This window comes from Saccharothrix tamanrassetensis, from assembly GCF_014203665.1.
In the GTDB taxonomy this organism is placed as follows: domain Bacteria; phylum Actinomycetota; class Actinomycetes; order Mycobacteriales; family Pseudonocardiaceae; genus Actinosynnema; species Actinosynnema tamanrassetense.
Map to the genome: position 1 here is coordinate 745,442 of NZ_JACHJN010000001.1, position 230,686 is coordinate 976,127.

Below are 230,686 nucleotides of genomic sequence, written 5' to 3' on the forward strand. Positions count from 1 at the left end.
GCACCAGCCGATCCCCCGGGTGCCGCGTGACCAGGCGCTGCCGCTGTCCCCGGCGCAGCGCCGGTTGTTCTCGTTGGACGGCACCGCGGAGCAGAACACGGCGGTGGGGCTGCGGCTGACCGGTTCGCTGGACGTGGCGAGGCTGGAGAAGGCCCTCGACGCCCTGGCGCAGCGGCACGACGCGTTGCGCACCACGTTCGACATCGTCGACGGTGCGCCGGTCCAGGTCGTCGCGCCACACGGCACGATCCCGCTGGTCGTGGGTGACGAACGGGAGCTCGCGGTGCCGTTCGACCTGCGGCAGGGGCCGTTGACGCGTGCGGTGCTGAAGCAACTGGGACCGGATGAGCACGTCCTGGTGTTGGTGCAGCACCACATCGTGACCGACGGCTGGTCGGTCGGCGTGCTGCTGGACGAGTTGGCGGACCTCTACGCCGGGGTCGAGCCGGCCTCGCCTTCCGCCCAGTACCCGGACTTCGCGGTGTGGGACGCGGGGCGTCCGCCGGGTGATGTGGCGTACTGGAAGGACCGGCTGGCCGGGATGGAGGCGTTGGACCTGCCCACCGACCGGCCACGGCCCCCGTTGCGCACGACGTCCGGCGCGGTGCTGCGCCGTCCGCTGGGCGCGGACCTGGTGGAACGGCTGACCGGCGTCGGGCGCGCACACGACGCCACGCTGTTCATGACGCTCACCGCCGCCGTGCAGGTGCTGCTGTCGGCACGCAGCAGGCAGCGGGACATCGCGCTCGGCACTGTCACCTCGGGCCGGGACCACGCGGACCTGGAGCGGGCGGTCGGGTTCTTCGTCCGCACGCTGGTGCTGCGCTCGTGGGTCGACCCGGAGCTGCCGTTCACCGGGTTCCTGGACCACGTCCGGGGCACCGTGCTGGAGGCGTTCGCGCACGACGACGTGCCGTTCGACCGGGTGGTGGCGGAGCTGGGCCCCGACCCGGACCCGAGCCGCACGCCGCTGGTGCAGGCCGTCGTGGCGTTGCACCAGCCCTTGCTGCGCCGCGACGACTTCGGCGGCCTGGCGGTGGCCGAGCACGACCTGCCGCGCCCGAACGCCCGGTTCGACCTGGTGGTGGAGTTCTGGCCGCAGGACGACTCGCTGACGCTGACCGTGGAGTACAACACCGACCTGTTCGACGCGTCGACCGTCGAACTGCTGGCCGACGACCTGGAATCGTTGCTGCACGGCGTGGTCGACGACCCGGACCGGCCGTTGCGCCGGCTGGTGGAGCTGGACTTCCCGCCGGACGACACGGTCCGGATCAAGGGCATGCGGGTCGACCTGGCCGCCGTGGAAGAGGCGTTGCGCCGGCACCACGAGGTCACCGACGCGGCGGTGGTGGCCACCGACCGACGGCTGGTCGCCTACGTGACGCCATCGGTGCTGCCGGCTGCCCTGGAGGGGTTCCTGAGCCAGGTGCTGCCCGCGCACAGCGTGCCGACGACGTTCGTCGGGCTCGACCGGCTCGACCGGGACAACCTGCCGGCGCCGCCGGAGGAGCCCCGCGTCTACGTCGCACCGCGCACCCCCGTGGAGGCCGTGCTGGCGGACGTGTTCGCCGAAGTGCTCGGCGCGGCACGGGTCGGCGTGCGGGACAACTTCTTCGCGCTGGGCGGCGACTCCATCCTCGGCATCCAGGTGGTCACCCGCGCCCGCCAGGCCGGCCTCGTGCTGACGTCGCGGGACATCTTCGCGCACCAGACGATCGCCGCCCTGGCACCGCACGTCACCCGTGACCTGCCGCCGGCCACCGATCAGGGAGTGGTCACCGGGGCCGCGCCGCTCACCCCCATCCAACGCTGGTTCCTCGGCACCGGGTCGACCCTGTTCGAGCAGTCGTTGGTGGTGGAGTTCGACGCCGACATCGACGCGGAGGCGTTGCGGACCGCGGTGGACGCGCTGATCGCGCACCACGACGCGTTGCGGATGCGGTTCGAGGCCGACCGCCAGGTCGACGAACCCGTCGGGTACCGCGATCCGTTGCTGCGGGCCGAGGTCGTCGACGAACGGTCCGTCCGGCTGGTCGCGCACCACCTCGTGGTCGACGGCGTGTCGTGGCGGATCCTGGCGGAAGACCTGATGACCGCCTACCGGCAGGCGCTGGAGGGCGCCGAGGTCCACATCGGACAGAAGACGACGTCGTTCCGGGACTGGGCGCGGCGGCTGCACGACCACACCACCTCGGGCGGGTTCGACGCCGAACTGCCTTACTGGAGCGCGGTTTCGGGTGACGGCATCCCCACCGACAAGGAAGGGCCGAACACCTTCGCCACGGGGCGCGAGGTCAGCGTGCGGCTCACCGAAGCGGAGACGTCGGCACTGCTGCGCGACGTGCCGGACGTGTACCGGACGCAGGTCAACGACGTCCTGCTGACCGCGCTGGGTCGAGTGCTGGCCGACTGGACGGGCCGGGACCGGGTCCTGCTGGACCTGGAGGGCCACGGCCGCGAAGAGCTGTTCGACGACGTCGACCTGTCCCGCACGGTCGGCTGGTTCACCACGGTCTTCCCGGTGGCACTGAACGTTCCGCGCTCGTGGGGCGAAGCGCTGAAGTCCGTGAAGGAGCAGTTGCGCGCGGTGCCCGGCCGGGGCATCGGCTACGGCGCGCTGCGCCACCTCGCCGGCGGCCCGGTGTGCGACCCGGCGGTGAGCTTCAACTACCTGGGCCGGTTCACGGGCGATCAGCGGGATCTGGACCTGGCGGCCGACCCGGACATGCCGCGACCGCACCTGATCGACGTCGTGGGCCGGGTGCAGGACGATCGGCTGGAGTTCTCCTGGCACTACAGCGACGCCAACCACGACGAGGCCACGATCGCGCGGCTCGCCGAGCAGTTCGCGGCGGCGCTGCGCGCGATCGTGGCGCACTGCGCGGAACCCGGCGCGGGTGGCCGCACGCCGTCGGACTTCCCGTTGGCCCGGCTCACCCAGGAGCAGGTGGACCGGATCACCGGTGAGGACGCCTACCCGCTGACGCCGATGCAGGCCGGCATGGTGTTCCACGGCCTGGGCGAGCAGGGCGTGTACTTCCAGCAGACCACGTTCGTCGTGGACGGCGTGCCGGACTCCGAGGCGTTCGCCCGGTCCTGGCAGCGGGTGGTCGACCGGACGCCGGTGCTGCGCAGCTCCGTGCTCTGGGAGGACGTCCGCGAGCCGTTGCAGGTGGTGCACGAGCACGCCGAGGTGCCGTTCACGTTCCTGGACTGGAGCGGGCTCGACGCGCCGACGCGGGCCGAGCGGCTGGACCGGCTGCTCGCGGCCGACCGGTCGGTCGGCTTCGACCTGGGCGTTGCACCGTTGATGCGGATCGCGATCATCAGGCTGGCGCCCGAGACCGTGCGGGTGCTGTGGACCTTCCACCACGTGCTCCTGGACGGGTGGAGCGTGTTCCAGGTGCTGTCCGACGTGCTGGGCGAGCCGGTCGAGCGGCAGCCGTTCCGGGACTACGTGGCGTGGCTGGCCGCGCAGGACGACGAGGCCGCCGAACGGCACTGGCGGCAGGTGCTCGGCACGTTCGACTCCCCCACGCCGCTGCCCGCCGACCGCCCCGCGATCGGCACCGCCACGTCGTCCGCCCGGCACTCGGTCGAGCTGACCGAGGCCGAGTCCGAGCGGCTGTACGGGTTCGCCCGCGAGCACCGCGTGACGCCCAGCGCCATCGTGCAGGGCGCGTGGGCGCTGCTGCTGGCCAGGTCGTCGGGTCGGCGCGACGTGTGCTTCGGCGCGACGGTGTCCGGCCGGCCGGCCGACCTGCCGGGCGTGGACGCCATCACCGGCATCTTCATCAACACCCTGCCGGTCAGGGTTCAAATCGACGGCACCCGGCCGGTGGCGGACTGGCTCCGGGAACTCCAAGCGGCGCAAGCGGAGTCCCGCCGTTTCGAGCACGTTCCGTTGACCCGTTTGCAGGCGTGGAGCGGCGTGCCCGGCGGGACGAACCTGTTCGACAGCGCGGTGATCTTCGAGAACTACCCGGTCGACCTCGCCGACGGGATGGGGCTGCGGGAACTGGAGGCCGTCGAGACGACCAGCTTCCCGTTGAGCGCCACCGTCTACCCCGCCGAGAAGCTGGGCGTGCTGCTCGGCTACGAGCCCGCGATGTTCGACGCGCAGACCGTGGACCGGCTCGGCGAGCGGTTGAAAGCCCTGCTGGTGGGCCTGATCTCGGATCCCGGCCGGCCGTTGGCACGGGTGCCGTGGCTGTCCGACGAGGAACGCCGCCAGGTGCTGGTGGACTGGAACGGCACCGGGGACAGCGCGCCCTCCGCGACCATCCCGCAGCTGTTCGCCGCCCAGGCGGCCCGGACGCCCGACAACATCGCGGTGACGCTGGCCGGCGACCGGTTGACCTACCGTGAGCTGGACGAACGCGCCAACCGGTTGGCGCACCACCTGATCGGGCTGGGCGCCGGCCCGGAACACCTGGTCGCGCTGCAACTCCCCCGGTCGATCGACCTCGTCGTGGCGGTGCTCGGCGTGCTCAAGTCGGGCGCGGCGTACCTGCCGATCGACCCCACCTACCCGACCGACCGGATCGCGGGCACGATCGCCGACGCGCAGCCGGTGGCGGTGCTGGACGGGCTGCCGGACCTGTCCGGATACCCGGCCACCGACCCTGACGTGCGGCTGACGCCGGACAACGCCGCGTACGTGATCTACACGTCCGGCTCGACGGGTAAGCCCAAGGGCGTGGTGATCCCGCACGGCAACGTGGTGCGGCTGTTCTCGGCCACCGACCACTGGTTCGACTTCGGACCCGACGACGTCTGGACGCTGTTCCACAGCTACGCCTTCGACTTCTCCGTCTGGGAACTGTGGGGACCGTTGCTGCACGGCGGACGGCTTGTCGTGGTGCCGTACGAGGTCTCGCGGTCGCCGCAGGACTTCGCGCGGCTGGTCCGTGAGGAAGGCGTGACGGTGCTCAACCAGACGCCGTCGGCGTTCTACCAGTTGCTGCCCGAACAGCCCGACCCGCGCTACGTCATCTTCGGCGGCGAAGCCCTGGACATGCACAAAGTCCAGAACTGGCACGGCACCGGACAACTCACCAACATGTACGGCATCACCGAAACCACCGTCCACGTCACCTACACACCAGCCGACGGCACCATCGGAGAACCCATCCCCGACCTCCGGGTCTACGTGCTGGACGAGGACCTGGAACCGGTGCCGCCCGGCGTGACCGGCGAGATGTACGTGGCCGGACCGGGGCTCGCCCGCGGGTATCTGAACCGGCCGGGGCTCACCGCGTCGCGGTTCGTCGCAAACCCTTACGGCACACCGGGTTCTCGCATGTACCGCACGGGTGACCTGGCCAAATGGCTCGACGGCAGGCTGCACTACCTCGGCCGGGCGGACCACCAGGTGAAGATCCGGGGGTTCCGGATCGAACTCGGTGAGATCGAAGCCGTACTCGGTGCGCATCCTGCGGTCGCCCAGGTCGTTGTGCTGGAGCAGGAACAGCGTTTGGTGGCTTACTACGTGCCGAACGGGACCGTGCAAGTTTCGGAACTGCGCGGTCATGCTTCGGGTGCGTTGCCGGAGCACATGGTTCCGACGGCGTTCGTGGCACTGGATCGACTGCCGCTGAACGCCAACGGCAAGTTGGACCGCATCGCGCTCCCCGCGCCCGAGCGCGATGCGGTCACCTCCACCGAGTACGTCGCCCCCCGCACCGAGACCGAAGAGGCGATCGCGGCCATCTGGGCGGACGAACTGGACGTCGACCGGGTCGGCGTGGAGGACAGCTTCTTCGCGCTGGGCGGCGACTCCATCCGCAGCCTGCGCATCACGTCCCGGACCAAGGCGGCGTTCGACGTCGACCTGTCGCCGCGCGACGTGCTGACCGCCCGCACCGTGTCCTGCCTGGCCGACCTGGTGGAGAACCTGGTCCTGGCCGACCTCGAAGCCCTTGCCGACCGGGAAGCGTGAGCCATGACGACGTCCAAGGAAAGCCGCATCGACGCGCTGCCCGCCCACCTGCGGGAGCGCCTGCGCAACCGACTGGCCGGGAAGTCCGCGCCGGCCGCGACCATCCCGACCGCCCCGCGCACCGGTCCGCTGCCGCTGTCGCCCGGCCAGCAGCGGCTGTGGTTCCTCGACCAGTTCCAGCCCGGTGACACCGAGTACAACAGCGCGTTGGCCCTGCGGCTGCGCGGCGACCTCGACGTGGCGCGGCTGACCGGTGTGCTGCGCGACCTCGTGCACCGGCACGAATCGCTGCGGACCACGTTCAGCCAGGTGGACGGGCAGCCCGTGCAGGTCGTGCACGAGGACCTGCACCTCGACGTGCCGCTGATCGACACGATCGACCTGGACGGGACGTTGCGGGCCGAGGTGGAGCGGCCGTTCGACCTCGAACACGGACCGCTGTTCCGCGCGCTGCTCGTGCGGGTCGCGTCCGACGACCACGTGCTGCTGCTGACGTCCCACCACATCGTGGTCGACGGCTGGTCGCTCGGTGTGCTGGTGGAAGAACTGGGTGCGCTGTACCAGGGGCAGACGCTGCCGCCGCCCGCGTTGCAGTACGCCGACTTCGCGGTGTGGCAGCGGGAACAGCCGGTGAAGGTCGACTACTGGCGGGACCGGCTGACCGGCGTCGAACCGCTGGAGCTGCCGACCGACCGGCCGCGGCCCGCCGAGCGGACGTCCACCGGCGCGACCCACGAGTTCACCGTGCCCGCCACTCTGTCCGCACGGCTCGCCGAGCTGGCCCGCACCCACGAGACCACGCTGTTCACCACGCTGCTGGCGGCCGGCCAGGTGCTGCTGGCCCGGTACACCGGTCAGGACGACATCGCGGTCGGCACCGTGACGAGCGGTCGTGGCCGCCCGGAGTTGCAGCGGCTGGTCGGGTTCTTCATCGGCACCGTGGTGATCCGGTCCACTGTGGACACCTCCTGCTCGTTCGAGGAGTTCCTGAACCAGACCAAGAACGTCACCCTGGACGCGTTCGCGCACGACGACGTGCCGTTCGACCGGGTGGTGGAGGCCGTCGGGGCGCATCGCGACCCGAGCCGCACGCCGCTGTTCGACGTGATGGTGTCGATGCAGAACGTCGGCCGCGCGCTGCCCGCCCTACCCGGCCTGGAGATCGCGGAGCACCCCCTCACCCGGCGCAAGGCGATCTTCGACCTCAGCATCGACTTCACCGAGACCGGCGACGGCATCCACGGGCTGGTCGAGTACAACACGGACCTCTTCGACCAGGCCACGGTCGAGCGGATGAGCCGCCACCTGCTCATCCTGCTGGCCCGGATCGTCGCGGAACCCCGCCGCCCGCTGGCCGCCGTGTCACTGCTGATCGGTGACGAGCCCGACGCGCACGGCGAGGTGCTGGACGTCCCGGACACCACGTTCCCGGAGCTGTTCGCGGCGCAGGCCGCCCTGACGCCCGATGCCGGCGCCGTGGTGTGCGACGACGAGCGGTTGACGTTCGCCGAACTGGAAGCCCGCTCGAACCGGCTGGCGCAGCGCCTCGTCGCGGACGGTGTCCAGCCCGAGCAGGTCGTCGCGCTGTCACTGCCCCGCAGCGTGGACGCGGTGGTGGCGATCCTCGGCGTGCTGAAGGCCGGCGCGGTGTACCTCCCGGTCGACCCGGCGCTGCCGGAACAGCGCCGCGCGCACCTCCTGGAGGATTCCGGTGCGGTGCGGGTGATCGACGGGCCGGTGGACACGGCCGGCATGCTCGACTCGCCGCCCGCGGTCAGGCTCAGATCCGACAACGCGGCCTACGTGATCTACACCTCCGGCTCGACCGGCAAGCCCAAGGGCGTCGTGGTCGAGCACCGTCACCTGGTGAACCTCCTGCACAACCACCGCGAGGAATTCGCCGCGCAGCGCCTGCGCGTCGCGCTGTCGGCGGTGTTCTCGTTCGACACGTCGTGGGAGGGCTTGGCGCTCATGGCGAACGGCCACGAGCTGCACGTGCTCACCGACGACGTCCGCCTCGAACCGGGTGCGCTGCTCCAGTACGTGCAAGACCACCGGATCGACATGCTCGACCTCACACCGTCCTACGTGCAGCAGCTCCTGCCCAACGGCCTGCTCGACGGCGATCACAAGCCGAAGTTCCTCCTGCTCGGCGGAGAAGCCCTCGGCGCGTCGTTGTGGCGTGAGCTGACCGAGGCCCCGATCCAGGCTTACAACTACTACGGCCCCACCGAGACCACGGTCGACGCCACCGCCACCCCGGTCGTCGGTGATCGGCCGGTCATCGGGCGTCCGCTGCGCAACGTGGCCGTCTACGTGCTGGACGCCAACCTCCAGCCCCAGCCCGTGGGTGTGCCCGGCGAGCTGTACATCGGCGGGGCGCAGGTCACCCGTGGCTACCTGAACCGGCCCGGCCTGACCGCCCAGCGGTTCCTGCCCGACCCGTTCGCCACACAGTCTTCGGCGGGCGCGCGGATGTACCGCACCGGCGACCGCGTCCGCTGGGTCGGCGAACAGCTGGAATACCTCGGCCGAGACGACGACCAGGTCAAGATCCGGGGATTCCGGGTCGAGCCGGGCGAGGTGGAAGCGGCGCTGTTGAGCCATCCGGACGTCACCGAGGCGGCCGTCGTCGCCCGGACCGACAACGGGCACACCCGGCTCGTCGGTTACACCGTGTCCGGTGGACCGGTCGACCTGCGCGACCACCTCAAGCGGCTGCTGCCGGACTACCAGATCCCGGCCGCGTTCGTGGAGCTGGACCACATCCCGCTGACCCCCAACGGGAAGCTGGACCGGGCGGCGCTGCCCGCCCCGCAGACCACGTCGCAGGACTTCGTCGCACCGGCCACCCCCGCCGAGGCGGAGCTGGCCCGGATCTGGGCCGAGGTGCTCGGCGCGGACCGGGTCGGGGCGCACGACAACTTCTTCACGCTGGGCGGCGACTCCATCCTGTCCATCCAGCTGGTGTCGCGGGCGCGGCAGGCCGGGTTCCAGCTCACCTCGCGGGACGTGTTCCGGCACCAGACCGTCGCCGAGCTCGCGCTGGTCGCGGCTGCGGTCGCGGAACCCCAGCCGGAGCGGCTGTTCACCGGTCCCGCGCCGCTCACGCCGATCCAGCGCTGGTTCTTCGCCGAGCACGGGCCGCTGGCGCACTTCACCATGACGCTGCTGGTGGAGCTGGAGGCGTCGGTGGACGAGGAGGCGTTGCGGACCGCCGTCCACACTGTGGTCGAGCACCACGACGCGCTGCGGCTGCGGTTCCGCCAAGAGGACGGGCGGTGGGTGCAGGAAGTCGCCGATGTGCATGAGGACGCGTTCCGCGTCGAGGCCGATGCGGCCGTGGAGGAGCATGCGCGCGCCGCGCAGCAGAGCCTCGACATCTCCGAAGGGCCGTTGCTGCGGACCGTGCTGTTCCGCGGCGCGCACCCGAAGCTGCTGCTGACCGTGCACCACCTCGCTGTCGACGGTGTGTCGTGGCGGATCTTGTTGGAAGACCTCGAAAAGGCCTATCGGGGTGTCACGCTGGAGCCGGTCGGCACGTCGTTCACGCAGTGGGCGCACCTGCTGGACGAGCACGTGCGGTCCGGTGCGTTGGACGACGCGCTGCACTACTGGCGGTCGCTGCCCGAGCCGGTGGCGCTGCCGGTGGACCGTGACGGCCCGAACACCGCGGATTCCGCGCGGGTCGTGTCCGTGCGGCTGGACCGCGAGACGACCGACGCCGTGCTGCACCACGTACCCCCGGTGTACCGGACGCAGGTCAACGACGTGCTGCTGAGCGCTCTGGGGCGCGTGCTGGCCGAGTGGACCGGGCGTGACTCGGTGAGCGTCGCGTTGGAGGGCCACGGCCGCGAGGAGCTGTTCGACGCCGACCTGTCCCGCACGGTCGGCTGGTTCACCACGCAGTTCCCGGTGGTGCTGGAGACTTCCGACGACTGGGGCCGCACGCTCAAGACCGTCAAGGAAGCCCTGCGCGCCGTGCCGCACCGGGGTTTGAGCTTCGAGGCGCTGGGCGTCGGCACTCCGCTGCCCGCGATCGCGTTCAACTACCACGGCCGGTTCGAGGTGGCCGACGGCGGGTTCTACCGCGCTCGTCGGGATTCCGTCGGTGACGACCTCGCGCCCGACCAGACCCGCACCCAGCTGCTCGAAGTGACCGGCCTGGTCGAGCACGGCGAGTTGGAGCTGAGCTGGCAGTACTCCGAGAACGTCCACGACGGCGCGACCGTGCGGCGGTTGGCCGAACGGATGCTCGACGCGTTGCGGGAGATCGTGGCGCACTGCGCGTCCCCGGACGCCGGCGGGCACACCCCGTCGGACTTCCCACTGGCGCGGCTCACCCAGGAGCAAGTCGACCGGATCGCCGGTCCCGACGTGGAGGACATCTACCGGCTGACGCCGTTGCAGGCCGGCATGGTGTTCCACAGCCTGGTGGAACCCGGTGCGTACGTGGACCGGATGCGGCTGGTGCTGGACGGCGTCACCGATCCCGCCGCGTTGGCCGAGGCGTGGCAACGGGTGGTGGACCGCACCCCGGTGCTGCGCAGCAGCGTGGTGTGGGACGGGGTGGCCGAGCCGGTGCAGGTCGTGCACCGCAACGTCACGCTGCCGTCCGACGGCGAGATCGACCTCGGGGTGGCGCCGCTGCTCCGCGTCCGCGTCACGCCGCTGTCGGCGGAGCGGGTGGAACTGGTCTGGTCGTCGCACCACGTGATCCTGGACGGCTGGAGCACCGGCCAGGTGTTCGGCGAAGTCCTGGAGCACTACCGCGCCATCACCACCGGGCAACCCGCGCGGCTGCCCGCCCGTCGACCCTTCCGCGACTACCTGCGCTGGCTGGCCGACCAGGACGACACCGAGGCCTACTGGCGCGCGACGCTGTCCGATGTGGACGGACCGACGCCGCTGCCGTACGACCGGTCGCCGGCCGAGGCGCACCGGGCCGAGGCGACGGAGTCGGTGCGGATCAGCGCCGACCTCGGCGACGCCCCGCAGCGTGCGGGGCTGACCGTCAACACGGTGGTGCAAGGCGCCTGGGCGCTGTTGCTCTCCAGGGTTTCCGGCGAGCGCGACGTGGTGTTCGGCAGCACGGTGTCCGGACGCCCGGCCGAGCTGCCCGGTGTCGAGTCGATGGTCGGCATGCTGATCAACACGGTGCCGACCAGGGTGACCGTGGACACCGCGGCCCAGGTCGGTGCATGGCTGCGTGCGCTGCAAGCCGCGCAGGGTGAAGCACGCCGGTACGACCACACTTCGCTGGCCGACATCCAGTCGTGGTCGGGCACCCGGCTGTTCGACAGCGTGGTCGTGTTCGAGAACTACCCGTTCGAGCGGACCGGCGACGGACCGCAGGTGGTCGAGATCGACGCGGTGGACAACACCACCCTGCCGCTCGCGCTGACCGCGTCCGTCACCGACCGGCTGAACCTGGACCTCGCCTACGACCCGGACCTCTTCGACACCGCCACCGCCGAGCGCCTCGCCGGCTGGCTGGGCGACCTGGTGACCGCGCTCGTGCGGGACACCGACGCCCGGATCGCCGACCTGCCCTGGCTCTCGCCGGAGGACGAGCGGCGCGTGCTGGTCGAGTGGAACCGGACCGCGCTCGACACACCGCGCACGCCGTACCCCGAGGTGTTCGCCGAGCAGGCTCGCAAGTCGCCCGACGCCACCGCGCTGGTGTTCCACGACAGGAGGCTCACGTTCGCCGAACTCGACGTCCGGGCGAACCGCCTCGCGCACCACCTGATCGAGAGAGGGGCCGGCCCGGAGCGGACGGTCGCGGTGCGGATGCCGCGTTCGGGCGACCTGGTGGTGGCCGTGCTGGCGGTGCTCAAGGCCGGCGCGGTGTACCTCCCCGTCGACCCCGAACTGCCGGCCGACCGCATCGACTTCCTGCTCGACGACGCGAACCCGGCCCTCGTGCTGGACCGGCTGCCCGACACGTCCGGCCTGCCCGACACCGCTCCCCCGGTGACGCTGCGCCCGGACCAGGCTGCCTACGTGATCTACACGTCCGGCTCGACCGGCAGGCCGAAGGGTGTCGTGGTCGAGCACGGCCAGCTCGCGAACCTGTTCTACGCCAACCGGCACGACCTGATGGCAACCCCCACCAAGTTCGCCGTCACGGCCACGTTCTCGTTCGACACGTCGTGGGAAGGCCTGCTGTTCCTGGCCGCGGGCAACGAACTGCACGTCATCGACGACGAACTGCGCCTCGACCCGGCCGCGCTGGTGGAGTACGTGCGAACGCACGGCATCGGCACGCTCGACCTCACGCCGTCCTACGCCCACCGGCTGATCGCCGCCGGTCTGCTGGAGTCCGGTCTCCGCCGGCTGCTGCTGGGCGGCGAGGCGGTGGACGCCGCGCTGTGGCAGCAGGTCGCGAATTCGCCCGTCACCGGGTTCAACTACTACGGCCCCACCGAGACCGCGGTCGACGCCGTGGCCACCGAGGTCACCGGCGACCGGCCGATGATCGGGCGCCCGCTGCACAACGTCGTCGCCTACGTGCTGGACGGCGACCTGCGGCCGGTGCCGCCGGGTGTGGTGGGTGAGCTGTTCGTGGGCGGCGTGCAGGTCGCTCGCGGCTACCTGGGGCGTCCCGGCCTGACCGCGCAGCGGTTCCTGCCCGACCCGTTCCGCGCGGCGTCCGGTTCCACGGCCGGCGCACGGATGTACCGGACCGGTGACCGCGTGCGGTGGCTGGACGGGAGGCTGGAGTACCTGGGCCGGGCCGACGACCAGGTTAAGATCCGCGGCTTCCGGATCGAGCCGGGCGAGGTGGAGGCCGCACTGCGGTCCGTGCCCGGTGTGCGGGACGCGGTCGTGATCGTCCGGAACGGCCGTCTCGTCGGCTACGTCACCGGCACGCCCGAGGACGACGCCCGTGCCGTGCTGGGTTCGACCCTGCCGGACTACCTCGTGCCGTCCGCCGTGGTGGAGCTGGCCGCCTTCCCGTTGTCCCCCAGCGGCAAGGTCGACCGGCGGGCCCTTCCCGAGCCCGAGTTCACCGGCGAGTACACCGAGCCGCGCACCGAGGCCGAGCGGACCGTCGCCGCGATCTGGGCCGACGTGCTCGGGCTGCCGCGGGTCGGTGCGGACGACAACTTCTTCGCGCTCGGTGGCGACTCCATCCTCAGCATCAACGTCACGTCACGGCTTCGAGCGGCCTTCGGGGCGCAGCTGTCGCCCCGTGCCGTGTTCCAGAACCCCACGGTGTCCGGACTCGCGACCGCGATCTCCGGCGTGTCAGTGGTGGACGCCATCCCGGTGATCCCGCGCGGTGGCGTCCACCCCCAGTCCCCGGCGCAACGGCGACTGTGGTTCCTCGACCAGTTCGAGCCCGGCGGCACCGAGTACGTCACGCCGACCGCGCTGCGGCTGCGTGGACCGCTCGACCTCGACGCGTTGCGGCGTGCGGTGAACGGACTGGTCGTCCGGCACGAGTCGTTGCGCACCACCTTCGGCGACGACGTCCAGATCATCGGTGAGCCGTTCGAGGTGCCGCTTCCGGTCGAGGAGGGCTCCTGGGAGGCGGTGTTGCGGCAGGAAGCCGAGACACCGTTCGACCTGCGGCAAGGCCCGTTGGTGCGGGCGCGGTTGGTACGGGTGGCCGATGACGACCACGTGTTCGTGCTGACGCTGCACCACATCATTACCGACGGCTGGTCGACCGGCGTGCTGGCGCGTGACCTCGGCGCGTTGTACTCGGGCGAAAACCTGCCGCCGCTGGCCGTCCAGTACGTCGATTTCACCGCGTGGCAGCAAGAACCACCGATCGACTACTGGGCAGAGAAGCTGGCCGATGTGCCGCCGCTGGAGTTGCCGACCGACCGGCCACGTCCGGCGGTGCGCAGCGGAGCGGGTGCGATGCACTCGTTCACCGTGCCGGCGGAGGTCGCCTCCGCGCTGAAGGACTTGGCGCAACGGCGCGGGGACACCCTGTTCACGGCGCTGGTCGCGGCGTGCCAGGCGCTGCTGGCCCGGTACACCGGCCAGGACGACATCGCGGTCGGCACGGCGGTGTCCGGACGTGGTCGCGCCGAGCTGGACGACGTGGTCGGGTTGTTCGTCAACACGATCGTGCTGCGATCCACCGTGGACACCGCTCGCGGTTTCGACGAGTTCCTGACCGACGTGCGGACCACCGTGCTGGACGGGTTCGCGAACCAGGACGTGCCGTTCGAGCGGGTCGTGGAGGCCGTGCGCCCGGACCGCGACCCGAGCCGCAACGCCCTGTTCGACGTGATGGTGCTGCTGCAGAACACCGCGTCCGAAGTACCGCCCCTGCCGGGTCTGCGGGTGGAGGAGCTGCCGCTGCCGCTGTCCACGGCGACCTGCGACGTGACGTTCGAGTTCGGCGAGTCGGACGGCGAGCTGCTGGGCGCGGTCGAGTACAGCACCGACCTGTTCGACGCCGCCACGATCGACCGGATGACCCGGCACCTGATCGCGTTGCTGGCCGGCATCACGACATCGCCCGACCGGCCGCTCGCCGAGATCCCGCTGCTGCTGGGCGACGAGCCCGACGCGCGCGGCAGGGCTCTGGACGTCCCGGTCACGACGTTCCCGGCCCTGTTCGAGGCCCAGGCCGCGCGGACGCCCGACACGACCGCGCTGGTGTGCGGCGACACGCGCCTGACGTTCGCAGAGGTGGACGCGCGAGCGAATCGGTTGGCCCACCACCTGATCGCACAGGGCGCGTCGCCGGAGCGGACGGTCGCGGTGATGTTGCCGCGTTCCGCCGACGTCGTCGTGGCGATCCTCGCCGTGCACAAGGCGGGCGCGGTGTACCTGCCGATCGACCGGGACCTGCCGCGCGAGCGGATCGACTTCCTGCTGCGGGACGCCGATCCGGCGCTGGTCCTGGACGTCTGGCCGGACCTCACCGCCTGCCCGCCGTCGAAGCGCGACGTGTCGGTGCGCCCCGATCACGGGGCGTACGTGATCTACACGTCCGGCTCCACCGGTACGCCCAAGGGTGTCGTGGTCGAGCACCGCCAGCTGGTGAACCTCCTGCACAACCACCGCAACGACTTCGCGTCCGAGCCGCTGCGGGTCGCGCTGTCGGCCGTGTTCTCGTTCGACACGTCATGGGAAGGCCCGATGCTCATGGCCGACGGCCACGAGCTGCACGTGCTGACCGACGACGTCCGGTTGGAACCCGCGGCACTGGTGGACTACGTCCGCGAACACCGGATCGACTTCCTCGACCTCACCCCGTCCTACGTGCAGCAGCTGCTGCCCGCCGGACTGCTCGACGGCGACCACAAGCCGAAGGTCCTGATGCTCGGCGGCGAGGCGCTGCCGGAGTCGCTGTGGCGCCGACTGGCCCACGGGCCGACGCGCGTGTACAACTTCTACGGCCCCACCGAGACCACGGTCGACGCCGTCTCCACGCTGGTGACGGGCGACCGGCCGCTCATCGGGCGTCCGCTGCACAACCTGGTCGCGTACGTGCTGGACGAGAACCTCCAGCCGGTGCCGACGGGTGTGCCCGGCGAGCTGTTCATCGCCGGCGCGCAGGTCGCGCGCGGCTACCTGAACCGGCCCGGCCTGACCGCCCAGCGGTTCCTGCCCGACCCGTTCGCCACACAGTCCTCAGCGGGCGCCCGGATGTACCGCACCGGCGACCGCGTCCGCTGGGTCGGCGACCAACTGGAATACCTCGGCCGAGACGACGACCAGGTCAAGATCCGCGGTTTCCGGATCGAGTTGGGTGAGGTGGAAGCGGCACTCCTGCACCACCCTGACGTGACGCAGGCCGTTGTGGTGGCGCGGGAGCACAACGGGCACCAGCGGCTCGTCGCCTACACCGTGGGCACGGCGACGGACCTGGCCGGGTGGCTGAAAGACCGGCTGCCCGACTACCTGGTGCCGTCGGCGTTCGTGCCGCTGGACGGCATCCCGATGACCCCGAGCGGCAAGGTGGACCGCCGGGCACTGCCCGCGCCGACGTTCACCGACGCCGGGTACGTGCCGCCCGCACCGGGCATCGCCACCGACCTGGCCGCGATCTGGGCCGACGTGCTGGGTGTCGAGCGGGTCGGCGCGAAGGACAACTTCTTCGCCCTCGGCGGCGACTCGATCCTGAGCATGCAGGTCGTGTCGCGGGCCCGCCAGGCCGGGATGCGGTTGACGTCCAAGGACATCTTCCTGCGGCAGACCGTCGCCGACCTCGCCCTCGCGGTCACCGCCGACACCGGGACCACGCACCGGGTGGTGACCGGTCCGGCTCCGCTCACCCCGATCCAGCGCTGGTTCTTCACCGAGCACGGTCCGTTGGCGCACTTCACCATGTCGGTCTTCACCGACTTCGAGGACGTGGACGTGCCCGCGTTGCGCGAGGCGCTCCGTAAGGTCGTCGAGCACCACGACGCCCTGCGGACCCGGTTCACCCAGGTGGACGGCCAGTGGCGGCAGGAGGTGGCGGACAGCGAGGTCGACGTGCTGCGCCTGGCCGCCACACTGGACTACGCCGCTGAGGCGGACCTGGCCCGGACGAGCCTGGACCTGCGGCACGGACCGCTGCTCCAGGCCGTGCTGTTCCCCGACGGCAAGCTGTTCCTCACCGCCCACCACCTCGTGGTGGACGCGGTGTCGTGGCGGATCGTCCTGGCCGACCTCCAGACCGCCTACGAGGGCCGCGACCTGGAACCCAAGAGCACCGGGTTCACCGACTGGGCGCACCGGCTGGACGCGCACGTCCGGTCCGGCGCGTTCGACGACGCCCTGCCGCACTGGGCCGGGATGCCGGTGGACGAGCCGGTTCCCACCACGGCGGGCAGCGCGCGGAGCGTGTCGGTGACGCTGGACCGGGCCGACACGGACGCCCTGCTGCACAAGGTGCCCGAGGCGTACCGGACGCAGGTCAACGACGTGCTGCTGACCGCGTTGACGGCGGCGTTCGCGGGCCGTGCCCTGGTGACGCTCGAAGGCCACGGCCGTGAGGAGCTGTTCGACGTCGACCTGTCCCGCACGGTCGGCTGGTTCACCGCGCAGTTCCCGGTGGAGCTGGAGATCCCGTCCGACGACTGGGGTGCCGCGCTCAAGGCGGTGAAGGAGCAGCTGCGGTCGGTGCCGGACAAGGGCCTGAGCTACGAGGCCCTGCGGTACGCCGATCGCGGGTTGACCGGCGCGCTGCCCCGCGTGTGCTTCAACTACCTGGGGCAGTTCGAGTCCGGCACGTTCGGCGAGGGCGAGCACGGGCGCGAGGTGCCCGACGACCTGAACCGGCCGCACCTGCTGGACATCACCGCCGCCGTGGCCGACGGTGAGCTGACGCTGGACTGGGAGTACTCGACGCAGGCGCACGACGAGGCGGCCGTGCGGGCGTTGGCGGACCGGATGGTGGACGCGCTCCGCGAGATCGTGGCGCACTGCGCGTCCCCGGAGTCCTGGGGGCGGACGCCGTCCGACTTCCCGTTGGCGCGCCTCACCCAAGCGCAGGTCGATCTCGTCGTGGGCCGCGACGTGGAGGACATCTACCCGCTCACGCCCTTGCAGACCGGCATGTTGTTCCACAGCCTGGTGGACGACAGCACGGCCTACTTCAACCAGCTCCGTGTCCGGCTGTCCAATGTGGACGACCCGGAACGCCTGGCAAAGGCCTGGCAACGGGTGGTCGACCGGACTCCGATCCTGCGCACGAGTGTCGTGTGGGAAGGCGTGGACGAGCCGTTGCAGGTGGTGCACCGCGATGTCGTCGTGCCGGTCGAGTACGCGCCAGTGACCGACGAGCTGGTCGAACGGGACGCCCGGGCGGGCTTGGACCTCACGCGGGCGCCGTTGATGCGGCTGGTGATCGGGAAGGTGTCCGAGCGCGAGGTCGACCTGCTGTGGACCTCGCACCACCTGCTGCTGGACGGCTGGAGCACCGCCCAGGTGTTCGGCGAGGTGCTGGCCGAGTACGCGGGCGTCGACCCGGTGGCCCGGCGGCCCTTCCGCGACTACCTGGAGTGGCTGGCCGCGCAGGACCCGGCGGTGGCCGAGGAGCACTGGCGCGGCGTGCTCGCCGGGTTCACCACGCCCACTCCCCTGCCGTACGACCGGCCGCCGACCGACGCGCACCGCGCCGAGTCGTCCGCGCAGGTGGTGCTGGAGCTGCCGGCGGCGCGGCTGGACGAGGTGGCACGGGCGAACGGGCTGACCGTCAACACGCTGGTGCAGGGCGCTTGGGCGCTGCTGCTGGCCCGGGTCTCGGGTGAGCGGGAGGTCGTGTTCGGCACCACCGTGTCCGGGCGCCCGGCCGAGCTGCCCGGCGTCGAGGACATGGTCGGCATGTTCATCAATACCGTGCCGACCAGGGTGGCCGTCGACTCGCAGGACGAGGTCGTGCCGTGGCTGCGGCGGTTGCAGGAGGCCCAGACCGAGTCGCGGCGGTTCGACTTCGTGTCGTTGGCCCAGGTCCAGTCGTGGGCCGGCGGACGGCTGTTCGACAGCCTGCTGGCGTTCGAGAACTACCCGGTCGAAGCCACCTCCGACGACGCACCGCAGGTCGGTGAGGTCGACGGCCTGGACACGACCACGTTCCCGCTGACCGTGCGGGCGCACGTGGACGAGGCGCTGCACGTCGAGCTGACCTACGACCCCCGCTTGTTCGACGCGGCCACCATCGGGCGGCTCGGCGAGTGGTTGACCCGGCTGCTCACCGCAGTGGGCGAGAACCCGCAGCGGTCCGTCGGCGAACTGCCGTGGCTGTCCGAGGACGAGCTCGGCCAGGTGCTGGTCGAGTGGAACGGCACCGCCGCCGACCTGCCCACCGGCACCATCCCGCACCTGTTCGCCGAGCAGGTGACGCGGACGCCCGACGCCGTCGCGGTCACGTTCCAAGGCGTCGGTATGACCTACCGCCGGCTGGACGAGCAGGCGAACCGGTTGGCGCACCACCTGATCGCCGCCGGGGCCGGACCGGAACGGTTCGTGGGCCTGGTGCTGCCGCGATCGCTGGATCTGGTCGTCGCGGTGCTGGGCGTGCTGAAGGCCGGTGCGGCCTACGTGCCGATCGACCCGGCGTACCCGGCCGACCGGATCGCGGGCATGATCGTCGACGCCGAGCCGGTGGTGGTGCTGGACGGGCTGCCTGAACTCGACGGCTATCCCGCGGTCGCCCCGGAAGTGGCATTGCGGCCGGAGCACCCGGCCTACGTGATCTACACGTCCGGTTCGACGGGTAAGCCCAAGGGCGTGGTGATCCCGCACGGCAACGTGGTGCGCCTGTTCTCGGCCACCGACCACTGGTTCGACTTCGGACCCGACGACGTCTGGACGCTGTTCCACAGCTACGCCTTCGACTTCTCCGTCTGGGAACTGTGGGGACCGCTACTGCACGGCGGACGGCTTGTCGTAGTGCCGTATGACATCTCCCGTTCACCGCGCGACTTCGCCCGGCTGCTGCGGGACGAAGGTGTCACCGTGCTCAACCAGACGCCGTCGGCGTTCTACCAGTTGCTGCCCGAACAGCCCGACCCGCGCTACGTCATCTTCGGCGGCGAAGCCCTGGACATGCACAAAGTCCAGAACTGGCACGGCACCGGACAACTCATCAACATGTACGGCATCACCGAAACCACCGTCCACGTCACCTACACACCAGCCGACGGCACCATCGGACAACCCATCCCCGACCTCCGGGTCTACGTGCTCGACGACGACCTCCGGCCGGTGCCACCCGGCGTCACCGGGGAGATGTACGTGGCCGGGCCAGGCCTGGCACGCGGCTACCTGAACCGACCGGGACTCACCGCGTCGCGGTTCGTGGCGAACCCGTTCGGTGCGGCCGGTTCCCGGATGTACCGGACGGGCGACCTGGCCCGCTGGGTCGACGGGAAGCTGGAGTACTTCGGCCGGGCGGACCACCAGGTGAAGATCCGGGGGTTCCGGATCGAACTCGGTGAGATCGAGGCGGTGCTGGCGTCGTACCCGTCGGTGCGGCAGGTCGCCGTGGTGGTGCGGGACGAACGGCTGGTCGCGTACGTGGTGGCCGCCGACGACGTGGCGGTGTCGGCGTTGCGTGACCACGCGGCGCTGGAGCTGCCCGATTACATGGTGCCGACCGCCTACGTGACGCTGGACCGCCTGCCGCTCAACGCGAACGGCAAGTTGGACCGGGCCGCGCTGCCCGCGCCGGAGCGGGACGCGTCGGTGGGTGACGGGTTCGTCGCCCCCCGCACGGAGGCCGAGCGGTTGGTGGCCGGCGTCTGGGAGGACGTGCTGGGTCTGCCGCGCGTCGGCGCGGAGGACAACTTCTTCGCGCTGGGCGGCGACTCCATCCTGAGCATCCGGGTGGCGTCCCGGTTGCGGGAGACGTTCGACCTGTCGCCTCGCGCGTTGTTCGACCACCCCACGGTGGCCGGCCTCGCAGCGGCGTTGACCGGCGGCACGCCGGCACCGATCCCGCGCGTGGCAGGCGACTTCGCGTTGTCGTTCGCGCAGCAACGGCTGTGGTTCCTCGACCAGTTCTCCCCCGGTGGCACGGAGTACGTGACGCCGTTCGCCGTGCGGTTGCGCGGTGACCTGGACGTGGAGCGGTTGCGGCAGGCGCTGTCGGCGCTGGTTGCACGGCACGAGTCGTTGCGCACCACGTTCCCGGCCGTGGACGGGCTGCCGGTGCAGGTCGTCCACCCGCCCTACGAGGTGTCGCTGCCGGTGGTGGACGAGATGCCCGCCATCGAGCCGTTCGACCTCGGTGCCGGGCCGTTGTTCCGGCCCGCCCTGGTGCGGACCGGACCCGACGAGCACGTGCTGGCGCTGACGATGCACCACATCATCACCGACGGCTGGTCCGGTGGCGTGCTGGTGGCGGACCTGGCCGAGCTGTACGCCGGTGGCGAGCTGCCCGAGCTGCCCGTCCGGTACGTGGACTTCGCGGCGTGGCAGCGGGAGCAGCCGCTGGACGTCCAGCTCGACTACTGGCGCACGCAGCTCTCCGGTGTGCCCGCGCTGGAACTGCCCACCGACCGGCCCCGTCCGCCGGTGCACACGACTCCGGGCGCGCAGTTCGAGTTCTCGGTGCCCGCCCACGTCACGGAGGCCTTGCGCGGCATCGCGCGGCGCAACGACGGCACCCTGTTCATGGCGTTGGTCGCGGCGTGCCAGGTGCTGTTCCACCGCTGGTCCGGGCAGGAGGACTTCGCCATCGGCACGGTCGCGTCCGGTCGGGAGCGGCCCGAGTTCGAGCGGATGGTCGGGTTCTTCGTCAACACCCTGACCCTGCGGGCCCGGATCGACCCGCTGCTGTCGTTCCCCGAGTTCCTCAAGCAGGTGCAGGGCACCGTGCTGGACGCGTTCGCGCACCAGGACGTGCCGTTCGAGCGGGTGGTCGACGCCGTGCAGCCGGATCGGGACACCAGCCGCACGCCGCTGTTCCAGGCCGTCGTGGCGTTGCAGAACGCGCCGCAGGCGTCCGGGTTCGCCGGGCTGGAGGCGTCGGACGTGGCGCAGCCCGTCACGTCCACCGGGTTCGACGTGACGGTGGAGTTCACCGAGGAGGGCGACGGCGGGCTGGCCGGGTCGATCGAGTACAACACCGACCTGTTCGACGCGGAGACCGTGGAACGGCTGGCCGCGCACCTGACCGTTCTGCTGAGCGGCATCGTGGCCGAGCCGGAAGGTCCTCTGTGGACTCTTCCGGTGCTGCCGTCCGGCGAGCGGGAGACGGTGGAGCAGTTCGGCCGTGGGCCTGCCGAGGCGTCGTTCACCTCGTTCGCCCGGCTGTTCGAAGCGCAGGTCGGACGCACTCCCGACGCGCCGGCGCTGGTCGGCGAGGCGGACCTGACCTACGCGCAGCTGAACGCGGCCGCGAACCGGTTGGCGCACCACCTGATCGCGCAGGGGGCCGGGCCGGAGAAGATCGTGGCGGTGCGGCTGCCGCGGTCGGCCGAGCTGGTGACCGCCGAGCTGGCGGTGCTGAAGGCCGGTGCCGCGTTCCTCCCGGTCGACCCGGCCTACCCGGCGGAGCGGATCGAGCTCATGCTCGCCGACGCGAAGCCGTTGCTGGTGCTGGACGGCGCGGTGGACGTGACCGGACGGCCCGACACCGACCCCGACGTGGCGGTCCGGCCGGAGCACCCGGCCTACGTGATCTACACGTCCGGTTCGACCGGGCGTCCCAAGGGCGTCGTGGTGTCCCACGCGGGCATCTCGACGTTCTCCGCGGCGGAGGTCGCGCACTTGGACGTGCGGCCCGGCGACCGGGTGCTGGAGTTCTCCTCCCCCAGCTTCGACGCCTCCGTGCTGGAGCTGTGCATGGCGCTGCCGGCCGGAGCCGCGCTGGTCGTGCCGCCGGAGGGCCCGCTGCTCGGCGACCAGCTCGCGGAGGTGTTGGCCGGTCGGCACGTCACGCACGCGCTGATCCCGCCGGTCGCGCTGGCGACGCTGCCGGACGTGGCGCTGCCGGAGTTCCGGACGCTGGTGGTCGGCGGCGACGCCTGCTCGGCCGACCTGGTGGCCCGCTGGGCGCCCGGCCGCCGGATGATCAACGCCTACGGCCCGACCGAGTCGACCGTGGTGTCCACCTGGAGTTCGCCGCTGGAACCCGGCGGCACACCGCCGATCGGGCGGCCGATTCCGGGTACGCACGCCTACGTGCTGGACGCGGCGTTGCAGCCGGTGCCGATCGGCGTTCCCGGCGAGCTGTACGTGTCGGGCGTCGGGCTGGCCCGCGGCTACCTGGACCGGCCCGGGTTGACGGCGTCCCGGTTCGTGGCGAACCCGTTCGGCGACAGGGGTTCGCGGATGTACCGCACGGGCGACGTGGTGCGGTGGCGGCGTTCCGGTGAGCTGGAGTTCGTCGGCCGGGCCGACGAGCAGGTGAAGATCCGCGGCTTCCGGATCGAGCTGGGCGAGGTGGAGGCCGCGCTGCTGCGGCACGCGGACGTGCGTGAGGCCGTGGTGGTCGCGCGGACCGACGGGGCCGGGCACAAGCGCCTGGTCGCCTACGTCGTCGGTGCGGTGGACAAGCTGCGGGAGTTCCTCGGCGAGTCGTTGCCCGACTACCTGGTGCCGTCGGTGTTCGTTCCGGTGGACGCCATGCCGGTGAGCCCCAACGGGAAGGTCGACCGGGCGCGGTTGCCGGAGCCGGACTTCTCGGCGCTGTCGGCGGTCGAGCACGTGCCGCCGTCCGGGCCGGTGGAGGAGGCACTGGCCCGCGTGTGGGCGGACGTGCTGGGCGTGCCGCGGGTCGGCACGGCGGACAACTTCTTCAGCCTGGGCGGGGACTCCATCCTGAGCATGCAGGTGGTGGCACGGGCGCGGCAGGCCGGGCTCCGGTTCACCACCAAGGACCTGTTCCTGCACCAGACGATCGGGCTGCTCGCGCCCGTGGTGACGGTGGAGGACGTGGCGGGCGAGCAGGCCGCCGTGGTCGGCGACGTGCCGTTGACGCCGATCCAGCACTGGTTCCTGCACTCCGGACGGCGGAACCCGCACCACTTCAACCAGTCGCACCTGGTCGAGCTGGACCCGGCGGTGGACGTGACGGCGCTGCGGCGTGCGTTGCGGGCGCTGCTGGAGCAGCACGACGCGCTGCGGATGCGGTTCAGCCGTGTCGACGGGGTGTGGCGGCAGGAGAACGCCGCGGTGTCGGACGTCGACGTGCTCACCGAGGTGTCCGATGTGGACGACATGGAGTCGTTCGCGGACGAGGTGCACGCGAGCTTCGACCTGGGCACGGGACCGCTGCTGCGGGCGGTGTTGTTCCGCGAAGGGGACCGATCGCTGCTGCTGCTGGTGGCGCACCACCTGGTCGTGGACGGGGTGTCGTGGCGGATCCTGCTGGACGACCTGGAGACCGCGTACGGCGGCGGGGACCTGGGTGCCAAGACGACGTCGTTCCAGGAGTGGGCACGGCGGTTGGAGGCCCACGTCGCCGAAGGCGGGTTCGACGACGAGGTGGAGTACTGGAGCGCTCCGTTGCCGGTGCAGGAGAAGGCCGCCACGCCCAGCGAGGTGGTGACGTTCGAACTGTCGGAGGACGACACCGAGGCGTTGCTGCGCGGTGCGCCGGTCGCCTACCGGACCCGGATCAACGACGCGCTGCTCGCGGCGCTGGCGTGGTCGCTGTCCCGGTGGACCGGGTCGACGACGGTCGCCGTCGACCTGGAAGGGCACGGCCGCGAGGACCTGTTCGACGGGGTCGACCTGTCCCGGACCGTCGGGTGGTTCACCACGGTGTACCCGGTGCGGCTGGAAGTGCCGGAGGGCGACTGGCGATCGCGGGTCAAGGCCGTGCGGCGGCAGTTGCGGGCCGTGCCGGGCAACGGCATCGGGTACGGGGCGCTGCGGCAGCACGGCCGGGTGCCGGCCGACGGCGTGCCGGTGGTGGCGTTCAACTACCTGGGCCAGTTCGATTCGGGATCGGCGGAGTCGGAAGGGCTGTACCGGGCCGTGCTGCCGTCCGTCGGGCAGGAGCACGACCCCGCCGACCACGGCGAGCACCTGATCGACGTCGTCGGCGAGGCCGGCGGCGGGCGCCTCGGGTTCTCCTGGTACTACCACCCCGACGTGCACTCCGAGGACGCGGTCCGGCAGGTGGTCGCGGACTTCGCGCTCGCGCTGCGGGCCATCGCCGAGGACTGCCGGGGGGCGTTGTGACCGTCCCGTTGACGCGCAACCGGAACTACACGCTGCTGTGGGGCGGGCAGGCGGTCGCCGAGGTGGGCTTCGCCGCCTCGCTGATCGCGCTGCCGCTGCTGGTGCTGGCGATGACCGGGTCGCCGGCGGCGGCCGGCCTGGTGCTCTCGGTGGACGCCACCGCGCAGTTCCTGGCCGGGCTGCCGGCCGGGGCGCTGGTGGACCGGTGGGACCGCCGGAAGATCATGCTGGCGTGCGAGGCGGCGCAGGCCCTCGCGTTGGGGTCGCTGGTGCTCGCCCTGATCAGCGACACCGCGACGCTGGCGCACATCGTCGTCGTGGCGGCGGTGCTGGGCGTCTGCCGGGCGCTGTTCGAACCGGCCGAGGACGCCAGCCTGCCCCGGCTGGTGCCGGACTCCCAGCTGGCCACGGCGATCGCGATGAACTCGGCGCGTTCCTCGCTGGGCCAGATGGCGGGCACCGCGCTCGGCGGTGTGCTGTTCGCGGTGGGCCGGTTCGTGCCGTTCCTGCTCGACCTGGTGACGCACTGCCTGGCGTTCGTGGCCCTGCTGTTTGTGCGGATGCCACCCAGGGAACCCGTGGCCGTCTCGGAACGGCACTTCCTGCGGGAGATCGGCGACGGGCTGCGGTGGGTGTGGCAGAGGAAGGAGATCAGGGTCACGGCGCTGTGCGCGGTGGTGCTGAACCTGTTCTTCGCCGCGTTCTACATGGTGGTCCTGGTGCTGGCGGACGCACGCGGGGTGTCGTCCGGCGCGATCGGCGTGATGGCCGCGATGCTCGGCGTGGGCGGTGTGGTGGGTGCGCTGATCGCCCCCTGGCTGCACCGCGTGCTCGGGCCGTACGTGTCGATCGCGTCGGTGTTCTGGGCGTTGACGGTGTTGACGCCCGTGGCTTACTTCGTGTCCGACGGATATGTGATGGGTGGGTTGTTCGCGCTCATGACGCTGCTGGCGCCCACCGCGAACACGACGATTGCCACTCACCAGATGCTGTTGACGCCCGACGCGATGCGCGGGCGGCTCAGCGGGGTGGTGTCGGTGGTGCTGGGGGTCGCGGGGGCCCTCGGGCCCGCGCTGGGCGGGTTGCTGACCCAGTTCCTGTCCGCCGACCGGGCCGTTCTGGTCTGCGCGGTCGGCATCGCTCTGGTAACCGCGTTCGTGACGGTCAGTCCGACGTTGCGGCGCTATTCGGCTGAACAGGAAGGTGTTCCGAATGAGGTCTGACATCGCCTACCAGGTGCTGGTCAACGACGAGGGCCAGTACTCGCTGTGGCCCGCGCACCAGGCCGTGCCGGCGGGTTGGGTGGCTGACGGGAAGACCGGGACCATGGACGAGTGCTCGGCTTACGTGGACTCGGTGTGGACGGACATGCGGCCGAAGTCGCTGCGGGATGCCATGAGCGGCTGACCTCGGGTTCTGGGGTCCGGCGCTCGGGGCGCTCCGTTCAAGACTTCCTGAGGTGTGCCTGTCTGGCGAGGTCAGGGCAGGTCAAGCGGAAAGCGTGCTTGACCTGCCCTGACAAGCGCGGTAGCCCTGCGGGCAGGCCATACGGGGAGAACACGCGCAGTGGCGCGAGGACCAGGTGCTAGAGAGGTAGCGGTTCGGTGATCTCCAGGCCTGCGTCGACAGCGGCCACGAGGAGTTCTGCCTGCTGCGGCGAGTAAGTCCTCGCCCACGTCCGGAGGGTTCCGAGGAACGCGGTCAGATCGCGCTGCGCCTGTCTCAGCATTCCGGGGAGTGCCTGGCGTGGAACGTCCAGGTGCGGCCCGTCGTGGCCCTCGCCGGGCCACACCCGCACCACGTCGCCGACGTACTCCACCCAAGGCCCCGGCCCGAGTTCGACGTCCGCGCGGTACAGCGTGGCGAGCCAGGTGCGCCACGCGAACAGGTTGCTGCGCGGGCCCGGCTCCGCCTGTGCGCCCTCGCCGTCGTGCAGCAGCAGGCCACCGGGCGCGTAGAGGGTGTCGAAGCCGATCAGCTCCCGCACCGCCTCGTCCGCGGTGGCGGCGTCGGTTCCGCCGCTGTGGAAGTACATCGCGCACAACGCGCTGCCCACGTCGTCCTGGCCGGTGCTGTCATCGAGTCGCAGCCAGTTCCCCTCCGGGGCGGACACCGGCCAGAGGTCGAATCCCTCGCCCGGTGGCGTGAAGCTGCATATCACTGGCGAGAAGTACGGCACTGTTCCGAGGCTAGCGCCGAAATCGCCCCGGCGGGGTGCTCCGCCGGGGCGATCATCGGACGGCGAGCAGCCGTAGGGCAGGCCCTACCGGCTTTCGGCGGCTTCCCCGGCCCGCCACACCTGGTATTCACGCATGCCGTACAGCAAAGGCAGATGCCCGGATTCCTGTGCCACCTGGAATGTCTCCCCGAACACCACGGTGTGGTCCCCCACCGGCTCGGTCCGGCTCACCCGGCAGTCCGCCACCGCGTGCGCGTCCTCCACCAGGTGTGGCCCACCGGCACCGGGCGGTTGCCGCCACGGGATGAGGTCGAAGCGGTCCGGAGCGCCCGAGGCGAACAGCTCGGCCACGGGCCTGGCGTTGCCGTGCAGGAAGTTCACCGCGAACTTGCCGTGCCCGAGCACCGCGTCCAGGGTCGGGCTGCCGTTGCGCAGGCACACCAGCAGCGTCGGCGGCGAGAGCGTCACGCTGCACACCGACGACACCGTCATGCCCCTGGGCTCACCGTCCGGCGCGGTCGTGGTGATGATGGCGACGCCGGTCGGGAAGTGGGACATCAGGGTGCGGAAATCGGCTACCGGGATGACGGGGAGCGACTGGGTCATGGCGTACCGCCTGGCAAGTCGGGAACGAGCTGTCGTGGCACGGCGGCGTTCCGGCGCGCGCGGCGTTCGATCAGGGACAGCAGGGGGCCGGTCATCGCGGTCGTCACCAGGGCCATCACCACCAGGGCCAGGAAGAGCTGCACGGACAGCAGTCCGGCGCTGTACCCGGCCTGGAGCACCACGATCTCGGTCAGCCCCCTGGTGTTCAGCAGGACGCCGACGGTGAGCGCGGTGCGGCGGTCCTGGCCGCCGAGCCGTGCGCCCAGGTAGCCGCCGCCGATCTTGCCCGCGACGGCGAGCACCAGCGCGATCAGGATGGCGGCCCACGGCACGGCCGCACGCGGCGCGTTCGCCACGCCCATGCCCGCCACCACGAAGAACACCGGCACCAGGAGCCTGCCGGTCCGCATGATCGGCCGCACGACGCCCGCCCACGGTCCGCCGGGCACCGCCAGGCCCACCACGAACGCGCCGAACACGGCGGTCAGGCCCCAGTGCTCGAACTGGAACGCGGCCAGCAGCGCGAGCACCGCGACGCCGACCCCGGTGGCTTTGGGGAACCGCTCCGCGATCGCGGTAGGGGCTTTGCCGCGCAACAGGATCCGCCCGACCACGGTCACCGCGACGCCCACCGCGAGCAGGATCAGCGAGACCAGCACACCGCCGGAGATGCCGACCGCGACGACCAGCAGCAGCCACGCGGCGGAGTCGGTGACGACGGCGGCGGCCATGGCCAGCTTGCCCGTGGGGCTGTCCACCATCCGCCGGTCTTCCAGGATCCGCGCCAGCACCGGCACGGCCGTCACGCTCAACGCCACGGCGACCATCAGCACCAGAGCGGGCGCGGGTGCGCTCCCACGCACGTCCGGACCGGCGGCCAGCAGCACCCAGGCCGCCATCGCCAGGCCGGCCAGCAGGGCCGGCACGAACGACCCGGCGGTCACCCAGCCCACGGCCCGCGCGCCCAGCCCGGACCGGCCGTGCCGCAGTTCGTGCGCCACCCCGACCAGGAACAGCACCAGCCCGATCTGGCCGAGCACCTTCAACGGGCCCACCACTCCCGCCGGCAGGACACCGGCCAGTCCGGTCGTGCCGCCGACGGCCAGCACCGCCGGCACGACCAGGATGCCCGCCAGGATCTCGCCGACCACCTCCGGCTGACGTGCCGCGCGAGCCGCCCGACGGCCGAGGTGCGCGGCGAGCAGCACGGCCGCGAGCACCGCGGCGACGTGCCCCGCGTGCAGCAGGAGGTCGCTCATGTCCGTGACCCCCACCGTCCGGCGGTGCGGCGGTACCTGCTCATGGACAGCGCGCGGCTGCCCGCGAAGTTCTGCGTGCGGTGGGACACGGCCGGTTTCCTTCCTGCTCGGTGTGGTTCCCTACTGGTCGGTCGGGTGTCCGACGAGGTTGAAGAACACGTCGTCCAGGGTCGGGCGGCGCAGGGAGAAGTCCGCGACGTCGACCCCGGCGTCCCGCAGTGCCACGGCGGCGGCCGCGATGCCGTCCATGCCGTCCCGCAGCTGGAGCTTCACCAGGCCCTTCTCCGCGTCGACGGTGGGCGTGTCGACCGCCAGGGGCCCGAGGACGGAGAGGGCGTCGGGCGTCCGGTCCGGCAGCGCGACCGCGACCTCCAGCCACTCCTGGCCGACCTTGCGCTTGAGCTCGTCGGGAGTGCCGTCGGCGATGACGCGGCCCGCCGCGATGACCACGATCTGGTCGGCCAGGTAGTCGGCCTCCTCCAGGTACTGGGTGGTCAGCAGCACGGTCACGCCGTCGTCCACCAGGCCGCGCACGGTGTTCCACAGCGCCTGCCTGCTCGCCGGGTCCAGGCCGGTGGTGGGCTCGTCCAGGAACAGCACCTGCGGGTGGCCGACCAGGCAGCTGGCCAGGTCCAGCCGGCGGCGCATCCCGCCGGAGTAGGTGCCCACCGGGCGGTCGCCCGCCGCGACGAGGTCGAAGCGCTCCAACAGCTCCTTGGCACGCCCGCGCGCGCCGTCCCGGCCGAGGTGCAGCAGCTTGCCCAGCAGCACCAGGTTCTCCCGGCCGGTGAGCAGCTCGTCCACGGCGGCGTTCTGACCGGCCAGGCCGATCCGGCGGCGCACCTCCCGCGGTTGCTTCACCACGTCGAACCCGGCGACCTTCGCGGTGCCGCCGTCGGGTTCGAGCAGGGTCGCCATGACGCGGACGGCGGTGGTCTTGCCCGCGCCGTTGGGGCCGAGCACGCCGAGCACCGACCCGGTGCGCACGGACAGGTCGACGCCTCGCAGCGCGTGGGTCTTGTCGTAGGTCTTGCGGAGGCCGGAGACTTCGATCGCGAGGTCCATCAGCTCGCCTTGCTCTCGTTGCGGTCGTGTGCCTCGCGGAGGCTGCGCGGACGCATGTCGGTCCAGTTGTCCTCCACGTAGGACAGTGCCGCGTCCCGCGTGGTCTCCTCCAGTGCCACGGTCCACCCGGCCGGCACGCGGGCGAACGCGGGCCACAGGCAGTGCTGGCCTTCTTCGTTCACCAGCACCAGAAACCGACCGTCCTGGTCGTCAAAGGGGTTCGTCACTTCGGCTCTCCGTACCCTCGCGGTGGGAATGGACCCCAGTGGCCCAATGCTTCAGACCCGCGCTGACAGCGCGCTGACGGATCGGTGATGGTCAGGCCTTCTCCGGCACCAGTTCCACCGGCAGGCTGCTGTACCCGTACACGAAGTTCGAGTACAGCCGGGTGCCCGGCCCCGGCACGCGGATCTCGGACACCAGGTCGCGCAGGCCTTCCAGCACCGAGCCGACGTGGGCGCGGCCCAGGAACGCGCCCAGGCAGAAGTGCGGGCCGAAGCCGAACGCGATGTGCCGGTTGGGGGTGCGCGCCAGGTCGAACCGCGTCGGGTCGGGGAACACCTCCTCGTCGAAGTTCGCCGAGCTGTTCCACAGCGTCACCACGTCGTCCGCGCGGATCGTCCGCCCGCCCAGCTCGACGTCCTCCACCGCGCGGCGGCCGAAGTGCATCGCCGGGGTGGTCCACCGCAGCACCTCTTCGGTGGCGGTGTCGATGCCGACCTCACCCGACTTGAGTTTGCGCCACTGCTCGGGGTTCTGGGCGAGCGCGAGGATCGCGCCGATGGACGACATCCGGCTGGACTCGTCGGCACCGAGGATGAGGCTGTAGGAGTTGAACACCACCTCGTCCTCGGCCAGCGGCGCGCCGTCGACCAGGCCGTTGGCCAGTGTCGACAGCACGTCGTCACCGGGGTTGCGGCGGCGCTGGTCGGCCAGGTCGGAGAAGTAGAGCAGGATCTCGTTGCGCGCCAGCCACTCGTCCATCTGCGAGTCCTCGGAGCTGACCCGGCTGAGCGTGCGGTTGTTCCAGTCCACCAGCCGGGCGCGGTCGGCGACCGGCACGTCCATCAGGTCGCCGATGGTGTTGATCGGGATGTGGTCGGCGACGTCGGTGGCGAAGTCGCACTCGCCGCGCGCGATCACGTCCTCCAGCAGACCCCTGGTGCGCTTGCGGACCTGCTCGGCCACGGCCTCCAACAGCCGGGGCGAGAAGGACTTCAGCATCAGGTTGCGCACCGCGCGGTGCCGGGCGCCGTCGGTGACGGCGAGCATCTTGCCGGACGCGGAGTCGTTGCCCTGCAGGAGCGTGGTGAGCACGTTGCCGCGCTCGGAGGTGAGCCTCTTGTTGTCCTTGTAGGCGGTGACGCAGTCGGCGTAGCGGGAGACGACCCAGAAGCCGGGGTTGTCCCCGCGCGGCTCGTTCCAGTGCACGGGGCTCTCCGCGCGCAGGGTGCGCCACAGCTCGGTCAGGTCGACGTCCAGGAACGTCTGCGGGTCGGCGAGGTCGAGGGTCGCCAGGTCGGCGGCGGTCATCTTCGGGCGTCCCTTTCAGGCGTTGCGGTAGCGGCGGACGCTGAGGTACGAGGTGACGACGAACAGCGTGCCGAGCGACACCAGGATCACGGTGCTCGGGTTCTCCGCAGGGAAACCGCCGCTGTCCGCGACGGGGTTGCCCCACAGTTCCCGGCAGGCGGCGATCACCGAGCTGACCGGGTTCCACTGGGCGATGGGCTGGATCCAGCCGGGCAGCTTCTCCACCGACAGGAACCCCGTCGACATGAACGAGAAGACGACCGCGACCAGCCCGCCGACGGATTCGATGGTCTCCAGGTTGCGGGACGCCATGCCCAGCAGCACCCCGACCCAGAGCACGGTGAAGATGAACACCGCCACCAGGGCGAACCCGGCCAGCGTCGGCAGGAAGCCGGTGTGCGAGCGCCAGCCGAACAGCAGGCCGAACGCCGTCACGACGGCCAGCCCGATCAGGCTGATGGCGAGGTCCGCGATGGTGTGCCCGATGAGGACCGCGGAACGCGAGATGGGCAACGACCGGAACCGGTCCACCAAGCCGCCCTGCACGTCCAGCGCCACCGCGATGGCGGTCGGACCGATGCTGGCCAACCCCACCTGCATCACCACGCCGGCGAAGATGAACTCGATGTAGTTGGTGCTGCCGGGGATCTCGATGGCGTTGGAGAACAGGTAGCCCAGCGCGATCATGGTGATCAGCGGGTTGAGCGTGATGCCCACCAGCCGGCCGGGGTTGCGGCGCAGCCGGCGCAACCGCCGGCCCGCGATGGCGAGCACCTCGGTGACCGGCGCGAGCGGTGTCTGCGCGGTCGGGACGTCGAGCGTGGTCACGGTCGTGCCTCCCGGATCTGGTTGCCCTGCACCCGGCGGAGCTCTTCCGCGACCGCCGCGCCGATCAGCGCCTGCGGCTCGGGGTGCATCATGTACTCGTGCCCACAGGGCACCCGGTGCGTGCGGACCTCGCCGCCGACGTGCGCGGTCCACGAGTCCGCCAGTTCGGCGACCTCGGCCTCGGACCGGTCCCGCACCGCGGCGAACAGCACCAGGTCGCCGTGGAAGGTGCGCGGGGTGAAGCGCTCCATGATCCGGCCGTGGTTGCGCACCACGGACAGCATCGCCAGCAGCCGCTGCTCCCCCAGGTCCGCCAACGGGTGCCGGTCGCGGCGCAGCACCTCCACCACGTCACCGGGCTGGAGGTCGCGGCCGGCGAACTCCTCGCGGTCGTGGCCGATGACCTCCATCACGCGCAGCAGGAGCTCGTCGTCCGAGAGGTCCTCGTCCTCCGTGCCGGGGCGGTGCGGGTAGCCGTCCAGGTTCGCGACCAGCGCCACCTCGTCGCCGTTGTCCTGGAGCCGCACCGCGAGTTCCTGCGCCAGCACACCGCCGAACGACCAGCCGAGCAGGTGGTACGGCCCCTCGGCCTGGACCTGCTTGAGGTAGCCCAGGTACTCCCGCGCCACCGCCTCGATGCTGTCCGGCAACGGGGCGAGGTGGCCGACGCTCGGCGACTGGATGCCGTAGATCGGCACGTCCGGGTCGATCGACCGGGCCAGCCCGACGTACGGCAGGCTGGACCCCAGGCCGCTGTGCAGCACGAACAACGGCGGCTTGGTGCCGTCCGGGCGGATCGGCAGCACCACGGCGAACGGGTCGAGCGGGTCGTCCCCGGCCTCCAGCGCGCGCACCTCGTCGAACACCCTGGCCACCGCCGACGCCCCGGCGGCGGGCACGTCCTGCTCCTGCGCGACGCTCGCCAGCCCTTCGGTGGTCTTGTGCACGAAGACGTCCGCGATGGTGAACCGCAGCCCGGCCTTGCGCGCCCGGCTGACCACACCAGTCGCGAGCAGCGAATGGCCGCCCAGCTCGAAGAAGTCGTCGTCCACCCGCACCTCCGGCAGGCCGAGCACGTCCGCGAACACCTGGCACAGCACCTTCTCGGCGGCCGTGGCCGGTGCACGGGACGGTGTGCGGTCGGCCGAGTCCGGCGCCGGGAGCGCGGCCCGGTCGACCTTTCCGTTGGTGTTCAGCGGGAACCGCTCCAACGCGACCAGCGCCGACGGGATCATGTGGTCCGGCAGCGCCTCGCCGAGCCTGCGCCGCACCACCACCGGCTCCGGCACGTCGGAGCCGACCACGTACCCGACGAGCCGGCCGTTGTCCGCGACCACCACCGCGTCCGAGATCCCCGGCACGGCCCGCAGCGCGGCCTCCACCTCGCCCAGCTCGATCCGGAACCCGCGCACCTTGACCTGGTGGTCGCGGCGGCCCAGGAACTCGATCTCGCCGTCGTCGTCCCACCGCACCACGTCGCCCGTGCGGTACATCCGGTCGCCGGCCTCGCCGAACGGGTCGGCCAGGAACCGGTCCGCGGTCGACGCCGTCCGGTTGAGGTACCCGCGCGCCAGGCCCTCGCCGCCGATGTACAGCTCACCGGGAACGCCGGGCGGCACGGGACGCAGTGCGTGGTCGAGCACGTAGACCTTGGTGTTGCTGATGGGCTTGCCGATGGTCGGCTTGCCGCCGTCCACTTCGGACACGGTGGACCAGATCGTGGTCTCGGTCGGCCCGTACATGTTGCGCACGTCGGGTGTGAGTTCGTGCAGAGCCGCCGCCAACGCCTCGCTCAACGCCTCGCCACCGGTCATCACGACCCGCAGTCGGCGCAACGCGTCCGGGTCGGCGTCCACCAGTGCCTGCCACAAGCTCGGCGTGGCCTGCATGACGCTGGTCCGGGTTTCGACGAGCATCGCTCCCAGCGCCAGCGGATCGCGCACCACTTCCCGGTCGGCCACGATCAGCGTCGCCCCCGACACCAGCGGCACGAAGACCTCCAGGTTGGAGATGTCGAAGCCGAACGTGGTGACGGCGAGCAGCCGGTCGTCCCGGCTCATCGCCAGCCGCAGCCGCATGTCCGCGATCAGGTTGCGCAGGGCGCGGTGCGGGATCACCACGCCCTTGGGCCTGCCGGTGGAGCCCGACGTGTAGATCACGTAAGCCGGGTGTTCAGGCCTCAGCGGCGCGTTGCGGTCCTTGTCGGTCACCTCGGCCGCACCGCCCCGGCCGCGCAGCACCCTGTCGACCTCCGGCGCGTCCAGCAGCAGTACTTCCCCGGTCGGCGGCAGCTTGGCGGCCACTTCCGCCGTCGTGACGGTCAACGTCGGCTCGGCGTCCGCGAGGGTGAGCGCGATCCGGTCGGCCGGGTGCGCGGGGTCGATCGGCAGGAACGCGGCACCGGACTTGAGCACCGCCAACGCCGACACGACGAGGTCCGTGGAACGCGGCACCGCGATGGCCACGATCCGCTCCGGTCCCGCACCGCGCCGGATCAGCTCACGCGCCAGCCGGTTCGAGCGCGCGCCCAACTGCCGGTAGGTGTACTGGCCGTCCGGACCGACCAGCGCCGTCACGCCGGGGATCTGCTTGGTGCGGTTGGCGACCATGTCCGGCACCAGCGCGCGGTCCAGCTCCCGGGTGGTGTCGTTCCACTCCACCAGGATGCGGTGGCGCTCGTCGGGGCTGAGCACGTCCACGTCGCTGAGCGGCGCGTCCGGGTCGGCCACCACGGCGGTCAGCACCCGGATCAAGCGTTGCGCCATTCTGTCCACAGTGGACTTGCGGAACAGGTCCGTGCGGTAGGCCAGGACGCCGTCCATGCCCGCCGGGTTGCCGTCGAGCTGTCGTTCCACCAGGTCGAAGGTCAGGTCGAACTTCGACCGGCCGGCCTTCATCGGCTCGACGGCGGCGTTGACGCCGGGCAGCGCCTCGGCTGCGTCGTCGTCGTTCTGGAACGCCAGCATCACCTGGAACAGCGGGTGGCGGGACAGCGACCGGGGCGGGTTGAGGGCTTCGACCAGGTACTCGAACGGCAGGTCCTGGTGGACGTAGGCGGCCAGGTCGGTCTCCCGCACCCGGCGGACCAGCTCGCGGAACGTCGGGTCGCCGCTGGTGTCGGTGCGCAGCACCAGCGTGTTGACGAAGAAGCCCACCATGTCGTGCAGGGCCTCGTCGGTGCGACCGGCGATCGGGCTGCCCAGCGGGATGTCGGTGCCCGCGCCCAGCTTGGTCAGCAACGCCGAGACCGCTGCCTGCACCAGCATGAACACGCTCGCGCCGGTTTCCCGGGCCAACGCCAGCAGTCCGGCGTGCAGCTCGGGCGGAACGGAGAACTGGTGCACGTCCCCGTCGTGGTCGCTCACCGCGGACCGCGCGAAGTCCGTCGGCAGGTCGAGTTCCTCCGGCAGGTCGGCCAGCGCCCGCGTCCAGTAGGCCAGCTGGGCGGACAGCACGCTGTCCTCGTCCGTCTCGCTGCCCAGCCACTCCCGTTGCCACACCGCGTAGTCCGCGTACTGCACGGGCAGCGGCTCCCAGCTCGGCGCCTTGCCGGTGCGGCGGGCCGCGTACGCGGTGGCCAGGTCACGGGCGAGCGGCGCGGTCGACCAGCCGTCGAACGCGATGTGGTGGAACACCAGCAACAGCACGTGTTCCTGCTCGTCCACGACGTAGAGCCGGGCGCGCAGCGCCGGTTCCGCGCCCAGGTCGAAGCCCCGGTCGACCTCCTCGGCCAACGTGCGCGCGATGTCATCCGTGTGGCCGACTCGCAGCACCGATCCGTACACGGGCAGCACCCGCTGGTACGGCACGCCGTCCACGTCCGGGAAGACGGTCCGCAGGATCTCGTTGCGCGCCACCACGTCGTCCACGGCCTCGCCGAGAGCGGTGACGTCGAGTTCGCCCTTGAGCCGCACGGCCAGCGGGATGTTGTACGTGCCGGTCGCGCTCTCTTCGAGCTTGTTGAGGAACCACAGCCGGCGCTGCGCGAACGACAGCGGCAGGCCCTCGTCGCCGGCGCGTTCCACCGGCCGCAGCGCGGGTCGTGCCGAGGCCGCCCCGGCGACCAGCTTCGCCAGGCCGGCGACCGTGCGGGCCTCGAACAGCGCCCGCACCGGCAACTCCACGTCCAGCACCGTGCGGATCCGGCTGACGACCCGGGTAGCGAGCAGGGAGTGCCCGCCGAGGTCGAAGAAGTCGTCCTCCACGCCGACCTCGGCGGTGCCCAGCACTTCGCCGAACACCCCGCACAGGATCTCTTCGACCGGCGTGCGCGGGCCACGGCCCCTGGTCGCGGCAAGATCCGGTTCGGGCAGGGCCTTGCGGTCGACCTTCCCGTTGGGGGTCAGCGGGAGCGCGTCCAGCACCACCATCGCGGCCGGCACCATGTAGTCCGGCAGCGACTCGCCCAACGCGTCCCGGACCGCCGACACGCTCAGGTCCGCGCCGGGTGCGGCGACGACGTAGCCGACCAGCCGCTTGTGGCCGCCCTGGTCGCCACTGACCGACACCGCCGCGTCGCCGACCTCGGGCACGGCGCGCAGCGCGGCCTCAACCTCGCCGAGCTCGATGCGGTGGCCGCGGATCTTCACCTGGTGGTCGCGGCGTTCCAGGAACTCCAACTGACCGTCGGGTCGCAGCACCACCCGGTCGCCCGTGCGGTACATGCGGGTGCCGACGTCGCCGTACGGGTCGGCGATGAACGTCACCGACGTCCTGGCCCGGTCGTTGAGGTAACCCCGGCCGACGCCGATACCGCCGACGTACAGCTCACCGGGCACACCGGCGGGCACCGGGCGCAGGTCGTCGCCGAGCACGTACAGCCGGGTGTTGCGCACGGGGCGCCCGATCGGCACTCGCGCGTCGCCGAGCTCGTCACCGAGCCGGATCGTCGCGTGCGTCACGTCGTCCGAGCACTCGGTCGGGCCGTAGGCGTTGACCAGCGGGATGTCCGGGTAGCGGGCGAACCAGCGGTGGCACAGGTCCGGCGGCAGCGCCTCGCCGGTGACCACGAGCCAACGCAGACCGCGCAGGTCCGGCGTCTCCTCGGTGATGTCCCACGCGTCCAGTGCGGCGCGCAGCAGCGAGGGAACGACCTCAAGGATCGTCACGCCCTCGTTCCGGATGGTGGCGAACAGCGCGTTCGGGTCGACGGCGGTGTCCCGCCCGGTGACCCGGACCCGGCCACCGACCATCAGCGCGGTCAGCATCTGCCACACCGAGATGTCGAACGTGACCGGCGCGTTGTGCACAATCATGTCCAGTTCGGACACTGCGAGGTCGTCCACCTTGCACCACAGGTGGTTCACCATGCCCCGGCGGTGCACCATCGCGCCCTTGGGCTTGCCGGTCGAGCCCGACGTGAAGATGACGTAGGCCAGGTCGTCCGGTTCACCCTGCGCGGGCGGCAGTTCGGCGTCGACCGTGTCGTCCAGTACGACGATCTCGATGCCGTTGGCCACTTCCTGCGCCAGCTCCAGGTGCGCCTCGTCCACCGCGATGGCCCGTGCGCCGCTGTCCGCCAGCAGTGCGGCGATCCGGGCGACGGGGGCCTGCACGTCCAGCGGCACATAGCCGCCGCCCGCGCCGAGAACACCCAGGACCGCCGTGACGAAACCGATCCCGGGTGCGGCCAGCACGGCGGTGAGCCCGTCGCCGGGTACCCGGCGGGAGAACGCGCCCGCCCGGCCGACCAGCTCCGCGTACGTGACGCTGGAGTGGTCGTCCACCACGGCGACCGCGTCCGGCTGCGCCAAGGCCAATGAGCGCACCCGCTCGACCACGCCCTCGTACGCCTGGGGCTTGACCGGACCGGTGCCGGCACGCAGCACCGCCGCGTGCTCGTCGGCGTCCAGTACGTCGATCCGGCTCAGCCGCGCGGCCGGATCGGTCACGACGCTGCGCAGGAAGTCGACCAGTCGCCGGGAGAGTCGCCGCGCGGAAGCCTCGGTGAACAGCTCGGTGCTGTACTCCAGCACGCCGTGCATCCCGGACGGCACGCCCTCCGCGTACCGCTCCTCCAGCAGCACGGTGAAGTCGAACTTCGCCCGCTGCGAGCGCACCGGCTCCACCCGCCCGGACAGGCCCGGCAGCGTCAACGGGATGTCGTCGCTGGTCTGCATCGTCAGCATGACCTGGAACAGCGGTTGCTTGTTGAGCGACCGCTCCGGGTTGAGCCGGTCCACCAGGTGCTCGAACGGCACGTCCTGGTGCTGGTAGGCGGCCAGGTTGGTGTCCCGCACGCGGTGCAGCAGCTCCTGGAACGTCGGGTCGCCGCCGGTGTCGGTGCGCAGCACGAGGGTGTTGACGAAGAAGCCGATCAGGTCGGCCAGTTCGTCGTCGGTGCGGCCGGCGGTGGGCGTGCCGAGCGGGATGTCGGTGCCGGCGCCCAGCTTCGTCAGCAACGCCGACAGCGCGGCCTGGAACACCATGAACACGCTCGCCCCGGTGTCCCGGGCCAGCGCCACGACCGCGTGGTACAGCTCGGCGTCGATCTCGAACCGCAGTTCGTCGCCGTCGTAGTTGCCCACCGCCGGACGGGCGAAGTCGGTCGGCAGGTCCAGTTCCTCCGGCACGCCCGCCAGCGCCTGCGTCCAGTACCCGAGCTGGCGGGACAGCAGGCTGTCCGGGTCGTGCTCGTCGCCGAGCAGTTCCCGTTGCCACAGCGCGTAGTCCGCGTACTGCACGGCCAGCGCGGCCCATTCCGGCCTGCGGCCGGCGACGCGCGCCCGGTACGCCGTGGCCAGGTCCTCGACCAGTGGCGCGATCGACCCGCCGTCGAACGCGATGTGGTGGAACACCAGCAACAGCACGTGCTCGGACGGCGCCACGCCGTAGAGGTGGGCCCGCATCACGGGCTCCGCGGCCAGGTCGAAGCCGTGGTCGGCCTCGGCGGTCAGCACGGTCTGGAGGTCCGACTCCGGCAACCGGGTCAGCGGCAGTTCCGGGTAGTCCGCCGGCACGTCCACCACCTGCTGGTACGGCTCGCCCTCCGCGTCGGGGAACACCGAGCGCAGGATCTCGTGCCGTGCCACCAGGTCGCGCAAGGCGCCGCGCAGCGCGGGCACGTCCAGGTCGCCGTTCAGCCGGACGGCCAGCGGCACGTTGTAGGTACCGGTCGTGCCGTCCTCGAACTTGTCCAGGAACCAGAGTCGGGTCTGCGCGTAGGACAGCGGGATGCGCTCGCCCCGCGCGGCGGGGCGCAGCGGCGGTCGGGCGTCGGACGCGCCGACCACCTGTTCGGCCACGCCGGCGACCGTGCGGGCTTCGAACAGCGCCCGGATCGGCAGTTCGACGCCCAGCGCGGCCCGTGCCCGGCTGATCACCTTGGTGGCCAGCAGGGAGTGCCCGCCGAGGGCGAAGAAGTCGTCGTCGATGCCGACCTGCGGCAGTTGCAGCACGTCCGCGAAGACCCCGGCCAGGATCTCCTCCACCGGGTTGCGCGGGCCGCGGCCCCGGGTCTGGCCCGTGTAGTCGGGGGCGGGCAGCGCCTTGCGGTCCAGCTTCCCCTGCGGCGTCAGCGGCAACTCGTCCAGCACCACCAGCGCGGACGGCACCATGTACTCCGGCAGTGCCTCCACCAGCTGTTCCCGCAGACCGGCCGGTACCGCGCTGCCGTCCTGGCCGGTGACGAGGTAGGCGACGAGCTTGCGATCGCCCTCCTCGTCCTCGCGCACGACCGCCACCGCCAGGACCACGTCGGGGTGCGCCAGCAGCACGGACTCGACCTCGCCGAGCTCGATGCGGAAGCCGCGCAGCTGCACCTGGTCGTCGGCGCGGCCGAGGTAGTCCAGCTGCCCGCCGGGCAGCCACTTCACCAGGTCGCCGGTCCGGTACATGCGGTCGCCCGGTCCGCCGAACGGGTCGGCGATGAACCGCTCGGCGGTCAGGCCCGGCCGGTTCAGGTAGCCGCGGGCCAGTCCGCCGCTCACGTACAGCTCGCCCGTGACGCCCGCCGGAACGGGTTGCAGCAGCGAGTCGAGCACGTAGACCCGGTGCGCGGCGGTCGGGGTGCCGATCGGCGGCTTGGGGCCGGGCGTCAGCGGACCGCCGACGGTGGCCGCCAGCACGGACTCCGTGGGGCCGTAGCCGTTGAACATCCGGTGCGTGGCCGACCAGCGCGCGACGACCTCCGGCGGGCACGCCTCACCCGCGACCACCATGGTCAGGTCGTCGGGCAGCTTGGTCCCCTCGGGCATCCCGCCCGCCACGACCGGCGGCAGCGCGGCCAGGTTCACCCCGTTGTCGTTGATCAGGTCGATCAGCGCCTGGCCGGGTCCTCGGGCGTCGTCCCCGGCGACGACGACCGTGCCGCCGCCGCACAGGGCGAGGCCCATCTCCCAGACGGTGGCGTCGAAGCTGTAGGACGCGAACTGGAGCACCCGCGTGTCCGGCGTGACCTGGAACTTGTCGATCAGGCTGAGCACCATCGCGACGAACCCCGCGTGGTCGACCACGACGCCCTTGGGCTTGCCGGTCGAGCCGGACGTGTAGATCACGTACGACGGGTGATGGGGGCGCAGCGGCGCGATGCGGTGCGCGTCGGTCAGGTCGCCGTCCGGGTAGGCGGAGAAGTCGACCGCGTCGATCGGGACCACTTCGACGCCGACGTTCAGCGTCCCGGCGACGTCCACTGTGGACAGCAGCACGGACGGCCGGGCATCGGCGACCATGTAGTCGACCCGGTCGGCCGGGTACTTGGCGTCGATCGGCAGGTAGGACGCGCCCGCCTTGAGCACGCCGAGCACCGCGACCAGCATTTCCAGCGAGCGCGGCATCGCCAGCGCGACGACGCTCTCCGGCCCGGCCCCGCGCGCGACCAGCATTCGTGCCAGCCGGTTGGCGCGGGCGTTCAGCTCGGCGTACGTCAGCGGCGTGCCCTGGAAGACCGCCGCGACCGAGTCCGGTGCTTCGGCGGCACGGGCCTCGAACAGGTCCGTGACCACGACCTCCGGGATGTCGGCGATCCGACCGCCCCAGCCGTCCAGGATCTGTGAGCGCTCGTCGGCGGACAGCAGGTCGACGTGCGCGACCGGCGTGTCCGAGTCGGTGGCGAGGATGTGCAGCAGCCGCGTGAACCGGTCCACGACGGACTCGATCGCCGGCGCGTCGAAGATGTCGGAGCGGTACTGGGCGAGCAGCCGGAGCCGGTCACCGGGGTAGACCGACAGCGCGAACGGGTACTCGGCGACCAGCCTGCCCTCGGCGGCGACCAGGCGGACGCCGGGGACGATCCCGGACAGGCCGTCGGTGTCCATCGGGTAGTTGTGGAAGCTGACCACGGTGTCGAACAGCTCACCGACCCCGGCCACCTGCTGCACCTCGGCCAGGCCGAGGTGGTGGTGCGGGGCCAGGTCGAACTGCTCGTCCTGGATGCGGGTCAGCAGGTCGGCGATCGGCGTGGCCGGGTCGAGCCGCACCCGGACCGGCAGGGTGTTGAGGAACAGGCCGACCATCGACTCCATGCCGGGCAGGTCTACCGGGCGGCCGGAGTGCACCGCGCCGAACACCACGTCGTCGCGTCCGGTCAGCCTGCCCAACAGGATCGCCCAAGCGCCCTGCATGACCGTGTTCAGCGTGAGGCCGCGGGCGCGCGCCCAGCGGGACAGCTTCCCGGTGAACTCGGCGGGCAGGTCCACGGTGATCGAGGCGGGCGAGTCGGTGACGCGAGGGCGTTCGTCCGGACCGATCCGAGTGGCCTCGCCGATGCCGTGCAACGCCGTCCGCCAAGCCTGCCGCGCGGCCTCGTCGTCCTGCCGCGCCAACCACTCCAAGTAGTCGCGGGACGGCGCGACCGGCGGCAGTGCGCTCAGGTCGGCGCCGTTGGCGGTGAGGGTGAACAGCTCCTTGGCGAAGATCGGCATGGACCAGCCGTCGACCAGGATGTGGTGCACGGCCCAGATCAGCCGGAACCGGTCGATGCCGGTGCGTACCACGGTGAACCGCAGCAGCGGCGGGTCGGCCATGTCGAACCGGCGCACCCAGTCCTCGTCGGTGAGCCGGCGCAGCTCGTGCTCGGCGTCGACCGGGTCCATGCCGGTGAGGTCGATCTCCTCCCACGGCAGGGCGGCGGACGCGGGCACCACCTGCACCGCGTCGCCGGACGGTCGTGAGTGGAACGACGCGCGCAGGTTGGGGTGCCTGCGCAGCAACGCTTCCGCAGCCGCCCGGAACGCGTCCACGTCGAGCGCGCCTTCGACGTCGACCACGACCTGGAGGGTGTAGACGTCCGCGCCGTCGCGGTCGAACTCGGCCTGGAACAGCAGGCCCTTCTGCAACGGCGACAGCGGCAGGACGTCCTGCACCGCACCGGTCTCGCGTTCGATGTCGGCGATCTCGCGCTCGGTCAACGCCACCAGGTCGAAGTCCGACGGGCTGTGCCCGCCCGCGCCGGGCAGACACGCGTGCTCGACGAACGCCTCCAGCGCCCGGAACCAGGTCCGCGCGATGTCGGCCACGTCGCCGTCGGACAGCAGGCCGTCGGCCCACAGCCAGTCCGCGACCAGGTGCGGTCCGGCCGCGGTGTCCTCGGTGACCGGCGTGACCGCGATCGCGTGCCGCAGAGGCATGTCCGGGCTCACGCCGGTGCCCACGACGGACGTGCCCGCGTCGAGCGACCACTCCCCCGCCGTCTCGCCGGCGCCGAACCGGCCCAGGTAGTTGAAACCGACCTGGGGCGTGCCGAAGCGGGCGAGCGTGCCCACGGTCTGCGGGTTGAGGTAGCGCAGCAGGCCGAAGCCGATGCCGTGGTCGGGCAGCGCGCGGAGCTGTTCCTTGACCCGCTTGATGGCCGTGCCCGCGCTCGCGCCGCCCGCCCACAGGTCGGCGCGGTCCAGTTCGCCGACGTCCAGCCGGAGCGGGAACACGCTGGTGAACCAGCCGACCGTGCGGGACAGGTCGACGTCGTCGACGACCTGTTCGCGGCCGTGGCCCTCCACTTCCACCAGGACGGCGGAGTCGTCCACGCCGAGGCGCCTGCGCCGCCAGTCCGCGACGGCGATCGCGAGGCCCGCGAGCAGCACGTCGTTGATCTCGGCGTGGAACACGGCCGGGACCTTGGTCAGCAACGCGCTGGTCTGCTCGGTCGGCAGCACGAGCCGCAGCGACCGGGCGGTGCCGTAGGTGTCGCGGTGCGGGTCCAGCGGGCGGTCGCCCAACCGCACATCGGTCGGGTGGACCTGCGCGGCCCACAGCGGCAGTTCGGTCACGCGCGAGGCCGAGCGGGCGTGTTCGGCCAACACCTTGGCCCAGCGCCGGTAGGACGTCCCGATGGGCTGGAGCGCCCTGCCCGCCACGGCTTCGGCGAGGTCGGGCACGATGATCCGCCACGACACGCCGTCCACCACGAGGTGGTGCACGACCAGCACGAGCCTGGCGGTGGTGCCCGAGTCGATCAGGACCGCCTGCAGGACACGGCCTTCTTCCGGCGCCAGACCGGCACGGGCGCGGGCGACCTCTTCGGCGACGACCTCGTCCACGTCGTCCAGTTCCGACAAGGGGACGCGGCGGACCAGCTTGGTGGCCCGGATCTCGCCCACCGGCAGGGTCTCCATCGTCCACAGGCCGGGCAGCGGCACGGACAGCCTGGCGCGCAACGCGTCGTGGTGGTCGACGACGGTCTGGATCGCTCCCGCGAGCTTGATCAGGTCGAGCCCGGTCGGCACGTGCAGGACCACGTACTGGCTGTACTGGCGGGTGGTCTGCGACAGGTCGTTCAGGTCCTCGCGCAGCTGGTGGGCGATCGGCGTCAGCTCGACCTCGCCCACACCGTCGTCGGCGACGACCGCGGTTCCGGTGGCGTTCGCCGCGATGGCCGCGATGGCGGCGGGCGTGCGGTGCTTCATCACCTCGCGTGAGGTGAACACCACGCCGGCACGCCGGGCGCGGCTGACCACCTGGATGGAGCTGATGCTGTCGCCGCCCAGCGTGAAGAAGTCGTCGTCCACGCCGACATCGCGCAGTCCCAGCACCTCGGCCATGACCTCGCACAGCACCCGTTCACGGGGCGAGCGCGGCGCACGGGCCCGCGTACCGGTCACGTCCGGAGCGGGCAGCGCCTTGCGGTCCACCTTGCCGTGCGCGGTGAGCGGCATGGCGTCCAGCTCCACGAACGCCGACGGGACCAGGTAGTCGGGCAGCAGCTCGCCCAGCCGGACACGCAGGTCGCCGAGCGGCCGGTTGGCCACCACGTACCCGATCAGCCGCTTGCCGCCGGCCTCGCCGACGACCTGCACGGCCGCGTCCGAGACCTCCGGCAGGCCGCGCAGGGTCGCCTCGATCTCGCCCAGCTCGATCCGATGGCCGCGCACCTTCACCTGGTGGTCACGGCGTTCCAGGAACTCCAGCTGCCCGTCCTCGCGGCGCACCACGCGGTCGCCCGTGCGGTACATCCGGCCGCCGCTGAACGGGTCCGCGACGAACGTGGCCGAGGTGCGCTTCGGGTCGCCCAGGTAACCCCGGCCCACTCCCGCACCGCCCACGTACAGCTCGCCGGGCACGCCGGTCGGTACCGGGCCGAGGTCGTCGCCCAGCACGTAGAGGTCGGTGTTGCGGACGGCCCGGCCGATCGGCACACGCGGACCGGCGGCGTCGTCCACCGTCACGAACGCGTGCGTCACGTCGTCCGAGCACTCCGTGGGGCCGTAGGCGTTGACCAGCGGCACGGTCGGGAAGCGGGCAAACCAGCGCAGGCACAGGTCCGGCGGCAACGCCTCACCGGTGACGACCAGTTCGCGCAGCGACGGCAGCTTCGGCCGCGCCTCCACGACATCCCACGCGTCCAGTGCGGCGCGCAGCAGCGACGGTACGACCTCCAGCACGGTGATGCGTTCGTCGGCCACGAGGCCGAACAGCAGATCGGGGTCGGCCGCCGTCTCACGGCCGACGACCCGCACCCGGCCGCCCGCGACCAGGGGCGCGAGCATCTGCCACACCGAGATGTCGAACGTCAGCGGCGCGTTCTGCACCACGCTGTCCGCGTCGGTCAGGCCCAGGTCCTCCACCTTGGCCAACAGGTGGTTGACCATGCCGCGGCGGTGCACCATCGCGCCCTTGGGCTTGCCGGTGGAGCCCGACGTGAAGATCACGTACGCCAGGTCGTCCGGATCGCCCAGTACCGGCGCCGGCTCGGTGTCCTCGGCATTGTCCAGCACGATGATGTCGACGCCGAGTCCGGCTGCCGACGCGCGGTGCGCGGCGTCGACGACGACGAGTCCGATGCCGTTGTCACGAACCAGTTCCGCCGTGCGTGCGATCGGAGCGCGGGTGTCCAGCGGCACGTACGCCGCCCCCGCGCCCAGAGCGCCGAGCACAGCGGAGACGAACCCGGCACCCGGTGCGGCGAGCACGCCCACCAGGGTCGCGGGCAGTCTGCGGGACAGGGCGCTGGCCCGGGCGACCAGCGTCGAGTAGGTGACGTCGAAGTCGTCCTCCACCACCGCGACGGCATCCGGGCGTTCCGCCGCGATCGCCCGGACCTGCTCGACCACGTCGGTGAACGGGTCGGTGCGGGACGGGCCGATGGTGGCGGTCAGCCACTCGGCGCGCTCGGTGTCGGCCAGGACTTCCAGCTGTGCCAGTGGTTCGTCGTCCGAGGCGTGCGCGAAGCGGTCCAGGAACGCGGTGAACCGGGCCAGGTGCGCTTCGGCTTCACCGGCCGTGTACAGCTCGGGGTTGCCGTTGAGGTGGACCTCCAGCCCGCCGTCCGGCGCGTCCACCACGGTGATCATCAGGTCTTCGATGAGACCGGTCGACAGGTTGTTGACCTCCACCTCGCACGCCCCCAGCGCGAAGGTGGTCTGCTGCGGCAGGATGTTGACGAACGGGCCGAACGGCCGCCGGTCGTCAGCGGCCAGGCCCATGGCGCGGCGGATGCGGCTGACCCGGTGGCGCTGGTGCTTGAGCACCCGCATGAGTTCGCGGGACGTCCGGCGGAGCAGGTCCGGCCTGGTGTCGTCGGGCCGCACGCGGACCCGCAGCGGCAGGTAGTTGGCGACCATGCCGGGGACGGCGCGCATCGTCGCGCCCATCCGCGCGGTCGCCGGCAGGGTCAGCAGCACGTCGCCCACGCCGGTGAGGCGCTGGGTGTAGGCCGCCACAGCGGACAGCACGACGGCGGGCCAGGTCGACGTGGACCGGGTCGCCAGGTCGCGCAGCGCCCGCGCGGTCCCGGCGGACAGCACGGAGGTGCGCCGCAGGAAGCCGCGCACCTCGGGATCGGTGACCGTGCGGGTGGACAGGCTCACCAGGTCCGGGGTGGCGTCGAACCGCCGCGACCAGAAGTCCTTGTCCTTCACCGCGGCCGGGGACTCCTCATAGGCGCGTTCACCGGCCAGCAACGCGCTCAGCGGCGGGATCGGTGTGCCGTCGACCCCGCCGTACAGTTCGGCCAGCCGCCGCCAGAAGACCACCTGGCTGTAGCCGTCGCACAGCAGGTGGTGGATGCGCATGTAGAAGAAGTGCCGGTCGTCGGCGACCTTGACGACCGCGAACCGGAACAGCGGGAACTCGTCCAGCTCGAACGGCGTCGCCAGGTCGGCGCTCATCCAGTCGGCGGCCTCGTCGGCGGTGAGCTCCAGCCGGGTCAGCGGGAGCGTCACCAGCGGCGTCACCACCTGCGCCGGGGCACCGTCCACCTCCAGGTAGCGGGTGCGCGTGCACTCGGCCTCGTCGACCAGCCCGCGCGCGGCGGCGACCAGCGCCGGGACGTCCAGCGGGCCGCGGATGTCCAGGTAGCCCGCCGAGTTGTAAGCGACGCCCCGCCCGTTGAGCTTCTCGTCGAACCAGATCTCGGCCTGTCCGGCGGAAAGGGGCAACGCGTCGGTCATGGCATTCTCCTCGCAAGCGTCGCGGCCTCCTGCTCGCCGAGCAGGTCCGCGCCGTAGATGTCCGCGATCCACTGGTCGTGGTAGACGGTGTCCAGGTAGCGCTCGCCCAGGTCCGGCGCGATCGCGACCGCCGTCACGTCGCGGTCGTGCCGGGCGAGCCAGGCGGTCGCGCCGGACAGCACCGTGCCGGTCGAACCGCCGAACAGGAACCCGTGCCGCAGCAGCGCCCGGCAGGCCCGGACGGTGTCCGCCTCGGCGACGTGCAGCACCTCGTCCACGTAGGACTCGTCCAGCAGCGGTGGACGGACGCTGGTGCCCAGGCCGGGCAGCATCCGGGGCTGAGCGGGCGTGCCGAAGGTGACCGAGCCGACGCTGTCGACCGCCACCACCCGCACCGACGGCTTGTTCTCCCGGAAGTAGCGGGCGCAGCCCATCAGCGTGCCGGTGCTGCCCGCGCCGATGAAGACCACGTCGACCTCGGGGAAGCTCTTGAGGATCTCCGGGCCGGTGGTCTGGTAGTGCGCCGTCCAGTTGCCCGGGTTGGCGTACTGGTTGAGCCACAGGTGGTCGGCGTGCTCGGCCACCAGGTCCTTGACGAACCGGATGCGCGCGCCGAGGAACCCGTCCTCCGGGTGCGGCTCGGTGATCACGTGCACCTGCGCACCCAGCGCGGTCATCAGCTGGCGGGTGGACAGGTTGCAGCGGGTGTCGGTCACGCACAGGAACCGGAGGCCCCGGCTGGCCGCCACCAGGGCCAGCGCCACGCCGAGGTTGCCCGACGAGCTCTCCACCAGCGTGGTGCCCTCGCGCAGCGCGCCGCTGCGGACCGCCGCCGACACCATCTCGTTGGCGGCCTTGAGCTTGATCGAGCCGGCGAAGTTGAAGCCTTCGCACTTCAGGTACAGCGGGTGGCCCGAGAGCCGCCGGAGGTCCACGTAGAGGTCGTCCACGTTGAACTCCTGGGGCGTGGATATCACTGGCATGCGCCGACTCCTAGGCGAGGTCCACGGTCAGGCGGCTCATCGCTTGCCGTAGCGGTGAAGGTCGTAGAAGAAGTCCTCCACGACGGCGAGGTCGCCCGCCCGCGACACCTCGTCGTAGACGTGCTTGCCGACCGCCAGGTCGAGGACGCCCAGCCCGAACGGCGAGAACACCAGCGGCTTGTCGGCACTGGGCCGCACGGCGCCGGTCATCACGTCGTACAAGGTGCCGGACAGGAAGTCGCGGTTGCCGGTGAGCTGCTCGGCCAGGTGCGGCGAGGTGTTCGCCTTGAGGCAGTGCTCCACGTCGTCCACCACGTTGGTGGCGCTCAGGATCACCTCGGGCGACAGGTCCCGCAGGGACACGTGCAGCACCAGCGGGTTGTGGTCGAACAAAGCCGGGTCCGTCACGTGGGGCGTGCCCGCGATGGTCGCGAAGACCACCAGGTCGCTCTCCCGGATCAGGCTGTCCGCGTCACCGTGGATTTTGGCCGCGCCACCGGCGGTCCCGTCCACGTAGGACTTGAAGCCCTCTGCCGACGCGGTGCTGAGGTCGTGGATGCCCACCTCGTCGAACGTCCAGCCGGTGGCGTGCAGGTAGGTGTGGATGTAGCGGGCGATCAGCCCGGTGCCGACGAAGCCGACCCTGGTCGGGCGACCGCGGTCGCGGGAGAGCCAGTCGGCGGCCAGGGCGGCGGAGGCGGCGGTGCGCACGGCGCTGACGATGGAGCTCTCCAGGCAGGCGATCGGGTAGCCGGTGCGCCGGTCGTTGAGGATCAGCACGGCCGAGGCGCGGGGCAGGCCCTCCGCGACGTTGGCCGGGAAGCTGGAGATCCACTTCACGCCGTGCACGCCGATGTCGCCGCCGACCGACGCGGGCAGCGCGATGATCCGCGACGCCGGGTCCTCCGGGAAGCGCAGGAAATAGGACGGAGGATTGACCGTGTCGCCTTCCCCGTGCACCCGGTAGGCCGCCTCGATCAGTTCGAGGACATGCTTCTCCCGCCCCTGCAGAACCTGGTCCACCTGGGCGCCGGAAATCACTGCGAAGGCAGGAGTCACCGCCATGTCCCTTCACTCGACAGCCGCCGTCCCGGATCGACCGCGGTCTCCGGAGAAGATGCTGGCGAACTCGGCTGACAAGCCGCTGACACCGGGCTGACGAGTTGCGCGGAGACTTTCCACAGCGATTCTGAGCTGCGGTTATACCGCTCCCGGCGGACAGCCGGGGAGGCGGTAGAGAAAATATATAGAAACTCCCGCCGGCGGCTTCGGCGGAACATTGACAGTCCGGACAAAGCGTGTCTAGGGTTCCGTTCCAGCCGATTCGAGCGAATTTATCCGGGCGCCCGCCCCCGACCTACCGCTTTCGAACACAGGCGACACCGGCGAACGTCGTTCCGCGGCCTTTGTCGTGATCATGACGGGAGGACATTTCTCGATGGAAGATCGTAGGATCAGGAAAGTCGTCGTGCTCGGTGGCGGCACCGCCGGCTGGATGGCCGCGTCGTACCTCGGCAAGGCCCTGGGCCCGGCCGTGACCATCACCGTGCTGGAGGCGCCCGCGATCCCCAAGATCGGCGTGGGCGAGGCGACCGTGCCCAACCTGCACAAGACGTTCTTCGACTTCCTCGGCATCGCCGAGGAGGAGTGGATGCGGGAGTGCAACGCCAGCTTCAAGATGGGCATCAAGTTCACCAACTGGCGCACCCCCGGCCGGGGTGAGGCCACCGCGCGCCCGTACGGCGACTCGGTGGACCACTACTACCACCTGTTCGGCCTGCTGCCCAACCACGAGAACCAGCCGCTGTCGCACTACTGGACGCACAAGAAGCTGAGCGGGCAGACCGACGAGCCGTTCGACTACGCGTGCTACCGCGAGCCCCCGATCATGGACCAGAAGCTCTCCCCCAGGTTCATGGACGGGACGAAGTGGACCAACTACGCGTGGCACTTCGACGCGAACCTGGTCGCCGACTTCCTCCGGCGCTTCGCGACCACCAAGCAGGGCGCGGTGCACGTCGAGGACAAGATGACCGAGGCGGTCATCGACCAGCGGGGCCACGTCTCGGCGCTGAAGACCGAGAACGGCCGCACCATCGAGGGTGACCTGTTCATCGACTGCTCCGGCTTCCGCGGCCTGCTCATCAACCAGGCCATGAAGGAGCCGTTCCTGGACATGAGCGACCACCTGCTCAACGACAGCGCGGTCGCCACCCAGATCCCGCACGACGACGAGGCCGAGGGCGTCGAGCCGTACACCGGTTCGATCGCCATGTCCTCCGGGTGGGCGTGGAAGATCCCCATGCTGGGGCGCTTCGGCACCGGCTACGTGTTCTCCTCCCGGTTCCAGTCGCGGGACGAGGCGACGCTGGAGTTCTGCAACATGTGGGGCGTGGACCCGGAGACCCAGCCGCTGAACCAGATCAAGTTCCGGGTCGGCCGCAACCGGCGGGCGTGGGTGAAGAACGTCGTGTCGATCGGCCTGGCGTCCTGCTTCCTGGAGCCGCTGGAGTCGACCGGCATCTACTTCGTCTACGCGGCGCTGTACCAGCTGGCGAAGCACTTCCCGGACAAGAACTTCGACTCGATCCTCCAGGAGCGCTTCAACGCGGAGATCGAGACGATGTTCGACGACTCGCGGGACTTCGTGCAGGGCCACTTCAGCTTCGCCCCGCGCAACGACACGGCGTTCTGGCAGGCGTGCAAGGAGCTGAAGCTGGCGGACGACTTCCAGGAGAAGGTCCGGATGTACAAGGCCGGGCTCGCGGTGAACATGCCGATCACCGACGAGTCGACGTACTACGCGAACTTCGACGCGGAGTTCCGCAACTTCTGGAACAACTCGAACTACTACTGCATCTTCGCCGGCCTGGACTACCTGCCCGACCACGCCCTGCCGTCGCTGGCCGCGCGGCCCGAGGTGCTGGACTCGGCGGAGGTGGTGTTCGCGGAGATCAAGCGGAAGCAGAAGGAGCTCATGGCGTCGCTGCCGTCGACCTACGACTACCTGAAGCAGCTGCACGGGAAGTAGCCGTCGGCACGTGCAAGGCCCGCCGGGAACCCCTCGCCCGGCGGGCCTTCCGCGTGTCGCGGGCCGAACGTCCCGGCGACCGTGACGGCGGACCGTGCTCGCGGGGATCGCCGCTTGCGGCACGGTCATCGCCGATGGCCTCTTGCGGCACGGTCGTCGACGATGGCTTCGCGATCGACGGATCTGCCGGATCTTCATGAACGGACACGGCTCCGCGGCACGGGTTCCGGGAACGAGGAATCGCCGGTCGGTGTGCACGGAGACCACACCGACCGGCGATGGCGGAGGACTAGCCGGGTACGCCCACCCGGAACGGGTCGTCGCGGTCCAGCTTGCCGGTGAACAGGCCCTGGAACAGGTTCAGCTTCTGCATGTTCGACGTGCCCTCGATGAACTCCAGGCCGCGGGCGTCGCGGACCAGCTTGTCCAGCATCGGGTGGTCGAACCGGGCGCCGACGCCGAAGAACCCGCACGCCTCGCGCGCCGCGTCCATCGCCAGCTGGGACGCCCTGGTCTTCGCCGCCGAAGCGAGGTAGCCGTCGCTGGTCCGCGCGTCGACCGCCCGCGCGGCCAGGTGCACCAGCGAACGCGCGCCCTCGATGCGACGCCCGAGCAGGTCCAGCCGGTCCTGTTCGTCGCGTCGGAGGGAAGTGCGGTTCTCGGTGACGTACTCGTAGGCGGCACGTGCGATACCGAGCGCGATGGCCGCCACGCCCGGCCGCAGCAGGTTGAACGTCTGCACGAACGCCCACATGCCCCGCCGTGACGGCGACAGGTGGCGGCCGACGAAGCGTTCGGCGGGCACGTGCACGCCGTCGAGGGTGATCGCGCTGATCCGCGCGCCCTTCAGACCGATGGTCTCCAACGCCTCCGCCTTGAAGCCCTCGGCCGGGGTCTCCACCAGTACCGCGTTGATGCCCAACGGCCCCGAGCCGACTCGGGCGAACACCACGCCCAGCTGCGCCCGGCAGGCGTTGCCCACGTAGCGCTTCTCCCCCGACAGCACCGCGCCGCCGGGGACCGGGGTCAGCGTGGTCGTCAGCGCGCCGGCGTCCGAACCCCGGTCGGGCTCGGTCAACGCGAAGAACGTCCACAGTGGAGCGTCCAGCATCCGGCCGTAGAACCACTCCTTCTGCGCCTCGTCGGCCAGCAGGTCGACCAGCACCCCGGCCAGCAGCGGACCGGGCGAGGCGACCAGCATCCCGACGTCGGCGCAGGCCAGCTCCTCCATGATGATGGCCCGTTCCAGCGCCAGCGTGCCGTAGAAGCGGTTGCCGGCGATGGGGATCGGCACGTTGCCGTACTCGGGCGGGATCCCCATGGTGGACAGGTAGCGCACGGCCGGGAGGTCGAAGTGCTCGCGGACGAGTTCCGGGTCGCGGTCCAGGGCCAGGCCCAGCCGGCGGAAGTCCGCGCCCCACTCCCGCATCTGGTCGCGCAGGGAGACCAGGCGGCCTTCCAGCGCGGTCACGAGTCCGCTCGCACGTACGCCTCGGCGAGCAACTCCGACAGGTGCGCCACCTGGCCGGGGCCGCCGGTCAGGTAGCCGCTCGCGCCCAGCAGGTTCACCAGCCAGCGGTCGGCGGCGGTGATGCGGGCGTGCAGGTGGGACAGGATGACCTCGGGCAGGCCGCCCGCGTCCGCACCGGTCAGCACGGCGCGCACTTCCAGGTGTTCGATCAGGCCGTCGGCCACCGTCGACTTGACCATCTGCTGCTGCAACAGCGTCGTCGAGCCGGTGCGGCGGCCGTTCAGGTAGCGCATGCAGGTCTCCCGGAGGGCCTCCGAGAGGCCGAGGCGCAACCACACCAGGCCCAGTGCCCAGGACGCCCGCTGCTCCGCGTGCACGTCGGTGCCGCGTTCGCCGATGCCGTGCCGCAGCAGCACCACCGTGCCACCGGGCAGGTCGATCGAGTCCAGAGTGGACTCGTCGGTCGCGGAACGGTCCACGGTCACGCCGTCCAGCCACACCTGGTGCGCGCCGGCGGCCACCTCCTGCGGCACCACGGCGTGCCCGCCGGGACCGCACGGGAGCAGGCCGGGCAGCACCAGGGACCGCAGCACGGTCAGCGCCGGGGCCAGCCCTTCGTCACGGGCGGCGCGGTGGCACCGGGACAGTTCGTCGGCGCCCAGCCGCACGGAGGTGGTCACGACGGCTCACCCACCGAGGCCAGCCCCAGGTCGCCGGTGGCCGGGTCGTAGTCGACCAGCACCACCCGGCCGAGCGAGTCCGCCAGGCCTTCCCACAGCGCCGTGCACGGGTAGCCGGCGCGCGCGGACCGTACGGTCCCGCCGTGGCGGACCAGGTCCGGGTCGATGCCGGCCCCGGCCACGACCGCGACCGGCGAGTCGTCCGGGACCAGCTCCGCCAGCGCCGACGAGAGCACCGCGGGCAGGTCGCGGTCGGACACGCCCGCCTTGTGCACCAGTGAAAGCGGTGTCGCGCCGGCTTCCAGGAGCAGCGCCACCCCGGCATCGCCGGCGGGGCGCGATGCCACGTCGTACGGCAGGGTGGACTGGTCGGCGATCACGACCAGCGCCCTGGGGTAGCCGTGGCGGGCGGCGTAGTCGCGGGCGAGGCGGATCGCGGTGAACGGCGCGCACGTGCCCACGTCGGACACCGAGAAGGACAGGGGGCTGTCCGGCAGCGCCTCGGACAGGTAGGTCGACGCCGCCAGCCGGCAGTCCAGGTCCGGTGTGGCGTGCGCGATGATCGCCAGCGGCACCGGGGCGTCCAGGGGTCCCAGTCGCGCGTGCAGGGCCTGTGCCAGCGCGGTGAACGTGGTGCCGCCGGTCAGCAGGTCGGGGCGCAGCGCCACGTCGTGGCCGGAGGTGAGGTCGGTGAAGTGGCGCAGGGAGAACTCGTCGTCCAGCCGCCGGTCCGGGACGCCCGTGGTGCGCACCACCCTGGCCAGGCCGAGGGTGGACGCGGGCGCGCCGGACCGGACGGCCGGTGCGGTGGTCCGGTACATGGTCAGCGGTCCATCTCCGCGGCGACGAAGTCGGCCAGCGAGCGGACCGTCTCGAAGTGCGCCATCTCCAGGTTGTCGGTGTCGAACTCGACCTCCAGCGCCTCCTCCAGCTGCATCAGCAGCTCGAAGACACCGGTCGAGTCCAACCCCAGCTCGTCGAACAGCCGCGACTGCTCGGTCAGCGCCGGCAGCTCGTAGTCCAGCACCTGGGCCAGGACGGAGGTGATGGCGTCGACGATCCGCTCGCGGGGGGCGACGGCAGTGGATTCGCTCATGATGCGCTTCCTTCGGTGATGGCGGTGGCGGCGAGTTCGGGGAGGTGTTGCCGGCGCAGCAGGTCCTCGGTGTCGTCGCGGGAGCGCACCAGGTGCGCGCGACCGCCGTGGACCAGCACTTCCGCCGGGTAGCCGTGGCTGAGGAACAGCACCGGGGACGCGGTCGGGCCGTACGCGCCGGAACGCCCGACGCCGATCAGGTCACCGGGCCGGACGGGCGGCAGCTCGACCTTCTTGCCGAGCGTGTCGTTGGGCGTGCACAGCGGGCCGGTGACGTTCCAGGTCTCCGACGCGGGCTCGGCCACCCGGTTGAGCACCCGCATGGGGAAGTTCCGCTTCACGAACGACCCGATGCCGACCGCCGCCATGTGGTGGTTGGTGCCGCCGTCGGCGACCGCGAACCGCTCCCCCATCGACTCCTTGACGTACCGGACGCGCACGACGTACGTGCCGCAGGTCGCGGTGAGGTAGCGGCCCAGCTCCATCACCAGCCGGGTACCGGGGTGCCGGTCGGCGAAGTCGGCCAGCACCGGGTTCACCCGTGCGGCCAGCAGTTCCAGGTCGAGGTCGCGTTCGCCGTCGAAGTAGGCCACGCCCAGGCCGCCGCCGATGTCCACCAGCTCCAGCGGGGTGCCGAGGTGCGCGGACAGCCGGTCGGCGAGCTCGAAGATGCGTTCGGTGTTCTCCGCGACCGCCTCCTCGGACAGGATGCGGGTACCCATGTACACCTGAACGCCGAGGAAGCGGACGTTCGGGTGGCGGGCGACCAGGTCGGTGGTTTCGAACAGCTGCGATTCGTCGATGCCGAACTGGCGCGGCTTGCCGCCCATGGTGAGGCCGGAGCCCTTGACCGAGAAGCTCGGGTTCACGCGCAGCGCCACCGGGGCGCGGACACCGCGTCGGCGGGCGAGGTCGTCGATGAGGGTGAGTTCGCCGAACGACTCGCAGACGATCGCGTAGACCCCGTGGTCCAGGCAGGCGCGGAGTTCCTCTTCGCTCTTGCCCGGTCCGAGGAAGATGATGTCTGCCGGGTCGACGCCGGCGCGCAGCGCGGTGACCAGTTCCACCATCGAGGACACCTCGGCGCGTGCGCCGCGCGAGTGCAGCACGGACAGCACACCGATGTTCGGGTTCGACTTCATCGAGAAGAAGAACTCCAGCCTCGGGTGCAGCAGGGCTTTCAGGTCGTCCACGCGGGACGCCAGCTCCTCACCGTCGTACAGGTAGAGCGGGGTGCCGTGCCGCTCGGCGATCTCGGTGATCCCGATCCCCTGGACCTCGAACTCAGCGCTCATGGCCGGTTGCCTCCAATCGGGCGGTGATCTCGTTGTCCACGGCGGCGATCTCGTCGTCGGACGACGCGACGAGCAGGCCGTAGAGGCGGCCGTCGAACGCGGTGCCCGCGCGGTGCCCGGCGTTGACCGTGGCGAAGTTGTTGACCAGCAGGCCGGTGCCGCCGGCGCGGTCGAGCAGCAGACCGTCCAGGAGTCCGCGGACCTCGGCGAACGGCAGCGCGCGGGTGAGCCGCACCGGGTAGTGGCGGGCGAGCGCGATCCGCCCGGCACCGACGAACCGGTCCTGCACGCGCGCCTGGTAGGTGGACATGTTGTTCCGCGCGTTGATCTCGACGACCGGGTAGAGCCCGTCGTCGGGGTCGACCATCGCGTCCACGCCCACCACGCCGAAGTAGCCGTCCGCGGCGAGTTTCCTGCCCAGCCGGTGCGCGGTGTCGGTCAGTTCGGCGACCTGTGCCGCGGACAGGCGCGCCGGCATCCGGTGTCCCTTGTGGACGCCGCCCTCGGTGTGCAGCTCCTTGACGAAGTCGAACCGCACGTCACCGTCGCGCCCCACCGTGAACTGGTAGTTCAGGTCGGAACGCTTGGCGACCCACTCTTCGACGACGAACGCCACGCGCGGCTGCCCGGACCTGTCGACCGCCTTGGCGACCATGCCGGCCAGGCGGTCCATCCGGCGGTCGCTCTCCAGCACCGCGATGCCCTTGCCGGAGACGCCGAAGGCCTCCTTCACCACGACTTTGTGCCCGGCCGCGACGAGTGGACGGGCTTCGGCGAACGCCCGGCGCAGTTCGTCCACGGTCTCGCAGGTCCAGCCGGCGGGTTGGCGCAGGCCCAGTTCGTCGGCGGCACGACGGCTGTAGACCTTGCTGTTGACCGCTTTGCACGTCACGGCGTCCGGTGCGGCGAGCGGCATCCCGGTCCGCTGCGAAAGGGACTCCTCGACGTCGGACACACCGTGCGCGGTCAGCCGCACGCCGTCCGCCGCGAGGTCGCGCAGGCGTGCGATCAGCGCCGGGTCTTCGAGGGCGTCGGCGGTGACGGTGCGGCGCGGGTCCGAGTCGGCGACCACGTGCACGGTCGGCAGGTCGATGCCCAGGCCGTCCAGGTACGCCAGGTAGTCCCCGTCCGGCGCGGCCTTGAGCACCACGTGGTCGTCGCCGGAGGCCAGCAGCAGGGCGAACTCGTCCATGTGGTTCACGACGGCCGCGCCGCCGTCGGCGGACAGCCGCGGCAGGGTGTGCTCGCCGCGCGCCCAGCGCTCCTCCACCTCGAAGTTGCCCAGGAACGCCAGGGAGCCTTCGGGGTGGCCGAGCAGTGCGGTCTTCAGCCTGCGGGTGAAGTCGTCCATGTCAGTGCTCCAGGACCATCGCGGCGAACGTCTGACCGAGGCCGGCGGCCGTCATCAGGTACTTGTCGCCCGGCTTGAGCAGACCCAGTTCGCTCACCGTCTGGTAGTTGATGAACGGGTCGGCGCAGAAGCAGTGGCCGGTGGCGGACAGGTTGTCCAGGAAGAACTTGTCGTTTGGCAGCCCCAGGTTCTTCGCCGCGACCGTCCACGACACCCGGTTGACGTTGTGCGGCAGGACGAGGTCCACGTCGGTGATCCCGATGCCCGCCTCCTCCGTCGCCGCGCCGACGACCTCGGCCAGCGCGTCCTGGTAGATCCGGCGGGCGTGCTTGGCGATCTCCGGGGTCAGGTCGATGACGCCGTCGGTGCGGCCGTGGATGCGGCTGGCGTAGCCGCGCACGGTGTCCCGGTCGCCGTCCGCCGCGACCAGGATCGCGGCCATCCCCTCGCCCATGATCGAGGTGTCCCGCACCCACTGCGTGAACGGGGTGAACGTCTTGTCCCCGGCCAGGATCAGGGCCAGCGCGTCCGGGTCGCCGTCGGCGGCGAGCAGCGTGCCCGCGACGTCCACCGCGAGCAGCCCGGTGGCGCAGCCGTGGTCGGCCACCGCCAGCGTCGTGGCGTGCCGCAGCCCCAGCGCCTCGCGGACCTCGTGCACCGGGCTGACCGGGTAGGGCGCGGTGGTGCGCATCCCCTTGGCGCGGATCACGTACCGGACCCGGTCCTCCCGGCCGCGCAGCGCGTCGAGCTTCTCCGCCGCCGCGATCAGCAGCTCGGCCTCCGACAACGGCGACTTGCAGATCCGGTCCAGGCCGTAGAGCCGGGTGAAGCGGCGCACCTGCTGGTCGTCCAGCCCCAGCGGCTCCTGCAGGTCCGCGACGGCCACCGTCTCCGGCAGGTGACTCGACACCGCCACCAACGCCGTCATGTGCGTCCTCCTCGGTCGGCCTCGTCTGCTTGCGGGACAAGGTTCGCGAGGATCGCTGACACGGGGCTGACAAGGCGCTGACCGGTGGTTTCGCTATAGAAAGAAGATAGAGGCGACCCGGCCGCCCGGCGTGGCCGGGGCAGGCCGCCGCGGCGGGCGGCCGTGCGGGCCGGTCAGGTGCCGGCGGTGCGGGGTGCGGGGCCGCCGCCCGGTTGTTCGGCGCCGGAGTCACGGGGCCACCAGCGGCTCGGGCGCGGCAGGAAGTTGGCCAGCTCCGGGAAGTCCGTGGGGCGCTCGGTCATCCAGTTCCAGTAGCGCGGGATGGTGCGGGCGTACTCGCAGTAGTAGCGCCGCAGCGCGTCGATCAGCTGGCGCAGGGTGTTCGGGTGGATGGAGCCGGGCCGCCACACCAGGAGCAGCCTGCTGCGCAGCGGTTCGGTCACGGCGACCAGGCTCACGTCCGAGGTGGACCCGGTGGGGGTCGCCAGCGCCGCCGCGCCCGCGTCGCGGACCCAGCTCATCGCCTCGGCGTGCCCGCCCGCGTAGTGCAGCACCTCGGGGGTGGGGTGGTCGAGCTTGCGGAACAGGTGCTCCTCCACCGGGTGGAACCAGTGGCCCGGCACGTGGTGCACCCAGCTCAGCGAGACCATGTGCCTTCGGCTCACCGTAGTGCGGCGGGCCAGCGCGTGGTCGCGCGGCAGCGCCAGCCAGATGGGCTCCCGGACGATGATCTCCTTGGCCAGCGTGGGGTCGAGGTCGCGCACGCCGTCCACCGCCTCCGGGCTCGGGATCAGCGCGGCGGTCAGCTCGCCCCGGCTCACCGCGTCCACCGCCAGCGCCGGGTCCAGCGTCACGGTCTGCACCTCCACCGAGGGCAGCGACGACTGCAACGCGCGGCGCAGCGTGACCGGCGTCCACTCGGCGTTGCCGATCCGCAGGATCCCCGACGACAGCGAGGAAGCCTCCGCGACCACCGCGTCGGCCCGGGTCGCGAGGTCGGCGAGCATCGGGATCAGTCGTTCGCCGAGCGGCGTGGGGGTGATGCCGAAGGCCGAGCGCACGAACAGGTCGCCGCCGACCGCCTTCTCGATCCGCCTCAACTGGGCGGTGAGGCTCGGCTGCGGCAACGACAGCCTGGCCGCCGCCTTCGAGATGCTGCCGGCCTCGGCGAGCGTCATGACCACCCGCGCGTGCCGGATCTCCAGGTGCATGTCTGCCCAACCCCTTCGGTCGTTACCCGGGGTCCACCCGTGAAGCGTCGTACAACCGTCGGGTCGGGATTCACCAAACCCTTCGGCGGTGCCGGGCGGCCGTTCCAACCTACCCCAAGGGAACGGCACGCGCGGTGTTTCCCGAGGTTGCCGCTTTCCGTCGGAGTTCCGACGGAAATTATGGAAACGGTGGCTACGATGCCGTGCGCAGCTGTCCGATCGTCGGTCGCGGGAGTTGCCGGACCGTTGCGGCACAGCGACTTCCACCGGCCAACCGGATGGCGGATCGGGGGGACAGCACCAGTGCCGCCCGCCGGACGGAGTACGTATGGTCGGCCGCGCGTGCACATAGCCGATAGGTCACCTGGGGAGCTGGAACGTGAAAATGTCTCCGAATCAAGGCTCGGACGACGTCGTGCAGTTGCATTCGGTCCGCAAGGTTTACGGCAATGAGCGCAACGGCGTCGTGGCCCTTGACGGAGTCACCCTCGGCATCGCGCGCGGCACGTTCACCGCCGTGATGGGCCCGTCCGGTTCCGGCAAGAGCACCGCGCTGCACTGCGCCGCGGGCCTGGACCGGCCGACGTCCGGATCGGTCGTGCTGGACGGGCAGGAGATCACCGGCCTGAACGAGCGGCAGCTGACCGAATTGCGGCGCGAGCGCATCGGCTTCGTCTTCCAGTCGTTCAACCTGCTGCCCGCGCTCACCGTCGTGGAGAACGTCCAGCTGCCGCTGCGGCTGGCGGGCAAGCGCGCCAAGCGCAACCAGGTGGACGACGTGATCGACCGGGTGGGACTGTCCGACCGCAAGCGGCACCGGCCGGGCGAGCTGTCCGGCGGCCAGCAGCAGCGGGTGGCCATCGCGCGCGCCCTGATCACCCAGCCCGCGGTGATCTTCGGTGACGAGCCGACCGGCGCGCTGGACACCCGCACCGCGCTGGAAGTCCTGGCGCTGCTGCGGCAGGCCGTCCGGGACGTCGGCCAGTCCGTGGTGATCGTGACGCACGACCCGGTGGCCGCCGCGCACGCGGACCGGGTCGTCTTCCTCGCCGACGGCCGGATCGCGGGCGAGCTCACCTCCCCCACCGCGCACGCGGTCAGCGAGCGGATGACCCAGCTGGGCGCGTGGGCCGACGTGCCCGCCGCGGACCTGACGGGTGGGCTGCGCTGATGCTCGGCCTCGCGCTGCGCACGCTGCGCTTCCGCGTCGGCGGATTCGCCGCGTCCTTCATCGCCCTGTTCCTCGGGGCCGCGATCGTCATGGCCTGCGGCGGCCTGATGGAGAGCGGTATCCGCGACGCCGTTCCGCCGCAACGGCTCGCGGCCCCACTGCTGGTGACCGGTGATCCGTCCTACCTGGAGCGCTCGCCGATCGAGGCGTCGCTGGCGGACCGGGCGAAGGTGCCCGGCGTCGCGAAGGTGCTGCCGGACGTCGCGTTCCCGGTGAACCTGCCCGGTGGTGACGCGACCGGGCACCAGTGGTCGGCCGTGGAGCTCACCACGCACCGGGTGAACGCGGGCCGGGGTCCGCAGGGGCCCGGTGAGGTCGTGGTGGACGACAAGGCCGGCGCGTCGGTGGACAGCGAGATCACCCTCGGGATAGCCAGCAAGAACCGGACCTACCGGGTCGTCGGCGTCGCGTCGGGCCCGGTGGACGCGTCCACCGTGTACTTCAGCGACGACGAGGCGCGCCGCCTGTACGCCAAGCCCGGCAAGGTGGACCTGTTCGGTGTGCTGCTGGAGCCCGGAGCGTCGGTGGAGGCCGTGCGCGGGGAACTGGAGCGCGCGGTCGGCAGCCGGGACGTGAAGGTGCTGGCGGGCGACGAACGGGGGCTCGCCGAGTTCCCCGACGCCCAGGGCGGCGGCGAAGGTCTCATCACGCTGTCCGCGGTGTTCGGCGGGTTGGCGATCATGGTCGCGATGTTCGTGGTGGCGGGCACGCTCGGGCTGTCGGTGCAGCAGCGGCACCGGGAGATGGCGCTGCTGCGGGCGATCGGCTCGACGCCGGGGCAGCTGCGGCGGCTGGTGCTGGGCGAGACGGCGATCGTGGCGGTGCTCGCGACGCTGGCCGGGTGGCCGTTGAGCGGGTACCTCGGGCGGTGGCTGATGGACCAGCTGGCCGGCGCCGGGGTCGCGCCGAGCCAGCTCGCGTACCGGCAGGGTTGGATCCCGGTGGCCGCCGGGGTGGGGATCTCGTTGCTCAGCGCGCTGGTCGCGGCGTTCGTCGCGGGCCGGGGCGCGGCGGTGACCAAGCCGACCGAGGCGCTGATGGAGGCGAGCCTGCAGAGCCGGTGGTTCTCCGTGCCGCGACTGGTGTTCGCGCTGGTGTGCCTGGGCGGCGGCACCGCCCTGAGCATCATCACCGCGCTGGTGATGTCCGGCCCGGTGGCCGCGTCGACGGCCGGGCCGACGGCGATGCTGTGGGCGTCCGGCATCGCGCTGCTCTCCCCCGCCGCCGCCAAGGTGATCATCGCGGCGCTGCGGTGGCCGGTACGGGCGGTGGGCGGGCTCGCCGGGTACCTGGCGGTGCTCAACGCGGGCGCGCGTCGGGTGCGGGTGGCCGGTGCGATCACGCCGGTGATGCTGGCGACCGGGCTGGCGACCGCGTTGATCTACCTGCAGACCACGCAGGCCGGCGGTTCGGACGGGTTCGCCGAGAACCTGCGGGCGGACGCCGTGCTGACCAGTTCGTCGGGCTCGCTGCCGGCGGAGCTGGTGGCCGAGGTGGACGGGCTGAACGGGGTGGACGCCGCGTCGGCGCTGGTGGACACCGAGGCGTTCTTCCCGGACCACGAGGACGGCGACGACGAGGTCACCGTGCTGGGCGTCACCCCCGGCGGTGTCACGCAGACGCTCGGCGTGAGCATCACCCGGGGTTCGGTCGACGACCTGCGCGGCGATTCGGTGGCGCTGCCGCAGAAGTGGGCCGAGAACCTGGGCACGACCGTCGGCGACACGGTGAAGATGCGGCTCGGTGACGGCCAGACCGTGCGGGCGAAGGTCGTCGCCATCCACACCGGCTCCTACGAGTCGGCGCTGATGCCCGCGGATCTGGTCCTCCAGCACGCCAACGGTGGCCAGGTGTCGTGGATCCTGGTCAAGGGCGGGACCGACGCGTTGTCCACGTTGACCGAGAAGTACCCGAACATCCGGGTGATGGACCCGTCTGAGGCCTCGGCGGGCAGTGGTGGCGGCGGCGAGCAGACCGGGGCGTGGGTCAACTACCTGCTGGTCGGCATGATCCTGGCGTACACGGTCATCGCGCTGGTGAACACGCTCGTCATCGCGACCGGTGAACGGCGGCGGGAGTTCGCGCTGCAACGGCTGATCGGCGCGACCCACGGGCAGATCCTGCGCATGGTCGGCGTGGAGGCGGTGGTCATCGCGGTCGGCGGCATCCTGCTGGGCGGGATCGTGTCGCTGGTGACGCTGATCCCGTTCGCCTTCGCGATGGACGGCTCGCTGTGGCCGTCCGGCCCGATCGGCATCTACCTGACGGTGGTCGCCTCGGCGACCGGCCTGACGCTGCTGTCCACCCTGCTGTCCACCGCGCACGTGCTGCGCACGCCGCCGGTGGAAGCGGCGGCGACCCTGAGCTGACCTTTAGACCCTGAGCTGACCTCTACGGGCTGACCTCTACAGGGTGACCTCGGTGTCGGTCCTGGCCGACTCGACCAGCGCCTCGCCCACGCGGGCGGTGCGCTTCGAGTCGGCCAGGGTCACCAGCGGGCTGCTCCCGGTGCGCACGGCTTCGTGGAACGCGATGGTCTGGTGTTCGTACGGATCGGCGGCGGGCAGGACTTCCTCCCTCGACCCGTCCCCGGTCACGACGGTGATCAGGCACTCGTCGTTCTCGGTCGCCCACGCGTTGCGGACCTCGATGGAGCCGCGGGTGCCCTGGAGTTCGTAGCGCGAACGCGGGCCGTAGTCGAAGCTGTAGTCGATCAACGCCGCGCGGCCGTCGCCGAAGTCCAAGGTCGCCACGGCACTCGTGTCGACCATCGCGCCGTTCTCGTGGTGGAACCACGCGCGGACCTTCTCCGGGGCACGACCGAACGCCCACAGCGCCGTGTCGAACGCGTAGCAGCCGACGTCCCAGGTGGCTCCGCCGCCCAGGGCCGGGTCGTAGCGGATGTCGTCCACCGAGTCCGTCCTGCCCGCGAACGCGGCCCGCACGACCCGCAGGTCGCCGATCTCGCCGGACGCGAGCAGCTCGACCACGCGCCGCTGCTGCGGGTGGAAGCGGTACATGTACGCCTCCGCCACGGTGAGCCCCGCGGAGGCCTGTTCGATCCGCACGCAGTCCGCTTCGGACAACGCCATCGGCTTCTCGCACAGCACGTGCTTGCCCGCGGCCAGGGCGCGCAGCGTCCACGGCACGTGCAGCGAGTTGGGCAGCGCGATGTAGACGGCGTCGACCTCGTCGTCGGCCAGCAGGCTCTCGAAGCCGTCGTGGACCCTCGCCCCGAACGGCTCGGCGAACCGCCCGGACGCCTCGGTCCGACCCGGACGGGCGGCGACCGCCGTGACGGTGTTGCCGGGCGTGCGGTGGATCGCGGGCGCCACGCGGGTGCTGATGTGCGCGGTCGAGCCGAGCACGCCCCAGCGGAGTTCCGGGTCGGTCACGCTGTCCTCCTCGATGCCGGGGACAGCGTACGGAACCGATCCCGCTGGTCGGGGACCGCGTGGCGCCGGTCAGCCGCAGCCGCCCGCGTGACCGGGATCGGCGGACGGGCCGGGGGCGTCGCCGGCGGGCGGCGCACCGGCCGGGGCGAGCTTCGAGCGGACGTGCGCGACGAAGTCCGCGAGCCGGTCCACACCCCAGAACCGGGTGAACCTGTGCACGAAGAACGGCACGCCGAACACGCCGTCGCGGCACACGTCCATCAGCAGTTCGACGCCTCGGGCGCGCAAGCCGTCGTCGTCACAGGCGTTGGACACCTCGTCGGGGTCCAGCCCCAGGCGGGTGGCGATGTCCGCGATGGTGGCCCGGTCGCAGATGTCACGGCCGTGTTGCCAGCGCGCCGAGCACACCTCGGCGATGTACTCGCGGCCGAGGCCCTCGCGCAGCGCCACCAGGTATCCCAGGTGCGGGATCTCCCACACCGGTTCCCGGTCGACCGGCCACTTCACCGACAAGCCGCGCGCGGCGGCGAGCCGGGCCACGTCCTGGAGGATGTAGAGGTGCTTGGCACGGGACATCGCCACGTACGGGAACTGCTCGCCGCGTTCCCGCAGCGCCTGGTCGTTGCGTTCGTCCGGCTCCCAGAACGGGGCCCACTCGATCGCGTCGGCGACCTCGGGCGCGTCGCGCAGCAGGTCGTGGAACGCCAGCCAGGAATACGGGCTGCGCAGCGAGAAGTAGAACCTCGGGTGCCTGCTCATCAGATCACCAGGCCGCCGTCGACACCGAACACCTGGCCGGTGACGTACGAGGCGTGGTCCGACACCAGGAACGACACCAGGTCGGCGACCTCCTCGGGCTTCCCGAAGCGCCCCAACGGGATCTGCGCGGTCATCTTCGCGGCGAAGTCGTCGCCCAGGCCGGCCACCATGTCGGTGTCGATGAAGCCCGGCGCCACCGCGTTGACCCGGATGCCGTACTTGCCGACCTCCTTGGCCAACGCCTTGCTGAACCCGATGATCCCGGCCTTGGACGCGGAGTAGTTGGTCTGTGCGGCGTTGCCGTACACGCCGGCGACCGACGACAGGGTGACCAGCGTGCCCGCCTTGCGCTTCATCATGGCGAACACGGCCGCCTTGCACAGGTGGAACGTGCCGTCCAGGTTGACCCGCAGCACCCGCTGCCAGTCCTCCTCCTTCATGAGCACCAACGGGTTGTCCCGGACGATGCCCGCGCACGACACGACCGCGTGCAACGGCCCGAGTTCGGCTTCCGCGTCCTTGACGAACCGGTCCACCGAGCGCTTCTCCGCCACGTCCACCTGCGCGGTGAACACGGCGGCACCCGCCTGGGCGGCCTCCTTCGCCACGACGTCGGCCGCGTCCTTGTTGGCCTGGTAGCAGAACGCCACGTCGTACCCGTCCCGCGCCAGCCGGGTCACCACCCGGTGCCCGATGCCGCGCGACCCGCCGGACACCAATGCGACGCGCCTCATGCCACTCCCTCCGGACGCAGCACCTCGACGCCGCGCCGCGCCATCGTGAACGATCCGATCTCCAGCAGCTTGCGGCCCGCGACCAGGCTGTGGCCCGCGAGGATCGCCGCGTCCGCCACCTCGCGCACCAACTGCACGTGGTGCTCCACCACGTCGCCGGGGAACACCTCGCCGTGCAGCACGACGTCCCGGATCCCGGTGATCAGCTCCACCTTGTCCGCCGACACATCGGGGTTCGGGTTCTCCCAGCGCGTGAGCAGCACCGCGGACTGCGCCCACGACTCCAGCAGCAACCCGACGGGGTAGGCCTCTTCGGCGCTGTCGGCGTAGCACGGCTCCCGGCCGCTGACGGCCTTGACCGTGACGATGCTCCGGCCGGGTTCCACTTCGGACACCTGGTCCACCAGCAACACCGGGTACCGGTGCGGGATGACCGCCCGGATCCCGGCCTGGCGCAAGGGCAGGGGCAGGCCGGTCACCGCTGCCCACCTCCGCCGAGCCGGAGCTTGAACTCCGCGACCGGCCCCGCCGCGGTGGACACCTTGGCGACGCAGCGCACTTGGTCCTCCTCGTGGGTCAGCGTGGTCTCGATGGCGAGGTCGTCGCCGGGGAACACCGGGTGCAGGAACTTCGCCCGGTCCAGCGCCGTCACGCGCAGCCCGGGCAGCTGCTCGCGCAGCGCCGCCCGGACGTGCTCGACCACGAAGAGCCCCGGCAGGATGGGGAACCCCGGGTAGTGTCCGGCGAACACGGGGTCCGCCGGGTCCACGTGGACCGCGAACAGGGGCGCCGTCACGGCAGTTCCAGCACGGTGCAGCCGACGGTGCCGTCCCGCTCCACGCCGGTGACCAGGGCGTGGCCGGACCGGCCGGCCGCGATCGCCGCCGCGAGCTGGAACCCGGCCGCCGCGGCGGAGGTGTCGCCGACCAGCGGCGCGCACCGCACCCACTCGGGCGTGCGCCCCAACGCGTCCACGACCGCCGCTTCCTCGGCCCCGTCGGTGGAGACGAACACCACCTCGTCCCGGTCGACCCCGGCCTGCGCCAGCGCGGAACGGACGCAGTCGGTCAGCGCACGCCGGGCGCCGTCGGCTTCGAAGAATCCCCGGAACCGGGTGCCGACGGGACGCGCGAGCACGGGTCGGCCCGCTCGGACGGCGGCGGATTCGGCTTCCAGCAGGAACACCGCGCCGCCTTCGCCCAGCGGCGCGGCCGTTCCTCCGCTGCCCCGCCACTCCAGCCACGCGCGCTGGGTCGAGTACTCCTCGGCCGCGCCGACCAGCACGCGGTCGCAGTGCCCGCCGCGCAGCAGCCGGGAGGCGTAGCTCAGCGCGAGCAGGCCGGTCAGCGCGCCGCCCGCGATGGTGGTGTTGGGGCCCTTGATCCGGTGCCAGATCGCGCTCTGCCCGGCGGCGCGGTTCATCACCGTGTTCGGGAACAGCGCCGGGTCGACGTGGTAGGGCTTGTCACCGGTCAGCGCGTCCCGGGTGAAGTCCATGATCGACTGAACGCTGCCGGAACCGGTGCCGAGCACGACGCCGACCCGTTCGGGGTGCTCCAGCAGTCCGGGCCCGCAGGACTCCAGGAGTTGGCCGACCGTGCCGACGGCCAGCGCGGTGACCCGGTCCATGCTCCGGGTTCCCTTGCGTCCCAAAGCCTGCCGGGCGCTGAAGTCGGGCACCAGGGCGGCGCTCGGGAACGGCCCGTCGGACGGGGCGAGCGCCGAAGCACCCGCCCGCACGCCGTCGGAGAACGCCGCCGCGCCCACCCCGAACGGCGAGATCGCCGACCACGCCGAGAAGACCAGCGTGTCCGCTGCGTCCAAGGTGGACAGACGGGGCTCGGTGGCGGCTGTCACGACACACCACGGCCGGACAGCGACCCCGCCTTGCCGGTGATGGCGTCGGTGAGCCGGTCGTCGAAGTTGACCAGGCTCCAGTCCTTGCGGTTCTCGATGACGGCCCAGCCGTGGGTGATCCGGCCGGTCGCGGTCTGCACGAGAAGGCCGTCCCGCAGCACGTAGCAGTCCATCCGGGCGGTGAACGTGAACCGCTTGAAGACCTCCTCCACGGTGAACACCGTGTAGAGCGTCTCCTCCATCTTGGCCTCGTCGGTGAACGTGATCCGCGAGTGGGGCACCACCGGGATCCAGTTCTGCTCGTCCAGCAGCTTCTTGATGGACACGCCCCGGTCCTCCACGAAGAGGTCCAGGATCTCCTCCATCTGGCGCAGGTACCCCGACATCTGCACGCGCTCGGTGAAGTGGCAGTAGAAGTACGGCATCCGCCACGCCCACGCGAAGGCGTTGCGCCCCGCGGTGAGCAGGTCCAGCGGATCCGCGTCGCCGACCACGACCGGCTCCGCGCCGGCACCGATGCTCCCGACCACGTGCGGCGCCAGCTCGGCCGGCGCCGGCTCCGCGTCGAACCCGTGCGGGTCCAGGCGGAACGACACGGAGACCTTCGACTTGACCGCCTTCACGGTCTTGCCGTCCCGCTCCACGGTCAGCTCCACGACGAGCTTCAACGGCCCCTCGCCGTCGACCCGCCGGACGGTCGCCAGGGCCAGGTCGTCGATGTGGAACGCGGTGAGGATCTTGGTGTCCAGGTCGGTGATGTCGGTGCACAGCCCGAACCGCTCGTAGAGCTGCCCGGCCGGGAAGCCGCTCTGCCGCAGGTGGTCCAGCACGGCCTCTTCGACCATGTAGTTGACGTGCTTGAAGCCGATCCAGGTGCAGATGTTGGAGCCCTCGTAGCGGGGCCGCAGCGAAACGGTCGTCGTCGTCACGTCAACTCCAGGCTTTCGTCGAAGAAGTCGCGGACCAGGGCCGCGAGCCGGTCGGGCTGTTCGATCATCGGGAAGTGGCCGCAGCCGTCCAGGAGCTCGAACCGGCCGTGCGGCAGCGCTTTCGCCAGGGCGCGGCCGTCGTCGGGGCGGGCCGCGACGTCGTCCACGCCGCTCACCACGAGCACCGGTGCGTCGACCGCGCCGAGGTCGAGGAACGGGGTGCGTAGGTAGGTCTCGAACCACCGGGTCCAGCCGTAGGGGCCGACCTGGTCGCGCAGCGACCGGGCCAGCCACTCGCGGCGGGCCTCCGGGAAGCGGGCGGTCTCGCCGACCCGGAGGGCTTCGCTGAACGTGCGGTGGAAGTCGTTGAGGTAGTAGGAGATGGTGGGCCAGTCGAACCCGGCCGGTTCCGGCCGGTAGAACGGGCACACCAGCACGGTGGGACGTGGCCGCACCCGGCGGTCCGCGTAGGACTCGATCAGCAGGTTCGCCGCCATCGAGTGCGCCACGACCACGTCGTGACCGGACCACACGCTGTCCACGACGTACCGGGCGGGGTCCGGGCGGTGCGCCCACGCCGGGTCCGCCATGCCGTGCCACGGCAGTTCCGGTGTGGTGCGGGAGAACCGGGGCGGCAGCGCGGCGGCGACCGGATCCCACACCGCCGCCTTGCCCGCCAACCCGTGCAGCAGCAGGACGTGCGCCATCAGACCGCGTCCCGGTACCGGCCCAGGATCAGCACGGCGTTGTTGCCCGCGAACGCCAGCGCGTTGTTCTGCACGACGTCCAGCCGCGCGGGCCGCGCCACGTTCGGCACGCAGTCCACACCGCACTCCGGGTCGGTCTCGTGGTGGTTGATGGTGGGCGGGATGAACCCCTCCTGGATGGCCAGCGCGCACGCCGCCGACGCCAGTGCGCTCGCCGCGCCCATCGAGTGGCCGAGCATCGACTTGATCGACACGACCGGCGGCGGGGTGTCGAACACCTGCCGGATCGCGCCGGACTCGGTGACGTCGTTGGCCTTCGTGCCGGTGCCGTGCGCGGAGACGAAGTCGATGTCCTCCGGCTTCACGCCCGCGTTGCGGTGCGCGAGTTCGATGCACCGGGCCAGCGAGTCGCGGTCCGGGGCCACCGGGTGGTTGGCGTCGCAGTTCAGGCCGTAGCCGAGCACCTCGGCGTAGATCCGCGCGCCGCGGGCCAGCGCCGACTCCAGCGACTCCATCACCAGGATGCCCGCGCCCTCGCCGGTGAGGATGCCCTTGCGGTCCTTCTCGAACGGCTGGCACACCTCCGGCGCGATGGTGCCCAGCCGGTAGAAGCCGGTGAACGTCTTGCGGCACACCGCGTCCGCGCCGCCGCACAGCGCGACCTCGACCTCGCCCTCGCGGATCGCGTCGAAGCCGTAGCCGATGGCGTAGTTGCCCGCCGCGCACGCGGTGGGGATGGTGACCGCCTCCACGTCGGTGAGTTGCAGCTCGCGCACCACGCTGGACGACAGCCGGCCTGCCGTGGAACGGCGGGCCACCACCGGGTCCAGCGCCTCCGGTCCGTCCCGGAGCTGGTCGGCGACCAGGTTGTCCAGGTCGCGGGACTCGGCGTCGGTGGTGCCCACCGACACCAGGGAACGCTTGCCGCGCAGCTCGTCCAGGCCCATCGCCGCGTCGGCGACCGCCATCCGGGCCGCCGCGGCGGAGAACTGGCTGGCCCGGCCGAGTTCGCCGGGGTCCACCCGCTCCAGCCACGCCGCCGGGTCGAAGTCGGTGACCTCGCAGCCGTTGGCGTGGCTGAAGCCGGTGGTGTCGAACGAGGTGATCGGCTTGACCCCGCTGCGGCCCTCGCGCAGGCCCGCCAGGAACTCGGTGACGCCGATGCCGATGCTGGTGACCACGCCCAGACCCGTGATCACCACCCGGCGCGGCTGCCGCCCTGCGTCGCGCATCGTGTCCTCCCAGTGCCCGAGTGCGGTGCCGGCCGGACTACGCGGCGGCCTGGGCTTCGGTGACGACCGCGATGACGCCCTCGAGGTTGACCATGCGGGTCAGCTCGGCCTGGTCGATCTCGACGCCGAACGTGCGCTCCAGCGCGGAGAGGATCTCGATCGCGCCCAGCGAGTCGGCGTCGTGGTCCTCCTTGAACAGGCTCGTGTCGGTCATCTCCGCGGGGTCGATCTCGAGGATTTCCGACACGATGTCCTTGATCTTCGCCTTGCCGTCCGCGTCGATGCTCACCGAACTGGTCACGTTGGCCTCCAAGCACACGGGATTTCACTGCCATTCACAGCGTGCTTTCCGCGGCTATATCCGGCCTATGCGGCGACCTATACGGCGATCCGCCGCGGTCCTTGCAGCACCGGGTCGGCGGTGAGGATGGCCAGGTGCACCTCGCGCAGCAGCGAGCCGGGGTCGATGCCCAGTTCGTCGGCCAGCATCCGGCGCCCCTCCTCGTACAGCACGAGCGCGTCGGCCTGCCGGTCGCAGCGGTAGAAGGTGGTCATCAGCTGCGCCCGGAACCGTTCCTGCAACGGGTACTGGTGCACGAGCTTGGTCAGCTCGGGCAGCAGTCGAGCGTGCCTGCCCAGCGCCAGGTCGGCTTCGATGCGGCTTTCCAGCGCGGCGATCCGGGCCTCCTCCAGGCGCGGCGCCTCGGCGTCGGCGAGGTGTTCGGAGACGCCGGTGAGCGCCGGTCCGCGCCACAGCCGCAACGCCGAGCGCAGCAGTCGCGCGGCGTCCTCGTAGCGGCTCGCGGCCAGCGCCGCCTGACCGTGCGCGGCCTGTTCCTCGAATTCCCTCAAGTCGAACGAACAGGCGGTCGGGCGCAATTCGTAGCCGCGGGAGCGGCGGGTGATGCCCACTTCCCGGCGGAGGGTCTTCCGCAGCCGCGAGACGTAGGTGTAGATCTGCGCGTTGTAGGTGGCGGGCGGGTGTTGGCCCCACAGGAAGTCGCTCATCTGCGCGTCGGACACCGCGCCGTTGTCCGCCAGCAGCAGGGCGGTCAGGACGGTGCGCGGCTTCGAGCCGTCCAGCGGCACCTCCGCGCCGTCGTGGTGGACTTCGACCGGCCCCAGGATCCGGAACTCCAGCACTTCGTTTCCCCTCTACAGCAAGACCTGGTCGTGGACGAGGATCGCCTGGTAGAGCTGTCGCATCGCGCGACCCGGCTCCAGCCCCAGCTCGCTGGCCAGGCGCCGGCGGGTGTGGTGGAAGACGTCCAGCGCCTCGGTCTGCCGGCCGTTGCGGTAGAGCGCGACCATGAGCTGCTCGCTGAACCGCTCGCGCTCGGGGTACTCGGCGGCCAGCTGCTTGAGCTCGGAGACCACGCCGCGGTCCTCGCCGTTGGCGAGCTTGGCGGCGATGAGGTCCTCGCGGGCGCTGAGCCGGCGCTCGTCGAGCCGGGCGGCCTCGATGCGGAACCGCAGGCCGTCGCTGACGTCGAACAGCGCCGGGCCGCGCCACAGCCGCAGCGCCCGCTCCAGCAGGTCGATCGCCTCGGCGGGGCGGGTGAGCAGGCGGTCCGAGCCCCGGTCGGCGAGCTCGCGGAACAGGTGCGCGTCGACCGCGTCGGCGGGCACGTCCAGCAGGTAGCCGCTGCTCACCGTGCGCACCAGCTCGTCGCCGGGCCGGTCGGTGAACTGCTCCAGCAGTTTCCGCAACCGCACCACATTGGCCTGCAGGGCGTTGCGCGCGTTTCCCATCTGTTTACCGGCCCACAATTCCTCGACCAACTGGCCGAACGGAACCGGGGCGCCCGGTGAAAGCGCCAGCAACGCGAGGAGGGTGCGCACCTGGCGTGCCGCGACACCCAGCCGGCGATCCTCATGTGCGAGCGCGACTGCACCGAGAATCTGCACCTGCATGGTCATGACCCCCAGCCACTGGACGATGCGGAGCACGTTCAGCCGAGGGCGGTCGGCCCGGAATCCCCCAGCTAAAGCGTTGACATGTTGCCCATGACGGCACGATGGGGGGAAATATCATTTGGACCACTCGGAACGCGCCTTCGCGGTATGCGGCCGAATGGTGCAGCGCGGTCCGCCGGCTGCGGGTTCCGACACCGCGGAACTTGGGCGAGACGGCGGTCACCGGTACGGAGAGCGACCCGGGTCTACCCGCTCCGAGCCCCGCGCACACCTGCCGGTATTCCGTTCCCGACCGGTTCCACAATACCCCGGATGAGCCGGATCACGGACGTCGGGCCGATCGGACGGCACTGCCGGGCGCGCTCACGGAGTTCGTCAACCGGCTTGCCGAACGTGCCTTCGGCTGTCCGATCGTCACGCTCGGTGTCACGAGCCGCCTTCTCACCGGCCGACCGGCCGAGGGTCGCGCGTGGCCGCGAAGTATAGGTGCGATATAGCGCCGGGTCGCAGTGTTCCCCTCCGGTGCACCGGACGTTCCGGAAGTCGACACGGGCGGGTTCCGGCAGTGTGCGTTCCGCGTGTCCGAAGAATGGACACCCCGACCTCACGACACCTCGTCGCGCTGTCTGTCCGAGTTTTGCGGCTTCATTTCCGACGGGCCTGCGCCAGGAGTTCACCGGGCATTCGCCGGCGCGGCACCGGGAAGTCGGACCGGTCGAGCGGGAAAGCCCGCCGGCACCCTGGAACGGGCTCGCCGCGGGCCATGGTGGATAGTGCGAGGCGGTGGGAATCCGGGGCGTCGGCCGGTCGTGTCGTCCCGGCGGTGAGACGCGGGCGTACCCCCTCGCCGAGCGGTGCCGAGGCGATCAGCGAGACTTGACACCATGACCGCCGACGCGCCCGACGACGACAGGACCAGCTTCGCCGACCTCGGGCTCCGCCCCGAGCTGCTGCGGGCGCTCTCCGGACTGGGCTACGAAGAACCGACCCCCATCCAGCGGGAGGCCATCCCGCCGCTGACCGACGGCCGCGACCTGCTCGGGCAGGCCGCCACCGGCACCGGCAAGACCGCGGCGTTCGCGCTGCCCGTGCTGGAGCGCATCGCCGACGGCGGGCGGGCCGAACGGCAACCGATGGCGCTGGTGCTGGTGCCCACCCGGGAACTGGCCGTGCAGGTGTCGGAGGCCGTGCACCGGTACGGCCGGCAGATCGGCGCACGGGTGCTGCCGATCTACGGCGGCCAGCCGATCGGTCGGCAGCTGCGGGTGCTGGAGCAGGGCGTGGACGTCGTCGTCGCCACGCCGGGCCGTGCGGTCGACCACCTCAACCGGGGCACGCTCAAGCTGGAGCAGCTGGAAGTCGTCGTGCTGGACGAGGCCGACGAGATGCTGGACATGGGCTTCGCCGAGGACCTGGACGCGATCCTGGCCGAAGCGCCCGCGCAGCGGCAGACCGTGCTGTTCTCCGCGACCATGCCGCCGCGCATCGACCGACTGGCCCGCCAGCACCTCACCGACCCGGTGCGGATCACCATCGGCCGCGAGCAGACCGAGCCCGGCGAGGCCCCGCGCGTGCGGCAGAGCGCCTACGTGGTGCCCCGCGCGCACAAGCCCGCCGCACTCGGCCGGGTGCTCGACGTGGAGGCCCCGACCGCGGCGATCGTGTTCTGCCGCACCCGTGACGAGGTCGACCAGCTCACCGAGACGCTCAACGGGCGCGGCTACCGCGCCGAGTCGCTGCACGGCGGCATCAGCCAGGAGCAGCGCGACCGGGTCATGGCACGGTTGCGCAACGGCACCGCCGACCTGCTGGTGGCCACCGACGTGGCGGCGCGCGGCTTGGACGTGGAGCAGTTGACGCACGTCGTGAACTACAACGTGCCCTCCGCGCCGGAGTCCTACGTGCACCGCATCGGCCGGGTCGGTCGGGCGGGCCGGGAGGGCGTGGCGATCACCTTGGCGGAGCCGCGCGAGCACGGGATGCTCAAGACCATCGAGCGCGTCACCAAGCAGCGCATCCAGATGGAGAAGGTGCCCACCATCGCCGACCTGCGGGCGCGGCGGCTGGAGCTGACCCGGGCGGCGCTGCACGAGAGCCTGCTGGAGGACGACCTGGAGGGCTTCCGGGTCGTGGTGGAGACGCTGGCCGACGAGTTCGACGTCATGGAGGTCGCGCTGGCCGCGGTCAAGCTGGCGCACGAGGCGTCCGGCGCGGCGGCCGACGAGGAGGAGATCCCCGACGTCGTGCCGCGCGGCGACCGACGCGGCGGTGCCGGCGGCAGTGGTGAACCTCGTCGGGAGCGCAAGCCGCGCCGCCCGACGGCGGGCATGACCCGGCTGTTCGTGGGTGCCGGGCGGAGTGCGGGCATCCGACCGCAGGACCTGGTCGGCGCGATCGCGGGCGAGGCCCGGCTGAACGGCCGGGAGATCGGGGCGATCGAGATCGCGGACCGGTTCTCGCTGGTGGAGGTGCCGGAGGGGTCGGCGCAGCAGGTGATCTCGGCGTTGCGGGGCGCGTCCATCAAGGGCCGCAAGGTGACCGTGCGCCGGGAGCGCGACGACCCGCGCTGACCCCGCGCCCGGAGCGACGCGTCCAGGGCGGCCGGTGGCGTCGGCCGGCGGTGTGCCGGGCGGCGTGGCTCCCCCTGGGCGACGCCCTGTCCCCGGCGCGGTCCCACCCTGGGCGACGCCCTGTCCCCGGCGCGGTGCACCCCGGCGACGCCCTACCCCGGCGTTGCCGGACGCGCCGGCATGGCCACTATGTGGACGCGGTGGTGGGGTCCGGCGTCCCGTGGTTGATTCGGCGGTGTACGAACCTCGACGGGAGGACACCGATGACCACGGTCGAGAACGAGGCGTTGGCCGCGCAGTGGGCTGCCTGGCACGCCGAGCGGGAGGACGCCTTGCGCGACCCGCACGGCTGGCTCGGCATCACCGCCCTGCACTGGCTGGACGAGACGCCGCGCTCCTTCCCCGACGTGCCCGGCGAGTGGAGCACCGACGGCGTGTCCGCCCGCAACGGCACGGCCGAGTACACGCTCGCGGAGGCCGCTTCGACGCTGGTGGACGGTGCGGACGGCGTCAAGGTGGAGGTCGTCCTGCGCACCGGCCGCTACGGGCTGCGGGTTCGCGACCCGAAGGCGGAAGACCTGGTGGGCTTCACCGGGGTGCCGGCGTTCGACGTGCGCCCGGAGTGGATCGTCGACGCGGAGTTCGAGGCGTTCGACGAGCCGCGGCCGATCGTCGTCGGTGCGGCGCGCGACGGCCTGGAGCACCACCTGCAGGCGGTCGGCATCGCCCGCTTCGAGGTGGCCGGCGAGCCGCAGCAGCTGCTGGTGCACGCTTCGGGCGACGGGGTGCAGGTGCTGTTCCACGACGCCACCAACGGCGACACCACAGCGCCGTGGCGGTCGCTGTCCCCAGCCGGGCCGCAGAACGGTCGGCTGCGGCTGGACTTCAACCGGTCGGTGAACCTGCCGGCCGGGCTCACGCCCTACGGCACGTGCCCGCGCCCTCCGGCCGAGAACGTGCTCACGGTGCCGGTCGAAGCGGGTGAACGCCGGTTCCGCTGACCGGGTGGTCGACCGGATCATCGAGGTCGACGTCCTGCCACAGGGCCCGGGTGGCGGACACGTCGACCTCGTCGCCCCAGTGGTGCACGCCGGTCCAGCCGGGGTCTCCGGTGCGGGCGAAGTCGGCCCAGGCCCGGACCATCCGGCGGGACAGCGCGTGGTCGGCGTCGTCGGGCGGTCCGCCGATGAGGAAGTCCGCGCCGGCCAGGTTGCCGAACGAGAACGGGACGTCCGCCGCGTGCCAGGCGGGTGGCCGGGTGAAGCGGGCCAGCGGTGAGCCGCTCCGCTCCGCCAGCCGGGTGGTGGGTTCGGCGAACACGTAGTCGCCGAACAGCGCCACGTAGGCGTCCGCGACGGTCGGGAACAGCTCGCGGTAGCCGTCCAGGACGTGGTGCGGCAGGCCGTTCTCCCGGCCGAAGCGCGCGTACTCCCGGTCGGTGCGCACGAGGGCGAGGGTGCCGACGCGTTCGAACAGCCGGTACTCGGCGGTGGTGTGGCACAGCAACGCGTCGACGGCGGGCGCGGGCAGCCGGTCGGCGATCGGGCCGAACAGCACGGGGTCGTAGCTCAGCGGCCCGGTGCGCTGCGCCTTGATCAGCGCGTCGGTGGACGCGACCGTCGTCGCTGGACTGGTGGTGTCGATCCACTGCGCGACGCGGCGGGCGAAGTCCTTGGTGTAGCAGCGGTTCGGGACGCTGTGTGCGATCACCCGGCGCACGGGTGCGGCGTCGGCGAGGAACAGCGCCGAGCCCGCGCCGGCGGACTGGCCCGCGACGGTGATGGCGTCGGGGTCGCCGCCGAACGCGGGGATCTCGTCGCGCACCCAGTGCAGGGCGGCGAGCTGGTCCAGCAGGCCCCGGTTGTCGGGATGTCCTTCGAGGTGTCCGAAGCCCTCGAAGCCGAGCCGGTAGTTGCAGGTGACCACGACGAGGCCGGCGCGGGCCAGGGCGGCGCCGTCGTAGTCGGGTTGGGCGGACGAGCCGAACGTGTACGCGCCGCCGTGCAGGTAGAACAGCACGGGGTTGCCGTCCGCCGTGGACGGTGCCCACACGTTGAGGCTGAGCACGTCCTCGTCGCCGGGCCGCCACACGGGTGCGCCGGGCAGTTCGGCGGACTGCGGCGGGATGGGGCCGAACTCCGGGCAGTCGCCCGAGAAGTCGGTCCGCACCGGGGCCCGGAACCGCCGGGGGCCGAACGGCGGTTCGGCGTAGCGGATGCCCAGGAACGCCGAGACCCCGTCGTCCACCGCTGCGCCCCGGAAACGTCCACGTCGTGTCATCGGCGTCTACTCTGCCATGATGGGTGATCCGTTGATCTCGCGAGACGACGCCGCCGAGGCGCTGGGGATGGTGGCACGGGCGGCCGGTCCGTACCTGGACGCGTTGCCGCACCTGCCGGTGCGGGACATGACGCACGCGCAGCTGGTCGACGGGCTCGACGGTCCGTTGCCGGAGGACGGCGACGGGACGATCAAGGCGGTCGCGGACCTGTTGCGGATCGGGACGCGGGCGGCCACGCACTCCTCGGGGCCGAGGTTCTTCCACTTCGTGGTGGGCGGTGCGACGCCGGCGGCGCAGGCGGGTGACTGGATCACCTCGCTGCTGGACCAGGCGGGCGGGCTGTGGTTGACCTCGCCGTTCGCCACGCGGGCCGAGACGGTGGTGTTGCGGTGGCTCAAGGAGATGTTCGGACTGCCGTCGTCCTACGGCGGGGTGCTCACGCCGAGTGCGACGTTCGCGAACCTGACCGGGTTGGCGTGCGCGCGGCACTGGTGGGCGGCGCAGCACGGGGTGGACGTGACGGCGGAGGGTCTGGCGGGGCTGCCCCGGATGCCGGTGTTCTCCAGCGGGTACGTGCACGCGAGCAGCCGCAAGGCGTTGCAGTTGCTGGGTTTGGGACGGGACGGCGTGCGGACGCTGAGCCGGGACGACGCGGGGCGGCTGGACCTGGAGGCGTTGGACCGGGAGTTGGCGGTGTCCGGGCCGGCGGTGCTGATCGCGAACGCGGGCGAGGTCAACGGCGGCGATTTCGACCCGGTCGACGCGATGGCGGACCTGGCCGCGCAGCACGGCGCCTGGTTGCACGTGGACGGTGCGTTCGGGTTGTTCGCGGCGCTGTCGCCGAGCACGGCGCACCTGGTGCGGGGGATCGAGCGGGCCGATTCGCTGGCCGCCGACGGGCACAAGTGGCTCAACGTGCCGTACGAGAGCGGGTTCGCGTTCGTGCGCGACCCCTCGGCGCTGGGGCGGGCGTTCGGCGCGTGGAACGCCGCGTACCTGCCCGCGCCGGACGACGAGTTCGTGAACTACAACAACCTGGGGCCGGAGTCGTCGCGGCGGGCGCGGGCGCTGCCGATCTGGGCGACGTTGCGCGCGTACGGCCGCGACGGGCACCGGGCGATGGTGGAGCGGCACCGGGATCTGGCCGTCCACTTGGGAGAGATCGTCGAGCGGTCCGACGAGCTGGAGCTGCTGGCCCCGGTGAACCTGTTCATCGTCTGCTTCCGCTACCGGCCGCCGGGCGTGCCGGAGGACCGCCTGGACGACCTCAACCGCCGGTTGGGCGAGGAGCTGGTCGAGGACGGCCGGGTCTACGCGGGCACGACCGTCTACCGGGGTGTGGTCGCGCTGCGCCCGGCGATCGTGAACTGGCGGACGACCACCGAGGACATCGACCTGCTGGCGGCGGTGGTGAAGGAGATCGGCGGCCGGCTGGCCGGTCGGTAGCATCCGGGCTGTGCGCAACGCGATCACCGATGTACCCGGAGTGCTGGTGGGGCACGCGACCCGGATCGGCGGGGGCGCGCTCACCGGCACCACGGCCGTGCTGTTCCCGCCGGACACGCTGTCCACTGTGGATGTGCGGGGCGGTGGTCCGGCCACTCGCGACACCGCCGCGCTCGACCCCCGTTACGGCGGGCGCGTGGTGCCGGGGGTGGTGCTGACCGGTGGCAGCGCGTACGGGCTGGCCACGGCCGACGGCGCGGCCCGTGCACTGGGCTCCCCGGTGCCCGCCGCGGCGCTGTTCGACCTGGGTCGCGGGGGCGAGTTCCACGCCTGTCCGACGCCGGAGCTGGGTGCGGAGGCGGTGCGGGCGGCCGGGGTGGAGGTGGCGCAGGGCAACGTCGGCGCGGGCACGGGCGCGCTCGACGCCGCGCTCAAGGGCGGGATCGGCACGGCGAGCGTCGCGCTGGGCGGCGGTGTGGTGGTCGGGGCGATCGCGGTGCTCAACGCCTCCGGGCTGTCGGTGGACCCGACGACCGGGATGCCGCACGCGGTGCGGCTGGGGTTGCCCGGCGAGTTCCCCGAGCCCGGCGGTGACGACCTGACCAGGCCGTTGCCGCGGTTCCGGCACCCGTTCAACACGGTGATCGGGGTGGTCGCCACCAACGCGCGGCTGCCCCGGCTGTTCGCGCTGGCCAACGCCGCGCAGGACGGGTTGGCGCTGGCCGTGGAGCCGGCGCACGGCCTGTCGGACGGCGACACGGTGTTCGCCGCCTCCACCGGGACGCACGACGCGCCGGTGGACGCCGTGTCGCAAGCGGCGACGCATGTCTTCGCGCGGGCGCTGGTGCACGGTCTGCTGGCGGCCGAGTCGGTGACCACGTCGTGGGGCACGCTCACGGCGTACCGGGAGCAGTACCCGCGCACCGCCGCCGGCTATCGGAGGGCAACCTGACGCACCGGGGTGTGATGCACGCCTTGCGGCACGAGATCACGCTGCCCGCCGGCTACGACGTGGGGATCATCCACGCTCGTGTCGCGACGAAGGGGGCAGTGCACCGGACCGGCCTGGGCTTCACCGTCGGCAGCCTGCCCACGACCTCGCGTGCGGCGACCGGGAGTCAGGCGCGCCGCGACCGGCCCTGACCGGGGTTGCGGGCCCGGTCGCTGAACGGCACCGAGATGTACTCGGCCAGGTCGAGCACGCCCCCGGTGGTGCGGTCCAGTTCCTTGGCGAACCCGGTGATGCCGTGGTCGACGCGGTCCATCAGCCACGCCAGCAGCACCACCACGACGTCGGCCAGCACCCCGACCTGGAACGGCATGTCGTCCCGGTTGCCGGTGGTCACGGCGTGCGCGAAGTCGGTCATGCCGCGTTGGGTCAGCTCCAGCGGGCCGGTCTCGATGGCGCGCTTCATGCAGTCCACCACCAGCGGCAGCACGGACGCCCACGTGCTGCGTGACGCGATCTCGCAGATCAGGCCGCCGGACAGGGCGGTCGTCCACAGCGCTTCGGGGTCGCCGGCCCGCACCGCGCCGACGGCGAGGTCGGGCAACAGCGCCGCGCCCTGTTCCCACTCCCCCTTGGCGACCAGCAGCTCGACGGCGTGCCGGTAGTGCTCCAGCGCCTTCGGGTGGTCGCCGCGCGCGGTCAGCACGCGGCCCAGGTCGTCGTGGCAGGACGCCAGGTCGGCGGGCACGCCCAGCCGTTCGGCCAGCGCCACCGCGACGGTCGCGTAGTGCTGTGCGGTCTCCAGGTCGCCCAGGTCCCGGTGGCACGCGCCGAGTTCCCGCACGGCGGCCAGCTCGGCGCGGTCGTCGTGCTCGGCGCGGAACAGCTCCACGGCGTGCAGTCCGGCTTCGACGGCGGCGGCCAGGTCGCCCGCCTCGCGGTGCCGCACGCACTCTTCGAGCTTGAACCGGGCCTGCCGGGGCCGGTCGTCCAGTTCCACCGCGAGGTCGTGCCCTTCGACGGCGTACCGCAGCGCCGTCGCGTGGTCGTCACCGCTCAGCTCACCCAGCACGCCGATCGCCTCCATCAGCCGCGCCCGGCTGCCGTTCGCCAGGGACGCGTCGTGCGCCTCCAGCGCGGCCTGCCGCGCCTGTTCGGGTCTGTCCCGGTCGACCAGCAGCCGTGCCATGCGCAGCAACACGCCCGCCCGGTCCCGGCATGCGTCGCCCCGGCCCACACACCGTTCGAAGTCCGCGAGCGCGGCGGTGTATTCCCCGCGCTCCTCGTGCCGGTAGCCGGTCAGCTCGTAGCGCAACGCCCACCGCCTGCCCGCCTCGCCGTCGGGCAGGGCCAGCTCGGCCAGCGCCGTCTCCGCCTTCGCCACCAGCGCGGCGGCCTCGGCGTCGTCCCGGGTCAGGGCGAGTTCGTCGAGCAGCACGTCCACGTAGGACGGTGTGTCCGTGGCGCCGGCCCGTTCCGCCGCCGTGCGCAGCGCGGTGATCTCGCGGTGCAGCACCCGGATCAGCGGTTCCTCGCAGTCGCGTGCCGCCGCGGCCAGCAGCTCGCACTCGGCCAACGCCGCCTCGCCGTCGGTGGTGGACCGGTCGCGCCACTCGTCCAGCCGTCCGTTCACCGTGCCGACGTACAGGTAGGACCGTTCGACGCCGCCGGGGGTGCCGGTGTTGACGACGGCGTGCGCGGCGGGCGCTTCCCCGGTGGTGAGCCTCCGCACGACGGTCCGCGCGAACCCGGCCGCCAGGTTCGACGGGATCGACCACAGGGTGCCGATGTAGCCACGCGCGCCGACCCGCACGAACTCGCGGCCCAGCCCGGTCCACGACCGGCACGAGTTGTTGAACACGATGGGCCGGTGCGGCAGGCTCAACCAGTGCGGCACCGACCAGTCCGGCAGTTCGCGACCGCCCAGCACGATGCCGTCGTCCGGGCCGTGGGTGTTGAAGAAGACGAGTTCCACCGGCAGGTCCTCGGCCAGGTCGCACAGCGCCTCCAGCGAGGCGTCCGCGCCGGAGAGCACGATGGCGTGGGTGAAGTGGCCGACCCGGTCGGTCGACTCGGGGACGTCCGCCGCCCGGTAGGAGCCGTTGTCGAACACCAGGCTGAACGCGCCCGGCTGCCGTTCCACGCCGGTGCCGTACAGCTCGGTGAGCACGACCAGGGTGGGGTCGGCGACGACGTGGCCGATCGGTTTGCGCGTCCAGTTCGCGTCACCCGAGTGCACGAACGGGTAGGGAAGGCCGGTGGTGAACGCGGTCAGCCGCCGCTCCCCCACCTGTGCCACGGCCTCGGCCGGCACCTGCGCGGTCACCACCGCCTCGACCGCCGCGTACGGGTCGTGGTCCCCTGTGGACAGATACCGCCACAAGGCCTCCACGAACCCGATGCCCTTCACCGCGTCGCCGATGGCCCGCGCGGCGGCGGTGACCCGTTCCTGCTCCTCCGCCACGATCCGCTGCACGTCGGTCAGGTCCGGTGGCGGCGTGATCACCAGGCGGGCGCCGCGATGGTGCGCGTAGGCCGCCGCGACCAGCGTGTCGGCGGTGCCGGTGTCCTCCACCAGCACCGCTTCGTCACCCTCGGGGTTGTGCGCGTCGAACGGCGGCGGTGACGCACCGTCCACCACGCGCAGCGGCCTGCCCAGGCGCAGCGAGGTGAACAGCGCGGCGGTGAAGTCGCACTCCGGCGGGACGTCCAGCGTCTCCGGCTCCCCGTCGCGCAGCGCCTGCCACGCCGCCGAGGTGAGGTTCGGGCTCTGCGACAGGTGCACCGCGTCCAGCCCGTCGAACAGCCGTCCGCCACCGTCCGCGGGATCGATCGCGTTGAGCTCCTCGGGCTCCGGGTCGCACAGGAACACCGCCCGGCGCACACCGACCTTGAGCAACAGCTCGCCCAACAGCTCGTGATGCCGCAACCACGACCGGTACGGCGTCAGGCCGGCCCGCAGCCGGGACGTCTCGTCGGGGTCGCCCAGTGCCCGGCCGGCGGTGTACTCGGCGTGCCGTGCCAGGTAGTCGGCTTCGGACATCGGCGGCGACTGGAGGGCCACGACGGGCGTGAACCGATCGGCGGGCAGGCACGACACCACCACCGCGGCCTCCCGGACCTGGTCCGGGCGGCACACCACGACCGTGTCGGCCACGTCGAACACCGGCGCGCTGGTCACCGTGACACGCAGCTCCGACTCCCCCGCCGGCAGCGCGACGGACACCCCGTCGTGCACGGCCGCGCACGGCGCGGACCCTGAGACGTGCAACGACACCGCATCGGGCAACGCGAACGCCACACCCCCACCCGTCTCGGTGGCCGGGGCGTCCACCTTCAACCGCCACTCGGCAGGCGCGGGCAGGTCGAACCGCTGCCGCAACACCGCCCGCACCCGCCCGTCCCGCGACTCGTCCACGACGAGGTCCCGCGCCCCGGCCTCGGCGGTGAGGTGCTCGCTGACCACGAGCGGTGCTTTGCGGTGCACGTCGAGCAGGACGGCACGCAGCAGCCCCGCCTCGAAGCGGAACCGGATTCCGTGCGGGGCACCGAGGTCCACTGGCTCACAACCCTTGCAGCGACGAGTCCACCGGGATGATGGTGGCGCGCAGAAACTACGCCACCCACCCGGCCCTCCGACACGACATCCCGCAGGTGAGCGAGGTTGTTACACGACACCCGGCCCGCACCACGGCCCGTCGAAGCCCGGACCTGCCTCCCCCGAGCCCACCAGCGACACGCCTCAAGCCCAAGAAGGGCACCGCAGCACAGGATCGAAAAACTTCATCTTTTGAAGGACTGGTTTACGCAGCTTGACGGCAGAAGGGTGAGCACGGACTCAAAGCGCGCTTGAAGCACGCAGGTCTGGGCTCAAGCCGGGAACACTGCGAAAATGGACCACATCACTCCGGTCCCGAGAGTTGCCAGGGGACCGCTGGGACGCGCCACGCCGCCCGCCGAGTGACCCGCCCAGCCGATTGACTCGCGTTGACGGTCGTGAAGAGCGCGCGTCTTGGCACGCTGGGGGGGTTGCGTTGCAGGCGGCGAGTCGCGCTGAGACCGGTCCCCCGGCAGCTTTCAGGGCCGGGATGATGTGGTCCATTTTCGTAATGTCCCCGGCTTCATCCAAGACCTGCGTGCTTCTGGAGCGCTTTGAGTCCGTGGTCCCTCTTCTGCCGTCAAGCTGCGTAGAACCTTTATTCAAAAGCTTCCAAGCTTTCGGGCTCTGGGCGCTTTGGGCTTTGGGCTCCGGGCTCTGTTGGCTCCGGGCGCTCTGGGCTCCGGGCGCTGTTGGCTTCGGGCGCTGTTGGCTGTGCGGTCTATTGCGTTTCTGATCTTGCGGCGGGCATCCAGCGGACGCGGCGGTGGCGGCCGGCCACCTGCACCTGGTCCCGGCCTTGGCGTTTCGCCTCGTAGAGGGCGGCGTCGGCGGCGGCCAGCAGGCCTTCGAGGGTGTCCTCGGCCACGTCGGGCCAGACTGCGATGCCGATGCTGACGGTCAGGCCGTCCACGGTGCCGCCGTCGCCGTCGTCGGCCACCACCTGGTGCACCTGGCGGCGCATCCGCTCGGCGATGGTCAGGGCTTCTTCGCGCTTGGTCGACGGGAGCAGGACCGCGAACTCCTCGCCGCCGAACCGGCCGACCGCGTCACCGCGACGCACCACGCCGGCCAGCGCGGCGGCGATGCGGCGCAGCACCGCGTCGCCTATCTGGTGGCCGTGGGTGTCGTTGATGTCCTTGAAGTGGTCGACGTCGATCATGAACAGGCCGACGGTGGCGCCCGGTGGTTGACGACGGGTGCGGTCCAGTTCCAGCCTCGCCTGGAGGTGCCAGGCCTCGGCGTTGAGCAGGCCGGTCTTGGCGTCGGTGCGGGCGGCCAGTTCGAGTTGGTGGATGAGCACGGTGCGGTGCAGGGCGACGGCGGCGACGACCATCGGGACCGCGAACCCCGGCCACCAGGCGACGGCGAGCGCCACGAACGAGCCCATGGCGAGCTGGCCTGCTTCGAGCAGGTTGTCCGAGGAGCTGCCGATGGCGTCCTTGACCGACCTGGGCCGGACAGTCAGCAGGATCACGGTGGCCACCAGGGCGGTGTTCACCAGCCATTGGGCGGTGCCCGCGCCGAGCAGGCCGACCAGGTCCAGCAGGCCTTCGGGACGGTGTCCGGAGAGGTGGTCGCGCAGGCCCGTCACGCCTGCCACGGTGCTCGCGGCGAGTGTGGCGAGCACCATCATCGACGTGGTGAAGATGTTCCGGTGCGGTGGCCGGGACGCGTCCCAGCGGCCCACCACCCACCACCGGTGCGCGTACATCAGCACGACCAGGGCGACCGCGAGCGCGGGCGGCAGGACTATCGCGCCGGCCACGATCCAGATGCTGCACAGGTCGACGTGCGGCAGGTGGCTGTGGTCGCGGCGGATGCGTTCGATCCAGCGGGAGCAGTGCAGGTGCAGGGCGGCGCACCCGGCCAGGACGGCGAAGGTGGCCCACGCGTGGGAGGGGACCGGCCAGGCGGTGGACGCGGCGATGGCGACCACGGCGAGCAGATCCACCGACAGCACGTACACCAAAGCCTGCCGTGGCAGGGACCATAGTGACCAGCGTCGAGCGCTCGACGACGCTGACCGCACTCTGCCCATGGTTCCTCGCGACCGTCTGGATCGGACTGTGAACGCGCCCGAACGGACCGTCACGCTAATTGTGACCTGCGCGGATGTCAGCCGCTAGCGGGGTGACACGACCCACAGGAGGTGACTGCTGTGCGCGACAAGATCTGGTGACCCCGGAGCCCTGGTGTCCGGAGCCCTGTGCTGTCCACGGCCATGCCTTGAGGAGGTGCGCCGCCATGCGCGACAAGATCTGGTGATGTCCGGCGGGTGCCGGATCGGACGACGCGGCGGCCGCGCCGAGCGCGCGGCTTCCGCTCATGCCCTGACCAGCCACAACCCGGCTAGGGCGGCACCTGCGCCGCTGATGACGATCGTGGGTGTCAGCCCCGCGGTTCCGGCGAGCAGTCCGCCCAGCAGCGCGCCGAGCGGGGCGGCGCCCCAGACGGTGGTGCGGATGGTCGCGTTGACCCGGCCGTGCATGGTGGGTGGGGTGAGGCGGTAGCGGACCGGGACCTGGAGGACGTGGTAGGCCTGCAGGCCGAGCCACAGGACGGCGATGCTCAGCGGGTGGAGGGCGACTCCGGCCGCGCCCGCGCCGGCCACCGCGATCGCGACGGGCATCGCGCCGTCCTCGAGGCGTGGGGCGATGAGCGAACCGGCCAGGCCGCCCGCCGCGCCGATGGCCAGGGTGCCGCCGATCTGCGCCGGGGACAGCCCCGTTTCGGTCAGGTGCAGGACCAGGACGGCGAGGAGCGCGTTGATCCAGAACATGTGGGTGGCCGTGCAGAGCGTGACGTTGCGCAGCAGGCGTTGACCGAAGACGACCCGGGCACCGGCGGCGACCTGCTGGATGAGGCCGGTCGTGCGTTCCGGGCGGTGGTGGGTCCGGATGCCGGTGAGGGTGGCGGCGGAGAGCAGGAAGCTCGCGGCGTCGGCGAGCAGTGCCAGTGGGGCGGTGAGGGTGGTGACCAGCCAGCCGGCCAGTGCGGGGCCGGCGACCTGGGCGGTGGAGTGGCTCGTCTCGAAGGCGGCCTGGCCTCGGGTGAGGTGGTGTGCCGGGAGGATCAGGGGGACCAAGGCGAGGGTGGCGATGTCGGCGAACACCGCGAAGGCGCCGGCGATGAAGGCGATCGCGGACAGCAGCGGGATGGTGAGGGTGCCGGTCGCGTGTGCCGCGGGGACCAGGGCGAGGGCGGCGGCTTGGCCCAGGGCGCAGGTGACCAGGAGGGGTCGGCGGGGCAGGCGGTCAACCCAGACGCCGGCCGGGAGGCCCAGGAAGAGGTAGGGGAAGCGGGCTGCGGCGGCCAGGACGCCCATCTGCCACGGGGTCGCGCCCAGGGTGAGGGCGGCGACGAGGGGTAGTGCGACGACGGTGACCTGGGAGCCGATCAGCGACACCGATTGGCCCGACCACAGCAGCACGAACGCGCGGTTGCGGCGCAGTGGGCGGGCTCCGGGTCGGTCGGCGACCGCTGCCACGTGGTCGAACCCCCGCAGGTGGTCGGACGCCCGCACGTGATCGGGTGCCGGCACGTGATCGGGTGCCGGCACCTGGTCGGAAGCGGTCGTGGGGCGGTCGATCGGAGTGGCTGCCGGTCGTGCGTTGGCGTGGCCTCCGGCCCCCGGTTCAATTTTCTCATGGGGCACCGACGATCCCGGTCCCTTCGCTGGTCGCGGCGGGTGACACCCGGTCCGCTGCGGTCGGTCGCCGGCCTACTGCGGTCATCCCTCCCCCGCGACGGTGTCCGAGACGCGGGACCAGGCGGCGGCGACCGCCAGGGCCACAGCCGTACCGACCAGGCCGGAGATCGCGATGGCGGTGCCGGCGGAACCCGTCGCGGTAGCCAGCAGGCCTCCCCCGGCGACGCCGATGCCCTGGGTCGCGACCAGGCCGCTCCGGGCGAAGCCCAGCGCCTGGCCGCGCTGTTCATCCGGCACCAGCCGCACGAAGGTCGCGCCCGCCGTGACCTGGTAGGCGCTGAACACCCCGCTCAACCCCAGCAGCGCGACCGCACCGACGAGGCCCGGTGCGAGCAGGTAGCCCACCAGGGGCAGCGCCGTCGCCACCGCCGACAACCCCAGCAGCCGGACCCGTCGTGTCGTCGGCAGGAACCGCAGCAGGACGGTACCGAGCACCATCCCCGCCGGGTCGGCCGCGAGCAGCACGCCGACCCCCGCCGCGCCCGCCCCGACCTCCGCCGAGAACGGCGCCGCCAACCCCTCCGGCACGACGGTGAACAGCGCCAGCCACCCCAGCGCCACGAGCAGCCGCAGCCGGCCGTCCCGGCACACCAACGAAGCGCCTTCCCGGATCCGCACGTGGGTCCGCTTCACCACGCCCGGCGCGGGGCGGTGTGCCAGGCCGGACCTCAGCAGCACGGCGGACAGGGCGAACGTGGCCGCGTCCGCCGCCAGCGCCCCGGACGTGCCCAGCCACGCCACGACCAGGCCGCCGCCGGCGAAGCCGAGCAGCAGACCGGCCTGGTGGGTGATCAGGTGCACGGACTGCCCGGCCTCGTACCGCTCGCCCAGCACGGTCGGCAGCAGGGCGCCCTGCGCGGCGGCGAACGGGGGTTCGGCCAGTTGTGCCACCACCAGCAGGGCCGCCAGCAGCGGCAGCGGTACGCCGGGCAGGGCCATCACGGCCAGCAGCACGGCCCGGACGAGGTCGGCGGCGACCATGACCGCGCGCCTGGGGTACCGGTCGGCCAGTCCGGTCAGCAGCACGCCGGACACCAGTGCCGGGAGCATGGTCAGGGCGTAGGTGAGGGCGGTCCAGGTGGCCGAGCCGGTGCGTTGGAACACCAGCACGGACAGCGCGACGCGGGCGAGTTGGTCGCCGATGGTGGACAGTGCCGCCGCCGACCACAGCACCCGGAACTCGGGCACCGCGAACGCCGCCCGGAAACCCGTGCCCAATGCCCCTCCGATGAGTTCCGGTGAGCCGTCCGGTCATACGTTGTGCGGCGTGCGGCCAGGCACGCCACCGTACAAGCCCGGAGGGCTGCCATGAGCGAGGTTGCGACGATGACGGTCGACTTCACGCGGGAGGTCGAGAGGCACCGGCACGAGCTGCGGGTGCACTGCTACCGGCTGCTCGGCTCGTTCGACGAGGCGGAGGACCTGGTGCAGGAGACGTTCCTGCGGGCGTGGCGGGGGCGGCACACGTTCGAGGGTCGTTCGTCGATCCGGGCGTGGCTGTACCGGATCGCGACCAACGCGTGCCTGGACGCCATCGGCCGTCGTCGCGAGCCGGTCGCCGGCACCGGGATGCCCGCCGGGGAGGTGCCGTGGCTCCAGCCGATCCCGGACGCCCTGCTGGACGCGTCGGAGGAGCCGGACGCGGAGGTGGTGGCGCGGGAGACGATCGAGTTGGCGTTCCTGGCGGCCGTGCAGCACCTGCCGGCCAAGCAGCGGGCGGTGCTGGTGATGCGGGACGTGCTGGGGTGGCGGGCGAGCGAGACCGCGGAGCTGCTGGAGGACACCGTGCCGGCGGTGAACAGCGCCCTGCAACGCGCGCGGGTGACCATGCGCAAGCACCTGCCGGAGCGGCGGACGGACTGGATCGGCGACCCGTCGGCGGAGGAGAAGGCGGTGGTGAAGCGGTTCGTGGAGGCCACCGAGCGGGGTGACCTGACGGCGTTGGCGGCGGTGTTGCGGGAGGACGCGCTGTGGGCGATGCCGCCGGAGCCGGGTCGGCACCGCGGTCGGGACGAGCTGATCGGCATCTGGGCGCCGTTCATGGTCGGGCCGCAGGCGTGGGGCGAGTGGAAGCTGCTGGTGACCTCGGCGAACCGGCAGCCGGCGGTGGCGAACTACGTCAGGCGGGATGGTTCGGGGGTGTTCGAGCCGGTGTCGTTCGACGTGCTGCGGATCGAGGGCGACGCGATCGCCGAGATCCTCACCTTCCCGACCGCCGTGTTCGCCCGCTTCGGTCTGCCCGCGACGCTGTGAGCTTCGGCGTCCGGGTCGTCACGGTCGCCGGGTCGCAGGTGGTCGACGCCGTCGGGTGGCGTGGCGCCCTGGTCGTCGTGGCCGACGGCGCGGTGCTGCCGGAAGGAGCCGGCGGGGCGGTGCTGCCGGAAAGGGCCGGCGGGGCGCTGCGGGCGTTCCCGAGGGGGTCGGTGCCGGTGTTGGACGGGCCGGCGTCGAAGGCGGCGCACCAGCACGGCGGGCGGCCCGCCGTGCTGGTGGCGGTGTCCGGGTCAGGACGGGAAGCCGCCGACGGCCGAGCGGGCGAAGGCGACCATCCCGGCGGGGGCGGTCTCCGGCGAGCCGGCGTCGTAGGGCGGTTCGGGGGCGTACTCGATGACCAGCTGGGTGAACTTGGCGCGGTCGTCGCCCCAGATCAGCCCGACCAGGGTGAGCGCCATGTCGATCCCGGCGGAGACCCCGGCGGCGGTGACGACGGAGCCGTCGCGCACCACCCGGTCGGTGCTGACCACCGCGCCGAGCCCGGCCAGCGCGTCGCGCACCGCCCAGTGCGTGGTGGCCGGGCGACCGGTCAGGATGCCCGCGGCGGCCAGCAGCGTGGAGCCGGTGCACACCGACGTGGTCCAGGTGGCGGTCGGGTGGACCCTGCGCAGCCACGCCGTGACCACCCCGGCTTCCAGCGGGTCGCGCCACGTGCCGGTGCCCGGCACGACGATCACGTCGGCGCGGTCGAGTTCGTCGAACGTGACCGTCGGCGTGATGATCAGCCCGGCGTCGGCGGTCACCGGTTGCCGGGTCTCGGCGACGAAGTGCACCGTGACGTCCGGCTGGTGGCCCAGCACCTCGTACGGGCCGATCAGGTCCAGTGCGGTCAGGTTCGGGTAGAGCACGAACGCCAGATCCATCGGTGATGTCCCCCTCGGTTGCGGATTTCGGGTGCGGCCTCACGCCGCGCCCGTGCTGCGGAACCTGTCGCGGTAGCCGCCCGGCGTGACGCCGAGCACCCGCTGGAACGCCCTGCGCAGGGTTTCGGCCGACCCGAAGCCGGTGCGCCTGGCCACCACGTCCAGCCCTTCGTCGCCGGACTCCAGCACGCCCGCCGCCGCCTCCACCCGGGCCCGTTCCACGTACCGGGCGGGCGACGTGCCGACCTGGAGGGGGAACACGCGGGCGAAGTGCCGCGGGCTCATCGCGGCGCGGCGGGCCATCTCGCGGACCGTCCAGTCGCCGGCCGGGTCGTCGGCGATGGCGTCGAGCACGGCTCGCAGTCCCGGCTCGCGGACCGGCGGAACCCGGGAGCGGACGCTGAACTGCGACTGGCCGCCGGGGCGTTGCAGGAACACCACCAGCCAGCGGGCGACCAGCCGGGCCAGGGTGGCGTCGTGGTCGCGTTCCAGCAGCGCCAGCGCGAGGTCGATGCCGGCGGTGACGCCCGCCGAGGTGGTCAGCCGCCCGTCGCACACGAAGATCGCGTCCGGCACCACCTCCACTGACGGGTGCAGCCGGGCCAGTTCGGCGCAGTACGCCCAGTGCGTGGTGGCTCGCGCCCCGTCCAGCAGGCCGGCGGCGGCCAGCACGAACGCGCCGGTGCACACGCCGGCCACCCGCCGTGCCGTGCCGGCGAGCCGCCGCAGCTCCCCCAGCAGCTCCGCCGAGCGGGCGGCGTCCCTGAACCCGCCGCCGCCCACCACGAGCAGCGTGTCCACCGGCCCGGTGACCTCGCGCAGGTCGTCGGCGTCCAGCCGGATGCCGGAGGCGGTGAACCCCCCGCCCACCGCCGCCAGCCGCACCCGGTACCCGCCGCACACCTTCGCCGCGCCGTTGAAGACCTCCACCGGCCCGGCGATGTCGAGCAGCGTCGCGTCCCGGTAGCCGACGACGAGCACTTCGCGTTCCACACCATCCACCTTTTCGACGTCCGCCGGTGGCGGCAACGACCCGCGACCCTCGATTCCTGCCACGCTACGGTCGCGCCCATGCTCAGGATCGAGATCGACGGCAACCCGCCGACCGCCGCACAACTGGCGCCCGCCGTGCTGGCCAACTACGGCCACTTCACCGCCATGCAGGTCCGCGACCGCCGGGTCAGAGGACTGGACCTGCACCTGCGGCGGCTGGACGCGGCCAACCGGGAGCTGTACGGCACCGGTCTGGACGGCGACCGCGTCCGCGGGCTGATCTCGCACGCGCTGGCCGACGACGTGCGGGACGCGGCGGTCCGGGTCGTCGTGTTCGGCCCGACCTCGCCTTCGGTGCTGGTCGGTGTGCGGGCCCCGTCGACCCCGCCCGCGCACCCGCAGCGGCTGATGTCGGTGGACTACCGCCGCCCGCTGCCGCACGTGAAGCACCTGGGCGGGTTCGGCCAGACCCACCACGGCATCCGCGCCGTGGCCGCCGGGTTCGACGACGCGCTGCTCACCACGTCGGACGGGGTGGTGGTCGAGGGCACGATCGCGAACATCGGGTTCCTGGACGACACCGGGATCGTGTGGGCCGAGGCGGACTGGCTGCACGGCATCACCATGCAGCTGCTGGAACGGCAACTGCCGTCGCGGCGGGCCGTGGTGCGGCTGGCGGACCTGCGCTCCTACCGGGGCGCGTTCCTGACCAACTCGATCGGCGTCGTCGCGGTGTCCCGCATCGACGACGTGGAGTACGAAGTGGACGACGCCGCGCTCACCCGCCTCCAGGCCGGCTACGACGCGGTGCCGTGGGACGCGGTCGAGTAGGAGCCCCGATGCCCGCGGAGCCCTCCGTGGGAGAGCGGGTGCCGGTGATCGACTCCCCTCCGCGACGCCGGTGCTCCGCGACGCCGAGGGGAGACCAGGCGGACCCGACCCACCACGACGACCCGGCGGGCCGTCCGGCTAGACGGCCGGCGGGCGGTCCTCGTACGGGGTGGACAGCACGACGGTGGTGCGGGTGGACACGTTCGCCACCTCGCGGATCTGCCGCAGCAGCTCCTCCAGCGCCGTGGGCGAGGCCACCCGGACGCGCAGGACGTAGGAGGCGTCCCCCGCGACCGAGTAGCACGCCTCGATCTGCGGCAGGTGCTCCAGCCGCTTCGGGTAGTCGTCCGGAGCCGCCGGGTCGATCGGGGTGAGCGAGATGAACGCGGTCAACGGCAGGCCGACCTCGTCGCCGTCCAGCCGCGCGGCGTAGCCGCGCACCACACCGCGCTGCTCCAGCCGCCGCACCCGCTGGTGCACGGCCGACACGCTCAGCCCCACCCGCTCGGCGAGGTCGGTGAAGCTGCACCGGCCGTCGGCGGCCAGTTCACGCAGGATCGCCCGGTCTATCGGCTCCAGGTTGGTCACGCCGGCAGCACCACCAGTTCGTGGGGTCGGTTGTTGACGCTCTCGACACCGCTCTCGGTGGCGACGACGATGTCCTCGATCCGGGCGCCCCACCGGCCGGGCAGGTAGATGCCGGGCTCCACGCTGAACGCCATCCCCGCCTCCAGCGGCAGGTCGTTGCCGCCCACGATGTAAGGCTCCTCGTGCACGTCGAGCCCGATCCCGTGACCGGTGCGGTGCACGAAGTACTCGCCGAACCCGGCCTCCGCGATGACCTCCCGCGCGGCGGCGTCCACCGCCTCGCACGTGACACCGGGCCGGACCGCGTCCACGGCGGCCTGCTGCGCGGCCTGCAGCACCGCGTAGGTCTCCCACACGTCCGGGTCACGCGGCTCGCCGAGCACGTAGGTGCGCGTGGAGTCCGAGTTGTAGCCCTCGGCGACCGGCCCGCCGATGTCCACCACCACCACGTCCCCGGCCTCGATCACCCGGTCGGACAGGCTGTGGTGCGGCGACGCCCCGTTCGGCCCCGACCCGACGATCACGAACTCGGCCAGCTCGTGCCCCTCGGCCACGATCGCCGCGGCGATGTCCGCCCCGACCTCGGCCTCCGTGCGACCGGGCCGCAGCCACTCCCCGACCCGGGCGTGCACCCGGTCGATCGCGGCGCCCGCCTTGCGCAACGCCGCCACCTCGGAGGCGTCCTTGCGCATCCGCAGCTCCCGCAGGACCGGCCCGGCGAGCACCTGGTCGCCGCCGATCGCGTCCCGCAGCCGCAGGCTGTGCAGCGCGGGCATCATGTCCGCCACGGCGAGCCGCCCGGTCCCCTTCAGCGCCCGCTTCACCAGCGCGTACGGGTCCTCACCGTCCACCCACGTGGCCACCTCGACACCGAGCTCGTCGGTCGGCACGCCCGCGTACCCGGGCTGCTCCAACTTCGGCACCACCAGCACCGGCGCGCCACCGACCGGCAGCACCAGGCAGGTCAGCCGCTCGAACGACGAACCACCCGCCCCGATCAGGTACCGCAGGTCCGAACCGGGCGTGATGAGCAGGGCATCCACTCCGGCGACGGTCGCCGCGGTGGCGGCCTTGTCCAGTCGCGCGCGGAGGGCATCCACGTCAATGGGTCCAACATGGGTCGACATGTCTCGGCAGCCTAGTCCTGTGCGCACGACGGCACGTCAGTCAGCCTGATCCACACCCGGTCGGCCACCCGACAGGCGGACACCCCGATGCGGCCCCGCGTGCCCACCCGCCCCCGCGCCTCCCGGCGGGAACAGGGACACCGACACCGCCCGCACGGACCCGGCCGCACGAGGCCACCAGCCGGAACACGCACGCCGTGAGCCGCTGTCGGGGGTGTCTGGCAAGCTGTCCGGGGTGAGCAGCCCGCTCGTCCTGATGGACGCCGCCAGCCTGTACTTCCGGGCCTTCTACGCGTTGCCCGAGTCGATGACCGCACCCGACGGCACGCCGGTCAACGCGGTGCGCGGGTTCGTCGACACCATCACCAGGGTGATCACCGACCGCAACGCCGGACGCCTGGTCGCGTGCCTGGACGCGGACTGGCGGCCGGAGTTCCGGGTGGCCGCCCTGCCGTCCTACAAGGCGCACCGGGTGGCCGCCGAGGCGGTCGACGGCGAGGAGGACGTGCCCGACACCCTCACCCCGCAGGTGCCGATCATCCTCGACGTGCTCGACGCCGTGGGCATCGCGACCGCCGAGGCGGTCGGCTACGAGGCCGACGACGTGATCGGCACCCTCGCCGCCCGCGAGCGGACCGACGCCGTCGAGGTGATCACCGGGGACCGCGACCTGTTCCAGGTGGTGCGAGACGAACCCACCCCGGTCAAGGTCCTCTACCTGGGCCGCGGCTGGGCCAAGGCCGAACTGCTGGGCCCCGCCGAGCTGGCCGCGAAGTACGCCCTCCCGGCCGCCGACGCGGGCCCCGCCTACGCCGGGATGTCCGTGCTGCGCGGCGACCCGTCCGACGGCCTGCCCGGCGTCGCGGGCATCGGCGAGAAGACCGCCGCGAAGCTGATCACCGAGTTCGGCTCCCTCGAAGCCGTGCTCGCCGCCGTGCACGACGGCAAGGACCGCAAACTCACCACCCGCGCCCGCACCGCCCTGCTCAACGCCCAGGACTACCTCGCGGTGGCCCCCACCGTGGTCAACGTGGCCACCGACGCGGACGTCCTGGTGGACCGCCCGGACACCGTGCCCGACGAACCCGCCCACCCCGACCGCGTCGCCGAACTGACCCGGCGCTGGGGCCTGGGCAGCTCACTGCCGCGACTGCTCACGGCCCTGGAACGACGCCGGGCCTGAACACCCCGGACCTGGACACTCCCGGCCCGGACACCCTCTGACCCCGGACATCCCGGCCGCGCCGTCCACCCCGGCCGGGGAACCGACCCACCGCCCAGGCGGGCGGGCAGCGTCGCGGCAGGCCAGAAGGCGGCAGGCTAGAAGAACGTGCCGCACCACGGCGGCTGGTCCACCGCGAACAGGGCGTCCGCACGGGCCACCGCGTCCGGGCGATCGGCGGCGAACCGCCCCGCCATCGCCATCGCCCCGAACGACACGTCACCCAGGTAGGCCGCGCCGAGCACGTCCACGTCAACCACGAAGTCCGGCGCCTCCGACGTGCGCGCCGCACCCGACGACCCGACCAGGTACGCGCCCTCGTTCTCCGGCAGGAACCGGTCGCGCACGCCGATCACCACCGACGGACCCGGGCGGTACGCGCGGGCCGACAACGCGGCCTCCACGTCCACCAGCCGCAGCCACGTCTCGTCCATCACGTCGGTGACCCGCACCGCCCGCCGGTCCACCATCAGCCACTCCAGCGGCTCGTCCACCGGCCGCCCCTCGGCGACCACCTCGCCCACCAGGTCGATGCCCAGCAGGAACGCCCACAGGTCCGACCAGGCGCGCGGCGACGCCGCCCACAGGTCCAGCACCGCCAGCACGGTGGGTTTCTCACTGCCCGTCTCGAACGAACCCGGCGTGACCTTGAAGACCGCGTAGCCGTCGTCCCCATCCGGACCCGACGCCACCGCGAACCGCTGGCTCTCGCCCTCCCCCGGGTCGACCACGTTCAGGTTCCACCAGCCCGGCCACCGCGCGATCGTCCCCGGCCGCCCCGGCGACAGGCGCTCGAACAACGACCGGATCAACGCCCCGGCGGGCTCCGCCTCCACCAGCCGCACCCGACCCGCGATCGGCACCCGCGTCCGCGCCTGCGCCCGCACGACCCGCACCTCGCGGAACCGGGACGCCACCCCGTAACCGAACCGCTCGTAGATCACGCCCTCGGACGCCCGCAGCGTCGCCGCCACCTCACCGGCCTCCCGGAACCCACGCAACTGCGCCCGCTGCAACGCCGTCAACGCACCGCGCCGCGTCCAGTCCGCCCGCACCCCGACCCGGCTCACCGCCGCCATCGGCACCACCGCACCACCCGGCACCGCCAGCCGCGACGGGAACGACTGCGCCGTCCCGACCAGCTCCTCCCCCGCGAACGCACCGAGCGCCCGACCCGGCTCGTACGACGTCCGCGCGACCTCCCAACGCTCGTCCGGCGCGGGCCCGTGGTGCAAGGTCCCCCGGAACAGCGTGTGCGCGGCGCGGTAGTGGGCGTCGTCCAGGACGCGGATGTCCAGATCGGTCACCACCCGATGGTCTCCCGCCCGCGCACTTCCCGCTAACGAGTTTTCCCGCGATCAAGAACACAATCCGCCGGAAACGACGAGGCCACCCCCGCGAACCGGGAGTGGCCTCCGCCAAGGGTGCGCTCAGCCGGATCAACCCGTGGGCTGTCCGACCTCGTACTCGCCGTCCGCCGTCTTCACGGTGATCTTCACGTCCTTGTCCTTGCCGCCGATCTTCACCTTGCAGGTGAACGTGCGGTTCGGCTCCACCGGGTTCTCCCCGTTGCAGGTCGCGCTCTCCACGTCCGAGATCTTGTAGTCGTCCTTGAGGATCTGCACGATCCCGGTCTGCACGGACGCGTTGTCGAAGATCTTCTTCTTGAAGAAGCCGGGCGCCACGAAGCCGGTGATGCCCACAGCCGCGACCACCAGCACGACCAGCGCCACCACCACCCACAGCACCGCACCGGACTTCTTGGCGGGCGGCTGCTGCGGACCGAAACCGGGCTGACCGTAGGGGTTCTGCTGCTGCCCGTAACCGGGCTGCCCGTACTGGCCCTGCTGACCCCACTGCTGCTGGGACGGGTCCTGCTGGCCGTACGGGTTCTGCTGCTGCTGCGACGGGTCCTGCTGGCCGTACGGGTTCTGCTGCTGGCCCGGGTCGTACCCGGCCGGGTACTGCTGCGTGTACGGCTGCTGCTGCTGGGGCTGCTGCCCCCACTGCTGCTGTTGCTGCTGCGACGGGTCCGGCTGCCCGTAACCGGGCTGCTGAGCGGGGAAACCACCCGACGGCGTGCCGGGGTACCCACCACCGTAGGGCTGCTGGCCCCACTGCTGCTGCGGGTCGTTCCCTCCGGACGGTCCGTACGGACTGGTCATGCTCGGCCTCCGACGGTCGGTCTGGAAAAGATGCGTTCAAGTCTTGCGGGCGCGATCAAACCACAGGAGAGCCGGACGCACCCAGCCACCCCGCAAAGCTATCTCAGACCGTGGCCATCGCCACCACCCCGCGCCGCAACGCGTCCACCGCCTTGCGGGCCGCCGCACCCACCGGATCACCACCACCGACCACGTCCCGGATCTGGTCCAGGAAGTCGATCACCTGCCGGCACCAGCGCACGAAGTCACCCGCGCCCAACTCCGTCCCGCTCGCCTCCGACGCGCTCAGCACCTTCTCCAACGACTCGCCCCGCGCCCACCGGTACACCGGCCACGCGAACCCCGGATCCGGCTGACGCGTGCGATCCAGCTTGTGCCGCCGCTCGTCGTCCTCCAACTCCGCCCACAGCCGCGCCGTCGCCGTCAACGCGTCGGTCACCTTCCCCGGCGGCAACCGCGTCTCCAACGGACCGTCCCGCCGCGCCTCGTACACCAGCGACGACACCACCGCCGCCAGCTCCGCGGCCTCCAACCCGCGCCACACACCGTGCCGCAGGCACTCCGCCGCCAACAGGTCCGACTCGGAGTACAACCGGGTCAGCCGCTTGCCGTGCTCGGTGACCTCCCCACCCAGCCCCGACTCCTCCTCGTGCAGGTAGCCCCGCTCCCGCAGCAGCCCCCGGATCCGGTCGAACTCCCGCGCCAACGAGTGCGTCGTCGCCGCGACCTTGCGCTCCAACTGCTCCGTCTCCGCCGACAACCGGTGGTACCGCTCACCCCACCGGGCGTGGTCCTCGCGCTTCTCGCACCCGTGGCACGGGTGCGCCCGCAACGCCCGCCGCAACGTCGCCAACTCGGCGTCGTCATCCGCCGTCGACCGCCGCTTGCGCAGCGCCGGCGCCACGATCCCCGTGTTCCGCAACGTCGAAGCCAGGTCACGCCGCGACTTCGGCGACCGCGTGTCCACCTGGCGCGGCAACTTGACGTGCCCCAGCACCTCCACCGGCAACGGGAAGTCCGCCGCCGACAACCGACCCGACCAGCGGTCCTCGGTCACCACCAGCGGACGCGCCTCGCCCAACGGCTCCAGCCCCGGGTCGATCACCACCGCCAACCCCGACCGACGACCCGACGGCACCGCGATCACGTCACCCTTGCGCAACCGCTCCAGCGACGCCGCCGCCTCCGCCCGCTTCGCCGACGAGTTCTGCCGCGCCAACGCCTTCTCCCGCTCCGCCACCCGGCGGCGCAGCGACGCGTACTCGGTGAAGTCACCCAGGTGGCAGCTCATCGCCTCGGCGTACCCGGCCAGCGCCTCCTTGTTGCGCTCGATGCGCCGCGCCAGGCCCACCACCGACCGGTCCGCCTGGAACTGCGCGAACGACTGCTCCAGGATCTCCCGCGCCGCCGCCGCACCCAGCTGGTGCACCAGGTTCACCGCCATGTTGTAGCCCGGCCGGAACGACGACCGCAGCGGGTACGTCCGCGTCGACGCCAGCCCCGCGACCGCCTTCGGGTCCACCCCGGGCTGCCACACCACGACCGCGTGCCCCTCCACGTCGATCCCCCGACGCCCGGCACGACCGGTGAGCTGCGTGTACTCCCCCGGCGTGAGGTCGACGTGCGCCTCGCCGTTGTACTTGACCAGCTTCTCCAACACCACCGTCCGCGCCGGCATGTTGATGCCCAGCGCCAACGTCTCGGTCGCGAACACCACCTTCACCAGACCCCGGACGAACAGCTCCTCCACGGTCTCCTTGAACGCCGGCAGCAACCCCGCGTGGTGGCTCGCGATGCCCCGCTCCAGCGCCTCCCGCCACTCCCAGTAGCCCAGCACCATCAGGTCGCCCTGCGGCAGGTCGCGCGTCTTCTCCTCGATGACCTCGCGGATCTCCGCGATCTCGGCCTCCGAGTTCAACCGCAACCCGGCCCGCACGCACTGCGTCACCGCCGCGTCGCAACCCGCCCGGCTGAACACGAAGTCGATCGCCGGCAGCAGCCCCGCACCGTCCAGCCGCTGCACGATGTCCACCCGCGACGGCGGCTTGAACCCCGACCCGCGCGGCGGACGACCCTTGTTGTTCCGGTTCCGACTCCACGGCACGTGGAACCGCGCCAGGTCCTCGGTGTGCCGCAACAGCTGCGGGTTGATCCGCAGGTGCCCCTCCGGGCCCTCGCCGGCGAACAGGTCCATCATCCGGCCGCCGGCGATCATGTGCTGCCACAACGGCACCGGACGGTGCTCGTCCACCACCACCGCCGTGTCGCCGCGCACCTCCACCAGCCACTCGCCGAACTCCTCGGCGTTGCTGACCGTGGCGGACAGGCCGACCAGCCGCACCGACTCCGGCAGGTGCAGGATGACCTCCTCCCACACCGGCCCGCGGAACCGGTCGGCCAGGTAGTGCACCTCGTCCATCACCACGTACGCCAGGCTCCGCAACGTGGAGGAGCCCGCGTAGAGCATGTTGCGCAGCACCTCGGTGGTCATCACGACCACGGGCGCGTTGCCGTTGACCGAGGTGTCCCCGGTCAGCAGACCGACCTTGTCGTTGCCGTAGCGGGCGACCAGATCGGCGTACTTCTGGTTCGACAGCGCCTTGATCGGCGTGGTGTAGAAGCACTTGCGGCCCTCCGACAGGGCCAGGTGGACGGCGAACTCGCCGACGACTGTCTTGCCCGCGCCGGTGGGCGCGCACACCAGCACGCCGTGCCCGTCCTCCAGGGCCTCGCAGGCGCGCTGCTGGAACGGGTCGAGCTCGAAGGAGAGCACCGAGAGGAAGTCGGTCAGCTTGGGCCGGGTGTTGCGGCGGCGGAAGTCCGCGTACTGGTCGGCCGGAGACCGCGAAGCACTTGACACCCATTCAGGCTGTCACACACCCACGACAAAAGCGCTCTCCGCTTGCCGGTCGTGCGAAAGGACGTCATTTCGATCTACACTGAAGGTATTGATGTGACTGCGAGCAAGGCGGCTGACCTGCACTCGACCGGCAGTGGCAGGCCGTGCATCCGCTCGCCGTCGGCGTAGCCGACCCAGGACGGGCCGGACAGCCGCACCGACTTCGCGCGCAGCGTCCGCACGGCCGGGTGGTCGACGTGCCGCCCCGTCCGCAAGGTCGGCAGCATCCGGAGCAGGGTCCGGCGCGGCGCGGCGCCGACCACGGTGATGTCGAACAGGCCGTCGGCCGCGTCGGCGTCCGGGCACACCGGAATGCCGCCGCCGTAACTGGTGGTGTTGCCGATGGCGACCAGCAATGCGTCCACCTCCAGCCGCTCGTCCTCCGTCTCCACCACCAGCGGCTCGGGCCTCAGCGCCGCGAGTTCGGCCACGATCGCCAGGTCGTAGCGACGGGGGCCGGCGGGCCAACGCATGCCGTTCGCCCGCTCGTTCACCGCCGAGTCGAACCCGGCGCACAGCACGGTCGCGAACCACGTGCCGTTGCCGAGCCGCCCGAGGTCCAGCGCGCGCGTGGAGCGGGCGCACAGGGCGTCGACCACGTCGTCCACCGACGTCGTGCCCAACGCCGCGGCGAGGTCGTTGCCGGTCCCGGCGGGCACCACGGCCAGCGCCGTGGGCGTCCCCGCGCAGGCCTGCACCCCCAGGTGCGCCCCGCCGTCACCACCGAGCACGACCAGCACGTCGACTCCGTCGTCCACGGCCCGGCGCGCCAACGCGGCCGTGCCCTCGGACGAGGAGGCGACGTGCAGGTCCAGCCGGTCCACGGCGGTGCGCAGCCGGGCAGCGACCGAGCCCGCCATCCTCGCCGCCCGCCCCTTGCCGGAGGCGGGGCAGACCAGCAACGCCGCACGCGTCATGTGGCGTCGTCGTAACGCACCCGGTGCGGTTCCTTGGACACCACCGAATCGGTCTCGGGCTCCTCGATCGACGCCGGCGTGTAGTCGAACGGCGCGGCCTCCTCGTCGGACAGCTCGTCCAGGCCCTCTTCCCGACGCCGGCGCGCGGCCCGCTTGTCGTGGACCCGGGCCAGCTGGATCGCCAGCTCGAACAACAGCGTCAACGCGATGGCCAGCGCGATCATCGAGATCGGATCGACGCCGGGCGTCGCGATGGCGGCGAAGACGAACAGCGTGAACACGATCCCGCGCCGCCACTTGCACAGCTTGGCGTAGGACACCGCGCCGACCTGGTTGAGCATCACCACGATCAGCGGCAGCTCGAAGCTCACGCCGAAGATCAGCAGCAGCGCCATCACGAAGCTGATGTAGTCACCGGCGGTCAGCGCGGTGATGAACTTCTCGTCGCCGAAACCGACCAGCACGGACAGGCCCTGCGGCACGACGTAGAACGCCAGCGTCGCACCGGCCACGAACAGCACCGACGCGCAGCCCACGAAGATCAGCGCGAACTTGCGCTCCTTGGCGTACAGGCCGGGCGCGATGAACCGCCACACCTGGTAGAGCCACAGCGGGGCGGTCAGCGCCATGCCGGCGCCCGCACCGACCTTCAACCGGATCATGAAGATCTCGAACGGTTGGGTCTGGAGCAGTTGACAGCCCTGCCCGCCCTGGGTGAGCCGCTGCGCCACCGGGATGCCGCAGTAGGGGGCGATCACGATGTCGCCCAGGCTGGGCAGCCCGAAGATGCGCCAAGCCCACCAGAACCAGCCGAAGATCGCACCGACGGCGATGATCAGCAACGCCAAACCGAGGCGGTGCCGGAGGTCGTACAGGTGGTCCTTCAGCGACATGGTGCCGTCCGGGTTGCCCCGAAGGCTCGTCAGCTTGCGGCGCTCTCGGCGCTCCGACCACCACCGGACGGGACTTGCCCCCACGGTGCGGACCGTCCTTCTGGTCTAGTTCTGCTTGTTCTGGAGGTTCTGCGGGGACTGCTCGATCGGCTGGGCCACCTGCGGCTGCTGCGGCGCGGCGGGCTGCTGGGCAGCGGGCTGCTGGACCACCGGCTGCTGCACCGGCGGCGGCACCACCTGCGGCTGGGCGACCTGCGGCTGCGCGGGCGGCAGCTGCTGGGGAGCGGGCTGCTGGACGGCCGTGTTCTGCGCCTGCGGCTGCGGCTGGTCCTCGTCGTCGCGCAGGCCCTTGGTCTCGGCCTTGAGGATCTTGGCCGAGCGGCCGAGTGAACGCGCCATGTCGGGCAGCTTCTTCGCCCCGAACAGCAAGATGATCACCACGGCGATGATGATCAGCTCAGTAGCTCCGAGGTTACCCACGGTAGTCCTCCTTCATGCCCCGGTCCGTCGATGGTACGCGGGGTTCGCCCCTCAGGGCCCGGTTCGGACGCCGTTCGGCGAAGGCCACCCCGAGCGCGGCTGACCGCGCTCGCAGCAAACCGACGCCGTCGCCGACCCTGTCGCCTACCAGAGTGCTTGCGGCGCGGAATCGGCGCAAGGATCCGATGACTTTGACCAGGATGACGATCAAAAAGACCATCCCGACCAGCAACAACACCAGGCTCGGCAAGTACGGCACGACTTCACCGTATCGGGCTCAGGTTGCCAGGAGGTGATCCGCCCGGCGCAACGCCGCCTCCGCCCGTCGGGCGACCGCCTCCACCAGCTCGGCCGGCTGCTCCACGTGCACCTCGCCGCCCAGGCCGAGCAGCAGTCGGGTCATCCACGCGGTGTCGGCGTAGCGCATCAGCACCCGCGCGCGCCCCTCGGCCAACTCGGTCAGCGAGTCCACCGGGTAGTACTCGGCCACCCAGCGGGCGTCCGGCTCCAGTACCAGCACGGCGGTCCGCTGGGAGGGATCCGGGCGGAACAACCCCTCCGACGTGTCGGTGGGCTCCGCGTGCGGCGGCGGGGCGGCGGGCTCGTCGAGCACGTCCACCGCGTCTATCCGGTCGAGTCGGAACAGCCGAACGCCGTCCGCGATGCGGCACCAGGCCTCCAGGTAGCTTCGGCCTTCCACCAGCAGCACCCGCATCGGGTCGACCACCCGATCGGTGACCTCGTCCCGCGAGGGCGTGTAGTAGCGCAGGTGCAGCGCCCGACCGCGCCGCACGCCGGCGGACACCGCGTCGCGCACCAGCGTGGTCTCCGGGGCCTCCCGCATGGCGAGCCCGACCGCGACCCCGGCGGGCCGCGCCTGGCCGACCGCGGCCTCGATCTTCGCCACCGCCCGCTGCACGGCCGCCTTGTCCGCCACGCCCGGCGTCTCGGCCAGCGCGCGCAACGCGACCAGCAGGGCGGTCGCCTCGGCCGCGGTCAGCCGCAGCGGACGGCTCATGCCCGCGTCGAAGGTGACGGTGACCGTCTCCCCCTCGAACGACAGGTCGATCAGGTCGCCCGGCCCGTAGCCGGGCAGGCCGCACATCCACAGCAGTTCCAGGTCGCGGCGCAGCTGCTTGGGCGTGACCTCGAAGTCGGCGGCGGCCTCGTCGATCGGGATGCCGGGCCGCGCCAGCAGGTACGGCACCAGGGCGAGCAGCCGGGGCAGCCGGTCGGCGGACGAGGCGTTCACGCGCGCACCCCCGCTCCGCGCAGGGCGCCCACCAGCTTCTCCCGCACGGTCTTCGCCAGCACGTCGGGCTCCAGCACCAGCACGTCGGGGCCGAACCCGGCGATCCAGCTCGCCGCCGAGTCGGGGAACCTCAGGTCGATCTCCAGCAGGTCACCCGGGACGCCGTCGTACTCCTGCTCCCCCACGTGCCGGGCCCGCCGCCGGACGCCCTGCGCCCTGCCCCGCGCCACCCACAGCTTGGCGGTGGCGACCGCCTGCGCCGGCGGCTCGCTGCGGGCCACGAAGCTGAGCAGGTCCACGTCGTCGGGCCGCTGCACCACCCCCGCCTTCCCGGACGCCACGACCTCGCCGACGATCCGCGACAGCCGGAAGCAGCGCGGCGCACGCCGGTCCCGGTCGTGCCCCACGAGGTACCACCGGCCGCGCCAGGCCACCACGCCCCACGGCTCGACGGTCCGCCTGCGCACCTCGACCGGCACCGGGCGGCGGTAGTCGAACTCGACCACCCGCCCCTCCTGCACGGCCGCCAGCAGCGGCGGGAACGCGGGCTCGCTGGTGCGCACCTTCGGCTCGACCGGCACGTCGACGTCCTGGTCGACGTCCACGCCGGCCGCGCGCAGCTTGATCAGCGCCCCGTGCGCGGCCCCGGTGAACTGCGGCGAGTCCCACAGCCGGGCGGCCAGCGCGACCGCCGCCGCCTCGTCCGGCTCCAGGTCGATGTCGCCGAGCTCGTAGTCGCGCCGCGCGATGCGGTAGCCGTCCGGGCCTTCCACACCCGCGTTGCGGCCGATCTCCAGCGGCACGCCGAGATCGCGCAGCTCTGTCTTGTCGCGTTCGAACATGCGGAAGAACGCCTCGTCCGTCGCGGCGTCGGCATAGCCGGGGACGATGGCGCGGATGCGCTCGGCGGTCAGGTACTGCCGGGTGGAGAGCAGGCACAGCACCAGGTTGACGAGCCGTTCGGCACGTGCGATGGCCACTCGTGAACCCTAACCCCGCGCGAACGCGGGTTGACGCACATCCCCACCCCAATCCGACCCGATGGTCCTTTCAGTCGCTTGCGGCGACGAACTCGCGGATCGCCGCGGCGAGTTCGTCCGGCACGTCCTCGGCCAGGTGGTGACCGGACCGGACGACCCGACCGCGCGGGTCGGGCGTCCACTCCCGCCACACCTCCAGCACGTCGCCGTAGAGGGCGGGCAGGTCGTCGCCGTCCGCCCACAGCACCAGCACCGGACAGGCGATCCTGCGCCCGGCCGCGAGGTCGGCGTCGTCGTGCCGGCGGTCGATGCCCAGCCCCGCGCGGTAGTCCTCCACCATGGCGTGGACGGTCTCCGGGTCGTGCATCGCCTTCAGGGTGTCCTCGTCCACCGGCCGTTCGGCGGTCCGGTACCAGGCGTCGGGGTCGGCGTTGATCACCCGTTCCGGCACCTCGGGCTGGGCCAGGAAGAACCAGTGCCACCACTTCCGGGCGAACTCCGCGCCGCACCGCTTGAGCACCGACCCGATGGGCACCACGTCCAACGCCACCAGGTGCGTGACGCGGTCGGGGTGGTCCAGTGCCAGCCGGGTGGCCACGTACCCGCCGCGGTCGTGGCCGACGACCGCGAACTCGTCGTGGCCGAGTTCGGTCATGAGCGCGGCGAGGTGCCGGGCCGTCGCGCGCTTCGAGTGCGGCTCGTGGTCCGGCGCGGTCGGCGGCTTGGAGGACTCGCCGTAGCCGGGAAGGTCCGGGCAGACCACCGTGTGGTCGCGGGCGAGCAGCGGTGCCACGTGCCGCCAGGTGGTGTGGGTGCGCGGGTGACCGTGCAGCAGGAGCACGGGCGGTCCGGAGCCGCCGAACCGCACCCGCAGTTCCGCCCCGCCCGTGTCGACCCTCGTCAGCGTGAAGTCGGAGAACACACCCTCCCCTACCCCACGTGGCCTGGCCGCAACCCCGCCGCCGCGGGCCTCAGCCGCCGACCGCGTCCAGGCCGGCCTTCGCGTACTTCTCGTCCAGGTCGCCGCTGGGCGCGCCGCCGACGCCGATGCCCGCCACCGGAGCGCCGTCCGACGCCACCGGCACACCGCCCGCCAGGAACAGCGTGCCGGGGATGTCGCGCAGCGTCGCGCCCGCACCCGTCACCCGGCCCGCCAGCGCCGAGGTCGGCGCGTTGAACGAAGCCGACGTGAACGCCTTGCGCCTGGCCGACTCCTCGGTCTGCGGCCCGGCGCCGTCGCCGTGCAGCAGCACGACCAGGTCGCCGCCCCGGTCCACCACCGCCACGGTCACCCGCTGGCCCTCCTTCTCCGCCGCGTCCAGCGCCGCCTGCGCCGCGCGCACCGCCGCGTCGACCGTGAGCGCCTTCGCGGTGCGCACCTCGACGCCCTTGCCGCCCTGCCCCTGACCCTCACCTTGTCCCTGGCTCTGGCCCTGCGCCTGGCCCCGGCCTTGTCCCTGGCTCTGGCTCTGGCCCTGCGCCTGGCCGCGATCCTGGTCGGCGAGCGCGTACCCGCCCGCACCCGCCACGCTCAGCGCCACCAGCACGCCCACCACGGTCTTCCTCATCGCTGTCTCCTCCGGGATTCGGTGACCGGAACCCTCGTCCACCGACCACCCCGGCGACCTCGTGGAATGGGCTGAACCGAGGTTCAACCCATCGGTTGACCCCGGCACCCCCGCGCCGGCCTACGGTGAGCGCCGTGTGGCTGCACCGGGCGATGCACGCGGGCTTCTACGTGCTGTTGGCGGCGTCGGCGGCGCGGTACGTCGCGTACCACGGCGTCGACCCGACGGTGCTGGGCGTCGCGGCCGTCCTGGGCGCGGCCTACCCGCTGGGCGTCCGGTGGACCGGCGCGCTGCCGCTGGTCCTGGTGACGTGGCTGGCGCTGGTGTGGCTCGCGCCGAGCTTCGGCTGGTGCGCGATCCCGCTGTTCTTCCAGTGCCTGCGCCAGCTCCGGCCACGTCATTCGGTGCCGATCGCGGCCGTGCTGACGCTCGCCGTGGTGTTCGGGCAGGTCCGGCTGGCGGACACGGTCGAGCCGAGCCTGGTGCTCGGCCCGATCGGCGTCGCGGTGATCACGGCGGCGGTGTTCTTCGACCGGCGCAGGCTGATCCACCAGGCCGGCGTCCTCCAGGAACGGCAGCGGCTGGCGCGGGAGATCCACGACACCCTGGCCCAGGGCCTGTCCAGCATCAACCTGCTGCTGGAGCTGGGCGACACCCGGCGCGCGGCCGAGGTGGCGAAGGAGAACCTGGCCGAGGCACGGCGGTTCGTGCGCGACCTGTCCCCGCTCCAGGGCCGGTCGCTGGAGGACGCGCTGCGCGGCCTGTGCGACCGGGTGGAGGTGCACGGTGAGCCGTACCCGTTGACGGTGCAGACCGAGGTGGCGTTGCTGCGGGTGGCGCAGGGCGCGTTGGCGAACGTCCGGGAGCACGCCGAGGCGCACGCTGTCGTGGTGACGCTGTCCTACCTGGGCGACGCGGTGACGCTGGACGTGTGCGACGACGGCAGGGGCTTCGACCCGTCCGCCGTCACGCCGGGCCAGGGCCGGGGCTTCGGGCTGGCGTCGATCCGGGGGCGGGTCGCGGAACTCGGCGGCACGCTGTCCGTGGAGAGCGCACCGGGCGAGGGCACGGCCCTTGCCGTGACGGTGCCGACGTGACGGCCGACGGGGCGCTGCGCGTCCTGGTGGTGGACGACCACCCGGTGGTCCGGTTCGGCCTCACCGGACTCCTGCAGCGCGACTTCGAGGTGGTGGCCGAAGCCGCTACCGGCGAAGACGCCGTCCGGTACGCCGCGGCGCTCAAGCCCGACGTGGTGCTGATGGACCTCCAGCTCGGCGCGGGCATCGACGGCGTGGAGGCCACCCGCCGGGTCCGCGCGCTGCCCGACCCGCCCGAGGTGGTCGTGCTGACCACCTACGACTCGGACGCCGACGTCGTGCGCGCCGTGGAAGCGGGCGCGACCGGCTACCTGCTCAAGGACTCCCCGCCGGACGAACTCGCCGAGGCCGTCCGCCGGGCGGCGCTGGGGCAGACCGTGCTGTCCCCCGACATCGCGCAACGCCTGCTGCGCACGGTCCGCGCCCCCGCGCCCGCGTTGAGCAGGCGCGAGGTCGAGATCCTGGACCACCTGGCCGGGGGCCTGTCCAACCGGGAGATCGCCAGGGCGCTGTTCATCAGCGAGGCCACGGTCAAGACGCACCTGGTGCGGATCTTCGACAAGCTCGGCGTGGAGACCAGGACGGCGGCCGTGACGACCGCCGTCGAGCGCCGGATCATCCGCCTCAGTCGCCCGTGAGCACGCCCTCGGGCAGGCCCGGTACCTCCGGCTGGAGCCAGATCGGCCGCCAGTCCGCCCCCAGCTCGTGGTAGCGCCGCAGCTCGGCGACGCCGGACAGCCACCCCATCCACGCGCCGTAAGCCGGGTGCCCGTCCGCGAAGCCGCTCTGCACGAACGTCAACCGGGTGCGGCCGGCCGAGTCGGCGAGCTCCCAGGTCGACACGATGTCCTGGCCCCAGTCGATGCCCATCCGCTCGTTCTCGACGAGGTCCAGCACCTTCCCCGGCGCCGGGTTGCGGTCGAAGCCGCCCATGGCGACCCGGCCGCCGACCCACGCCTCGATGTCGATCTTCGCGCCGAACCACGTCTCGTACTGCCCGGGGTCCACCAGCGAGGCGTAGACGGCCTCCTTCGCCGCCGCGATCTCGACCGACGCGCGCAGCTCCGGGGCCGTGAAGTCGCACTTCGGCGTCAGCTCCCGGCCTTCGACGTGCTCGGACAGGTTGGCCAGGGCCAGCGTCCAGTACGTGTAGAGGGAGCCGAGCACGCCCTGCTCCGACACAGCCGCCTCCCAGCCGGGGAAGTGGCTCTGCGAGATCGACACGACGGTCGCGTCGTCGCCCTCCGCGGTCAGCGTGATTTCGACGGTGGTGTCCTCGCCGCCGACGTGCCAGGTGAACCGGACGGTGGTGTCGTCCACGTGCTCGAGCTTCTGGTGCGGCGAGTCGCCCTCCGGCGTGTACCGGCCCCAGAACTCCAACCGGTGGGGCAGGTCCACGGCGGCGTGCTCGGCCAGCCAGCTGCTCAGCTCGTCGGCCGAGGTCAGCGCCCGGTGCACGCGGGAGACGGGCGCGGCGACGCGGGCACGGACGGTCACGGTCTCACTCATGGTCGTCTTCCTCCGGTTGGGTCGGGTAGCAGGCCACGGCCAGCCGGAAGGCGTCGCCATCCGCGCCCCCGTAGCGGCTGAACAGGTCCTGCAAGGTCGTCCTGAGGTCTGCGAAGAACTCCTTCCGCTGCTCGGGGCGGACCCGGATCTCGCCGGACACCCCCAGCGACGGCAGTTCGGGCCGGGTGCGGTCGAGCGCGGCGATGTCCGACTGGACCTGTTCCACCAGGTCCAGCAGGTATCCCAGGCTCAGCTCGTCCTGGGCGCGGCGCAGCCCGAGCCGGCCGACCAGGCGCGGCGAGAGCCAGTAGGCGCGGGCGGTCGCCTGGTACACGCCCTCGTGGATCCCGCGCACCTTCCGCTCCGCGACCTGCGTCGCCAGACCGGCTTCCACCAGGCGTTTCACGTGGTAGTAGACCCGCTGCGGGGTCTGGTCGAGAACGGTGGCCACCTCGGTGCACGAGTGCGGCTCGGCCAGTTGCCGCAGCACCTCGATGCGCTGCGGCTTGAGCAGTGCCTCGGCCTGCTCGATCTGCTCCAGGTACAGGACGTCTCTCATCGCGAAAATCATCTTGAACGTACAAATCTGTTTTGTCAATGGTCCGTGCGACCGCCACAGGCCTGCTCGCTCGGCTGGTTATCCCCTGGTCAGAACCCCGACCCGGCCCTTCTCGCCGGCCGCCCAGCACGTGCCCGCCCGGGCCGGGCAGTCCACGGTGTCGAAGCTGCCCTCGTCGAACCTGCGCCAGTGCCGGCCGCCGTCCCGGCTCACGTCACTGCCCGTCGGACCGACCGCGATCACCGACGACCCGTGCCACGCCAGGCCCGACCGGTAGCCGACCGGCGAGGTCGGGGCCGACTCCCAGGTCCGGCCGCCGTCCCGGCTGAGCGCCAGGTTCGCCACCGCGCCGGTCGGATCGGCGTAGTCGCCGCCGATCGCCAGCCCTTGGCGGGGGTTGCGGAACGCGGTGGCGAACACGCCCGCCGACGGCGAGCTCAGCAACGGCGTGTCGGCGGCCCGCCAGTGCCATCCGCCGTCCGAGGAGTGCAGCACCCGCGCCTTCGCGCCACCGCCGGTCGCGATCCACGCGTCCCGCGAGCCGGCCGTGGTCACGCACTGGCCGCTCGCCGCGAACCCGAACTCGCCGTCCAGCGCGGGCGGGAAGTTCTCCTCCGGCACCTGCCGCCACGACCGGCCGCCGTCCCGGGTCGCCAGCACCCGGAACTTCCCGTCCACCGGGTCGCTCATGGCCAGCCCCCGGAACCGGTCGAAGAACGCCACGCAGTCGTAGAACGCGTTCGGGTCGGCGTTGCGGAACGACTCCGCCCAGGTCCGGCCGCCGTCCGCGGTCCGGTAGATCCGCGAGGACGCGCCGGGCCCGATGGACAGCGCCACGGCGGTGCGCGAGTCGAACGCCTCGATGTCCCGGAAGTCCAGCACGGCGGTGTCCGGCGGCGGCACGGAACCCCAGGTCCGGCCGCCGTCGACGGTTCGCAGCACGGTGCCCTTGCTGCCGCTGACCCACGCGACGCGGGAGTTCACCGCGGACAGGCCGCGCAGCTGCGCGACGGTCCCGGTCGGTCGCAGTTCCCACGAGGCGTCGTGCGCCCGAGCGGCGGGTGGGGCCACGAGTGCCGATGCCGCCGCGGCCACGACGAGGAGAAGGCTCTTCATGAGGTGTGAGCCTCACGAAGAGCCTTCGCCGTCCGCTACCGCTAGAGGGAGGAGATCAGCCGCTCCACCCGCTCGTCCACCGCGCGGAACGGGTCCTTGCACAGCACGGTGCGCTGCGCCTGGTCGTTCAGCTTGAGGTGCACCCAGTCGACCGTGAAGTCCCGCCCGGCGGCCTGCGCGGCGGCGATGAAGTCACCGCGCAGCTTGGCCCGGGTGGTCTGCGGCGGGGTGTCCTTGGCGGCCTCGATCTCGCCGTCGTCGGTCACCCGGTCCACCTGGCCCTTGCGCTGGAGCAGGTCGAAGATGCCCCGGCCGCGCCGGATGTCGTGGTAGGCGAGGTCGAGCTGGGCGATCCTCGGGTTGGACAGGTCCATGTCGTGCTTGGCCTGGTAGCGCTGCATCAGCCGGTACTTGATGGCCCAGTCGATCTCGCGGTCGATCTTGGACAGGTCCTCGGCCTCCACCGCGTCCAGCGTGCGGCCCCACAGCTCCAGCACGCGTTCCGCCATCGGGTCCGGTGCCCGCTTGGCCACGTGCTCCACGGCCCGCTCGTAGTACTCGCGCTGGATGTCCAGCGCCGAGGCCTCCTTGCCGCCCGCGAGGCGCACCGTGCGCCGCCCGGTCAGGTCGTGGCTGATCTCCCGGATCGCCCGGATCGGGTTGTCCAGGCTGAAGTCCCGGAACTGGACGCCCTGCTCGATCATCTCCAGCACCAGGTTCGCGCTGCCCACCTTGAGCAGCGTGGTCACCTCGGACATGTTCGAGTCGCCGACGATCACGTGCAGCCTGCGGTAGCGCTCGGCGTCGGCGTGCGGCTCGTCGCGGGTGTTGATGATCGGGCGGGACCGGGTGGTGGCACTCGACACGCCCTCCCAGATGTGCTCGGCCCGCTGGGACAGGCAGTACACGGCGCCGCGCGGGGTCTGCAGCACCTTTCCCGCGCCGCAGATCAGCTGCCTGGTCACCAGGAACGGCAGCAGCACGTCCGCGATCCGGGAGAACTCCCCGGCTCGCGCGACCAGGTAGTTCTCGTGGCAACCGTAGGAGTTGCCCGCGGAGTCGGTGTTGTTCTTGAACAGGAAGATGTCTCCCCCGATGCCCTCGTCGGCGAGCCTGCGCTCGGCGTCGACGAGCAGGTCTTCGAGGATCCGCTCACCAGCCTTGTCGTGCGTCACGAGCTGGGCGAGGTCGTCGCACTCCGCGGTCGCGTACTCGGGGTGCGACCCCACGTCCAGGTAGAGCCGAGAGCCGTTGCGCAGGAACACGTTCGAGGAACGGCCCCACGAGACGACCCGGCGGAACAGATAACGCGCGACCTCATCCGGGGACAGCCTGCGCTGCCCGTGGAAGGTGCAGGTCACCCCGAACTCAGTCTCAATGCCGAAGATCCGCCGCTGCATCCCTCAACAGTAGGCGCATCCGGTGCTTTCCTCAGTGATCCAATCGGGCGGCACGCGGTTCCGGCGGATAACGTTCCAGTGTGCTACGACGTGTGAACAGCCTGGACCTGGCCCTGATGAGGCGTTCCGGGCAGCTGCCCGCGACACCCCTCGACCAGGGGATGAAAAGTTTGTCCAAAGCCGCCAACCACAGCGTGTTGTGGCTGAGCGTGGCCGCCGTGCTCGCGCTGCGCAAGGGCAAACCCCGGCGTTCGGCGCTGCGCGGGGTGGCCGCGATCGCCGGTGCCAGCGCCAGCGCCAGCCTGGTGGCCAAGCGGCTGTTCCCCCGCCGCCGGCCGGCCGCCGAACTGCTGGAGGTGCCCCGCCGCCTCACCAAGCGCCCCACGTCATCGTCGTTCCCGTCCGGCCACGCCGCGTCGGCGGCGGCGTTCACCACGGCGGTGGCGATGGAGTCGCCGGCGCTGGCCGCGGTGGTCGCCCCGGTCGCCGCCGCGGTCGCGTACTCGCGCGTGCACACCGGCGTGCACTGGCCGTCGGACGTGGCGGCGGGCGCCCTGATCGGCGTCGGCGCAGGCCTGCTGACCAGGCGTTGGTGGCCCGTCGGCCGCGACGACGCCGCCACCGCCCGCGACCACGCGTCGTTGGAGGCGCTGGTCGACGGCGAGGGCCTGGTCGTCGTGGTGAACCCGAACTCCGGGCTCGGCGGCGACCCGACCGAGGACATCTGCCGCGAGTGGCCCAAGGCGCGGGTCGTCAGCATCGACGAGCTGGACACCGCCGTCGCCGACCACGGTCCGCGAGCGCTGGGCGTCGCGGGCGGTGACGGCACGGTGGCGGCGGTCGCGGCGGCCGCGGCGGCTCACCGCCTGCCCCTGGTGCTGGTCCCGGCGGGAACGCTGAACCACTTCGCGCGTGACGTCGGCGTGACCGGGTTGGAGGACGCCGCACGGGCGGTCGCAGCCGGTGACGGCGCGCTGGTCGACCTGGCGGCCGTGACCGTCGACGGCGAGGGTCCGCGCTGGTTCGTCAACACGGCTTCCCTGGGCGGCTACCCCGACATGGTCCGGCTGCGCGAGAAGCTCGAGGGCCGCTGGGGCAAGTGGCCGGCGGCGGCGATGGCGATGGCGCAGGTCCTGCGCACGTCCCGGCCGTTGCGGGTCGAGCTGAACGGCGAGCCGCACCTGGTGTGGATGCTGTTCGTGGGCAACGGGCCGTACCGGCCGAAGGGCTTCGCGCCGACCATGCGCCCGGCGTTGGACGCGGGGCTGATGGACGTCCGGTACATCCGGGCGGACACCCGGTTCTCGCGTGCGCGGTTCTTCCTCGGCGCCGTCCTCGGCTCCCTGCACCGCAGCCGCACGTACCGCCACCTGGAGACGCGCTGGCTGGACGTGAAGGTGCTGGACGCGGCGGTGGCCATCGCCACGGACGGCGAGGTCGGTCCCACCGGCTCCAGGTTCGAATTCCGCTCCCGCCCTGCCGCGCTGGCCATCTACCGGCCGTAGGACTTCCGGGCGTCCCGGCAATATGATTGACTCCGTCAACTATTCAGTTGAGGGAGTCAACGATGACGGTGGCGGACGTCCGGGCGTTCAACCGCTTCTACACCGGCGTGATCGGCGTGCTGGACAGCGCCTACCTGAGTTCCCCGTACTCGTTGACCGAGGTCAGAGTGCTCTTCGAGCTGTCGCGGGGCACCACCGAGACGGTCGCGCTGCGCACCGGGCTCGGCTTGGACGCGGGCTACCTCAGCCGCATCCTCGGCCGCTTCGACCGCGAAGGCCTGATCACCCGCGCACCGTCGCCCGACGACGCCCGACGGCAGGTCGTCGGGCTCACCGAGGCGGGCCGGTCCGCGCTCGACGAACTGGACGTCCGGTCGAACGCGGAGATCGGCGCCCTGCTGGCGGGCGTGCCCGATTCCGAGCGGAACGCCCTGGTCGCGGCCATGGGCAAGATCCGGCGGATCCTCACCGGCGCGCCGCGCGCGTACCGGTTGCGCCCGCTCAGGCCGGGCGACCTGGGGTGGGTCGTGCACCGGCACGGTGTCCGGTACGCCGAGGAGTACGGCTACGACGAGACGTTCGAAGCGCTGGTCGCGCGGGTGGTCGCGGAGTACGTGGAGCGGCACGACCCGGCGCGCGAGGCGGCGTGGATCGCCGAGGTCGACGGCGAGCCGGTCGGGTCGATCTTCTGCGTCCGCGCCGACGAGCGCACCGCGCAGCTCCGCCTGCTGCTGGTGGAGCCCTCGGCACGCGGCCTGGGCATCGGGAAGCGCCTGGTCGAGGAGTGCGTCCGGTTCGCCACCAGGGTCGGCTACCGGCGGATGGCGCTGGCGACCGTGTCCGAGGTCGACGTGGCCCGGGGCATCTACCGGCGGGCCGGGTTCGAGCCGGTGGCGAGCGTGCCGACGCGCAAGTGGGGCAAGGACGTGGTGGAGGAGACGTGGGCGAAGGAGCTGGGTCCGACGTAGACCACCATCGTGCGCGGGCGCGGCGAACCGATCAGCGGGCCGGCTCGCGCCTGCCCCACCGCGTACGAGAGGCCCGGCTGCGGCGCCGGGCCTCTCGTCTTCCTGGTCAGCCTGTCTCTCGTCGCGCGGCGGACCGCACCGCCGACGCGACCAGGCCCAACAACCCGATCTGCCCGGCTATCAGGCTGATCGTCGCCCACGGTGGGAAGTCCACCGGGACCGCTCGGAGCGTGAACACGGGGCCGAACAACGCCCCTAGCAGGACCAGCGCGTAGGCGACCGTGGTGAGCAGGCGGGGCGCCTGGCTCGACGGCACGGCCACTTCCACCATGAGGCCCGACTTCTCCACACGGATACGCGCTGCGCGGGTGGGCTCGTCGTCCCAGCCCGCTGGGTGGTCGGACCCGGGCAAGCCCGGATCCGGTGTTGCGGCACTCATGGTGAAGTGCGCCCTTCCTCCACCGGACAGGGGAGCCCACCGTGGACTCCGCACGCCGGCGGACGCTCACTCGGCGACGACGCGGTCAGAGCCCCGTCCTGACCGGACCGTCGGGTGCCGATTCGATTCACTGCGAGCGATTTCGAGTGACACCCGGTGCAGTGAGCAGATGTTCGACGCACTTCACTGATGGCGACCACCTGGCTGGTGGCCCGCTTCACACCTTACCGAGGCAAGCACGATAAAGCCACATATTCACCACTGATTCTGTGGCTGTTCGGTGCCGACTCTGCGATACTGGACAGGTCCGGAGTCGTCGGAGGAAGGTGCGCACATGTCGTCGGTCGAGCGGGCCGCGAAAGGGCCTGCGGTGGTGGACCGCGTCAACGTCGCGCTCATCGCCGAGGCGGTGGAGGCGATGGGGAAGCTCCAGGAACGCACCGGGCTGAAGAAGGTCGACCTGGTGAACCGGGCGCTGCTGATCTACGAGTTCATCGACGCCGAGCTGCGCGCGGGCAGCAAGGTGCTGCTGCGCGATCCCGAAGGGCGCGACCAGCTGGTCAAGATCTTCCTGTGAGACGACGAAGGCCCCGGCTGGGCAGCCGGGGCCTTCCGCCGGTCGCGCGGACTACTTCTCGTCGTCGTTCGGCGGCAGGTTCACGTCCGTCACCGGCTTCTTCCGGCTGCCCTTCGCGGGCGGGGCCGGGGTGTCGGCCGCGGTGTCGGTGGCCGGGGCATCGGCAGCCGGGGCGTCTTCGGCAGGCTCATCGGCCGGGGCGTCGACCGCCAGCAGCGGCGTCAGGGCAGCGCCGGTGATGCGGCGGAACGCCCGGCGGAGGCGGTCGCGTTCCAGCACCGCCACCTCCAGCTTCGGCTGGTCCAGCAGGTCCGGCTTGCCGTTGCCGGTGCTGGTGCTGCCGGCGCTGAGCGCCTTGACCGCGACCCGCACGGCGTCCGCCAGCGGCAGGTTCTCCTCGTACGCGTCCTTGAGGGCGTTGCCGGTCGCCTCGGCCTGGCCACCCATCACGACGTACTGCGGCTCCTCCACGATGGAGCCGTCGTAGGTCAGCCGGTACAGCGTGTCCTGCTCCGCCGAGTGGCCGACCTCGGCGACGCAGATCTCCACCTCCAGCGGCTTGATCTGCTCGCTGAACACCGAGCCCAGCGTCTGCGCGTACACGTTCGCCAGCGACCGGCCCGTCACGTCGCGCGGGTCGTTCTGGTAGCCCCGGATGTCGGCGAAGCGGATGCCGGCTTGGCGCAGGTTCTCGAACTCGCTGTAGCGGCCGACCGCGGCGAAGCCGATGCGGTCGTAGATCTCCGAGACCTTGTGCAGCGTCGCGGAGGGGTTCTCCGCCACGAACAGCACGCCGTCGGCGTAGCGCAGCACGACGACGCTGCGGCCTCGGGCGATGCCCTTCCTGGCGTACTCCGAACGGTCCCGGAGGATCTGCTCGGGAGAGGCGTACAACGGCATCGTCACTGGTGCGGCTCCTGGGTTCGGCGGGTGGACGGAGGGGCTCAGCCGGTCGGGCTCGACCGGCGGGCTTCGACGACCGCCTCGGCCAGCGCGGCGGTCCGCTCCTCGGGGAGGTGCGCCGCACCGTCGGCGGCGGTGATGGTCACCACGACGGGGTAGATCCTCCGGACGATGTCCGGCCCGCCGGTGGCCGTGTCGTCGTCGGCCGCGTCGTAGAGCGCCTCGATCGCGGCCCGCGTGGCGCCTTCGGCGTCCGCGTTCGGGTCGTAGAGCTTCTTCAGCGCCGACTTCGCGAACAGCGAGCCCGAGCCGACCGCCTGGTAGCCCTGCGACTCCTCGTACCGGCCGCCGGTCACGTCGTAGGACACGATCCGGCCGGCGCGGTCCGGGTCGGGTGCGTCGGCGTCGAAGCCCGCGAACAGCGGCACGACCGCGAGACCGGCGAGCGCGGCGTCCAGGTTGCCCTTGATCATCGCGGAGAGCCGGTTCGCCTTGCCGTCCAGCGACAGCGAGACGCCCTCGATCTTCTCGTAGTGCCGCAGTTCGACCGCGAACAGCCGGACGATCTCGATCGCGATACCCGCCGTGCCCGCGATGCCCACCGCCGAGTAGTCGTCGGTGATGAAGACCTTCTTCATGTCGCGCTGGGCGATGACGTTGCCCATGGTGGCCCGCCGGTCACCGGCGATCACCACGCCGCCCTTGAACGTCAGCGCCACGATCGTGGTGCCGTGCGGCGCCTGCACCACCGACCCCTCCGGGTACTGCCGTGCGGACGGCAGCAGCTCCGGGGCCTGGGCGCGGAGGAAATCGGTGAACGACGACGACCCCGGCCGAAGGTAGGCCGGGGGCAGCGACGCGGCCGGGTAGTGCCCGGTCGAGCTGTGGTCCATAGGTGCGCTTTTCTCCCTGCTCCCGGCGGGGGCTGCTACTCGCCGCCCTTTTGCACGTACGCGCGGACGAAGTCCTCGGCGTTCTCCTCCAGCACGTCGTCGATCTCGTCGAGGATGGCGTCCACGTCCTCGCCGAGCTTCTCCCGACGCTCCTGGCCGGCACCGGCCGCGCCGTCGCCGTTCTCGTCGCCGTCACCGCCGCCTTGCCGCTGGACCTGTTCCTGGGACATGTCGACCTCCCCGCTTCTCCGGTCCTTGCCGTTCAACACTACCCACCGGGTCCGACATTTCGCGCCTGCCACCCGCGTGGACTTGATCAGCCCCTGGTGAGCGCCTCGACGAGCTGCTCGGCCGTGTCGGAGGCCTCCAGCAGCGCGCCGACGTGGGCCTTCGTGCCGCGCAGCGGCTCCAGCGTCGGGATGCGGACGAGCGACTCGCGGCCCAGGTCGAAGATCACCGAGTCCCACGACGCCGCCGCCACCGCGGTCGGGTACCGCTCCAGGCACCGGCCGCGGAAGTAGGCCCGGGTGTCCTCCGGCGGCGCGAGCACGGCCGCGCGCACCTCTTCTTCGCTGACCAGGCGTTTCATCGAACCGCGGGCCACCAGCCGGTTGTACAGGCCCTTGTCCAGCCGCACGTCGGAGTACTGGAGGTCGACCAGGTGCAGCCGGGGCGAGCCCCAGGCCAGGCCGTCGCGGGCCCGGTAGCCCTCCAGCAGGCGCAGCTTGGCCGGCCAGTCGAGCCGGTCCGCGCACTCCTGCGGGTCGCGGGCCAGCGCGTCCAGCACCTCGCCCCACACCTTGAGCACCTCGCGGTCGCCGTAGCCCTCCTCCTCGACGAACCGGGAGGCGCGCTCGAAGTAGGCGTTCTGGATGTCCAGGCCGGTGAACTTGCGCCCGCCGGCCAGCTCCACCCGGGTCTTCAGGGTCGGGTCGTGGCTGATCTGGTGCACCGCCCGCACCGGGTCGAGCAGCCGCAGGTCGTCGAACCGGCGACCCGCCTCGATCATGTCCAGCACCAGCGACGTGGTACCGACCTTGAGGTACGTGGAGTACTCGGCGAGGTTCGCGTCGCCGATGATGACGTGCAGCCGGCGGTACTTGTCGGCGTCGGCGTGCGGCTCGTCGCGGGTGTTGATGATGCCGCGCTTGAGCGTGGTCTCCAGGCCGACCTCGACCTCGATGTAGTCCGAGCGCTGGGACAGCTGGAAGCCGGCCTCCTCGCCGGACGCGCCGATGCCGACCCGCCCGGAGCCCACGACGACCTGCCGGGACGCGAAGAACGGCGTGAGGCCCGCGATCACCGCCGTGAACGGGGTGCTGCGCTGCATCAGGTAGTTCTCGTGGGTGCCGTAGCTGGCGCCCTTGCCGTCCACGTTGTTCTTGTACAGCTGGAGCCGGGGCTGGCCGGGGACGGTGGCGGCGCGCATGGCCGCCTCCTCCATCACCCGCTCCCCCGCCTTGTCCCAGATCACCGCGTCGCGCGCGTTGGTGACCTCGGGCGCGGAGTACTCCGGGTGCGCGTGGTCGACGTACAGGCGCGCGCCGTTGGTGAGGATGACGTTGGCCGCGCCCAGGTCCTCGACGTCGCTGTCGCCGGGGTGCCCGCCGGGGGCGCCGAGGTCGAAGCCGCGCGCGTCCCGCAGCGGCGATTCGACCTCGTAGTCCCAGCGCGCGCGCCGGGCGCGCGGTATGTCGGCGGCCGCCGCGTAGGCGAGCACCACCTGTGTCGAGGTGAGCACCGGGTTGGCCGTCGCGTCACCCGGCACCGAGATGCCGTACTCGACTTCGGTTCCCATGATCCGCCGCATATGTCGCAGCCTACGGCGTGCCACCGACATTCCGTCGGGCCCCGGGTCACGTTTCACCCTGCGGCCAGTCCGGCGGCGGGCCGGATGCGGGACGCCCCGCGGGCCGGTCCGAAGGCCGCGAGCACCGCCAGCGCGACCACGCCCACCCCTCCGATCAGCAACGGGAGCAGCGACGCGGTGGGCAGGACGTACACCCCGACCGCCAGCAGCGTCAGCTCCGCGTACACCAGGCCGAACATCCCGCCGCCCAGCACGCCGACCAGCGCGAGCAGCACCGCCTCGGCCATCACACCGCCCTGCAGACCGCCCCTGGTCACGCCCAAGGCCCGGCGCAGCGCCATCTCCTTGCGGCGTTCCTGCACGGAGATCGTGAGCGCGGTGCCGATACCGGTCACGGCGACCGCGACCGACAGTCCCATCAGGATCATCAGCACCAGGACGCCCAGTTCGAGGTAGCGCTGGTTCTGCGCGGTCGTGTCCACCCGGGTGCTCACCAGCACGGTCGGAGCGGCGCTCAGCGAGGCCCGCACGGCGTTCTGGAACGCGGCGGGGTCCGCGCCCGGCTTGAACGCCACGAGGATCTTGGACGCGGGCGCGAGGGTCTCGTCGGCGAGGATCGCGTCGGCGTTGTCGACCAGCGTGTCGGGCACCGTGCCCACGAACGTCGCCGTGCGCGACCCGCCCGGCAGGCCTTCCAGGGTCACCGGCTGCCCGACCACCGCGTCGAGGTTGCGCGCGGTGTACTCCTGCAACAGCACCGTCCCCGGGCGGAAGTCCGGCCGCTCGACGCGCTGTGCGGCCAGCCACTCGCGCATCCGGTCCGCGTCCACGCCTCCCACGATCATCCGGTAGTCCTCGCCGGATGCGTCCCGCTGGGTGCCTTTCGCGTTGTGCATGACGACGCTTCCGGCGACCTCGGGCCGGTTCGCGGCGGCCGCCGCACCCGCGTCGAGCGCCCGACCACCCGAGTCGGAGATGACGGCGTCCGGTCGCGGCTCGTTGCTGAACTCGTCTTCCAGTCGCTGCGCGGAGCCGACCGTGACGGCGAAGTAGGTGACCATCGAGGCGGCCAGCAGCAGCGGCATCGCCACCGACGCGGACCGCTGCGGCACGCGCCGCACCTCGGCGGCGGCCAGCTTCCACTGCGCTCCCCCGAACCTGCTCGCGACCGAGCCGAAGACGCGGCCCAGCCCCGGCACCACGACCGGGCCGAGCACCCCGAACAGGCCCGCGACCGCGGCGATGCCGGAGAACAGGATCAGGAAGATCGCCAGGACCGAGCCCTTCGCGAACACGCCGAGCAGCGCCATCACGGCCGCCGCGCCCACCAGGACGACACCGAGGACGCGCCGGCGACGCACCGCCGAGGAGTCCGGCGTCGCGCCTTCGGACGTGCGCAGCGCCGCGAGCGGCGAGATGCGGGCGGCGGCCAGCGACGGGCGCACGGCGGCGAACGCGCTGAGCACGGCGGCCACCGACACCCCGAGGACCAGGTACCCGATGCCGGGCAGCAGCGGGGGGCTCAACTCGACCGCGCCGAGCAGGGCGGAGAGGCCGGTGGAGTCGAACAGCCTGGACAGCAGCCACGCCACCGATCCGCCGAGGACCGCGCCCACGGCACCGGCGACCGCGCCGCTCACCAGCGCTTCGAGCAGGTTCGCCCACACCAGGGGCCCGCGATGGGCGCCGAGGCACCGCAGCAGGGCGGTGTGCCGCTGGCGCTGCGCGTACACGGCGCGGAACGTCGCCGAAGCCACGAAGACCGAGGTCGCCAGCGCGAGGATGCTGAACGGCAGCAACACCGCCACCAGGTCGTTGCTCGCCGGTTCGGCCCGCACCGCCGACGCCGTGTCGACCCGCAAATCCGTGCCCGCCGCCTGCGCGACCGCCGCCGCGTCACCGCCGACGACGTGCAACTGGAGGAACCGGGGCGTGCCGCCGAGCTTGGCCGCGAGGCCTTCGCCGACCACGATCGAGGGCTCCTCGCCCTGCGCGCCCCGCGCGGTGATCCCCCGGATCACCACGTCGAGCGGCCGGCCGGCGGCGTCGGCCAATCGGGTGGAGCCGCCGGTGCTGAGCCCGTGCTGGTAGGCGGTCACCCGGTCGACCGCGATCTCGCCGTCGTAGCCGGGTGGGCGGCCCTCCAGGATCGGCACCCGGCGCAGCCCCTCGCGGTCGACCTCGATGTCGGCGTTGGCCCGGTTCGCGCTCGCCCGGCCGTCGGTGAGCAGGAGGTCGGCCTCGACCACGCGGGCCGGCACGACCTCGCGCACCCCGGCGACCGCCGCGATCCGGTCGACCGCCGCCTGGTCCAGGACCGCGTCGGAGTACGGCACCGTCCGGACGACCAGATCCGCGTCGGACGGCACCACGGGTGCGCCGTCCCGGGTCGCCTGGACCATGGCGTCGCTCATCATCAGGGCTGCCAGCAGGCAGGCGACGCCGACGACCAGGGCGACTCCGGGCAGCACGGCGCGACCGGGCCGGTTGCGGAACTCGGCCATGGCCAGCCGCAGGGATGTGGGCACGACTCCTCCTAGTGACGCGAACGTCACGACCGTAGGAACGGGGGTCGTCGGCGGGCGTCGGCCCGGGGTATCACTGACGGGTACGACCTGGGGAGGATCTTTGGAGCACGTGCTGGTGGTGACCCCGGACGGCACGCCGGTCGGTTCGGCGACGCGGGAGCGGATGCGAGCCGAGGGCCTCTGGCACGCGTGCGCGGTGATCGTGGTGCGGTCGCTGGACGGCACACGGCTGTTCGTGCACCGCCGCACGGACACCAAGGACGTCTACCCCGGCCTGTACGACCCGACGTGCGGCGGCGTGGTCGCGGCGGGTGAGACGCCGGACGAGTGCGCGGTGCGGGAACTGGCCGAGGAGCTGGGCGTCGAGGCCACGCCGGAATTCTGCTTCACGACGCCGTTCGTGGACGGAACCATCCGCTACCACGCGCACGTTTACGAAGTGCGCAGCGACGGTCCGTTCACCTTCCAACCCGAGGAAGTGGCCTGGGGCGAGTGGGTGGACGCCGCCGAGGTCCGGGCGAAGGCGGAAGACCCCGGGTGGCCGGTGGTGCCGGACGGTCGAGCCCTGATCAGGGAGTGGTTCTCGTGGGCGTGATCTTCGCGATGTCGATCCCCGGCCTCGCCGTGCTGTTGTTCGGCCTCGCGGCGGGCGAGCGGATCTGGCAGGCGGTCCGTCGCCGCAGGGGTCACTCCGTGGTCACCCAGGCGGGCATGGACGAGTTCACCATGATCCTCTACGGCAGCAAGGTGCTGGAGCTGGACCAGCGGCGGACCGAGGTGATGCTGCGGGACGAGGAGGAGGACGGCGCTCCGCCGCGTGGCCCGATCGACCTGGACTCGGGATCGGTGCGGCTCACCCCCAAGGCAGCGCGGCCCGAGTAGCCCAGTACTCCCAGGGGTCCTCGGCCAGGTCGAGCTCGTCGGGCGCGAGGTCGACCTCGTGGGCCCGGAGGTTGGCGTGGAGCTGGTCGACGCTCGCCGCGCCGGACAGCACGACGTCCGCCCACGGTTGGGCCCGCACGGCGGCCAGCGCGATGGCGTCCGGGCCGACGTCGTGCTTCGCGGCCAGTTCCCGGACCAGCGCGGGCGGGTCGACGGCGAGGCGGCCGTTGGCCATGCCCTCCTTGACGAACACCTCCGCGCCGGATTCGTGCGCCCACGCCAGCGTCGGCCCGACGGAGGGCTCCAGGACGTTCCAGGTGGACTGCACCGCCTCGAACAGGCGTCGCCCTTCCATCTCCAGGTCCAGCGCGCGCCGCACGGTGTCGGCCTGGCGCGGGCCGGACGTGGAGAAACCCAGCCGCACACCGGAATCGCGCAGCTTGCCGAGCGCGGCGAGCAGTTCCAGGTCGCCGAACAGCGGGCTGTCGTCGGTCAGGGAGTGCACCTTGTACAGCTCCAGGTGGTTGCCGAGGAGGGCTTCGGTTTCCGCCCACTGCCGGGTGAACCGGGCGTGCGAGTGCTCCTTGACCTCGTGGGTGCGCGCAGCGGGCTGCCAGTCGGCCACGTACTCGTAGCCCCACTTGCTCGACACCCGGACGTCGCGGTGTCCTCGTCCGGCCAGCCACTGCGCCAGGAACTCCTCCGCCCGACCGTAGGAACGGGCCGCGTCGACGCGTCGCACCCCTGCCGCGTAGGCCGCGTCCAGCACGGCGTGGCACGCGGCGCGCATGGCGTCGACGTCGCGGTTCGCGGGCAGCGCGTGTTCGCGCCCCAGGTTGATGTAGGCGGGACGACCGAGCGCGGCTAGACCAAGAGCGAAATCGGGCACATCCGACACGGTAACCGGCGGCCCGCGGTGGCCGCCGGTTGCCGTGCCGCACCGGACCAGGTAGTCGGGTCGGCTGGAGATCAGCTGGTCGGGAAGTCGTCGGCGGTGCGGACGCGGTCGCGGATCCACACACCGGCGGGCTTGAGCTTGCCGGTGCCGGCGAACGAGCTGCCGGAGCACGTGCCCTGCTTGAACACCGCGCCGGAGCGCTTGTCGTCGGAGAAGTTCCAGTTCACCCAGCTGATCTTCTTCGAGTTCATCAGGTCGATGTACTTCTGCGACTGGGTGAAGTCGTTCGGGCCGTCGCCGGAGGCCTCCTGGGTGCCGAACTCGGTGACGAAGACCGGCACCTGGTCGGACACCTTCGACAGGACGTTCAGGTAGTCACTGCCGTGGTCTGCCGCGTAGAAGTGGAAGGTGTACATGATGTTCTGCGCGGACACCTTGTTCTTGACCACTTCCTGCGGGTCCTTGCCGTCGGAGTGCCCGAAGGTGGACCACCCGTGCGTGCCGACCAGCACCAGGCTGTCGGAGTCCTCGGCGCGGATCACCGGGATGACCTGCTCGGCGTAGGACTTCACGCGCGACCAGGACACCTCGTTGGGCTCGTTGGCGATGTCGTAGATGATGTTGGTCTTGTTCTTGTGCCGGTTGGCGATCTCCTTGAAGAACTTCTTGGCGTGAGAGGTGTTGTGGTTGGGGTCGCCGGGGTCGAGCTGGTGCCAGTCGACCAGGGCGTACATGCCGCGCTTGGTGGCTTCCTCGATGTAGCCGTGCACCATGTCGGTGAACTTGCGCGGGTTGCTCTCGTACCCGTCGTCCTGGATGTACATCGAGATGCGCAGGACGTCGGCCTTCCAGTCGTCCGCCAGCGCGTCGAGCGACGCGGTCTTGATGCACTTCGAGTACCACTGGATGCCGTGGGTGCTCATGCCGCGGAGCTGGATGACCTTGCCGTACTGGTTGCACAGCTTGACGCCGCACACCCGCAGTTGGCCGTTGACCGCGGCGGGCGAGCCGGCCGGCATCGCCGCCGCGGTCACCTCGTCGGCGGGTGCTGCCTGTGCCGCACCCACCAGTACGCCGGGAAGCACGAGCGTGGCCGCCAAGGCCAGCGCGATCCGGAGCTTGGCCATTCGGCTTTCCCCTTCCGTCAAGGCGGCGGAATTAGTCAGGAAACTTTCCTTACTATCCGGCCGGACTTTAACGACCACGCTCCGCGTCCGTCAAGAGACTCAGGCGTCCCGGCGCAGCAGCGCCACCATGCCGCCGCCCAGGACGGACACCAGGTACGCGACCATCACCAGGGCCGCCGCCGCCGGCGACAGCGGCGGGTCCGCCAACTCGCCCGCCAGTTGCGGCGCGAGCACCGGCAGCATCACCGAGTACACCCGGTCGTCCCACGGCGACGGCAGCAGCAGGGAGATGCCGGGGATCACGAACAGCAAGCCGCACAACGTCACCAGCACGCCCGCCGTGGAGCGGAGCAGGAAGCCCAGCCCCAGGCCGAACAGACCCAGGAGGGTCAGCGACGCGGTGTTGGCCAGCAGGGTCGGCGCCGCTTCGGCGAACGAGTCGTAGGCCGAGATCGGCTTGGGGCGGTCGCCCGTGATCAGCTCGCCGGCGGCGTAGGCGAGCAGCGTGATGGCCGCGCCCACGACCGCCGACACCCCTCCGACGACGGCGGTCTTGGCCAGCAGGAACGACTTCCGCCTCGGCACCGACACCAGGGCGGTCCGGATCATGCCGCTGCCGTACTCGGAGGTCACCGCCAACGCGCCCAGCACACCGAGCACGAACTGGCCGAACGGCAGCACCACCATGCCCGGGTCGGCCGCCCCGAAGCGGACCTGCACGTCGGGTGGCTGCACGTCGTAGTCGGCGGTCATCAGGTACGAGACCAGCGCGCCGGCGGCCAGCGTGAGGACCAGGGAGAGCAGGAGGTAGGTGGTGGAACGCACGGTGCGGAGCTTGAGGAACTCCGAGACGAGCACGTCGGTCATCGGGCTGTCTCCTCGGTCCGGTACTCCACGCTGTCGTCGGTCAGTTCCAGGTAGGCGTCTTCGAGGGACGCGCTGCGGGGTGTCAGCTCGTGCACCGGGATGCGTTGGTGTGCCGCGATTTCGCCGATGTCGTGCGCGGTGATGCCCTGTACGGCCAGCGCGCCGTCCTCCTGGCGGACCGTGGCGCCGGAGCGCTCCAGTGCCCGGGTCAGCTCGGTGCGGTGCGCCGTGCGGACGAGGACGTCGCGCTGGAAGCGGTCGCTCAGGTCCTGCATGGACGCTTCCAGGATCAGCTTGCCCCGGCCGATCACGACCACCCGGTCGGCGGTCAGCGCCATCTCGCTCATCAGGTGGCTCGACACCAGGACCGTGCGGCCTTCGGCGGCGAGGTCGCGCATCAGGTGGCGGATCCAGCGGATGCCCTCCGGGTCCAGGCCGTTCACCGGCTCGTCGAACAGGAGCACGCCGGGGTCGCCGAGGAGGGCGGCGGCGACGCCGAGGCGTTGCTTCATGCCCAGCGAGAGGGTGCCCACGCGGCGGCGCGCGACGCCGGCGAGACCCACCTGTTCGAGCGTGTGGACGACCCGCTTCGGGCCGATGCCGTTGCTGCGGGCCAGCACGTGCAGGTGGTCGTACGCGCTGCGGCCACCGTGCACCGCGCCCGCGTCGATGAGTGCACCCACGTGGTGCATCGGGTTCTTGATCTCGGCGTAGTGGCGGCCGTTGACCAGGGCTTCGCCGCTGGTCGGGCGGTCCAGGCCGAGGATGGCGCGCATGGTGGTGGACTTGCCCGCGCCGTTGGGGCCCAGGAAGCCCGCCACGTAGCCGGGCTTGACCTCGAAGGTCAGTCCGTCGACCGCTCTGGCGGTGCCGTAGCGCTTGGTGAGTTCGCGTACTTCGATCACCTGGACGAGAGTGGTCGGTCCGGCGGTTCCGGGGATCGGACGACGGTCTGCTGTGGACATCGGACCACGGTCCGATGCCGTCCGGGCGGGGGCCGGCTACCGTTCGGGCGTGAGATCGCGTTTCGCCAGGTGGCTGCCCACCGCTTACCTGTTCGCGCTCGACGTGCTCGCGGGTATCGCGGTGACGTTGACATACACCGGGTTCGCCGAGGCGAGCACGGTGCCGTTGTGGTTCGGGTACGCGCTGGCGGCACTGGTCGGCCTGCCTTTGGCGGCGCGGCGCAGGTGGCCGTTGACGGTGTTGCTGGTCGTGGTGACGGCACAGAACCTCGCCACCGCTTCGCACATCACCCTGGAGCCCTATGCGCCCACGGCGTTCGCGATGTACATGGTCGCCGCGAACCTGCCCCGTGGGCGGGCCGTGGGAGCGTTGATCTTCTCCCTGGTCACGGCCGTGGTGGCGGTCTTCGTCGGCGAGCCCTGGCCGGACGACATCGGGCTGGCGACGGCTGTGGTGATCTTGATCAGCGCGGCTTGGGCGTTGGGGCGGTCCACACGGGTGCGGCGGGCCTACGCCGAGCGGGCGGTGGCCGAGCAGGCGTCGCGGGCGGTCGCCGACGAGCGGCTGCGGATCGCTCGTGAACTGCACGACGTGGTGGCGCACAGCCTGTCGTTGATCACGGTGAAGGCGGGGATCGCGAACCACGTGGCGGCGGCGCAGCCCGAGCAGGCCCAGGAGGCGTTGCAGGTGATCGAGACGACCAGCCGGAGCACCTTGATCGAGATGCGGCGGTTGCTGGGGGTGCTGCGCTCGGAGGATTCGGCGGTGGAGCTCGAACCGATGCCGGGGATCGGGGACCTGCCGGGTCTGGTGGAGCGGGCTTCGCTGGCGGGGGTGCCGGTGACGTTGTCGGTGTCGGGTGGCGCGTTGCCCGACGGGGTGGGGTTGACGGTGTTCCGGATCGTGCAGGAGTCGGTGACGAACGTGGTCAAGCACGCCGCGCCGGCGCGGTGCTCGGTGGTGGTGGAGGTCGGCGACACCTCGGTGCGGATCTCCGTGACCGATGACGGGCCGGGTGAGCGGGTGTTGGGCGGAGGCGGCAGTGGTGGCGAGGGCGGTGGGCACGGGTTGATCGGGATGCGGGAGCGGGTGGCGGTGTACGGGGGCACGTTCGTGGCCGGGCCGATGGGTGGTGGCGGGTTCCGGGTGGCGGCCGAGGTGCCGTTCGCATGATCGACGTGGTGGTCGTGGACGACCAGGCGTTGTTGCGGGGCAGCTTCCGGGTGCTGGTGGACTCGGCGCCGGACCTGCGGGTGGTGGGTGAAGCCGGGGACGGGGCCGCGGCGGTGTCCGTGGTGCGGCAGACATCGCCCGACGTGGTGCTGATGGACGTTCGGATGCCGGGCATGGACGGGATCGCGGCCACCCGGGAGATCGCGTCGTTCTCGGCGGCTCGGGTGTTGATCCTGACCACGTTCGACCTGGACGAGTACGTGTACTCGGCGTTGCGGGCCGGGGCGAGCGGGTTCTTGCTGAAGGACACGCCGCCGGTGGAGCTGCTGGCCGCCGTTCGGGTGGTGGCGGCCGGGGACGGGTTGTTGTCGCCGTCGGTGACGCGGCGGTTGATCGCGGAGTTCTCACGAGCGCCGGAGCGGCGGGACGGTTGGGGAGCGGCCTGGGGGCGGGTTCCGGGGCGGGAGGGCCTCCGGCGGGAGGGTCTCAGGCCGGAGGGGCCGGGGCGGTTGGAGGGGGTCACCGAGCGGGAGCGGGAGGTTCTGGGTTTGATCGCGCGGGGGTTGTCGAACACGGAGATCACGCAGGAGTTGCACCTGTCGGTGGGGACGGTGAAGACCCACATCGGGCGGTTGTTGCACAAGCTCCAGGCTCGGGATCGGGCGCAGTTGGTGATTGCCGCGTACGAGGCGGGGTTGGTGACGCCTAATGTGTGATCCCGGATCCGGCTGCGGCCGATGCCTTCAGGGCCGGAGCCGGCGATCGAACCAGGCACGGGTCCGGCGCATGACGTCGAGTTGGTGGGCGCGTTCCCGGATCGAGTGGCCTTCCCTGGGGTAGATCACGAACTCGTGCTCGACGCCGAAGTGGCGCAGCGCCCGGTGGAGGTACACGGCCTGGCCGAGCGGCACGTTGGTGTCTTCGGCGCCGTGCAGGATGAGCACCGGCGTGCGGATGCGGCTTGCGAACGAGATCGGGCTGACCGCGTCATGCGGGTGCGGACCGATGCCCGACCAGCCGGTGCTGCCGCCGAGCGCGGCCTCGAACTGGCCGTTCTCCCCGGTCGCGGCGAGCATTCCCCAGTCGACGACGCCGGCGCCGACCAGCGCGGCGCGGAACCTGTCGGTCTGGCCGACGGCCCAGGCGGACATGAACCCGCCGTGGCTCCAGCCGGCGATGCCCAGCCGATCGGGGTCGGCGATGCCCTCGGTGATGAGCAGGTCGATGCCGGTCAGGATGTCGGTCCATTCCTCCTGCCCGACCCTGCCGGCGACGCGGGCGGCGAACTGGTGGCCGTGGCCCTCGCCGCCGCGCGGGTTGGGCAGGAACACCGCGTAGCCGGCGGCGGCCAGCCACTGCGCGCTGGGGAACCAGAACAGCTGGCAACGATCGGCGTAGCGGTCGTACGGGCCTCCGTGCGGGATCGTGACCAGAGGGAACGGGCCGTCCGACGCGGTTCTGCCGACCGGCAGCACGAGCAGGCCGTCCAGATCGAGGCCGTCGGCGGCGCGGTACGCCAGCGGTCGCTGGGTGCCGAAGGTGATGCCTTTTAGTTCCGGACGGGTGTCGGTGATCTTCCGCAGTGGCCCGACCGGTGGTCCGACGTGCACGTTCGCGGGTTCGTAGCGGGTGCCGGTCAGTGCCGCGATCACCTCGCCGGTAGGGGTGGTGGTGAGGTCGTCGAGGCGTCCGGGGTGCTGCGACAACGTCGTCGGTCCGATGGGGTCGAGCCGGGCCAGGGTCGTGTTCAGGCCGTTGGCGAACACGACCAGTGGGGCGGCACCGGTCTGGCGCAGTTCGGTGGGGCACATCGGGAGACCGGAAGTCCGGTTGCGCAGGACGCGGCTGTCAACGGCCAGGTCGAACACGGCGGTGCCGGCCTGCAGACCCGGTGGCGTGAGTGCGATGTAACCGAGGTGCCAACCGTCCTCGTCCGGCCACCAGGCCAGAGAGTGTGCTTCGACGCCGGCCGGTCCGAGGTCCACCGCGGTCCCGCTTGTGAGGTCGAACAAGTGCAGTCGGCCGGTGCGCGGGCCGTAGTCGTTGTCGGCGCCGGCCTGGGTCAGCACGGCAAGTGGGCCGCCGTCGGGACGTTGCCGCAGTTCTACGACGTGCCGGTCACTGAACACGTCAGGGGTGGTGACCCGGCCCGTGCTCAGATCGAGCAGACGCAACCGGGCACGAGGTTCGCATTCGCCGACGACGATGGCGTCGTCACGGTCGTCGGTGAAGCGCGCCTCCTGCTCGGCAGGTTCATCCTCGGCGAGTAGAGCGAGCAGGTTGGGGTCGGCGAGCGGCACGTGGCCGGTGACGCCGGCGCGCCAGCTGGTCAATGCCGTTGTCGTGCCGTCGGTGAGGGTGAGTTTGTGCACCTGCGGAGTACCGCGATCGGCCCGGTCGGACAGGAAGAACAGGGTGTCCGAGTCAGCAGACCAGCGTGGTTGCGACTCCGTCGAGGTGTCTGCAGTCACTCGGCGTGATGCGGTGTCTGGGGCGGGGGTGTTGGTGGGGTCGGTGCTGGCGAGCCAGAGTTCGGTGTCGAGGTGGGTGCCGGTCCGGCTGGTAGGGGCGAGGGCGTAGCAGAGCAGGCGGCCGTTCGGGGCGAGGACCGGAGTCTGCGGTGCGCGACCATCGACCACGAGTTCGGCGGTCAGATCTGTCATGTGGTCAGTCTGTCGAGATCGGGGTCTCGCCGGATGGGGCATCGCTTGAAAAGCGTCCTCGCCGGACGGGCAGGCCGCCAAGGATCTCCACAGGAGCCCTGCAAAGCTCTTCGAGCTTTGGAGGGCGGTGGTCTGCGTGTCATCCCCGTATGGCCAGGTCAAAGACAACCACATGAGTCAAGGGCAGATCGTGGAGCGGGTGCGGTGGTCGCGGGTTCGATCTGCCCTTGACACATGCGGTTCCCTGCGGGCAGGCCATACGGGGATGACACGCAGGGCAGGAGTGTGCGCGGGGGCGCGCAGGCCCTGGGGCAGGGGTGTGCGAGGGCGCAGGCCGTGGGCGGGGGTATGCGGGGCGTGCAGGCCGTGGGCGGTGTCGCGAGGTGTGGATCGGTTGCGAGCGGAAGCCCCGCCCACGTGGGTGGGCGGGGCTTCCGGGTGTGCGGTGTCGGCTAGAGGTACTGGCCGGTGTTGGTCGCGGTGTCTATGGCTCGGCCGGATTCCTGGTTCTTGCCGGTGACGAGCGTTCGGATGTAGACGATCCGTTCGCCCTTCTTGCCGGAGATGCGGGCCCAGTCGTCCGGGTTCGTCGTGTTCGGCAGGTCCTCGTTCTCCGCGAACTCGTCCACGATCGCGTCGAGCAGGTGCCGCACCGACAGGCCTGGCTGCTTGGTGTCCAGCAGGCTCTTGATGGCCGCCTTCTTGGCCCGGTCCACGATGTTCTGGATCATCGCGCCCGAGTTGAAGTCCCGGAAGTACAGGACCTCCTTGTCACCGTTGGCGTAGGTAACCTCCAGGAAGCGGTTCTCCTCCGACTCCTCGTACATGCGCTCGACGGTGTGCTGCACCATGCCGTCGATGCAGGCCGACGGGTCGCCGCCGAACTCCGCCAGGTCGTCGGCGTGGATCGGCAGGTCGGGGGTCAGGTACTTGTTGAAGATGTCCTTCGCGCCCTCCGCGTCCGGGCGCTCGATCTTGATCTTCACGTCCAGTCGGCCCGGGCGGAGGATCGCCGGGTCGATCATGTCCTCGCGGTTGGACGCGCCGATCACGATGACGTTCTCCAGGCCCTCGACGCCGTCGATCTCGCTGAGGAGCTGGGGGACGATCGTGGTCTCCACGTCCGACGAGACGCCGCTGCCGCGGGTCCGGAAGATCGAGTCCATCTCGTCGAAGAACACGATCACCGGGGTGCCCTCGGACGCCTTCTCGCGGGCCCGCTGGAAGATCAGCCGGATGTGCCGCTCGGTCTCGCCGACGAACTTGTTGAGCAGCTCCGGGCCCTTGATGTTGAGGAAGTAGCTCTTGGCCTCGCGGTGGTCGTCGCCGCGCGCGGACGCGACCTGCTTGGCCAGGGAGTTGGCCACCGCCTTCGCGATGAGGGTCTTGCCACAGCCGGGAGGGCCGTACAGCAGCACGCCCTTGGGCGGGCGCAGCTTGTATTCGCGGAACAGGTCGGCGTGCAGGAACGGCAGCTCCACCGCGTCGCGGATCTGCTCGATCTGCCTGCCCAGACCGCCGATGTCCTCGTACTTGACGTCCGGGACCTCCTCCAGCACGAGGTCCTCGACCTCGGCCTTCGGCACCCGCTCGTAGGCGAAGCCCGCCTTCGAGTCGACCAGCAGCGAGTCACCCGCCTTGAGCGGCGAGTCCATCAGCGGCTGTGCCAGCCAGACGACGCGCTCCTCGTCGGCGTGACCCACGACCAGGGCCCGACCGATCGACGCGTCCTCCTGCGATTCCAGCACCTCGCGCAACGTGCAGACCTCGCCGGTCCGCTCGAAGTCGCCGCCCTCGACGACGGTCAGCGCCTCGTTGAGCCGCACCGACTGGCCCAGCACCAGCGACGGCGCCTCGACCGCCGGGGACACCGAGACCCGCATGCGACGGCCGGAGGTGAACACGTCCACCGTGCCGTCCTCGAACCGCGCCAGGAACACGCCGTACCCGCTGGGTGGCTGGGCCAGGCGGTCCACTTCCTCGCGCAGCGCGAGGAGCTGGCTCCGTGCTTCTCGAAGGGTGTCGATGAGCTTCGTGTTGCGCTCGGTCAGTTGGCTGACGCGCTCCGTCGCCTCCGCCAACCTCTGCTCCAGCAGGCGGACGTGTCGTGGGGATTCCGTCAACTTGCGGCGCAGCAACGCGATCTCGTCCTCCAGGAACCTGATCTGCGCTGTCAGCTCACCAGAGTTGTTGCCCTTGTTCAGCTCGCCGCCCTCATCGGGCTGGCTGCCGGGATGACCGTGCTGCATGTCGGCACCCTCCTCCCGTGTTCGTACGACAACGGTACCGGCGATCACCGACAAAAGCGGCCACCCGTCGGGTTCCCGAGGGTCGTGTGATCACACATCCCCCCGCTCGGCCGGATGAACTGCTCCATCTCGGTGTCTGGTGGAACCTCCCACCCGCTACCGTGCGTCCAACTACGAAGTCACACTTGCGTGTTCCGGGCAGTGTCCACTGCCACCAGCGGAAAGTTCTAGGAGAACGTGATGTCCGTCCCGCCGCAGCAGCCGGGTTCCCACGGTCCGCAGCCGGGCCCGTTTGGCCAACAACCAGGCCAACCCGGCCCGCAGCCGGGGTACGGCCAGCAGCCCGGCGGGTACCCACCGCCACCTCCGGGTTTCCCACAGGGTGGGCAGCAGCAGCCGGGCTACGGCCCGCCTCCGGGTGGTTTCCCGCCGCCGGGGCAGCCGGGACAGCCCGGTTACGGCCAGCAGCCCTACGGTCAGCCCGGCCAGTTCAACCAGCCCGGTTACGGCCAACCGGGTGGTTTCGGTGATCCCTACGGCGCGCCGCGCAAGAAGAGCCCGCTGCCCTGGATCCTGGCGGGCGGCGGCGTCCTGGTGATCGGCGTCGTGGTCGTCCTGCTGCTCACCCTCGGTGGTGGCGGCAACGGCACGGCGAAGGACGCGGCGGAGAGCTTCGCCACCGCCATGACGAACAAGGACTACGCCAAGCTCAGCTCGCTGACCTGCGCGGAGGACCAGAAGGAGATCGACGACCTGAAGAAGGCGTTCGACCCCGACTCGATCAGCAAGGAGATCGAGAAGAACCTGGAATCCATGCCTCCGGCGATGAAGGAGAAGGCCAAGCAGATGCAGGAGGCGGCGAAGAACATCAAGATCGTCGCCAAGGTCAACGGCGTGCAGGAGAAGGACGACACGCACGCCGAGGCCGACTTCTCGATCAAGCTCGAAGGTGTGCCCGAGGAGCTCAAGAGCATGCTGAAGGACGACGACAGCAACAAGATCCCGTTCATCAAGACGGACAACGGCTGGGTCGCCTGCGAGAAGAAGAAGTGAGTCGCCGGGAACGGCCCGTGCCGCACTCGCGACACGGGCCGTTCCCGCTGCTCAGGCCTGGTTTCAGCCCTTGGACGGGCGGCGCTGGGGCCTCGGCGGGGTGACGCCGTCGGCGAGTCTGCGGGTGGTCAGCAGGAACGCCGTGTGCCCGATCATGCGGTGTTCCGGGCGCACCGCGAGACCGACCACGTGCCACGGGCGGACCAGCGTCTCCCACGCGTGCGGCTCGGTCCAGTGCTGCTGTTCGCGGATCGCCTCGGTGACCTTCGACAGCTGGGTGGTGGTGGCCACGTAGACCACCAGCACGCCGCCGGGGATGAGGCTGCGGGCCACGGCCGGCAGCACGTCCCACGGGGCGAGCATGTCCAAGATCACCCGGTCGACCTCACCCTCGTGGTCGACCACGTCACCCACGGTGAGCGACCAGTTGCCGGGCCGGTCGCCGAAGAACTGCTCGACGTTCCGGATCGCGTGGTCGGCGTGGTCCTGGCGCACCTCGTAGGACGTGACGCTGCCCTTCTCCCCCACCGCGCGCAGCAGCGAGCAGGTCAGCGCGCCCGACCCTGCACCGGCCTCCAGCACCCGCGCACCGGGGAACACGTCGCCGTACATCACGATCTGCGCCGCGTCCTTGGGGTAGATCACCTGGGCGCCGCGCGGCATGGACAGCACGTAGTCGGCGAGCAGGGGCCGCAGCGCCAGGAACGACGTGCCGCCCACCGACGTCACCACGGAGCCCTCGGGCTCTCCGATCAGCCGGTCGTGCGACAGAGCGCCGCGATGGGTGTGGTACTCCTTGCCCGGTTCGAGCACGATCGTGTAGTGCCGTCCCTTCGGGTCGGTCAACTGCACCCGGTCTCCGGGCTGGAACGGACCACTGGCGGTGCTCACCGCGGCGAACCTCCTGGACAAATCCTGCGGACAACAGCGCACGATGGTCGCAGAAGGCCCGGCGGCGCAGCTCAGCGGCCTCGTTCCGCACGGATCCCGGACGCCGTCAGCACCGCGCCGACGACCGTGAACGCGATCGCGCCGGGCAGCTGCGCCCATGGCGGCAGGTGCATCACGACGAACCAGCTCTTGCTGTCCACGTCCAGCGCCATCAGCACCAACGGCACCAGTCCCTGCGGTACCAGCATGATGATCCCCAGGACTTCACGCATCCCGTTCCCCCCTCCCGGTGACCTGCCCGGCGGCCTCCTTGACGGAGTAGTAGAGGGGGCCGGTCACCAGCCAGATCACGCCGACGACACTCATCCCCGACATCTGCCCCCACAGCACCTGAGTGCGCTCCGGGGTGCTCACGACGTACATGAGCAGCAGCATCACCGTGCAGGCGATGCCCCAGGCGATCACGAACTTGCCCCACTCGCGCCACTCGTGGCGCACCCGCGCGCTGCCGTGCTTGGGCGGCTTCACCGGCGGCGGACCGCCCGCGAAGCGGTGGGCGAACCGCTGGTCGGCCCAACGCAGCATGCTGTGCCCGAACGCGATGCTGGCCCCGAGGTAGATCGCCGCGAGGCCGTGCACCGCCTTCGCCTCACCCCCCGATCGCAAGTCGAAGACGGTGGCCACCAGCAGCACCACGTCCACCAGCGGCGTGCACACGAGCAGCGCCGCGCCCACCTTCGGCAGCCGCAGCACGTACCGCGCGAACAACCCCGAGCCGAGCACGACCCAGAAACCGATCTCACAAGCCACGATGAGCACAACCAGCGGTTCAGCCACAGATGGATCGTGCTGGTCGGAGGGGGTGCGGCGCGTCGGCGGGCGGATCGACCGCGCGTCATCACTTCGTAGGACGCCCGGCGCGACGGCGATGTGCTGTCATTCGGGGGTGGAGATCCGCCCGAAGAACCGCGAGGTGCTCATCGCGGTCGGCTTCTTCGCCGTCGGGATGCTGATCTACCAGCTCAAACTGGACCTGGTGTTCGGCGGCGACGACCGGCCGACGACCATCGGGACGCGCCTGGCGGTCCTGGCCCTGGCCTGCGTCGGGACGGTGTTCCGCCGCAGCGCCCCGGTGTTCGCCCTGGTGCTGGCCACGACGGCGGCGCTGCTCGACCTGACGCGCGGGCTCAGCCTGCCCGTGATCATGGTGTTCATCGACGTGCTGTTCGTGGTGTCGATGGACGGCCCGCGCCGGCTGCACCGGGCGCTGATCGGCGTCGTCGCGCTGGCCACCCTCGGCCTGACGCTGACCTTGGCGGTGCTCGGCGACTGGCGGGAGTCCCTCTACGCCGGGTTGCAGATGTTCTCGCTGGTCTGCGCGCCGGTGTGGTGGGCGACGAACATCCGGCAGCACCGCGAGAGCGCCGAGCAGGTGGCCCGGATCGCGGAGCTGGACCGGCGGGCGGCGGTCGACGCGGAACGCAACCGGATGGCCCGCGACCTGCACGACGTCATCGCCGGACACCTGTCGGCGATCGCGATCCAGTCCGAGGCGGTGCTGTCCATGCCGGCCGACTCGGAGACCGTGCGGACGGTCCTGCGGTCGGTGCGGGAGAACAGCGTGCGGTCGCTGGCGGAGATGCGCACCATGATCGACGTGCTGCGGGCCGACGACGCGGTGGACGAGCCGGTCACCGTACGGCTGGCCGACGCGGGCCGGCTGGTCGACTCGGCGCGCGCGGGCGGCCTGGCGGTGGAGTTCGTCGTGGACGACGTGGACGGGCTGCCAGTGGCGGTGGACCTCGCCGCGTACCGGATCCTGCAAGAGGCGTTGACGAACGCGCTGAAGTACGGTTCGTCGGCCTCGGTGCGAGTGGAACGGCAGGTCAGGCGGCTGGTGGTGGTCGTGCGGAACGTGGCGCGCGGATCGGCGGGAGGAACGGGGACGGGGTTGGTGAGCATGGCGGAACGCGCGCACGCGGTCGGCGGGACGTTCACGGCGGGCCGCGACGGCGACGACTGGCTGGTCCGGGCGGAGCTGCCGCTGTGACCACGGTGCTGGTGGCCGACGACCACGCCGCGATCCGCGCGGGCCTGGTGATGATCCTGGGCGGCGCGGAGGGCATCGAGGTGGTGGGCGAGGCGGCGGACGGCGCGGCGGCCGTGCGGCTGGCCCGTGAGCTGCGCCCGGACGTGGTGCTGATGGACATCCGGATGCCCGGCACGGACGGCATCGAGGCGACCCGGCAGCTGGCCGGCGTGTCCCAGGTGCTGGTGCTGACCACGTTCGACCTGGACGAATACGTGCACGGGGCGCTGCGGGCGGGTGCGGCGGGCTTCCTGCTCAAGTCGGTGGAGGCCCCGGCCCTGGTGGACGCGGTGCGGCAGGTCGCGGCGGGTGACGGGGTGCTCGCGCCGAGCGTGACGCGGCGGCTGATGCGCGAGTTCGCGTCCGCCGCGCCGAAGGCCCGCCCGGTGTCGCTGGACGCGTTGACCGACCGCGAGGTGGAAGTGCTGCGGTGTCTCGGCGAAGGCCTGTCGAATCACCAGATCGGGCGAAAGCTGCACATCGGCGAGACGACCGTGAAGACGCACGTGTCGCGCGTGCTGACGAAGCTGGACCTGCGGTCACGGGTGCAGGCGGCGATCCTGGCGCAGGACGCCGGGCTGCTCAGCGGCGGTCCAGAGCGGCCTTGAGGTCCGCCCGCCGCAGCACACCGGCGGGACGTCCCTCCAGGTCCACCACCAGGTACTCGCCGGCGGTGGTGCCGTGGACGCGTTCGAAGACCTCGTCGCCGGTCTCGGTCTCCAGCAGCACGGTCTCCGGCCGGATCGGCACGGCGGCCTGCTCGGCGGGCGCGTGCGGCGAGGTCGACGCCAGCCGTCGCGCCAGGTCCCGGTCCAGCAGGCCGGCCGCGACGCCGTCCGCCCGCACCAGCACCACACCCCGGCCGGCCGACGCCGTGAGGGCACCCGAGACGGGGCTCTCGGCGGGCAGTTGGAGCACCGGCCGGACCAGCTCGCTCAGCGTCAACCCGTCCGGCCAGGCGCGCTTGCGCTCGGCCGCCAGCTCGCCACGGGCACCCGCCACCACGAACCACGCGGTCAGCAGGCACACGCCGAACCTGATCCAGCGGTCCTCGCTGCCTTCCAGCACGCCCCAGATCGCCCACACCACCAGCAGCGCGGCCACGACCCCGCCACCGACCACGGCGGCCTTGGTGCCCGCCGAACGCCGTCCCGTGGCCGCCCAGACCCCTGCCCGCAGGATCCGCCCGCCGTCCAGCGGCAGGCCGGGCAGCAGGTTGAACACGGCGACCGCGGCGTTGGCGAACGCCGTCTGCGCGATCAGCAGCCACACGGCGTCGGGATGCGGGATCGCCATGGCGCCCAGCGAGAACATCCCCGCCAGCACGATCGACACGATCGGCCCGGCGGCGGCGATCATCCCTTCGTGCGCGGGTCTGGTCGGCGTGCGCATGACCTCGGACACCCCGCCGAGCAGGAACAGCCGGAGCCGGCGCACCGGCAACCCGAGCCGCAACGCCACCAGGCTGTGCCCGAGTTCGTGGGCCAGCACCGAGAGGCCGAGGAAGACCGCGAACGTCGCCGCGAGCAGCACCCCGGTCAACCCGTCGGTGCCGGGCGCGATCCGTTCGACCAGCGGGGCGTAGAGCACCACGATGGCCGCCGAGCCGAGCCACCAGGAGGGCGCGAGCAGCACCGGGATCCCGGCGGCGCGGAACAGCGGCAGCCCACCGTCCCGACCGACCTGCCGTCGCCAGCTCTCCTTGGTCACCACGTCGGGAGCCTATGGGCTGACGTGTGTTGACGCTGTGACACACCCGGCCACACCCGGCCACACCCGGACACACCCGGACACACCGGCCGCACCCCGCTCGCACCCCCTTCCCCCGCCGTCCGACTCTCAGCGAGGTCTCAGCACCCAGCCGCCCCTGTCGGTCCCCCATGGTTGGTTGAACGCAGGGGGCCAGCCCGAGAGGGGACCTCTGCCCCGCCCTGCCCAGGCGATTCCCACCCGGATGTGCCCGACCGGACAGCGGCCTCGCCCGACTGCGCCCGGCCCGACCATCCCGATCTTGTCGGGGGTCTGCCCTATCGTTCCGGGTATGGCAGTGCCGACGATCACCGAGCGCCCTGTTCGCAGGCCCGCGCTGTCGCCCTCCCGCGCGGGCGACTTCAAGCAGTGCCCGCTGCTGTACCGCTTCCGGGCGGTCGACCGGCTGCCGGAGAAGCCGACCAGAGCGCAGGTCCGCGGCACCGTCGTGCACGCCGTCCTGGAGGACCTGTTCGGCCTCCCCGCCGCCGAACGCGTGCCCGAGCGCGCCCGTGAACTCGTCGCCCCGGCCTGGGACCGGGTGCGCGCCGAGCGCCCGGAGTTCGCCGACCTGTTCGCCGGCGCCGAGGAGTCCGAGCAGACCGACTGGCTGGCCTCCGCCGAAAGCCTGCTGGACGGCTACTTCGGGCTGGAGGACCCGCGCCGGTTCGACGCCGACGCCCGCGAGCTGCTGGTGGAGTGGGAACTGCCGTCGGGCGTGCTGCTGCGCGGCTACGTCGACCGGGTGGACGTGGCCCCGACCGGCGAGATCCGGGTCGTGGACTACAAGACCGGCGCGGCGCCCCGCGAGGTCGGCGAGGCCAAGGCCCTGTTCCAGATGAAGTTCTACGCGCTGGTGCTGTGGCGGCTGCGCGGTGCGGTGCCGCGCCAGCTCCGGCTGATGTACCTGGCCGACCGGCAGGCGCTGGCCTACACCCCGGACGAGGCCGAGCTGAGCCGGTTCGAGCGGACCCTGGAAGCGATCTGGGACGCCATCCTGCGGGCGGCGAGGTCGGGTGACTTCCGGCCGAACCCGAGCCGGCTGTGCGACTACTGCGACCACAAGGCGCTGTGCCCGGCGTTCGACGGCACACCCCCGCCGTACCCGGGGTGGCCGGAGCCGGACGCGGGGCAGGAGACGGCGCTGGACCGGGCGGATTGATGGCGGCGTTCTACGAGCGGCTGGACGAGGGCCGGTTCGCGTCCACCGAGCACACCGCGGGGCCGTGGACCAGCGAACACCAACACCTCGGGCCGCCCTCGGCGCTCCTGGTCCGGGCACTGGAACTGACCTCGCCGCGCCCCGGGACGGTGCTGTCCCGGGTCACGTTCGAGGTGCTCGGCCCGGTCCCGGTGGCGGAGCTGACGGTGTCGGCGGCGCTGGACCGGCCGGGGCGTTCGGTGGAGCTGCTGTCGGCGGAGCTGTGCCACGACGGGCGTGCCGTGCTGCGGGCGCGGGCGTGGCGGATCGTCGGCGGGGACACATCGGCGGTCGCGTCGTCCGGCGAGGGCGAGCCGCTGGTGCCGCCTCAAGTCTGTGCACCGATGGCCATCCCGGAGGACTGGCAGTGCGGCTACCTGGCCGCGATGGAGTGGCGCTCGGTGTCCGGTGGCGTCTTCACGCCCGGCGACGCGGCGGTGTGGGTGCGGCCGAGGGTGCAGGTGGTCGACGGCGAGGAAGCCACGGTGCTGCAACGGCTGTTCACCGTCGCGGACTCGGCGAGCGGGGTGTCGAGCAGGCTGGACATCTCCAAGTGGTACGCGATCAACACCGACCTGTCCGTGCACCTGCACCGCGAGCCGGTCGGCGAGTGGTTCGCGCTGGACGCCGGGACGGTGATCGGGCCGGCGGGCGTCGGTGTGGCGGGCAGCGTGCTGCACGACGAACACGGACCGGTGGGTCGTACCGCCCAGTCGTTGTTCGTGCGGGAGCGCTGAGCCGGGGCCACGATGGGGTGATGAAGTTCGCGGATCGGACCGCCGCCGGCCGGGTGCTCGCCGAGGCGCTGGAGACTGGCGTCTGGGTCGATCCGCTGGTCCTGGGCTTGGCACGGGGCGGACTCCCGGTGGCGCACGAGGTGGCGCTGTCCTTGGGCGCGGAGCTGGACGTGGCGGTGGCGCGCAAGATCGGCGCACCCGGCCACCCCGAGTTCGGCGTCGGTGCCGTCACGGCGGGCGGCGAGCCGATCTTCGACGCGCACGCGTTGCGCACCTCGGGCTTGACACCGGAAGACCTGTCGAGCACCTGCGAGGCGGAGCGGCGGGAGGCCCGACGTCGCCTCGACGTCTACCGGTCCGGCCGCGCGGTCCGGGTGACCGGCCGGGACGTGCTGATCGTGGACGACGGTCTGGCCACCGGCGTCACCGCGCGCGCCGCGCTGCGAGAGGCCCGCGAAGCCGGTCCGCGGCGGCTCGTCCTGGCCGTTCCGGTGGGCGCGACGCAATCCCTGCGCCACCTCGGGACCGAGGCCGACCTGGTGGTGTGCCCGCACGAACGGGTCGACTTCCGGTCGGTGGGGCGGTTCTACCGGCGGTTCGACCAGACCACGGACGCCGAGGTGCTGGCCCTACTGGAGCAGCACCGCCACGACTGACAGCGTCACCATCGACAGGGCGGTGGAGACGAGCACGGCGTCACGCGGCAGCCGGGCGTCCGGGCGGTACTGCCTGGCCAGCACGTACACGTTCTGCGCCGTCGGCAAGGCCGCGCACACGACGGCCGCGAGGCGCAACGGACCGTCGACACCGAGCGCCAGGCACGCCAGGAACGTCACCAACGGGTGCAGCAGCAGCTTCAGGACGACCGTCACGCTGACTTCCACACGGCCGTCCCGATCGGGCGCACGCATGGCGTTGAGCGACATGCCCAGCACCACCAGCGCCGTGGGGACACCAGCGGAACCCAGTGCCTCCAACGGTTCCAGCACAAGCCGGGGTGGACGCCAACCGGTCGCGCCCACCACGACGCCCAGCAGCGAACCCAGGATGATCGGGTTGCGCACCGGCAGCGTGGCCAGGGTGCGCAAGCTGCCGCCACGCCGCCCGGAGCCGACCTCGACCGCCGCGAGCACCATCGGCATCACGATCACCGGCTGGAACAGCAGCACGGCCACCATGAACGACGAGTCACCCAGGACGCCGACCGCGACCGGGATGCCGAGGTTGCCGGAGTTCACGTACGCGCCCGCCATCGCCCCGAGGGCCCGGTCGGGCAGCTCCCGCCGGAACACCTTCCCGAACAGCACCAGGCCGATCGTCCCCACGACGAACGTGCTGATCACGAACGCCAGGACGCCCCGATTCGCCAACGCCCCCGGCTCGCTGTCCAGCAGCATCGTGAACAGCACGGCGGGCATGGCCAGGTAGAACGCGAACCTGCCGAGCACCGCTTCGGCCCGTTCCCCCAGCACGTTCGTGCGGGCGGCGAGGAACCCGATGACCGTGAGCACCCAGATCGGCACGAACCCGCTGAGCACTCCGGCCACGGGTCACAGGTGCTTGTAGACGTCTTCGAGGGTGAGGCCCCGGCCGAGCATCAGCACCTGCACGCGGTACAGCAGTTGGGAGACCTCTTCGGCCAGCCGCTCGTCGGACTCGTGCTCGGCGGCGATCCACACCTCGCCGGCCTCCTCCAGCACCTTCTTGCCCTGCGCATGGACCCCCGCCGCCAACGCCGCTGCGGTCGCGGAGCCCTCAGGGCGGGTGCGTGCGCGTTCGCTCAGCTCGGCGAACAGCTCGTCGAAGGTCTTCACGGGGTCTGATCCTCGCATCCCCCGAACGGCGGCCGCCAGCCGACCCGAACTTGCGTGCCCCGAAAACTTGCGGGTCCCGCACCTTTCCAGTACCTTGATCACATGGACGACCGAATGGGCTTGCGCGAACGCAAAAAGCTGGAGACCCGCCGGGCACTGAGCTGGGCGGCCCTCCGGTTGGCGGTCGAGCGCGGCCTGGACAACGTCCTGGTGGAGGACATCGCCGCCGCGGCGGGTGTGTCACCCCGCACGTTCAACAACTACTTCTCCAGCAAGGCCGAGGCGATCACCTCCCGCCACGTCGACCGCGGGCGCCACCTGGCGGAGCAGGTCCGCCGCCGCCCGCGGACGGAATCCCTCTGGGAGTCGATCCTGGAGGCCGCGCTGGCCCAGTACGACACCGGCGGCACACTGCCGGACCCGGAGTGGACAGCCGGAGTCCGGCTGATGACCAGCGAGCCGGCGCTGATCGGCGAGTTCCTCCGGGCCAGTTCGATGATCGAGCGCGAACTGGCCGAGGCCATCGCCGAACGCACCCGAACAGACGTGAGAGCCGACATCTACCCCAGGCTGGTGGCGGCAGCGGTCGGCGCGGCCATCGAGGTGGCCACCGACCAGTGGCTCACCGCCGACCCACCGGGCCCGCTGGGCGACCTAGTGCGCGAGGCGCTGACCCAGGTGGCCGCCGGCCTCCCGGAGCCATCGACAGCCTGACCACCCACGAACCGACCGATCACAACCCGACCGCTACAGCCTGACACCCACAGCCCGACCGCTTGCAGCCCGACCACTGACGGTCCGACCGCTCACGGTCCGACTGCCCACAGCCTGATCACCCACCGACCACCCGAACCCCGGCCCTGACACCCAGGGCTTGTTCGACGACGCCTCGACAACCCATCGCAGCCCCGCCACCGAGGGGGCTTGCCCAGTCACGCCCTTGAACGACCACAACCGGTCCCCACCACGTGGGGCTTATTCAGCCATGCCCGAAGGAGACACCATGGATACCGACGTCGTCATCGTCGGAGCAGGCCCCAACGGCCTGATGCTCGCCAACGAACTGCGGCTCGCCGGCGTCCGCCCGACCGTGCTCGAAGCCCTGCCGGGACGCGCCACGCTGCCGAAGGCCAACGGCCTGGTCGGCCGGGTCGTGCAGGCGCTGCACTACCGAGGCCTGCACGAAGCCGTCACCGGCAGTCCCGCCCCACCGCAACCGGCCCCGTTCTTCCAGTTCGGCGCACTCCCGCTGGAGATGGCCACGCTGGACGACAACGCGCTGTTCATCCTGCCGGTCCCGCAACGAAGGCTCGAAGAGGTGCTGGAGAACCACGCCGGCGTACCGGTCCGGCGCGGCCACCAGGTCAAGGACCTGACCCGGCACGAAGACCACGTGACACTGGACGTCTCCGGCCCCGACGGCGGGTACGAGCTCACCGCGCGTTATGTGGTGGGAGCCGACGGCGGCCACAGCGTGGTCCGCAAACGCGCCGGCATCGGCTTCCCCGGCATCACCGACGACGGCTTCACCCACCGCACCGGCCAGGTGGTGATCCACGAGCCGGTCGCCGACCACTCCACCGGTCAACTCGACATCCCCGGCATGGGCGTGCTGTGGCCGGGCACCTTCCACCGCACCGAGCACGGCGTCTTCGCGTTCGGCATGTTCCAGCCCGGCATCTACCGCATCGCGATGATCGAGTGGGGGCGGTCCGGCCTGACCGACACCGACGAGATGCCACTCGACGAACTGCGCGAAGCGGCGAAACGCGTCCTCGGCATCGACCTGCCGATGAGCGAACCGTGCAACGGGCAGCCCGCAGCGCTCAACCGCCGAGCCGAGGGCACGAACTCCCGCCTGGCCGACCGCTACCGCGAGGGTCGGGTCCTCCTGGTCGGCGACGCCGCGCACGTCCACTCCGGAGTGGGCGGTCCCGGCCTGAACCTGGGCCTCCAGGACGCGATCAACCTGGGCTGGAAACTGGCCGCGCAGATCAACGGCTGGGCCCCGCCCGGCCTGCTCGACACCTACAACTCGGAACGCCGCCCGGTGGGCCGACGCGTCATCACCCACAGCCGAGCCCAGACCGCGCTGCTGGCCGAAGGTCCCAACACCACGGCGCTCCGCGAAGTCCTCACCGAACTACTGCAAGACGACACGGCGGTCCGACGCATCTCCGATCTGATGTCCGGTGCCGACACGGTCTACGACATGGGCAGTTCGACCCACCTGCTGACCGGCCGCTGGATGCCCGACCTGCCGCTGACGGGCAACACGACCTTCGCCCACCTGGCCCGGACCGGCCGCCCGTTGCTGCTCGACTTCGCCGACCGCGCCGACGTGCGCCGCGCCGCCGCACCGTGGACCGACCGGGTGGACATCCACACCACCACAACCCCCGCCGCACCCGCCGACGCGGTCCTGGTCAGGCCGGACGGTTACGTGGCGTGGGCAGGCGGGCACCTCGGGGAACTCGCCGAGTCGCTGAGGAGGTGGTTCGGCGACCCGCGAGACCTCCCGCAGGGATGAGCAGCGAGGTTCAGAGCCCGAACCGAGGGCTGGTGAACGGCCAGTCGCGGGCGATCCACTCGGGGACGAAGGCGTCCAGCGCGCGTTCGAGTTCGGTGCCGACGTACTCGTCCACAACCCACCACGTGATGAGCGCGTCCTCGGCCGGGTCGATGTAGACGCAGCCGAGCAGGGCGGTCTCGTCGCCGTCGAACAGCGCGTAGTTGAACGACTGGTGCGCCTCGGCTTCCCGTTCGTGACGGGCGAGGTCGACGCGGTCCTCCTCGTACGTCATGGTCGTGGGCGGCCAGTGCCACTTCTCGCCGAAGATCGACCACAGCCGCTCCTGCGACCCCATGACGGCCGGATAGTCGAGGTCCACGTCGGACTCGCGGATCGGCCTCAAATGGTGGCCCGTGCCGAGATCGACACGGGCGGGGTGGACGTAGTCGGACGGCAGCCAGGACATGGGCGGGATTGTGCGACACCCGGGCGAGTCCGCCAAATCAGTTCGGCGACCAATGGATCGCCACCGGAAATCCGGTGGCACGAGGAGAGGAGGACCGCCGACACTGCACTGATGACGTTGCCCGACGGGTTGGTGCTGCGCACCGCTGAACCACGGGACCTCGACCAGATCGGCGCCTTGCTGGCCGATCGGGGCGAGCCGGAGGACGCGGTGGACCACCGGCTGGTGGTAGACGACCCGGACGCCGGGTGGGAGGCGTGCGCGGTCGTCGTGGACGGCGATCGAGTGGTCTCCACCGCGACCCTGCTGGACGAGACGTTGGTCCTGAGCGGCGTCGAGGTTCCGGCCGGCCAGGTGGAGCTGGTCGCCACCGACCGCGACTACGAGGGACGCGGGCTGGTCCGCGCGCTGATGGGCTGGGCGCACGAACGGTCGGCGGCGCGCGGGCAGCTGGTGAACGTGATGCTCGGTATCCCCTACTTCTACCGGCTGTTCGGGTACACCTACGCGATCCCGATCGCCCCGGCGCGGCCGGTGGTCGGCACGCCGCCGGCCAACACAGCACCAGCCAACACAGCACCGGCCGGCAGCGACACGGTTCGCGAGGCCACGGTCGACGACATCCCGGCGATGGCACGTCTTCAGGACGCGGAGCAGTCACGCGCGGACCTGCGGATGCCGCACTCGACCGCGCTGTGGCGCTGGCTGGTGGCCCGTGACGGCAGCACGCAATGGCTGGTGGAACGCGACGGCGATCCCGTCGGCACCGGCCGTTCGACACCGCCGGACGAAGGCGTGCGGTTGTGCGAGGTGGCAGCGGTGGACGCCGCCGCCGCGCACGCGCTGCTCGCCCACACCGGGGCGACGTCGGTCAACGAGCGCCCGGGCACCGTGGCCGGCGACGCGCTGGAACCGTTCCTCGGCCCAGCGCCGGACGACGCGAACTCGTACTACGTACGAATCGCCGACCCGGTGGCCCTGCTGGAGCACCTCCGACCGGTGTTCGGCCGACGGCTGGCCGAGTCGTCCTTCGCCGACGCGGAGGGCGAGGCCGTCGTGTCGTTCTACCGTTCACACGTCCGCATGCCGTTCAAGTGCGGCGAGGTAGGTCCCATCACCACCGGTGGCACCATGCAGGCTCCCGGAGCGGCAGGCGGGGCGGGTGTAGCGCCGGACATGCCGGCCTCTCTGCTGTTCGGCCCTCATGGGCTGCGCGGCCTGACGGCCAGGTGCCCGGACGTCTACCCCGGTCCGAACGCCGAGCTGATGCACACGCTCTTCCCACCGGTGCGCAGCGACCTGATCACGTTCTACATGCCGTAACCGGCGAACTCGACCCCGAGCGCAACCCCCGCGAGCACCAGCAACACACCGGCACAGGTCAACGCACGGCGGTAGCCCACGTCGCCGAGCCGCCGACGCCCACGGGCGACGAGCAGCGCGATGACGACCTTGCCGCCGACCAACGTCAGGTAGAAGCCGACCAACAACGCCACCCCGGCCCCTGGCGACCCGCGCCAGGTGGCGATGACCAGCGGCCCCAGAGCCGTGGCCCACGCCAACCAGGGGTGTGGACTGAGCAGGTTCACCGCCACCGCACGCCGCAACGCCGACGCATCCCCGGAACCCCGACCGCTACCGCCGGCAGCGGAACGGCGATCGCCGGCACCGCCCCGCCCCTTCCCGGAGCCGGAGCCGGAGCCGACTTCACCGCCTGTGTTCCCGCCATCGCCGACCACACCGTGCCCGGCCTGGCCACCTCCCGCCGGGCCACCTCCCGCCGGGCCACCTCCCGCCGGGCCACCTCCCGCCGGGCCATCCCCGGCGTCCTTCCCAGCCGCGCCATCGCCGACTGACCCGCCGTCTCGAACCGCGCCATCTCCGATTGACCCGCCGTCTCCGGCCGCGCCACCGTGGCTCCTGCCGGCGGTCACGTCCGTGCCGCCGAAATGAGTAGCGGTGGTGCCCACGGAGGCGGATCGGGCGTCGCGGATGGTTTGCGCGCCGGTCCACACCACGAACACCGCGCCGACCACACCGAGCACCCCCAGAACGCTCGCCGGCAGGCGGTCGAGCAGCAGCAGGGTCGCGGCGACCACCACCGCGTCCGACAGCAGCGGGGCGCAGGCGGCCAGTGCGCCGGCGCGCCATCCCGAGCGCAGCGCCGAGGTCACCACCAGCACCAACAGCGGGCCGGGGCTGATGCTTGCCGCCAAGCCGAGGGTCAGGCCCAACCCCAGTGCGTCCACGGCGGCAGACTAGCCACGTGTCCGACTTCGTCCGAGTGCTGGCCACCTTGCGCCAGGTCCGTGGTCTCAGTCCGTTCTTCGCCCTCGATGTGGGTCGTCCCGAGCCGGGCACCACCGCCGGCGAGGGGTGGCAGCCCGGCAGTGCCCTGCTCGACGGATCCGCGTTGCCGGGCACTTTGAAGGCGATCGGCGAGCGGTACCTGACCGGGGAGGCTCGGGTCGCCGCCTCGCTGTTCTTCCTCAGCTACACGGCGCGGCTGCTTTGTCCGACGGTCGCGGCACACGCCGTGGGCGGGGTCGCGCCGGACATCCGGCCGGGCAACGTGTGGTGGCAGTACGGGGCGGACGGGCTGCGGGTCCGGGTTGCCGAGCCGGTGGCCGGGGTGGGTATCGCCGAGTCGTTGGAGCCGGTGGTGGAGGCGATCCGCGACGTGGTGCCGGTGGCGCGGGGGCTGTTGTGGGGCAATGCGGCTTCGTCGATCGCCGGGGCATTGCGGACGGTCGGTCGTAGTGGGGTCGCGTCGGCCGACGACTGCCTCGCCTTGGGGGCGCGGTTGTTGGGTGATCCGCCGTTGCGGGGGTGCGGGGACTTCATCCCGTTCCCCGGCGAGGTGGTGTTCCGGCGGCGCAGCTGCTGCCTCTACTACCGGCTCGACGGGGGCGGGACGTGTGGCGACTGCCCGTTGCCGGCTCGATGAGGGTTCGGGGTGGCCTTCGGGGTGACGGGGAAAACCCCTGCGTGAACCGTCGGTGAGGTGGACGACAACTCGTCTGGTCGGTTGTGCCGGGGCGTTGCGGGCACTTACGGTTCCACCGCCGCAGTGGACGGGAAGCCGGTGGGAATCCGGCGCGGTCCTCGCCACTGTGACCGGGGAGCCAACCCGCCGAGAACGTCACTGGCCGCACGGTGCGGCTGGGAAGACGCGGGGACGGCAGCGATCCGGGAGTCAGGAGACCGGCTGCGGCACGAGTTGTTGTTGACCTTCCACGAGGTATGGAGGAGGCCGTCATGACGAGCCCCGCGCACCCCCTTTCCATCCCCATTCCCAGGTGGGCCTACGCCGTCGCGCTCGTCGCGCTGATGGTGACCTGGCTGGTACTCCAGGAGAACGGTCTCGCGATCGGCCACGCCGCCGAGTCGCTGCACGAGTTCTTCCACGACGGGCGGCACGCGCTCGGCGTCCCGTGCCACTAGGGCCGGCCGTGAACAGCTACCGCAGCGTGCTGCTGCGCGGAGTGGGCGCAGGCGGCATCGCAGGTCTTCTCGCGGGCCTGGTCGGTCTCTTCGTGGTGGAGGTGCCGATCCGGGCCGCACTGGCCGTCGAAGAGGCCCGCGCGGCGACCGAACCGGTCGAGCCGGGTGGGCACGACCACGGCGAACTGTTCGGCCGGGGCACCCAGCTGGTCGGCGGCGTGCTGGCGGCGGTGATCGTCGGCCTGGCGGTCGGCGCGCTGTTCGCCACCGCGTACGCCGGCTCACGCCGCTGGTTCACCGACCGGCCGCCGTTCAGCCGGAGCGTGTCCCTGGCGGCGGCGGTGTTCGGGGCGGCAGCCCTGCTGCCCGCGATCAAGTACCCGGCGAACCCGCCGGCGGTCGGCGACCCGAACACGGTCGGCTACCGCACGGTGCTCTACCTGGGCGTGATCGCGGCGGGCCTGCTCGTCGTGTTCGGGGCGAGCTACCTGGCGTCCCGGCTCGGCCACCTGAGCCGTCCGGTGCGGTCCACCGCGGTCGCGCTGGCCGTGATCGCGGGCTTCACGGTGATCCTGCTGGCGTTCCCGGCACCACCGGACGCGATTCCGGAGGACATGCCGAGCAACGTCCTGTGGGACTTCCGGCTCGCGTCGCTCGCCGAGACGGCCACCCTGTGGCTCGGCCTCGGCGTCGTGTTCGGCCTGCTGATCGATCCGGCCGTGCGGACCAGGAGCGGGAGCAAGGCCAAGGCCACGGCTCTCGGTGCCTGACCTGCCGTGCCTGACCGGCCACGCGGGTGACGCCTGATCGACGCTGTCCTGGGCGGGTCCACACCCGCCCAGGACCAGGCACATCCCGGCAGCGTCAGGCAGGCAGTGCCAGGCAGGCAGTGCCAGGCAGGCAGGCAGTGCCAGGCAGGCAGGCAGTGCCAGGCAGGCAGGCAGTGCCAGGCAGGCAGGCAGGCAGTGCCAGGCAGCATCAGCCGGTTGCCTGCCGCAGCGCGGCGAGGGCCTCCAGGTCGACCCCCACCAGCGACTCGCGGAAGATGCGTCGCTCCCCCGCCGGCACCGACACGTCGCACGGCACGACGAGCACCGTGCAGCCCGCCGCGACCGCCGACGCCACACCGGTCGGCGAGTCCTCGATCGCGACGCACGCCGCAGCATCCACGCCCAGCAGCCGTGCCGCCTTCAGGTACGGGTCGGGCAGGGGCTTGTTGCGGCCCTCCACCTCGTCACCGCACACGGTCACGTCGAACAGGTCGCGGCCGATGGTGTCCAGGGCGACCTCGGTCAAGCCGCGCTCGGTCGACGTCACCAGCGCCATCGGCACGCCGGACGACCGCACCGACCGCAGCGCCTCCTGCGCCCCGGGTCGCCACGGCAGCCCGGCCCGGAACAGCTCCTCGGTGCGCCGCAGGATCCACGCCGCACCGTCCGCCGTCTCGTCCTCCGTCGGCGTGATGCCGACTTCGGTGAACAGCAGTGCCATCGTGGTCGCCACGTTGGAACCGATCATTGCCTGCCGGGTGCTCAGCGACAACGTGCCGCCGAGCTTCTCCGCGAACTCGTAGAGCGGGACGTCCCACAGCTTCTCCGAGTCCAACAGCGTGCCGTCCATGTCCCACAGCACGGCTTCCAAGCTCACCGAACCCCCTCCACGCTCAACGCCCGCAGTTCCACCCGGCCCCGGCGCCCGAACCACCGGGCGCGGGTCACGCGTTGAAGTACTTCGCCTCCGGGTGGTGGGCCACGAAGGCGTCGGTGGACTGCTCGGGGTGCAGCTGCAGCTCCTCGGACAGCTGCACGCCGATCCGGCCCGGCTCCAGCAGCTCCACGACCTTGACCCGGTCGTCCATGTCCGGGCACGCGCCGTAGCCCAGCGAGTAGCGGGCACCCCGGTAGCCGAGCTTGAAGAACTCCTCCACGTCGTCCGGGTCCTCCGCCGACACCGACGCGCCGTCGGGCCAGCGCAGCTCCTCGCGGATGCGCCGGTGCCAGTACTCGGCCAGCGCCTCGGTCAGCTGCACGCCCAAGCCGTGCACCTCCAGGTACTCCCGGTAGGCGTCCTTGGCGAACAGCTCGTTGGCGTAGTCCGCGATCGGCTGGCCCATGGTGACCAGGTGGAACGCGATCACGTCCACCTCGCCGGACTCGCGGGGCCGCCAGAAGTCGGCCAGGCACAGCCGCCGGTCGCGCTTCTGCCGGGGGAAGGTGAACCGCACCCGCTCCGGCGAGTCGGGCTTCGGCTCCCGCAACACCACCAGCGAGTCGCCCTCGGACACGCACGGGAAGTACCCGTACACGACCGCCGCGTGCGCCAGCACGCCCTCGGTGGCCAGCCGGTCCAGCCAGTACCGCAGGCGCGGCCGGCCCTCGGTCTCCACCAGCTCCTCGTAGGTGGGGCCGTCGCCGCGCGAGCCCTTGAGACCCCACTGCCCCATGAACGTGGCGCGCTCGTCCAGCATCGCCGCGTAGTCGCCCAGCGGCACGCCCTTGACCACGCGGGTGCCCCAGAACGGCGGCGTCGGGATCGGCACGTCCACGGCCACGTCGGAACGGCCGACCTCGGTCGGCTGCTCCTGCGCGGCCTTGCGCTCGGCGGCGATCCGCAGCGACCGCTCGCGGCGGGCCTTGCGCTCGGCGGTCTTGCGCTCCGCCTCCGGGTCGACCGCCGGGGCCTCGCCGCGCTTGACGGCCATGATCGCGTCCATCAGCCGCAGGCCCTCGAACGCGTCCCGCGCGTACTTGACGTCGCCCAGGTACATCTCGGTCAGGTCGTTCTCGACGTACGCCCTGGTCAGGGCCGCGCCGCCGAGCAGCACCGGCCACCGCGCGGCGACACCGCGCGAGTTCATCTCCTCCAGGTTCTCCTTCATGATCACCGTGGACTTGACCAGCAGGCCGGACATGCCGATGGCGTCGGCGCGGTGCTCCTCGGCGGCGTCGAGGATGGCGTTGATCGGCTGCTTGATGCCGATGTTGACGACCTCGTAACCGTTGTTGGACAGGATGATGTCCACCAGGTTCTTGCCGATGTCGTGCACGTCGCCCTTGACCGTGGCGAGCACGATCCGGCCCTTGCCGCCGTCGTCGGAGCGCTCCATGTGCGGCTCCAGGTAGGCCACCGCGGTCTTCATGACCTCGGCGGACTGGAGCACGAACGGCAGCTGCATCTGGCCGGAGCCGAACAGCTCGCCGACCGTCTTCATGCCCGACAGCAGGGTGTCGTTGATGATCTGCAACGCGGGGCGCTCCTGGAGCGCCTCCTCCAGGTCGGCCTCCAGGCCGTTGCGCTCGCCGTCCACGATCCGGCGTTCCAGCCGCGCGAACAGCGGCAGCGCCGCCAGCTCCTCGGCCCGCGAAGCGCGGCTGGAGGACATGCTGACGCCCTCGAACAGCTCCATCAGCTTCTGCAACGGGTCGTAGCCCTCGCGGCGGCGGTCGTAGACCAGGTCCAGCGCCACCGCGCGCTGCTCGTCGGGGATCCGCGCCATCGGGACGATCTTCGACGCGTGCACGATCGCGGTGTCCAGGCCCGCCTGCACGCACTCGTGCAGGAACACCGAGTTCAGCACCTGCCGGGCGGCCGGGTTGAGGCCGAACGACACGTTCGAGATGCCCAGCGTCGTCTGCACCTCCGGGTACCGGCGCTTCAGCTCGCGGATCGCGCTGATCGTCTCCAGCGCGTCCTTGCGCACCTCCTCCTGCCCCGTGGAGATGGGGAAGGTGAGGGTGTCGATGATGATGTCGCTGGTGTGCACGCCCCAGTTCTTGGTCAGGTCCTCGATCAGGCGGGTCGCGACGCGCACCTTCCACTCGGCGGTGCGGGCCTGGCCCTCCTCGTCGATGCACAGGCCGACGACCGCCGCGCCGTGCTCGGAGACCAGCCGCATGATCCGCTGGAACCGGGAGTCCGGGCCGTCGCCGTCCTCGTAGTTCACCGAGTTGACCGCGCTGCGCCCGCCCAGGCACTCCAGGCCCGCCTGGAGCACCTCGGGCTCGGTGGAGTCGAGCATGATCGGCAGCGTGGACGCGGTGGCCAGCCGGCCGGCCAGCTGCCTCATGTCGTCCGCGCCGTCCCGGCCCACGTAGTCGATGTTGAGGTCGAGCAGGTGCGCGCCGTCGCGGGTCTGGTCGCGGGCGATCTCGATGCAGTCGTCGAACCTGCCGGCGAGCATCGCTTCGCGGAACGCCTTGGAGCCGTTGGCGTTGGTGCGTTCGCCGATCATCAGCACGGAGGCGTCCTGGCGGAACGGCACGGCCTGGTAGAGCGACGAGACGCCCGGCTCGGGGCGGGGACGGCGGGTGCTGGGGCCGATCTCGCGGACGGCTTCGACGACCTGGCGGACGTGTTCGGCGGTGGTGCCGCAACAGCCGCCGACGAGCCGTGCGCCGAACTCGGTGACGAAACCGGTCAGCGCGACCGCCAGCTCCTCGGGGGTGAGCGGGTACACCGCGCCGCGCGGGCCGAGTTCGGGCAGACCGGCGTTGGGCATCACCGACAGCGGGATGCGCGCGTGCTTGGACAGCTGGCGCAGGTGCTCGCTCATCTCGGCCGGGCCGGTGGCGCAGTTCAGCCCGATCAGGTCGATGCCCAGCGGCTCCAGCGCGGTGAGCGCGGCGCCGATCTCCGACCCGAGCAGCATCGTGCCGGTGGTCTCGACGGTGACCTGGGCGATGATCGGCACCCGGATGCCCTCGGCGGCCATCGCGCGCTTGGCGCCGATGATCGACGCCTTGGTCTGGAGCAGGTCCTGGGACGTCTCGACGATCACCGCGTCGATGCCGCCGATCAGCATGCCCCGCACCTGCTCGACGTAAGCGTCGCGCAGCGTGGCGTAGGGGGCGTGGCCGAGCGTGGGCAGCTTCGTGCCGGGGCCGACCGAGCCGAGCACGAACCGGGGCTTGCCCGGCTCGGAGAACTCGTCGGCGACCTCGCGGGCGAGCGCCGCGCCGCGCCGCGAGAGGTCGAAGATCTGATCTTGGATGCCGTACTCGGCGAGGTTCGCCAGGTTGGCCCCGAAGGTGTTCGTCTCGACCGCGTCCGCGCCTACCGACAGGTAGCCGCGGTGCACCTGGCGGACGACATCGGGCCGGGTCACGTTGAGGATCTCGTTGCAGCCTTCGTGACCTGCGAAGTCATCGAGGCTGAGGTCGACGGACTGCAACATTGTGCCCATCGCACCGTCCGCCACGACCACGCGGTCGGCGAGTGCGTCCAGCAGGGGCGAGGAGACACGATCCGGCATGGGCCAAGCCTACGGCGTCGGGTGTGCGGTGGGGGTCGTAGTCTGACCCGGTGACCGATCCGGACCAGGCCGCCAAGACCCCTTTCGACCCCAGCAAACCGCTCACCAACCCGATCATGGTGGCGGCGTTCGAGGGGTGGAACGACGCTGGAGACGCTGCCAGCACGGCGATCGAGCACCTGCAACTCACCTGGGACGCCACTCCGCTGGCGGAGATCGATCCTGATGACTACTACGATTTCCAAGTGACGCGGCCCACAGTCCGCATGGTGGACGGCATCACCCGTCGGGTGGAATTCCCGACCACGAGGCTCACCGTCTGCCGTCCGCCCGGCTCGTCCACCGACGTGGTACTGGTGCACGGCATCGAGCCGAACATGCGGTGGCGCAAGTTCGCCGGTGAACTGCTCGGCCACATCGAGGACCTCGGCATCACGACGGTCGTCACGCTGGGCGCGCTGCTGATGGACACCCCGCACACCCGGCCGGTGCCGGTGACCGGGACGGCCTACGACGCGGCGGCGGCGTCGAAGTTCGGGTTGGAGCGCTCCCGCTACGAGGGGCCGACCGGCATCGTCGGCGTGTTCCAGGACTTGTGCGTGCAGGCGGGCGTGCCCGCGATCTCGTTCTGGGCCGCCGTGCCGCACTACGTGTCGCAGCCGCCTTCGCCCAAGGCCACCTTGGCGCTGCTGCACCGGGTGGAAGAGGTGCTGGACGTGGAGGTGCCGCTGGGGGCGCTGCCCGAGCAGGCCGAGGAGTGGGAGCGGACCGTCAGCGAGATGGCGGACGAGGACGAGGACGTGCGCAACTACGTCCGGGCGCTGGAGGAGCGCGGCGACGCGGAGATCCAGATCACCGAGGCCAGCGGCGACGCCATCGCGGCCGAGTTCGAGCGCTACCTGAGGCGTCGGGGCCGCGGCCCGGGTCCGGGCCGAGGACCGACGGGCATCTGACAGCCCCGGCGGGCATCGGCACCGTATTCGACCGGCGTCCGACACCGCGTCCGATCCGTTGCGCGCGACGCGTTGTGCCCGACTCCACCGCTCCGACCCGTCGCGCCCGACCCACCGCGTCGGACCCGCATCCGACGTCGCGTGCAAGGCCGATTCCGGATGCCGCGTTCGAGGCCGCTTTCCGACGACGCGTTCGAGGCCGCACGCCTCCGGAGGCCGCATCGGGTTGGGCTCCGGCCCCGGTTCCGGGCTTGGCCTCCGGCCCCGGTTTCGATTGTCCCACGGACCACCGACAATCCGCGCCGAAGCGCCCCTGGGGCTCATCCTTCCAGGCACCACAGACAACGCCGCACCTCAGGCACCACAGACAACGCCGCACCTCAGGCACCACCGACAATGCCGCACCGAGCACTGCGTCGGCAGTGGCCGAAAGCACGCACTCGTGCCGAAAGCCCCGGCACCGGCTCGTGAAAGAGTGGCACGGGGATCGGAGGGTGGTCGGTGGGCGCTCGGCGGCTTGCGGTGGTCGGTATGTACGCCGGCGGGTTCCTCGGGCCGTTCGGTGGCGCGATGACCTCGTCCGTCCTGCCCGAGATCGGGGGCGACTTCCAGGTCTCGGCCGGGACCGCGGCGACCACGCTGACCGGTTACCTCCTGCCGTTCGCCGGCTTCATGCTGGTGTCCGGCACGCTCGGCGAGCGCTGGGGCGCACGGCGGACGGTTCGGATCGCGTATGTCGTCTACGTCGTCGCGTCCGTCCTGTGCGCCGTGTCGTGGTCGTTCCCGGTCCTGATCGGTGGACGGGCGCTCCAAGGCGCTGCCAACTCCTTCACCACTCCCCTGCTGCTGGCCGCCATCGCCGCCGTGACCCCGAAGGAACGGCTGGGCCGCGCCTTGGGCATGTTCGCCTCGATGCAGGCCGTCGGGCAGACGTCCGCGCCGCTGGTCGGCGGGTTCGCGGCCGAGGCGTCGTGGCGGTGGGCGTTCGTCGGTGCGGCGGTGGTGGCCGCATTGCTGGCGCTCACCGGGTTGCCCGCCGACCCCCCGAAGAGCGCGCAACCGCCGAAGCTGCGCAGCGCGTGGCGGCCTGAAACGCTGCGGCTGGCCGCCGTCGGGTTCGTCGGGTGGGGGTGCCTGGGCGGGGTGTCGTTCCTGGTCGCGTTGAGGCTCGGGGACGACTTCGGGCTCGGCGCGGGTGAGCGCGGGCTGGTGTTGACCGGGTTCGGGGTGGTCGGGATCGTCGCCGCCCGGCTGACCGGGTGGATGATCGACCGCGTCGGGCCCCGGCGGTGCGTGCTGCTCGGTACGACGGTCGGGGCGGTGTTGCTCGCGTTGATCGGGGTGTTGCCGAGCCTGGTCGCGGTCGGGGCGCTGTGGGCGGTGTCGGGGGCGTTCAGCCAGGCGATGATCGTCGGGTTGAACGCCCTGGTGCTCGGCGACGACGGCGGGAACCGGGGTGGGGCGGTGTCGGTGTTGCAGTCGCTCCGCTTCCTCGGCGGTGCGGCGTCGCCGATGGCGTTCGTGCCGCTGTACCACCTCAACCCGATGACGGCCTTCCTCACCCCGGCCGCGTTGGTGCTGCTCCTTCCTCCCGGTCTGCTGTGGCGGAGGAAGAAGCCCGCCGGCTAGGGCCCCTCCCACGAAGCCGGACTCGACCGCTGCTCGCCGTCGACCTCGCGGAGGACCCGATCAGAAAGGTGATCACGCCGGCCACCAGGTACAGCCCGGCCTGGAGGTCGAGCAGCACGGTCAACCCCAGCGGCACGGCCAGCGCGCCCGCCAGCACCATCCCCAACGCCTGGAACCCGTCGTACAGGCTCCCGAACGTCGCCATCACCCGTCCCCGCGACGCGTCGGAGGTGTGCAGTTGCAGCACCGACATCATCCCCGCCCCCGCGATCACGCCCGGCGCACCGCACAACGCGAACGTCACCAGGTAGAACGCGAACGCCGTGGTGACGTGCGGGCCGTTCCACCCCACCGCCGCGATCACCGAGAACACCACGACCGACCAGCCGAGCAGCGACCACGCCGACGTCCGCCGCGCCAGCAACCCGACCACCAAGCCACCCGCGAGCCCGCCCACGGCCTGGATGCCCCGCAACAGGCCGACTTCCGCCTCAGCACCGCCGAGCCGTTCGGTCACGAACACCACGAACAGCACCACGAACATGCCCTGGCTCAACGCCATCAGCCCCACCACGGCCACCATGCCGCGCAACGGACCCCGGATCTCCCGCAGGCCGTCCAGCCACGCCCGGAGCACCGGCGCACCGCCCGACCGGTCGACCACCCCGAAGGGCCGGGCCAGCAGCACCGCCGCGGCCAGGAACGACGCCACGTCGACCCACAGCACGCCGGGCAGCCCGGACCACCCGAGCACCAGCCCGCCGAGCGACGCCCCGATCAGCCGCGCGAGGTTGCTGTTGAGCCCGACCAGGCCGTTCGCCGCCGTCACCTGGTCGCGTCCGACCAGCTCCGGCAGCAGGGCGTTCTTGGCGGGTTCGAACAGCGCCGCCAGCGCCGCCTGGACGGCCATCACCGCGTTGACCACCACCAGGTCGCCGGTGAGCAGCGGTAACAGGGCCACCGCCTGCGCGAGGCTGACGCACAGCATGAGCTTGCGCCGGTCCCACCGGTCGGCGAGCACGCCGGCCAGCGGCGACAGCGCCAGGCTGGGCAGCAGCGCCACCACGAACGTGGTCGCGGTCGAGCCCACCGACCCGGTCAGCTGGTAGACGTACACCGGCAAGGCGACCATCAGGACCCAGTCGCCGATCTCGGACACGAACCCGGCGATCCACATCCGGCGGAACGCCGGCACCCGCAGCGGGCCGGTCATCGCGGGAACGCCCGGATGCCGACGTGGGCGGGCCGCGCACCCTCGGGTGCGTCCGCGCGGACCGGTACGAGGTAGGGCCGCAGGATGTCGTCGATCATCCCGAGCAGCCCGGTCAGCTCCTCGGCGGTCACGTTGACCGTGTAGCCGTGCATGGCGGTGGCGAGCAGCCATTCCCGGGGCAGGTCGTGCTGCCGGTCCAGGAAGCGCTGGGCGAGCCGGTTGTCCTCGTTGAGCTGCAACGCGACCAGCGCGTCCTGCTGGGTGCGCACAGCCGGGTCCTCGGAGAACGCGCCGATGTCGAACCCGACCTCGGTGGCCCGCCACGGCCGTTCCCGCCCGTCCCCCGCCTCGACCCGGTCGACGAAACCGAACCTGGCCAGTTGCCGGAGGTGCCAGCTGCAGTTCGACGCCGTCGAGCCGACCTCGGCGGCGCACTCGCTGGCCGTGCGCGGGCCCACCGCCACGAGGTGGTGCAACAACGACACCCGCAGCGGGTGGGCCAGTGCTTTCAACGCATCGACATCGGAGACCCGTCGGGGCCGGGGAAGGTCCATGCCCCGACGGTACGCCTGAAAGGTTCCTTTCGAAACTTTTCTTTCAGGCTTCTAGCCGATGTCCCGCCGTCGGAACCCCGCGAACCCGACGGCCATCAGCGCCACAGCGGTCACCGTCAGCCACACCAGCGGAGTGGCGGTCAGGTCCGCGCCGGGCAGCTTCGGGATGTGCGTGAACGGCGACAGGTCCATGGCCCACTGGTCCAGTCCCAGCACCGGACCGAGTTGGCCGAGCACCAGGAACACCACCAGCACCGCCCAGCTCGCCATGACCAGCTTGGGCACCAGCCCGAACAGCGCCAGCGCGATGCCCGCGACGACCCACACCGCCGGCAGGTGCGCCAGCGCCGCACCCACCAGCCGCCCGACCTGCCCGCCGACGTCACCGACGCGGGCGCCGTGCACCAGCCCGGCGCCCAGTCCGGCGGCGGCCAGCACCACGGCCGTGCCGAGGGTGGCGAACGCCAGGTGGCTCGCCACCCAGGAGACCCGCCGGACCGGCGTGGCCAGCACGGGTTCGGCGCGGAAGTCGGTCTCCTCGGTGCGCAGCCGCAACGTCGCCTGCACCACGTAGATCGAGCTGAACAGGCCGACGATGCCGACGATCGACGCCAGGTAGACGTCCACGATCCCGCCGGAGCCACCCATCTGGGCCATGACCTTCTCCAGCGCCGGGTTGGCCTCCAGCATCTGCTCGACGCCGCGCGCGACCGCCCCGTACACGCCGCCGAGCGCGAACAGGGCCAGCGTCCAGCCCAGCAGCATCCCCCGCTGCAACCGCCAGGCCAGACCGAACGCGCTGCCCAACGATCCCGGAGCACGGGCCGGACCCAGCCGCGTCGGCAGCAGACCGCCGCCGTGGTCGCGCCGGGTCACCAGCGCGGACGCCGCGCCCACCAGCAGCGCGGACAACGCCACCGGGAGCAGCAGCACCCACCAGCGGTCGTCCGCGAACGCCCGCACCTGTTCCAGCCAACCGATCGGCGACAGCCACGTCAGCCAGGTCGGCCCCTGGTCGCCCGCCGCGTCGCCGACGGCCCGCAGCAGGTAGGCCGCACCCAGCACCGCGCCGGACACCGCGTTGGCGGTCCGCGCGCTCTCGGTGAGCTGCGCGGCCACCGCGCCGACCCCGGTGAACGCCCAGCCCACGGCCGTGAACGCCAGCCCCAGCGCGAACGCGCCACCGGCCCGCTCGCCCAGCCCGGTCAGGCCGAGTCCGGTCAGCACGCCGATCAGCAGGCTCGCCAGGGCCGACACCGCGACGGCGGCGGCCAGTGGCGCGTGCCGCCCGGTCACCGTGGAGCCGATCAGCTCCAGCCGCCCGGTCTCCTCCTCGGCCCTGGTGTGCCGGGTGACCAGGAACATCGCCATCAGGCCGGTGAGCAGCGCGCCGAACACGCCCCACCGCCAGGCCAGGATGCCGCCGATGGTGGTGTGGTCGTAAATCGGGCCGAGCATGGCCAGGAAGGCGGGGTTGACGCCCGCCGTGGCACCGAGCTGCTGCCGCAGCTCCTCCGTGCCGTACAGCTCGTACATCCCGGACGCGGTGGACAGCGTGATCCCGACCAGGCCCAGCACCCAGACCGGCAGCAGCAGCCGGTCGCGACGCAGCGCGAGCCGGACCAGGGCACCGGTCCCGACGAGTGCGGTCATGACCTCACCGCCGCCTCGGGCACCTCGTAGTGGCGCAGGAACAGCTCCTCCAGCGTGGGCGGCCGGCTGGTCAGCGACCGGATGCCGGACGACACCAGGGCGCGCAGGGCGTCGTCCAGGTGGTCGGTGTCCACCTCGAACCGCACCCGCGGCCCGTCGACCACCAGGTCGTGCACGCCCGCCAGGGACGCCAGGCCGTTCGGCGCGACCGCCAGTTCGGCGGACACGCTGGTGCGGGTCAGGTGCCGCAGGTCGGCCAGCGTGCCGGTCTCCACGGTGCGGCCGTTGCGGATGATGCTCACCCGGTCGCAGAGCGCTTCCACCTCGGCCAGGATGTGGCTGGACAGCAGCACGGTGCGGTTGCCGCGCTCCTCGTTGACCGCCTCCTGGAACACCGCCTCCATCAGCGGGTCCAGCCCGGAGGTCGGCTCGTCCAGGATGAGCAGCTCCACGTCCGAGGCCAGCGCCGCGACCAGGGCCACCTTCTGCCGGTTGCCCTTGGAGTAGGTGCGGCCCTTCTTGCGCGGGTCCAGCTCGAACCGGTCGAGCAGGTCCTTGCGCCGCCGCTCGTCCAGGCCGCCGCGCAACCGGCCGAGCAGGTCGATGACCTCGCCGCCGGTCAGGTTGGGCCACAGGCTCACGTCACCCGGCACGTAGGCCAGCCGGCGGTGCAGGCCGGCGGTGTCGCGCCACGGGTCGCCGCCGAGCAGCGTGGCCGCGCCCGCGTCGGCGCGGAGCAGCCCCAGCAGGACCCTGATGGTGGTCGACTTGCCCGCCCCGTTGGGGCCGAGGAAGCCGTGCACCTCACCCGTGCGGACGGTCAGGTCCAACCCGTCCAGTGCACGCGTCGGACCGAAGGTCTTGACCAGGCCCGACACGGATATCGCATCGCTCATGCCGGCCAAGTTACAGTGAATTCACAAACTCGTGAAGTTAAGGAAGCGTATAAACTCCGACTCGTCCAGACGCCCGGAGGAGATGATGCGGCGGTGACCCAGGTGGTGGAGCGGGACGAGCAGGCGGTACTGCGGTTCATCGAGCGCTTCGCCTCGGCCCTCGCCGAGGCGGGCATGCCGCGGATGCCGTCACGGGTGTTCGTCGCGCTGCTGGCCAGCGACGACGGCAGCCTCACCGCCGCCGAACTGGCCGACCTGCTGCGGGTGTCGCCCGCCGCGGTCTCCGGCGCGGTCCGCTACCTCACCCAGGTCAGCCTGGTCAGCCGCGAACGCGAGACCGGCTCCCGCCGCGACGTGTACCGGGTGTACGAAGACCTCTGGTACGAGGCGATCTTCCGCCGCGACCAGATGCTGGCCCGCTGGGAGGGCTCGCTCAAGGAGGGCGTCAGCGTGCTGGGCCCGCGAACGCCCGCCGGGAGGCGGATCAGCGAGACGCTGGCGTTCTTCGAGTTCTTCCACCGCGAGCTGCCGGACATGCTGGAGCGCTGGCGGGCGTACCGGGACGAGCGCTTTAACTCCTGACTGAATCGCCTCTGACCAGGGCTTCCGGCTTCACGGGCGGTCCAGGTGACACGGGATTACGCTTAACGGCGCTACTCGCCGGAGGATTTTGTCCGGACTATGCAGGGGACCAGGTCCAGCACCACCCGTTCGCGCGAACGTCCCTATCCCTGCAAGCCCACCCGTCCGGCACACCCGCCGCGACGGGCGGGCGACCCTGTCCGAGGGAGTACCCGTTCATGGGACACGTCCGCTTGATCAGAAGGACGGCGATACTCGGCCTGGCCGCGGTGTCGGCCGCCGCGCTGGCGCTCGGCACCACCGGTGTGGCGGCGGCCGAGGGCCAGGTGCTCGGCGCGGACCGCGCCGACGCCGTGCCCGGCTCGTACATCGTGGCCCTGCGCGACTCGGCCTCGCCGAGAGCGCTGTCCGCGTCCACCGCCGACGCCTTGGTCGGCAAGTACGGTGGCCAGGTCCGCACGACCTGGCAGCACGCGCTCAACGGCTTCCACGCCACGATGTCCGCCGCCCAGGCCCGCCGCGTCGCGGCCGACCCGCGCGTCGACTTCGTGCAGGCCGACCTGCCGGTGAAGGCGACGGGCGTGCAGCCCAACCCGCCGTCCTGGGGTCTGGACCGCATCGACCAGCAGAACCTTCCGCTGGACAACAGCTACACGTACCCGAACGGGGCGGGCAACGTCCGGGCGTACGTGATCGACACCGGCATCAAGATCACGCACCAGGACTTCGGCGGTCGCGCCACCTGGGGCACCAACACGGTGGACAGCAACAACACCGACTGCCACGGCCACGGCACGCACGTGGCGGGCACGGTCGGCGGCACCCGGTACGGCGTGGCCAAGGAAGTCAAGCTGGTCGCGGTCAAGGTGCTGAACTGCCAGGGCTCCGGCACGTCCGCCGGTGTCGTCAACGGCGTCAACTGGGTCGCCCAGAACGCCGTGAAGCCGGCCGTGGCCAACATGAGCCTCGGTGGCAGCGCCGACACCGCGACGGACACCGCGGTGCGCAACCTGGTCGCGGCGGGCGTCACCACCGCGGTGGCGTCGGGCAACGACAACTCCAACGCGTGCAACTACTCGCCGGCCCGCGTGCGCGAGGCGATCAGCACCAACGCCTCCAACCGGTCCGACGCGCGTGCGTCGTTCTCCAACTGGGGCACCTGCACCGACCTGTTCGCGCCCGGCCAGGACATCACGTCCGCCTGGCACACCAGCGACAGCGCGACCAACACCATCAGCGGCACCTCGATGGCGTCCCCGCACGTCGCGGGCGCGGCGGCGATCTACGTCTCGGCCAACCCGTCGGCCACCCCGGCCCAGGTCGAGAGCGCCCTGGTGACCGCGGCCACCTCGGGCAAGATCACCAACCCGGGCACCGGTTCGGCGAACAAGCTGCTGTTCGTCAAGAACGACGCGCCGAGCGACCCGGTCGTCAACAACCCCGGCAACCAGACCACCACCGTGGGCCAGGCCGTCAACCTCCAGGTCACGGCCACCGGCGGCACCCCGCCGTACACCTTCGCGTTCACCGGCCTGCCGGCGGGCCTGACCGGTGACGCGGCCGGCCGGGTGACCGGCACGCCGACCACGCCGGGCACCAGCACGGTGAACGTCTCGGTGACCGACTCGGCGGGCAAGAAGGGCGCCGCCACGTTCACCTGGACCGTGCGCGACGGCACACCGGGCTGCGACGCGGTGACCAACGGCACCGACGTGGCGATCGGCGACAACAGCGACGTCAACAGCCCGATCGACCTGACCTGCGCGGGCAACGCCTCGGCCACCACGCAGGTGACGGTCAACATCGTGCACACCTACATCGGCGACCTGATCGTCGACCTGGTGGCGCCGGACGGCACCGTCTACAACCTGCACAACCGGGCAGGCGGCAGCGCGGACAACATCAGCAAGACGTTCTCGGTGAACGCCTCCTCGGAGACGGCCACCGGTACGTGGAAGCTCCGCGTCCGCGACCAGGCGACCATCGACACGGGTCGCATCGACAGCTGGTCGATCGACGCGTGACCTGCTGAAGCACTCACCACGGTGGGGCCACCTCCGGCACGGGGGTGGCCCCACCGCCCGGTGCGCGGGGCCGGCGACGCGGCTGCCTAGAGCTCCACGCCCAGCAGCGCGTCGACGGCGTCCCGGAAGCGCCTCGGAGCGGCCTCGTCCGTGCCGCCGGTGGACAGGGCTCGCGCCGCCCACGCGTCCAGGGCGGCCAGTGCGCTCGGGGTGTCCAGGTCGTTGCCGAGGTGGTCGCGGAGCCTGCCGACGGTGTCCTCGGCGGACGGGCCGGAGCGCAGGGCCGCGGCCCGGCGCCAGGTCGCCAGGCGGTCCAGCGCCGCGGAGAGCAGGGCGTCGCTCCACGGGCGGTCGGTGCGGTAGTGGCCGGCGAAGAGGGCCAGGCGGACCGCGTTCGGGTCCACCTTCTGCGCCCTCAGCTTGGACACGAAGACGAGGTTGCCGCGCGACTTGGACATCTTCTCGCCGGCCAGGCCGATCATGCCCGCGTGCACGTAGTGCCGGGCGAACGGGTGCTCGCCGGTCAGCGCTTCGGCGTGCGCAGCGCTGAACTCGTGGTGGGGGAAGATCAGGTCGGAGCCGCCGCCCTGGACGTCGAAGCCGGCGCCGAGGCGGTTCAGCGCGATGGCGCTGCACTCGATGTGCCAGCCGGGGCGGCCCGCGCCCAGCTCGGACGGCCACGACGGTTCGCCGGGGCGCGCGGCGCGCCACAGCAGGGCGTCCAGCGGGTGGCGCTTGCCGGCGCGGTCCGGGTCGCCGCCGCGTTCGGCGAAGTACTTCGTCATGGTCTCGACGTCGTAGTTCGACTCGTAGCCGAAGTGGCCGGTGGCCGAGTGGTCGAAGTAGACGTCCGGGTGCTCCGGGTCGTCCACCCGGTACGCCGCGCCGTCGGCGAGCAGCTTCGCCACGGCCTCGACCACCTCGGGGACAGCCTCCACGGCGCCCACGTACTCGCGCGGGGGCAGCACCCGCAGCGCGACCATGTCCTCGCGGAACAGGGCGGTCTCGCGCATGCCCAGGACCACCCAGTCGTCCTGGTCGCGCTCGGCGCGCTCCAGCAGCGGGTCGTCCACGTCGGTGACGTTCTGGACGTAGTGCACCTCGTGGCCGTTGTCCAGCCACACCCGGTGGACCAGGTCGAACGTCAGGTAGGTCGCGGCGTGACCCAGGTGGGTCGCGTCGTAGGGCGTGATGCCGCAGACGTACAGCCTGGCGGTGTCACCGGGGGCGGTCGGGCGTACCTCGCCGGTGGACGTGTCGAACAGCCGCAGCGGGCGCGGCTCGCCCGCGACCCGCGGGACAGGGGTGGATGACCAGGTCTGCATGGGTTCGACCCTAACTCTCGGGGCCAAGTGGCCGTCCGCCTGGCGGGATGCCCGGCGTACCCTGATCGTGGGAGTTGATCGCCATGGTCCTCGACGTCGTGCTCGTCCTCCTCGGCATCGCCGTGCTCGGCTTCGCGGCCGGCGCCCGCGTCGTCAAGCAGTACGAACAGGGGCTCGTCTTCCGGTTCGGGCGGGTGCGGCAGGCGCTGCGCGGGCCCGGGCTGACCCTGGTGGTGCCGGGGGTGGACCGGCTCAAGAAGGTGAACCTCCAGATCGTCACGCTGCCGATCCCCGCGCAGGACGGCATCACCCGGGACAACGTCACGGTCCGGGTGGACGCGGTCGTGTACTTCAAGGTCACCGACCCGGTCAGGGCCGTGGTCACGGTGGAGGACTACCGGTTCGCCGTGCTCCAGGTGGCGCAGACCTCGCTGCGGTCCATCATCGGCAAGAGCGAGCTGGATGACCTGCTGTCCAACCGGGAACGGCTCAACCAGGGCCTGGAGCTGATGATCGACAACCCGGCCCTGTCCTGGGGCATCGAGATCGACCGGGTCGAGATCAAGGACGTGGCGCTGCCGGAGAGCATGAAGCGGTCCATGTCGCGGCAGGCGGAGGCGGAGCGGGAGCGGCGGGCCCGGATCATCACCGCGGACGGCGAGCTGCAGGCGTCCAAGAAGCTGTCCGAGGCGGCGGCGCAGATGGCCGAGACGCCCGCCGCGTTGCAGCTGCGGCTGCTCCAGACCATCGTCGAGGTGGCGGCGGAGAAGAACTCGACCCTCGTGCTGCCGTTCCCGGTCGAGCTGCTGAGGTTCCTGGAACGCTCGTCCGAGCAGCTGTCGCGGCCGGCCGGGGCACCCGAACGGGGCGAGCCGACCGAACAGCTCCCCGGCTGAGCGATTGCCGCCGCACCCGTGCGGGTGGACCATGGTCGTGGCTCACGTCGCCAGGACGAGGGAGGCCGTCATGACCGCGCTCAAACCGGAACCCGTGATCACGCGTCCGGGGGCGGCCGGACGGCGGTCCAGAGGCGCGGTCCTGCTCGGCCTGTTCAAGACCACCGACCCGAAGCAGATCGGGTTGCTCTACCTGGGCACGTCGTTCGCGTTCTTCATGATCGGCGGCCTGATGGCGCTGCTCATCCGCGGCGAGCTGGCCCGGCCGGGCCTGCAGTTCCTGTCCAACGAGCAGTACAACCAGCTGTTCACCATGCACGGCACGATCATGCTGCTGCTGTACGCGACGCCGATCCTGTTCGGGTTCGCCAACTACATCCTGCCGTTGCAGATCGGCGCGCCGGACGTGGCGTTCCCCAGGCTCAACGCGTTCTCGTACTGGCTGTTCCTGTTCGGCGGCACGATGGTGGTGTCCAGCTTCGTCACGCCCGGCGGCGCGGCGGACTTCGGGTGGACGGCCTACACGCCGCTGTCCAGCGCGGTCCACTCCCCCGGTGTCGGCGCGGACCTGTGGATCATGGGCCTGGCGGTCGGCGGCCTGGGTACCATCCTGGGCGCGGTCAACATGGTGACCACGGTGTGCTGCCTGCGGGCGCCCGGCATGACCATGTTCCGGATGCCGATCTTCACCTGGAACATCTTCGTCACCAGCATCCTGGTCCTGATCGCGTTCCCGATCCTGACCGCCGCGCTGCTGGGGCTGGCGGCGGACCGGCACCTGGGCGCGCACGTGTTCGACCCGGCCAACGGCGGCGTGATCCTCTGGCAGCACCTGTTCTGGTTCTTCGGCCACCCCGAGGTCTACATCGTGGCGCTGCCGTTCTTCGGCATCGTGAGCGAGATCTTCCCGGTGTTCAGCCGGAAACCGCTGTTCGGCTACAAAGGACTGGTCTTCGCCACGTTCGCCATCGCGGCGCTGTCGGTGGCCGTGTGGGCGCACCACATGTTCGCCACGGGCGCGGTGCTGCTGCCGTTCTTCTCGCTGATGACGTTCCTGATCGCGGTGCCCACGGGCATCAAGTTCTTCAACTGGATCGGCACCATGTGGCGGGGCTCGATCACCCTGGAGACGCCGATGCTGTTCAGCATCGGCTTCCTGATCACGTTCCTGCTGGGCGGCCTGACCGGCATCATCCTCGCGTCGCCGCCGCTGGACTTCCACGTGACCGACACGTACTTCGTGGTGGCGCACTTCCACTACGTGCTGTTCGGCACGATCGTGTTCGCCACCTACGCCGGCATCTACTTCTGGTTCCCCAAGATGACCGGCCGGATGCTCAACGAACCGCTGGGCAAGCTGCACTTCTGGACCACGTTCCTCGGCTTCCACCTGACGTTCCTGCTCCAGCACTGGCTGGGCAACCTCGGCATGCCGCGCCGGTACGCGGACTACCTGCCGTCCGACGGGTTCACCACGCTGAACACAGTCTCGACCATCGGGGCGTTCCTGCTCGGCGCGTCGGTCCTGCCGTTCGTGTGGAACGTGTTCCGCAGCTACCGCTTCGGCGACCCGGCCGGCCGCGACGACCCGTGGGGCTACGGCAACTCGCTGGAGTGGGCGACGTCCAGCCCACCGCCCCGGCACAACTTCACCGAACTGCCCCGCATCCGGTCCGAGCGCCCGGCGTTCGAACTGCACTACCCGCACATGGTGGAGCGGATGCGCGCCGAGTCGCACTTCTCCCTCACCAAGCCGGGCAAGCGCCACGTGCCGCCGGACGACGCGACCGAGACCGCCCTGGCCTCGACGGACCGCGACACCAAGACCACCGACCGCGACACCGGACCCGACTAGCCGGGAACCTCCCCGCCGACCACGTCACTCCGTCGTCGGCGCGGGCACCGGGAAGTCTTCCCGCGACACGCGGATGACGTCCTCGCCGTACCGCGCGGCCAACGCCGCCCGGTCCGACTCGCTGCCCGCGACCGTCGTGACGTTCACCGCCGAGCCGTCCACCGCCGGACCCCAGGTGGAGACCTGGATGCCCTCGCTCTTCCAGTGCTCGGCGTCGGCGGAGATCCGGTCGGTGACCTCGCGCAGCTCCTTCAGGGAGTGCTTGGCGTCCACCAGTTCCAGCTTCGCGCCCCGCGCCCCGGCACGCGCCGCGTCGTCCAGCGCCGGGTCCGGCAGCCGGTACACGACGACGACGCCCTTGTCCTGGTCCAGCCGCAGGCCCGAGTAGGTGTCCGGGAAACCGGCCTCCAGCACCGGCCCCAACCCGCTCGCCGCCGCCTCCAGCACCGGGTCGTCCACCGGTGTCCCGACGGTGGCCGACAACGAGGGTTCCTGGCTGGACGACGGTCGCCCCACGTCCTTCCCGATCTCCGACGTGGCGCAGCCGCCCACCGCGAACGCGGCCAACAGCACGACTACTGGTCCGACCCGGTTCACGAGCACACAACCCCTTCCGTGGTCCGTCCTCGGCTTCAAGACGGAACACGGACGGTGTCGGGTTGCACCACCCTCGGCGACGGACCTCAGGTGGTCTTGAGGTGCTTGAGGAATCCCGCGAACTCCGCCGACGCGAACACCAGCACCGGCCCGTCCGGGTTCTTCGAGTCACGCACCGCCGCCCTGCTCGGCGAGCTCACGACCTCGACGCAGTTGTCGGCGCCGTTCTGACTACGGCTGCTCTTGCGCCACTCGCTCGTCACGGCGTGAAGCCTCCACCCGGTCGAACCCGTCGATGAGGTGATCAAGCCACGCAAGGGATTTGGCCTGGGACAGCGCCGCGCGTTGGGCCCGATCGAACGCCAGTGTATAGACCTCGGTGTGCGGCGGACGATCATAGATCTCGGAGTCCGTCAGAGCCTCGACGTACGCGAACGTGACGACCGGATCCCCGATGTGGATCAAGGTGAACCTGGTGCCCAGCGCGAGGTGGGCACCGGACTCGAACGGCAGCAGTTGGATGGAGACGTTCCGCCGTGAGGCCAACTGCCGGAGGTGGGTGAGCTGACCGCGCATCACCTCACGATCGCCGACCTGGCGCCGCAGGCCGGACTCGCTGAGCACGACAGTCAGCCGAGGCCCACCCGGTTCCACCAGCCTCCGCTGCCGGTCGGTCCGCTGCCGGACGGCCGCCTCCACCTGGTCGGGCTGCAACGCGACGCCCTGCGCCAACAGCGCGCGGGCGTAGTCCTCGGTCTGCACCAGGCCCGGCAGCAGTTCCTCGGCGAACACCTTGATGTGCTCGGCCGCCGTTTCGAGGGCGACGTAGGTCTGCGCCCAGTCGGCGACGAACGCGGGACCGGGATCGCGCTTGCGGGCCACCTTGCCCAGCTCGACCACCTTCGCGCGCTCGTCGGCATCGAGGTTCAGCAGTTCCGCGAGCACGGTGAGCTCCACCGCCGCGAGCTTCCGCTTGCCGCTCTCGACCAGGCCGACCTTCTGCACGTACGACCAGCCGAGCGCGTCGGCCACGTCGGAGGGTTCCACGCCGGCCCGTTCGCGGTAGGTGCGCAGCAGCGCCCCGAGTTCGATGCGCCGCGCGAGCGGCGGCGGCTGGGCTGCCATCGAGTGGTCCTCTCGTCTTCGCTTCCCGATCCCACCAGAGGTATCGGGCGGTACGAGGCCCCGGCAGTACACCCGATCGTGCAATTCCTACTGCCTAATGACAGTAATACCGTGGCTGTACTCACCCCACAGGAAGGCGGCGAATGAACGCGCTGGACGAACACCCACAACGATCGGCCGAAGCGAAACCGTTGTGCGGCAAGGAGGAGTTCGCGGCGATCCTCCGCGACCTGGTCACCCGCGACGCCCCGCGGGTGTTCGCGATCGTGGAGGAATACCGGGTGCGCGAGGACGCCTGGATCGCCGCCTGGGGCATCGACCTGGGCGACCACGCCGAGGTGCTCTGCGTCGAAGGCGGCTTCCGGCTCAGCACGGAGACCCCGGAAACCGCCTTGCGCCTGTTCTCCCTGGCCGAGGACGTGACACCGCACCTGGTCTGGCTGCCAGACCAGGCGGACCCAGCGCAGGCGGACACCGGGCAGGCTGGTACCGACCCGGCAGCAGGTCCGACGGCCGACCGCGTCCGGACCGGCGTCAACGCCGCCGGCGGGACCTCAGGTAGTCGCTGACCACCGCCGCGCCCAGGCCGTCCTCGCCGGGTGCGACCACGCGCCCACCGCTGCGCCGCGCCACCAGGTCGACGAACTGCGCGAGCCGCGGGTCGTCGCCGAGCTTGAACACGGTGATCGCGGCGCCCAGCCGCGCCAGGCCGTCGACCTCCACAATGGTCTTCGCGATGGTGCGCGGCAGCGGCGGGTAGTAGAACTCGGCCTCGCCGTCGGGTTCCAGGTGGGCGGTGGGCTCGCCGTCGGTCACCACCAGCACGACGGGCTGGGCGTCGGGGTGGCGGCGCAGGTGCCGGCCGGCGAGCAGCAGGGCGTGGTGCAGGTTGGTGCCCTGTTCCCAGACGCCCTCCAGTGCGGTGAGCTGACCGATGTCCACGGTCTCGGCGTGCCGGCCGAACGTGATGAGCTGCAACGCGTCGGTGCGGAACCTGGTGGTCACCAGGTGGTGCAGGGCCAGCGCGGTGCGCTTCATCGGCACCCAGCGGCCGTCCTGCACCATCGACCACGACGTGTCCACGCACAGCGCGACCGCCGCCCGCGACCGCTGCTCGGTCTCGCTGACCTCCACGTCCGACACGTCCAGCCGGATCTCGCCGACGCCGGACCGCAGCACGGCGTTGGTGATCGTGCGCGGCACGTTCCACGGCTCGGTGTCGCCGAACTGCCACGGCCGGGTGCTGCCGGTCAGCTCGCCCGCCGCACCGGCCAGTGTGTTGTCCCGCCGACCCTGCGCCCGGACGCTGTCGATCACGCCCCGCAGCGCGGTCTCCCCCAGGCGCCGCAACGCTTTCGGGGTCAGCCGCAGCGAGCCGTCCGGGGCGCGTTCGAGCAGGTTCTGCCGGCGCAGCTCGCGTTCCAGCTCGGCCAGCCGGCGCGCGTCCACGCCCGCGTCCGGCCCCAGCTGGCGGACCAGGGCCTCCGCGTCGATGTCCTCCAGGCGTGCTCCCGGGTAGGACTGGGAGAGCTGCTCGGCCAGCGCGTCCAGCTCGGCCAGGTCCGCCATCGCCTGCGCGCCCTCGCCCAGGCCCAGCGGCTGGTTGCCCCGGAAGCGCGCCGCGCCGTTCCAGTCCTCGCCCGGCCGCAGGCCCTGCAGCAGCGAGTCCAGCGCGGACAGCTGGGAGCCGATGCCCGAGTTGCCGAAGGCCTGCTGGGACAACGCGTTCAGCTCTTGGCGCTGCTCCTCGGTCATCGAGTTCATCATCCGCTGCGCCGCCGCCGAACGGGCCGCCAGCGCGTCGATCAGCTCCTCCACGTTCTGCGGGTCCTCCGGGAAGAACTCGCCGTGCCGGCGCATGAAGTCCTGGAACCGCTCCTGCGTGTCGGCGCCCTGGGCGTGCGCGGCGAGCAGCGCGTTCAGGTCCTTAAGCATGTCCTGGATGCGCTGGACGTCCTCCGGGCCGACGTTCTGCATCGCCTGCTTCATGCCCTGGAACCGCTGGTCCAGCAGCTCCTGCCCGAGCAGGTTCTGGATCTGTTCGTACGCCTCGCGGGCCTGCGGCGAACGCCAGTCGTACCCGGCGAGTTCCCGGACCGCCGCCGCCGTGCCCTGCGGCAAGGCGTCGAGCTGGGCTTCCCGGAACCGCGCGTCGTCGTCAGGGTCGGGGAACAGCGCGGTCCGTTCCGCTTCCAGCGCCTGGTCCAGCAGCCGGCGGATCTCCTGCAACGTGCCGTCCAGCCGGTGCCGGCGCTGGATCGCCGACCGCTTGCGCCACAGCCGCGACGTCAGGTCGTCCAGGCCGCGGGTGCCCGGCAGTCCCCGGCGCAGCAGCTCGCGCAGCGCCGAGTCGGGCGAAGCGCCCTCCATGACCTCACGCCCGAGCTCGTCCATCGCCGCCCGCAGGTCCGCGGGCGGCGCCAACGGGTCGGGTCCGTCGACGTAACGGCCGTAGCGGTAGGTGCTCATCCGTAGATCGTCCGGTCGTCTTCGGTGTCCTTGGACAGCCGGCGGGTCAGGTAGAGCGACTCCAGGGCCAGTTCCACGGCCGACGCGATGGTCCCCGCCGGGTCCTTGGGTCCGGCGCCCACCCGCTGCGCGACCTCGTGCAGCACCGGCAGCTCCGGCAGCGCGGCGAGGATGTCGCCGGCGTGCACCAGCTCGCCGGTCGCCACCGGGTGGCCGTCGGAGACCAGCTCGGCCAACGGCCGCAGGTTCAGGCCGGCGAACGCGGACCGCGCGGTGTCCGCGACGGCACGGCGCAGCAGGTGGGTGAGCACCTCCTGCTCACGCCCCTCCTCCCCGGCCTCGAACTCCAGCTTGCCGCGCAGCACCTCCGGCACCGAGTCGAGGTCCACCGGACGGGCGACGGGCGGGTTCTCCCCGATCAGCGCGCTGCGCCGGAGCGCCGACGCGGCCACCGTCTCGGCCGCCGCCACCGCGAACCGCGCCGACACACCCGACCGCTGGTCGATCGACGACGACTCCCGCAGGTGCCGCACGAACCGGGCGATCACCTCCAGCAGGTGGTCGCCCACCTCGGCGACCAGCTCGGCCTCCTGCCGCACCAGCTCGATCTCGGCGGCGACCTCCAGCGGGTAGTGCGTGCGGATCTCCGCGCCGAACCGGTCCTTGAGCGGCGTGATGATCCGGCCGCGGTTCGTGTAGTCCTCGGGGTTGGCGGTGGCGACCAGCAGCACGTCCAGCGGCAGCCGGAGGGTGTAGCCGCGGATCTGGATGTCGCGCTCCTCCATCACGTTCAGCAGCGACACCTGGATGCGTTCGGCGAGGTCGGGCAGCTCGTTGATGGCGATGATGCCCCGGTGGGAGCGTGGCAGCAGGCCGTAGTGGATGGTCTCCGGGTCGCCGAGGCTGCGCCCCTGCGCGACCTTCACCGGGTCCACGTCGCCCACCAGGTCGCCGACGCTGGTGTCCGGCGTGGCGAGCTTCTCGGCGAACCGCTCGGTCCGGTGCTTCCAGGCCACCGGCAGGTCGTCGCCGAGTTCGCCGACCCGGCGCTTGGACTCCGGCGTGATCGGCTGCATCGGGTGCTCGTTGAGCTCGGAACCCGCGATCACCGGCGTCCACTCGTCCAGCAGGCCGACCAGCGTGCGCAGGAGGCGGGTCTTGCCCTGGCCGCGCTCGCCGAGCAGCACGAGGTCGTGGCCGGCCAGGATCGCCCGCTCCAACTGCGGCAGGACGGTCCGGTCGAACCCGACGATGCCGGGCCACGGGTCGCGCTTCTCACGCAGGGCGTCCAGCAGGTTGTCCCGCAGTTCCGCTTTCACGGGGCGCGGGGGGTGCGCGGCGGCGGTCCGCAGCTCGCCCAGGGTCGTGGGAAGTACAGAGGTCACCCACTCGAAACTACGCAACTCCCGGCTCGCGGTCGATGTGGAGCGACTCCAGACCTGCGGAGCCCGGCAGTGCCCCGGCCCAGGACGGCGAACGGGAGACGGAAGGTCCGTCCCCCGTGGGGGTGATCGCCGCCGCACCGGGCCCGCCACGCGTCGTGCCGGTCGGCCGGACGCGTCAGATCGCCGTGATCCGGACGGCCAGCTGCTCGTTGTTCGAGGTGAAGCACAGGTAGTCGAACCCCACCCGGTGCCGGGCCGCGAACTCCGTCCAGGCGAGGTGCTCGTGCTCCTCCCAGCCGGGGTAGTTGAAGTACTCGTCGAACAGCACGACGCTGCCCGGCCTCAGGCGGGGGCCGGCGTGCTCCAGGGCGGTCACCGTGGACGAGTACAGGTCGGCGTCGAGGTGCAGGAACGACACGTGGCCCGGGTGCTCGGCGAAGAAGTCCGGCAGCGTGTCGTCGAACCAGCCGGGCACGATCTCCGCGCCAGGCACCGTCGGCACGTGGTCGGCCCGGAAGTAGCCGGCCGGGCGCTTCGGGCGCCAGTCCTCGGGCAGCCCCTCGAACGAGTCGAAGCCGTAGACGCCGCCCGCGCGCTCCTCGGCGATGATCTTCAGGGTGGTGCCGCGGAAGACGCCGAACTCCAGCGCCAGCCCGTCGTCCGGCGCGTGCGACAGAGCGTGTCGAAGGGTGTCGAAGCGATTCGGGAACGCGGTGACCGTCAACAGGTTCTCCCGGACGAACCGCTCCGTCGTGCGCAGCGCGTACCGGTCGGCCTCCCCGTGGATGTCCCGCCGCGACTCCTGCTCGATCTCCCGGACGGCCGCGACCAGCCGGTCCGTCTCCTGCCGTGCGACCTCCTCGAACTCCCGGCGCAACCGCTGGACGAGGTCGTCCTCGACCGGCGCGTCACCCGCGATCCGGGTCAACAACGCTTGGCGCAGTCTGCCCAGCACTGGGGTCTCCTTTCCTGGCGACCCCCAGTCACTTACCCGGTCCGTCCGCTGATCGGAAGGCCACTGCCCCGAATGCCCGCGCATTCCCGGGAGGAGGAATAGTGGCGGGCCCGACCGGAATACCGGTTCCCACGGCTAGTGGCGGCCCGCGCCCTGGTCCGAGAGCACCCGCACGGCCTCCTCCACGGCGGCCACCCGCGCCCGCCGCACGGCCTCCGACAGCGGGCGCAGCGCCTCGTCCCGGGCCACCTGCGCGGACGCCGACACCGCTCCGCCCGGCGCGTCCGACGCGGCCACGGTGAGGATCGCGGCCACCTCGGCGGCCCGTTGCAGCACCCGCAGCGAGCGCGGCGGCATCCCGGCGGGCCAGGACAGCTTGGCGTACTCGCCGGACAGCTCGGCGATCTCGGCGCGGACGTTCGGCCGGTGCCGTGCCACGTCCAGCGTCACCAGCGCGGTGGCCGCCTCGCGCATCGCCGACCCCAGGCCGTGCTCGGCCTCGCCGATCGGCACGTGCTCGGTCGCCGTCACGGTCGGCAGGTCGAACACCGTCCAGCGCAGCACGCCGTCCGCGACCAGCTTGGGCACCAGACCGACGCCCACCTCCGGTAGCACCGCGGCCTGCCCGACGCGCAGCGCGCACTGGCTCAGCGGGCCCCGCCCGCCCAGGCCCCGGACGTCACCGGGGACCGGCAGCACCAGCCGGGCGGTGGACGCCGAGGCGCGGCGCAGGGCGGCCAGCAGCAGCGCCAGGCCCACCGGGGGCTCGTCGGGGCCGGGGAGGTCGAGCGCCGTCGCGGTGCCGTCGTCGTCGGCCACCACCTCGTGCAGCTCGGCCCAGAACCCCAGGGCGTCGAGGACGTCGTCGGCCGCGGCCGCACCATGCAGCCAGGCGGACGTCCACACGACCAGCGTCGCACTCGCACAGGACACGCTGGCCAAGGTTACGCGCGACCACCGACGGTTCAGGCCGCCGGGCCGACGTGTTCCACCAGCAGGGAGCGGAACCGGTCGACGTCCTCGGTCGCGGCGAACGCCCGGTGCGGAACGGCGAACATCGCGGTGCCGGCGGTCCGCAGCACGAACCCCCGCGGCGTCTCCGACCAGCCGGGCAGCTCGTCCCAGGCCAGCTCGCTGCGCGCCGCGCTGCCCACCGACATCCGCAGCGAGTGATCGTCCGCCGAGCCGGTCACCGCCTTCGCGGCGAGCGGGTGGTTGTGGAAGTTCACGGCGGTGCCGATGGGCACGAGTGCGATGATGATCACAGCCAGCGCGAGGCCGAACACGCCCGCCCACGTCATGCCGAGGAACAGCACGACGACCCCGAGCACGCCCAGCGCGAGGCCGAACCACGGGGCCCACCGGTAGATCGGGACGGCGGTCCGCAACGCGTCCCGCCAGTCCCCCGGCTGGGGCGACCAGCTGAAATCGACACTCACCGCGCGGGCCTCCTCGTGGTCTCGCGGCGCGCGAAGCCCGGCGCGGGCTCCCTCGCAGGCTGGCAGTACACCACCGGGGAAGTCACGGCGTGGGCGGTTTCGCCGGTTCACCGCACGCCGAACCGCCCAGTGCCCGGGTCGGTGCTGGCCGTTTCGCGGGTGCACCGAACAGCGTCACCGTTCAACGTCCGGGTCAGTGCGTGGGTCAGTGCGTGGGTCAGTGCGTGGGTCAGTGCGTGGGTCAGTGCTTGGGCCGTTTCGCCGGCTCACAGCACAGCGGCGCGCACGGCGCCCCGTTCACCGTGCAACCGGCGGCCGGGAACGCGGACAGCTTGCGCACCGGAGCGCCGGTCAGGTGCTCGGCGACGAGTTCGGCGACCAGCTCGGCGAATCGCGGGTCGTCGTTGGGCGTGGCCGCACGGGCGAAGCCCATGCCGAGTCCGGCCGCCCGGTCACGTGCCTCGGTGTCCAGGTCCCACACCACCTCCAGGTGGTCGGAGACGAACCCGATCGGGCACACCACGACGTTCGCCACGCCCTTGTCGTGCAGCGCTTCGACGTGGTCCACGATGTCCGGCTCCAGCCACGGGACCTGCGGCGGACCGGACCGCGACTGCCACACCACGTCGTAGTCGGACACCCCGACCGAGCCGGCGACCAGCCGGGACGCCTCCAGGACCTGCCGGGAGTAGCGGTGGCCACCCTCCTCCGGCGGTCCGGCGGCCTTGTCCGCCGACATCGGCACCGAGTGCGCGGTGAACACCAGGCGGTAGTCGGCGAAGTCGGCCGCGGCGGCGCGCACGGCGTCCGCGAACGAGTCGATGAATAGCGGGTGGTCGAAGAACTGGCGCAGCTTCACCAGCTCGGGTGCGTCCGGCACGGCGGCGCGGGCGCGCAGGATGTCCTCGTCGTACTGGCGGCACGCGGAGTACCCGCCGTACGCGCTGGTCGGGAACACCAGGGCGCGCCGGATCCCGACCTCCTTCATCTCGGCCAGGGTGTCCTCGACCATCGGGTGCCAGTTGCGGTTGCCGAAGTAGACCGGCAGGTCGACCAGCCGCTCGACGGCCGCGATCGCGGCGCGGTTGAGCGCGTTGATCGGCGAGACGCCGCCGAAGTGCTGGTAGTGCTGCTCGACCTCGTCCAGCCGTTCGGGCGGCACACCGCGACCGCGGGTCACGTTCTCCAGGAAGGGGCGGACGTCCTCGGGTCCTTCCGGTCCTCCGAAGGACAGCCAGAGCAGCGCGTCGTAACTCACCCGGACATCCTCGCGCCGCCGCGCCCCGAACGCACAACCGGGTCGGCGTGGTCGACCGCACGCCGACCCGGTCGGGCGTGCTACAGCCCCAGGAAGTGCACGCCGCCGTCGACGAACACCATCGAGCCGGTGGTCGCCGGGAACCAGTCGGACAGCAGCCCGCACACCGACTGGGCGACCGGCGTCGGGTCGTCCACGTTCCAGCCGAGCGGGGCCTTCTCCGCCCACATGGACTCCAGGTCGGCGAAGCCGGGGATCGACTTGGCGGCCATGGTGCGCACCGGGCCGGCCGAGACCAGGTTGACCCGGACGCCCTGCGGACCCAGGTCGCGCGCGAGGTAGCGGTTGATCGACTCGAACGCCGCCTTCGCCGGGCCCATCCAGTTGTAGGCGGGCCACGCCTGGCGGGCGTCGAAGTCCAGGCCGACCACGGACGCGCCACGGCCCATCAGCGGCAGCGCGGCCCGCACCAGCGCCTTGTACGAGTACGCCGAGACGTGCATCGCGGTGGCCACGTCCTCCCACGGCGCGTCCATGAACGGCGCACCCAGGCACGACGGCGGCGCGTAGCCGATCGCGTGCACCACGCCGTCCAGCCCGTCCACGTGCTCGCGCACCCGGTCGGCCAGCGTGTCCAGGTGCTCCTGGTTCTGCACGTCGAGCTCCACCACCGGGGCGGGCTGCGGCAGCCGCTTCGCGATCCGCTCCACCAGGCTCATCCGGCCGAACCCGGTGAGCACGACCTGGGCGCCCTGCTCCTGGGCGACCCTGGCCACGTGGAACGCGATCGACGCGTCCGTGATCACCCCGGTGACCAGCAGCCGCTTGCCTTCGAGCAGACCCGTCACGTGTGTTTCCTCCGAGAGTTGAGAGTGTTGGTTCAGTGACCCATGCCGAGGCCGCCGTCGACCGGCAGCACCGCGCCGGTGATGTAGGCGGCGGCGTCGGAGGACAGGAAGGTGACGGCGGCGGCGATCTCCTCGGTGGTGCCGTACCGACCGGCGGGCACCTGGGCGAGGATCTGCTTGCGGCGTTCCTCGGACAGCGCGTCGGTCATGTCGGTGGTGATGAAACCGGGCGCGACGACGTTCGCGGTGATGTTGCGCGAGCCCAGCTCGCGGGCGATCGAGCGGGCCACACCCACCAGGCCCGCCTTGCTGGCCGCGTAGTTGACCTGGCCCGCGCTGCCCATCAGGCCGACGACGGAGGAGATGAACACGATCCGGCCGTACCGCTTGCGCAGCATCCCCTTCGATGCGCGTTGCGCGACCCGGAACGCGCCGGTCAGGTTGGCGTCCAGCACGCGGGTGAACTGCTCGTCGGTCATCCGCAGCAGCAGGGTGTCGTCGGTGATGCCCGCGTTGGCGATCAGCACCTCCACCGGCCCGTGCGCGGCCTCCACCTCGGTGAACGCCGCGTCCACCTCGGCGGAGCTGGTCACGTCGCACTTGACCCCGAGCAGGCCGTCGGGTGCGCCGGAGCCGCGGTGGGTCACCGCGACCTTGTCGCCCTGCGCGGCGAACGCCTGCGCGATCGCCAGACCGATACCCCGGTTGCCGCCGGTGACCAGTACGGACCTCGACACACCGTGCTCCCATCGCCGCTGGTTGATGCGGGGCGAGGCTATCCCGTACCCCCGAGTACGCCACCACGGGCCGGGGGTGGATCACAATGGGCCGGGTGACCGGATTCGTGGAACAGCTGCGGGCCTCGGTGGACGGGGACGTGCTCGCCGACCCGACCGCCCGGGCCCTGTACTCGACCGACGCCTCGAACTACCGGCACGTGCCGCTGGTCGTGGTGCGCCCCCGGTCGCCGGCAGCCGTGGTGTCGGCGGTCCAGGTGGCGGTGGCGTTCGACGTGCCGATCACCAACCGGGGCGCGGGCACCAGCATCGCCGGGAACTCGGCCGGGTCCGGCCTGGTGATCGACTTCGCCAGGTACCTGGACCGGGTGGTCTCGATCGACCCGGTGGAACGGGTCGCGGTCGTGCAGCCCGGCGTGGTGCTGGACCGGCTCAACGACGCCGCCCGGTCACACGGGCTCCTGTTCGGCCCGGACCCGTCGACGCACTCCCGGTGCACGATCGGCGGGATGATCGGCAACGACGCGTGCGGCTCGCACTCCGTGGCGTGGGGCAAGACCAGTGACAACGTGGTGGCGCTGGACGTGCTGCTGCCGGACGGGCGCCGGTTCGACACCCGCACTCCCCCGGCGCTCGACCTGCCCGACGTGGACCCCGCGTGGTTCCCGTCGCTGGACCGCCGGGTGTCGGGCTACCGGCTGGACGCGCTGCCGGACCTGGCGCGGGCGCTGGTCGGCACCGAGGGCACCTGCGTGACGGTGCTGGGCGCGTCGCTGCGGCTCGTGGAGGCCCCGGAGCGGCGCGTGCTGGCGGTCCTGGGGTTCGACGGCCCGTACGACGCGGCGGACCGGGCCGCCGAGGTGCGGCAGCTGGACGTGCTGGCGGTGGAGGGCATCAACGCGTCGCTGGCGGATGCGGCCGGTTCGCGGGCGCTGCTGCCGCGCGGCGTGAGCTGGCTGTTCGTGGAGACGGCGGACGAGGCGGTGGCGCGGCTGGCCGCGTCGCTCGCCCCGCACTCGGTGGTGGTGACCGATCCGGCGCGGCAGCGGGCGCTGTGGCGGGTGCGGGAGGACGGCGCGGGGTTGGCGACCCGGATGGCCGACGGCGGCGAGGCGTGGGCCGGCTGGGAGGACGCGGCCGTGCCGCCGGAGAAGCTGGGGGCGTACCTGCGCGAGTTCGACGCGCTGCTGACCGGGCACGGGCGGCGTGGCGTGACCTACGGGCACTTCGGCGAGGGCTGCCTGCACGTGCGCATCGACTTCGACCTGCGCGCCGGGTACCGGTCGTTCCTGGAGGACGCGGCGGACCTCGTGGTGGCGCACGGCGGTTCGCTGTCCGGTGAGCACGGGGACGGGCAGGCGAGGTCCGAGCTGCTGCCGCGGATGTACCCGCCGGCGGCCATGCGCGCGTTCGGCCGGTTCAAGGCGGCGTTCGACCCGGAGAACCGGATGAACCCCGGCCGGATCGTGGACCCGTTGCCGCTGGACGAGGACCTGCGGGTGGTGATCGCGCCGCCGACGATCCCGACCCGGGCGAAGCTGGCGCTGCACGCCGACCGCGGTGACCTGGCGGCGGCGACGCGGCGGTGCGTGGGCGTCGGGAAGTGCCTGAACACCTCCGGTGGGGTGATGTGCCCGAGCTACCGGGTGACGCGGGAGGAGAAGCACTCGACGCGCGGGCGGGCGCGACTGCTGTTCGAGATGCTCAACGGGCAGGTCGTGCGGGACGGGTGGCGCTCTGCCGAAGTGCGGGATGCGCTGGACCTGTGCCTGGGCTGCAAGGGGTGCAAGCGCGACTGCCCGGTGGACGTCGACATGGCCACGTACAAGGCGGAGTTCCTGCACCACCACTACCGACGCCGTGTCCGGCCGCTGTCGCACTACTCGATGGGGTGGTTGCCGCTGTGGTTGCGGCTACGGCTGGTCAACCGGGTCACGTCGCGGTTCGGGCGGTTCGCCGGGGTGACGGCGGAGCGGCCGTTGCCCACGCCCGCGTCCAGGACGTTCCAGCGGACGTTCACCGGTGGGGGCGCGGGCGACCGGGTGCTGCTGTTCCCGGACACCTTCACGAACTACTTCGAGCCTGTCGTCGGCGAGGACGCGGCGGCCGTGCTTTCCGCTGCGGGGCAAGGTGTGGAAGTGCCACGCGCCGCTGTGTGCTGTGGACTGACGTGGTTCTCCACCGGGCAGTTGGGGATGGCGCGTCGGGTGATCCGGCGTACGGCGCGGGAGCTGCGGCCGTGGACCCGGGCCGGGGTGCCGGTCGTGGGGCTGGAGCCGAGCTGTACGGCGTTCCTGCGGTCGGACGCGTTGGAGGTGGCGGGCGACGACCAGGACGTGGTGCGGCTCGCCGAGTCGGTGCGGACGTTCGCCGAACACGTGTCACCGCTGCTGGAACCCTTGCCGGTCAACGGTTCCGCGGTGGTCCAGCCGCACTGCCACCAGTATGCCGAGACCGGTCTCGGCGCTGACCGGGAGTTGCTGGAACGGGTCGGGGTGACGGCGTCGGTGCTGGAGGGGTGCTGCGGGCTGGCCGGGAACTTCGGGTTCGAGAAGGGCCACTACGACGTGTCGATGGCGGTGGCGGAACAGGCCCTGCTGCCGGCGGTCCGTGCCGCGTCACCGGACACGGCGGTGGTGGCGGACGGGTTCAGCTGCCGGACCCAGGTGCGGCAGGGGTCGTCCGCCGAGCCGGTGCACACGGCGACGCTGGTGGCCCGGTCGCTGGGCGTCGGGCCTAGCGGGTCTGCTCGGTGATCCAGGCCAGGTAGTCCGGGTTGCCGCCGAGAACGGGCAGGGCCAGCACCTCCGGCGTGTCGTAGGTGTGGTCGGCCTTGATGAAGTCGGTCAGCGCGTCCACCCGGTCGTAGGCGGTCTTGATCCACAGCTGCCACTCCGGCTCGTCCCGGACCTCGCCCTGCCAGCGGTAGATGCTCCGGACCGGTGCGCCGACCTGCACGCACGCCGCCAACCCGGACTCCACGACGGCCCGGGCGAGCGTGGCGGCGGCAGCCTCCGAGTCGGTGGTCGTGATCACCACGACGTGGTTGTCGCTCATCTTCGCCAGCGTAGCGCCGGACTATCCTGGGCAGCGTGGACACCGACGAGGCCGTGGCGCTGCTCTCCGACCCGGAGGCCCCGGCGGACGCCCGCTACCAGGCCCACGCCGACCTGGCGGCAGCAGCGGCGTCCGGCGACGGCGAAGCGGAGGCCGCGTTGCAGTGGCTCCGCTGGAACCGCTCAGACCGCACCGCCTGCGACCGCCCGGAGTGAGGGCCGTGACCACCTGCCCCTGTGGCCTGGGCGAGCCGTACGAGATGTGCTGCGGCGCGTTCCACTCCGGCCTGAAGACCGCTCCGACCGCGGAAACCCTGATGCGATCGCGGTTCTCGGCGTTCGCCGTCCGCGACGAGGCCTATCTGCTCGGCACCTGGCACCCGACGACCCGCCCGGAACAGCTCGATTTCGACCTCGACCAACAGTGGACCGGATTGGAGATCCTGGATCGCACGGCCGGCGGCCTGCTCCAGAACACCGGCACCGTCGAATTCCGCGCTCACTACCGGTGGCGGGGGCAGCGTGACGTGCTGCACGAGAACAGCAGCTTCGTCCGCGAAGACGGCCGCTGGCTGTACGTCGGCCCGGTGTAGCGGGCACAGCCGCCCTGCCGGGGAGAACGGGTGGTGCACTGCCGTCCGCCTTCTCCACCGTCTGCGCGCTTTCGGGCGACGCTGCGGATGTCGGCGGAACACTGCAATCAGCGAGAGGAGTGCGGGAGTGATTGATTCGCAGCTCCGGCGAAATGCGACAGCCGAACTGTGCGAATTTTGAGAGGGGTGTTCAGAACCCCTAAGGTCTCCGCACCGAGTCGAGCAGGTTGCGGGCGACCACGCGCAGCTTGGTGTTGTGCGTCTGCGACTCGTCCACCAGCCGCTGGAACGCCTCCGACGCGGTGATCCCGTGCGCCGCCATGAGCACACCCTTGGCCTGGTCGATCTCGGCGCGCGACTCCAGCGCGCGCTCCAGGTGCGCGACCAGCTGGTGGGAGCGCTCGTAGCGGCGGAAACCGGTGATCGAAGTGGACGCCGCAGTGGTGAACAGCCGCAGCAGGGCCTCGTCGAACGGGTCGAACGCCCACTCCTCGGAGCTGTAGAGGTTCAGCGCGCCCAGCACCGAGTCCTCCACCACCAGCGGCGCGGACAGGTAGGCCCGCACGCCGGCCCGCTCCGCCGCCACCGCGAACTCCGGCCACTGCTCCCGCGCGCCCTCGACCGACACCCGCACCGGCCGCTGGGTCCGCGACGCCTCCAGGCACGGTCCGTCACCCGCCGCGTACTGGTCGACGTCGATGGAGATCACCTTCTCGTCGGTGGCGGCCGCGGTGGACGCGCCGTCCGGCCCGACGATGGTGACCGACACGTTCTCCGCGTCCGGGATGACACGGGACGCGGACTCGGCGAGCTGTTGCAGCACCTCGGACAGCGACTGCTCACCGGCGAGCACGCCGGCCAGCTCCTCCAGTGCCTCGCTGGCCTCGTCCAGTTGCGAGGTGGGCACGCGGTCTTCGATGGTCACCAGCACTGTTTACACCGCGCGCGCCATAATCGCCGCTACCGGAAGGGGGTGACCCGTTGCGCGTGCTGCTGGTCGAGGATGACGACGGGGTCGCCGACGCCCTGGTGGAGGCGCTGGAGGCGAACGGCCACCAGCCGGACAGGGTGAGCCGGGGCACGGACGCGCTGCGCCACCACCGGGACTTCGACCTGCTGTTGTTGGACTTGGGGCTGCCCGACGCGGACGGGTTGGAGGTGCTGCGCAAGATCCGCAAGGTCGCGCAGACCCCGGTCCTGGTGCTCACCGCGCGCGGGGACGAACGGTCCATCGTGCGCGGGTTGCGGCTCGGCGCGGACGACTACCTGGTCAAGCCGGTGCGGCTGGGCGAGCTGCTGGCCCGGATGGACGCGGTGGCCCGCCGCACCGCGCGGGTCGGGCCCGCCGACCGCCGGGTCCGGGTCGGCGACGTCGAGATCGACCTGGAAGCCCGCCGGGTGGACGTCGGCGGCGCGGAGATCTCGTTGACCACCAAGGAGTTCGACGTACTGGCGGCGCTCGCCGCCCGGCCGGGCACGGCGGTGAGCCGGCAGCAGCTGATGGACGAGGTGTGGGGCGACGCGTACCTGGCCGTGTCGCGGACGCTGGACGTGCACCTGGCGGGGTTGCGGGCCAAGCTGGCCCGGCCCGGACTGCTCACCACCATCCGCGGCTTCGGCTACCGGCTCGCCCCGCCCGACGACCGGACCGGGGCCTGATGCGCCGCCGCCTCCTGCTCGTGCTGCTGCTGTTCTCCGCCGCCGCGGTGGCCGCGTTCGCCGTGCCGCTGCTGTCCGCCACCGCCGCCGAGCGCACCCAGCGGTTCGTCATCGACCGCACCGCCGACCTGGACCGGTTCGCCGCGCTCGCCCAGCAGGCCGAGACCACCGGGGACAGCGTCGCGCTGGAGGACGAGGTGGCGGCGTACGTCGAGCTGTACGGCGAGCCGGTGGTCGTGGTGGACGCGCGGCGGCGACCGGTGGCGCAGGCCGGCATCGCCGCCGACGACCCGGCGCTGGCCGACGTGCTGGACGCGGCGCTGCGCAACCAGCCCGTGCCGTCGGTGCAGCCGTTGACGCCGTGGTCGTCCGGGACGGTGGTGTTCGCCCGCCCGGTCGGCACCGGCACGCGGGTGGCCGGCGCGGTGGTGCTGCGGGCGTCGGTCGACCGCGCGGCGGCGGACGTGGCACGGCACTGGCTGTGGGTGCTCGGCGGGGCGCTGGCGGCCGGGGTCGGTTCGGCGCTGCTGGTGCTGGCGGTGGCCCGGTGGCTGCTGAAACCGTTGGCGGAGTTGGCGGTCGGTGTCCGTGCGGTCGCTGCCGGTGAGCGGCGGGCGCACGTGCCGGAGCGCAGCGGCCCGCCGGAGGTGCGGGAGCTGTCGGAGTCATTCAACCGGATGTCCGACGCGGTGACCGAGGCGGCCGACCAGCAGCGGCGGCTGATCGCGGACACGTCGCACCAGCTGCGCAACCCGATGGCGGCGCTGCGCCTGCGCATGGACACGCTGGGTGGTCAGGTGAAACCCGAGGGTGTGCGCGCCTACGACGCGGGCGTGGCGGAGATCGAGCGGCTGGAGTCGTTGCTGGACGGGCTGTTGGCGCTGGCGTCGGCGGAGAGCACGGCGACCGAGGTGGCGGCGGGCGGGCGTGAGCCGGAGCTGTCCGACCTCGGCGCGGTGGTGGCCGACCGGGCGGACTTCTGGCAGGTGCCGGTGCCGGCCGTGCCGGCGCTCGCGGTGCTGGTGCGGTGCCCGGAGTCGGAGCTGGCGCAGGTGCTGGACGTGCTGCTGGACAACGCGATCAAGTACGGGGGTGGTCGGGTGGCGGTGGCCTTGGGCGCGGACCGCTCGGCGGGCGTCGGGTGGGTGCGGGTGTCCGACGACGGCGCGGGCCTGACCGCCGAGGAACTCCCCCTGGCCACGTCGCGGTTCTGGCGCGGTCGTTCGGACAAGCCGGGCACCGGCCTCGGCCTGGCGATCGCCGACCGGTTGGTGCGGGCGCGCGGCGGCGCGCTGGAACTGTCCTCTGTGGACGGTCTGGTGGTGCGGGTCGTGCTGCCGCTGGAGCCCGCGCTGTGAACCGCCGGATGTTCCTGCTGGGCCTGCTGGGCCTGCCGGCCGCCGCCGGGTGCACGTCCGGTCCGCCGGACGGCGAACTGCGCATCGCCGCGGGCGAGCAGGGCGGCTTGTACTACGACTTCGCCACCCTGCTCGCCGCCCAACTCGACCCCGAGCTGCGCGGTCGGGTCGTGGAGACGCAGGGCAGCCTGTCGAACCTGGAGCTGCTGCGGTCCGGTGAGGCGCGAGTGGCGCTGACCCTCGCCGACGCCGCCCGGATCGCCGACCCCGCGCTGGAACTGCGCGCGCTGGGCCGCGTGTACGAGAACTACCTCCAGCTCGTCGTCCGGGCCGACGACCCGGCGCGGCACGTGGCGGACCTCGCCGGCCGGACCGTCTCGTTGGGCGCGGCCGGTTCCGGTGCCTCGCTGTCCGGCGAGCGGATGCTCGTCACGGCCGGGCTGGAGCACTCGGTGCGGGTGGCGCACCTGCGGCTCGCCGAGGCCGCGCAGGCGTTGGTGGAACGGCGGATCGACGCCCTGCTGTGGTCCGGCGGGGTGCCGACCCCGGTCCTGTCGCGACTCGACCGCATCCGCCTGCTGCCGCTGGCCGAACTGCTCGGCGGCCTGCGGGCCGCCCACGGCTCGGTGTACGAACAGGTGCCGGTACCGGCCGGGGTCTACGGCGCGACGCGCGAGATTCCCACCATCGGGGTGGCGAACCTGTTGGTGTGCCGGGCATCCCTGCCGGACGAGGTGGCGGCGGCGGTGACCCGGACCCTGGTGTCCAAGGCGGCGGCGCTGGTGCCCGAGCAGACGCTCGGCACCCAGTTCCTGGACGTGCGCAGCCTCATCGGCACCGCCGACCTGCCCCTGCACCCCGGCGCCGCGGCCGCCTACCGCGACCTGCACGGCTAGAGGTTGCCGGTGTAGGCGTCCCGGAGCCAGGCGAGTGTCTCGTCGTCGATGTCGTCCGCGCTGGCGATCGGGATGCGGACGGTGATCGCGTTGTTGCCGAGGGAGTACGCGCCCTCCAGCCGTCCGGTGGGTTCGTGACCCGCGAGGCGCAGGCCGAGGTCGACCCGGGCGCGGGTGGTGGCCTTGACGATCGCGAAGGTGCGGCGCGGGGAGACCAGGGCGACGTAGGTCTTGCGGGCCTGGACGCGCATCGGGCCGAGCAGGGCGGCCTCGGCCAGCAGCCGTTCCAGGATCGGGCGCAGCTCCGGCCGGTCGGCGTACTGCCGGTCGACGAGTTCGTCGGAACTGGCGGCCATGAACTCCGGATAGCCGAACCGCTCCATCAGCAGCAGCATCTGGGCGTACCCGGTGACCTCGCGTTCTTTGAGCCACGAGCGCAGCTCGACCTCGGTGTCGATCCCCGACTCCAGCACCCGCCGGTTCCACTCGGGCACCCCTTCCCCGGTGCTGCGCCGCAGCAGGCCCGCCGACCAGTCGACCATCTCGCGCCAGCTCTTCAACTCGGGCATGGGCGACATCCTGCCGCGTCGGACCGGAGGGCGCGCGAGAAGCGACACGCCCGGCGCACGGCTGCGGCGACTCGACGCGCGGCAGTGGCGGATCACTGGTTTGATCTTCCGGCGCAGCCGTGCGGGAACGGCCACACGGCCGGTTTCCGTGCTCGTGGCGAGAGCGCGGGTCGTCGACTTCGCGCTCACCGGAGCGGCCGAGAGATCCCTCGACAGGACGACTCGGACCGCACCGGGTACCGCGCGGAACCCGACGACCCGCCTCCGGCGCGGTCCCCGGCCGAAGATCCGCCCGTGGTGCTCGCCCGCGGCGAGAGCCGCCTCGGCGACGAGCGAGCCGCGAGCCACCGTGACGCGCACCGAGCCGCCGCTAGGGCAGGCGTTGGCCGACCACCAGCGCACCCGCCACCGCGAACAACCCGAGCAGGGTTCCCAGCACCACCCAGGGTCGACTGGCATCGGCCTGCTTCTTCTCGTAGCCGATCTGCTCGCCCAGCGTGTCGTACACCCGCCGCAGCTCCTCGGCGCTCGCCGCCTTGAAGAACTCGCCGCCGGACAGCTTCGCGATCTCCTTCATCGAGTCGTCGTCCACCGGCACCTCCTGCCGGCGGCCCTCGATCTCGACCATGCCGTCCTCGGTGCCGAACGAGATCGTGGAGATCGGGATGCCGGCCTTCTTCGCGTCCTCCGCCGCGTCGAACGCCCGCCGCGTGCCGACCGTCTCCTTGCCGTCCGTCATCAGCACGACCCGCGCGGGAGGTGGTCCGTCCGCGCCGCCGACCACCTTGCCGAACGAGTCGATCGCCGCCAGAGCCGCCACGATGGCGTCGCCGGTCGCGGTGGACTGGGCCAGTTTCAGCCCGTCGATGCTCTGCGTGACGGCTCCGCGGTCCGTGGTCGGCGCGACGAGCACGGTCGCCGAGCCCGCGAACGAGATCAGCCCCAGGTTGATGCCAGGTGTCAGACCGTCCGCGAACGACTTCGCCGCCACCTGGGCCGCCTCCAACCGGGACGGCTGCACGTCGGTCGCCTTCATGGACAGCGACGTGTCGATCACCAGCATGACGGTCGCCCGGTTGCGCGGCACCTTCTGCTCGGCCGTCGGGCCGGCCAGCGCCACGGTCAGCAGGATGAACGCCACCAGCAGCACCGCCGCCGGCACGTGCCGCCACCAGCCCTGCTTCTTGGGCGCGACCTTCTCCAGCATGGACAGGTTGGCGAACCGCAGCATCCGCTTGCGCAGCACGCGCTGCATCACCACGTAGAACACCGCGACCGCCGCCACGGCGAGCAGCAGCAGGAACCACCACGGCGCGGTGAAACCCGACAGGCTCATCAGGCCACCCCTCCCGACCAGCGGCGCTTGCGGGCGACCACGAAGCGCACGGTGTCCGCGATCCAGTCCGAGTCGGTGCGCAGCACCAGGTGTCCGGCGCCGGCTTGGCGCAGCCCCGCCGCCACCGCGGCGCGGTGCTCGGCCGCCGCGGCGCCGAACTCGCGGCGCAGCAGCGGTGACGCGGTCACCTCGCGCTGCCTGCCGGTCTCCGGGTCGGCCAGCACGACCGTGCCGATCTCCGGCAGCTCGATGTCACGCGGGTCGACGACCTCGATCGCCACCAGGTCGTGCCGGGAGGACAGGGCGCGCAGCGGGCGCTGCCAGTCCGTCGAGCCGAGGAAGTCCGAGATCACCACGACCAGGCCGCGTCGGCGTGGCGGCCGGCGCAGCTGCTCGACCAGTTCGGCCAGCGAGCCGCGGGTGCCCTCGGGGGCGCGGGGCGTTTCGGCGACCTTGCGGATCAGGCCGCGCGAGTGGGCCAGGCCACCCCGTGCGGGCACGCGGACCAGGGCGTCACCGGTGGACACCAGCGCGCCGATCCGGTTGCCGCCGCCACGGGTCAGGTGCGCCACCGCGGCGGTCGCCGCCACCACCAGGTCGCGCTTCTCGCACACCGCCGTGCCGAAGTCCAGCGACGGCGACAGGTCGATCGCCAGCCACGTCTCCAGCTCGCGGTCCGCGACCGTCTCGCGGATGTGCGGCACCGTGGTGCGGGCGGTGACCGCCCAGTCCATCCGGCGCACGTCGTCGCCCGGCTGGTACGGCCGGGCCTCGCCCGGCTCGGAGCCCGGGCCGGGCACCAGTCCGAGGTGGTTGCCCTGGAGCAGGCCGTCCAGCCGGCGGCGGACATCCAGCTCCAAGGTGCGCAGCGCGGCCTCCATCCGGCCGCCGTGCAGGGCGGGCGGCGCCCAGTTCGGCCGCTCGGTGGGCTCCTCGGAGGTCACGGCCTACCCGCGGGTGCCGGCTGCGGTGCCTGGGGACGGGCGGAGACCTGCGGCAGCGGCACGGTCTGGAGCACGCGGGTGATGATGTGGTCCAGCGGCACGCCGTCGGCCAGCGCGTCGTAGGACAGCACGAGCCGGTGCCGCAGCACGTCCGGCACCACGTCCACGATGTCCTGCGGCAGCACGTAGTCCCGGCCCCGGACCAGGGCGAGGGCGCGCGCGGCGGCGATGATGCCGAGGCTGGCGCGCGGCGACGCGCCGTACGCGACCCAGCCGGCCACGTCGGTGAGCTGGTGCTCCTTGGGGGCGCGGGTCGCGATGACCAGCCGCACCACGTAGTCCACCAGCGCGTGGTGCACGAACACCCGCGAGGCAACCGCCTGGAGCCGGACCAGTTCGTCCGGGCTGAGCACCTGGCCGGGCACGGGCGCCTCGACGCCCATCCGGTAGACGATCTCCCGCTCCTCCTCGGCCGTCGGGTACTCGACCTGGATCTTGAACAGGAACCGGTCGCGCTGGGCCTCGGGCAGCGGGTAGACGCCCTCGTTCTCGATCGGGTTCTGGGTGGCCAGCACCAGGAACGGGTCGGGCATCGGGAACGTCCTGCCACCGATCGACACGTGCCGCTCGGCCATGACCTCCAGCATCGCGCTCTGCACCTTGGCGGGCGCGCGGTTGATCTCGTCGGCCAGCACGAAGTTGGCCACCACGGGACCGAGCTCGACGTCGAAGCTCTCGCTGGCCTGCCGGTAGATGCGGGTGCCGAGGATGTCGGCGGGCACCAGGTCGGGCGTGAACTGCACGCGCGAGAACGAGCCGCCGACGACCTTCGCGAACGTCTCCACGGCCAGCGTCTTGGCCACGCCGGGCACGCCCTCCAGCAGCAGGTGGCCCTTGGCCAGCAGGCCGACGAGCATCCGCTCGACCAACCGGTCCTGACCGACGATCACCCGCTTGACCTCGAACACGGTGCGTTCGAGCAACTGGGCGTCACGAGCCGGCGTGTTGGGCGCCTCGGCGGCGGGCTCGGACAACAGGTCCTCCTACGACAGGGTTGTGCGACGGTGCCGAGTCTTCCCTGTCGCCGGTATGGCTCTTGTGAAGGGGTCGGCCCTACCGCGCGAGATCCCCCGGCGCGTCCACGTCCCACGCCTCGCCGGGCAGCGCGGCCACCTCGGCGGGTCGCAGCGGCCCCAGCACGGACCGCATCGACGCACCGCGCGGTTCCACCGGCATCGCCGCCCGGAGTTCGTCGGTCTCCCACACCCCCGCCAGCCACTGCGGGCGCCCCTCGTCGTCCACCAGCACGGCGGCCCCGCCGACGCCCAGCAGCCGTTCCACAGTGGACGAGGTCACCCCCGGCTGGTCCACCGCCAGCACCACGACCCGTCGGGCAGCCACGTGCGCCAGCCCGGCCGCCACCCCCGCGACCGGCCCGCCGCCGGGCGGCTCCTCCCTGGCCCACACCACGCCCGCGACGTCCTTCGCGGGCCCCACGACGACCACGCGCCCGGCACCGCGAACGGCACCGAGCGCGTGCTCCAGCAGCGTGCGGCCGGCCACCTCGACCGAGGCCTTGTCGACGCCGCCCAACCTGCTGCCGCGACCCCCGGCGAGGATCACGGCATCCCACTCAGCCAGCGCTCTTCTCCAGGTCGACCAGCGCCGCGGCGGCGCGGAAGTACTTGTTCGCGCCGAGGTCGCGGACGGTCTTGATGTTGAACGCCTCCCGCAACTTCTCCGCGTCGGAGTCGCCGACCCCGGCGAGACCGGCGACGGGGGCGTCCAGCACGTCCTTGAGAGACCCGTTCTCCAAAGCCTTGTCCAACAGCTTGTCCAGGTCAGCGGAAACCGGCATGGCCAACGTCCTTCCCAGGTGAGACTGCGGTCGGTCGGGATTGTCCTCCCCCACCGCCCGCGCCCGCCGGTCGATCATCCTCCCGGACCAACGCCCGCCACGCCTCCGGCCCGACCCGGACCCCCGGTTCACCTGGCCGGAGCAGTCCAGCGCCGACAGCCACAACACGCCTGACAGTGGCGACCGGTTGACGGACCGTCACCGGGGAACGGTGTCGTCGGGAGCGGGTACTCACTCCCGACGACACCACTCGGCCCCCCGAGGTGACACATCGCGCCACACCCGATCCCCCAAGACGGGTGCCGCCCGATACCGCCGTCCCGCCCTCCCGGTGGGTCGGCGGCACCAAGAGCATGCTCGACCGCGAACGCGTGTTTCCTGAACGATTCTTGAATCCGCTGGTCACACGGCCGGGAAGGGGTGCGGTCAGCGGTCGGTCCACACCAGGCGCCGGATGACCCGATGATCGCGGTGCGCCACCTCGGACCGACCGGTGACCGGGTGACCCCACGAGGCCAACTCGTTCTCCGTGGACCGTTCGCCCACCTCTTCGGTGAACGGGCCGATGACCAGGCGTCCACCGGGGGCGACGAACTCGTCGAGCAGCCGTGCGACCAGGGACGCGCGTCGGTGGGCCGGGACGTACTCCAGGCCCACGCGGACGGCGTCGAAGCGGAACGGGGGCGTCCAGGACAGCACGTTGCCGAGGTGGATGCGGTCGGCCCAGTGCGGGAGCCGGGAACGGGCGAGTGCGACGAATTCGGGCACGATGTCCACGCCGTGCGGCTCCACCGCCAAGCCCTTGTCGGCCGCCCAGCGGTGCAGGCACTCCATGAGGTAGCCGTTGGCGCAGCCGCAGTCCAGGAAGGTGCCGTCCCGGTCGAGCGCGTCCACCACGAACTTCCGACCGTCGATCCAGCGCTGTTCGGAGCCTTCCACGCCGGACTGGCCCCACGGGGTGGGTGCGGTCAGGTAGGCGGGCCGGAGCAGCCCGGCCATGGCCTCGTGCCAACCCCGCTCGTCGATCGCGCCCGTGCGCAGGGCGTCGTCGATGGCCGTGATCTCGCGCCACCCCAGGTCCTTCAGCGCTTCCACCGGCTCGCTCGGCGTGTCCATCGACCCAGCTTGCCGTGACGGCGGCAACGGAGTCGCACCATTTCGGTCCAGTGAGCCCCTGCGCCGGTGAGGTCTGCTCGACGGTGGCCGGCGCGTGACAGGTTAGTGCTGCGGGCAGTGGTGTCACGCCGTACGACTGACAGAACGCCGGGTTACCGGCATCCTGGTTCCGGGGTGGCCGAGATCAGGGGGCGCTGTGGGTGCCGAGGAACTTCTGGCGGAGCGTGATCACGTGTTGGTCGCGTTCGACGGTCCGATCGCCGCGTTGCCGTCCACCAGGTCGCCGGCCGACGGGTTGCGCGTGATGGTGGCCGAAGGCCGTCTGCCTCGGGAAGTGGCGCGAACCGACGACCCGTTCGTGATCCTCGCCTACGCGGCAACCATCGGCCCGGCCACCGAGCGGGCGGTGTACGCGCAGCTGTGCCGGATCGAGCACGGGATCGTGGCCGTCGCACGGGTCGCGCCCGGCATCCGCGAGGCCCTCGCCGCGACAGCCGCCGCCGGCACGCGGATCACCGTGGTCAGCAGCCTGGACCTCGCGGCGGTCAGGGCGTTCCTCGTGCTGCACGGACTGGAAGATCGGGTCCACCACCTCGCCGCGCGCACCGGGCCGGACCGCACCGTCCTGCCACCGGCCCCGGACCTCGTCACCCTGGCGATCCACACGTGCGCCATCCCGGTGGAGTCGTGCGTGTTCGTCGGCGCCACGGACCACGACCTCACCGCAGCCCGCGCGGCCGGCGTCGAGACGATTCACCACCGTCGCGTCACCTTCACACCTGCACCGCAATCGGCAGCACCACGGAATCCCTGGTTCGACGCGCTTTCGGCTCCGACGAAGAGGTAACGCCGTCCAGCCCCGGACACCGCGTCCGGCGCCACGGACATCTCGCACGAACACGGGTGCCTACGGGTCGTGCCGCCGGCGCACCATTTCGTTGATCCAGACGGGCGCGAACGGAGACGTGCAGTTCGGAGGAGTCGGGTAGTCCTTGAGCACCTCCAAGCGCTCGCCGATGTCAATCGCACGGACGCGGTGCTCGGCGTGATCGATCCCGATCTGGGCCAGGCAGCTGTTCATCGCCCACTGGAGTCGGTCCGGGGCGTCTTTCATCTCCGCCTCGATGACGTCGAGCAGACCCACGAGGTCGAGGCCCTCGGGCTTCTTCGCCACGCGTTCGGTGGTCAGCGCCCAGCCGGCACTGGCGACCACCGGATCCGGATCGGCGGACCAGGCCAGGCGCAGCCCTTCGGCGTGCGGGCTCTTCTTCACCACGTAGTTCACCAGCCAGTCGAGCACCTTGGGGGTGCGCGCCTCCCGCAACATGACGTCCAACTCGTCACGTTCGAACGCCTTCGGGCGGCAGATCAGGGTGGCCAGCAGTCTCGCCGCGGTGTCACCCGTCCCCCAGAGCCGACACGCGAGTTCCTGCTGCGTTTTCAGCCGCTTCGCGAGCGCGCGCAGCTCGCCGAGGTTGACACCGTGATCGTCACCGCGCTTCTCGTTGACCGCGCGTGCTTTCGGGTCTTCGAGCGCGGCCAGCTCGGCCAGCACCTCTGCCGCTGTCGTCCCAGTCACCTCAACCCCCTGCCCACCACCGGTGAAGTCCGGCCCATGAAGAGACCACAGTCAACCAGGTGACGAACAAGCGCATCAGCGCCCCAGTGTCGTGAAGCAGGCGGGGGCCTTCTGATCGGCCGGCGAACAGGCGGGCACGACCTCGGCACACCGGGGCGTGTCACTGCCGGTCGTCTCGCGCTCTGGAGCGGTGCGCGTGGCGAGTCGCCCACCTGGTCAGGCCGATCGCAATCGCCACGAGAGCCATACCGGCCAGGATGTCGAGGACGTAGTGGTGTCCGGTGACGAGGACGACGAACGCGGTGAGAAGGGGGTAGAGCCAAGCCGACCGGGCGGCTCGTGGAGCGCGGTCGCGCAGGGTCGACCACACGGCATAGCCGCACCAGGTCGTCCAGGCGACGTGCATGCTCGGCATCGCCGCCAGCAGGTTCACGCCGGGACGGGGAATGCGGGACTGGGCCCCGAAGAGGATGTCGTACGTGGCCATGTAGTCGACGATGCCGGGCTGGGCGAAACGTGGTGGTGCCTCCGGGTAGAGCCACACGAGCGGGAGGTCCAGGACCATCGTCACCACCAGGACGGTCCGCAGGTGGTTGTAGTGCGTTCGTCGGGCGATGTAGAGCCAGATCAGGACAGCCGGCACAGCCAGGACGCTCAGGCGGTAGAAGTAGCCGGTCAGGTGGATCGCGACGGGGTGCGCGAGCATCGCGTGGTTGAGCGGCTGCTCGATCGCGATGTGGAGGATCTGCTCCAGGCGCTGGACGTGCAGGGCGTTGCTCGTCGCCGCCGGTTCGCCGCGGTCGACTGCCGCCCGGATCAGCCCGAAAGCGAAATACCCGGCGACCAGCAGCGGCACTTCGAAGTACCACGTGGATCGCTTGTGCTGGCGGGGTAATGGCGGCATGCGCCGAGAGGGTACGCGGGCTCCGGAGGACATTCCGGGTCGGTCTCAGGGTGATCCCGGACGGCGCGACCGCCGGTCCGGCCTAGAGTTCGGAACACGGACCGCGAACCCGGCCGTCACTCTCGACCTTCCAGCGGAGGACGACTCCGATGTCGACAACCGGGTCCATCGGCGAGGCCTGACAACGGATCAGCGCCCACAACGGGCCACCCAGGAGCAGCGGTGAACACTTCCGGACCGGAATTCAGCCACTTCGTCAACACCCGGCCGCCGCACAGGCACTGGACGATCATCGGTGTCGCGGATTCGGCGGACGACCCGGGTGTGCGGTCGGTCGAGATCTTCCAGGGCCCCGACCACGACGAGCCGCGACTGGTGCTCGCACCCGAGGAGGTGCCCCAGTTCGTCGCGGGCCTCATCGCCACGGTCATGCCCGGCGATCTGACCGCGGAAGAAGACTGAGCCCCTTCCGACCTCGTCCGGCGTCCGGGTGGCGTGAGGACCACTCGGCCCGTCGTTCCCAGCGGCTGCGCGATCGTTCGTATCGGACAGCCGGAACAGCCGCAGCGGCGGGCGGGGGTTTCCGGCCCCCGCCCGGCATTCCGCACACGGTGGCGGGCACCGCGCTGGTCACCGAGGGAGGGTGCGAGGCCGGTACGGAGGACGCCGCGCCTCGTACTCCGCGATGTCGGTTTCGTGTTCCAGCGTCAGGCTGATGTCGTCCAGGCCCTCCAACAGGCGCCACCGGGCGTTGTCGTCGATGTCGAAATCAGCCGTGATCCCCTCGGCACGGACCTGGCGGTCGACCAGGTCCACGGTCACCTCGGCCGTGGGGTCGGCCTCGGTCAGCTCCCAGAGCCGCTCGACGGTCTCCTGCGGCAGCATCACGGTCAGCAGACCGTTCTTGAGGGAGTTGCCGCGGAAGATGTCGGCGAAGCGGGGGGAGATGACGGCCTTGAAGCCGTAGTTCTGCAGCGCCCAGACGGCGTGCTCGCGGGAGGAGCCGGTGCCGAAGTCCGCGCCGGCGACCAGCACGGTGGCGCCCTGCCGGGCGGGCTCGTTGAGGACGAACTCAGGGTCCTTGCGCCAGGCGTCGAAGAGCCCGTCCTCGAAGCCGTCCCGGGTGACCTTCTTCAGCCAGTGGGCGGGGATGATCTGGTCGGTGTCGACGTTGCTGCGGCGCAGCGGGACGACCCGGCCGGTGTGGGTGGTGAAGGCTTCCATGGTGTTCAGGCTCCGGCGGTCACGGGGAACTCGGACAGGTCGGCGGGCGAGGCCAGGTGACCGAGGACGGCGGTCGTGGCCGCGACCTGCGGGGACACCAGGTGGGTGCGGCCGCCCTTGCCCTGCCTGCCCTCGAAGTTGCGGTTGGAGGTGGACGCGGCCCGCTCGCCGGGTGCCAGCTGGTCGGGGTTCATGCCCAGGCACATCGAGCAGCCCGCGTGGCGCCACTCGGCGCCGGCGGCGGTGAACACCTTGTCCAGCCCCTCCTCGACGGCCTGGAGCGCGACGCGCACCGACCCGGGCACGACCAGCATCCGCACCCCGTCGGCCACCGAGCGGCCCCGGAGCACGGCGGCCGCGGCGCGCAGGTCCTCGATCCGGCCGTTGGTGCAGGAGCCGAGGAAGACGGTGTCCACCGCGATCTCCCGCAGCGGCTGACCGGCCGTCAGGCCCATGTACTCCAGCGCCTTCTCGGCCGCCATCCGGTCGGCGGGGTCGGCGAAGGCCGCCGGGTCGGGGACGGAGCCCGACAGCGGAGCGCCCTGCCCCGGGTTGGTGCCCCAGGTGACGAACGGCGAGAGGGTGGAGGCGTCGATGACGACCTCACGGTCGAAGGTGGCGTCGTCGCTGCGCAGGGTGCGCCACTCGGCGACGGCGGCGTCCCAGTCGGCGCCCTTCGGGGCGTGCGGGCGGTCCTTGAGGTAGGCGAAGGTGGTCTCGTCCGGGGCGATCATGCCGGCCCGGGCGCCCGCCTCGATCGACATGTTGCACACGGTCATCCGGGCCTCCATCGAGAGCTTCTCGATGGCCGGGCCGCGGTACTCGATGACGTGGCCCTGGCCGCCGCCGGTGCCGATCCGCGCGATCACGGCCAGGATCAGGTCCTTCGCCGTGACGCCGGGCGGCAGTTCGCCCTCGACCGTGACGGCCATGGTCCGGAACGGGGACATCGGCAGCGTCTGGGTGGCCAGGACGTGTTCGACCTGGCTGGTGCCGATGCCGAAGGCGAGGGCGCCGAACGCGCCGTGGGTGGAGGTGTGGCTGTCGCCGCAGACCACGGTCATCCCGGGCTGGGTCAGTCCGAGCTGCGGTCCGATCACGTGGACCACGCCCTGCTCGATGTCGCCCAGCGGGTGCAGCCGGACCCCGAACTCCGCGCAGTTCTTCCGCAGCGTCTCCAGCTGGATGCGGGAGACTGGGTCGGCGATCGGCTTGTCGATGTCGATGGTCGGGGTGTTGTGGTCCTCGGTCGCGATGGTGAGGTCGGTGCGCCGCACGCGCCGACCGGCCTTGCGGAGCCCGTCGAACGCCTGCGGGCAGGTCACCTCGTGCAGCAGGTGCAGGTCGATGAACAGCAGGTCCGGTTCGCCCTCCGCGCGCCGGACGACGTGGTCGTCCCAGATCTTCTCCGCCATTGTCCTGGCCATGAACTTCCCTCCGAGCGAGTGGATGGGGCCGGAGCCGGAGTGGCGCCGGTTTTCACGCTGTGGCCGCTCGGAGCGCCTCGTCCCGTGGGACACCGGTGGCACTCCGTGAAATGCACTGGGAATCCGACGCGCCGGATCAGGCCCTGCACCGACCCGCCGCGGCCGAAAATCGTTCTCACCGACCAGGTGGCCGGTCGACGGCTCAGCCCGCCAGGCGCGCGGCGAGCGCGTCGCCGATCTGCTCCGTGCTGCGGGGTGCGGCCGGGTCGCGCTCGGCGAGGTCGGCGGCGACGGCGGCCTCGATCCGCCCCGCCTCCTGCTCGTAGCCCAGGTGGCGCAGGAGCAGCGCGACCGACAGGACGGTCGCGGTCGGGTCGGCCTTGCCGGTGCCCGCGATGTCCGGGGCGGAGCCGTGGACCGGCTCGAACATCGAGGGGTAGGCGCCGGTGGGGTTGATGTTGCCGCTGGCGGCGAGGCCGATGCCGCCGGTGACGGCCGCGGCCAGGTCGGTGAGGATGTCACCGAAGAGGTTGTCGGTGACGATCACGTCGAACCGCTCGGGCCGGGTGACGAAGAAGATCGTGGCGGCGTCGACGTGCAGGTAGTCGGTGGTGACGTCGGGGTACTCGGCGGCGACCGCGTCGAAGGTGCTCTGCCACAGGTTGCCGGCGTGCACCAGCACGTTGGTCTTGTGCACCAGCGTCAGGTTCCGGCGCGGCCGGGCGAGGGCGCGCTCGAAGGCGTACCGGATCACCCGCTCCACGCCGTAGGCGGTGTTCACGCTCACCTCGGTGGCCACCTCGGCGGGGGTGCCGGTGCGCAGCGAGCCGCCGTTGCCCGTGTACGGGCCCTCGGTGCCCTCCCGGACCACGACGAAGTCGATGGCCGGGCTGCCGGCCAGCGGGCCGACGGTGCTCGGGTGGAGTTTGCCGGGGCGCAGGTTGACGTAGTGGTCGAAGGCGAAGCGCAGCTCCAGCAGCAGGCCGCGTTCCAGGACACCCGACGGGACGGTGGGGTCGCCGATCGCACCGAGCAGGATCGCGTCATGCTGCTTGAGCGACTTCAGCTCCTCGTCCGGCAGGGTCTCCCCGGTGGCGTGCCAGCGCCGGGCACCGAGGTCGTATTCGTTGGTCTCCAGCTTCACGTCCTGCGGGAGCACGGCGGCCAGCACCTTCAGACCCTCCGCGACCACTTCCGGACCGATGCCGTCACCGGGGATCACCGCGAGGCGGATGCTGCGACTGTTCGGCATGGCATCTCTCTCCTTCATCCATCCTGGTGTGATGTCTGGTTCTCCGGGAGCGCGTCCTTCGTGCCCGGAACGGGCCGGCCTCTTGTCGAGAACCGGCCCGATGCGCCGTGGACGGGCGGTAGACCGTTGTCGCCTGCCCCTGGTCCGCGAGTGGCCACGGACTCCACGTGCGGGGGAAGAAGCGGACGTCGGGCACTCAGGCGGCGGGCTCCTTGGCGGCCGCGGCCCGCGTGGCGTACGGCGCGGACCGCTCCTCGTCCCGGGCCCGCCGGGCAGTGGCCAGCGCGGCCCTCCGGACCGCTTCCGTCTCCTCCGCGTGGATGCCCACACCCCACAGCGGACGACCGTTCAGGGCGGCCTCGCAGAAGGCGGCGTACCCGGGGCGCCCCTTGAGCCGCTCCACGGTGACGCTCTGGACCACGCCGGGGATCTCCTGGGCGGTGAACGCCCGGCCCACCGAGTTCTTCCAGTCGCCGGCCGTCCAGTCGGCGGCGGAGATCTCCGGGGTGCCCGCCGTCCCCTCGCCGGGCTCCGTGCCCGGTGCCACGTACCGCTCCGCGAAGAGCGCCCACAACTCGTCCGCGCCGACTTCGCCACCTCGCCGCTCGCAGAACTTCTGCATGACGTGGGCGAAGTCGATCTGCAACGGCCTGGGGAGGGGCAGCCCCTGCGTGGTGAGCAGCAGGTGGGCGATGCCGCCCTTGCCGGACTGGGTGTTGATGCGGATCAGCGCCTGGTAGCTGCGCCCGATGTCGCGGGGGTCGACGGCGAGGTAGGGCACGTCCCAGACGGCGTCGGGATCCCCCGCCTCCTCGCGGGCCTTGAGACCCTTGGCGATGGCGTCCTGGTGCGTGCCGGCGAAGGAGGTGTAGACGAACTCACCCACCCACGGGTGGCGGGCGGAGACCGGGAGCTGGTTGCACTCCTCGACCACGGAGCGGATGCCGTCCAGGTCGCGCAGGTCGAGCATGGGGTCGATGCCCTGGGAGAACAGGTTCATCGCCAGGGTCGGCAGGCACACGTTGCCCGTGCGCTCGCCGTTGCCGAACAAGCACCCCTCCACCCGGTCGACGCCGGCGAGGATGGCCAGTTCGCTCGCCGCGACGGCGCTGCCCCGGTCGTTGTGCGGGTGCAGGGTGAGGATGGTCCGGTCGCGGTACGCCAGGTTCCGGCACGTGTACTCGATGCGGTCCGCCAGCTCGTGCGGGGGGAAGCACTCCACTGTCGCGGGCAGGGCGATCCGGAGGGTGCGGTCGGTGCGGGGGGCGCAGTACTCCAGTACCGCGTTGCAGATCTCCACGCCGAACTCGGGTTCGGTCTGGCTCCAGGACTCCGGCACGTAGGACAGGAAGAGCTCGGTCTCCCGCAAGTTCTCCTGCAGGCGCACGGCGTGCCGGGTGCCCTCGAGGGCCAGCGCCACGGTCTCTTCGCGACTGGCGCGGAACACCACCCGCCGCTGCGCGACGGAGGTCGGGTTGATGTACTGCAGGACCGCCCTGGGGGCTCCGCGGACCGCGTCGACGCTCCGGTCGATGGCGTCGGTCCGCATGGAGCAGAGGACCTGGATGACGACGTCGTCGGGGATGGAGTCCGTCTCGATCAGGTGCCGCACGAAGTCGTAGTCGTCCTGGGACGAGGCGGGGTAGCCCACCTCGATCTCCTTGAACCCGATGGAGACCAGGAGGTCGAACATGATGCGCTTGCGGTTGACGTCCATCGGCTCCAGCAGGGCCTGGTTGCCGTCGCGCAGGTCGACGCTGCCCCACAGGGGCGCGCGGGTCAGCTGCCGGCTGGGCCAGGTGCGGTCCTCCAGCCCGATCGGCTGGTAGGGAGCGTACTTGTGCACGGGCATTCCGCTGGGCGTCTGCGCACCCATGTCACGGGCGCGGAAGTTGCGGTGCTCATGTGGTGAAGGGCTCATCTCTTCCTCTCTTTACGATCTCCGTGGCGCTACACCCCGCCGGTGCGGGCGAGGTTCCGGCACGAAAACGCGATGTGGTCCAAAGCGGGTCGCGGGCAAGAGCGGGTCGCGGGGCAAGAGCGCGGCCGGTGACCCGGCGGGAGAGCACTCGGCCGCCGAGGAAGCCGCCCTCCAGCGCGATGTGCCTGTGGAGCCGCTGCCGCGAACCCGGCGGTCCCCGGCCGCGTGCGGGCAGTCGAAGGCCGTTCCCCTGGAAACCAGGCGAAGGCAGAACGGCGGGCGGGCGTCACATGCCGATGAGTCCCGGCTGCTTGGTGGTGTGTCGGTCGCCGTGGTGCCTGCCGAGCCGCACGATGGAGAGCAGACCGCGTACGTACTGGTCCCGGATGGCTCGCTTGTCGTACTTGCCCACGGAGGTCTTGGGCACCGTCGGCAGGACCGCCCAGCGCTCGGGCACCATCCACGCGTCGAGGCGTTCGGCCATGAAGTCACGCAGTTCCGCCGGATCGATGCCACCGTGGCGCAGCGACACGGCGACCAGCGGACGCTCGCCCCAACGGTCGTCGGGCACCGCGACGACGGCGGCCTCGATCACCGCGGAGTGTTCCATCAGCGTGTTCTCCAGTCGCACGCTGGAGATGAACTCGCCGCCGGACTTGATGACGTCCTTCACCCGGTCGGTCAGCCTCAGGTAGCCGTTCGCCGTGATCGCGCCGACATCGCCGGTCCTCAGCCAGCCGTCCGCGGTGAAGTACTCCGCCGGCCGCTCCTGGGAAGCCTCGTCGCCGCCGTGATAGGCGCAGGTCACGTCGGGGCCGCGGAGCTGGAGCTCTCCGGTGGCCACACCGTCGTGGGGCGCCGCGGCGCCGTCCGGGCCGACGAGCCGGAACTCCACCGATGGCGGGAACCGCCCCTGGCTGACGCGGAAGGCCCACTCCTCGTCGGCACCCACCCCTCGAGGCGGCACCGCCGCGCTGACCAGCCCCATGGTCTCGGTCATCCCCCAGCCCTGCAGGAGCTCGATGGAATACCGGTCCCGGTAAGCGGCCATCAAGGCGGGCGGACAGGCGGAACCGCCCACGTACGCCCGAGTCAGGCTCCGGGTGTCGTACGTGCCGGTGTCCAGTTCCTCCAAGAGCGAGGACCAGACGGTGGGGACGGCGGCGCTGAAGGTGGGCCGACCCTGGTCGATCATGTGGGCGAGCGATGCGGCTTGGGTGAAACGATCGGGCAGCAACAGCTCGGCGCCCGTGAAGAGGGCCGCGTGCGGGATGCACCACCCACCGGCGTGGAACATGGGCGCTATCGGGAACAGGGTGTCGTGCGGGCTGATGTTGTAATGACTCGGCGTCAGCACCTGGAAGGTGTGCAGGTATATCGAGCGGTGGCTGTAGACCACTCCCTTGGGCTTTCCGGTGGTGCCGGTGGTGTAGCAGATCATCGCGGCGGCGCGCTCGTCCAGCCGCTCCTCCCAGGGGTAGTCGCCGGGGTGGCCGCTGATCAGCTGCTCGTAGTCGTGCACTTCACCGGTGAATCCGGACAACGCCTCACGGCCGCCACGACCGGCAACGACGATGTGCCGCACGGTTTCCGGCAACCGCGCGAGCACGGGGGCGAGCAACTCCGTCAGGCCCGCGTCCACGATGATCACCTCGTCACCCGCGTGGCCGATGGTGTAGGCCAGCTGGTCCGCGGGCATGCGCCAGTTCAGCGTGTGCAGCACGGCACCCATCGCGGGAACCCCGACGAAGAGCTCGAGATGACGAGCGTTGTTCCACATGAGGGTGCCGATGACGCTCTGTTCGCTCTCCGCCCGGGTACCGGGGCGCACACCCAGCCGGTCGCGGAGCGCATGTGCCAGACGAGCCGCCCGTTCGCCGATTTCCGCGTAACTCCTTCTGTCGAACCCCTTCCCGTTCCACGTGGCGACATTGGAGGAAGCATGAACCGTGGCGCCGTACCGCAGGATGCGGGCGAGGGTGAGTGGAGCGTCCGGCATCGTGCTGTACATAGCCTGCCTCCGGAATTCGGTGCCTGCGTCAGGGGTGACGGTTCGTCGAGGGCGGCGCGACCGTTGGCACGAAAACTATTCCCGGGCTCTCTCCACCGGCAAGCCGATGCGGCGGTCTCATGTGGCCGCCGGCCGGAATTCGCGAAGCCGGTGGCAGGCGGCATTCCACTGCTCTTCACCAGCGGTTCTGGGCCGTCCCGGTCGACACCGCCGAGCACCCCTCAATCGGCGCCGGCGCACGGAAAAGCCGGATGAGGGGGTGCTCGGCGTCTCGAATCGCCCCACGTGAACGCGGCTCTTCTGCCGGCTTCCACGTGAGATGAGAGGCGATTATCGCATTGGTAGTGCGCAGGGGGCGCGAAGCCGCAACTCGCCTCCGCTGTGCGCCCGGTACGTCATGCGCAACAAAAACGACGCCTGACAACGAATGCGCCCTACCGGCGGGCTGTACGCACCCCTATGTTCGACCTCAGCATGGCATGACCGGTACGGCCCCGCACAGTCCGCGCCCGCGACCCCGCCGGTCCGCGCTGTCGAACTCTCGACTGCCCATGCACATCGGGTCCACGCCTGCGGAACGACAGGGATTTACCGGTAGCACGCTTCGTGGGTGCTCACAGGCACGGCGGCCGGTACCCGTTGACGCGCAGGCCGCGGAAGTCGAGCCTGTTCGGGGTCTTGCCCACGAAGACCAGGCCGCGCGCCTCGCCCAGCGCCGAGGCGAACGAGTGCGACGGCTTGCCCAACTCGGGCAGCCACGTCCACCTGTCGGGCGAGAAGCTGAAGAACTTCCGCACCAGCTTCCCGCCGGTCGACGGCACCAGCGTGAGCCACTTGTCGCCGCCGCTCCAGTGCGAGGCCGGGCGCAACTGGACGTAGAGGTCGTCGGTCGCGCTGTAGGTCAGCCAGAAGCCGGACGACCTGGAGAGGTCGGCCTGCGCTTCGAACTCGTTGCCGAGCCACACGACGATCACGTGCCACTCGGCGTTGAGGAAGGCCACCTTGGCCGCATACCCGTGCCGCTCGCGGACGAGCAGGCTGCCGGTCGGCGGGACGGTGGTGCCCTCGCCGGACGCGAGCCACTGCTGGAACCGGTCGATCGACGGGGTCTCGCACTCACAGCCCCGCCCGGACGCCGTTGCGTCGGCGGAGGCGGTGTTCACCCGGTCCGGCGCTCCGGCCTCCGACGCGTCCGCGTGAGCGACCGCACCGGAACCGAGAAGGGAAACCGCCAACACGTAGACCAACGCCACGAACGCCTTGGCGAACGTGACCGGTGCACGGCCGTGCGTCGAACCTCCAGGCATTCTGCGGAAGCTAGCACATCGCCAGGCACCGTGGTGATCTTGCTTCGGCGCGCGTTCCCCGGCTCCGGCGTGACCGGACAGCCGTTCTCGAGAACCCGCAGCTCGAACGGATCAGAGCAGGCGGGTCGCGTAGGGCATGATGCCGCCGTAGCGGACCGGCGCGATACGGACCCACGAACCCGAGTACGGGGCCTCGATCATCATGCCGCCACCCAGGTAGAGCGCGACGTGCGTGCCACCGCCCGGACCCCAGAACAGCATGTCGCCCCGCTGCGCCTGGTCGAGCGGCACCTTGCGGCCGGCGTTGTACTGGTAGCCGCTGTAGTGCGCCAAGTAGATGCCGACGCCCGCGAACGCGTACATCATCAGGCCCGAGCAGTCGAAGCCCACGCTGTAGTAGTCGCCGTAGGAGTCGCCGACGCCACCGTCGCGGATGCCGACCGTCGGGCCGTCGTAGTTGCCGCCGCCCCACGAGTACCGCACGCCCAAGTGCTCCATCGCGCGGGCCACGACGGTTTCCACGCCGCCCCCGCTGGGTGCTGTCACCACGGGACGGGCGGCGGGCGCGGCAGGCTTCGCTGCGGGCTTCGCCGCGTTCAGCGCGGCCTGCCGGGCGGCTTCCTCCTCCTCGCGGCGCTTGTCGTCCAGCCACTGGTCGTACTGGGCGCGCTGACCTTCCAGGCCTTCCACGGCGGTCAGCGCCTGCGCCAGCTCGCCTTCGACCCTGGTCTTGTCGCCCTCGATCGCGGCGGCCTGCCCGGCCTGGTCCTGCTGCGCCTGCACGGCAGCCTGCCGGGCCGCGTCGGCGTCCCTCCCGGCCTGCTCGGCGGCGACCTGCTTCTGGTTCGCCAGGTCGAGCGCGGCACGGGCGGCGGAGTCCTTGTTGGCCTGCTCCGCCCTGGCCCGCTCCACGTCGTCCAGGGCGTTGAGGCCCGAGTCGCCGACCGCGGCCAACATGCTGGACCGGGCCAGCAGGTCCTCGGGGCTGGACGCACCGAAGTACGCCGACAGCGACCCGATGGTGCTGCCCTGCTGGAAGCTGGCGGCGGCGAACTCGTCCAGCTCCCGGCGCGCGTCGTCCACCGCCTTGCCCGCGACCTCGGCCTCGGTGCGGGCGGTGGCGGCGTCCTGCTCGGCCTTCGCGGCCTCGTCCCGGGCGGTGTCCAGGTCGACGCGGGCCTTGTTGGCCAGCTCCATCTTGAACGCCACGTCGTCGGTCAGCCGTTGCAGCCGCGCTTCCGCCTCGGTGAGCTGACCGGTCAGCTCGCCGACCCGGGCGGCCTTCGCGTCGGCCTGCTCGCGACCGGCGCTGATCTCGCCGTCACTCGGGTTGGGCGGTGGTGGCGGGACCGCCGGGGCCACGCCGGGGAAGAGGAGCAACGTCGCGACGACCATGATCACCCAACGAGCCACGACACCCGTCCTCCCACCCGCTCGGCCGATCAGGATTCCACCGAATAGCGTCATCCGGACACGTTCCGAGACTGTGCCACTACAGCACCAAGGTTTCCAATTGACCCAGCAATCACTTCACCCACACGGGTCACATGAGTGGTGGTAAACCCACCTTTAGTCGACCTTGCGGTCCAGGTCGACCGAGTACGGCTCCCGAGCTGGACGCCCTTGGGGCGGGTCGTCGTGCCGGACGTGCGATTGATGGTGGCGGGGGCGTCCGCACGTCCGCCTGCGTCACGAGGACGACAGCACGAACCTCCGGTTGAGCCGCTGCGGGACGCGGGCCTTGTCGCTGCGGGTCCGGATGAAGCCGGCGAGACGGGCGTCCGACACCGGGACGCGGTCCTTCATGACGACCCAGCTCACCGTCTCGTCGAAGCCCGGCGTGGTCAGCGAGCCCTCGTACCGGTAGAACGACCCGTCCCCGGGGAGCAGGGCGTGCAGGTCGAACGACTCCGGCGGCTCGGCCCCGCCACCCGCCTCGACCGTCAGGAAGACCGCGAGGACGCACAGCCGGACGCCTTCGTCGGCGCGGATGTGCACCGCGTGCAGCTCGGCCTCCTGCCGCGCACCGTCGACCCAGTGCTCGCTGGGCCGGTGGAAGTGCACGTTTTCCAGGTGGAACTGGTCCGCACCCAGCCTCACCGAGTTCCGGTCGTGCGGGTGGAAGCGGTGCCCGTCCGCCTCCACCGAGACGTCGAACCGCTGCACACCACGCGACCACTGCACGTCGAGCCGGGAGCCGTAGACCTGGACGGCGTCGCGGTCGATGATGTTGATCGGTGACTGCTGGTCCGCCATGTGATCATCTTCCCAGCCCGCGCCCTTCCCGGGCGGGTGAAAGACGATCACCGAAGGGTGGTCACCAGGTACTCGGGTCGCCCCACGTCCGCAACGGCCCGGACTCCACCACGGGCACCGACACCAGCTCCGGCAACGACTCCCCCACCGGACCGCGCACGACGGCCGCCGCCACCCCGTCGTACGGCGTCGGCTCCGCGTTGCAGATCACCACCGCCGCCCCCGTCCGCGCCGCCAGCCCGACCAACCCCGCGGCCGGCTCCACCAACAACGACGTCCCGGCCACCAGCATCAGTTCGCAGTCCAGCGCCGCCGTCCTCGCCGCCCGCAGCACGCCCGCGTCCAACGCCTGGCCGAAAGCGACCGTCGTGGACCGCAGAACCCCTCCGCACACAAGGCAATCCGGGTCATCCTCCCCCGCACCCACCCGCGCCAACGCGTCGCTCATCGCACCCACCGCACCGCAGTGCACGCACACGGTCCCGAACAGCGACCCGTGCAGCTCGACTACCGCCGAAGACCCGGCCCGCTGGTGCAGCCCGTCCACGTTCTGCGTCAGCAGCGCCCGCACCCGCCCGGCCCGCTCCAACCCCGCCAACGCGCGGTGCGCGGCGTTCGGCTCGGCCGTCCACATCGGATGCCGCAGCCGGGACCGCCACGCCGCCCGCCGCACGGCCGGATCGGTCAGGTAGCCGTCGAGCGTGAACTCACGCCCGAGCGCCGTCCACAGCCCGGACGGCCCCCGGAAGTCCGGGATGCCGGAGTCCGTCGACACCCCCGCGCCGGTGAGCACGGTGATCCGCCGCGCCGCGGCCATCGCCTCCCGTGCGTCCATTCCTCCACCATTCCACGCCGGATGTTTGCGAGCATTGCCGCGTGCGGAGGACATGGGGCGCGGTGCTCGGGGTTGTCGGCTTGGTCACAGGCGTGGCGGGGACGTTCCTGCCGTGGCTGCGATCGGGATCGGTCACGAGGGACAGTTACGAGGTGCTCGCGCTGCGTGGTTTCGCGGGGTTGGACGGCCCGTCGGGTGAGGTGGTCCGGGGCGTGTGGGTGGGCGTAACGCCGTTGGCGGTGTGTTGCGTGGTGCTCTGGCTGCTGCGACTTCCGCGGATCGCTGCATGTCTGGCCCTGCTCTTTGGCACGATTGCGGGAACGGTGGCGGCCCTTGCCGCCGTCCAAGGGGGCAACGAGGGCTCGCTGGTCGGGATCAGCCTGATCGGACCGGTCGTCACCCTCGGTGGTGCCGTGCTGGGGGTCGCGGGTGCGATCACCGTGCTCACCGCGAAAACCCGCACAGCGATCAGTCCAGGAGGAGCACCGTGAGCTACCCAGGTGGCGGCGGAGGCGAATGGCCGCCGCAGAACAACCCGTACGGCCAGCCCCAGCAGGGCGGGTGGCAGCAGCAGCCGCAGCAGGGTCACCCCCAGCAGCAGCCCGGCTACCCGCAGCAGGGTGGCCAGCAGGGCGGCTACCCGCAGACCGGTCCGCAGCCGCAGCAGGGCTACCCCCAGACCGGCCCGCAGCCACAGCAGGGCTACCCGCAGACCGGTCCGCAGGGCTTTCCCCAGCAGGGTTACCAGCAGCAGCAGTTCGGCGGCCCGCAGCAGCCGTTCGGCCAGCAGCCCTACGGCTACGCGGGCGGTGAGCCGCCGAAGAAGAAGCGCACCGGCCTGGTGGTCACGGCGATCGTGGCCGTCCTGGCGCTGGCGGCGGGCACGTTCTTCACGGTGCGCGCGCTGCGCAGCTCGGACTCGGTCGCGGCCGGCTCGGAGAACCCGCAGACCGCGGCGAACAACCTGCTCAGCGCGTTGGGCAGCGGCGACGTCCTGGGCATCATGAACGGCTTGGCGCCCGCCGAGGCGAAGCTGAGCAAGGACTACACCGAGGCCACCGTCAGCGAGGCCAAGCGGCTGGAGATCCTGAAGAAGGAGGCGGACCCGCAGAAGATCAGCGGCGTCCAGATCAAGAGCGAGGGCATCAAGTTCGACGAGGCCGCCGCCGAGAAGGTCAACGACCGGCTGACCATCAACAAGGTCACCGAGGGCAGGATCACGGTCACCTCGGACGTCAAGCAGGTCCCGCTGACCGACAAGCTGGTCAAGGCGCTGGGCGCGAAGCTGGACCAGGAGCCGGAGACCGAGACGCTCGACTTCGCCAAGGAGAAGGACAAGCGCAAGGGCAAGCCGATCGGCATCGCGACGATCAAGGTCGGCGACGACTGGTACCCGTCGCTGTTCTACACGCTCGCCAACGCCGCGCTGGAGGAAGAGGACCTCAAGTGGCCCGCCCAGGGCATCGCGCCGGCCGGCGCGGACTCGCCGGAGGCGGCCGCCAAGGGCATGGTGGACAAGGCGCTCAACGGTGACGTCAAGGGCGTCATCGCGCTGCTGCCGCCGGACGAGATGGGCGTGATCCAGGACGTCGGCCCGGTGATCCTGGACCAGATCGGCCGGGTGCCGGACACCGGCGCGAAGCTGGTCGAGCTGGAGACCGACTCGAAGGACGTGACCGGCGGCAAGCAGCTGACCGTGCGCAAGCTCGTCCTGGAGGTCAAGGGCAAGAAGGGCGAGGTCTCCCGCGACGGCGACTGCTACACCGCGAAGGCCGACGGCCAGTCACAGCGGCTGTGCGCGGACGAGATCGCGCAGCTGGTGGAGCAGCAGGGCGGTCGCAACGTCCCGCCCGCCGCGGTGGACGTCATCGCCCGCGTCGGCGCGCAGGTGCTCAAGGACGGCCTCGGCGTCGTCACCACCGAGGTGGACGGCAAGTGGTACGTCAGCCCGATCCGCAGCTACAGCGAGATCTTCCTGACGCTGCTGCGCGGTCTGGAGCCGAAGGACATCGACGAGCTGCTCAAGCTCGCCAAGTAGTCCCACTGCCGCGGACAGCGCTCCGCGAGAACCCCCGCCGGATCCGTTCCGGCGGGGGTTCTCGCACGTCCGGACCGGACGACATCGCGGTGACACCGCGCTGACACCGGTTTGGCAGCGGGGCGGTCCAGGGTGTCCGCCATGGACACTCAGGTGCTGATCGTCGGGGCCGGACCGACCGGCCTCACCCTCGCCGTCGACCTGGCCCGGCGGGGCGTGGACTTCCGACTGGTGGACCGGGCCCGCGGGCCCTCCACCGCGTCGCGCGGCGAAGAGTTGCCGCCGCGCGCCATCGAGGTGCTGCACGACCTGGGCGTGGTCCTCGCGGACGGGCGGTCCTGCGTGCGGTTGCGGGGCCACGACGGGGGCGGGGGGCCGGCCGGCTGGGACATGGACGAGGACTGCCGGCCGACGCCGTACGCGAGCACCGTGATCATCCCCGGGTTCCGGGTGGAGCAGGGCCTGCGGGACCGGCTGGGCGAGCTGGGCGGCCGGGTCGAGTACGGCGTCGCGGTGACCGACTACGACCAGGACGGGCAGGGCGTGACCGCCGTGGTGGGCGGGGAGCCGACGCGGGCGGCGTACCTCGTGGGCTGCGACGGTGCGCGCAGCTACGTGCGTGAGCACCTCGGCGTCGGGTTCGCGGGCGGGACGCGGGAGGACCAGCGGCTGGTCGTCGGCGGCGGGCGGGACCGTCAGCGCATCGGGCGGTCGGACATCGTGGCCTGGGGTGCCGCCCGGATGCCGTGCTACCGGGCGACCGTGCGGATGGTGGACCGCTACCGGGTGGGCCGGGTGTTCCTCGCGGGCGACGCGGCCCACGTGCACTCGCCGGCGGGCGGGTCGGGCATGGACACCGGCATCCAGGACGCCTACAACCTGGGCTGGAAGCTGGGTGCGGTACTGACCGGCGCGGGCGGGGAACTGCTGGACACCTACCAGGCGGAACGGCTGCCGATCGCCTCGTGGCCGCCGGCCGTGAGCAACGGGCAGGACCCGCGGGCGCACCGGCCGGGGCAGCGGGACGACGGGACGTCGCGGCCGGGGCCGGACTACCGGGGCGGTCCGCTGGCGGGCGTCGGCGAACGGGCCGGCGACCACGCGCCCGACGCGCCCTGCGCTCTCCCGGACGGCACGCCCGCGCGGATCTCCGACCTGCTGCGCGGCCCGGAGTTCACGGTGGTGGGAGTGGAGGCGGACGACGCCGTGGCCTACGTCCGCGACGCACACCCGTACGTGCGGGCGCACACCGTGGTCGACGACGAGGGGCACATCGCAGCGGCCTACGGCGCTTCCGCGGGCACGCTCCTGCTGGTCCGCCCGGACGGCTACCTCGGTGCGGTCACCCCGGACCCGGCCGAGGTGGTGGCGTACCTGGACCGGGTGCTGGGCTAGTTCCGGCGCGGTCCGAGGGTCCGGGCGGCGAGCGTCGCGCCCACCAGGAGCACCACCGCGCAGACGCCCGACACCGCCAGGTCGCCGGCGAGGCCGGTCTCGTGGCCGAGGGCACCGAGCAGGTTGCCGATCGGAGGCGTCCGACCGAACAGGAACGCCAGCACGACCAGCGCGGTGGCGGCAAGCACGGACCACCCGGGGCGGGTGATGACGGGACGGGCGCACAGCACGCCCACCCCCACCCCGGTGAGTCCGCAGACCACCAGCGACGCCAATCCCAGCGCGACGGTGGCCGGCGGGTAGGGGCGTGACTGGGTCAGCACCGGCACCAGGGCCGCGAACAGCGCTACGACGGTCACGGCCGCGCAGGACAGCACGGTCACGGCGGCCTGGGTTCGGCCCCAGCCGGCGGTGGTCACGGTCACCGCGCGTCGCACGGGGTCCTCGGCGGTGGCGATCACGATGGTCAGCCACGTCGCGACCGGGTAGAGGAAGGCGCACGAGCCGGCGTAGGCGGACGGCGGCGGGCCGGCGTCGCCCGCGTTGAACATGGCCAGCACGGCGGCGAAGACCAGCAGCGGCGGCAGGTAGCGCTGGGTGCGCAGGACGTCGGCCAGCAGGTACCGCACCAACGCCGTCACGAGCGCACGCTCCGCACCGAGCAGCCCAGCCGGAGCGCCTCGGCCAGCACCAGGTCGCTGAACCCCGACTCGACCTCCACCCGCGCCCCTCCGCCGACCGCCCGTGCCACGACCACCCCTTCCAGCGAGCTGACCTCGTCGAACAGCTCCCCCACCCGGTCCAGCTCGATCACCACCCCGCTCCGCACCGCCCCCAGCGGCAGTTCGCGCGCACCGGTCAGGTCGTGCCCGTGGTGGTCGGTCAGCAGCACCGCCGCGCCACCCGTGACCACCAGCTCGGCGAGGACCGCGCCGGCCGCGGCATCGAGACCCGACCAGGGCTCGTCCAGGACCAGCAGCCCGTCGGCGGCCAGCGCCTGCGCCAAGGCGATCTTCTGGGTGTTGCCCTTGGAGAGGGTCGCCATCGGGGCGTCGGGTCCGCCGACGAACCCGAGGGCCTCCACCAGGTCCCACCGCGCCGGGACGCCGCGCACGGCCGCCAGGTGCCGCAGGTAGTCCCGCGCCGACAGCCTCACGCCGGGTGGGAACCGCTCCGGCACGTACCCCACCGACGACGGCCGCTCGACCCGCCCGGACGTGGGCCGGCTCAGGCCGGCGGCGATGCGCAGGAGGGTGGACTTGCCGGAGCCGTTGCCGCCGGTGACCACCACCACCTCACCCGGCTCCACGGTGAGCGTCACGTCGCGCAGCACCCACGGCCCGCGGCCGTACCGCTTGCCGATTCGATCAAGGCGGACCACGGGTGTGATGATGCCCCGACCTAGGTAGGGCCGGGTTGAAGCGGAATACAGGACACGCGTACTGTTTAGGGCGAGAGGGCGCCGCGCCGAAGGGTGCGGAAGACTCGACAGCAGTTCCCAACCGACTTTGCGCGTCACCAGATGGAGTTTCACGTGACTGCACCAGCTAGCAAGGACAGCTTCGGCGCCCGCGGCACGCTCACCGTGGGGGATGCCTCGTACGAGGTGTTCCGGCTGAGCGCGGTCGAGGGCGCCGAACGTCTCCCGTACAGCTTGAAGATCCTGCTGGAGAACCTGCTGCGGACCGAGGACGGCGCGAACATCACCGCCGACCACGTGCGCGCGCTGGGCAGCTGGGATCCGTCCGCCGAGCCGAGCACGGAGATCCAGTTCACCCCCGGCCGCGTCGTGATGCAGGACTTCACCGGCGTGCCCTGCGTGGTCGACCTGGCCACCATGCGCGAGGCCGTCACCCAGTTGGGCGGCGACCCGTCGAAGGTCAACCCGCTCGCGCCGGCCGAACTGGTCATCGACCACTCGGTGATCGCCGACATCTTCGGCCGCCCGGACGCGTTCGAGCTCAACGTCGACCTGGAGTACCAGCGCAACAAGGAGCGCTACCAGTTCCTGCGCTGGGGCCAGACCGCGTTCGACGAGTTCAAGGTCGTCCCGCCGGGCACCGGCATCGTGCACCAGGTGAACATCGAGCACCTCGCGCGGGTCGTGATGGTGCGGAACGGGCAGGCCTACCCGGACACCCTGGTCGGCACCGACTCGCACACCACCATGGTCAACGGCATCGGCGTGCTGGGCTGGGGCGTCGGCGGCATCGAGGCCGAGGCCGCCATGCTCGGCCAGCCGGTGTCCATGCTGATCCCGCGCGTGGTCGGCTTCAAGCTGCACGGCGAGCTGCCCGCCGGCGCGACCGCCACCGACCTGGTGCTGACCATCACCGAGATGCTGCGCAAGCACGGCGTGGTCGGCAAGTTCGTCGAGTTCTACGGCTCCGGCGTGGGCGCGGTGCCGCTGGCCAACCGCGCCACCATCGGCAACATGAGCCCCGAGTTCGGCTCCACCTGCGCGATCTTCCCGATCGACGGGGAGACCATCGACTACCTGAAGCTGACCGGCCGCACCGCCGAGCAGCTCGCGCTGGTCGAGGCCTACGCCAAGGACCAGGGCCTGTGGCACGACCCGGCGCGCGAGCCGGTGTACTCCGAGACGCTGGAGCTGGACCTGTCGACGGTCGTCCCGTCGATCGCCGGCCCGAAGCGCCCGCAGGACCGCATCGAGCTGACCGCCGCCAAGGCCGCGTTCCGGCAGGCGCTGGGCGCGTACGTGTCGCACACCGAGGACTCCTCGAAGTCCAGCGTGGACGAGAGCGTGGAGGAAACGTTCCCGGCCAGCGACCCGATCGCGGTGTCCGACGGCGACGCGGGCGGCGAGCCGCGCGTGTTCCACTCCGCCGCCGAGGGCGCGGACGGCCGTCCGTCCAACCCGGTGGAGGTGACCCTGGACGGCGCCGAGTTCGAGCTGGACCACGGCGCGGTCGCGATCGCCGCGATCACCTCGTGCACCAACACGTCCAACCCCACGGTGATGCTCGGCGCGGCGCTGCTGGCGAAGAAGGCCGTGGAGAAGGGCCTGGAGCGCAAGCCCTGGGTGAAGACCACCCTGGCGCCGGGCTCCAAGGTCGTCATGGACTACTACGAGCGCGCGGGCCTGCTGCCGTACCTGGAGAAGCTGGGCTTCCACCTGGTCGGCTACGGCTGCACCACGTGCATCGGCAACTCGGGCCCGTTGCAGGACGAGATCTCGGCGGGCATCGCCCAGGGCGACCTCGCCGCGGTGTCGGTGCTGTCCGGCAACCGGAACTTCGAGGGCCGGATCAACCCCGACATCAAGATGAACTACCTGGCGTCCCCGCCGCTGGTGGTGGCGTACGCGCTGGCCGGTTCGATGGACAAGGACATCACCACCGAGCCGCTGGGCACCGACCAGAACGGCGAGCCGGTCTACCTGGCCGACATCTGGCCGTCGCCGCAGGAGATCTCCGAGGTCGTCGCGTCGTCCATCTCGCCGGAGGGCTTCACCAAGGGCTACGCGGACGTGTTCGCGGGCGACCAGCGCTGGCAGTCGCTGCCCACGCCGACCGGCAAGACGTTCGAGTGGGATCCGCAGTCCACCTACGTCCGCAAGCCCCCGTACTTCGAGGGCATGGAGATGCAGCCGGAGCCGGTCACCGAGATCACCGGTGCCCGCGTGCTGGCCCTGCTGGGCGACTCGGTCACCACCGACCACATCTCCCCGGCCGGCGCGATCAAGGCCGACTCGCCCGCGGGCAAGTACCTGACCGAGCACGGCGTGGAGCGCAAGGACTTCAACTCCTACGGCTCGCGGCGCGGCAACCACGAGGTGATGATCCGCGGCACGTTCGCGAACATCCGCCTGCGCAACCTGCTGCTGGACGACGTCCAGGGCGGCTTCACCCGCAACTTCCTCGAAGAGGGGGCGCCGCAGACCACCATCTACGACGCGTCGGTGGCCTACGCCGAGGCGGGCGTGCCGCTGGTGGTGCTGGCGGGCAAGGAGTACGGCTCCGGCTCGTCGCGCGACTGGGCGGCCAAGGGCACGTCGCTGCTGGGCGTGCGCGCGGTGATCGCCGAGTCGTTCGAGCGCATCCACCGCTCCAACCTGATCGGCATGGGCGTGCTGCCCCTCCAGTTCCCCGCCGGCCAGACCGCGGCGGACCTGGGCCTGGACGGCACGGAGACGTTCGACATCACCGGGATCACCGCGCTGAACGACGGCGAGATCCCGCAGACCGTGAAGGTCGTCGTCACCACCAAGAAGGAAGGCTCGAAGGTGGAGTTCGACGCGGTGGTCCGCATCGACACCCCCGGCGAGGCCGACTACTACCGCAACGGCGGCATCATGCAGTACGTGCTGCGCAAGATGGTCCGCAGCTAGTCGGACACCGGTAGTCCGACACCGGTAGTCCGACACCGACAGTCGGACACCGGCAGTCCGGCATCATCGGTCCGGCACCGACGACAGGGGCCGTCCACCACCCGGTGGGCGGCCCCTTCGCCGTCCGCACCGGCTTCGGTGGATCGGCGCTTCCCCGCCCCGCTAAGGTGTCCGTCCTCAGGGGGTGGGTGTGGTGAAGCCGGTCTGGCTGCCGCTGGTCCTGGTGGGACTGCTCGGCACGCTGTGGGAGTACGGGGCGTTCGCGGGGATCGCCGCGCTGCTGGTGGTGGCGGGGTGGTGGCGCAGCCCGCGCCTGGCCTGCGCGGCGGTGGCGTTCGGCGTGGCCGCGTTCGTCGGCGCGCAGCCGTTCCCGGCGGTGGTGGCGGTGCTGGCGGCGTTGCTGCTGGCCGCGCACGACCTGCACGCGCGCCGGCCCGGCGTCTGGTTCCCGTTGCTGGCAACGGGTCTGGGTGTGTTCGCGGTGACGCTCTCGGACGAGTGGCCCGCCGGCTGGGACGAGGACCGGTTCGACCACGGCCTGAGCTACACCGACCTCAGCGGCGTCACGATGAGCCGGGCTTACGAGTCGTCCATCAGCATCGCCTTCGACGTCGGCGGGAGCTGGTACGCCGGCGGGGACTGGTACGCCACCGTCGCGATGGCCGTGGTCGTCAGCCTCGGCTTGGTGATCTGGGCGTGGCGCGCCCGCAGCCCGACCGTCGCGCTCACGGCCGCCGCGTACCTCGCCGCCGCCTGGTACCTCACGCCGCCCGCGGCCCCCTCTCCGGGTCTGCAGTTCCTGTCCCAGGAGCAGTTCCGCACCGTGCACGTCGCCGAGCCGGCGGGCATCGGCCACCCGGAGCTGGTGATCCTGGCCGGCGCGGCGGTGGCGTTCGCCGTGGGCGCACGTCCGGCGGGACGACGTGCCACGGACGCATGACGGTCCGCAGCATGACGGTCCGCAGGAGGGGTCGGCGCCGGCCACCGTCACGCTGAACGGGTCGCGGCCCGTGCCACCGAGGTCCTGACCGGTGCGGCTGTCGCGTCCACCCGCGACAGCCGCACCGCCACCGCCTAGAAGGGCTGGGCGTTGGGCTGGAAGACCTGCCCGTTCGCCGGCGCCTTCAGGTTCACCAGGTAGTCGGTCACCGCCGCGTCCGCGCCGGCACTGTCACCCAGGATGCAGTGGCCGAACGCGTCGACGCTGATCAGCCGCGCGTTGCCCAACTGGCGGACCATCCGCTCGGAGAACTTGTACTGCGTCGCCGGGTCGTAGTAGTTGCCCACCACGACGACCGGGTTCGGCGTGCGCTTGTTCCACGGGCCCGCGTACCGGTCGGGGTGCCGGACCGGCCACGACGCGCAGGTGAGCAGGTCGGACGCGGCCTGCTGGCGGCCGAACGTGGGCGACTCGCGCTCCCACTTCGAGGCCAGGAACGGGAACAGCTCCGGCACCCGCAGGAACGGCTTGTCGGTGCAGTTCACGCCGTAGTACGAGTCGTCGGACAGGTACTCGGCGTCACCCGCGACGCCCGCCCGGACGTCGGCCATGCCGTGCTTGTTGGCCAACGGGGGCGCAAGCTCCGGAAGGGCCTGCACGGCCGGCGCGGCCGACGGGTGCAGCACGTTGTAGACGGCCTGCAACCAGGCCGCCAGCGCCTTGAACCGGGTCGGCGCGTACAGGTCGCCGGATACCCGGCCGATGTAGCCCGAGTGCGTGACGACCTCACCGGACGGCAGGGTGACCGGCTCCTTGCGCAGCGCGTCGCGCACCTCGTCGAACTTGGCGCGCGGGTTGCCCTCGCTGTACGCGCACTTGTCGCCCTCGGCGTCACAACGCTTGAGGAACGCGTCCAGGGCCAGCTCGAAGCCCTGCGCGCGCTGCCGGTCGTACTCCGCGCCGTTGGAGGTGCGCAGCGCCGGGTCGACGTTGCCGTCGAGCACCAGTGCCCGCGACTTCTGCGGGAACACGTTGGCGTAGGTCGCGCCGAGCAGCGTGCCGTAGGAGAAGCCGACGAACGTCAGCTGCTTGTCGCCCACGCCCTGACGCAGCAGGTCCAGGTCACGCGCCACGTCTTCGGTGGACATGTGCTGGAGGAGCGGGCCGGCGGTCCGCTTGCACGAGTCGGTGTAGTCCTCGGTGGCGTCCATGGTGTCGCGGATCTGGGTGCGGGTCACCGGGATGGCCGACATGCGGCCGAAGACCTCGTCCGCCTCTTCCTGGGTCTTGAAGCAGCGCAGCGGCGCGCTGCGGCCGACACCGCGCGGGTCGAACCCGATCAGGTCGAACCGCTTCATGATCTCCGGGGTGAAGAACGAGCTGCCGTACGCGGAGTAGATCAGGCCCGCACCACCGGGACCACCGGGGTTGATGAACAGCGAGCCGATCTTGCCGGCCGGTTCGGTGGCGGGCGACTTCATCAGCGCGATGGTGATCTTCTCGCCACGCGGCTTGCGGTGGTCCAGCGGGACCGGGTGGTTCGCGCAGGTGACCCTCTCCCGCTGCGCGGCGGGGATCTCCGCCAGCACGTCGTCGGCGCACTTGGTCCACTGCACGGGCGCGGCGCCCTGCGCTTCCTGGGCGACCGCGGTGCCGGTCGCCGCGAGGCCGGACACGGCGGTGCCCAAAGCCATCGCGACGACCAGCGCTCTGCTTCCAAGCTTCACGGGTAGCGCTCCTCACGTCTCCCGGCGCCGCCCCTCGTCGTGGTTCCACGGCGCCGTCGCGCGAGGCTCTCACCCGCGAGGTTGGAAAAACACCCGCAGAACGGATGAACATCCGACTCCGGTCAGCCCACGACGCGTGCGAGTGACAGCGCGAACCGCCCCTCGGGGTCGGTCCACCAGCGGTGGAGCTCGAACCCGGCGGCGGCCAGCTCCCGTTCGACGCCCTCCCGCCGGAACTTCGCCGACACTTCGGTGCGCAGCTCCTCGCCTTCGGCGAACTCCACGTCCAGCTCCAGCGCGGCCACGTGCGCGCGCACCGGGTGGGACGCGCGCAGCCGCATCTCGACCCACTCCTGGTCGGCGTTCCACAGCACCACGTGCCGGAACGCCAGCGGGTCGAAGTCCGCGCCCAGCTCCCGGTTGAGCACCCGCAGCACGTTGCGGTTGAACTCGGCGGTGACGCCGCGCGCGTCGTCGTAGGCGCGCACCAGCACCTCCGGGTCCTTCACCAGGTCGGTGCCCAGCAGCAGCCACTCCCCCGGCTCCAGCACGTCCCGCACCGAGGTGAAGAACTTGTCCCGCTCCTCCGGGATCAGGTTGCCGATGGTGCCGCCGAGGAACGCCACCAGCCGGGGCGGTGCGCCCGGCAGCAGCCCGAGGTGCTCGGTGAAGTCGCCGACCACGCCGTGCACCGCCAAGCCGGGGTAGTCGGCTGTGATCTGCCCGGCCGCCTCGGTCAACGCGCTGGAGGACACGTCCAGCGGCACGAACCGCTCGAGCGTCCCGTGCGCGCGCAGCGCGTCCAGCAGCAGCCGGGTCTTCTCCGACGAGCCGGAACCCAGCTCCACCAACGCGTGCGCGCCGGTCGTCTCGGCGATCTCGCCCGCCCGCGCGACCAGGATCTCCCGCTCGGCGCGGGTCGGGTAGTACTCGGGCAGCCGGGTGATCTCCTCGAACAGCTCGCTGCCCGCCGCGTCGTAGAACCACTTCGGCGAGACCCACTTGGGCTGGGCGGACAGGCCCGCCCTCGCCTCGGCGCGGAGCGCGACCACCGCGTCCTCCGGTGTCAGGTGCACGTCCAGCTGTGGCTCGGTCATCGTCGTCCCATCGGTTGAACGTCCACTGTGGTGGTCTTCTGCGGGGTGAGGGTCGCCGTCACGACGTGCCGGTCCGGCACTTCCCGCCAGCGCGGGTCGTCGTCCAACGGCTCGGAGGAAACGGTCACCGCGCCGTCGTCGGAACGCACCCACAACGAGTGCGTCCAGGTGGTGCCGACGAGCACGGTTCCGTTGGTGAGCAACAGGTTCAGCCGCGATCCGGGCGCGGCGGCGGCCACTTCGGACACCACGGACGCCAGCACGGCGGCCGGCGGCGCGGTCGCCAGGCGCGCCCGGACCAGTGCCCACAGCAGGGCCGAGTCGGTGGGCGCGTCCAGCGTGAGGAGGTCGGCGACCGGCAGCGACTTCGCCAGGTCGGCGACCGAGCCGGGCCAGCCGGTGAGCCGGCCGTTGTGGCTGAACAGCCACTGCCCGTCGGTGAACGGCGCGCACGCGGTCTCCACCACCGGCATCCCGGTGGTGGCCGACCGGACGGCCGCGAGCACCGCCCCGGAGACGAGGACGCGGCTCAGCGCGGCCAGGTTCTCGTCCGACCAGAGCGTCCCGGTCCGGCGGTAGCGCACCGCCGGACCGCCGGGCGCGGGGTACCAGCCCACGCCGTAGCCGTCCACGTTCACCGTGCCGCCGCCGCGCATGTCCCGCGGCGCGTACGACTGGCGCAGCAACGAGTGCGGCGGGTCGTGCACCAGCGCCGCGATGGGCACGGCGGGGCCGAGGTAGGCCAGGTGGCGGCACACGTCAGGCCAGCTCCTCCGGCGAGGCGTCCCGCGCGCAGCGGAACCCGGCGAAGATCTGCCGCCGGATCGGGTAGTCCCAGTTGCGGAACGTGGAGCGCACCGCCGACCGGTCGGTGCCGAACGACCCGCCGCGCAGCACCTTGTAGTCGGGGCCGAAGAACACCTGCGAGTACTCGGCGTAGGGGAACACCTCGAACCCGCCGTAGCCGCGGAAGTCCGAGCTGGTCCACTCCCACACGTCGCCGATCAGCTGGTGCACGCCCAACGGCGACGCGCCCGCCGGGTACGCGCCCACCGGTGCGGGCGACAGGTGCCGCTGGTCGAGGTTCGCGTGCGCCCCGGTCGGCTCCTCATCGCCCCACGGGTAGCGCCGCGACCGGCCGCTCGCCGGGTCGAACCGGGCCGCTTTCTCCCACTCCACCTCGGTCGGCAGCCGCTTGCCCGCCCACTTCGCGTAGGCCTCGGCCTCGTAGAAGCAGACGTGCACCACGGGCTGGTCGGCCTCCAGCGGCGCGGTCACGCCGAACGCGGTGCGCAACCACTGGTCGCCCTCGCGCACCCAGAACCGCGGCGCGACGAGGGACGCCTTCCGCACGTGCGCCCAGCCGGCGTCGGACCACCAGCGCGGGTCGCGGTACCCGCCGTCATCGACGAATGCCGCGTACGCCCCGTTGGTCACCGGGGTGGTGTCGATGAAGTACGGGTCGGTGGACGCCTGGTGCGCGGGCCGCTCGTTGTCCAGGGCCCACGCCTCGGTGGAGGTGCCCATGGTGAACGGGCCGCCGGGCACCAGCACCTCAGCCGGGCCGACCGGTCCGCCGCGCGGCGGTGGGGACGCGTCCAGCACGGGTGGTCCGACCCGGAGCTGGTGGGTGGCCAGCATGGTCTCGTCGTGCTGCTGCTCGTGCTGCACGATCATGCCGAACGCGAACCCGCCGTCGAGGAGTCTGCCGCCTTCCAACGGGCTGGTCTCCAGCACGTCGAACACCTTGTCCCGCACCTCGCCCACGTAGCGGCGGGCTTCGGCCGGTCCGAGCAGCGGCAGTTCCGGCCGTGCCGAGCGGGCGTGCTTGAACGCGTCGTAGAGCTCGTCGATGTCCTGGCGCACCGGCTCGCGCCCGCCGACGTCGCGGACCAGCCAGAGCTCCTCCTGGTTGCCGATGTGCGCGAGGTCCCACACCAGCGGGGACATCAGCTTGGAGTGCTGGCGCACCAGGTCGTGGTCGTCCACCGCGTCGATGAGCGCGACGCTGCGCTGCCGCGCCCTGGCGAGCTGGGTCGCGACCCGGTCGCGGATGCCTTCCACCCCGGAGTCCCGGTCGATGCCGGTGCCGGCGCTGTCGTGGTCGCTGTGATCACGGCCGGCGCGGTCGGTGCGGTTGTGGTCGGTGCGGCTGTGGTCGGTGCGGCTGTGGTCGGTGCGGCTGTGGTCGGTGCTGGTCATGAACGGCCCCCTCCGGTCTTCTCAGCGAGCGTGCGGTGCAGTTCCTCCGCGATGGCATCGGTCTGGTCGATGGACAGGTCGGTGTTGGGCAGCGCCGCGCAGCCCAGCTCCACCACGTCGCGCGCCGCACGGGCGAGCACCGGGTCGGCCAGGCCGTAGCGCGCGGCGGTGAGCCACCGGCCCGCCGCGGTCTCGGTGGCCGCCAGCGCTCCGTCCACCACGGACTGGTCGCTGAACAGCGCGGCCAGCAACACCACGGGTGGCAGCCAACGGCCGTCCGGCGGCGTGTCCAGGTAGCGGACCTCCAGGTAGCCGCGCGGGCGCACCGGCGGGAACTGCAAGGTCAGGTGATAGTCCAGGTCGTCGGCCGTGGGCCGGGTCTCCAACGCGCCGTCGATCCAGTCGGCGAACGTCAGGCGACGCGGCGGCAGCCAGCTCGAACCCGGTCTTCGCACCACGATCACCGGTGTGTCGAGCACCCGTCGCGCCCACGCCCCCGCCGGGTCCGCGCACACCGCCGCCGGGCGGGTGCGCACGGGATCGGTGGCGTAGAGGGTGCGCATCCGGGCACTGGCCCAGTCGGTGCGCCGGCCGCCGACGCCGGGCGAGTTGGCGAACAGCGCGGTGAGCACCGGACCCAGCGCGTGCACGGCCGCCCACCGCGACGAGAGGTGCTCCGCTTGGCCGAAGTCCAGGCACACCTGGAGTCCGGCGGTGCTGCACATCATCGTGATGCCCTCCGGCCCGATGGGCGCGAAGGCGTGCTCCATGGCCGCATAGCGCGGCACCTGGAGCATCCTGCGTGGGGGGCGGTGCGGATCAGCGCCGCGGTGCCCGAGCACCAGGCCCGCGGGTTCCAGCAGGCCGGTGAGGTGGTCGATGTCCGCCGCGACGGTCTTGAGCAGCTCGGTCAGCGAGCCGCTGGGCGGGGTGGAGATCTCCACCTGGCCGCCGGGTTCGACGGTGAGGGGGGTGCCGCCGGGCAGCGGTTGCTGGGGGCTGTCGGCGACCAGGGTGGGAGGGGCGTGTCGGCCCAGTGCTGCGGCGAGGGCGTTCTGGTCGAGCGGTTTCGCCGGGTCTTCTCGGTGGTGGACGGTCCATTCCAGTTCGACGCCGAGCAGCCTCGGTGGACCGTGCTTGAAGCAGACCGAGGCGACGTAGGCCTCGGCCTCCCGGCGGTCCCGGAAGACCGCCGGAGTCGGCCCCGGAGCCGGAGCATTGCGGACGGTAGTCAATTTACATACTCCCCGTGATCATCCTCGTCGATTCGACGCTACACGGGGGTACCGACACACGCACGCCTTCAAAACCCTTACGGACCAACGACATGAGGTCTTCTCCGCCGGTACGCGGAGTGGTTCCGGGCAGTTCGGCCGTCCACGGCCACGAGGTTGACCTGGCAGTACTTCATCTCGGGCGGACTGCGACGGACCGGACGACCTTCAGCCCCCGAACTCCGAGGGCCCACGGCCTGCCCTGCGAGTCGAAGTCCGCGCCCTGCACGTTGCGATGGCCGTAGCTCCAGACCGCCACCGGGCTCGGTCCAATCCGTTGTTTGTCGTAGGCGGTGCACGGGAATGGCACCTTTGCGGTGAGCGCCGGTGCGGGCGCGGGTGTGGCGTCTCTCCGGATTGTTCACGAGTTGTTTATCTACGTGCCTGGGCCGAGCGTGAACAACTTGGCTTCGTTATGCATGGAACCACACCAGTGCGATGAATCGAGGGCGGATGAACGCGACCGTGGGGTGGCTCTTGAGCGTCTGCGTCTGTGTGGTGCTGGCGGCATCCTGCGCCACGAACCAAAATCCGTCGCCGGCAACCGAGCCGCTGGACTCGGCCGAGCAGAGCTTGCTGCATCAAGCCGAGGAGATTCTGATGCGCGCCTGTATGGCCGACAACGGGTTCAGCTACGCCGTAGTGCCCGAGCAGCCAATGCCGTTCTACAAGCGATTCCCCTATGTGGTCGATGACGAGACGTGGGCACGTGACCACGGTTTTGGCAACGCGCTGCGTCGCGAACTGAAGGAGCAGGACGACCCCAACCAGCGGTACTACGACGCTCTGCCCGAATCGGAACTGGCGAAGGCGTTGGTCGCAGCCAACGGGCCGAGTCCGGACGGTCTGACAGCGATCTCGCCGACAGGTGTCCAGATCACCCGCAGCGACCGCAGTTGCACCTCCCAAGCCGAACGCAAGCTCTACGGCGACCTGCAGACGTGGTTCCAGGCCATGACCGTGACCGACGCTCTGCCGATCGCCCGGCGGGAACAGGTGGTCGCGGACACGCGATACCGGGTGGCTGTGGCGGGGTGGGCGCGCTGCATGGCCGAACGCGGTTACGACTACGCCGATCCCGGCAGGCTGCACGACGCGTTCCGCGCCGAGGGCCCGGAGGAGATCGCAGCCGCGACCACCGAGGTCATCTGCGGGCGGATCACCGGATTCGCCGCCGTGGCGCGAGAACTGGATGCCCAGTACGAGGACCGGCAACGCGAGCAGTACCGGACCGAGATCGCGGACCGGCTCCGACTGGAGCGCGCCGCGCTGCCCACGGCCCTTGTGGCTGTCGAGCACGGCGCCCGCTGAACCTCCGATCACGCTGATCGCAGGAAACGAAAGGTGAGAACTGTGCGGAGAACACTTTCTGTCGTGACGGCCGTTATCGGCCTTGGTCTGGCAATGACGCCGTCGGCCCAAGCGGAGGAGCAGCCGCCGGCCCAGTCCTCCGCCGAGGGGCGGGCGATGGCCGAGCCGGATGGTCTGCTGCACGTGTGGGAGCACCCGTTCGCGGGAGCGGGCGGCGCCCACTGCACGTGGGCCGGGAAAGCAAACAATTGGGGAGTCTGCAAGAACAAGGGCTCGGACATCTGGAACAACGGCAAGCCCGAAGCCCACGACGACGTCTGGCTGCACTGGGACGTCAACAACACCGGCGCCTTCGTGTGCATCGGCCGCGGCACGTCCTGGAGCAACCTCACCAGGCAAGATCCGCCGCCCGCGAACGCTCAGCGGATCACGTTCTGGGCCAACACGGGCGCCGGATCCGGTCAGCCTATCGCCGACAACGTCGCGTCATCCGAGTGGGGCAGCTGCTGACGCGGGCGTCAAGGCGTGCGGAGATCGTTCACCGGACGATCTCCGCACGGGCGGCGAAGGCGCTCCGCGAGTCCTCGGCGGTCAGCGCACATCTGCGGAGCACGGCCACCGCCTCCTGGTAGCGGGCCACCACGTCGAAGCGCTCGGACAGCGCCTCGGTGTGCACGGCCGGGCCGCCCACGGCGAAGCGGAGCAGGGTGAACGAGTGGCGGAACTCGGCCCGCGCGCCCGCCGTGAACGGCACCAGGCGGACGTCGCCGTGGTGGACCAGGTGCCGGAGCTGCGCGCGCAGCACGGCCCGGTCGCCCACCCACGCGTGCAGGGCCGTCTCGTGCACGAAGAACTCGCACGCGGGCGGCAGGTGCCGGCGCAGGACGTCCCGGCGGTCCGGGTCCGTGCCCAGGACGGCCGCGTACTCCGGGGTCTGGAGCAGCGCGGGCACGGCCAGCGTGTCGTACGACACGATCTCGGTCGCCCGGCGCTCCGCCGCGCGCAGCGCCTCCGGGCCGTCCGGATCGACGTGGTCGTAGTGCGCCAGCCGGACCAGGTCGATCAGGTCGATGCCCCGCCGCACGCCGTCCACCTGCGAGAGCCGTCCCAGCCGGATGTCCTTCACGGTGCGCCACCGTAGTGCGGCCGGTCCGGCGGTTCGAGCGGGGAAGGCGAAGATCACTCCAAAGTGGAGTGCGACAAATCCGTACGTACTGATTGGATTTCCGCGGCGCGCCCTGGCAACATCGACCGGTGCCCAGGGTGAGCCAGGACCACCTCGATGCCCGCCGCCGCCAGATCCTGGACGGCGCCCGTGCGTGTTTCGCGCGCCACGGCTACGAGGGAGCCACCGTACGCCGCCTGGAAGAGGCTACCGGGCTTTCCAGGGGCGCGATCTTCCACCACTTCCGGGACAAGGAGTCGCTGTTCCTCGCCCTCGCCGAGGACGACGCGCTCCGGATGGCCGACGTGGTCGCCCGACAGGGCCTGGTGCAGGTGATGCGGGACCTGCTGTCCGCGCCCGAACCGGACGCCGAGCACCCGGCGGACTGGCTGGGCACCCGGTTGGAGGTGTCCCGCCGGCTGCGCACCGACCCCGAGTTCCGGGGGCGCTGGGCGGAGCGGTCGCGGCAGCTCACCGACGCGACCCGGCAGCGGCTGGTGCGCCAGCGCGAAGCCGGGAACCTGCGCGACGACGTGGACATCGACGTGCTGACGTCGTTCCTGGAGCTGGTGCTGGAAGGCCTGGTGTCGCACCTCGCGATGGGGCTGCCCGCCGACGACCTGGAGCCCGTGCTCGACCTGGTGGAGGAGACCGTGCGCCGGCACCGCCGGACCGGCTGACGGCCGCTACCTCGTCGTGGCGGGGCTCGCCAGGCTCTCGGACGAGATGGTGGGCGTGGCCGTGGTGCTGCTGGTGTTCGCCCGCAACGGGTCGGCGGCGCTGTCCGGCGCGGTGGGCGGGGCGCTGGTGGTCCGGCTCCACCCGTCCGTGGTGATCTTGCTGGTGGCGGTGGCGCAGTGGGTCGCCGCCACGCTCGGAGTAATCGCGGCGAGACCGTCGAAAGCCGTTCGGGTGACCCCATAGGATCACCGACATGGCTGACCCGCGACCTGCCCACGTGCACCGGGTGCGGGTGCGCCCGGTCGACTGCGACCGGCAGGGGATCGTGCACGCGTCCCGCTACCCGGTGTTCTTCGAGGCGGCGATGGTGGAGACGCTGCGGTCGCTGCTCGGCTCGTACCGGGAGCTGGAGAAGCACGGCATCGACTTCGTGGTGGCCGAGACCTCCATCCGCTACCTGAGCCCGGCCCGGTTCGACGACCTGCTGCGCGTCAACGTCCGGGTGCGCACGCTCGGCACCACGACGTTGACCATGGGTTTCGACGCCGACGTGGACGGAACCCCGATCGCCACCGGCTGGAACCGATACGTGTCGATCGGGACACCGGAACTGCGCAACACGCCCATCCCGGAAGACTTCCGCCGGCTGTTCGAACCGCGTCGGCCGGCGAAGCGCTAGGCGGCCGCGGCGCCGGCACAGTCCGCGCTGCTGCCTCGGCACGCGGCGGGCGGGCAGTGCGGGCGGTGACCGAAACCGCCGACGGGGGCGGCTGGGTTCCCGGTGGCGACCGGTATGGCGGAAAATCGCCCGATAGTGGAAACCATCAGCTGATCCACAGGAATGTGCGGCATCCTGGAAGGCGCGCGAGGCCGACCCGCCGCACCGCCGCCGTGGCGGGTCGCCCGCGCTTCTCCTTTTCCGCACCAGTGCGGTTTTCGGCCGTTCAAGGGGTGCGGAAAAAGAAACGTCGCCGCACTCCGCACGACCACCGCCGTCGAACCTCAGTCGACGCCTTGCATCAGCTTCTTGATGTTGTTGGTGCCCAGCGCCAGCAACAGACCCAGCACGATCGAGACACCGCCGAGCACACCGAAGTACGCCACGGCGTTCTCGTCGCTGTAGAACCGCACCACGATCGCACCCACACCCTGGCCGGCGGCCGCGGCGAGGAACCACAGGCCCATGGTCTGCGAGGCGAACGCGCGCGGGGCGAGCTTGGTGGTCACCGACAGGCCCACCGGGGACAACAGCAGCTCGCCGGAGGTCATCACCGCGTACATGGCGATGATCCACAGGAAGCTCGCGCGCACCGCCGGGTCGCCCCCGCTGGCGATCATCATCAGCAGGTACGACAGGCCGACCAGCAGCAGCGAGTACGCGAACTTGCGCGGCGTCGGGGGCTGGCGCTTGCCGAGCTTCACCCAGAGCAGGGCGAACAGCGGCGCGAACAGGATGATCATCACCGGGTTGATGGACTGGACGAACGACGGCGGGATGTCCAGGCCGAGGAAGTGCCGGTCCAGCCGGGTGTCCGCGAACGCCGCGATCACGGTCGCGCTCTGCTCGAACAGCAGCCAGAACATGGCGGCCGCGATGAACAGCGGGATGTAGGCGGTCAGCCGGGACCGTTCCACCGGGGTGGTCTTCGGGCTGCGCATCATCACCACGAAGTACCCGATGGGCAGCAGCACGGAGGCGATGCTGATCAGGTTGATCACGCCCTCCGCGCCCAGCACCCCGGTGGCCACCAGGACACCGACGACGGCGACCAGGCCCAGCGTCACGGCGACGATGCGGCCCAGCACCCCGAGGCGTTCCTCGACGGGCAGCGGGTTCGGCGGCACGGCGGCCGAGGTGCCCAGGTTGCGCCGGCCGAACCGGTACGCGACCAGGCCCAGCGCCATGCCGACGGCCGCCGCGCCGAAGCCGAGGTGCCAGTCGACCTTCTCGCCGAGGGTGCCGCAGACCAGCGGCGCGAGGAAGCCCCCGAGGTTGATGCCCATGTAGAAGATCGTGAAGCCGGAGTCGCGGCGCGGGTCGTCCGACGCGTACAGCCCGCCGACCACGGTGGAGATGTTCGGCTTGAGCAGGCCGGTGCCCAGCACGATCAGGATCAGGCCGGTGTAGACGCCGGCGAGACCGATCGGCAGCGCGAGCGCGATGTGCCCGAACATGATCAGCACGCCGCCGTAGAAGACGGACCGCTGTCCGCCGAGGACCCGGTCGGCCAGCCAGCCGCCCGCCACGCCGGACATGTAGACCGACGCGCCGTAGATGGCGACGAGGCTGAGGGCGAAGCTCTTGTCCAGGCCCAGTGCGCCTTCCGCCGTGGAGCGGTAGAGGTAGTAGGCGAGGATGGCCTTCATGCCGTAGTAGGAGAAGCGCTCCCACAGTTCGGCGAAGAAGAGCGTGGACAGTCCTCGGGGGTGTCCGAAGAAGCCCTTCTGCGGGGCGGAAACCGCGCTCGTGGCGCTCACTGGTTCCTCCTGGTGTCAACGATGTCACCCACGGCGTTCCGGGTCACGTTACGCCGTACGGTCGTACTGGAAGAAATCGGCGCGCGCCACCGTGGCTCAACGCACACGTTCGGGGTGCGGTCCGGGTCGACCTTTGGTGCACTCGTGGGGTGGATCTGATCGAGGCTCACGGACGCGCGATGACGGAATTCGACTCGCGGGTGCGCCGGGTGCGCCCCGACCAGTGGCAGCTGGGCACCCCGTGCAAGGAGTGGTCCGTCCACGACCTGGTCAACCACCTGGTGTACGAGCAGCTGTGGGCCCCCGAGCTGCTGGCGGGCTGCACGGTCGAGCAGGTCGGGGACCGGTTCGAGGGCGACCAGCTGGGCGCCGACCCGCTGCACGCCTGGGTGCTGGCGGCGGCCGCGGCCCGCGAGGCGTGGATCTCGCCCAAGGCGCTGCTCCGGCCGGTGCACCTGAGCTGGGGCAGGTCGACGGCCGTCGAGTACGGCCGGCAGATGACGCTGGACCTGGGAGTGCACGCGTGGGACTTGGCGCGGGCGATCGGGGTGGACGACCGGATCGACCCCGACCTGGCCCGGACGCTGCTGGAGTACGCCACGGAGAACGCGTCGTCGTTGCGGGACAGCGGTGTGTTCGACGCACCCGTGCCGGTGCCGGACGACGCCTCCGACCAGGACCGGCTGATCGCCTTGCTGGGTCGGACGCCGTGACGGCGCGGTAGTCGACGTCACGGCCGGCACGCCGAGGAGGTTCCCGGACCGGGCGGGGTGAGGCCGGCTGCGCCCGCACTGCCGCCGGCCGGGCCGTTGCCGGGCGGGGTGGCGATGGCGCCGGCCGGCGGTGCTGCCATGGGGGAAACCCATCCGGAGTTCCCCCCATGACCTGTTCCTTGGTCCGGGCGGGGCTCCCGGGACCAAGCCGGTACGCGCGTCCCGCCCCGTGTAGCTCCCCGTCTGCGCGGAGCGGGACGTGCTCCCCCTTGCGGTGTGCGGAGCCCCCGACGTGCCTCGCACCCCACTGTGATAGCGGTCCGGCGTTGTTCGGTGTCGCGGGCCGGGCACCTGACAACGATTGCCGGACAACGACGACGGCCCCGACGAGCCGCCACGACCGGTCGGACGAGCGGTCACGGGCCGTCGAGGCCGGGCGACCAGCTCTCGGGGCGGCCGGTCTCGGTGAGCACGAGTTGCCAGTCGGCGAAGCCCTCCGGGGCGGTCGGGTACCACGGCCAGTGGCCGTCCGGGGTGGGCACGATGATCTGCACGGCCGGGAAGTCGCCCTTGCCGTAGAGCAGGAAGGCGCTGCCGAAGAACTCCGGGTAGAAGCCCTTGAACACGCGTTCGAAGGTGATCGGGACGCCGTCGAAGAAGTCGTGGTAGAGCTTGCCGGGCAGGAAGCGCTCACCCTGGGCGGCTCTGGAGACGTAGGCCCGGATCAGCACTTCGGCCATCTCCGGGGGCAGCCCGAGCACCACGGCCTCGGCCACCCCGAACCTGCGCCACGCCCCCACGGAGAAGGCGTACCCGGCGCCCTCGGCGTCCTCCGGGACGGTGACGACGGCGTGGCCGTGACGTTCGGCCTGGTCGAACAACCAGTCTCGGAGCTTCGCTTCGTGGGGGTTCAGCGCGGGACTCGACACACCTGCCATTGTGCCCCCTCCCGATCGGGGGACTTCGTCCCACCGGGCGCGGGGCCGTCGGGGACGCCTCCCTCAGGCCAGGTCGGCGCAGAGCCGGTCGATGTGCTCGCGGGTGACGTGCGGCATGACTACCAGGTGCCCGCGGTCCTCGTGCTTGAGCAGCCGCCACCGGTGCAACACGTCCTCCGGAGGCAGGTCGAACAGCACGACGTTGCCACCGGGAGCGCGGGACGGGTGTCGCCCGGCTTCCGCCAGCTTCCGGGTCGCGTACCCGGTGACCTCCAGGCAGTGCCGGACCCGGCGGGCCAGCCCGGCGCGGCCCGTCCTGCGCAGCGCGTACCACAGGAACACCGGCGACAGCGCGTCGCGCGAACCGCTGATGGTGTTGTCGTCGCTGCCCACGGCCGCGTCGGGCTGGTTGACCGCCTCCACGTCGGCGGAACGGGCCAGCACGACGCTGCTCGGGATGGGCGACCCGACGATCTTGTGCCCGCTGACCGACACGCTGTCCGCGCCCGCCGGGAAGGCCCAGGGCACCGGTGGCTGTCCGAACTCCGCCAAGGGACCGCCGGAAGCGGCGTCGGAGTGGACGAACAGCTCGCGCACGCCGGCCGCGGAGGCGGTCTCCCGGATGCCGGGGATGTCGTCCATCGCGCCTCGCCCGGTGCTGCCGATGGTGGCGATCACGATCGCGGCCGTTCCGGGTCGGCTCCGCAGCTCGCGGTCCAGGGCTGCCAGGTCCACCGCGCCGTCGGCGTCGGCGTCCACCACGACGTGCGGCAGGCGCAGGACCCGGGCGACCTTGGGAATCGAGTAGTGCGCTTCGGCCGAGGCGTACAGCACCGCGTCCGGGAACCGCTCGCGGGCGACGTAGGCGGCGAACAGGTTGGCCTCCGTGCCGCCGTGGGCGATGTGCCCGAAGACCTCCTCGGGAATGCCGCCGGCCAGTCCGGTGAAGAACGCCACGACGGCCTGCTCGAACGGCTTGGTGTCCATGCCGTATTCGCTGCGCTCGTCGGGGCTGCCGACGTTGTTCAGGTGCAGCGACAGGAAGTCGGCCAACGGCCGGTAGTCGAAGTCGAGGTTCACCGGGAAACCGACCATGGGCCGTTTCCGGTCCTGGAAGGAGTCCGCGAACCGGCGCAGCAGGCCGATGTCCGCGTCCGGTGATCCGGCGCCACCGTCGTCCGGAATTCGCAGATCCACCTCGGAAATATCCACGCACCTCGTTCTAGCCGTATCCCGGTTAGCCGTCAAATGGAGTCGGCCACTGTATCAGGAATCCGAAATTTTCTTCGAAAAACGTGAACGACCCGGCCCTCGGCGCGCCGCTATGCCATCCGACGTGGTAACCCACCGCTCGGGCGCAGTCCCCCTGGTGCGCTATTGGCCCTGTTCCGTCCGTGAACTAGAATCGGCCGTGCCGTTGTGACGGGCAGTTTCAGCGACATTGCTGGGCGGTGGCCGCATGAGGTGGAACCTGCGACTGGTCGCGGCCAATCGGGGGGTCTGGAAATGCAAGGACTTGCAGGCGCTGCTGGCCGAGCACGGACTGGTGGCCAGTGCGGGCAAGATGTCGAATCTCTGGTCGGGTACTCCGGTGAGCCTGAAGCTCAAGGATTTGGAGATCATCTGCCGGGCGCTCGACTGCCGGGTCGGTGACCTGCTCGACGTGGAAGTCGACGCGGATCCGACCGCCGGCACGACCGGGCACTGGCTCGTCGCACAAGGGGAGCGATGGCGTCCGAAACGCTGGTGATTTCGGCACCCCGTTTGTGGGACGGACGCGGCGGCCCGATCGGGCGACCATGCCGCGTGGTCGTCACCGACGGCGTGATCGCGGACGTGGGGCCGCACGTCCCGGTGCCACCCGGTGCCCGGGTCGTCGAACTGGACGGCCACACCCTGCTGCCCGGGCTCATCGACGCCCACGTCCACTGCGCGACCAACCCCACGGACGGGCGGACCAGTGCCGGCACCGACTCCAGCCGTCAGCTGTTGGGCGCGATCCCCGCGTTGAATACCTTGCTGCACAACGGGTTCACCACCGTCCGCGACCTCGGCTGCCACATCCGCGAACCGATCACGGTGTCGCTGCGGGACGCGGTCGAAGCAGGCATCGTGCTAGGCCCGAGCATGGTGGTCGCTCCGCACATCATGTCCTCCCGCGCCGGGCACGGTGACGAGTCGACGGGCTTGGGCACCGGCCAGAGCGTCGAACTCGGCGCACTGGCCGACGGTGTCGACAGCGTGCTGGCGCGGGTGCGGGCGGAAGTGCGAGCCGGTGCGGACTGGATCAAGTTCGCCGCGAGCGGCGGCTTCACGTCGTCCGGGGACAGCCCCGAGGACATCGGCTACAGCCAGCCGGAGATGGACGCGCTGGTGGCGGCGGCGGGCGACTTCAACCGCCCCTGCGCGGCGCACGCCCTCGGCGACCGCGCGGTCCGCCGGGCGGTGGAAGCGGGCGTGCGGTCGATCGAGCACGGCCTGCTGGCCTCCGCCGAAACGCTGGCGCTCATCGAACGACGGGGAGTCTTCATCGTGCCGACCGTCTACGCGGCCACGACCCTCATCGACAAGGTCGACGACGACCAGTACTGGCGCACCCAGCCCTCGGAGTTGCGCGACAAGCTCGCGCGGTACGCCGATCCGATGTTGGCGGCCCTCCGGCGGATCGCCCGCAGCGACGCCCGCATCGCCTTCGGGACGGACGCCGGGGTGTTCCCCCACGAGGAGAACCGACACGAGTTCGCCGCCATGGTGCACCACGGGTTCACGCCGGAGCGGGTGCTCCACGCGGCGACCACGGTCGCGGCCGACCTGCTGGCGATGCCGGACCGGGGCTGCGTGCACCCCGGCGCACGCGCCGACCTCGTGGCGGTGCCGGGCAACCCGTTCGACGACATAGAGGTGATGGAACACGTCGACTTCGTCATGCGGCACGGGCGTGTCGTGCGGTCGCCGGGCGCTGATCCGTAGCGACGACCACCGACGGCACGCGGCGCGCAGCCCGGCGAGGGGATGCGCGCCGCGTGGCGAAGACCTGTCGGGTCAGGCGTCGACCTCGGCCATGACCTGGTCCGAGACGTCGAAGTTCGCGAAGACGTTCTGCACGTCGTCGCAGTCTTCGAGGGCGTCGATGAGCTTGAAGATCTTGCGCGCCCCCTCGGCGTCCAACTGCACCGAGACCGACGGCAGGAAGTTGGCTTCCGCGCTCTCGTAGTCGTAGCCCGCGTCCTGGAGGGCCTTGCGGACCGCCACCAGGTCGCCTGCCTCGCTGACCACCTCGTAGCTCTCGCCCAGGTCG

189 protein-coding genes and 1 riboswitch (2 of these 190 cut by a window edge) are annotated in these 230,686 nt (G+C 71.5%); of the genes, 64 read left to right on the plus strand and 125 right to left on the minus strand.

Features of this window, described 5'->3' with window-relative positions; translation table 11 throughout:
- The 4 genes in view from FHS29_RS02955 to FHS29_RS02970 are tightly spaced (at most 3 nt apart) and all read left to right on the plus strand, a layout consistent with a single transcriptional unit that may run on beyond the window.
- Positions 1–5,944, plus strand: the 3' portion of a protein-coding gene (locus FHS29_RS02955) for a non-ribosomal peptide synthetase (protein ID WP_446689057.1). Its footprint begins 1,598 nt before the window's first position; only the last 5,944 of its 7,542 coding nucleotides appear in the window; its start codon lies beyond the left edge, outside the window; it ends in the stop codon at positions 5,942–5,944.
- A gap of 3 nt (positions 5,945–5,947) precedes the next feature.
- A complete protein-coding gene (locus tag FHS29_RS02960; RefSeq protein ID WP_184687921.1) occupies positions 5,948–24,541 on the plus strand; it encodes a non-ribosomal peptide synthase/polyketide synthase in 18,594 nt (6,197 codons plus the stop codon).
- Entirely contained in the window at positions 24,538–25,764 is a 1,227-nt protein-coding gene (locus FHS29_RS02965; RefSeq protein ID WP_184687923.1) for an MFS transporter, read from the plus strand. The genes FHS29_RS02960 and FHS29_RS02965 overlap by 4 nt, the downstream gene beginning before the upstream one ends.
- Positions 25,754–25,948, plus strand: coding sequence for an MbtH family protein (locus FHS29_RS02970; RefSeq protein WP_184687924.1), 195 nt, complete (start codon positions 25,754–25,756; stop codon positions 25,946–25,948). The genes FHS29_RS02965 and FHS29_RS02970 overlap by 11 nt, the downstream gene beginning before the upstream one ends.
- A gap of 178 nt (positions 25,949–26,126) precedes the next feature.
- Here the strand turns inward: FHS29_RS02970 and FHS29_RS02975 are convergent, their stop codons facing one another.
- The 10 genes from FHS29_RS02975 to sbnB all read right to left on the minus strand — a co-directional run bounded on the left by FHS29_RS02975 (position 26,127) and on the right by sbnB (position 48,881).
- Positions 26,127–26,654: a hypothetical protein gene (locus tag FHS29_RS02975; RefSeq protein WP_184687926.1), complete on the minus strand. Its 528-nt coding sequence runs from the start codon at positions 26,652–26,654 to the stop codon at positions 26,127–26,129.
- Between the two features lie 150 nt (positions 26,655–26,804).
- Positions 26,805–27,326 (minus strand): flavin reductase family protein, encoded by a 522-nt coding sequence (locus FHS29_RS02980; protein ID WP_184687928.1) that lies wholly within the window; start codon positions 27,324–27,326, stop codon positions 26,805–26,807.
- On the minus strand, positions 27,323–28,585 hold the full coding sequence (locus FHS29_RS02985; protein WP_184687930.1) for a cation:proton antiporter: 1,263 nt from the start codon (positions 28,583–28,585) through the stop codon (positions 27,323–27,325). Before FHS29_RS02985 ends, FHS29_RS02980 begins: the two co-directional genes overlap by 4 nt.
- Before the next feature lie 120 nt (positions 28,586–28,705).
- On the minus strand, positions 28,706–29,650 hold the full coding sequence (locus FHS29_RS02990) for an ATP-binding cassette domain-containing protein (protein ID WP_184687932.1): 945 nt from the start codon (positions 29,648–29,650) through the stop codon (positions 28,706–28,708).
- Entirely contained in the window at positions 29,650–29,877 is a 228-nt protein-coding gene (locus tag FHS29_RS02995) for an MbtH family protein (RefSeq protein WP_184687934.1), read from the minus strand. Before FHS29_RS02995 ends, FHS29_RS02990 begins: the two co-directional genes overlap by 1 nt.
- 91 nt (positions 29,878–29,968) lie before the next feature.
- Entirely contained in the window at positions 29,969–31,183 is a 1,215-nt protein-coding gene (locus FHS29_RS03000; RefSeq protein ID WP_184687936.1) for a cytochrome P450, read from the minus strand.
- A 15-nt stretch (positions 31,184–31,198) separates the two neighbouring features.
- Positions 31,199–32,011, minus strand: coding sequence for an ABC transporter permease (locus FHS29_RS03005; RefSeq protein ID WP_184687938.1), 813 nt, complete (start codon positions 32,009–32,011; stop codon positions 31,199–31,201).
- Positions 32,008–46,833, minus strand: a complete 14,826-nt coding sequence (locus FHS29_RS03010) for a non-ribosomal peptide synthetase (protein WP_184687940.1) — start codon at positions 46,831–46,833, stop codon at positions 32,008–32,010. Before FHS29_RS03010 ends, FHS29_RS03005 begins: the two co-directional genes overlap by 4 nt.
- Complete coding sequence (gene sbnA, locus FHS29_RS03015) at positions 46,830–47,816, minus strand: 2,3-diaminopropionate biosynthesis protein SbnA (RefSeq protein ID WP_184687942.1); 987 nt, start codon at positions 47,814–47,816, stop codon at positions 46,830–46,832. Before sbnA ends, FHS29_RS03010 begins: the two co-directional genes overlap by 4 nt.
- A 36-nt stretch (positions 47,817–47,852) precedes the next feature.
- A complete protein-coding gene (gene sbnB, locus FHS29_RS03020) occupies positions 47,853–48,881 on the minus strand; it encodes a 2,3-diaminopropionate biosynthesis protein SbnB (protein WP_184687944.1) in 1,029 nt (342 codons plus the stop codon).
- A 373-nt stretch (positions 48,882–49,254) separates the two neighbouring features.
- On the opposite strand from sbnB, the gene FHS29_RS03025 reads away from it, so the two are divergent.
- Positions 49,255–50,847 carry a tryptophan halogenase family protein gene (locus FHS29_RS03025; protein ID WP_184687946.1) on the plus strand — a complete coding sequence of 531 codons (1,593 nt, stop codon included), beginning with the start codon at positions 49,255–49,257 and terminating at the stop codon, positions 50,845–50,847.
- A 289-nt stretch (positions 50,848–51,136) separates the two neighbouring features.
- Here the strand turns inward: FHS29_RS03025 and FHS29_RS03030 are convergent, their stop codons facing one another.
- From FHS29_RS03030 to FHS29_RS03065, 8 genes are all read right to left on the minus strand, one after another.
- Positions 51,137–52,318, minus strand: a complete 1,182-nt coding sequence (locus FHS29_RS03030; RefSeq protein WP_184687948.1) for an acyl-CoA dehydrogenase family protein — start codon at positions 52,316–52,318, stop codon at positions 51,137–51,139.
- A complete protein-coding gene (locus tag FHS29_RS03035; RefSeq protein WP_184687950.1) occupies positions 52,315–52,998 on the minus strand; it encodes an acyl-CoA/acyl-ACP dehydrogenase in 684 nt (227 codons plus the stop codon). The genes FHS29_RS03030 and FHS29_RS03035 overlap by 4 nt, the downstream gene beginning before the upstream one ends.
- Positions 52,995–53,819 carry a beta-ketoacyl-[acyl-carrier-protein] synthase family protein gene (locus FHS29_RS03040; protein WP_184687952.1) on the minus strand — a complete coding sequence of 275 codons (825 nt, stop codon included), beginning with the start codon at positions 53,817–53,819 and terminating at the stop codon, positions 52,995–52,997. Before FHS29_RS03040 ends, FHS29_RS03035 begins: the two co-directional genes overlap by 4 nt.
- A gap of 2 nt (positions 53,820–53,821) precedes the next feature.
- Positions 53,822–54,094, minus strand: a complete 273-nt coding sequence (locus FHS29_RS03045) for an acyl carrier protein (protein ID WP_184687954.1) — start codon at positions 54,092–54,094, stop codon at positions 53,822–53,824.
- On the minus strand, positions 54,091–55,389 hold the full coding sequence (locus FHS29_RS03050) for a type III PLP-dependent enzyme (RefSeq protein WP_184687956.1): 1,299 nt from the start codon (positions 55,387–55,389) through the stop codon (positions 54,091–54,093). Before FHS29_RS03050 ends, FHS29_RS03045 begins: the two co-directional genes overlap by 4 nt.
- Positions 55,379–56,740 (minus strand): preATP grasp domain-containing protein, encoded by a 1,362-nt coding sequence (locus tag FHS29_RS03055; RefSeq protein WP_184687958.1) that lies wholly within the window; start codon positions 56,738–56,740, stop codon positions 55,379–55,381. The genes FHS29_RS03050 and FHS29_RS03055 overlap by 11 nt, the downstream gene beginning before the upstream one ends.
- Position 56,741: 1 nt before the next feature.
- Entirely contained in the window at positions 56,742–57,668 is a 927-nt protein-coding gene (locus FHS29_RS03060) for a 3-oxoacyl-[acyl-carrier-protein] synthase III C-terminal domain-containing protein (protein WP_184687960.1), read from the minus strand.
- A 173-nt stretch (positions 57,669–57,841) separates the two neighbouring features.
- The gene (locus tag FHS29_RS03065) at positions 57,842–58,879 is read right to left on the minus strand and encodes a LysR family transcriptional regulator (RefSeq protein WP_184687962.1); all 1,038 of its coding nucleotides are present in this window, start codon (positions 58,877–58,879) and stop codon (positions 57,842–57,844) included.
- 385 nt (positions 58,880–59,264) lie between these two features.
- On the opposite strand from FHS29_RS03065, the gene FHS29_RS03070 reads away from it, so the two are divergent.
- Positions 59,265–60,050, plus strand: a complete 786-nt coding sequence (locus FHS29_RS03070; RefSeq protein WP_184687964.1) for an ABC transporter ATP-binding protein — start codon at positions 59,265–59,267, stop codon at positions 60,048–60,050.
- Positions 60,050–62,479, plus strand: a complete 2,430-nt coding sequence (locus FHS29_RS03075) for an FtsX-like permease family protein (protein ID WP_184687965.1) — start codon at positions 60,050–60,052, stop codon at positions 62,477–62,479. Before FHS29_RS03070 ends, FHS29_RS03075 begins: the two co-directional genes overlap by 1 nt.
- Positions 62,480–62,515: 36 nt before the next feature.
- On the opposite strand, the gene FHS29_RS38030 is transcribed toward FHS29_RS03075, so the two are convergent.
- The 12 genes from FHS29_RS38030 to FHS29_RS03135 all read right to left on the minus strand — a co-directional run bounded on the left by FHS29_RS38030 (position 62,516) and on the right by FHS29_RS03135 (position 71,565).
- Positions 62,516–63,505 carry a Gfo/Idh/MocA family protein gene (locus FHS29_RS38030; protein WP_221455274.1) on the minus strand — a complete coding sequence of 330 codons (990 nt, stop codon included), beginning with the start codon at positions 63,503–63,505 and terminating at the stop codon, positions 62,516–62,518.
- 69 nt (positions 63,506–63,574) lie between these two features.
- Positions 63,575–64,264: a 2-hydroxychromene-2-carboxylate isomerase gene (locus tag FHS29_RS03085; RefSeq protein WP_184687967.1), complete on the minus strand. Its 690-nt coding sequence runs from the start codon at positions 64,262–64,264 to the stop codon at positions 63,575–63,577.
- The gene (gene fabG, locus FHS29_RS03090) at positions 64,264–64,998 is read right to left on the minus strand and encodes a 3-oxoacyl-[acyl-carrier-protein] reductase (RefSeq protein WP_184687970.1); all 735 of its coding nucleotides are present in this window, start codon (positions 64,996–64,998) and stop codon (positions 64,264–64,266) included. Before fabG (FHS29_RS03090) ends, FHS29_RS03085 begins: the two co-directional genes overlap by 1 nt.
- Positions 64,995–65,477 carry a 3-hydroxyacyl-ACP dehydratase FabZ family protein gene (locus FHS29_RS03095; protein WP_312864719.1) on the minus strand — a complete coding sequence of 161 codons (483 nt, stop codon included), beginning with the start codon at positions 65,475–65,477 and terminating at the stop codon, positions 64,995–64,997. The genes fabG (FHS29_RS03090) and FHS29_RS03095 overlap by 4 nt, the downstream gene beginning before the upstream one ends.
- On the minus strand, positions 65,474–65,794 hold the full coding sequence (locus FHS29_RS03100) for an ApeI family dehydratase (RefSeq protein ID WP_184687971.1): 321 nt from the start codon (positions 65,792–65,794) through the stop codon (positions 65,474–65,476). The genes FHS29_RS03095 and FHS29_RS03100 overlap by 4 nt, the downstream gene beginning before the upstream one ends.
- Positions 65,791–66,855: a beta-ketoacyl synthase N-terminal-like domain-containing protein gene (locus tag FHS29_RS03105; protein ID WP_312864720.1), complete on the minus strand. Its 1,065-nt coding sequence runs from the start codon at positions 66,853–66,855 to the stop codon at positions 65,791–65,793. Before FHS29_RS03105 ends, FHS29_RS03100 begins: the two co-directional genes overlap by 4 nt.
- Positions 66,852–67,784, minus strand: a complete 933-nt coding sequence (locus tag FHS29_RS03110; protein WP_184687972.1) for a thioesterase family protein — start codon at positions 67,782–67,784, stop codon at positions 66,852–66,854. The genes FHS29_RS03105 and FHS29_RS03110 overlap by 4 nt, the downstream gene beginning before the upstream one ends.
- On the minus strand, positions 67,781–68,491 hold the full coding sequence (locus FHS29_RS03115) for an alpha/beta fold hydrolase (RefSeq protein ID WP_184687974.1): 711 nt from the start codon (positions 68,489–68,491) through the stop codon (positions 67,781–67,783). Before FHS29_RS03115 ends, FHS29_RS03110 begins: the two co-directional genes overlap by 4 nt.
- Positions 68,491–69,723, minus strand: a complete 1,233-nt coding sequence (locus tag FHS29_RS03120) for a beta-ketoacyl-[acyl-carrier-protein] synthase family protein (RefSeq protein ID WP_184687976.1) — start codon at positions 69,721–69,723, stop codon at positions 68,491–68,493. Before FHS29_RS03120 ends, FHS29_RS03115 begins: the two co-directional genes overlap by 1 nt.
- 37 nt (positions 69,724–69,760) lie before the next feature.
- On the minus strand, positions 69,761–70,024 hold the full coding sequence (locus FHS29_RS03125) for an acyl carrier protein (RefSeq protein WP_184687977.1): 264 nt from the start codon (positions 70,022–70,024) through the stop codon (positions 69,761–69,763).
- A gap of 77 nt (positions 70,025–70,101) precedes the next feature.
- Positions 70,102–70,866, minus strand: coding sequence for an AfsR/SARP family transcriptional regulator (locus tag FHS29_RS03130; RefSeq protein WP_184687979.1), 765 nt, complete (start codon positions 70,864–70,866; stop codon positions 70,102–70,104).
- Positions 70,867–70,878: 12 nt separating this feature from the next.
- A complete protein-coding gene (locus FHS29_RS03135; protein ID WP_312864750.1) occupies positions 70,879–71,565 on the minus strand; it encodes an AfsR/SARP family transcriptional regulator in 687 nt (228 codons plus the stop codon).
- Between the two features lie 959 nt (positions 71,566–72,524).
- On the opposite strand from FHS29_RS03135, the gene FHS29_RS03140 reads away from it, so the two are divergent.
- Positions 72,525–74,210, plus strand: a complete 1,686-nt coding sequence (locus FHS29_RS03140) for a DEAD/DEAH box helicase (protein ID WP_184687983.1) — start codon at positions 72,525–72,527, stop codon at positions 74,208–74,210.
- 263 nt (positions 74,211–74,473) lie between these two features.
- On the plus strand, positions 74,474–75,211 hold the full coding sequence (locus FHS29_RS03145) for a DUF1684 domain-containing protein (protein WP_184687984.1): 738 nt from the start codon (positions 74,474–74,476) through the stop codon (positions 75,209–75,211).
- Here the strand turns inward: FHS29_RS03145 and FHS29_RS03150 are convergent.
- Positions 75,171–76,490 (minus strand): carboxylesterase family protein, encoded by a 1,320-nt coding sequence (locus FHS29_RS03150; protein WP_184687986.1) that lies wholly within the window; start codon positions 76,488–76,490, stop codon positions 75,171–75,173. The two genes, FHS29_RS03145 and FHS29_RS03150, sit on opposite strands and share 41 nt — an antisense overlap.
- A gap of 19 nt (positions 76,491–76,509) precedes the next feature.
- Here FHS29_RS03150 and FHS29_RS03155 point away from each other — a divergent pair, with 19 nt between their 5' ends.
- The 3 genes from FHS29_RS03155 to FHS29_RS03165 are packed head-to-tail and all read left to right on the plus strand — an operon-like array spanning position 76,510 to position 79,080.
- Entirely contained in the window at positions 76,510–77,937 is a 1,428-nt protein-coding gene (locus FHS29_RS03155; protein ID WP_184687987.1) for a pyridoxal phosphate-dependent decarboxylase family protein, read from the plus strand.
- Positions 77,938–77,947: 10 nt separating this feature from the next.
- A complete protein-coding gene (locus tag FHS29_RS03160) occupies positions 77,948–78,889 on the plus strand; it encodes a P1 family peptidase (protein ID WP_184687988.1) in 942 nt (313 codons plus the stop codon).
- A gap of 14 nt (positions 78,890–78,903) precedes the next feature.
- Positions 78,904–79,080 carry a DUF4865 family protein gene (locus FHS29_RS03165; protein WP_184687990.1) on the plus strand — a complete coding sequence of 59 codons (177 nt, stop codon included), beginning with the start codon at positions 78,904–78,906 and terminating at the stop codon, positions 79,078–79,080.
- Here FHS29_RS03165 and FHS29_RS38035 read toward each other — a convergent pair.
- The 4 genes from FHS29_RS38035 to FHS29_RS03185 all read right to left on the minus strand — a co-directional run bounded on the left by FHS29_RS38035 (position 79,056) and on the right by FHS29_RS03185 (position 87,414).
- Positions 79,056–82,445, minus strand: a complete 3,390-nt coding sequence (locus FHS29_RS38035) for a tetratricopeptide repeat protein (protein WP_184687991.1) — start codon at positions 82,443–82,445, stop codon at positions 79,056–79,058. The two genes, FHS29_RS03165 and FHS29_RS38035, sit on opposite strands and share 25 nt — an antisense overlap.
- Before the next feature lie 760 nt (positions 82,446–83,205).
- Positions 83,206–84,447 carry a GGDEF domain-containing protein gene (locus tag FHS29_RS03175; protein ID WP_312864721.1) on the minus strand — a complete coding sequence of 414 codons (1,242 nt, stop codon included), beginning with the start codon at positions 84,445–84,447 and terminating at the stop codon, positions 83,206–83,208.
- 363 nt (positions 84,448–84,810) lie between these two features.
- The gene (locus FHS29_RS03180) at positions 84,811–86,028 is read right to left on the minus strand and encodes an MFS transporter (protein ID WP_184687995.1); all 1,218 of its coding nucleotides are present in this window, start codon (positions 86,026–86,028) and stop codon (positions 84,811–84,813) included.
- Between the two features lie 189 nt (positions 86,029–86,217).
- Positions 86,218–87,414: an MFS transporter gene (locus FHS29_RS03185; protein WP_184687996.1), complete on the minus strand. Its 1,197-nt coding sequence runs from the start codon at positions 87,412–87,414 to the stop codon at positions 86,218–86,220.
- A gap of 42 nt (positions 87,415–87,456) precedes the next feature.
- On the opposite strand from FHS29_RS03185, the gene FHS29_RS03190 reads away from it, so the two are divergent.
- On the plus strand, positions 87,457–88,449 hold the full coding sequence (locus tag FHS29_RS03190) for an RNA polymerase subunit sigma-70 (protein WP_312864722.1): 993 nt from the start codon (positions 87,457–87,459) through the stop codon (positions 88,447–88,449).
- 251 nt (positions 88,450–88,700) lie between these two features.
- On the opposite strand, the gene FHS29_RS03195 is transcribed toward FHS29_RS03190, so the two are convergent.
- Positions 88,701–89,333 carry a DJ-1/PfpI family protein gene (locus tag FHS29_RS03195; protein ID WP_184688000.1) on the minus strand — a complete coding sequence of 211 codons (633 nt, stop codon included), beginning with the start codon at positions 89,331–89,333 and terminating at the stop codon, positions 88,701–88,703.
- A gap of 39 nt (positions 89,334–89,372) precedes the next feature.
- The gene (locus FHS29_RS03200) at positions 89,373–90,326 is read right to left on the minus strand and encodes a GlxA family transcriptional regulator (protein ID WP_184688001.1); all 954 of its coding nucleotides are present in this window, start codon (positions 90,324–90,326) and stop codon (positions 89,373–89,375) included.
- A 78-nt stretch (positions 90,327–90,404) separates the two neighbouring features.
- Here FHS29_RS03200 and FHS29_RS03205 point away from each other — a divergent pair, with 78 nt between their 5' ends.
- A complete protein-coding gene (locus FHS29_RS03205) occupies positions 90,405–91,157 on the plus strand; it encodes an aminotransferase class IV (RefSeq protein ID WP_184688003.1) in 753 nt (250 codons plus the stop codon).
- A 138-nt stretch (positions 91,158–91,295) separates the two neighbouring features.
- Here the strand turns inward: FHS29_RS03205 and FHS29_RS03210 are convergent, their stop codons facing one another.
- Entirely contained in the window at positions 91,296–91,745 is a 450-nt protein-coding gene (locus FHS29_RS03210; RefSeq protein ID WP_184688005.1) for an Lrp/AsnC family transcriptional regulator, read from the minus strand.
- Complete coding sequence (locus FHS29_RS03215) at positions 91,742–92,872, minus strand: M24 family metallopeptidase (protein WP_184688006.1); 1,131 nt, start codon at positions 92,870–92,872, stop codon at positions 91,742–91,744. The genes FHS29_RS03210 and FHS29_RS03215 overlap by 4 nt, the downstream gene beginning before the upstream one ends.
- Before the next feature lie 235 nt (positions 92,873–93,107).
- Between FHS29_RS03215 and FHS29_RS03220 the strand changes: the two genes are divergently transcribed.
- Positions 93,108–94,055 (plus strand): 5'-3' exonuclease, encoded by a 948-nt coding sequence (locus tag FHS29_RS03220; protein WP_184688009.1) that lies wholly within the window; start codon positions 93,108–93,110, stop codon positions 94,053–94,055.
- A gap of 137 nt (positions 94,056–94,192) precedes the next feature.
- Here FHS29_RS03220 and FHS29_RS03225 read toward each other — a convergent pair whose 3' ends face one another.
- The 11 genes from FHS29_RS03225 to FHS29_RS03275 all read right to left on the minus strand — a co-directional run bounded on the left by FHS29_RS03225 (position 94,193) and on the right by FHS29_RS03275 (position 105,248).
- Positions 94,193–95,401 carry a GNAT family N-acetyltransferase gene (locus FHS29_RS03225; protein WP_184688011.1) on the minus strand — a complete coding sequence of 403 codons (1,209 nt, stop codon included), beginning with the start codon at positions 95,399–95,401 and terminating at the stop codon, positions 94,193–94,195.
- Between the two features lie 132 nt (positions 95,402–95,533).
- The gene (locus tag FHS29_RS03230; RefSeq protein WP_184688013.1) at positions 95,534–96,259 is read right to left on the minus strand and encodes a DUF4333 domain-containing protein; all 726 of its coding nucleotides are present in this window, start codon (positions 96,257–96,259) and stop codon (positions 95,534–95,536) included.
- A gap of 103 nt (positions 96,260–96,362) precedes the next feature.
- Positions 96,363–99,119, minus strand: coding sequence for a DEAD/DEAH box helicase (locus FHS29_RS03235; protein WP_184688015.1), 2,757 nt, complete (start codon positions 99,117–99,119; stop codon positions 96,363–96,365).
- A gap of 74 nt (positions 99,120–99,193) precedes the next feature.
- Complete coding sequence (locus FHS29_RS03240; protein ID WP_184688017.1) at positions 99,194–100,075, minus strand: diacylglycerol/lipid kinase family protein; 882 nt, start codon at positions 100,073–100,075, stop codon at positions 99,194–99,196.
- Positions 100,072–101,052 (minus strand): twin-arginine translocase subunit TatC, encoded by a 981-nt coding sequence (gene tatC, locus FHS29_RS03245; RefSeq protein ID WP_312864723.1) that lies wholly within the window; start codon positions 101,050–101,052, stop codon positions 100,072–100,074. The genes FHS29_RS03240 and tatC overlap by 4 nt, the downstream gene beginning before the upstream one ends.
- A 21-nt stretch (positions 101,053–101,073) precedes the next feature.
- A complete protein-coding gene (tatA, locus tag FHS29_RS03250) occupies positions 101,074–101,448 on the minus strand; it encodes a Sec-independent protein translocase subunit TatA (RefSeq protein ID WP_184688019.1) in 375 nt (124 codons plus the stop codon).
- Positions 101,441–101,707, minus strand: coding sequence for a bacteriophage holin (locus FHS29_RS03255; RefSeq protein ID WP_184688021.1), 267 nt, complete (start codon positions 101,705–101,707; stop codon positions 101,441–101,443). The genes tatA and FHS29_RS03255 overlap by 8 nt, the downstream gene beginning before the upstream one ends.
- Positions 101,708–101,725: 18 nt before the next feature.
- Positions 101,726–102,700 carry a helix-turn-helix transcriptional regulator gene (locus FHS29_RS03260; protein WP_184688023.1) on the minus strand — a complete coding sequence of 325 codons (975 nt, stop codon included), beginning with the start codon at positions 102,698–102,700 and terminating at the stop codon, positions 101,726–101,728.
- Positions 102,697–103,680 carry a helix-turn-helix transcriptional regulator gene (locus FHS29_RS03265; RefSeq protein ID WP_184688025.1) on the minus strand — a complete coding sequence of 328 codons (984 nt, stop codon included), beginning with the start codon at positions 103,678–103,680 and terminating at the stop codon, positions 102,697–102,699. Before FHS29_RS03265 ends, FHS29_RS03260 begins: the two co-directional genes overlap by 4 nt.
- 70 nt (positions 103,681–103,750) lie before the next feature.
- Positions 103,751–104,602: an alpha/beta fold hydrolase gene (locus FHS29_RS03270; RefSeq protein ID WP_184688027.1), complete on the minus strand. Its 852-nt coding sequence runs from the start codon at positions 104,600–104,602 to the stop codon at positions 103,751–103,753.
- Positions 104,603–104,651: 49 nt separating this feature from the next.
- Positions 104,652–105,248, minus strand: coding sequence for a GlcG/HbpS family heme-binding protein (locus FHS29_RS03275; RefSeq protein ID WP_246439784.1), 597 nt, complete (start codon positions 105,246–105,248; stop codon positions 104,652–104,654).
- 134 nt (positions 105,249–105,382) lie between these two features.
- On the opposite strand from FHS29_RS03275, the gene FHS29_RS03280 reads away from it, so the two are divergent.
- Positions 105,383–106,345, plus strand: coding sequence for a sensor histidine kinase (locus FHS29_RS03280; RefSeq protein WP_312864724.1), 963 nt, complete (start codon positions 105,383–105,385; stop codon positions 106,343–106,345).
- On the plus strand, positions 106,342–106,983 hold the full coding sequence (locus FHS29_RS03285; RefSeq protein WP_312864725.1) for a response regulator: 642 nt from the start codon (positions 106,342–106,344) through the stop codon (positions 106,981–106,983). Before FHS29_RS03280 ends, FHS29_RS03285 begins: the two co-directional genes overlap by 4 nt.
- On the opposite strand, the gene FHS29_RS03290 is transcribed toward FHS29_RS03285, so the two are convergent.
- The 4 genes from FHS29_RS03290 to pafA all read right to left on the minus strand — a co-directional run bounded on the left by FHS29_RS03290 (position 106,970) and on the right by pafA (position 110,929).
- Positions 106,970–107,854, minus strand: a complete 885-nt coding sequence (locus tag FHS29_RS03290) for an SRPBCC family protein (RefSeq protein ID WP_184688029.1) — start codon at positions 107,852–107,854, stop codon at positions 106,970–106,972. The two genes, FHS29_RS03285 and FHS29_RS03290, sit on opposite strands and share 14 nt — an antisense overlap.
- On the minus strand, positions 107,847–108,413 hold the full coding sequence (locus FHS29_RS03295; protein ID WP_184688031.1) for an ArsR/SmtB family transcription factor: 567 nt from the start codon (positions 108,411–108,413) through the stop codon (positions 107,847–107,849). The genes FHS29_RS03290 and FHS29_RS03295 overlap by 8 nt, the downstream gene beginning before the upstream one ends.
- 78 nt (positions 108,414–108,491) lie before the next feature.
- Positions 108,492–109,529: a WD40/YVTN/BNR-like repeat-containing protein gene (locus FHS29_RS03300; protein ID WP_184688033.1), complete on the minus strand. Its 1,038-nt coding sequence runs from the start codon at positions 109,527–109,529 to the stop codon at positions 108,492–108,494.
- A gap of 41 nt (positions 109,530–109,570) precedes the next feature.
- Positions 109,571–110,929 carry a Pup--protein ligase gene (gene pafA / locus FHS29_RS03305; protein WP_184688035.1) on the minus strand — a complete coding sequence of 453 codons (1,359 nt, stop codon included), beginning with the start codon at positions 110,927–110,929 and terminating at the stop codon, positions 109,571–109,573.
- An 80-nt stretch (positions 110,930–111,009) separates the two neighbouring features.
- Between pafA and FHS29_RS03310 the strand changes: the two genes are divergently transcribed.
- On the plus strand, positions 111,010–112,434 hold the full coding sequence (locus tag FHS29_RS03310) for a bifunctional phosphatase PAP2/diacylglycerol kinase family protein (RefSeq protein ID WP_312864726.1): 1,425 nt from the start codon (positions 111,010–111,012) through the stop codon (positions 112,432–112,434).
- A gap of 62 nt (positions 112,435–112,496) precedes the next feature.
- On the plus strand, positions 112,497–113,402 hold the full coding sequence (locus tag FHS29_RS03315) for a bifunctional helix-turn-helix transcriptional regulator/GNAT family N-acetyltransferase (RefSeq protein ID WP_184688037.1): 906 nt from the start codon (positions 112,497–112,499) through the stop codon (positions 113,400–113,402).
- A gap of 106 nt (positions 113,403–113,508) precedes the next feature.
- Here FHS29_RS03315 and FHS29_RS03320 read toward each other — a convergent pair whose 3' ends face one another.
- Entirely contained in the window at positions 113,509–113,733 is a 225-nt protein-coding gene (locus FHS29_RS03320; RefSeq protein WP_246439786.1) for a hypothetical protein, read from the minus strand.
- 442 nt (positions 113,734–114,175) lie between these two features.
- Here FHS29_RS03320 and FHS29_RS03325 point away from each other — a divergent pair, with 442 nt between their 5' ends.
- Positions 114,176–114,418: a hypothetical protein gene (locus FHS29_RS03325; RefSeq protein ID WP_184688041.1), complete on the plus strand. Its 243-nt coding sequence runs from the start codon at positions 114,176–114,178 to the stop codon at positions 114,416–114,418.
- A gap of 51 nt (positions 114,419–114,469) precedes the next feature.
- Here the strand turns inward: FHS29_RS03325 and prcA are convergent, their stop codons facing one another.
- The 5 genes from prcA to FHS29_RS03350 all read right to left on the minus strand — a co-directional run bounded on the left by prcA (position 114,470) and on the right by FHS29_RS03350 (position 120,552).
- Entirely contained in the window at positions 114,470–115,324 is an 855-nt protein-coding gene (gene prcA, locus FHS29_RS03330; protein ID WP_184688043.1) for a proteasome subunit alpha, read from the minus strand.
- A gap of 38 nt (positions 115,325–115,362) precedes the next feature.
- Positions 115,363–116,214 carry a proteasome subunit beta gene (gene prcB, locus FHS29_RS03335; protein WP_184688044.1) on the minus strand — a complete coding sequence of 284 codons (852 nt, stop codon included), beginning with the start codon at positions 116,212–116,214 and terminating at the stop codon, positions 115,363–115,365.
- A gap of 35 nt (positions 116,215–116,249) precedes the next feature.
- Entirely contained in the window at positions 116,250–116,444 is a 195-nt protein-coding gene (locus FHS29_RS03340) for a ubiquitin-like protein Pup (protein ID WP_121007563.1), read from the minus strand.
- An 86-nt stretch (positions 116,445–116,530) separates the two neighbouring features.
- Entirely contained in the window at positions 116,531–118,024 is a 1,494-nt protein-coding gene (dop, locus tag FHS29_RS03345) for a depupylase/deamidase Dop (RefSeq protein ID WP_184688046.1), read from the minus strand.
- Positions 118,025–118,077: 53 nt separating this feature from the next.
- Complete coding sequence (locus FHS29_RS03350) at positions 118,078–120,552, minus strand: FtsX-like permease family protein (protein ID WP_184688048.1); 2,475 nt, start codon at positions 120,550–120,552, stop codon at positions 118,078–118,080.
- Positions 120,553–120,652: 100 nt separating this feature from the next.
- Between FHS29_RS03350 and FHS29_RS03355 the strand changes: the two genes are divergently transcribed.
- Positions 120,653–121,147, plus strand: coding sequence for an NUDIX hydrolase (locus FHS29_RS03355; protein WP_184688049.1), 495 nt, complete (start codon positions 120,653–120,655; stop codon positions 121,145–121,147).
- Positions 121,138–121,434: a DUF6191 domain-containing protein gene (locus tag FHS29_RS38040; RefSeq protein WP_184688051.1), complete on the plus strand. Its 297-nt coding sequence runs from the start codon at positions 121,138–121,140 to the stop codon at positions 121,432–121,434. The genes FHS29_RS03355 and FHS29_RS38040 overlap by 10 nt, the downstream gene beginning before the upstream one ends.
- On the opposite strand, the gene FHS29_RS03365 is transcribed toward FHS29_RS38040, so the two are convergent.
- The 4 genes from FHS29_RS03365 to FHS29_RS03380 all read right to left on the minus strand — a co-directional run bounded on the left by FHS29_RS03365 (position 121,406) and on the right by FHS29_RS03380 (position 125,231).
- Positions 121,406–122,323, minus strand: a complete 918-nt coding sequence (locus FHS29_RS03365; protein WP_184688052.1) for an aldo/keto reductase — start codon at positions 122,321–122,323, stop codon at positions 121,406–121,408. The genes FHS29_RS38040 and FHS29_RS03365 overlap by 29 nt on opposite strands.
- A gap of 80 nt (positions 122,324–122,403) precedes the next feature.
- Positions 122,404–123,459, minus strand: a complete 1,056-nt coding sequence (locus tag FHS29_RS03370) for a glycoside hydrolase family 5 protein (RefSeq protein WP_184688054.1) — start codon at positions 123,457–123,459, stop codon at positions 122,404–122,406.
- Between the two features lie 99 nt (positions 123,460–123,558).
- Positions 123,559–124,326: an ABC transporter permease gene (locus FHS29_RS03375; protein WP_184688056.1), complete on the minus strand. Its 768-nt coding sequence runs from the start codon at positions 124,324–124,326 to the stop codon at positions 123,559–123,561.
- Positions 124,323–125,231 (minus strand): ABC transporter ATP-binding protein, encoded by a 909-nt coding sequence (locus FHS29_RS03380; RefSeq protein ID WP_184688058.1) that lies wholly within the window; start codon positions 125,229–125,231, stop codon positions 124,323–124,325. The genes FHS29_RS03375 and FHS29_RS03380 overlap by 4 nt, the downstream gene beginning before the upstream one ends.
- A 109-nt stretch (positions 125,232–125,340) precedes the next feature.
- Here FHS29_RS03380 and FHS29_RS03385 point away from each other — a divergent pair, with 109 nt between their 5' ends.
- Positions 125,341–126,465 (plus strand): sensor histidine kinase, encoded by a 1,125-nt coding sequence (locus FHS29_RS03385; protein WP_184688059.1) that lies wholly within the window; start codon positions 125,341–125,343, stop codon positions 126,463–126,465.
- Complete coding sequence (locus tag FHS29_RS03390) at positions 126,462–127,181, plus strand: response regulator (protein WP_184688061.1); 720 nt, start codon at positions 126,462–126,464, stop codon at positions 127,179–127,181. The genes FHS29_RS03385 and FHS29_RS03390 overlap by 4 nt, the downstream gene beginning before the upstream one ends.
- A gap of 27 nt (positions 127,182–127,208) precedes the next feature.
- Here FHS29_RS03390 and FHS29_RS03395 read toward each other — a convergent pair whose 3' ends face one another.
- Both FHS29_RS03395 and arc read right to left on the minus strand, forming a co-directional pair.
- Complete coding sequence (locus FHS29_RS03395; protein ID WP_184688062.1) at positions 127,209–129,128, minus strand: S9 family peptidase; 1,920 nt, start codon at positions 129,126–129,128, stop codon at positions 127,209–127,211.
- Between the two features lie 452 nt (positions 129,129–129,580).
- Positions 129,581–131,377 (minus strand): proteasome ATPase, encoded by a 1,797-nt coding sequence (arc, locus tag FHS29_RS03400; protein ID WP_184688064.1) that lies wholly within the window; start codon positions 131,375–131,377, stop codon positions 129,581–129,583.
- Between the two features lie 240 nt (positions 131,378–131,617).
- Here arc and FHS29_RS03405 point away from each other — a divergent pair, with 240 nt between their 5' ends.
- The gene (locus FHS29_RS03405) at positions 131,618–132,430 is read left to right on the plus strand and encodes a hypothetical protein (RefSeq protein ID WP_184688066.1); all 813 of its coding nucleotides are present in this window, start codon (positions 131,618–131,620) and stop codon (positions 132,428–132,430) included.
- 63 nt (positions 132,431–132,493) lie between these two features.
- Here FHS29_RS03405 and FHS29_RS03410 read toward each other — a convergent pair whose 3' ends face one another.
- From FHS29_RS03410 to FHS29_RS03420, 3 genes are all read right to left on the minus strand, one after another.
- On the minus strand, positions 132,494–133,321 hold the full coding sequence (locus FHS29_RS03410) for a tRNA (adenine-N1)-methyltransferase (protein WP_184688067.1): 828 nt from the start codon (positions 133,319–133,321) through the stop codon (positions 132,494–132,496).
- A gap of 71 nt (positions 133,322–133,392) precedes the next feature.
- Positions 133,393–133,593, minus strand: coding sequence for a hypothetical protein (locus FHS29_RS03415; protein WP_184688069.1), 201 nt, complete (start codon positions 133,591–133,593; stop codon positions 133,393–133,395).
- Positions 133,586–134,158: a hypothetical protein gene (locus tag FHS29_RS03420; RefSeq protein ID WP_184688071.1), complete on the minus strand. Its 573-nt coding sequence runs from the start codon at positions 134,156–134,158 to the stop codon at positions 133,586–133,588. The genes FHS29_RS03415 and FHS29_RS03420 overlap by 8 nt, the downstream gene beginning before the upstream one ends.
- Before the next feature lie 109 nt (positions 134,159–134,267).
- Here FHS29_RS03420 and FHS29_RS03425 point away from each other — a divergent pair, with 109 nt between their 5' ends.
- Complete coding sequence (locus FHS29_RS03425) at positions 134,268–135,371, plus strand: sensor histidine kinase (protein ID WP_312864727.1); 1,104 nt, start codon at positions 134,268–134,270, stop codon at positions 135,369–135,371.
- Positions 135,368–136,018, plus strand: coding sequence for a response regulator (locus FHS29_RS03430; protein WP_184688075.1), 651 nt, complete (start codon positions 135,368–135,370; stop codon positions 136,016–136,018). The genes FHS29_RS03425 and FHS29_RS03430 overlap by 4 nt, the downstream gene beginning before the upstream one ends.
- On the opposite strand, the gene FHS29_RS03435 is transcribed toward FHS29_RS03430, so the two are convergent.
- Positions 135,993–137,123 carry a site-2 protease family protein gene (locus FHS29_RS03435; protein ID WP_184688077.1) on the minus strand — a complete coding sequence of 377 codons (1,131 nt, stop codon included), beginning with the start codon at positions 137,121–137,123 and terminating at the stop codon, positions 135,993–135,995. The two genes, FHS29_RS03430 and FHS29_RS03435, sit on opposite strands and share 26 nt — an antisense overlap.
- A gap of 328 nt (positions 137,124–137,451) precedes the next feature.
- Between FHS29_RS03435 and FHS29_RS03440 the strand changes: the two genes are divergently transcribed.
- The 3 genes from FHS29_RS03440 to FHS29_RS03450 are packed head-to-tail and all read left to right on the plus strand — an operon-like array spanning position 137,452 to position 139,753.
- On the plus strand, positions 137,452–138,321 hold the full coding sequence (locus FHS29_RS03440; protein ID WP_184688079.1) for a RecB family exonuclease: 870 nt from the start codon (positions 137,452–137,454) through the stop codon (positions 138,319–138,321).
- Positions 138,318–139,097, plus strand: coding sequence for a thioesterase family protein (locus FHS29_RS03445; protein WP_376774378.1), 780 nt, complete (start codon positions 138,318–138,320; stop codon positions 139,095–139,097). Before FHS29_RS03440 ends, FHS29_RS03445 begins: the two co-directional genes overlap by 4 nt.
- 20 nt (positions 139,098–139,117) lie before the next feature.
- Entirely contained in the window at positions 139,118–139,753 is a 636-nt protein-coding gene (locus FHS29_RS03450) for a phosphoribosyltransferase (RefSeq protein WP_184688083.1), read from the plus strand.
- On the opposite strand, the gene FHS29_RS38045 is transcribed toward FHS29_RS03450, so the two are convergent.
- Both FHS29_RS38045 and FHS29_RS03460 read right to left on the minus strand, forming a co-directional pair.
- On the minus strand, positions 139,727–140,644 hold the full coding sequence (locus tag FHS29_RS38045) for an AEC family transporter (protein ID WP_184688085.1): 918 nt from the start codon (positions 140,642–140,644) through the stop codon (positions 139,727–139,729). The two genes, FHS29_RS03450 and FHS29_RS38045, sit on opposite strands and share 27 nt — an antisense overlap.
- A 3-nt stretch (positions 140,645–140,647) precedes the next feature.
- Positions 140,648–140,911 (minus strand): phosphoribosyl-ATP diphosphatase, encoded by a 264-nt coding sequence (locus FHS29_RS03460; protein WP_121219213.1) that lies wholly within the window; start codon positions 140,909–140,911, stop codon positions 140,648–140,650.
- A 102-nt stretch (positions 140,912–141,013) separates the two neighbouring features.
- Here FHS29_RS03460 and FHS29_RS03465 point away from each other — a divergent pair, with 102 nt between their 5' ends.
- Together FHS29_RS03465 and FHS29_RS03470 are read left to right on the plus strand one after the other, a co-directional pair.
- Positions 141,014–141,625, plus strand: coding sequence for a TetR/AcrR family transcriptional regulator (locus FHS29_RS03465; protein WP_184688087.1), 612 nt, complete (start codon positions 141,014–141,016; stop codon positions 141,623–141,625).
- A 289-nt stretch (positions 141,626–141,914) separates the two neighbouring features.
- Positions 141,915–143,441, plus strand: coding sequence for an FAD-dependent monooxygenase (locus FHS29_RS03470; protein WP_184688090.1), 1,527 nt, complete (start codon positions 141,915–141,917; stop codon positions 143,439–143,441).
- Between the two features lie 10 nt (positions 143,442–143,451).
- Here the strand turns inward: FHS29_RS03470 and FHS29_RS03475 are convergent, their stop codons facing one another.
- Positions 143,452–143,889: a GNAT family N-acetyltransferase gene (locus tag FHS29_RS03475; protein WP_184688092.1), complete on the minus strand. Its 438-nt coding sequence runs from the start codon at positions 143,887–143,889 to the stop codon at positions 143,452–143,454.
- Between the two features lie 111 nt (positions 143,890–144,000).
- Between FHS29_RS03475 and FHS29_RS03480 the strand changes: the two genes are divergently transcribed.
- Positions 144,001–145,212 carry a GNAT family N-acetyltransferase gene (locus tag FHS29_RS03480; RefSeq protein ID WP_184688094.1) on the plus strand — a complete coding sequence of 404 codons (1,212 nt, stop codon included), beginning with the start codon at positions 144,001–144,003 and terminating at the stop codon, positions 145,210–145,212.
- Here the strand turns inward: FHS29_RS03480 and FHS29_RS03485 are convergent.
- The gene (locus FHS29_RS03485; protein WP_184688097.1) at positions 145,200–146,138 is read right to left on the minus strand and encodes a LysE family transporter; all 939 of its coding nucleotides are present in this window, start codon (positions 146,136–146,138) and stop codon (positions 145,200–145,202) included. The two genes, FHS29_RS03480 and FHS29_RS03485, sit on opposite strands and share 13 nt — an antisense overlap.
- A gap of 17 nt (positions 146,139–146,155) precedes the next feature.
- On the opposite strand from FHS29_RS03485, the gene FHS29_RS03490 reads away from it, so the two are divergent.
- The 3 genes from FHS29_RS03490 (at position 146,156) to FHS29_RS03500 (ending at position 148,103) form a co-directional block, all read left to right on the plus strand.
- Positions 146,156–146,836, plus strand: coding sequence for a (2Fe-2S)-binding protein (locus FHS29_RS03490; protein WP_184688099.1), 681 nt, complete (start codon positions 146,156–146,158; stop codon positions 146,834–146,836).
- A 104-nt stretch (positions 146,837–146,940) separates the two neighbouring features.
- A riboswitch (cobalamin riboswitch) is annotated at positions 146,941–147,116 on the plus strand.
- A 31-nt stretch (positions 147,117–147,147) separates the two neighbouring features.
- Positions 147,148–147,333: a CbtB domain-containing protein gene (locus FHS29_RS03495; protein ID WP_184688101.1), complete on the plus strand. Its 186-nt coding sequence runs from the start codon at positions 147,148–147,150 to the stop codon at positions 147,331–147,333.
- Between the two features lie 8 nt (positions 147,334–147,341).
- Positions 147,342–148,103 carry a CbtA family protein gene (locus FHS29_RS03500; protein WP_184688103.1) on the plus strand — a complete coding sequence of 254 codons (762 nt, stop codon included), beginning with the start codon at positions 147,342–147,344 and terminating at the stop codon, positions 148,101–148,103.
- A gap of 208 nt (positions 148,104–148,311) precedes the next feature.
- Here FHS29_RS03500 and FHS29_RS03505 read toward each other — a convergent pair whose 3' ends face one another.
- Together FHS29_RS03505 and metH are read right to left on the minus strand one after the other, a co-directional pair.
- Positions 148,312–148,953, minus strand: a complete 642-nt coding sequence (locus FHS29_RS03505; protein ID WP_246439941.1) for an HAD family hydrolase — start codon at positions 148,951–148,953, stop codon at positions 148,312–148,314.
- 94 nt (positions 148,954–149,047) lie between these two features.
- A complete protein-coding gene (gene metH / locus FHS29_RS03510; protein WP_184688107.1) occupies positions 149,048–152,584 on the minus strand; it encodes a methionine synthase in 3,537 nt (1,178 codons plus the stop codon).
- Positions 152,585–152,634: 50 nt separating this feature from the next.
- Between metH and FHS29_RS03515 the strand changes: the two genes are divergently transcribed.
- Both FHS29_RS03515 and FHS29_RS03520 read left to right on the plus strand, forming a co-directional pair.
- Entirely contained in the window at positions 152,635–153,537 is a 903-nt protein-coding gene (locus FHS29_RS03515; RefSeq protein WP_184688109.1) for a PAC2 family protein, read from the plus strand.
- Positions 153,538–154,068: 531 nt separating this feature from the next.
- Positions 154,069–155,166, plus strand: a complete 1,098-nt coding sequence (locus FHS29_RS03520) for an MFS transporter (RefSeq protein WP_184688111.1) — start codon at positions 154,069–154,071, stop codon at positions 155,164–155,166.
- Here FHS29_RS03520 and FHS29_RS03525 read toward each other — a convergent pair.
- Genes FHS29_RS03525 through FHS29_RS03540 form a run of 4 tightly spaced genes read right to left on the minus strand, consistent with a single transcriptional unit; the run spans position 155,096 to position 159,482 of the window.
- Positions 155,096–156,379, minus strand: coding sequence for an MFS transporter (locus tag FHS29_RS03525; RefSeq protein WP_184688113.1), 1,284 nt, complete (start codon positions 156,377–156,379; stop codon positions 155,096–155,098). The genes FHS29_RS03520 and FHS29_RS03525 overlap by 71 nt on opposite strands.
- Positions 156,376–156,933, minus strand: a complete 558-nt coding sequence (locus tag FHS29_RS03530; protein ID WP_184688115.1) for an ArsR/SmtB family transcription factor — start codon at positions 156,931–156,933, stop codon at positions 156,376–156,378. Before FHS29_RS03530 ends, FHS29_RS03525 begins: the two co-directional genes overlap by 4 nt.
- 51 nt (positions 156,934–156,984) lie before the next feature.
- A complete protein-coding gene (locus FHS29_RS03535) occupies positions 156,985–158,586 on the minus strand; it encodes an ABC transporter permease (protein WP_184688117.1) in 1,602 nt (533 codons plus the stop codon).
- On the minus strand, positions 158,583–159,482 hold the full coding sequence (locus tag FHS29_RS03540) for an ABC transporter ATP-binding protein (RefSeq protein ID WP_184688119.1): 900 nt from the start codon (positions 159,480–159,482) through the stop codon (positions 158,583–158,585). The genes FHS29_RS03535 and FHS29_RS03540 overlap by 4 nt, the downstream gene beginning before the upstream one ends.
- Before the next feature lie 93 nt (positions 159,483–159,575).
- Between FHS29_RS03540 and FHS29_RS03545 the strand changes: the two genes are divergently transcribed.
- Together FHS29_RS03545 and FHS29_RS03550 are read left to right on the plus strand one after the other, a co-directional pair.
- Complete coding sequence (locus FHS29_RS03545) at positions 159,576–160,064, plus strand: GbsR/MarR family transcriptional regulator (protein ID WP_312864728.1); 489 nt, start codon at positions 159,576–159,578, stop codon at positions 160,062–160,064.
- A 233-nt stretch (positions 160,065–160,297) separates the two neighbouring features.
- Positions 160,298–162,088 (plus strand): S8 family peptidase, encoded by a 1,791-nt coding sequence (locus tag FHS29_RS03550; RefSeq protein ID WP_312864729.1) that lies wholly within the window; start codon positions 160,298–160,300, stop codon positions 162,086–162,088.
- 86 nt (positions 162,089–162,174) lie between these two features.
- Here FHS29_RS03550 and mshC read toward each other — a convergent pair whose 3' ends face one another.
- Positions 162,175–163,413 carry a cysteine--1-D-myo-inosityl 2-amino-2-deoxy-alpha-D-glucopyranoside ligase gene (gene mshC / locus FHS29_RS03555; RefSeq protein ID WP_184688122.1) on the minus strand — a complete coding sequence of 413 codons (1,239 nt, stop codon included), beginning with the start codon at positions 163,411–163,413 and terminating at the stop codon, positions 162,175–162,177.
- 83 nt (positions 163,414–163,496) lie between these two features.
- Here mshC and FHS29_RS03560 point away from each other — a divergent pair, with 83 nt between their 5' ends.
- Together FHS29_RS03560 and ctaD are read left to right on the plus strand one after the other, a co-directional pair.
- Entirely contained in the window at positions 163,497–164,309 is an 813-nt protein-coding gene (locus tag FHS29_RS03560) for a slipin family protein (RefSeq protein ID WP_184688123.1), read from the plus strand.
- 70 nt (positions 164,310–164,379) lie between these two features.
- A complete protein-coding gene (gene ctaD / locus FHS29_RS03565) occupies positions 164,380–166,164 on the plus strand; it encodes an aa3-type cytochrome oxidase subunit I (protein WP_184688125.1) in 1,785 nt (594 codons plus the stop codon).
- 24 nt (positions 166,165–166,188) lie between these two features.
- On the opposite strand, the gene FHS29_RS03570 is transcribed toward ctaD, so the two are convergent.
- From FHS29_RS03570 to FHS29_RS03580, 3 genes are all read right to left on the minus strand, one after another.
- Positions 166,189–166,761 (minus strand): hypothetical protein, encoded by a 573-nt coding sequence (locus tag FHS29_RS03570; protein WP_184688127.1) that lies wholly within the window; start codon positions 166,759–166,761, stop codon positions 166,189–166,191.
- 86 nt (positions 166,762–166,847) lie between these two features.
- On the minus strand, positions 166,848–167,024 hold the full coding sequence (locus FHS29_RS03575) for a DUF397 domain-containing protein (RefSeq protein WP_184688662.1): 177 nt from the start codon (positions 167,022–167,024) through the stop codon (positions 166,848–166,850).
- Positions 166,993–167,886, minus strand: a complete 894-nt coding sequence (locus FHS29_RS03580; protein ID WP_184688129.1) for a helix-turn-helix domain-containing protein — start codon at positions 167,884–167,886, stop codon at positions 166,993–166,995. The genes FHS29_RS03575 and FHS29_RS03580 overlap by 32 nt, the downstream gene beginning before the upstream one ends.
- Positions 167,887–168,029: 143 nt before the next feature.
- On the opposite strand from FHS29_RS03580, the gene FHS29_RS03585 reads away from it, so the two are divergent.
- On the plus strand, positions 168,030–168,455 hold the full coding sequence (locus FHS29_RS03585) for a hypothetical protein (RefSeq protein ID WP_184688130.1): 426 nt from the start codon (positions 168,030–168,032) through the stop codon (positions 168,453–168,455).
- On the opposite strand, the gene FHS29_RS03590 is transcribed toward FHS29_RS03585, so the two are convergent.
- From FHS29_RS03590 to fabG (FHS29_RS03625), 8 genes are all read right to left on the minus strand, one after another.
- The gene (locus tag FHS29_RS03590) at positions 168,421–170,355 is read right to left on the minus strand and encodes a VWA domain-containing protein (protein ID WP_184688132.1); all 1,935 of its coding nucleotides are present in this window, start codon (positions 170,353–170,355) and stop codon (positions 168,421–168,423) included. The two genes, FHS29_RS03585 and FHS29_RS03590, sit on opposite strands and share 35 nt — an antisense overlap.
- Entirely contained in the window at positions 170,352–171,740 is a 1,389-nt protein-coding gene (locus FHS29_RS03595) for a sigma 54-interacting transcriptional regulator (RefSeq protein WP_184688134.1), read from the minus strand. The genes FHS29_RS03590 and FHS29_RS03595 overlap by 4 nt, the downstream gene beginning before the upstream one ends.
- 175 nt (positions 171,741–171,915) lie before the next feature.
- Positions 171,916–172,695 (minus strand): TylF/MycF/NovP-related O-methyltransferase, encoded by a 780-nt coding sequence (locus FHS29_RS03600; RefSeq protein ID WP_184688135.1) that lies wholly within the window; start codon positions 172,693–172,695, stop codon positions 171,916–171,918.
- Positions 172,696–172,830: 135 nt separating this feature from the next.
- Positions 172,831–173,628 (minus strand): Rv1486c family protein, encoded by a 798-nt coding sequence (locus FHS29_RS03605; protein WP_184688137.1) that lies wholly within the window; start codon positions 173,626–173,628, stop codon positions 172,831–172,833.
- 32 nt (positions 173,629–173,660) lie between these two features.
- Positions 173,661–174,134 (minus strand): YcxB family protein, encoded by a 474-nt coding sequence (locus FHS29_RS38050; RefSeq protein WP_184688139.1) that lies wholly within the window; start codon positions 174,132–174,134, stop codon positions 173,661–173,663.
- 241 nt (positions 174,135–174,375) lie between these two features.
- Positions 174,376–175,392, minus strand: coding sequence for a ferrochelatase (locus FHS29_RS03615; protein WP_184688140.1), 1,017 nt, complete (start codon positions 175,390–175,392; stop codon positions 174,376–174,378).
- 80 nt (positions 175,393–175,472) lie between these two features.
- Complete coding sequence (fabI, locus tag FHS29_RS03620; protein WP_184688143.1) at positions 175,473–176,240, minus strand: enoyl-ACP reductase FabI; 768 nt, start codon at positions 176,238–176,240, stop codon at positions 175,473–175,475.
- 32 nt (positions 176,241–176,272) lie between these two features.
- Complete coding sequence (gene fabG, locus FHS29_RS03625; RefSeq protein WP_184688145.1) at positions 176,273–176,977, minus strand: 3-oxoacyl-[acyl-carrier-protein] reductase; 705 nt, start codon at positions 176,975–176,977, stop codon at positions 176,273–176,275.
- 86 nt (positions 176,978–177,063) lie between these two features.
- Here fabG (FHS29_RS03625) and FHS29_RS03630 point away from each other — a divergent pair, with 86 nt between their 5' ends.
- Positions 177,064–179,733, plus strand: a complete 2,670-nt coding sequence (locus tag FHS29_RS03630) for an FAD-binding and (Fe-S)-binding domain-containing protein (RefSeq protein WP_184688148.1) — start codon at positions 177,064–177,066, stop codon at positions 179,731–179,733.
- Here the strand turns inward: FHS29_RS03630 and cutA are convergent.
- Positions 179,714–180,034 carry a divalent-cation tolerance protein CutA gene (cutA, locus tag FHS29_RS03635; RefSeq protein WP_184688150.1) on the minus strand — a complete coding sequence of 107 codons (321 nt, stop codon included), beginning with the start codon at positions 180,032–180,034 and terminating at the stop codon, positions 179,714–179,716. The two genes, FHS29_RS03630 and cutA, sit on opposite strands and share 20 nt — an antisense overlap.
- 35 nt (positions 180,035–180,069) lie before the next feature.
- Here cutA and FHS29_RS03640 point away from each other — a divergent pair, with 35 nt between their 5' ends.
- Both FHS29_RS03640 and FHS29_RS03645 read left to right on the plus strand, forming a co-directional pair.
- A complete protein-coding gene (locus tag FHS29_RS03640) occupies positions 180,070–180,249 on the plus strand; it encodes a hypothetical protein (RefSeq protein ID WP_184688152.1) in 180 nt (59 codons plus the stop codon).
- Between the two features lie 44 nt (positions 180,250–180,293).
- Positions 180,294–180,626, plus strand: coding sequence for a YchJ family protein (locus tag FHS29_RS03645; protein WP_184688627.1), 333 nt, complete (start codon positions 180,294–180,296; stop codon positions 180,624–180,626).
- 199 nt (positions 180,627–180,825) lie between these two features.
- Here FHS29_RS03645 and FHS29_RS03650 read toward each other — a convergent pair whose 3' ends face one another.
- A complete protein-coding gene (locus FHS29_RS03650) occupies positions 180,826–181,551 on the minus strand; it encodes an ANTAR domain-containing protein (RefSeq protein ID WP_312864731.1) in 726 nt (241 codons plus the stop codon).
- A gap of 56 nt (positions 181,552–181,607) precedes the next feature.
- Here FHS29_RS03650 and FHS29_RS03655 point away from each other — a divergent pair, with 56 nt between their 5' ends.
- From FHS29_RS03655 to FHS29_RS03665, 3 genes are read left to right on the plus strand one after another with little or no spacing between them, the layout of a single operon-like run.
- Positions 181,608–182,285 (plus strand): response regulator transcription factor, encoded by a 678-nt coding sequence (locus FHS29_RS03655; RefSeq protein ID WP_184688156.1) that lies wholly within the window; start codon positions 181,608–181,610, stop codon positions 182,283–182,285.
- A complete protein-coding gene (locus FHS29_RS03660) occupies positions 182,285–183,643 on the plus strand; it encodes a sensor histidine kinase (protein WP_184688158.1) in 1,359 nt (452 codons plus the stop codon). The genes FHS29_RS03655 and FHS29_RS03660 overlap by 1 nt, the downstream gene beginning before the upstream one ends.
- Before the next feature lie 8 nt (positions 183,644–183,651).
- On the plus strand, positions 183,652–184,539 hold the full coding sequence (locus tag FHS29_RS03665; protein WP_184688629.1) for a TAXI family TRAP transporter solute-binding subunit: 888 nt from the start codon (positions 183,652–183,654) through the stop codon (positions 184,537–184,539).
- On the opposite strand, the gene FHS29_RS03670 is transcribed toward FHS29_RS03665, so the two are convergent.
- The 7 genes from FHS29_RS03670 to FHS29_RS03700 form a co-directional block, all read right to left on the minus strand.
- Entirely contained in the window at positions 184,536–185,108 is a 573-nt protein-coding gene (locus FHS29_RS03670; protein WP_184688160.1) for a DUF5655 domain-containing protein, read from the minus strand. The two genes, FHS29_RS03665 and FHS29_RS03670, sit on opposite strands and share 4 nt — an antisense overlap.
- A 370-nt stretch (positions 185,109–185,478) precedes the next feature.
- On the minus strand, positions 185,479–186,444 hold the full coding sequence (locus tag FHS29_RS03675; RefSeq protein ID WP_184688161.1) for a VWA domain-containing protein: 966 nt from the start codon (positions 186,442–186,444) through the stop codon (positions 185,479–185,481).
- Entirely contained in the window at positions 186,444–187,325 is an 882-nt protein-coding gene (locus FHS29_RS03680) for a DUF58 domain-containing protein (RefSeq protein WP_246439946.1), read from the minus strand. Before FHS29_RS03680 ends, FHS29_RS03675 begins: the two co-directional genes overlap by 1 nt.
- 59 nt (positions 187,326–187,384) lie before the next feature.
- Positions 187,385–188,422 carry an AAA family ATPase gene (locus FHS29_RS03685; protein WP_184688164.1) on the minus strand — a complete coding sequence of 346 codons (1,038 nt, stop codon included), beginning with the start codon at positions 188,420–188,422 and terminating at the stop codon, positions 187,385–187,387.
- 79 nt (positions 188,423–188,501) lie between these two features.
- Entirely contained in the window at positions 188,502–189,011 is a 510-nt protein-coding gene (gene mobA / locus FHS29_RS03690; protein ID WP_312864732.1) for a molybdenum cofactor guanylyltransferase, read from the minus strand.
- Positions 189,012–189,021: 10 nt separating this feature from the next.
- Positions 189,022–189,246 (minus strand): hypothetical protein, encoded by a 225-nt coding sequence (locus tag FHS29_RS03695; RefSeq protein ID WP_184688166.1) that lies wholly within the window; start codon positions 189,244–189,246, stop codon positions 189,022–189,024.
- A 426-nt stretch (positions 189,247–189,672) separates the two neighbouring features.
- Positions 189,673–190,362 (minus strand): class I SAM-dependent methyltransferase, encoded by a 690-nt coding sequence (locus FHS29_RS03700; RefSeq protein WP_184688168.1) that lies wholly within the window; start codon positions 190,360–190,362, stop codon positions 189,673–189,675.
- A 232-nt stretch (positions 190,363–190,594) separates the two neighbouring features.
- Between FHS29_RS03700 and FHS29_RS03705 the strand changes: the two genes are divergently transcribed.
- Entirely contained in the window at positions 190,595–191,209 is a 615-nt protein-coding gene (locus FHS29_RS03705; protein WP_184688170.1) for an HAD family hydrolase, read from the plus strand.
- Between the two features lie 60 nt (positions 191,210–191,269).
- On the opposite strand, the gene FHS29_RS03710 is transcribed toward FHS29_RS03705, so the two are convergent.
- The gene (locus FHS29_RS03710) at positions 191,270–191,941 is read right to left on the minus strand and encodes a DNA alkylation repair protein (protein WP_184688172.1); all 672 of its coding nucleotides are present in this window, start codon (positions 191,939–191,941) and stop codon (positions 191,270–191,272) included.
- A 160-nt stretch (positions 191,942–192,101) separates the two neighbouring features.
- Entirely contained in the window at positions 192,102–192,845 is a 744-nt protein-coding gene (locus tag FHS29_RS03715; RefSeq protein ID WP_184688173.1) for a phosphatase PAP2 family protein, read from the minus strand.
- A 222-nt stretch (positions 192,846–193,067) separates the two neighbouring features.
- On the opposite strand from FHS29_RS03715, the gene FHS29_RS03720 reads away from it, so the two are divergent.
- On the plus strand, positions 193,068–193,307 hold the full coding sequence (locus FHS29_RS03720) for a hypothetical protein (RefSeq protein WP_184688175.1): 240 nt from the start codon (positions 193,068–193,070) through the stop codon (positions 193,305–193,307).
- A 168-nt stretch (positions 193,308–193,475) separates the two neighbouring features.
- Here FHS29_RS03720 and leuD read toward each other — a convergent pair whose 3' ends face one another.
- From leuD to FHS29_RS03765, 9 genes are all read right to left on the minus strand, one after another.
- On the minus strand, positions 193,476–194,069 hold the full coding sequence (gene leuD / locus FHS29_RS03725; protein WP_184688176.1) for a 3-isopropylmalate dehydratase small subunit: 594 nt from the start codon (positions 194,067–194,069) through the stop codon (positions 193,476–193,478).
- A 5-nt stretch (positions 194,070–194,074) separates the two neighbouring features.
- On the minus strand, positions 194,075–195,496 hold the full coding sequence (leuC, locus tag FHS29_RS03730) for a 3-isopropylmalate dehydratase large subunit (RefSeq protein WP_184688178.1): 1,422 nt from the start codon (positions 195,494–195,496) through the stop codon (positions 194,075–194,077).
- 202 nt (positions 195,497–195,698) lie between these two features.
- Positions 195,699–196,730 (minus strand): 3-isopropylmalate dehydrogenase, encoded by a 1,032-nt coding sequence (locus FHS29_RS03735; RefSeq protein WP_312864751.1) that lies wholly within the window; start codon positions 196,728–196,730, stop codon positions 195,699–195,701.
- A gap of 214 nt (positions 196,731–196,944) precedes the next feature.
- Positions 196,945–198,669, minus strand: a complete 1,725-nt coding sequence (locus tag FHS29_RS03740) for a 2-isopropylmalate synthase (RefSeq protein ID WP_221455281.1) — start codon at positions 198,667–198,669, stop codon at positions 196,945–196,947.
- Positions 198,670–198,955: 286 nt separating this feature from the next.
- Positions 198,956–200,680, minus strand: coding sequence for a long-chain-fatty-acid--CoA ligase (locus FHS29_RS03745; RefSeq protein WP_184688181.1), 1,725 nt, complete (start codon positions 200,678–200,680; stop codon positions 198,956–198,958).
- A 614-nt stretch (positions 200,681–201,294) separates the two neighbouring features.
- Complete coding sequence (locus tag FHS29_RS03750; protein ID WP_246439791.1) at positions 201,295–201,987, minus strand: hypothetical protein; 693 nt, start codon at positions 201,985–201,987, stop codon at positions 201,295–201,297.
- Between the two features lie 111 nt (positions 201,988–202,098).
- Positions 202,099–203,400: an NlpC/P60 family protein gene (locus tag FHS29_RS03755; protein WP_312864733.1), complete on the minus strand. Its 1,302-nt coding sequence runs from the start codon at positions 203,398–203,400 to the stop codon at positions 202,099–202,101.
- A 276-nt stretch (positions 203,401–203,676) separates the two neighbouring features.
- On the minus strand, positions 203,677–204,243 hold the full coding sequence (locus FHS29_RS03760) for a carbonic anhydrase family protein (RefSeq protein WP_184688182.1): 567 nt from the start codon (positions 204,241–204,243) through the stop codon (positions 203,677–203,679).
- A gap of 61 nt (positions 204,244–204,304) precedes the next feature.
- Positions 204,305–205,078, minus strand: coding sequence for an SIR2 family NAD-dependent protein deacylase (locus tag FHS29_RS03765; protein WP_184688183.1), 774 nt, complete (start codon positions 205,076–205,078; stop codon positions 204,305–204,307).
- Positions 205,079–205,119: 41 nt separating this feature from the next.
- Here FHS29_RS03765 and FHS29_RS03770 point away from each other — a divergent pair, with 41 nt between their 5' ends.
- The 3 genes from FHS29_RS03770 (at position 205,120) to FHS29_RS37575 (ending at position 208,511) form a co-directional block, all read left to right on the plus strand.
- On the plus strand, positions 205,120–205,569 hold the full coding sequence (locus FHS29_RS03770; RefSeq protein WP_184688184.1) for a hypothetical protein: 450 nt from the start codon (positions 205,120–205,122) through the stop codon (positions 205,567–205,569).
- Complete coding sequence (locus FHS29_RS03775; RefSeq protein ID WP_184688185.1) at positions 205,566–207,116, plus strand: flagellar basal body protein FliL; 1,551 nt, start codon at positions 205,566–205,568, stop codon at positions 207,114–207,116. Before FHS29_RS03770 ends, FHS29_RS03775 begins: the two co-directional genes overlap by 4 nt.
- A 141-nt stretch (positions 207,117–207,257) precedes the next feature.
- Positions 207,258–208,511: an FAD-dependent monooxygenase gene (locus FHS29_RS37575; RefSeq protein ID WP_184688186.1), complete on the plus strand. Its 1,254-nt coding sequence runs from the start codon at positions 207,258–207,260 to the stop codon at positions 208,509–208,511.
- Here the strand turns inward: FHS29_RS37575 and FHS29_RS03785 are convergent.
- Both FHS29_RS03785 and FHS29_RS03790 read right to left on the minus strand, forming a co-directional pair.
- A complete protein-coding gene (locus FHS29_RS03785) occupies positions 208,508–209,152 on the minus strand; it encodes a hypothetical protein (RefSeq protein ID WP_184688188.1) in 645 nt (214 codons plus the stop codon). The two genes, FHS29_RS37575 and FHS29_RS03785, sit on opposite strands and share 4 nt — an antisense overlap.
- A complete protein-coding gene (locus tag FHS29_RS03790; protein ID WP_184688189.1) occupies positions 209,149–209,892 on the minus strand; it encodes an ABC transporter ATP-binding protein in 744 nt (247 codons plus the stop codon). The genes FHS29_RS03785 and FHS29_RS03790 overlap by 4 nt, the downstream gene beginning before the upstream one ends.
- A gap of 153 nt (positions 209,893–210,045) precedes the next feature.
- Between FHS29_RS03790 and FHS29_RS03795 the strand changes: the two genes are divergently transcribed.
- Both FHS29_RS03795 and FHS29_RS03800 read left to right on the plus strand, forming a co-directional pair.
- Positions 210,046–212,862, plus strand: coding sequence for an aconitate hydratase (locus FHS29_RS03795; protein WP_312864734.1), 2,817 nt, complete (start codon positions 210,046–210,048; stop codon positions 212,860–212,862).
- Between the two features lie 193 nt (positions 212,863–213,055).
- Positions 213,056–213,802: a hypothetical protein gene (locus FHS29_RS03800; protein ID WP_184688193.1), complete on the plus strand. Its 747-nt coding sequence runs from the start codon at positions 213,056–213,058 to the stop codon at positions 213,800–213,802.
- A 134-nt stretch (positions 213,803–213,936) separates the two neighbouring features.
- Here the strand turns inward: FHS29_RS03800 and FHS29_RS03805 are convergent, their stop codons facing one another.
- From FHS29_RS03805 to egtA, 5 genes are all read right to left on the minus strand, one after another.
- Positions 213,937–215,496 (minus strand): alpha/beta hydrolase, encoded by a 1,560-nt coding sequence (locus FHS29_RS03805; RefSeq protein WP_184688637.1) that lies wholly within the window; start codon positions 215,494–215,496, stop codon positions 213,937–213,939.
- A 155-nt stretch (positions 215,497–215,651) separates the two neighbouring features.
- Positions 215,652–216,626, minus strand: coding sequence for an L-histidine N(alpha)-methyltransferase (gene egtD / locus FHS29_RS03810; RefSeq protein ID WP_184688195.1), 975 nt, complete (start codon positions 216,624–216,626; stop codon positions 215,652–215,654).
- Entirely contained in the window at positions 216,623–217,384 is a 762-nt protein-coding gene (gene egtC / locus FHS29_RS03815; RefSeq protein WP_184688197.1) for an ergothioneine biosynthesis protein EgtC, read from the minus strand. Before egtC ends, egtD begins: the two co-directional genes overlap by 4 nt.
- A gap of 1 nt (position 217,385) precedes the next feature.
- Complete coding sequence (gene egtB / locus FHS29_RS03820; RefSeq protein ID WP_184688198.1) at positions 217,386–218,828, minus strand: ergothioneine biosynthesis protein EgtB; 1,443 nt, start codon at positions 218,826–218,828, stop codon at positions 217,386–217,388.
- Positions 218,825–220,063: an ergothioneine biosynthesis glutamate--cysteine ligase EgtA gene (gene egtA / locus FHS29_RS03825; protein WP_184688200.1), complete on the minus strand. Its 1,239-nt coding sequence runs from the start codon at positions 220,061–220,063 to the stop codon at positions 218,825–218,827. Before egtA ends, egtB begins: the two co-directional genes overlap by 4 nt.
- Positions 220,064–220,555: 492 nt before the next feature.
- Here egtA and FHS29_RS03835 point away from each other — a divergent pair, with 492 nt between their 5' ends.
- Positions 220,556–221,413, plus strand: coding sequence for a hypothetical protein (locus FHS29_RS03835; RefSeq protein ID WP_184688205.1), 858 nt, complete (start codon positions 220,556–220,558; stop codon positions 221,411–221,413).
- 63 nt (positions 221,414–221,476) lie between these two features.
- Entirely contained in the window at positions 221,477–221,923 is a 447-nt protein-coding gene (locus FHS29_RS03840; RefSeq protein WP_184688207.1) for a hypothetical protein, read from the plus strand.
- A gap of 28 nt (positions 221,924–221,951) precedes the next feature.
- On the opposite strand, the gene FHS29_RS03845 is transcribed toward FHS29_RS03840, so the two are convergent.
- Entirely contained in the window at positions 221,952–222,539 is a 588-nt protein-coding gene (locus FHS29_RS03845; RefSeq protein WP_184688209.1) for a DUF5753 domain-containing protein, read from the minus strand.
- A 128-nt stretch (positions 222,540–222,667) separates the two neighbouring features.
- Between FHS29_RS03845 and FHS29_RS03850 the strand changes: the two genes are divergently transcribed.
- From FHS29_RS03850 to FHS29_RS03860, 3 genes are read left to right on the plus strand one after another with little or no spacing between them, the layout of a single operon-like run.
- Positions 222,668–223,258 (plus strand): TetR/AcrR family transcriptional regulator, encoded by a 591-nt coding sequence (locus FHS29_RS03850; RefSeq protein WP_184688210.1) that lies wholly within the window; start codon positions 222,668–222,670, stop codon positions 223,256–223,258.
- Positions 223,259–223,274: 16 nt separating this feature from the next.
- Positions 223,275–223,502 (plus strand): hypothetical protein, encoded by a 228-nt coding sequence (locus FHS29_RS03855; RefSeq protein WP_184688212.1) that lies wholly within the window; start codon positions 223,275–223,277, stop codon positions 223,500–223,502.
- 10 nt (positions 223,503–223,512) lie between these two features.
- The gene (locus tag FHS29_RS03860) at positions 223,513–223,938 is read left to right on the plus strand and encodes an acyl-CoA thioesterase (RefSeq protein ID WP_184688214.1); all 426 of its coding nucleotides are present in this window, start codon (positions 223,513–223,515) and stop codon (positions 223,936–223,938) included.
- A gap of 323 nt (positions 223,939–224,261) precedes the next feature.
- Here FHS29_RS03860 and FHS29_RS03865 read toward each other — a convergent pair whose 3' ends face one another.
- Complete coding sequence (locus FHS29_RS03865; RefSeq protein WP_184688216.1) at positions 224,262–225,737, minus strand: peptide MFS transporter; 1,476 nt, start codon at positions 225,735–225,737, stop codon at positions 224,262–224,264.
- 179 nt (positions 225,738–225,916) lie between these two features.
- On the opposite strand from FHS29_RS03865, the gene FHS29_RS03870 reads away from it, so the two are divergent.
- Positions 225,917–226,450 (plus strand): TIGR03086 family metal-binding protein, encoded by a 534-nt coding sequence (locus FHS29_RS03870; protein WP_184688218.1) that lies wholly within the window; start codon positions 225,917–225,919, stop codon positions 226,448–226,450.
- Between the two features lie 17 nt (positions 226,451–226,467).
- Here the strand turns inward: FHS29_RS03870 and FHS29_RS37580 are convergent, their stop codons facing one another.
- From FHS29_RS37580 to FHS29_RS03880, 3 genes are all read right to left on the minus strand, one after another.
- Positions 226,468–226,590 (minus strand): hypothetical protein, encoded by a 123-nt coding sequence (locus FHS29_RS37580; protein WP_281391500.1) that lies wholly within the window; start codon positions 226,588–226,590, stop codon positions 226,468–226,470.
- A gap of 276 nt (positions 226,591–226,866) precedes the next feature.
- Complete coding sequence (locus FHS29_RS03875; RefSeq protein WP_184688221.1) at positions 226,867–227,388, minus strand: DUF4262 domain-containing protein; 522 nt, start codon at positions 227,386–227,388, stop codon at positions 226,867–226,869.
- A 63-nt stretch (positions 227,389–227,451) separates the two neighbouring features.
- Positions 227,452–228,585 carry a histidine decarboxylase gene (locus tag FHS29_RS03880; protein WP_184688223.1) on the minus strand — a complete coding sequence of 378 codons (1,134 nt, stop codon included), beginning with the start codon at positions 228,583–228,585 and terminating at the stop codon, positions 227,452–227,454.
- 262 nt (positions 228,586–228,847) lie between these two features.
- Between FHS29_RS03880 and FHS29_RS03885 the strand changes: the two genes are divergently transcribed.
- Both FHS29_RS03885 and FHS29_RS03890 read left to right on the plus strand, forming a co-directional pair.
- Entirely contained in the window at positions 228,848–229,138 is a 291-nt protein-coding gene (locus FHS29_RS03885; protein WP_184688225.1) for a helix-turn-helix domain-containing protein, read from the plus strand.
- A 56-nt stretch (positions 229,139–229,194) separates the two neighbouring features.
- Positions 229,195–230,358, plus strand: coding sequence for a metal-dependent hydrolase family protein (locus tag FHS29_RS03890; RefSeq protein ID WP_221455282.1), 1,164 nt, complete (start codon positions 229,195–229,197; stop codon positions 230,356–230,358).
- 72 nt (positions 230,359–230,430) lie between these two features.
- Here FHS29_RS03890 and FHS29_RS03895 read toward each other — a convergent pair whose 3' ends face one another.
- Positions 230,431–230,686: the final stretch of a YebC/PmpR family DNA-binding transcriptional regulator gene (locus FHS29_RS03895; protein WP_184688229.1), read on the minus strand. The gene runs 497 nt beyond the window's last position; the window shows 256 of its 753 coding nt (coding positions 498–753); its start codon lies off the right edge, out of view — the gene reads right to left on this strand; it ends in the stop codon at positions 230,431–230,433.

Excerpts from the sequence above, each read along its gene's own strand:
- FHS29_RS02960 (WP_184687921.1), top strand. The coding sequence starts at position 5,948 with ATGACGACGTCCAAGGAAAGCCGCATCGACGCGCTGCCCGCCCACCTG.
- FHS29_RS02970 (WP_184687924.1), top strand. The coding sequence starts at position 25,754 with ATGAGGTCTGACATCGCCTACCAGGTGCTGGTCAACGACGAGGGCCAG.
- FHS29_RS02980 (WP_184687928.1), bottom strand. The coding sequence starts at position 27,326 with ATGACCCAGTCGCTCCCCGTCATCCCGGTAGCCGATTTCCGCACCCTG.
- FHS29_RS02985 (WP_184687930.1), bottom strand. The coding sequence starts at position 28,585 with ATGAGCGACCTCCTGCTGCACGCGGGGCACGTCGCCGCGGTGCTCGCG.
- FHS29_RS02990 (WP_184687932.1), bottom strand. The coding sequence starts at position 29,650 with ATGGACCTCGCGATCGAAGTCTCCGGCCTCCGCAAGACCTACGACAAG.
- FHS29_RS03000 (WP_184687936.1), bottom strand. The coding sequence starts at position 31,183 with ATGACCGCCGCCGACCTGGCGACCCTCGACCTCGCCGACCCGCAGACG.
- FHS29_RS03010 (WP_184687940.1), bottom strand. The coding sequence starts at position 46,833 with ATGACCGACGCGTTGCCCCTTTCCGCCGGACAGGCCGAGATCTGGTTC.
- sbnA (WP_184687942.1), bottom strand. The coding sequence starts at position 47,816 with ATGCCAGTGATATCCACGCCCCAGGAGTTCAACGTGGACGACCTCTAC.
- sbnB (WP_184687944.1), bottom strand. The coding sequence starts at position 48,881 with ATGGCGGTGACTCCTGCCTTCGCAGTGATTTCCGGCGCCCAGGTGGAC.
- FHS29_RS03025 (WP_184687946.1), top strand. The coding sequence starts at position 49,255 with ATGGAAGATCGTAGGATCAGGAAAGTCGTCGTGCTCGGTGGCGGCACC.
- FHS29_RS03040 (WP_184687952.1), bottom strand. The coding sequence starts at position 53,819 with ATGTACCGGACCACCGCACCGGCCGTCCGGTCCGGCGCGCCCGCGTCC.
- FHS29_RS03045 (WP_184687954.1), bottom strand. The coding sequence starts at position 54,094 with ATGAGCGAATCCACTGCCGTCGCCCCCCGCGAGCGGATCGTCGACGCC.
- FHS29_RS03050 (WP_184687956.1), bottom strand. The coding sequence starts at position 55,389 with ATGAGCGCTGAGTTCGAGGTCCAGGGGATCGGGATCACCGAGATCGCC.
- FHS29_RS03055 (WP_184687958.1), bottom strand. The coding sequence starts at position 56,740 with ATGGACGACTTCACCCGCAGGCTGAAGACCGCACTGCTCGGCCACCCC.
- FHS29_RS03060 (WP_184687960.1), bottom strand. The coding sequence starts at position 57,668 with ATGACGGCGTTGGTGGCGGTGTCGAGTCACCTGCCGGAGACGGTGGCC.
- FHS29_RS03065 (WP_184687962.1), bottom strand. The coding sequence starts at position 58,879 with ATGCACCTGGAGATCCGGCACGCGCGGGTGGTCATGACGCTCGCCGAG.
- FHS29_RS03070 (WP_184687964.1), top strand. The coding sequence starts at position 59,265 with ATGTCTCCGAATCAAGGCTCGGACGACGTCGTGCAGTTGCATTCGGTC.
- FHS29_RS03075 (WP_184687965.1), top strand. The coding sequence starts at position 60,050 with ATGCTCGGCCTCGCGCTGCGCACGCTGCGCTTCCGCGTCGGCGGATTC.
- FHS29_RS03085 (WP_184687967.1), bottom strand. The coding sequence starts at position 64,264 with ATGAGCAGGCACCCGAGGTTCTACTTCTCGCTGCGCAGCCCGTATTCC.
- fabG (WP_184687970.1), bottom strand. The coding sequence starts at position 64,998 with ATGAGGCGCGTCGCATTGGTGTCCGGCGGGTCGCGCGGCATCGGGCAC.
- FHS29_RS03115 (WP_184687974.1), bottom strand. The coding sequence starts at position 68,491 with ATGGCGCACGTCCTGCTGCTGCACGGGTTGGCGGGCAAGGCGGCGGTG.
- FHS29_RS03120 (WP_184687976.1), bottom strand. The coding sequence starts at position 69,723 with ATGCGCGACGCAGGGCGGCAGCCGCGCCGGGTGGTGATCACGGGTCTG.
- FHS29_RS03140 (WP_184687983.1), top strand. The coding sequence starts at position 72,525 with ATGACCGCCGACGCGCCCGACGACGACAGGACCAGCTTCGCCGACCTC.
- FHS29_RS03145 (WP_184687984.1), top strand. The coding sequence starts at position 74,474 with ATGACCACGGTCGAGAACGAGGCGTTGGCCGCGCAGTGGGCTGCCTGG.
- FHS29_RS03150 (WP_184687986.1), bottom strand. The coding sequence starts at position 76,490 with ATGACACGACGTGGACGTTTCCGGGGCGCAGCGGTGGACGACGGGGTC.
- FHS29_RS03155 (WP_184687987.1), top strand. The coding sequence starts at position 76,510 with ATGGGTGATCCGTTGATCTCGCGAGACGACGCCGCCGAGGCGCTGGGG.
- FHS29_RS03165 (WP_184687990.1), top strand. The coding sequence starts at position 78,904 with ATGCACGCCTTGCGGCACGAGATCACGCTGCCCGCCGGCTACGACGTG.
- FHS29_RS03195 (WP_184688000.1), bottom strand. The coding sequence starts at position 89,333 with ATGGATCTGGCGTTCGTGCTCTACCCGAACCTGACCGCACTGGACCTG.
- FHS29_RS03205 (WP_184688003.1), top strand. The coding sequence starts at position 90,405 with ATGCTCAGGATCGAGATCGACGGCAACCCGCCGACCGCCGCACAACTG.
- FHS29_RS03215 (WP_184688006.1), bottom strand. The coding sequence starts at position 92,872 with ATGTCGACCCATGTTGGACCCATTGACGTGGATGCCCTCCGCGCGCGA.
- FHS29_RS03230 (WP_184688013.1), bottom strand. The coding sequence starts at position 96,259 with ATGACCAGTCCGTACGGACCGTCCGGAGGGAACGACCCGCAGCAGCAG.
- FHS29_RS03240 (WP_184688017.1), bottom strand. The coding sequence starts at position 100,075 with ATGACGCGTGCGGCGTTGCTGGTCTGCCCCGCCTCCGGCAAGGGGCGG.
- FHS29_RS03275 (WP_246439784.1), bottom strand. The coding sequence starts at position 105,248 with ATGAGGAAGACCGTGGTGGGCGTGCTGGTGGCGCTGAGCGTGGCGGGT.
- FHS29_RS03290 (WP_184688029.1), bottom strand. The coding sequence starts at position 107,854 with ATGAGTGAGACCGTGACCGTCCGTGCCCGCGTCGCCGCGCCCGTCTCC.
- FHS29_RS03295 (WP_184688031.1), bottom strand. The coding sequence starts at position 108,413 with ATGAGAGACGTCCTGTACCTGGAGCAGATCGAGCAGGCCGAGGCACTG.
- FHS29_RS03300 (WP_184688033.1), bottom strand. The coding sequence starts at position 109,529 with ATGAAGAGCCTTCTCCTCGTCGTGGCCGCGGCGGCATCGGCACTCGTG.
- pafA (WP_184688035.1), bottom strand. The coding sequence starts at position 110,929 with ATGCAGCGGCGGATCTTCGGCATTGAGACTGAGTTCGGGGTGACCTGC.
- FHS29_RS03315 (WP_184688037.1), top strand. The coding sequence starts at position 112,497 with ATGACGGTGGCGGACGTCCGGGCGTTCAACCGCTTCTACACCGGCGTG.
- FHS29_RS03320 (WP_246439786.1), bottom strand. The coding sequence starts at position 113,733 with ATGGTGGAAGTGGCCGTGCCGTCGAGCCAGGCGCCCCGCCTGCTCACC.
- FHS29_RS03325 (WP_184688041.1), top strand. The coding sequence starts at position 114,176 with ATGTCGTCGGTCGAGCGGGCCGCGAAAGGGCCTGCGGTGGTGGACCGC.
- prcB (WP_184688044.1), bottom strand. The coding sequence starts at position 116,214 with ATGGACCACAGCTCGACCGGGCACTACCCGGCCGCGTCGCTGCCCCCG.
- FHS29_RS03340 (WP_121007563.1), bottom strand. The coding sequence starts at position 116,444 with ATGTCCCAGGAACAGGTCCAGCGGCAAGGCGGCGGTGACGGCGACGAG.
- dop (WP_184688046.1), bottom strand. The coding sequence starts at position 118,024 with ATGCGGCGGATCATGGGAACCGAAGTCGAGTACGGCATCTCGGTGCCG.
- FHS29_RS03370 (WP_184688054.1), bottom strand. The coding sequence starts at position 123,459 with ATGGCCAAGCTCCGGATCGCGCTGGCCTTGGCGGCCACGCTCGTGCTT.
- FHS29_RS03375 (WP_184688056.1), bottom strand. The coding sequence starts at position 124,326 with ATGACCGACGTGCTCGTCTCGGAGTTCCTCAAGCTCCGCACCGTGCGT.
- FHS29_RS03390 (WP_184688061.1), top strand. The coding sequence starts at position 126,462 with ATGATCGACGTGGTGGTCGTGGACGACCAGGCGTTGTTGCGGGGCAGC.
- FHS29_RS03395 (WP_184688062.1), bottom strand. The coding sequence starts at position 129,128 with ATGACAGATCTGACCGCCGAACTCGTGGTCGATGGTCGCGCACCGCAG.
- arc (WP_184688064.1), bottom strand. The coding sequence starts at position 131,377 with ATGCAGCACGGTCATCCCGGCAGCCAGCCCGATGAGGGCGGCGAGCTG.
- FHS29_RS03405 (WP_184688066.1), top strand. The coding sequence starts at position 131,618 with ATGTCCGTCCCGCCGCAGCAGCCGGGTTCCCACGGTCCGCAGCCGGGC.
- FHS29_RS03415 (WP_184688069.1), bottom strand. The coding sequence starts at position 133,593 with ATGCGTGAAGTCCTGGGGATCATCATGCTGGTACCGCAGGGACTGGTG.
- FHS29_RS03440 (WP_184688079.1), top strand. The coding sequence starts at position 137,452 with ATGGCAGTGCCGACGATCACCGAGCGCCCTGTTCGCAGGCCCGCGCTG.
- FHS29_RS03450 (WP_184688083.1), top strand. The coding sequence starts at position 139,118 with ATGAAGTTCGCGGATCGGACCGCCGCCGGCCGGGTGCTCGCCGAGGCG.
- FHS29_RS03465 (WP_184688087.1), top strand. The coding sequence starts at position 141,014 with ATGGACGACCGAATGGGCTTGCGCGAACGCAAAAAGCTGGAGACCCGC.
- FHS29_RS03470 (WP_184688090.1), top strand. The coding sequence starts at position 141,915 with ATGGATACCGACGTCGTCATCGTCGGAGCAGGCCCCAACGGCCTGATG.
- FHS29_RS03475 (WP_184688092.1), bottom strand. The coding sequence starts at position 143,889 with ATGTCCTGGCTGCCGTCCGACTACGTCCACCCCGCCCGTGTCGATCTC.
- FHS29_RS03480 (WP_184688094.1), top strand. The coding sequence starts at position 144,001 with ATGACGTTGCCCGACGGGTTGGTGCTGCGCACCGCTGAACCACGGGAC.
- FHS29_RS03495 (WP_184688101.1), top strand. The coding sequence starts at position 147,148 with ATGACGAGCCCCGCGCACCCCCTTTCCATCCCCATTCCCAGGTGGGCC.
- FHS29_RS03505 (WP_246439941.1), bottom strand. The coding sequence starts at position 148,953 with ATGGACGGCACGCTGTTGGACTCGGAGAAGCTGTGGGACGTCCCGCTC.
- metH (WP_184688107.1), bottom strand. The coding sequence starts at position 152,584 with ATGCCGGATCGTGTCTCCTCGCCCCTGCTGGACGCACTCGCCGACCGC.
- FHS29_RS03520 (WP_184688111.1), top strand. The coding sequence starts at position 154,069 with ATGTACGCCGGCGGGTTCCTCGGGCCGTTCGGTGGCGCGATGACCTCG.
- FHS29_RS03525 (WP_184688113.1), bottom strand. The coding sequence starts at position 156,379 with ATGACCGGCCCGCTGCGGGTGCCGGCGTTCCGCCGGATGTGGATCGCC.
- FHS29_RS03530 (WP_184688115.1), bottom strand. The coding sequence starts at position 156,933 with ATGGACCTTCCCCGGCCCCGACGGGTCTCCGATGTCGATGCGTTGAAA.
- FHS29_RS03535 (WP_184688117.1), bottom strand. The coding sequence starts at position 158,586 with ATGACCGCACTCGTCGGGACCGGTGCCCTGGTCCGGCTCGCGCTGCGT.
- FHS29_RS03540 (WP_184688119.1), bottom strand. The coding sequence starts at position 159,482 with ATGAGCGATGCGATATCCGTGTCGGGCCTGGTCAAGACCTTCGGTCCG.
- mshC (WP_184688122.1), bottom strand. The coding sequence starts at position 163,413 with ATGCAGACCTGGTCATCCACCCCTGTCCCGCGGGTCGCGGGCGAGCCG.
- FHS29_RS03560 (WP_184688123.1), top strand. The coding sequence starts at position 163,497 with ATGGTCCTCGACGTCGTGCTCGTCCTCCTCGGCATCGCCGTGCTCGGC.
- ctaD (WP_184688125.1), top strand. The coding sequence starts at position 164,380 with ATGACCGCGCTCAAACCGGAACCCGTGATCACGCGTCCGGGGGCGGCC.
- FHS29_RS03580 (WP_184688129.1), bottom strand. The coding sequence starts at position 167,886 with ATGGCAGCCCAGCCGCCGCCGCTCGCGCGGCGCATCGAACTCGGGGCG.
- FHS29_RS03585 (WP_184688130.1), top strand. The coding sequence starts at position 168,030 with ATGAACGCGCTGGACGAACACCCACAACGATCGGCCGAAGCGAAACCG.
- FHS29_RS03590 (WP_184688132.1), bottom strand. The coding sequence starts at position 170,355 with ATGAGCACCTACCGCTACGGCCGTTACGTCGACGGACCCGACCCGTTG.
- FHS29_RS03630 (WP_184688148.1), top strand. The coding sequence starts at position 177,064 with ATGGGCCGGGTGACCGGATTCGTGGAACAGCTGCGGGCCTCGGTGGAC.
- cutA (WP_184688150.1), bottom strand. The coding sequence starts at position 180,034 with ATGAGCGACAACCACGTCGTGGTGATCACGACCACCGACTCGGAGGCT.
- FHS29_RS03645 (WP_184688627.1), top strand. The coding sequence starts at position 180,294 with ATGTGCTGCGGCGCGTTCCACTCCGGCCTGAAGACCGCTCCGACCGCG.
- FHS29_RS03660 (WP_184688158.1), top strand. The coding sequence starts at position 182,285 with ATGCGCCGCCGCCTCCTGCTCGTGCTGCTGCTGTTCTCCGCCGCCGCG.
- FHS29_RS03665 (WP_184688629.1), top strand. The coding sequence starts at position 183,652 with ATGTTCCTGCTGGGCCTGCTGGGCCTGCCGGCCGCCGCCGGGTGCACG.
- FHS29_RS03670 (WP_184688160.1), bottom strand. The coding sequence starts at position 185,108 with ATGCCCGAGTTGAAGAGCTGGCGCGAGATGGTCGACTGGTCGGCGGGC.
- FHS29_RS03675 (WP_184688161.1), bottom strand. The coding sequence starts at position 186,444 with ATGAGCCTGTCGGGTTTCACCGCGCCGTGGTGGTTCCTGCTGCTGCTC.
- FHS29_RS03680 (WP_246439946.1), bottom strand. The coding sequence starts at position 187,325 with ATGGAGGCCGCGCTGCGCACCTTGGAGCTGGATGTCCGCCGCCGGCTG.
- FHS29_RS03695 (WP_184688166.1), bottom strand. The coding sequence starts at position 189,246 with ATGCCGGTTTCCGCTGACCTGGACAAGCTGTTGGACAAGGCTTTGGAG.
- FHS29_RS03700 (WP_184688168.1), bottom strand. The coding sequence starts at position 190,362 with ATGGACACGCCGAGCGAGCCGGTGGAAGCGCTGAAGGACCTGGGGTGG.
- FHS29_RS03715 (WP_184688173.1), bottom strand. The coding sequence starts at position 192,845 with ATGCCGCCATTACCCCGCCAGCACAAGCGATCCACGTGGTACTTCGAA.
- leuD (WP_184688176.1), bottom strand. The coding sequence starts at position 194,069 with ATGGAAGCCTTCACCACCCACACCGGCCGGGTCGTCCCGCTGCGCCGC.
- leuC (WP_184688178.1), bottom strand. The coding sequence starts at position 195,496 with ATGGCCAGGACAATGGCGGAGAAGATCTGGGACGACCACGTCGTCCGG.
- FHS29_RS03740 (WP_221455281.1), bottom strand. The coding sequence starts at position 198,669 with ATGAGCCCTTCACCACATGAGCACCGCAACTTCCGCGCCCGTGACATG.
- FHS29_RS03745 (WP_184688181.1), bottom strand. The coding sequence starts at position 200,680 with ATGTACAGCACGATGCCGGACGCTCCACTCACCCTCGCCCGCATCCTG.
- FHS29_RS03750 (WP_246439791.1), bottom strand. The coding sequence starts at position 201,987 with ATGCCTGGAGGTTCGACGCACGGCCGTGCACCGGTCACGTTCGCCAAG.
- FHS29_RS03760 (WP_184688182.1), bottom strand. The coding sequence starts at position 204,243 with ATGGCGGACCAGCAGTCACCGATCAACATCATCGACCGCGACGCCGTC.
- FHS29_RS03765 (WP_184688183.1), bottom strand. The coding sequence starts at position 205,078 with ATGGACGCACGGGAGGCGATGGCCGCGGCGCGGCGGATCACCGTGCTC.
- FHS29_RS37575 (WP_184688186.1), top strand. The coding sequence starts at position 207,258 with ATGGACACTCAGGTGCTGATCGTCGGGGCCGGACCGACCGGCCTCACC.
- FHS29_RS03805 (WP_184688637.1), bottom strand. The coding sequence starts at position 215,496 with ATGGCTTTGGGCACCGCCGTGTCCGGCCTCGCGGCGACCGGCACCGCG.
- egtD (WP_184688195.1), bottom strand. The coding sequence starts at position 216,626 with ATGACCGAGCCACAGCTGGACGTGCACCTGACACCGGAGGACGCGGTG.
- egtB (WP_184688198.1), bottom strand. The coding sequence starts at position 218,828 with ATGACCAGCACCGACCACAGCCGCACCGACCACAGCCGCACCGACCAC.
- FHS29_RS03835 (WP_184688205.1), top strand. The coding sequence starts at position 220,556 with ATGAACGCGACCGTGGGGTGGCTCTTGAGCGTCTGCGTCTGTGTGGTG.
- FHS29_RS03860 (WP_184688214.1), top strand. The coding sequence starts at position 223,513 with ATGGCTGACCCGCGACCTGCCCACGTGCACCGGGTGCGGGTGCGCCCG.
- FHS29_RS03870 (WP_184688218.1), top strand. The coding sequence starts at position 225,917 with ATGACGGAATTCGACTCGCGGGTGCGCCGGGTGCGCCCCGACCAGTGG.
- FHS29_RS37580 (WP_281391500.1), bottom strand. The coding sequence starts at position 226,590 with ATGGCAGCACCGCCGGCCGGCGCCATCGCCACCCCGCCCGGCAACGGC.
- FHS29_RS03875 (WP_184688221.1), bottom strand. The coding sequence starts at position 227,388 with ATGGCAGGTGTGTCGAGTCCCGCGCTGAACCCCCACGAAGCGAAGCTC.
- FHS29_RS03885 (WP_184688225.1), top strand. The coding sequence starts at position 228,848 with ATGAGGTGGAACCTGCGACTGGTCGCGGCCAATCGGGGGGTCTGGAAA.